General features: G+C 39.4%; 199 protein-coding genes and 5 pseudogenes (2 of these 204 only partly in view). 88 read left to right on the top strand and 116 right to left on the bottom strand.

What is annotated here, in order from left to right; genetic code table 11:
• The 4 genes in view from glgX to PESP_RS19685 are tightly spaced (at most 9 nt apart) and all read right to left on the bottom strand, a layout consistent with a single transcriptional unit that may run on beyond the window.
• Window positions 1-1830, bottom strand: partial view of a glycogen debranching protein GlgX gene (gene glgX, locus PESP_RS19700; protein ID WP_089349700.1) — the 5' portion only. The gene continues 234 nt to the left of window position 1, outside the view; 1830 of the gene's 2064 nt are visible here — the first part of the coding sequence; its start codon is at window positions 1828-1830; the stop codon falls past the left edge of the window.
• Window positions 1823-4042, bottom strand: coding sequence for a 1,4-alpha-glucan branching protein GlgB (gene glgB, locus PESP_RS19695; protein WP_089349699.1), 2220 nt, complete (start codon window positions 4040-4042; stop codon window positions 1823-1825). Before glgB ends, glgX begins: the two co-directional genes overlap by 8 nt.
• On the bottom strand, window positions 4035-6032 hold the full coding sequence (malQ, locus tag PESP_RS19690) for a 4-alpha-glucanotransferase (protein ID WP_089349698.1): 1998 nt from the start codon (window positions 6030-6032) through the stop codon (window positions 4035-4037). The genes glgB and malQ overlap by 8 nt, the downstream gene beginning before the upstream one ends.
• A gap of 9 nt (window positions 6033-6041) precedes the next feature.
• Complete coding sequence (locus PESP_RS19685) at window positions 6042-6344, bottom strand: isoamylase early set domain-containing protein (RefSeq protein ID WP_089349848.1); 303 nt, start codon at window positions 6342-6344, stop codon at window positions 6042-6044.
• A 381-nt stretch (window positions 6345-6725) separates the two neighbouring features.
• Between PESP_RS19685 and PESP_RS19680 the strand changes: the two genes are divergently transcribed.
• On the top strand, window positions 6726-7664 hold the full coding sequence (locus PESP_RS19680; protein WP_089349697.1) for a hypothetical protein: 939 nt from the start codon (window positions 6726-6728) through the stop codon (window positions 7662-7664).
• Between the two features lie 48 nt (window positions 7665-7712).
• Here PESP_RS19680 and PESP_RS19675 read toward each other — a convergent pair whose 3' ends face one another.
• The 3 genes from PESP_RS19675 to PESP_RS19665 all read right to left on the bottom strand — a co-directional run bounded on the left by PESP_RS19675 (window position 7713) and on the right by PESP_RS19665 (window position 10069).
• Entirely contained in the window at window positions 7713-8879 is a 1167-nt protein-coding gene (locus PESP_RS19675) for a cellulose-binding family II protein (protein WP_089349696.1), read from the bottom strand.
• 91 nt (window positions 8880-8970) lie between these two features.
• Entirely contained in the window at window positions 8971-9342 is a 372-nt protein-coding gene (locus tag PESP_RS19670; RefSeq protein ID WP_164504455.1) for a hypothetical protein, read from the bottom strand.
• Window positions 9343-9640: 298 nt separating this feature from the next.
• On the bottom strand, window positions 9641-10069 hold the full coding sequence (locus PESP_RS19665; protein ID WP_058550238.1) for an Lrp/AsnC family transcriptional regulator: 429 nt from the start codon (window positions 10067-10069) through the stop codon (window positions 9641-9643).
• Between the two features lie 182 nt (window positions 10070-10251).
• Between PESP_RS19665 and PESP_RS19660 the strand changes: the two genes are divergently transcribed.
• The 6 genes from PESP_RS19660 (at window position 10252) to PESP_RS19635 (ending at window position 17269) form a co-directional block, all read left to right on the top strand.
• The gene (locus PESP_RS19660) at window positions 10252-11457 is read left to right on the top strand and encodes an aspartate aminotransferase family protein (RefSeq protein ID WP_089349694.1); all 1206 of its coding nucleotides are present in this window, start codon (window positions 10252-10254) and stop codon (window positions 11455-11457) included.
• Between the two features lie 45 nt (window positions 11458-11502).
• Entirely contained in the window at window positions 11503-12537 is a 1035-nt protein-coding gene (gene astA, locus PESP_RS19655; protein ID WP_089349693.1) for an arginine N-succinyltransferase, read from the top strand.
• A 7-nt stretch (window positions 12538-12544) separates the two neighbouring features.
• Window positions 12545-14011 carry a succinylglutamate-semialdehyde dehydrogenase gene (gene astD, locus PESP_RS19650; RefSeq protein WP_089349692.1) on the top strand — a complete coding sequence of 489 codons (1467 nt, stop codon included), beginning with the start codon at window positions 12545-12547 and terminating at the stop codon, window positions 14009-14011.
• Between the two features lie 21 nt (window positions 14012-14032).
• Window positions 14033-14836, top strand: coding sequence for a DUF1338 domain-containing protein (locus PESP_RS19645; protein WP_089349691.1), 804 nt, complete (start codon window positions 14033-14035; stop codon window positions 14834-14836).
• 96 nt (window positions 14837-14932) lie between these two features.
• A complete protein-coding gene (locus PESP_RS19640; RefSeq protein ID WP_089349690.1) occupies window positions 14933-15742 on the top strand; it encodes a transporter substrate-binding domain-containing protein in 810 nt (269 codons plus the stop codon).
• A gap of 303 nt (window positions 15743-16045) precedes the next feature.
• A complete protein-coding gene (locus PESP_RS19635) occupies window positions 16046-17269 on the top strand; it encodes a type III PLP-dependent enzyme (RefSeq protein WP_089349689.1) in 1224 nt (407 codons plus the stop codon).
• A gap of 160 nt (window positions 17270-17429) precedes the next feature.
• On the opposite strand, the gene PESP_RS19630 is transcribed toward PESP_RS19635, so the two are convergent.
• Entirely contained in the window at window positions 17430-18710 is a 1281-nt protein-coding gene (locus tag PESP_RS19630) for a flavohemoglobin expression-modulating QEGLA motif protein (protein ID WP_089349688.1), read from the bottom strand.
• Window positions 18711-18856: 146 nt separating this feature from the next.
• On the opposite strand from PESP_RS19630, the gene PESP_RS19625 reads away from it, so the two are divergent.
• The 7 genes from PESP_RS19625 (at window position 18857) to PESP_RS19595 (ending at window position 25777) form a co-directional block, all read left to right on the top strand.
• Window positions 18857-19114 carry a DUF3081 domain-containing protein gene (locus PESP_RS19625; RefSeq protein WP_089349687.1) on the top strand — a complete coding sequence of 86 codons (258 nt, stop codon included), beginning with the start codon at window positions 18857-18859 and terminating at the stop codon, window positions 19112-19114.
• Window positions 19114-19428: a hypothetical protein gene (locus PESP_RS19620; protein ID WP_089349686.1), complete on the top strand. Its 315-nt coding sequence runs from the start codon at window positions 19114-19116 to the stop codon at window positions 19426-19428. Before PESP_RS19625 ends, PESP_RS19620 begins: the two co-directional genes overlap by 1 nt.
• 550 nt (window positions 19429-19978) lie before the next feature.
• Complete coding sequence (betI, locus tag PESP_RS19615; RefSeq protein WP_089349846.1) at window positions 19979-20554, top strand: transcriptional regulator BetI; 576 nt, start codon at window positions 19979-19981, stop codon at window positions 20552-20554.
• A 1-nt stretch (window position 20555) separates the two neighbouring features.
• Window positions 20556-22019: a betaine-aldehyde dehydrogenase gene (gene betB, locus PESP_RS19610; RefSeq protein WP_089349847.1), complete on the top strand. Its 1464-nt coding sequence runs from the start codon at window positions 20556-20558 to the stop codon at window positions 22017-22019.
• A 10-nt stretch (window positions 22020-22029) separates the two neighbouring features.
• Window positions 22030-23697, top strand: a complete 1668-nt coding sequence (gene betA / locus PESP_RS19605) for a choline dehydrogenase (RefSeq protein ID WP_089349685.1) — start codon at window positions 22030-22032, stop codon at window positions 23695-23697.
• A gap of 146 nt (window positions 23698-23843) precedes the next feature.
• Complete coding sequence (locus tag PESP_RS19600) at window positions 23844-25061, top strand: BCCT family transporter (protein WP_089349684.1); 1218 nt, start codon at window positions 23844-23846, stop codon at window positions 25059-25061.
• 11 nt (window positions 25062-25072) lie between these two features.
• Window positions 25073-25777, top strand: coding sequence for a TorF family putative porin (locus tag PESP_RS19595; protein ID WP_089349683.1), 705 nt, complete (start codon window positions 25073-25075; stop codon window positions 25775-25777).
• Window positions 25778-25995: 218 nt separating this feature from the next.
• Here the strand turns inward: PESP_RS19595 and PESP_RS19590 are convergent, their stop codons facing one another.
• The 3 genes from PESP_RS19590 to fdxA all read right to left on the bottom strand — a co-directional run bounded on the left by PESP_RS19590 (window position 25996) and on the right by fdxA (window position 30804).
• Window positions 25996-27900 carry a putative bifunctional diguanylate cyclase/phosphodiesterase gene (locus PESP_RS19590; RefSeq protein ID WP_089349682.1) on the bottom strand — a complete coding sequence of 635 codons (1905 nt, stop codon included), beginning with the start codon at window positions 27898-27900 and terminating at the stop codon, window positions 25996-25998.
• A gap of 193 nt (window positions 27901-28093) precedes the next feature.
• A complete protein-coding gene (locus PESP_RS19585) occupies window positions 28094-30340 on the bottom strand; it encodes a carbohydrate binding family 9 domain-containing protein (protein WP_089349681.1) in 2247 nt (748 codons plus the stop codon).
• A 140-nt stretch (window positions 30341-30480) separates the two neighbouring features.
• The gene (gene fdxA, locus PESP_RS19580; protein WP_089349845.1) at window positions 30481-30804 is read right to left on the bottom strand and encodes a ferredoxin FdxA; all 324 of its coding nucleotides are present in this window, start codon (window positions 30802-30804) and stop codon (window positions 30481-30483) included.
• 191 nt (window positions 30805-30995) lie between these two features.
• Between fdxA and PESP_RS19575 the strand changes: the two genes are divergently transcribed.
• The gene (locus PESP_RS19575; protein ID WP_089349680.1) at window positions 30996-32603 is read left to right on the top strand and encodes an NAD(P)/FAD-dependent oxidoreductase; all 1608 of its coding nucleotides are present in this window, start codon (window positions 30996-30998) and stop codon (window positions 32601-32603) included.
• 118 nt (window positions 32604-32721) lie between these two features.
• Here the strand turns inward: PESP_RS19575 and PESP_RS19570 are convergent, their stop codons facing one another.
• Entirely contained in the window at window positions 32722-34023 is a 1302-nt protein-coding gene (locus tag PESP_RS19570; protein ID WP_089349679.1) for a DEAD/DEAH box helicase, read from the bottom strand.
• Between the two features lie 92 nt (window positions 34024-34115).
• A complete protein-coding gene (gene dapA / locus PESP_RS19565; RefSeq protein WP_089349678.1) occupies window positions 34116-35033 on the bottom strand; it encodes a 4-hydroxy-tetrahydrodipicolinate synthase in 918 nt (305 codons plus the stop codon).
• Between the two features lie 172 nt (window positions 35034-35205).
• On the opposite strand from dapA, the gene PESP_RS19560 reads away from it, so the two are divergent.
• The gene (locus tag PESP_RS19560) at window positions 35206-35859 is read left to right on the top strand and encodes a DUF6058 family natural product biosynthesis protein (RefSeq protein ID WP_089349844.1); all 654 of its coding nucleotides are present in this window, start codon (window positions 35206-35208) and stop codon (window positions 35857-35859) included.
• 97 nt (window positions 35860-35956) lie between these two features.
• Here PESP_RS19560 and PESP_RS19555 read toward each other — a convergent pair whose 3' ends face one another.
• The 3 genes from PESP_RS19555 to PESP_RS19545 form a co-directional block, all read right to left on the bottom strand.
• Window positions 35957-36244 carry a putative quinol monooxygenase gene (locus PESP_RS19555; protein WP_089349677.1) on the bottom strand — a complete coding sequence of 96 codons (288 nt, stop codon included), beginning with the start codon at window positions 36242-36244 and terminating at the stop codon, window positions 35957-35959.
• A gap of 66 nt (window positions 36245-36310) precedes the next feature.
• Complete coding sequence (gene dkgB / locus PESP_RS19550; protein ID WP_089349676.1) at window positions 36311-37126, bottom strand: 2,5-didehydrogluconate reductase DkgB; 816 nt, start codon at window positions 37124-37126, stop codon at window positions 36311-36313.
• Between the two features lie 156 nt (window positions 37127-37282).
• On the bottom strand, window positions 37283-38455 hold the full coding sequence (locus PESP_RS19545; RefSeq protein ID WP_089349675.1) for an MFS transporter: 1173 nt from the start codon (window positions 38453-38455) through the stop codon (window positions 37283-37285).
• A 114-nt stretch (window positions 38456-38569) separates the two neighbouring features.
• On the opposite strand from PESP_RS19545, the gene PESP_RS19540 reads away from it, so the two are divergent.
• Window positions 38570-39457, top strand: a complete 888-nt coding sequence (locus PESP_RS19540) for a LysR family transcriptional regulator (RefSeq protein ID WP_089349674.1) — start codon at window positions 38570-38572, stop codon at window positions 39455-39457.
• 58 nt (window positions 39458-39515) lie between these two features.
• Window positions 39516-40559 (top strand): metal-dependent hydrolase, encoded by a 1044-nt coding sequence (locus PESP_RS19535; protein ID WP_089349673.1) that lies wholly within the window; start codon window positions 39516-39518, stop codon window positions 40557-40559.
• A gap of 70 nt (window positions 40560-40629) precedes the next feature.
• Here PESP_RS19535 and PESP_RS19530 read toward each other — a convergent pair whose 3' ends face one another.
• Window positions 40630-40896, bottom strand: coding sequence for a hypothetical protein (locus tag PESP_RS19530; RefSeq protein ID WP_089349672.1), 267 nt, complete (start codon window positions 40894-40896; stop codon window positions 40630-40632).
• 228 nt (window positions 40897-41124) lie between these two features.
• Here PESP_RS19530 and PESP_RS19525 point away from each other — a divergent pair, with 228 nt between their 5' ends.
• On the top strand, window positions 41125-41388 hold the full coding sequence (locus tag PESP_RS19525) for a type B 50S ribosomal protein L31 (protein ID WP_089349671.1): 264 nt from the start codon (window positions 41125-41127) through the stop codon (window positions 41386-41388).
• On the top strand, window positions 41388-41522 hold the full coding sequence (gene ykgO, locus PESP_RS19520; RefSeq protein WP_004586489.1) for a type B 50S ribosomal protein L36: 135 nt from the start codon (window positions 41388-41390) through the stop codon (window positions 41520-41522). Before PESP_RS19525 ends, ykgO begins: the two co-directional genes overlap by 1 nt.
• Window positions 41523-41575: 53 nt before the next feature.
• Here ykgO and PESP_RS19515 read toward each other — a convergent pair whose 3' ends face one another.
• The 20 genes from PESP_RS19515 to PESP_RS19420 form a co-directional block, all read right to left on the bottom strand.
• A complete protein-coding gene (locus PESP_RS19515) occupies window positions 41576-41962 on the bottom strand; it encodes an OsmC family protein (RefSeq protein WP_089349670.1) in 387 nt (128 codons plus the stop codon).
• A gap of 9 nt (window positions 41963-41971) precedes the next feature.
• Window positions 41972-42361 (bottom strand): cytochrome b562, encoded by a 390-nt coding sequence (locus tag PESP_RS19510; protein WP_089349669.1) that lies wholly within the window; start codon window positions 42359-42361, stop codon window positions 41972-41974.
• Between the two features lie 169 nt (window positions 42362-42530).
• Window positions 42531-44309, bottom strand: coding sequence for a sugar phosphorylase (locus PESP_RS19505; RefSeq protein WP_089349668.1), 1779 nt, complete (start codon window positions 44307-44309; stop codon window positions 42531-42533).
• Window positions 44310-44333: 24 nt separating this feature from the next.
• Window positions 44334-45557 carry a glycosyltransferase family protein gene (locus PESP_RS19500; protein ID WP_089349667.1) on the bottom strand — a complete coding sequence of 408 codons (1224 nt, stop codon included), beginning with the start codon at window positions 45555-45557 and terminating at the stop codon, window positions 44334-44336.
• Entirely contained in the window at window positions 45550-47295 is a 1746-nt protein-coding gene (locus PESP_RS19495; RefSeq protein ID WP_089349666.1) for an HAD-IIB family hydrolase, read from the bottom strand. Before PESP_RS19495 ends, PESP_RS19500 begins: the two co-directional genes overlap by 8 nt.
• A gap of 136 nt (window positions 47296-47431) precedes the next feature.
• Complete coding sequence (locus tag PESP_RS19490) at window positions 47432-48670, bottom strand: uracil-xanthine permease family protein (RefSeq protein WP_089349665.1); 1239 nt, start codon at window positions 48668-48670, stop codon at window positions 47432-47434.
• Between the two features lie 9 nt (window positions 48671-48679).
• Window positions 48680-49309: a uracil phosphoribosyltransferase gene (upp, locus tag PESP_RS19485; RefSeq protein WP_089349664.1), complete on the bottom strand. Its 630-nt coding sequence runs from the start codon at window positions 49307-49309 to the stop codon at window positions 48680-48682.
• A gap of 144 nt (window positions 49310-49453) precedes the next feature.
• Window positions 49454-50413 carry a phosphotransferase gene (locus tag PESP_RS19480; protein WP_089349663.1) on the bottom strand — a complete coding sequence of 320 codons (960 nt, stop codon included), beginning with the start codon at window positions 50411-50413 and terminating at the stop codon, window positions 49454-49456.
• A 255-nt stretch (window positions 50414-50668) separates the two neighbouring features.
• Window positions 50669-50893 carry a hypothetical protein gene (locus PESP_RS19475; protein WP_089349662.1) on the bottom strand — a complete coding sequence of 75 codons (225 nt, stop codon included), beginning with the start codon at window positions 50891-50893 and terminating at the stop codon, window positions 50669-50671.
• Between the two features lie 121 nt (window positions 50894-51014).
• The gene (locus PESP_RS19470; RefSeq protein WP_089349661.1) at window positions 51015-52316 is read right to left on the bottom strand and encodes a S41 family peptidase; all 1302 of its coding nucleotides are present in this window, start codon (window positions 52314-52316) and stop codon (window positions 51015-51017) included.
• A 750-nt stretch (window positions 52317-53066) separates the two neighbouring features.
• Entirely contained in the window at window positions 53067-53447 is a 381-nt protein-coding gene (locus PESP_RS19465; protein ID WP_089349660.1) for a DUF6896 domain-containing protein, read from the bottom strand.
• A gap of 131 nt (window positions 53448-53578) precedes the next feature.
• Complete coding sequence (locus tag PESP_RS19460; protein WP_089349659.1) at window positions 53579-53914, bottom strand: hypothetical protein; 336 nt, start codon at window positions 53912-53914, stop codon at window positions 53579-53581.
• Window positions 53915-54018: 104 nt separating this feature from the next.
• On the bottom strand, window positions 54019-54456 hold the full coding sequence (locus PESP_RS19455; RefSeq protein WP_089349658.1) for a DUF695 domain-containing protein: 438 nt from the start codon (window positions 54454-54456) through the stop codon (window positions 54019-54021).
• A 110-nt stretch (window positions 54457-54566) separates the two neighbouring features.
• On the bottom strand, window positions 54567-55007 hold the full coding sequence (locus PESP_RS19450) for a hypothetical protein (protein ID WP_089349657.1): 441 nt from the start codon (window positions 55005-55007) through the stop codon (window positions 54567-54569).
• Window positions 55008-55131: 124 nt separating this feature from the next.
• On the bottom strand, window positions 55132-55560 hold the full coding sequence (locus tag PESP_RS19445) for a hypothetical protein (RefSeq protein WP_089349656.1): 429 nt from the start codon (window positions 55558-55560) through the stop codon (window positions 55132-55134).
• Window positions 55561-56087: 527 nt separating this feature from the next.
• Window positions 56088-58343 carry an acyl-CoA dehydrogenase gene (locus tag PESP_RS19440; RefSeq protein WP_089349655.1) on the bottom strand — a complete coding sequence of 752 codons (2256 nt, stop codon included), beginning with the start codon at window positions 58341-58343 and terminating at the stop codon, window positions 56088-56090.
• Between the two features lie 260 nt (window positions 58344-58603).
• Complete coding sequence (locus tag PESP_RS19435; RefSeq protein ID WP_089349654.1) at window positions 58604-59632, bottom strand: zinc-binding dehydrogenase; 1029 nt, start codon at window positions 59630-59632, stop codon at window positions 58604-58606.
• Between the two features lie 14 nt (window positions 59633-59646).
• On the bottom strand, window positions 59647-61056 hold the full coding sequence (locus tag PESP_RS19430) for a TolC family protein (protein ID WP_089349653.1): 1410 nt from the start codon (window positions 61054-61056) through the stop codon (window positions 59647-59649).
• Window positions 61049-64201, bottom strand: a complete 3153-nt coding sequence (locus PESP_RS19425; protein ID WP_089349652.1) for an efflux RND transporter permease subunit — start codon at window positions 64199-64201, stop codon at window positions 61049-61051. The genes PESP_RS19430 and PESP_RS19425 overlap by 8 nt, the downstream gene beginning before the upstream one ends.
• Window positions 64202-64210: 9 nt before the next feature.
• Window positions 64211-65380 carry an efflux RND transporter periplasmic adaptor subunit gene (locus tag PESP_RS19420; protein WP_089349651.1) on the bottom strand — a complete coding sequence of 390 codons (1170 nt, stop codon included), beginning with the start codon at window positions 65378-65380 and terminating at the stop codon, window positions 64211-64213.
• A gap of 119 nt (window positions 65381-65499) precedes the next feature.
• On the opposite strand from PESP_RS19420, the gene PESP_RS19415 reads away from it, so the two are divergent.
• Window positions 65500-66438 (top strand): LysR family transcriptional regulator, encoded by a 939-nt coding sequence (locus tag PESP_RS19415; protein ID WP_089349650.1) that lies wholly within the window; start codon window positions 65500-65502, stop codon window positions 66436-66438.
• On the opposite strand, the gene PESP_RS19410 is transcribed toward PESP_RS19415, so the two are convergent.
• The 7 genes from PESP_RS19410 to PESP_RS19380 all read right to left on the bottom strand — a co-directional run bounded on the left by PESP_RS19410 (window position 66435) and on the right by PESP_RS19380 (window position 74743).
• A complete protein-coding gene (locus PESP_RS19410; protein ID WP_089349649.1) occupies window positions 66435-67472 on the bottom strand; it encodes a GGDEF domain-containing protein in 1038 nt (345 codons plus the stop codon). The genes PESP_RS19415 and PESP_RS19410 overlap by 4 nt on opposite strands.
• Window positions 67473-67619: 147 nt before the next feature.
• Window positions 67620-68591: a GTP 3',8-cyclase MoaA gene (gene moaA / locus PESP_RS19405; RefSeq protein WP_089349648.1), complete on the bottom strand. Its 972-nt coding sequence runs from the start codon at window positions 68589-68591 to the stop codon at window positions 67620-67622.
• A gap of 396 nt (window positions 68592-68987) precedes the next feature.
• Window positions 68988-71279, bottom strand: coding sequence for a xanthine dehydrogenase family protein molybdopterin-binding subunit (locus PESP_RS19400; RefSeq protein ID WP_089349647.1), 2292 nt, complete (start codon window positions 71277-71279; stop codon window positions 68988-68990).
• A gap of 12 nt (window positions 71280-71291) precedes the next feature.
• Complete coding sequence (locus PESP_RS19395; protein WP_089349646.1) at window positions 71292-71780, bottom strand: (2Fe-2S)-binding protein; 489 nt, start codon at window positions 71778-71780, stop codon at window positions 71292-71294.
• Between the two features lie 169 nt (window positions 71781-71949).
• Window positions 71950-72561: a nucleotidyltransferase family protein gene (locus PESP_RS19390; RefSeq protein ID WP_089349645.1), complete on the bottom strand. Its 612-nt coding sequence runs from the start codon at window positions 72559-72561 to the stop codon at window positions 71950-71952.
• Between the two features lie 2 nt (window positions 72562-72563).
• Window positions 72564-73583 (bottom strand): XdhC family protein, encoded by a 1020-nt coding sequence (locus PESP_RS19385; RefSeq protein ID WP_089349644.1) that lies wholly within the window; start codon window positions 73581-73583, stop codon window positions 72564-72566.
• A 299-nt stretch (window positions 73584-73882) separates the two neighbouring features.
• Window positions 73883-74743, bottom strand: coding sequence for a DUF6279 family lipoprotein (locus tag PESP_RS19380; RefSeq protein ID WP_089349643.1), 861 nt, complete (start codon window positions 74741-74743; stop codon window positions 73883-73885).
• Window positions 74744-75317: 574 nt separating this feature from the next.
• On the opposite strand from PESP_RS19380, the gene PESP_RS19375 reads away from it, so the two are divergent.
• Window positions 75318-76043 carry a tetratricopeptide repeat protein gene (locus PESP_RS19375; protein WP_089349843.1) on the top strand — a complete coding sequence of 242 codons (726 nt, stop codon included), beginning with the start codon at window positions 75318-75320 and terminating at the stop codon, window positions 76041-76043.
• 93 nt (window positions 76044-76136) lie between these two features.
• On the opposite strand, the gene PESP_RS19370 is transcribed toward PESP_RS19375, so the two are convergent.
• From PESP_RS19370 to dnaK, 10 genes are all read right to left on the bottom strand, one after another.
• Complete coding sequence (locus PESP_RS19370; protein ID WP_089349642.1) at window positions 76137-77555, bottom strand: coniferyl aldehyde dehydrogenase; 1419 nt, start codon at window positions 77553-77555, stop codon at window positions 76137-76139.
• 118 nt (window positions 77556-77673) lie between these two features.
• On the bottom strand, window positions 77674-79143 hold the full coding sequence (locus PESP_RS19365; RefSeq protein ID WP_245852268.1) for an SLC13 family permease: 1470 nt from the start codon (window positions 79141-79143) through the stop codon (window positions 77674-77676).
• Between the two features lie 44 nt (window positions 79144-79187).
• Window positions 79188-80912 (bottom strand): sensor histidine kinase, encoded by a 1725-nt coding sequence (locus PESP_RS19360; RefSeq protein WP_089349641.1) that lies wholly within the window; start codon window positions 80910-80912, stop codon window positions 79188-79190.
• A gap of 173 nt (window positions 80913-81085) precedes the next feature.
• Window positions 81086-81349, bottom strand: a complete 264-nt coding sequence (locus tag PESP_RS19355) for a CBU_0592 family membrane protein (protein WP_089349640.1) — start codon at window positions 81347-81349, stop codon at window positions 81086-81088.
• 195 nt (window positions 81350-81544) lie between these two features.
• Entirely contained in the window at window positions 81545-81796 is a 252-nt protein-coding gene (locus PESP_RS19350; RefSeq protein ID WP_089349639.1) for a hypothetical protein, read from the bottom strand.
• A gap of 156 nt (window positions 81797-81952) precedes the next feature.
• Window positions 81953-82321 (bottom strand): response regulator, encoded by a 369-nt coding sequence (locus PESP_RS19345; RefSeq protein ID WP_089349638.1) that lies wholly within the window; start codon window positions 82319-82321, stop codon window positions 81953-81955.
• Window positions 82322-82437: 116 nt separating this feature from the next.
• Window positions 82438-82842, bottom strand: coding sequence for a DUF1761 domain-containing protein (locus tag PESP_RS19340; RefSeq protein ID WP_089349637.1), 405 nt, complete (start codon window positions 82840-82842; stop codon window positions 82438-82440).
• Window positions 82843-82960: 118 nt separating this feature from the next.
• Window positions 82961-83422: a Cys-tRNA(Pro) deacylase gene (gene ybaK / locus PESP_RS19335; RefSeq protein ID WP_089349636.1), complete on the bottom strand. Its 462-nt coding sequence runs from the start codon at window positions 83420-83422 to the stop codon at window positions 82961-82963.
• Between the two features lie 321 nt (window positions 83423-83743).
• Window positions 83744-84889, bottom strand: coding sequence for a molecular chaperone DnaJ (dnaJ, locus tag PESP_RS19330; RefSeq protein ID WP_089349635.1), 1146 nt, complete (start codon window positions 84887-84889; stop codon window positions 83744-83746).
• 201 nt (window positions 84890-85090) lie between these two features.
• Window positions 85091-87013 (bottom strand): molecular chaperone DnaK, encoded by a 1923-nt coding sequence (gene dnaK / locus PESP_RS19325; protein WP_089349634.1) that lies wholly within the window; start codon window positions 87011-87013, stop codon window positions 85091-85093.
• A gap of 242 nt (window positions 87014-87255) precedes the next feature.
• On the opposite strand from dnaK, the gene PESP_RS19320 reads away from it, so the two are divergent.
• Window positions 87256-88077 (top strand): thioesterase family protein, encoded by an 822-nt coding sequence (locus PESP_RS19320; protein ID WP_089349633.1) that lies wholly within the window; start codon window positions 87256-87258, stop codon window positions 88075-88077.
• Between the two features lie 170 nt (window positions 88078-88247).
• Here the strand turns inward: PESP_RS19320 and PESP_RS19310 are convergent, their stop codons facing one another.
• The gene (locus PESP_RS19310; protein WP_089349631.1) at window positions 88248-88982 is read right to left on the bottom strand and encodes a substrate-binding periplasmic protein; all 735 of its coding nucleotides are present in this window, start codon (window positions 88980-88982) and stop codon (window positions 88248-88250) included.
• 167 nt (window positions 88983-89149) lie between these two features.
• Between PESP_RS19310 and PESP_RS19305 the strand changes: the two genes are divergently transcribed.
• The 3 genes from PESP_RS19305 to PESP_RS19295 are packed head-to-tail and all read left to right on the top strand — an operon-like array spanning window position 89150 to window position 92576.
• Entirely contained in the window at window positions 89150-90316 is a 1167-nt protein-coding gene (locus PESP_RS19305; protein WP_245852331.1) for a paraquat-inducible protein A, read from the top strand.
• A complete protein-coding gene (gene pqiB / locus PESP_RS19300; protein ID WP_089349629.1) occupies window positions 90313-91968 on the top strand; it encodes an intermembrane transport protein PqiB in 1656 nt (551 codons plus the stop codon). Before PESP_RS19305 ends, pqiB begins: the two co-directional genes overlap by 4 nt.
• Window positions 91968-92576 carry a PqiC family protein gene (locus tag PESP_RS19295; RefSeq protein WP_089349628.1) on the top strand — a complete coding sequence of 203 codons (609 nt, stop codon included), beginning with the start codon at window positions 91968-91970 and terminating at the stop codon, window positions 92574-92576. The genes pqiB and PESP_RS19295 overlap by 1 nt, the downstream gene beginning before the upstream one ends.
• On the opposite strand, the gene PESP_RS19290 is transcribed toward PESP_RS19295, so the two are convergent.
• Window positions 92573-93073, bottom strand: a complete 501-nt coding sequence (locus tag PESP_RS19290) for a GNAT family N-acetyltransferase (protein WP_089349627.1) — start codon at window positions 93071-93073, stop codon at window positions 92573-92575. The genes PESP_RS19295 and PESP_RS19290 overlap by 4 nt on opposite strands.
• Before the next feature lie 303 nt (window positions 93074-93376).
• On the opposite strand from PESP_RS19290, the gene PESP_RS19285 reads away from it, so the two are divergent.
• Window positions 93377-94759 (top strand): Na+/H+ antiporter NhaC family protein, encoded by a 1383-nt coding sequence (locus tag PESP_RS19285; RefSeq protein ID WP_089349626.1) that lies wholly within the window; start codon window positions 93377-93379, stop codon window positions 94757-94759.
• 76 nt (window positions 94760-94835) lie between these two features.
• Here the strand turns inward: PESP_RS19285 and PESP_RS19280 are convergent, their stop codons facing one another.
• A complete protein-coding gene (locus PESP_RS19280) occupies window positions 94836-97718 on the bottom strand; it encodes an insulinase family protein (protein ID WP_089349625.1) in 2883 nt (960 codons plus the stop codon).
• A gap of 176 nt (window positions 97719-97894) precedes the next feature.
• Between PESP_RS19280 and PESP_RS19275 the strand changes: the two genes are divergently transcribed.
• Window positions 97895-98314 (top strand): MAPEG family protein, encoded by a 420-nt coding sequence (locus tag PESP_RS19275; RefSeq protein ID WP_089349624.1) that lies wholly within the window; start codon window positions 97895-97897, stop codon window positions 98312-98314.
• 218 nt (window positions 98315-98532) lie between these two features.
• Here the strand turns inward: PESP_RS19275 and PESP_RS19270 are convergent, their stop codons facing one another.
• On the bottom strand, window positions 98533-99288 hold the full coding sequence (locus PESP_RS19270; protein ID WP_089349623.1) for a peptidylprolyl isomerase: 756 nt from the start codon (window positions 99286-99288) through the stop codon (window positions 98533-98535).
• 299 nt (window positions 99289-99587) lie between these two features.
• On the opposite strand from PESP_RS19270, the gene ushA reads away from it, so the two are divergent.
• Window positions 99588-101210, top strand: coding sequence for a bifunctional UDP-sugar hydrolase/5'-nucleotidase UshA (gene ushA / locus PESP_RS19265; protein ID WP_089349622.1), 1623 nt, complete (start codon window positions 99588-99590; stop codon window positions 101208-101210).
• A gap of 29 nt (window positions 101211-101239) precedes the next feature.
• Here the strand turns inward: ushA and PESP_RS19260 are convergent, their stop codons facing one another.
• Together PESP_RS19260 and PESP_RS19255 are read right to left on the bottom strand one after the other, a co-directional pair.
• Complete coding sequence (locus tag PESP_RS19260) at window positions 101240-102184, bottom strand: hypothetical protein (RefSeq protein ID WP_089349621.1); 945 nt, start codon at window positions 102182-102184, stop codon at window positions 101240-101242.
• Window positions 102177-103043 carry a substrate-binding domain-containing protein gene (locus PESP_RS19255; RefSeq protein ID WP_089349841.1) on the bottom strand — a complete coding sequence of 289 codons (867 nt, stop codon included), beginning with the start codon at window positions 103041-103043 and terminating at the stop codon, window positions 102177-102179. The genes PESP_RS19260 and PESP_RS19255 overlap by 8 nt, the downstream gene beginning before the upstream one ends.
• A 251-nt stretch (window positions 103044-103294) precedes the next feature.
• Between PESP_RS19255 and PESP_RS19250 the strand changes: the two genes are divergently transcribed.
• From PESP_RS19250 to PESP_RS19235, 5 genes and pseudogenes are all read left to right on the top strand, one after another.
• The gene (locus PESP_RS19250) at window positions 103295-104155 is read left to right on the top strand and encodes a S1/P1 nuclease (protein ID WP_089349620.1); all 861 of its coding nucleotides are present in this window, start codon (window positions 103295-103297) and stop codon (window positions 104153-104155) included.
• Window positions 104156-104322: 167 nt separating this feature from the next.
• A complete protein-coding gene (locus tag PESP_RS19245; protein WP_089349619.1) occupies window positions 104323-107529 on the top strand; it encodes a TonB-dependent receptor in 3207 nt (1068 codons plus the stop codon).
• A 306-nt stretch (window positions 107530-107835) separates the two neighbouring features.
• A pseudogene (locus tag PESP_RS20685) lies at window positions 107836-108139 on the top strand (carboxypeptidase-like regulatory domain-containing protein); the annotation flags it as partial.
• A 351-nt stretch (window positions 108140-108490) separates the two neighbouring features.
• A pseudogene (locus PESP_RS20775) lies at window positions 108491-109815 on the top strand (IS4 family transposase).
• A 43-nt stretch (window positions 109816-109858) separates the two neighbouring features.
• Window positions 109859-111066, top strand: a pseudogene (locus PESP_RS19235) (IS256 family transposase).
• Between the two features lie 81 nt (window positions 111067-111147).
• Here PESP_RS19235 and PESP_RS19230 read toward each other — a convergent pair.
• Window positions 111148-111579 carry a MarR family winged helix-turn-helix transcriptional regulator gene (locus PESP_RS19230; protein WP_089349618.1) on the bottom strand — a complete coding sequence of 144 codons (432 nt, stop codon included), beginning with the start codon at window positions 111577-111579 and terminating at the stop codon, window positions 111148-111150.
• A gap of 147 nt (window positions 111580-111726) precedes the next feature.
• Here PESP_RS19230 and hmgA point away from each other — a divergent pair, with 147 nt between their 5' ends.
• Window positions 111727-113025 (top strand): homogentisate 1,2-dioxygenase, encoded by a 1299-nt coding sequence (gene hmgA / locus PESP_RS19225; RefSeq protein WP_089349617.1) that lies wholly within the window; start codon window positions 111727-111729, stop codon window positions 113023-113025.
• Window positions 113026-113030: 5 nt separating this feature from the next.
• The gene (maiA, locus tag PESP_RS19220; protein WP_089349616.1) at window positions 113031-113660 is read left to right on the top strand and encodes a maleylacetoacetate isomerase; all 630 of its coding nucleotides are present in this window, start codon (window positions 113031-113033) and stop codon (window positions 113658-113660) included.
• On the opposite strand, the gene PESP_RS19215 is transcribed toward maiA, so the two are convergent.
• Window positions 113657-113890 (bottom strand): TIGR02647 family protein, encoded by a 234-nt coding sequence (locus tag PESP_RS19215; RefSeq protein ID WP_089349615.1) that lies wholly within the window; start codon window positions 113888-113890, stop codon window positions 113657-113659. The genes maiA and PESP_RS19215 overlap by 4 nt on opposite strands.
• A 117-nt stretch (window positions 113891-114007) precedes the next feature.
• Between PESP_RS19215 and PESP_RS19210 the strand changes: the two genes are divergently transcribed.
• Window positions 114008-114310 carry a DUF1496 domain-containing protein gene (locus PESP_RS19210; protein ID WP_089349614.1) on the top strand — a complete coding sequence of 101 codons (303 nt, stop codon included), beginning with the start codon at window positions 114008-114010 and terminating at the stop codon, window positions 114308-114310.
• Between the two features lie 54 nt (window positions 114311-114364).
• A complete protein-coding gene (locus tag PESP_RS19205) occupies window positions 114365-114673 on the top strand; it encodes a VF530 family protein (RefSeq protein ID WP_089349613.1) in 309 nt (102 codons plus the stop codon).
• A 46-nt stretch (window positions 114674-114719) separates the two neighbouring features.
• Here the strand turns inward: PESP_RS19205 and PESP_RS19200 are convergent, their stop codons facing one another.
• Complete coding sequence (locus tag PESP_RS19200) at window positions 114720-116339, bottom strand: diacylglycerol kinase family protein (RefSeq protein WP_089349612.1); 1620 nt, start codon at window positions 116337-116339, stop codon at window positions 114720-114722.
• A gap of 338 nt (window positions 116340-116677) precedes the next feature.
• Between PESP_RS19200 and PESP_RS19195 the strand changes: the two genes are divergently transcribed.
• The 6 genes from PESP_RS19195 (at window position 116678) to PESP_RS19170 (ending at window position 122343) form a co-directional block, all read left to right on the top strand.
• Window positions 116678-117202: a sigma-70 family RNA polymerase sigma factor gene (locus PESP_RS19195; RefSeq protein WP_089349611.1), complete on the top strand. Its 525-nt coding sequence runs from the start codon at window positions 116678-116680 to the stop codon at window positions 117200-117202.
• The gene (locus PESP_RS19190; RefSeq protein WP_089349610.1) at window positions 117199-117882 is read left to right on the top strand and encodes an anti-sigma factor; all 684 of its coding nucleotides are present in this window, start codon (window positions 117199-117201) and stop codon (window positions 117880-117882) included. The genes PESP_RS19195 and PESP_RS19190 overlap by 4 nt, the downstream gene beginning before the upstream one ends.
• Window positions 117883-118040: 158 nt before the next feature.
• Window positions 118041-119633 carry a DUF4331 domain-containing protein gene (locus PESP_RS19185; protein ID WP_089349609.1) on the top strand — a complete coding sequence of 531 codons (1593 nt, stop codon included), beginning with the start codon at window positions 118041-118043 and terminating at the stop codon, window positions 119631-119633.
• 10 nt (window positions 119634-119643) lie between these two features.
• The gene (locus tag PESP_RS19180; protein WP_089349608.1) at window positions 119644-120156 is read left to right on the top strand and encodes an Ig-like domain-containing protein; all 513 of its coding nucleotides are present in this window, start codon (window positions 119644-119646) and stop codon (window positions 120154-120156) included.
• A gap of 58 nt (window positions 120157-120214) precedes the next feature.
• Window positions 120215-121243 carry a tetratricopeptide repeat protein gene (locus PESP_RS19175; RefSeq protein WP_089349840.1) on the top strand — a complete coding sequence of 343 codons (1029 nt, stop codon included), beginning with the start codon at window positions 120215-120217 and terminating at the stop codon, window positions 121241-121243.
• Window positions 121240-122343 (top strand): HupE/UreJ family protein, encoded by a 1104-nt coding sequence (locus PESP_RS19170; RefSeq protein WP_089349607.1) that lies wholly within the window; start codon window positions 121240-121242, stop codon window positions 122341-122343. The genes PESP_RS19175 and PESP_RS19170 overlap by 4 nt, the downstream gene beginning before the upstream one ends.
• A gap of 57 nt (window positions 122344-122400) precedes the next feature.
• On the opposite strand, the gene PESP_RS19165 is transcribed toward PESP_RS19170, so the two are convergent.
• The 7 genes from PESP_RS19165 to PESP_RS19135 form a co-directional block, all read right to left on the bottom strand.
• Window positions 122401-123027: a TetR/AcrR family transcriptional regulator gene (locus PESP_RS19165; RefSeq protein ID WP_089349606.1), complete on the bottom strand. Its 627-nt coding sequence runs from the start codon at window positions 123025-123027 to the stop codon at window positions 122401-122403.
• Window positions 123028-123172: 145 nt separating this feature from the next.
• The gene (locus tag PESP_RS19160; RefSeq protein ID WP_089349605.1) at window positions 123173-124591 is read right to left on the bottom strand and encodes an efflux transporter outer membrane subunit; all 1419 of its coding nucleotides are present in this window, start codon (window positions 124589-124591) and stop codon (window positions 123173-123175) included.
• Window positions 124588-127722 carry an efflux RND transporter permease subunit gene (locus PESP_RS19155; RefSeq protein WP_089349604.1) on the bottom strand — a complete coding sequence of 1045 codons (3135 nt, stop codon included), beginning with the start codon at window positions 127720-127722 and terminating at the stop codon, window positions 124588-124590. Before PESP_RS19155 ends, PESP_RS19160 begins: the two co-directional genes overlap by 4 nt.
• Before the next feature lie 12 nt (window positions 127723-127734).
• Window positions 127735-128904 (bottom strand): efflux RND transporter periplasmic adaptor subunit, encoded by a 1170-nt coding sequence (locus PESP_RS19150; protein WP_089349603.1) that lies wholly within the window; start codon window positions 128902-128904, stop codon window positions 127735-127737.
• 254 nt (window positions 128905-129158) lie between these two features.
• A complete protein-coding gene (gene paeA, locus PESP_RS19145; RefSeq protein WP_089349602.1) occupies window positions 129159-130445 on the bottom strand; it encodes a polyamine export protein PaeA in 1287 nt (428 codons plus the stop codon).
• A 120-nt stretch (window positions 130446-130565) separates the two neighbouring features.
• On the bottom strand, window positions 130566-131270 hold the full coding sequence (locus PESP_RS19140; RefSeq protein WP_089349601.1) for a type 2 periplasmic-binding domain-containing protein: 705 nt from the start codon (window positions 131268-131270) through the stop codon (window positions 130566-130568).
• Between the two features lie 129 nt (window positions 131271-131399).
• Window positions 131400-132509 (bottom strand): arginase family protein, encoded by a 1110-nt coding sequence (locus PESP_RS19135; protein ID WP_089349600.1) that lies wholly within the window; start codon window positions 132507-132509, stop codon window positions 131400-131402.
• Between the two features lie 435 nt (window positions 132510-132944).
• Here PESP_RS19135 and udp point away from each other — a divergent pair, with 435 nt between their 5' ends.
• Window positions 132945-133700 carry a uridine phosphorylase gene (udp, locus tag PESP_RS19130; protein ID WP_089349599.1) on the top strand — a complete coding sequence of 252 codons (756 nt, stop codon included), beginning with the start codon at window positions 132945-132947 and terminating at the stop codon, window positions 133698-133700.
• Between the two features lie 60 nt (window positions 133701-133760).
• On the opposite strand, the gene cdd is transcribed toward udp, so the two are convergent.
• Together cdd and ppc are read right to left on the bottom strand one after the other, a co-directional pair.
• Window positions 133761-134693 (bottom strand): cytidine deaminase, encoded by a 933-nt coding sequence (gene cdd, locus PESP_RS19125; RefSeq protein ID WP_089349598.1) that lies wholly within the window; start codon window positions 134691-134693, stop codon window positions 133761-133763.
• 468 nt (window positions 134694-135161) lie between these two features.
• Window positions 135162-137807, bottom strand: coding sequence for a phosphoenolpyruvate carboxylase (gene ppc / locus PESP_RS19120; protein WP_089349597.1), 2646 nt, complete (start codon window positions 137805-137807; stop codon window positions 135162-135164).
• 120 nt (window positions 137808-137927) lie between these two features.
• On the opposite strand from ppc, the gene PESP_RS19115 reads away from it, so the two are divergent.
• The 7 genes from PESP_RS19115 to PESP_RS19085 all read left to right on the top strand — a co-directional run bounded on the left by PESP_RS19115 (window position 137928) and on the right by PESP_RS19085 (window position 143049).
• The gene (locus PESP_RS19115; RefSeq protein ID WP_089349596.1) at window positions 137928-138326 is read left to right on the top strand and encodes a thiol-disulfide oxidoreductase DCC family protein; all 399 of its coding nucleotides are present in this window, start codon (window positions 137928-137930) and stop codon (window positions 138324-138326) included.
• Window positions 138323-139045 (top strand): SDR family NAD(P)-dependent oxidoreductase, encoded by a 723-nt coding sequence (locus PESP_RS19110; RefSeq protein WP_089349595.1) that lies wholly within the window; start codon window positions 138323-138325, stop codon window positions 139043-139045. Before PESP_RS19115 ends, PESP_RS19110 begins: the two co-directional genes overlap by 4 nt.
• 9 nt (window positions 139046-139054) lie before the next feature.
• The gene (locus PESP_RS19105; protein WP_089349594.1) at window positions 139055-139663 is read left to right on the top strand and encodes a flavin reductase family protein; all 609 of its coding nucleotides are present in this window, start codon (window positions 139055-139057) and stop codon (window positions 139661-139663) included.
• 149 nt (window positions 139664-139812) lie between these two features.
• On the top strand, window positions 139813-141033 hold the full coding sequence (locus PESP_RS19100; protein WP_089349593.1) for a M24 family metallopeptidase: 1221 nt from the start codon (window positions 139813-139815) through the stop codon (window positions 141031-141033).
• A gap of 109 nt (window positions 141034-141142) precedes the next feature.
• Window positions 141143-141802: a DsbA family oxidoreductase gene (locus PESP_RS19095; protein WP_089349592.1), complete on the top strand. Its 660-nt coding sequence runs from the start codon at window positions 141143-141145 to the stop codon at window positions 141800-141802.
• 336 nt (window positions 141803-142138) lie between these two features.
• Window positions 142139-142813, top strand: a complete 675-nt coding sequence (locus PESP_RS19090) for a hypothetical protein (protein WP_089349591.1) — start codon at window positions 142139-142141, stop codon at window positions 142811-142813.
• Between the two features lie 23 nt (window positions 142814-142836).
• Window positions 142837-143049 carry a TonB family protein gene (locus PESP_RS19085; protein ID WP_089349590.1) on the top strand — a complete coding sequence of 71 codons (213 nt, stop codon included), beginning with the start codon at window positions 142837-142839 and terminating at the stop codon, window positions 143047-143049.
• A 66-nt stretch (window positions 143050-143115) separates the two neighbouring features.
• Here PESP_RS19085 and PESP_RS19080 read toward each other — a convergent pair whose 3' ends face one another.
• The 5 genes from PESP_RS19080 to PESP_RS19060 form a co-directional block, all read right to left on the bottom strand.
• The gene (locus PESP_RS19080; RefSeq protein ID WP_089349589.1) at window positions 143116-143394 is read right to left on the bottom strand and encodes a peptidylprolyl isomerase; all 279 of its coding nucleotides are present in this window, start codon (window positions 143392-143394) and stop codon (window positions 143116-143118) included.
• Window positions 143395-143496: 102 nt separating this feature from the next.
• Complete coding sequence (locus PESP_RS19075) at window positions 143497-143919, bottom strand: thiol-disulfide oxidoreductase DCC family protein (RefSeq protein WP_089349588.1); 423 nt, start codon at window positions 143917-143919, stop codon at window positions 143497-143499.
• A gap of 18 nt (window positions 143920-143937) precedes the next feature.
• Window positions 143938-144465: a response regulator transcription factor gene (locus tag PESP_RS19070; protein ID WP_089349587.1), complete on the bottom strand. Its 528-nt coding sequence runs from the start codon at window positions 144463-144465 to the stop codon at window positions 143938-143940.
• Window positions 144462-145703: a HAMP domain-containing histidine kinase gene (locus PESP_RS19065; protein WP_174694406.1), complete on the bottom strand. Its 1242-nt coding sequence runs from the start codon at window positions 145701-145703 to the stop codon at window positions 144462-144464. The genes PESP_RS19070 and PESP_RS19065 overlap by 4 nt, the downstream gene beginning before the upstream one ends.
• 48 nt (window positions 145704-145751) lie before the next feature.
• On the bottom strand, window positions 145752-146156 hold the full coding sequence (locus tag PESP_RS19060) for a nuclear transport factor 2 family protein (RefSeq protein WP_089349585.1): 405 nt from the start codon (window positions 146154-146156) through the stop codon (window positions 145752-145754).
• Between the two features lie 219 nt (window positions 146157-146375).
• Between PESP_RS19060 and PESP_RS19055 the strand changes: the two genes are divergently transcribed.
• Complete coding sequence (locus tag PESP_RS19055; RefSeq protein ID WP_089349839.1) at window positions 146376-147455, top strand: ketoacyl-ACP synthase III; 1080 nt, start codon at window positions 146376-146378, stop codon at window positions 147453-147455.
• Window positions 147456-147566: 111 nt separating this feature from the next.
• Window positions 147567-147953, top strand: a complete 387-nt coding sequence (gene gloA2 / locus PESP_RS19050) for an SMU1112c/YaeR family gloxylase I-like metalloprotein (RefSeq protein WP_089349584.1) — start codon at window positions 147567-147569, stop codon at window positions 147951-147953.
• A 17-nt stretch (window positions 147954-147970) separates the two neighbouring features.
• Here gloA2 and PESP_RS19045 read toward each other — a convergent pair whose 3' ends face one another.
• Together PESP_RS19045 and PESP_RS19040 are read right to left on the bottom strand one after the other, a co-directional pair.
• Window positions 147971-149332, bottom strand: coding sequence for a leucyl aminopeptidase family protein (locus tag PESP_RS19045; RefSeq protein ID WP_089349583.1), 1362 nt, complete (start codon window positions 149330-149332; stop codon window positions 147971-147973).
• 79 nt (window positions 149333-149411) lie between these two features.
• Complete coding sequence (locus PESP_RS19040) at window positions 149412-149834, bottom strand: hypothetical protein (RefSeq protein WP_089349582.1); 423 nt, start codon at window positions 149832-149834, stop codon at window positions 149412-149414.
• A gap of 104 nt (window positions 149835-149938) precedes the next feature.
• On the opposite strand from PESP_RS19040, the gene PESP_RS19035 reads away from it, so the two are divergent.
• The 3 genes from PESP_RS19035 (at window position 149939) to PESP_RS19025 (ending at window position 154569) form a co-directional block, all read left to right on the top strand.
• Window positions 149939-150109, top strand: coding sequence for an oxidoreductase-like domain-containing protein (locus PESP_RS19035; protein WP_089349581.1), 171 nt, complete (start codon window positions 149939-149941; stop codon window positions 150107-150109).
• Window positions 150110-150435: 326 nt separating this feature from the next.
• Window positions 150436-153045: a TonB-dependent receptor plug domain-containing protein gene (locus PESP_RS19030; RefSeq protein ID WP_089349580.1), complete on the top strand. Its 2610-nt coding sequence runs from the start codon at window positions 150436-150438 to the stop codon at window positions 153043-153045.
• A gap of 87 nt (window positions 153046-153132) precedes the next feature.
• On the top strand, window positions 153133-154569 hold the full coding sequence (locus tag PESP_RS19025) for a tetratricopeptide repeat-containing sulfotransferase family protein (protein WP_089349579.1): 1437 nt from the start codon (window positions 153133-153135) through the stop codon (window positions 154567-154569).
• A gap of 200 nt (window positions 154570-154769) precedes the next feature.
• On the opposite strand, the gene PESP_RS19020 is transcribed toward PESP_RS19025, so the two are convergent.
• Entirely contained in the window at window positions 154770-155672 is a 903-nt protein-coding gene (locus PESP_RS19020; protein WP_089349578.1) for an alpha/beta fold hydrolase, read from the bottom strand.
• 128 nt (window positions 155673-155800) lie between these two features.
• Between PESP_RS19020 and rlmF the strand changes: the two genes are divergently transcribed.
• Window positions 155801-156733 (top strand): 23S rRNA (adenine(1618)-N(6))-methyltransferase RlmF, encoded by a 933-nt coding sequence (gene rlmF, locus PESP_RS19015; protein ID WP_089349577.1) that lies wholly within the window; start codon window positions 155801-155803, stop codon window positions 156731-156733.
• Between the two features lie 45 nt (window positions 156734-156778).
• Window positions 156779-157783, top strand: coding sequence for a low-specificity L-threonine aldolase (gene ltaE, locus PESP_RS19010; RefSeq protein ID WP_089349576.1), 1005 nt, complete (start codon window positions 156779-156781; stop codon window positions 157781-157783).
• Here the strand turns inward: ltaE and PESP_RS19005 are convergent.
• Window positions 157757-158350 (bottom strand): thymidine kinase, encoded by a 594-nt coding sequence (locus PESP_RS19005; RefSeq protein WP_089349575.1) that lies wholly within the window; start codon window positions 158348-158350, stop codon window positions 157757-157759. The two genes, ltaE and PESP_RS19005, sit on opposite strands and share 27 nt — an antisense overlap.
• A gap of 177 nt (window positions 158351-158527) precedes the next feature.
• Between PESP_RS19005 and PESP_RS19000 the strand changes: the two genes are divergently transcribed.
• Window positions 158528-159286, top strand: coding sequence for an IS5 family transposase (locus tag PESP_RS19000; protein WP_089346266.1), 759 nt, complete (start codon window positions 158528-158530; stop codon window positions 159284-159286).
• A gap of 421 nt (window positions 159287-159707) precedes the next feature.
• Here PESP_RS19000 and PESP_RS18995 read toward each other — a convergent pair.
• From PESP_RS18995 to PESP_RS18970, 6 genes and pseudogenes are all read right to left on the bottom strand, one after another.
• Window positions 159708-160187: pseudogene (locus tag PESP_RS18995) on the bottom strand (IS5 family transposase); the annotation flags it as partial.
• Between the two features lie 360 nt (window positions 160188-160547).
• Complete coding sequence (locus PESP_RS18990; RefSeq protein ID WP_245852253.1) at window positions 160548-161339, bottom strand: amino acid ABC transporter substrate-binding protein; 792 nt, start codon at window positions 161337-161339, stop codon at window positions 160548-160550.
• Window positions 161340-161413: 74 nt separating this feature from the next.
• The gene (locus PESP_RS18985) at window positions 161414-161884 is read right to left on the bottom strand and encodes a methylated-DNA--[protein]-cysteine S-methyltransferase (RefSeq protein WP_089349573.1); all 471 of its coding nucleotides are present in this window, start codon (window positions 161882-161884) and stop codon (window positions 161414-161416) included.
• Window positions 161884-163236 carry a DNA-3-methyladenine glycosylase 2 family protein gene (locus PESP_RS18980; RefSeq protein ID WP_089349572.1) on the bottom strand — a complete coding sequence of 451 codons (1353 nt, stop codon included), beginning with the start codon at window positions 163234-163236 and terminating at the stop codon, window positions 161884-161886. Before PESP_RS18980 ends, PESP_RS18985 begins: the two co-directional genes overlap by 1 nt.
• A gap of 88 nt (window positions 163237-163324) precedes the next feature.
• Window positions 163325-163816, bottom strand: coding sequence for a GNAT family N-acetyltransferase (locus PESP_RS18975; protein ID WP_089349571.1), 492 nt, complete (start codon window positions 163814-163816; stop codon window positions 163325-163327).
• Window positions 163817-163826: 10 nt separating this feature from the next.
• Entirely contained in the window at window positions 163827-168587 is a 4761-nt protein-coding gene (locus PESP_RS18970; protein WP_089349570.1) for a PAS domain-containing protein, read from the bottom strand.
• Between the two features lie 223 nt (window positions 168588-168810).
• On the opposite strand from PESP_RS18970, the gene PESP_RS18965 reads away from it, so the two are divergent.
• From PESP_RS18965 to bfr (PESP_RS18955), 3 genes are all read left to right on the top strand, one after another.
• On the top strand, window positions 168811-169881 hold the full coding sequence (locus PESP_RS18965) for a PepSY-associated TM helix domain-containing protein (protein ID WP_089349569.1): 1071 nt from the start codon (window positions 168811-168813) through the stop codon (window positions 169879-169881).
• A 168-nt stretch (window positions 169882-170049) separates the two neighbouring features.
• Window positions 170050-170523 carry a bacterioferritin gene (bfr, locus tag PESP_RS18960; protein ID WP_089349568.1) on the top strand — a complete coding sequence of 158 codons (474 nt, stop codon included), beginning with the start codon at window positions 170050-170052 and terminating at the stop codon, window positions 170521-170523.
• Between the two features lie 12 nt (window positions 170524-170535).
• Window positions 170536-171000 carry a bacterioferritin gene (bfr, locus tag PESP_RS18955; RefSeq protein ID WP_089349567.1) on the top strand — a complete coding sequence of 155 codons (465 nt, stop codon included), beginning with the start codon at window positions 170536-170538 and terminating at the stop codon, window positions 170998-171000.
• 66 nt (window positions 171001-171066) lie between these two features.
• On the opposite strand, the gene PESP_RS18950 is transcribed toward bfr (PESP_RS18955), so the two are convergent.
• From PESP_RS18950 to PESP_RS18935, 4 genes are all read right to left on the bottom strand, one after another.
• On the bottom strand, window positions 171067-171261 hold the full coding sequence (locus PESP_RS18950) for a (2Fe-2S)-binding protein (protein ID WP_004588794.1): 195 nt from the start codon (window positions 171259-171261) through the stop codon (window positions 171067-171069).
• A 153-nt stretch (window positions 171262-171414) separates the two neighbouring features.
• Window positions 171415-171945: a DUF6436 domain-containing protein gene (locus tag PESP_RS18945; RefSeq protein WP_089349566.1), complete on the bottom strand. Its 531-nt coding sequence runs from the start codon at window positions 171943-171945 to the stop codon at window positions 171415-171417.
• Window positions 171929-173395 carry a methyl-accepting chemotaxis protein gene (locus PESP_RS18940; RefSeq protein ID WP_089349565.1) on the bottom strand — a complete coding sequence of 489 codons (1467 nt, stop codon included), beginning with the start codon at window positions 173393-173395 and terminating at the stop codon, window positions 171929-171931. Before PESP_RS18940 ends, PESP_RS18945 begins: the two co-directional genes overlap by 17 nt.
• Before the next feature lie 118 nt (window positions 173396-173513).
• Window positions 173514-174059 (bottom strand): isochorismatase family protein, encoded by a 546-nt coding sequence (locus PESP_RS18935; RefSeq protein WP_089349564.1) that lies wholly within the window; start codon window positions 174057-174059, stop codon window positions 173514-173516.
• Window positions 174060-174224: 165 nt separating this feature from the next.
• On the opposite strand from PESP_RS18935, the gene PESP_RS18930 reads away from it, so the two are divergent.
• Window positions 174225-178727: an EAL domain-containing protein gene (locus PESP_RS18930; RefSeq protein WP_425439920.1), complete on the top strand. Its 4503-nt coding sequence runs from the start codon at window positions 174225-174227 to the stop codon at window positions 178725-178727.
• Window positions 178728-178732: 5 nt separating this feature from the next.
• Here PESP_RS18930 and PESP_RS18925 read toward each other — a convergent pair whose 3' ends face one another.
• Window positions 178733-179629: a cation diffusion facilitator family transporter gene (locus PESP_RS18925; RefSeq protein ID WP_089349562.1), complete on the bottom strand. Its 897-nt coding sequence runs from the start codon at window positions 179627-179629 to the stop codon at window positions 178733-178735.
• A 203-nt stretch (window positions 179630-179832) separates the two neighbouring features.
• On the opposite strand from PESP_RS18925, the gene PESP_RS18920 reads away from it, so the two are divergent.
• The 3 genes from PESP_RS18920 (at window position 179833) to PESP_RS18910 (ending at window position 182832) form a co-directional block, all read left to right on the top strand.
• Window positions 179833-181284, top strand: coding sequence for a diguanylate cyclase domain-containing protein (locus PESP_RS18920; RefSeq protein ID WP_245852249.1), 1452 nt, complete (start codon window positions 179833-179835; stop codon window positions 181282-181284).
• Window positions 181285-181389: 105 nt separating this feature from the next.
• A complete protein-coding gene (locus PESP_RS18915; protein WP_089349561.1) occupies window positions 181390-182346 on the top strand; it encodes an SPFH domain-containing protein in 957 nt (318 codons plus the stop codon).
• Between the two features lie 30 nt (window positions 182347-182376).
• Entirely contained in the window at window positions 182377-182832 is a 456-nt protein-coding gene (locus PESP_RS18910) for an NfeD family protein (protein ID WP_089349560.1), read from the top strand.
• An 11-nt stretch (window positions 182833-182843) separates the two neighbouring features.
• Here the strand turns inward: PESP_RS18910 and PESP_RS18905 are convergent, their stop codons facing one another.
• Window positions 182844-183710 carry an SMP-30/gluconolactonase/LRE family protein gene (locus PESP_RS18905; RefSeq protein ID WP_089349559.1) on the bottom strand — a complete coding sequence of 289 codons (867 nt, stop codon included), beginning with the start codon at window positions 183708-183710 and terminating at the stop codon, window positions 182844-182846.
• Between the two features lie 288 nt (window positions 183711-183998).
• Between PESP_RS18905 and PESP_RS18900 the strand changes: the two genes are divergently transcribed.
• Window positions 183999-184835: a patatin-like phospholipase family protein gene (locus tag PESP_RS18900; RefSeq protein WP_089349558.1), complete on the top strand. Its 837-nt coding sequence runs from the start codon at window positions 183999-184001 to the stop codon at window positions 184833-184835.
• Here the strand turns inward: PESP_RS18900 and PESP_RS18895 are convergent.
• From PESP_RS18895 to PESP_RS18885, 3 genes are read right to left on the bottom strand one after another with little or no spacing between them, the layout of a single operon-like run.
• On the bottom strand, window positions 184832-185068 hold the full coding sequence (locus tag PESP_RS18895; protein ID WP_089349557.1) for a hypothetical protein: 237 nt from the start codon (window positions 185066-185068) through the stop codon (window positions 184832-184834). The genes PESP_RS18900 and PESP_RS18895 overlap by 4 nt on opposite strands.
• On the bottom strand, window positions 185065-186660 hold the full coding sequence (locus PESP_RS18890; RefSeq protein ID WP_089349556.1) for a PepSY-associated TM helix domain-containing protein: 1596 nt from the start codon (window positions 186658-186660) through the stop codon (window positions 185065-185067). Before PESP_RS18890 ends, PESP_RS18895 begins: the two co-directional genes overlap by 4 nt.
• Window positions 186657-186944, bottom strand: a complete 288-nt coding sequence (locus tag PESP_RS18885; protein WP_089349555.1) for a hypothetical protein — start codon at window positions 186942-186944, stop codon at window positions 186657-186659. The genes PESP_RS18890 and PESP_RS18885 overlap by 4 nt, the downstream gene beginning before the upstream one ends.
• Before the next feature lie 332 nt (window positions 186945-187276).
• On the opposite strand from PESP_RS18885, the gene PESP_RS18880 reads away from it, so the two are divergent.
• From PESP_RS18880 to PESP_RS18870, 3 genes are all read left to right on the top strand, one after another.
• Window positions 187277-187498 (top strand): penicillin-binding protein, encoded by a 222-nt coding sequence (locus PESP_RS18880; protein WP_089349554.1) that lies wholly within the window; start codon window positions 187277-187279, stop codon window positions 187496-187498.
• A gap of 284 nt (window positions 187499-187782) precedes the next feature.
• Complete coding sequence (locus PESP_RS18875; protein ID WP_089349553.1) at window positions 187783-189813, top strand: hybrid sensor histidine kinase/response regulator; 2031 nt, start codon at window positions 187783-187785, stop codon at window positions 189811-189813.
• A gap of 8 nt (window positions 189814-189821) precedes the next feature.
• Entirely contained in the window at window positions 189822-190073 is a 252-nt protein-coding gene (locus PESP_RS18870; RefSeq protein ID WP_089349552.1) for a hypothetical protein, read from the top strand.
• Between the two features lie 106 nt (window positions 190074-190179).
• On the opposite strand, the gene ahpF is transcribed toward PESP_RS18870, so the two are convergent.
• The 6 genes from ahpF to PESP_RS18835 all read right to left on the bottom strand — a co-directional run bounded on the left by ahpF (window position 190180) and on the right by PESP_RS18835 (window position 198430).
• Window positions 190180-191763, bottom strand: coding sequence for an alkyl hydroperoxide reductase subunit F (gene ahpF / locus PESP_RS18865; protein ID WP_089349551.1), 1584 nt, complete (start codon window positions 191761-191763; stop codon window positions 190180-190182).
• 154 nt (window positions 191764-191917) lie between these two features.
• Complete coding sequence (gene ahpC, locus PESP_RS18860; protein WP_058404596.1) at window positions 191918-192487, bottom strand: alkyl hydroperoxide reductase subunit C; 570 nt, start codon at window positions 192485-192487, stop codon at window positions 191918-191920.
• A 169-nt stretch (window positions 192488-192656) separates the two neighbouring features.
• Window positions 192657-193697: a flavin reductase family protein gene (locus tag PESP_RS18855; RefSeq protein WP_089349550.1), complete on the bottom strand. Its 1041-nt coding sequence runs from the start codon at window positions 193695-193697 to the stop codon at window positions 192657-192659.
• Window positions 193698-193997: 300 nt separating this feature from the next.
• A complete protein-coding gene (locus PESP_RS18845; protein ID WP_089349549.1) occupies window positions 193998-195143 on the bottom strand; it encodes an aromatic ring-hydroxylating oxygenase subunit alpha in 1146 nt (381 codons plus the stop codon).
• A 10-nt stretch (window positions 195144-195153) separates the two neighbouring features.
• Window positions 195154-195354, bottom strand: a complete 201-nt coding sequence (locus tag PESP_RS18840; RefSeq protein WP_089349548.1) for a hypothetical protein — start codon at window positions 195352-195354, stop codon at window positions 195154-195156.
• Between the two features lie 4 nt (window positions 195355-195358).
• Complete coding sequence (locus tag PESP_RS18835) at window positions 195359-198430, bottom strand: hypothetical protein (RefSeq protein ID WP_089349547.1); 3072 nt, start codon at window positions 198428-198430, stop codon at window positions 195359-195361.
• 121 nt (window positions 198431-198551) lie between these two features.
• On the opposite strand from PESP_RS18835, the gene PESP_RS18830 reads away from it, so the two are divergent.
• The 6 genes from PESP_RS18830 (at window position 198552) to PESP_RS18805 (ending at window position 202761) form a co-directional block, all read left to right on the top strand.
• A complete protein-coding gene (locus tag PESP_RS18830; protein WP_089349546.1) occupies window positions 198552-199133 on the top strand; it encodes a TetR/AcrR family transcriptional regulator in 582 nt (193 codons plus the stop codon).
• A gap of 68 nt (window positions 199134-199201) precedes the next feature.
• Window positions 199202-199786 (top strand): hypothetical protein, encoded by a 585-nt coding sequence (locus PESP_RS18825; protein ID WP_089349545.1) that lies wholly within the window; start codon window positions 199202-199204, stop codon window positions 199784-199786.
• Window positions 199786-200706: a sterol desaturase family protein gene (locus PESP_RS18820; protein WP_089349544.1), complete on the top strand. Its 921-nt coding sequence runs from the start codon at window positions 199786-199788 to the stop codon at window positions 200704-200706. The genes PESP_RS18825 and PESP_RS18820 overlap by 1 nt, the downstream gene beginning before the upstream one ends.
• A gap of 335 nt (window positions 200707-201041) precedes the next feature.
• Entirely contained in the window at window positions 201042-201461 is a 420-nt protein-coding gene (locus PESP_RS18815) for a DUF3429 domain-containing protein (protein ID WP_089349543.1), read from the top strand.
• Between the two features lie 67 nt (window positions 201462-201528).
• A complete protein-coding gene (locus tag PESP_RS18810) occupies window positions 201529-201927 on the top strand; it encodes a hypothetical protein (protein ID WP_089349542.1) in 399 nt (132 codons plus the stop codon).
• A 3-nt stretch (window positions 201928-201930) separates the two neighbouring features.
• Entirely contained in the window at window positions 201931-202761 is an 831-nt protein-coding gene (locus PESP_RS18805; RefSeq protein WP_089349541.1) for a class I SAM-dependent methyltransferase, read from the top strand.
• Here PESP_RS18805 and PESP_RS18800 read toward each other — a convergent pair.
• The gene (locus PESP_RS18800) at window positions 202750-204360 is read right to left on the bottom strand and encodes a GMC family oxidoreductase (RefSeq protein WP_089349540.1); all 1611 of its coding nucleotides are present in this window, start codon (window positions 204358-204360) and stop codon (window positions 202750-202752) included. The two genes, PESP_RS18805 and PESP_RS18800, sit on opposite strands and share 12 nt — an antisense overlap.
• Before the next feature lie 112 nt (window positions 204361-204472).
• Between PESP_RS18800 and PESP_RS18795 the strand changes: the two genes are divergently transcribed.
• The 4 genes from PESP_RS18795 (at window position 204473) to PESP_RS18780 (ending at window position 209038) form a co-directional block, all read left to right on the top strand.
• Entirely contained in the window at window positions 204473-205480 is a 1008-nt protein-coding gene (locus PESP_RS18795) for an AraC family transcriptional regulator ligand-binding domain-containing protein (protein WP_089349539.1), read from the top strand.
• A gap of 28 nt (window positions 205481-205508) precedes the next feature.
• Window positions 205509-206492 (top strand): Gfo/Idh/MocA family protein, encoded by a 984-nt coding sequence (locus PESP_RS18790; protein WP_089349538.1) that lies wholly within the window; start codon window positions 205509-205511, stop codon window positions 206490-206492.
• Window positions 206493-206922: 430 nt separating this feature from the next.
• Window positions 206923-207672, top strand: a complete 750-nt coding sequence (locus PESP_RS18785; protein WP_089349537.1) for a FadR/GntR family transcriptional regulator — start codon at window positions 206923-206925, stop codon at window positions 207670-207672.
• A 484-nt stretch (window positions 207673-208156) separates the two neighbouring features.
• Complete coding sequence (locus PESP_RS18780) at window positions 208157-209038, top strand: EamA family transporter (protein WP_089349536.1); 882 nt, start codon at window positions 208157-208159, stop codon at window positions 209036-209038.
• A 50-nt stretch (window positions 209039-209088) separates the two neighbouring features.
• On the opposite strand, the gene PESP_RS18775 is transcribed toward PESP_RS18780, so the two are convergent.
• Window positions 209089-210285, bottom strand: a complete 1197-nt coding sequence (locus PESP_RS18775) for an MFS transporter (RefSeq protein WP_089349535.1) — start codon at window positions 210283-210285, stop codon at window positions 209089-209091.
• Between the two features lie 73 nt (window positions 210286-210358).
• Window positions 210359-211453 carry an NADH:flavin oxidoreductase/NADH oxidase gene (locus PESP_RS18770; protein WP_089349534.1) on the bottom strand — a complete coding sequence of 365 codons (1095 nt, stop codon included), beginning with the start codon at window positions 211451-211453 and terminating at the stop codon, window positions 210359-210361.
• Between the two features lie 405 nt (window positions 211454-211858).
• Between PESP_RS18770 and PESP_RS18765 the strand changes: the two genes are divergently transcribed.
• Together PESP_RS18765 and PESP_RS18760 are read left to right on the top strand one after the other, a co-directional pair.
• The gene (locus PESP_RS18765; RefSeq protein ID WP_089349533.1) at window positions 211859-214273 is read left to right on the top strand and encodes a TonB-dependent receptor; all 2415 of its coding nucleotides are present in this window, start codon (window positions 211859-211861) and stop codon (window positions 214271-214273) included.
• A 92-nt stretch (window positions 214274-214365) separates the two neighbouring features.
• On the top strand, window positions 214366-215949 hold the full coding sequence (locus tag PESP_RS18760; protein WP_089349532.1) for a tetratricopeptide repeat-containing sulfotransferase family protein: 1584 nt from the start codon (window positions 214366-214368) through the stop codon (window positions 215947-215949).
• Between the two features lie 364 nt (window positions 215950-216313).
• Here PESP_RS18760 and PESP_RS18755 read toward each other — a convergent pair.
• From PESP_RS18755 to PESP_RS18735, 5 genes and pseudogenes are all read right to left on the bottom strand, one after another.
• Window positions 216314-216864: pseudogene (locus tag PESP_RS18755) on the bottom strand (NAD(P)H-dependent oxidoreductase).
• Window positions 216865-216937: 73 nt separating this feature from the next.
• Window positions 216938-217675: a type 1 glutamine amidotransferase domain-containing protein gene (locus PESP_RS18750; protein ID WP_174694399.1), complete on the bottom strand. Its 738-nt coding sequence runs from the start codon at window positions 217673-217675 to the stop codon at window positions 216938-216940.
• A 93-nt stretch (window positions 217676-217768) separates the two neighbouring features.
• Entirely contained in the window at window positions 217769-217993 is a 225-nt protein-coding gene (locus tag PESP_RS20740) for a VOC family protein (protein ID WP_342744503.1), read from the bottom strand.
• Window positions 217994-218141: 148 nt separating this feature from the next.
• Window positions 218142-218441, bottom strand: coding sequence for a putative quinol monooxygenase (locus tag PESP_RS18740; protein ID WP_089349249.1), 300 nt, complete (start codon window positions 218439-218441; stop codon window positions 218142-218144).
• A gap of 61 nt (window positions 218442-218502) precedes the next feature.
• The gene (locus PESP_RS18735; RefSeq protein ID WP_089349250.1) at window positions 218503-219495 is read right to left on the bottom strand and encodes a zinc-binding dehydrogenase; all 993 of its coding nucleotides are present in this window, start codon (window positions 219493-219495) and stop codon (window positions 218503-218505) included.
• A 101-nt stretch (window positions 219496-219596) separates the two neighbouring features.
• Between PESP_RS18735 and PESP_RS18730 the strand changes: the two genes are divergently transcribed.
• Entirely contained in the window at window positions 219597-220490 is an 894-nt protein-coding gene (locus PESP_RS18730) for a LysR family transcriptional regulator (RefSeq protein WP_089349251.1), read from the top strand.
• A 237-nt stretch (window positions 220491-220727) separates the two neighbouring features.
• Here PESP_RS18730 and PESP_RS18725 read toward each other — a convergent pair whose 3' ends face one another.
• A complete protein-coding gene (locus PESP_RS18725; protein WP_089349531.1) occupies window positions 220728-220916 on the bottom strand; it encodes a hypothetical protein in 189 nt (62 codons plus the stop codon).
• A gap of 446 nt (window positions 220917-221362) precedes the next feature.
• Between PESP_RS18725 and PESP_RS18720 the strand changes: the two genes are divergently transcribed.
• The 3 genes from PESP_RS18720 to PESP_RS18710 are packed head-to-tail and all read left to right on the top strand — an operon-like array spanning window position 221363 to window position 225069.
• Window positions 221363-223216, top strand: a complete 1854-nt coding sequence (locus PESP_RS18720) for a CIA30 family protein (RefSeq protein WP_089349530.1) — start codon at window positions 221363-221365, stop codon at window positions 223214-223216.
• Between the two features lie 27 nt (window positions 223217-223243).
• Entirely contained in the window at window positions 223244-224284 is a 1041-nt protein-coding gene (locus PESP_RS18715) for a sensor histidine kinase (RefSeq protein WP_089349529.1), read from the top strand.
• On the top strand, window positions 224281-225069 hold the full coding sequence (locus PESP_RS18710) for a LytR/AlgR family response regulator transcription factor (RefSeq protein WP_089349528.1): 789 nt from the start codon (window positions 224281-224283) through the stop codon (window positions 225067-225069). The genes PESP_RS18715 and PESP_RS18710 overlap by 4 nt, the downstream gene beginning before the upstream one ends.
• Before the next feature lie 16 nt (window positions 225070-225085).
• Here the strand turns inward: PESP_RS18710 and PESP_RS18705 are convergent, their stop codons facing one another.
• Complete coding sequence (locus PESP_RS18705) at window positions 225086-225490, bottom strand: hypothetical protein (RefSeq protein WP_174694402.1); 405 nt, start codon at window positions 225488-225490, stop codon at window positions 225086-225088.
• Between the two features lie 192 nt (window positions 225491-225682).
• Between PESP_RS18705 and uvrA the strand changes: the two genes are divergently transcribed.
• The gene (gene uvrA, locus PESP_RS18700; RefSeq protein ID WP_089349527.1) at window positions 225683-228247 is read left to right on the top strand and encodes an excinuclease ABC subunit UvrA; all 2565 of its coding nucleotides are present in this window, start codon (window positions 225683-225685) and stop codon (window positions 228245-228247) included.
• Window positions 228248-228286: 39 nt separating this feature from the next.
• On the opposite strand, the gene PESP_RS18695 is transcribed toward uvrA, so the two are convergent.
• The 4 genes from PESP_RS18695 to PESP_RS18680 form a co-directional block, all read right to left on the bottom strand.
• On the bottom strand, window positions 228287-228778 hold the full coding sequence (locus PESP_RS18695) for a DUF2798 domain-containing protein (RefSeq protein WP_089349526.1): 492 nt from the start codon (window positions 228776-228778) through the stop codon (window positions 228287-228289).
• Window positions 228779-228928: 150 nt separating this feature from the next.
• The gene (locus PESP_RS18690; protein ID WP_089349525.1) at window positions 228929-229177 is read right to left on the bottom strand and encodes a DUF4282 domain-containing protein; all 249 of its coding nucleotides are present in this window, start codon (window positions 229175-229177) and stop codon (window positions 228929-228931) included.
• A 78-nt stretch (window positions 229178-229255) separates the two neighbouring features.
• Complete coding sequence (locus PESP_RS18685; protein ID WP_089349524.1) at window positions 229256-229825, bottom strand: hypothetical protein; 570 nt, start codon at window positions 229823-229825, stop codon at window positions 229256-229258.
• A gap of 1 nt (window position 229826) precedes the next feature.
• On the bottom strand, window positions 229827-230686 hold the 3' portion of the coding sequence (locus PESP_RS18680) for a murein transglycosylase domain-containing protein (protein WP_089349523.1). The gene runs 358 nt beyond the window's last position; 860 of the gene's 1218 nt are visible here — the last part of the coding sequence; its start codon lies off the right edge, out of view; it ends in the stop codon at window positions 229827-229829.

The raw sequence follows: 230686 nt of genomic DNA, 5'->3' as shown, positions 1-230686 counted from the left end.
TAAAAATTGCCTGTGTGGTTCATGCCAATGATCGTTACTCATTTTTATACCCTGCTCGGTAAACCATTTAACCGTGAAACGCTCATCAATGTCTTCTGAGAACACACTGTGTTTAAAAGCACTATGACCGCGCCTTATTTTAAGCGCATCATCAATAAATCGAGTCAACGAATGATTTAACTGAGAGTCTTTCCACGCAAGCCAACTTGTACGGTTATTTTGGCAATAGGCGTTATTATTGCCCCCTTGTGAATGCCCCATTTCACTACCAGAGGCAATCATGGGCACTCCTTTAGAGAGTATAAGCGTGAGTAAAAAGTTCTTTTGCTGCTGCAATCTAAGTGCAATCACTTTACTGTCGTTAGTAAACCCTTCTACACCGCAGTTAATTGAGTGATTAGCGCTGTGCCCATCTCTATTTTGCTCGCCGTTTTCCTCATTGTGTTTGTGCTCATAACTCACTAAATCAGCAAGGGTAAAACCGTCATGGCTAGTGATAAAATTTATGCTGTTAAGGGGGCCACGTTGACTATGTTCAAAAATATCAAATGAGCCATGAATACGCTTTGCAACATTAGCGATTACCCCTTCTTCACTTTGCCAAAAGCGACGTATCACATCTCTATATTGATCGTTCCACTCTCGCCAAGGAGCCGCAAAAGCACCTAACTGATAACCACCGGGTCCAATATCCCAAGGCTCGCTAATCAGTTTTACCTCACTTAATACAGGGTCTTGCTCTATAGCCTGAAAAAAAGCATGCGCTGTATTAAACCCATGTTGTGTACGCCCCAAAATAGTCGCTAAGTCAAATCTAAAGCCGTCTACCCCCATAACCTCGACCCAATAGCGTAAGCTATCGAGGACCAGCTTTAAGGTTTTAGGGTGATCGATATTAACTGTGTTACCACAGCCTGTATCGTTAATATAAACATTCGGTTTATCGGGTACCGTGCGGTAGTAAGCTAAATTGTCTAAGCCTCTTAACGATAAAATAGGCCCATCCGTGCCAGCTTCTGCGGTATGGTTGTAAACAACATCTAAAATCACCTCTATATTTGCAGCGTGCAGCTCACTAACCATTTGCTTAAACTCATTGATATCATCATCAATTAAATAGTCTTTATGCGGTGTAAAGAAGTTTAAAGTGTTGTAGCCCCAGTAATTTTGCAAACCTTTAGCTGTTAAAAATTGCTCACTAATAAAGGCGTGCACAGGAAGTAGCTCAATGGCTGTAACGCCCAAATTGTGTAAGTGTTCAATAAAGCTAGGATGGCTTAGGCCTAAAAATTTGCCTTGTAAGTTTTTAGGTATATTAGGATGGCGGCAAGTAGCCCCTTTAACATGACATTCGTATATAACTGTGTTGCACCAGCTATGATTTGGTTTTTTATCTGTATAAGGCTTACTATTTATTACACGCGATTTAGGAATATCTATCGCGTTATTAACGGTGCTTTTTGTGCCTATAGGCATTTGCCCGTAATGACGTTCACTCCAAGTAAATTCACCAAATAAGTCTTTTGCGTAGGGGTCTATAAGGAGTTTATTTTCGTTAAATAATAAACCTTTTTCTGGGCTGTATTCCCCTTCAACACGAAAGCCATATAAAGCGCCTTCATTTAAAGGCGCAACGTGGGCACTCCATATACCGCCTTCATTGATGTGCATAGTTACTTTTAAAATTTCAGAATGACCGCTTTTATCAAATAAACAAACATAGGCTTGAGATGCATGCGGAGCATAAAGGCTGAAGTTTACGCCATTATCAGCTAGGTTGGCGCCTAACGGCTTAGGTTGTCCATGTGAAACCTCAAATCGATTACTCATCTTCAACCCTTTGTAAATAAATAGTGGTTAATCCACCAATTGAAATATTAATGGTATGTGCAAACCCATGAGCATTCCTTTTTTTAGCGCTTATAACACCTTGTGCATTAGCTGTTACCTCAACACCGGAGCCAAAAAAACTATCTTCATCGGTATTTAAAATAACCTTATATTTTCCTGCACTTGGTACGCCCAACTCGTAATTTCGATATGACACAGGGGTAAAGTTAGCGATAACAACGACAAAGTCATGCGCATTTTTTGCATAACGCACAAAGCTAAATATGCTTTGCTCATTATTATTGTTATCTATCCATTCAAAACCTGCGGGGCTGCTATCTAGCTCATAAAGTGCGGGGTGTGTTTTATATATGTTATTAAGGGCCTGTACGGTGTTTTGAATACCAGTATGGCTTTTATGTTCAAGCAAGTGCCAATCAATTGAGTGGTTATGATCCCACTCTTTTCGCTGCGCTATTTCACTTCCCATAAATAATAGTTTTTTGCCAGGATGTGCCCACATAAAGGCATAATAAGAACGTAAATTCGCAAATTTTTGCCACTCGTCCCCAGGCATTTTTTCAATTAAAGAGCCTTTACCGTGAACGACTTCATCGTGGCTAAGCGGTAATATGTAATTTTCGCTAAATGCATACACCATCGAAAATGTCATTTCGTGGTGATGATGCTGCCGATACAAAGGATCGTGTTGCATGTAATGCAAGCTGTCGTTCATCCACCCCATATTCCATTTATAACCAAAACCTAAACCATTATGTTCAACGCTTTGTGTAACACCTGGCCACGCGGTTGACTCTTCAGCAACCATCATAATTCCGGGATTATTTTTGTAGCTGCGTAAATTAACTTGTTTTAGACACTCTATTGCCCCTAAGTTTTCTCGACCACCATAGCAATTGGCAACCCACTCACCTTCTTTACGGCTGTAATCTAAATAAAGCATTGATGCCACTGCATCTACGCGCAAACCATCAAGGCCAAATTGCTCTAGCCAATACATTGCATTTGAGATTAAAAAGCTCTTAACCTCAGGCCTATCGTAGTTGTAAATATATGTATTCCAATCTGGGTGAAACCCTTGGCGTACATCGGCATGTTCAAATAAATGAGTGCCGTCAAAGTGATGAAGCCCATGTGGGTCACTAGGAAAGTGCCCAGGCACCCAATCAAGCAACACGCCTAAATTAGCTTTATGGCATTGCTCTATAAAATATTTAAAGCTGGCGTAATCACCAAATCGACTTGAAGGCGCAAATAATCCTACAGGCTGATAACCCCAAGAACCATCAAATGGGTATTCACTAATAGGCATTAGTTGTATGTGGGTAAAACCCATTTCGAGCGTGTACGCTATAAGCTTATCGGCAAGTTCATTATAGCTTAGGTATCTGTTACCCTCTGCGCGCTGCCAAGACCCTAAATGCACTTCGTAAATACTAACGGGTGCGTCAATGTGGTTGCGTTTTTGTCGGTTTTTTAACGCAGAGTCGCTAAGTTTAATTGCTGGAGTTGTTTGTTGTAATACACTGGCAGTACCAGGCGCTTGCTGCATTTTAAAAGCAAAGGGGTCGGCTTTTTCAAGTACTTCACCTGATTGTGTAACAATTGAAAACTTATAGCAGGTATCCGCTTTAAGCTCCGCTATAAATAATTCCCACACTCCACTTGCAGGATGAAACCGCATAAAATGACGATTAGCTTGCCAAAAGTTAAACTCACCAATAACAGACACACTCGCAGCATTCGGTGCCCATACACAAAAACGTACGCCTTCAATACCTTGCTGGCTAACAAAGTGAGCACCTAAATGCTTATAAGCGTGTTCTAAACTCCCCTCATTAAAAAGGTACATGGCGTCTTTATCTAAACTAGACTCAAAACTATATTCATCAAAAAAACATAACGTCGAATCTGAGTAAGTGGCTTCGCACATGTAAGGTGCGCATGGCGCCTCGGTTACGCATGCAATAAATAAATCACTGTTGTTATAACGCTTAGCCGCTATTTTTTTATCATTTATACTAATACTTACGCTTTGCGCTGCAGGTAAAAACACACGGATTTCGTAGCTACTTTTATAACTATGCACGCCTAAAAAACTAAATGGGTCTTTAAATCTGCCACCTTGTAATGCATTAACTTGCGCATCATAGTGTGTATGCATGGGATCCTTTGGTGCGGTACTACGCATATCCTTTCCTTATTGAATTGATAGCAGCCAAGGTACTGGCATTATTTTGAAAAATTTCTTTGCTGGTATGAGTTAATACCCGCCGCCAGTTTGGGTATTCTGTATTAGTGCCAGGCACATTTACTGGGTAAGTTTGCTTATCTAAATCATCAAGCTGCAATGCAAACAACCGTGTGTTTGCATGAGCTAAGGCTTTTGCAAGTTCACTATAAACGGTCATAGCGTTACTATTTTCGCTTAGTCTTTCATGGCTGTGTCTATTTATAAAACGAAGCAATCGTTGCTTTTCTGTTTTACGCAGTTGATCCTGTTGATGATATTGCTGCTCATCTATTAATTGATATTGCTGCTTTATTTTTAAATCATCTAACTGCCACCAGCCACAAAATGGTGGCACATCATGATTAGCAATCATAATTAAGCAATGTTTGGGTAAGTGTTCTAAAGGTAAAAACTCGCCATCATGTTGTTTTTCAAAATAAAATAAGCTATTTGAATATATACCACTACTGGCTAGCGCATGCTTTACCTCGGGAGGCACTATGCCTAAGTCTTCTCCTATAACAATGCTTTTATTTAAGTGAGACTCTATTTTTAAGATAGCCAATAAATATTCAAAAGGGTAATAAACATAACAGCCATCTTGCTTATGGTTGTTTTCAAAACACCACCATAAACGCCTAAGTGCCATTACATGGTCAATTCTAAGCCCGCCAACGCCTTGCATGTTTGACTGAATAAGCGCGCGATAAAAAGAGAAATGTTCATTCTTTAGCTGCTGGGGATTTAGTGCAGGTAAGCCCCAATTTTGTCCGGCTTCTGCCCATGGGTCTGGTGGTGCGCCGACATTTGCGTTTTCGCTAAATAGTGGTTGTTGTGATTTATATTCAACGCCATCACCTGCGCACCCTACAGCTAAGTCGTTTATGAGGCCTATTGCCATACCTGCATCTAAGCAATGTTGCTGACAAATATTTAACTGTAATCTGGCCTGCCACTGTAAGTAATAATCAAAAGACGGATTAGCTGAATTTAATGTTTTCAACGTGCTTTGGTTTTGCTCACAAAACAAATTAAATTCATCACGTCGCGCTGAAGAGGCAGTTGCTTCAAAATGAGTATAAAGCGCATTGAATAAGGTATATTTAGCTCTGCTAACAAGCTCATAATCTATAAACTGCTCATGCTTATTTATAATGGCTTGTACTTCATCGCTTTGCAATAATGTGTTTAATTGCGCGTTATTATTACTGTCGCCGCACAGCTCAATAGATATATAAAGTGGGTTTAATAAAGCTCGGCTATTTGGACTGTAGGGACTTGCTCGCTCTGGTTGCTCTGCAAATAACAAATGCAACGGGTTAAGCAGTATGTAATCCATATGCTGTTGTGCGCATAACTCACATAGCTCAAGTAAATCATTAAAGTCACCCACACCTAGGCCAGCTTTATTTTTTACCGTATAAAGTTGAATAGAAAGCCCAGTTCGTTTGCTATCATCTACTTGGTAAACTTTTTCAGGGGTTGCCCATAGTTGAGTCTGTTTACTTTGCTCACCTACCTTAACTACTGCGCTATAGTAGCCAACAGGCATAGTCGCGAGTGGTACTGCAACTTCAATATAGCGCACATCATGCAGATAATATTCACCCGTTACAGCTAAACCATGTAAGTTTTCTCTTTCAAAGTTAAGGTTGAGCTCACTAATCGATACACTAAAATGCTGGCCTAGCTGTCGCTCATCAATGCGAACGTGTAATAGCTTATCCGTTAAAGAAAAAAGCGACGTATTAGGCGTGAGTTCAAGCCAGGTCGCAGCATCTAATTCATAATTAAGGTGTGCAACTTGGTTATCGTTTTCTGTATTAACACCACAACATTGTAAGGCACGTTTGCGCGTGTCTTCGCTAAATATAACCTGCTCGCCTGTGTATTTAGTAAATTCATAACCAATACCGTGCAGGTAAAACAACTGCGAAAGTGCGTCCATATGTTCGCCTTAACTAATACGTTGAGTGTTTACTATGCTATTTTCTGTTCCAAAAGTATTGGGGAGGTAACCATCAGCTTGATGATCGTTATCCCACGTTTCACCATTAATTAAATATCGAAAATGAAACTGCTTATCAACAGGTAAACGTTGCTTACACTTAAACACGCCCTGCTTTTTATTAAGTTTCATTTGCACTGGTTGCCAATCTGTAAACTCGCCTAATAAGCAAACTTGCTCGGCATCTGGGTGGGTAAATTCGAAAGTAACTTCAGCTTCATCTTTTGTTTTAAAAAAACGTTTATTCAACATAGCAGGCTCCAACTAAACCAAAAAGGGTACTTAATCTTTGCCACAGGGCCGATACAACACTTTAAAAGGCGATGTGGAATCCATTCAAAATCATTAAACACATTGTTAGTTAAACAAATTTTTATTTACGCATTATTACAGTGCAAAATAGTTTTTGTATGCACACTTCCAGTGCGATAAATATAAATATTATCTGCATATTAATGACTCGCTATTAATCAGCAATAATTAAACCAACTTAATCATTTTTTATTAAAAAGCGTTTAAGTTCAGATCTTAAACTTTATATAAAGTTCATACTAAATTATAAAATTCTTTCGTTATCAGTATGCTTAAGTAATAATACACAGCATCCAAAGTCTCTGAAATACCATAAATTTCATGTTGAAAAAAAGCATTATCTTTACTATGGCAATTGCTTTAATTATTGTTGCCTCCTTTGTAAGCCTTTCTGCGTATACACTTTATAGTAAAAAACAATTATCTGTAGACCCTAAACTTAAAGAAATATCAGGTATAGAATTTGATAAAAATAACCGTTTATGGGCAATTAACGATGGTGGAGATGACCCTAAACTCTACCGTTTAAGTGAAGACGGCTCGATAGAAAAAGAAATATTAGTAACTAATGCTAAAAATATTGATTGGGAAGACATGACTCAAAACAGATTTGGTCATTTTTTTCTAGGTGATTTTGGTAATAATAAAAATGATAGAAAGTGGCTTACTATTTACAAAATAGAAAACCCAATAGATATAAAAACAGAGACCACCGAAGCTGAAATTATAAAATTTACCTACCCTGAGATGGATGGGACACCTATAAAGCCCAACAAGCGAAACTTCGATTTAGAGGCGTTTGTTGAATATAATCGTCACCTTTATTTATTTACTAAAAACAGAACAGAACCTTTTGATGGTATTACAAACGTTTATAAGGTGGGCGACCATGCCGCTAATTTTGATGCGCAGCTTATTGATTCATTTAAAACGTGCACAACACTTGAAAAGCTATGCTGGATCACCTCGGCAGCACTTAGTCCAGACAGAACTAAGCTTGTTTTATTAGACTCTACTAGTATTTGGCTATTTGAAAACTTTAAAGGTGATAAGTTTTTTTCAGGTGATGTGTCGCGTATAGATTTAGGAATTGTAACGCAAAAAGAGGCAATTACCTTTTATGACAATAATACACTCATTTTTACTGATGAGGAGTTTAAAGGGTTAGTCGGAGGCAATGCATACGTGATTAAACTAGATGAAGCCGATAAAAACATAATTAGAAAAGTGACTGACTTACCCTCTGCTAAAAACAATTAATTAATCCGCTCACATTAACCTTTGGTTAAATATCTTTATTTTATTTATCTAAAGGCTTTTGTTTAACGATAAAAGTGCCTTTTCAACATCAACACCTAAAATTATTACACCGCTATGGTGCTCGGCTTTATTTTTTATTGGTACACTCATTTGCACCTGAAAATGATGTGTTGATGCATCATACTCAACAAAATCAAAATGATAGTTTAATTGCTTATTAAATATTTGATTAAACTTAGTTTCATCTGCTTGATAATAATCGCTAGTTATTTTACTAATAGCTACATTTTTGCCCTGTTTGTCTGCAACTATTACCTCTGTAATTACGCCATTAAATTGCATTTGCCAGCTTTTTAGATACTGCGACACGGGTTGTTTTAGCATTTTATTGGCCGCAGTTGGGTTATTATTTTTAACCTCTTCTATCCAAATTTTATCCTGCTTATAAATCTGCACTTGGGCAATTTTTTTATTATTACTTTGTCTAACAGCTTCAACGACTAAAGGCGCTGATATTAGCTGCTCAGTAGCAGAAAAGAGCTTGGCTAGTATTTGCTCTTTTTCAGTATGTGACAACGAAAACGGATCTGGAGCGCACTGCGGTATAGTCTCATCAAACCGTTCTAAAAACTTAGGATGAGCGTCAATTAACTTATTTGCTGCAAATAAACCAAGCGGTACATAACGATAAAATGCTTTTTTATAAATACTAGGGTCTATTTTGAGGTTATTAGCAGCTAAGTTAAAGTCATCTAAATCCAATAAAACTTTATCAACTCTATGGTGGTGCAAAACATTTACAATTTCTTGTAATGAGTTTACCTCAACCAACGAGGTAATTTTTTGCGTTTTAAACCAATTAGCTTGATAGCTCCCATGTACAACACCATAGCGTAATTTTGATGGGTCTTTACTAATACTTTTAGGGTGCGTAAACCAATACCAATTTTCTAAAAATATAGGTGACGATAACTGACCATAATGGCTCATTTCCGATGTTAAATGCGTAGTAAAGTAACCATCAAGGCGTTTTTCTTTGACCTCTCTGCGAGCCCTAAGCCAAGGCAATGCTTGTAATTCAAAAGGGGCATTCATATTGTGTAAGATACATTGTACTTGGTCTACAGCGTTATCTGGGGTCGAAAGCGATGCATTTGTGCCAAACTGCAATGGTTCGGCTAAATTTAAAAATAACGATAAAAAATATACAGGCATAGTCCATTGCTAAATAATTGCACAAACTAAAGTAAGTATAGTTAAGCGCGCAAAAAAAGCATGTTTGATTATAACTATGGAGCACAAAAAACTAACTCACACAGTTAATAAACCGCTCTGTTAATAAAGTAACTTTTGTTTTATCTTTATAAAAACGTTGAGAGTTTTTAATTAAATAACTCGCACATCTGTCCTTTGTCATTTTAAAATGATGATTACAACTTTGAACCGTGTTACCCAAAGCTTCTTGATAAGATCGGTCAGCACACATTGTTAAAGCAAACTCAGTAGCGCCAATTATAATTTCATCAATACTTACAGAGGAGGTTTCAATTTTGTAGTATATATCGCTAAACGTTTTAACTTCAGTTTCTTTTTTGAATGAGCTCTGACTTGCTTTTGCGTTTAAGTAATAGCCAATAGATATAACTGATGCTATTAGTATAATCATTTTTTTCATCATTTTCCTTAATGCTGTAGTAAAACTACTTCCATTTTAAAACAAGGCTATGAGTCTTGCTTCTAACATAAAGTTTATTGAGGGTGTTTACGTGGGTACATGAGTGGTACTTACAAACATCCGTGTAAAAGAGTTGTTAATTCCTTGTTGTTCATTCATTTTAAATGATATTTACGCTTTTAATTTTACCATCCAATTGCAAAAACACAATAATTTAAACGTTGTTTAGGGTACAAATTTAGCTATATTTAAAACTCCTCAACAATAAACAAAATTTGTTGTTGTACAAGGTAAAGCGATATTAGCGTTTAAATTTTGTTTCTAGAATAACCGATGATGTTGTGCGCTCCACACCATCTAAATTACCAATATCATCAAGCAGGTGGCTTAACTTTTCTAAGTTTTGTGCTTGCACTACAGCAATTAAGTCAAACTCACCGCTTATTGCATAAAGCTGTGAAATAGCATCAATTTGCTTAAGCTCTAAATTGGTTTTAGTGGTGAGTTTTTGCATCACCTTTATAGATACATGAGCCGATACCATACTGCTTAAATAGTCTTCACCGTAGTCTACGCTATAGCCTTTTATAACACCGGTTTCTTCAAGCTTTAACATACGGCTTTGGACGGTAGAGCGCGATAAATTAAGCATACGCGCCAAATCCGAAATACTTGCACGCGCATTGGTTTTTAAAATTGAAAGTAGCTTTTCATCTTGTGGAGTTATCATATTGCTTATTAATTTCGTTATTTTGACTTTTATTGTAATCAATTTTCACAAAATAGCACTGCAAATTTAACCTATAACCTTCGATAATAACCACCAATAACAAAAATTATCTAGCCGAGAAAACGCTAACGTTTTTATTTTGCTAATCTTTATTCAATATTCACAATTTTTAGGTGTACATAATGCAAGTAACAAGAGACTTATTTAACGATGTAATGGTGCCAAACTACAATCCGTCGGCTGTTATTCCGGTTCGCGGCGAAGGCTCGCGTGTATGGGATCAAAATAATAACGAGTTTATTGATTTTGCTGGTGGTATTGCCGTTAATTGTTTAGGCCACTGCCACCCTGCGCTTGTATCTGCTTTAAAAGAGCAAGGCGAAAAAATTTGGCACTTATCAAATGTAATGACTAACGAGCCTGCACTTCGCTTAGCTCAAAAAATGGTTGAAGCCACATTCGCTGATAAAGTTTACTTTGCAAACTCAGGCGCAGAAGCAAACGAAGCAGCACTCAAGCTAGCGCGTCGTTTTGCTTTAGATGTACACGGCGAAGAAAAATCGCAAATTATTGCCTTTAATAAAGGTTTTCACGGCCGTACATTTTTTACAGTAACCGTGGGCGGACAAGCTGCTTACTCTGATGGCTTTGGTCCTAAGCCTGGCGACATTATGCATTGTGATTACAACGACATTGCAGCATTTGAAGCACTTATTAGCGATAAAACGTGTGCAGTAATGATGGAGCCACTGCAAGGTGAAGGCGGTATTATTTCACCAACAGATGAATTTGCTAAAAAGGTGCGCGAGTTATGTACTAAGCATAATGCACTGCTTATTTTTGATGAAGTACAAACCGGTGTTGGCCGCACTGGCGATTTATACGCATACGAAGGCTTAGGCGTAGTGCCTGATATTTTAACGACCGCTAAAGCACTTGGTGGTGGTTTTCCTATTGGTGCTATGATCACCCGCACAGCTATTGCAGAGCATTTAAAAGTAGGTACGCACGGTTCTACTTACGGTGGTAACCCACTGGCATGTGCTGTAGCAGAAGCAGCCTTTGATACAGTAAATACGCCTGATGTATTAAATGGCGTAAAAGAGCGCGAGCAGTTATTCCGCGATGGTTTAAACGCTATTAACGAAAAGTACAACGTATTTAGTGAAGTACGTGGTAAAGGTTTACTTATTGGCGCTGTATTAAACGAAAAATTTGAAGGCCGCGCACGCGACTTTTTAGTTGCCAGTGCTAACAATGGCTTAATGAACTTAGTGGCTGGCATGAACGTGATTCGTTTTACCCCTTCTTTAGTTATTCCATTTGAAGATATTAAAGAGGGCCTTGCACGCTTTGAAAAAGCAGTAAGCGACGTAGTAAACGGCTAATTTAAGAAGGCGCGCCCTAGGGCGCGCTGTTGGAGCAAGTAATAAATGCAAGTATTACGTCCTATTACCACTGCAGATTTTGCTGCACTTAAGCAAATTGCAATCGAGTCAGGCCATGGATTCACCTCACTGCCTGTAGATGATGAGCAATTAAAAGAAAAAATAGACCGCGCCGAAAAAAGCTTTGCTAAAAATATTAATCAGCCACTCGATGAAAGCTACTTATTTGTTTTAGAAGATAGCGAAACAGGTGAAGTCATTGGTACTACCGCCATAGAAGCCGCTGTTGGTTTATCTGTGCCTTTGTATCATTACCATTTAGGTAAAACAGTACACCACTCGCCTACACTTAATGTTTATAACACCGTTGATATTTTAAGCATGTGTAACGATTACACCGGATGTTCTGAAATATGTACTTTGTTTTTGCGCGAAAACAGCCGCAAAGGTTTAACCGGCCGCTTTTTATCACGCTCACGCTTTTTATTTATGGCGCAGCACAGCGAACGTTTTGCCGATACCGTGATTGCTGAAATGCGCGGCGTAAGTGACGAAGATGGCCATTCACCGTTTTGGCAGTGGTTGCAAGAGCACTTTTTTAGTATTGAGTTTCCTCAGGCCGATCACTTAGTTGGGCTTGGCGATAAAGTGTTTATTAGTGAGTTAATGCCTAAATACCCTATTTACGTAAACTTATTAAGTAAAAAAGCCCAAGCAGTAATAGGCCATGTACATGACAAAACAAAGCCTGCGCTCAAACTACTTGAAAAAGAAGGTTTTGAGCATCGGGGCTACGTAGATTTGTTTGATGCAGGCCCAACGGTAGAAGCAAAACTTGGTAATATTCGCAGTATTCGTGAGTCTCAAGTATGCCCTATTACGATTGGCGAGCTGGAACATATTAGCCAGCACAGCTCAGATACACTTGCCGTTTGCAATCAAGGTGTAAGTGGGTTTAGAGCTACCTTTACCCAGCACGCTCACTACAATCATGCAAAACATACATTAGTAATAAGCCAAGAAGTGGCTGATGCCCTTAATTTATCCCAAGGAGATGCAGCGCGTTTTTTCCGCCTGTAAAACAAATATGAACACACACCTTATAAATAACCAATGGCATACAGGCCAAGGCCCCGCTTTTAACTCTGTTAACCCAAGTAACGGCGAAATTGTGTGGCAAGGCAATGGCGCAAATGCCGAGCAAGTAGATTCTGCAATTAATGCAGCTAGAGCAGCACAAGTGCAGTGGGCAGATACGCCAATTGAGTCGCGTATTACCATACTTGAAAACTTTGTAGCGCAATTAAAAGAGCACACAGAAGAATTTGCAGCCATTATAGCGCGTGAAACTGGCAAGCCTCTTTGGGAAACACGCACAGAAGTAGGCGCTATGACTGGTAAAGTAGCCATTTCTATCAAAGCCTATAATGAGCGCACCGGTACAACAGAAAACCCAATGCCAGGTGCTAAAGCATTTATACGCCATAAACCACACGGCGTTGTTGCTATATTTGGCCCTTACAACTTCCCAGGGCATTTACCAAACGGCCACATAGTACCTGCTATTTTAGCGGGCAACACCGTGGTATTTAAACCATCTGAGCTTACACCTCACGTTGCCGAGTTTACTTTATCACTTTGGTTAAAAGCAGGCTTACCAGCGGGCGTCATTAACCTAGTGCAAGGTGAAGTAGAAACAGGTAAAGCACTTGCTTCACATAAAGACATAGACGGCTTATTTTTTACCGGCAGCTCAAACACTGGCCATTTATTACATAAGCAGTTTGCCGGCCACCCAGGTAAAATATTAGCGCTTGAAATGGGCGGGAATAACCCATTAATAGTTAAAGATGTAGCCGATGTAAGCGCTGCAGTGCACGATATTATTCAATCTGGCTTTATTACTTCTGGCCAGCGCTGTACTTGTGCACGCCGCGTGTTTATTGAGAATTCAACCAATGGCGATGCCATTTTAGAAAAACTAATTAGCGCGACTAAAAATATTGTTGTTGACGACAGTTTTGCAACTGACCAGCCATTTATGGGTGCAATGATAAGCGAAAGAGCAGCCCTTGGTATGGTTGCTGCGCAAAATGAATTAGTTGAAAGCGGCGGCAAAATACTCGTTGAGCTTAAGCAGCTAAAAGCAGGCACAGGCTTTGTAAGCCCAGGTATTATTGATGTTACACACATAGCTAACATGCCAGATGAAGAACACTTTGGCCCGCTTATAAAAGTTTACCGCTACAACAACTTTGACAGTGCAATAGCAGAAGCTAATAACACCAGCTTTGGTCTATCAGCAGGCTTACTTAGCGATAAAGAAGATGATTACAGCCACTTTTTAAAGCGTATTCGTGCTGGTATTGTAAATTGGAACCGCCCTATTACGGGTGCCTCTAGTGCTGCGCCGTTTGGTGGTATTGGTGCAAGTGGTAATCACCGTGCTAGCGCTTATTATGCGGCCGATTACTGCGCTTACCCTGTTGCGTCGGTTGAATCAGACAAAGTGAATTTACCGCAAACTTTAGCACCTGGTTTAGTAATAGAATAATACCCATTTTAAGGATTTAACATGCATACCAACGTAAATACATTATTTGAAAACCTATGGGATAACTATTTAGCCGTTACGCCATCGGCAGATAAAATTCATGACCTTTTAGGTTCAACCCAAAAAGACGACATAATTAACGATCATATTGCGCTACGTACGTTTAATATAGAAAAAGTAGGCCTTGAAAAACTAGCAGCACACTTTTTAGCGCTAGGTTACACAGAGTGTGGCGAATACCACTTTGAAGCTAAAAAGCTATACGCTAAACACTACGAGCACAGCGATCCAAATCAACCAAAAGTATTCATCTCTGAGTTATTAGTAGAAAAGTGCTCACCAGAGTTGCAAGCTATTGTTACCGATATGGTAAATCAAATCGATGAAAGCGCAGTAACCGCTGAAAACTTTTTATATTCTGGTACACATTGGCAAGTAAGCGGTGAAACCTACAAGCAATTATTAGCTGAAAGCGAATATGCGGCGTGGATGTCGGCTTGGGGCTATCGTGCCAATCACTTTACTGTAAATATTAATACGCTTGCCAAGTTTGATAACATTCACGATGTTAACCAAGCGCTTAAAGACGCAGGCTTTGCGCTTAATACATCAGGCGGCGAAGTAAAAGGCTCACCTGAGGTGTTACTAGAACAATCATCAACGCTTGCTGATGATTACGCCGTTAACTTTAGCGATGGCGAGCTGCGTATCCCTAGTTGTTTTTATGAATTTGCAATTAGATACCCTAAAGCCGATGGCGAGCTTTACACCGGTTTTGTTGCAGCTTCAGCTGATAAAATATTTGAAAGCACCAACGCGCGTTAAATATTCAGCTTGGATTAATAATGTTTCGACCTAAAAAAAGCCCATTTGGGCTTTTTTTTGTGACAAAAATATTTAGAACATTTACACTAGTCTTTAATGACTACTTTAATTAAACACCTTTCTTTATTGCTTGTATTAGTTTTTACACCACTAAGCCTTGCAAATGAACCGCTTACATTGCTTTCTCGAGCCAATGGGGCTACTGATGACTTTTTAAACTCAGATAGAGCCTTTACTCGCTTACTTAGTCGCTCATTTGCTACAAAATTACAATGGACAAACCAAGCTCGCTTAATTAAACGCCTCGCTACTAACGAAGCTGTCTGTAGCTACAATATTATAAAAACAGCTGAGCGTGAAAAACATATCTTATTTTCAGATGTGCCAACCTCTGTATATGAACAAAGAAAGTTATTTGCATTAAAGCAAACTTTTAAAGACCTCCCTTTGCGGGTGTCTGTTGATAGCTTACTCAAGAAAGATTTCACCTTAGGCGTTGACTCTGGTACTAGTTATCAAACGTTAGAACCTATTTTTAGTAATTATAGAGATCAAATTGCAGCCATTAGCAGCGAAGACACCAGCTCGCAACTACCTAACCTAATCACACATAACAGAATTGATATGATTGTAGATTACGAGATAAATGTTCGAGAAGCGTTAACGAGTGAGCAATTTAAACAGCTAGAAAGTCGTGAAATTGCAGAATATCCAGCATTTATTAATGGTTTTTTTGCATGCAGTAAATCAACGGTTGGCGATAAAGCAATTCAAGCTATCAACCGCTTAATGAAAACACCTTCCTTATATAGTTACTTTCAAAAAAACTTAAAGCAGACTTATAGCGCTGAAACTACCAGCGAAATGTTATTAGCTTATAAAAAAGAGTTTAATACAACACCTTAAGATTAGTAATTTTAATCGTCAAGATAAACACCACAAATCTACATAAACATATGATTTTTATAACAAATAAACTATTTTAAATTTATTTAAAATTTTTATTGCGCTGAATAAAAACCTACATTATTATCTCGCCGCTTCTTGATGATAGCCAATCCGAGTACATTACAAACCCTGTTTGTAGCAAGGCGATAGAGCAACTATCCAAGAGTGAATTTGACTGTGCGCAAGCACTATTGATCTCACTCAACCGACTCGTGGATAAACCATAACCCGAGCGGTTGCTTAATTGACTCGGAAAATATAATGGCTTTATCAACTCAACTAAAAGACACCGTAACTAAAGTACCTGCAGCAGCGGTTGCTGCAAATCAAGCATTTGATTATGTACAACCGACCAACACGCACATTGAACAACTTGCAGCGCAATTTGGCGCGCCGCTTATGGTGCTTGACTGCGAAGCTATTCGTCGCCAATACCACGCGCTTAAAAATGCACTACCTGGCGTTGTTTTGCACTTTGCATTAAAACCACTGCCTTTAGCCGCTGTGGTACGCACCTTACTTGAAGAAGGCGCAAGCTTTGATTTAGCCACAAGTGGTGAAGTTGATTTAGTGGCAAGCCAAGGCGTGCCAAGTGAGCGTACTATTCACACGCACCCAATTAAGCGCGATAGTGATATTCGCGATGCACTAGCGTATGGCTGCACTGTGTATGTAGTAGATAACATTAACGAGCTTGAAAAGTTTATTGCCTACAAAGACCAAGCCGAAATTTTAGTGCGCTTAAGCTTTCGTAATAAAGATGCCTTTGCAGATTTATCTAAAAAGTTTGGCTGCAGCCCAGAGGTAGCAATTGACATTATTAGCTACGCACAGCAACTCGGTATTCGTATAAAAGGGTTATCGTTTCATGTGGGCTCGCAATCTCCAAACCCAACTAAATACGTTGAAGCAATAAATGCATCTGCAAAAGTAATTGCCAAAGTAAGTGAACTTGGCTTACCAGCACTTAGTACACTTGATATTGGGGGTGGTTTTCCTGTGCCATACAGCGCGGATGTACTGCCAATTGACGTATTTTGTGCTCCAATAAACCAAGCTTTAGCGCAATTACCTGAAACAATGCAGATTATTGCAGAGCCGGGTCGTTTTATTGTAGCAAGCAGCGTAACAAGCGTAGCCTCAGTTATGGGCCAAGCGCAGCGTGAAGGCAAAACGTGGTACTACTTAGATGATGGTATTTACGGCTCTTTCAGCGGTTTAATGTTTGATGAAGCGGCCTACCCTATCGATAGTGCTAAACAAGAAGGTGAGCGATTTGAGTCTGTGCTTGCAGGCCCTACATGCGACAGTATAGATGTAGTGAGTGAGTCGATTATGTTACCAAAATTAAACAACGGTGATTTAATTATTAGCCGTATGATGGGCGCATACACACTGGCTACAGCTACCGATTTTAACTTTTTTAAACGTGCTGAAGTTATTGTTTTAAATGAGCAAGTACACAGCCAAGTATTAACTGGTTAGTAGTTTTAGCTAATAAAATGTGTTCCTCGCTATAGGTACGCTGGCTTGTACCTATACACTTCAACGCAGTTGCTCATTCCAACTGCGTTTTTTATCTTTTCTGCAATCGATATAAATGTAGCTCTACCGCTGAGGCAATAAAAAGGAGCTAACGCTCCTTTTATAAAAATAACGGCTTGTAGTCGTTTTCTAACTGCTCAAACGACAAATCACCTATAAAACGCCCAAAGCTGAGCCATGTTGCTAAACCGCGCAAATCTTTAAAATGTGGCGGCACAAATTTAGGGCTCTCAATTACACCTAAGTCATGCAGTTGCGATATAAGTCTAAAATCATCAATTGAGATTTTTCCTACTAATAATAATGGCAGCTGATCAATACGCCCTAGCTGAATAGCTACACGAATTAAGTTATACACCAAAACAAAGCCTTTAATGTAGGCAATATCTTTTGTAAATGGTAATCCCGTTGCTGTACTGCCTCTGAATACTCGTTGCGCTAATGTATAGCTGTCATCTTTAGAAAGCCCTTGCGCCACATAATCTCTATAAATGTCTACAAACTCAGCCCCATCAATTACTTTAGTAACCGCTTGAATACGGTTCACTAATTTTGATAAGCGCCTAGGCGTTGATTTGAGGGTAATTATTTCGGTTAAAACAGCTAATCCTTCTTGGGTTACCGTTGAACTTGGCGTACCTTTACTTAAACAGGTTAAATAAGGCTGAGCTAGCCCGTTTTGCGTTGTCCCAACGTGTATCCACCCTTCGTGTACTTCTAATATATCAAGCTCACGCTGAGAAAACTTAACATCTTGGTTTAGCTTAATATTGTTAGCACCGGCCGCCGCATCACTTACTATGCCATCGCTTAGCATTACTTCTACATTAATCCCCGCCATACTACTATTAACTTGATCAGACAAAATACGTACCGCATCAACCGCATCAATATTTTTAGGGTCATCAGGTAAAATATCGGCAATTAACAAATTTTGCAGAGGCTTTTCTAGCATGTTTGCAAGTTCAAACAGTGAAGGCTCACCTGCATGAAATAAATCTTTTGGATGACCAAATAGCTCTACAGATAAATCATGAAATTCAGGTGTGCCCCTGTACTCCAGCATACTTAGAACCGTTTTATATTCGCTACACATTTTACCCATATATTGCGAAATAGGATTTAACTGCCCTAGCTGATTTATAATGTTTCTATTAAGTATAGAAAACGCTTGGCGTAATTCACTAGGTACAAACCCTAAATCGCGTTGCTGGTAATAAGCACGATCAATTAAAGGGTTTTTTTGACATTTTTGTCTAAAAAACTCTTCTTTTATTTGTTTATCCCAGTTAATTGCATCGAGTATTCTAATCGGCGTTTGTAACGCTATTAATCGATCAGATAATTCGCGGGTTTTAAGGAGTAAAGCCTTGTCTATCATGGTGTAAGCTCAACAAAAAATGAGGCTTGAGCATAAGGTAAAACCAATTAATAGCAAGCGTATTTTAACGCTTTTTAGGCATTGTTTTTACGGTGATCGACCCTCATATATAAAACGTAATAGGTTTAAATAGTTAAGGGTCAATTATGAAAAACGAACTCGACAACAAACAAATTCTTTCTGTGTATGAACGCATTCAACAACGCGGTAAACAAAATGATATAGGTAAGCATTATGAAGGGGTTACCGCCTATTCAGATATAGATGGTTACACTATTTACCTAGAGGGTAGCGGCGTTTTACTGCGCTTTGGTTTTCACAACGCTTACCACTTAGATTACGAGCACGACAAGCATAAAGACGACTTTTTAAAAAAACTATACAACATTGCTAATGAGGAATAATGCAGCCAAGACGCCTTCGTAAACGCACTACTAATAAGCAAACAACCTCGTTTATAACGAGTGTTATTAACGAGCTTAAAGCTAATCCAGAAAAACTGGCAATTATTCGTAACAACTTAAATGAATACCGTGCCCAAACTCATTTAAAACGCGGGTTTTTACTTGCTATAGAGCGCTTTGATTGGGTATTTGAAGCAAGTAACGAAGTTGATTTTATTTGCCAACAAATTTTGGCTGATGATTATATAGGTAATCGCCTCAGGCGCTACCCTCTTCTATTTAAAGGCGTGGTTACGACCTTTGATAAACACTAACGTTTATAAGTCAAAGCCCTATTCTATCTCGCATAGGTTGTAGCCATTCATTACATGACTTACCCCATGTTTAGTTGGTATAGAGTGTAGCGGCTAGCTACCTATGATCATTTCTTTCACCAGTACCTTTGTAAAATTACTCCCTTGCCTTCTAAATTTTAGCATCAGTATGCTGTATGAATCTTTCATAAAGCTTTAATTAGTACACTAATTAAACGCGTAAATATAAAGCTATCGTATATTCAAAATACCCTTAGTACTCTAACTATTACCATTCTAACGATTTTTTATCTTTTTTATTAACGATGCCCTGTAAACAAAACGTTACTAATTATCATTTTATAAAAAATAGTTGTAACTCACTGTATATTATTACTTTTATACAAACCCAATTGTATATATTACTACTCTATATTGGCCTGTTTTTGTTAATAATCCATCTACATCTTGGTATCTGGTTGTTTACTTGAGCCTTGAATTGTTAGAGCTATTACATTAAGCTTATCTTTATTGAACGTTCAATTAATAAAAATTTATGCCTAAAGTTGGAATGGAACCTGTCAGGCGTCAGCAGCTAATTGACGCGACCATAGAGTCGGTTGCACTGCGTGGTTTACAAGGAACAACTATTAATACGATTAGTAAAAGTGCCGGTTTATCATCAGGCATTATTAGCCATTACTTTGGTGGCAAACAGGGATTAATAGAGGCAACAGTTAGGTATTTATTATCTAACCTTAAAAAAGAATTAATTGAAAAAGTTGACCCAACCACCAGCGCTATTGAGCGCTTAATGTTTATTGTTGAGGCTAACTTTGCACTTGTTCAACAGCGCAATGACACAACCCGTACATGGTTGAGTTTTTGGGCGCAGTCTATGCACGATAAAGAGTTGCATAGGCTTCAAAATGTAAACAGCAATCGCTTGCAAAGTAATTTAGCATTTTCTTTTAAGCAACTAATGCCTGTAAAGCAAGCAAAACAAGCTGCAGAACTTAGCGCCGCGATGATCGATGGCCTATGGTTAAGAGCAGTACTGAGTAAATCAGACGAAACCCAATTTAAACACAGTGAAGCGTTAGCTAAAAACTACGTACATTCACTCATCAAGCAATATGGAGCCTAGCGTGACTACACCTGTCTATCAAAACTTTATTAATGGCCACTTCCTTGCAAACCAAAGTGGTAAAACTTTTGATGTAAAAAACCCAGCAACAGATGAAGTTATTTACTCGGTAGAAATTGCCGACGAATTTATTCAAAACGCAGCCATTGAAAGTGCAAAGCAAGGCTTTGCACAGTGGTCAAAAATGGCCCCTATTGAGCGAAGCCGTATTTTATTAAAAGCCGTTTCGTTGTTACGCGAACGCAACGATGAGCTTGCGCTAGTTGAAGTGCTTGATACTGGTAAACCAATGCAAGAAGCAAACTGCGTTGATATTGAAACCGGCGCAGATGTAATTGAATACTTTGCGGGTCTTGCTCCTGCACAAGTTGGCCAACAGCAAATGGTAGGCGAAGACTTTTACTACACACGTAAAGAGCCATTAGGGGTTTGTGCTGGTATTGGCGCATGGAATTACCCGCTACAAATTGCATGTTGGAAATCAGGCCCTGCACTTGCAGCAGGTAATGCATTTATTTTTAAACCATCTGAAGAAACACCACTTGGTGCAATTAAGCTTGCCGAAATTTTTGTAGAAGCAGGTGTACCTGCTGGCGTATTTAACGTAGTACAAGGTGCAGGTGACGTAGGCCAGTGGCTAACCTCGCACAGTGAGATTGACAAAGTATCATTTACTGGCGAAGTAGGCACAGGTAAAAAAGTAGTAGCAAGCGCTGCCGGTACATTAAAAGACGTAACAATGGAACTGGGTGGTAAATCACCGCTAGTTGTATTTGATGATGCAAATATAGAACAAGCAGTAAGTGCAGCAATGTTGGGTAATTTTTATACCCAAGGCGAAATTTGTACTAACTGTACACGTATTTACGTTCATAAAAATGTATATCAGCAGTTTATTGATGAGCTTAAAACACGTACTGAGCAAAACATTATTGCTGGCGACCCACAAGATTTAAATACTAACTTTGGTGCACTAATCTCTAAAAAGCATCAAGAATTAGTAATGAGCTATATACAAAGCGGTAAAGACCAAGGTGCAACACTATTGACTGGCGGTACTACGCTTTCACCTGAATCAGCGCCTAATGGTTACTTTGTTGCACCTACTGTGTTTATTGATTGCAACGATGATATGACCATAGTGAAAGAAGAAATATTTGGCCCAGTAATGAGCGTACTTGTTTTTGAAGACGAAGACGATGTTATTGCACGTGCCAATGGTACTCACTTAGGCTTAGCCGCTGGCGTATTTACCAGCGATATTAAACGCGCACACCGTGTTATTCACCAATTAGAAGCGGGTATCTGTTGGATTAATGCTTATGGTAACTCACCAGCTGAAATGCCTGTAGGTGGTTATAAGCAATCGGGTATTGGCCGTGAAAACGGTATCGAAACACTAGATCATTACACGCAAACTAAGTCTATTTATGTGGGCATGGCCGACATAGAAAGCCCGTTTTAAGGTGGTAACTATGAGTAACTCTTATGATTACATTATTGTTGGCGCAGGCTCAGCAGGTTGTGTGTTAGCAAATCGCTTATCTGAAGATTCAAGCAACAAAGTACTATTACTTGAAACTGGCGGCAGTGATAAAAGTATTTTTATTAAAATGCCAACGGCGCTTTCTATACCAATGAATACTGATAAGTACGCTTGGCAGTTTCACACTCAGCCAGAGCCGTACTTAGATAACCGAGAAATGCACTGCCCTCGCGGTAAAGTACTTGGTGGCTCGTCATCGATTAATGGCATGGTGTACGTACGCGGCCACGCAAAAGATTTTGATGAGTGGCAACAGCACGGTGCTAATGGTTGGGATTACCAATCGTGTTTACCGTATTTTCAAAAGGCAGAAAGCTTTTACCTTGGAGAAAATCAGTACCGTGGCGGCAACGGCCCACTTGGCGTTAATAACGGTAACGAAATGCAAAATCCACTTTACACTACGTTTATAAAAGCCGGTGTAGAGGCAGGTTATGCCAATACAGCAGATTATAATAGCGCCCAGCAAGAAGGCTTTGGCCCTATGCACATGACCGTGAAAGACGGTGTGCGCAGCTCTGCTTCTCGTGAATATTTAGACCCGGTTAAATCACGTAGTAATTTAACCGTAGTTACCGGTGCACTTGCACAAAAAGTAATTTTGGAAGGTAAAAAAGCCACTGGTATCGAGTATAAAGTAAATGGAGCAGTTAAAACTGCCCACGCTGCAAAAGAGGTTGTTTTAAGTGCAGGCCCAATTGGCTCTCCGCATATTTTGCAGCTCTCTGGTATTGGCGATAAAGACATACTAGAAAAAGCAGGCGTTGAAGTTAAACACCACTTACCGGGTGTAGGTCAAAACTTACAAGATCACCTTGAATTTTACTTTCAGTACAAGTGTAAGCAGCCAATTACTTTAAACGGCAAATTAGGGCTTATTTCTAAAGGCTTAATTGGCGCTAAATGGCTACTTACTCGCAAAGGTTTAGGTGCAACTAATCACTTTGAGTCGTGTGCATTTATTCGTTCAAAGCCTGAAGTTGAATGGCCAGATATTCAATATCACTTTTTACCAGCAGCAATGCGCTACGATGGCCGCAGTGCATTTGCAGGACATGGTTTTCAGGTGCATGTAGGTCATAACAAACCAAAAAGCCGTGGTAGTGTCACTATCCAATCAGCTAACCCTGAGCAACCGCCACAAATATTGTTTAATTACTTACAGCATAAAGACGACATTGAAGGCTTTAGAGCGTGTGTGCGTTTAACCCGAGACATTATTGAACAAAGTGCCTTTGATGACTACCGTGATGAAGAAATTCAACCAGGTAAACATATTCAAACCGACGAAGAGATAGACGCCTTTGTACGCCAAGCAGTAGAAAGCGCTTATCACCCTTCTTGTTCGTGCAAAATGGGTGAAGATGAAATGGCAGTGGTTAATTCAAATACGCAAGTACATGGTATTGAAGGCTTACACGTTGTTGACTCGTCTATTTTCCCTACGGTACCTAACGGTAACTTAAATGCGCCAACTATCATGGTGGCCGAAAAAGCAGCTGATTTAATTTTAGGTAAAACACCGTTACCGCAGGCATCTGTAAAAGTTGCAATGAGCGATAACTGGCAAACAACGCAACGTAATAGCGAGATTTAATTAAGCCATAACGTGCTTTGCATTATGTAAGGCACGTTCACCTTGCAGTGGCTCACGGCATAAATTGGTTATGCGGTGTTTGTGCAAGCAATAAAACAAAAACGGAGAACTTATGAGTTACTTTTATTCATTTTGGGAGGGCGATAATGACTATATGGCTTAGTGCTGGCATTATCTTTACACTACTTGCGGTTATTACTATTTTATTAAAATGGGGTAACGTACGTGTAGTAGGTGTAACACCAGTTAGAACCTTCACCTTTATTGCAATATTATTTACCTCGGGCCTAGATGTTGGCCTAATTATGTTTCCATTAACCGAATTTGCAGGTTATGCAGACATAAAAGCAAGCCCAGAATACGCGTTTGCAAACCCACTGGCGATTGAGTTTGGCTATTGGGGATTCTTGATCTGGGGATTTTACTTTCTTACGTGCTTTTATTTCTGTGTAATAGAACCTAAAGTTAAATTTTTCGAAATTCCTTGGGTTAAATTCATCAATAACGTGGTAATTATTGGCACCTGTGCTTTTACTGCTTATTTACTGCTTTCAAATCTACCTTGGTATTTACCAGAGCTAGGTGATGGTTCGAGCGTCATTCCAACATTTTACCTTATTGTATTTGCGGCTATTTGCTTTGCTGTTTACTCAAGTACAGACATTAAATACGTACGTTTTTTAAGTATTTCGACAACGTGGTTATTTATCGCATTAATTGCCTTTATGTGGGCAGGTGCTTTTGTTATGGGTGATAGTGAAATGTCGTCATTTACCAATAACCTTGCCGAAATTGGTACTTACTTTGCAAATATAAATCAGTTTGTTTTACCACTTAACGATTACCATGAGTTTTACCTATTTTGGTGGTTTGCGTGGAGCATCATGATTGGTCAATTTACATCTCGCTTTGTGGGCGGCCTTAAAACTTACCAAGTGTTAGGTGCAATGCTAATATTCCCTTCAATCCCAATTGCAATCTGGTTTAGTGTGCTTTATCACTATCATGATATGGGTATTCCAACTCAAGGTATTAAAAACTTTGCGATGGTGTTTGTAGGTATTGTGTTTGTAATCAATTCACTTGATTCATTAATACGCTTATATACTGATAACTTAAATTTAACGGTAAAACGTTTAGGTAAGCTTAACTATATGGCACTAAATATAGTTGCCCTTTCATTGCTTACTTTATTATTTAAGCTAGAGTTTTTACAAATACAATGGGTTGGTGCGTTAGTAATTGGTTTATTCTTTGTTTGTGCAGGCTTTATTGGTTACAGCAAGTTTAAAACAGTTAAGAACATAGATAGCTCACCAAAAGATAATAAAATTGATTATACAAAAATAGAAACTGTACATTAGGAAAATCAACAATGAATAACAAACTAAAACAACTTGTAGCATTAGTACCATTTGCACTTTTATCAACAACAGCTGCGGCAGATTGGTCAACAACCATTACAGCAGCCTCTGATTACACCTTTAACGGTGTAAGCCAAACTGATAGCGACCCTGCCATTCAAGGAAGCCTTGATTACGCTTTCGATAACGGTGTTTACGCTGGTGCATGGGCGTCTAATGTAGATTTTGGTGATGACACTGATTTTGAACTTGATGCATACCTAGGGCGTTATGTGCAGTTAAATGATGAATTAAGTGTTGATTACGGTATTGCGTATTACACGTACCAAGGTAATAACAGCGATTATAACTACGCTGAAGCTTATACTAAATTTGGTTATGCAAGTGAATACGGCCAAACTGAGCTTAACTTTTGGTACAGTTGGGATTACTTCGGTCAAGATGGAGGTCATGTAATATCTATGCTTGCACACACCTACGAGCTTGCTCAAAACCATGCACTACGTGCCAGCTTTGATATTTCAAACTCGCTAGATGGTGACAAATGGATATGGGATCCAGCAAAGGGTGACAAATCTTATTATCACTACCGCTTAGCATACCAAACTAGCTACGAAGGTTTTGGTATAGAAGTAGCGGCAGAAAATACAAGCTTAGATAACGATACTTCTGATGAGCGTATTGTGCTTGCTGTTTCTCGCACGTTCGATTTATAAAATTGTAGTTGTTAGATTCTACAAACAAAAATGTCACTTTTTATAAGTGGCATTTTTTATTTATAAGCTTTGTTAGTTAACACTAATTATAAATTAAACATGTATTTTAAGAGCAAATAACAGTACAACTTAAACACTACATTCATATTTAATTGTGCTTAATCATAACTTCTCTTAATGAGAACAGTGTACATTAGCTTTTAAGTAATATTATGAAACTAGGTAATTTCCCAAGCACTGGTACCTGCAGCAAATAAATTACCGGTATTTTTACGCAGTACTTTATTACCTACATTAGCTGATGATTCTGGGCGGCTGACTAAATACCCTTGCACAGAACTTACGCCCATGCGCTTAACAAGCTCAAACTGCTCTATCTCTTCTACACCTTCGGCTACAATTTTAAGGCCAAGCTTTTGCCCTAGTTCACTAATTATATTGAGTATATCGTTGTACTTTTGGCTTTTATCAGCCTGAGAAATAAACGAACGATCAATTTTAATCACATCTATAGGTAAGTCGGCTAATGTGCTTAATGAGCTAAATCCGGTACCAAAATCATCAATTGCAATAGTAACCCCATGCTCTCTTAAGCGCTCAAGCTCTTCAATCATGCCTTTACTTGCTTTAATAAATGTAGACTCAGTTATTTCGAGCATTAATGAATGCGAAGGTAACCCAGTATTTTTAAGGTTTTTCATAACCCATTCAAAGATTGAGCGGTGCTTTAATTGGACGCCCGACACGTTAACCGATATTTTTACCTTACGCATACCGGCATTATGCCAAGCAGCCATTTGCCTACATGATTCATACATAATCCAATCGCCAAGCTCTAAAATTAGATTAGACTCCTCAGCAATAGGAATAAATTCAGACGGAGCAATCATTCCCTCTATAGGGTGATCCCAACGAGTAAGCGCTTCAAAGTACTCAATCATGCAGTCTTCTACATGGACTATTGGCTGAAACGATAAGTAAAAGTCTTTACATGCTACGGCTAGGCGTAATTCTTCAAGTAAATAATGATAGCGGCGCATTTTATTGCCCATTTCGGGCGAATATACTTTAAAAATACCTTTACCATCACTTTTAGCGCGATACATCGCAACATCAGCAAGTTGCAGCAAAGCCTGCGGTGTAGAGGCGCTTTCTGGGTAAGCTGCAATACCAATGCTGGCACTAATTTTTACTATTTTATTGCCTAGTACAAAGTCTTTTTCAAGCTCGCTGAGTACATGTTTTGCAATATCGATGACTTTATTTTCAGTATCGACCGACTCAATAAAAATTGAAAACTCATCCCCTCCTAAACGTGACAAGTTTTGCTCAAGTTGGTTTGCGCCATTAATATTACTTAATTTATGATGACGTAAAACATTCGCTAAACGCGTCGCTACCTGTACCAGTATTTCATCACCAAAACTGTGGCCAAACGAGTCATTCACCTGTTTAAAGCCATCTAAATCAATAAATAATAAAGCACATTTAAGGTTTTCTTTATCTGTAAAGTTAATTTGTCTGTCTATGTGCTCTATGTAGGCATGACGGTCAATAAGTAAGGTTAGTTTATCTTGGCAAATACTAGTTTGGGTTTGCTTTAAATAGGTCGCCACATGAATATTTAGGCTATTTATAGAGTGGCTTAAATTGCTTAATCCCGATGAGTTGTCAGGCTCTACTTGCAAGTTAAACGCGTTAAGTAGCTCATTGGCATTGGTGTTAAGCTGCGCTATTTTTTTGTGATAGCTGGCTTTTTTTCGCTCTTTGCACAGCAATGAAAAGAAACCAAATAACACTATACACACAATTATAAAGTTAATAGGTGAAGTAAGTGTCATTAATATCAGTTTATTAGCATCCGCGGCTATAAATTCTGAGTCAGTGGATTTTACTAATAAAAAATCGGCTGTAGGTTGATGTATTATGTAGTGGCCATTTAAAATAGGATTATACCAAGGTGCCATTTCTAGTTTAGTATCTATAATTTCGAAGCGGCGTATATCTACAGAAGAGTTAAATAAGTTTATGCGGTTTATTTGATTTGTAAGCTCTATATTTAAGCAAAAACAAAACAAAATTAAGATAAGTAGTAAGTTGCCTAAGGGTTTAAATTTATTCATCTCAAAAAATCCATCTTTGCTACTTCCTCATTTATACCTTAGCAACTAAAAGTCAGTACATTAAAGCATTATGAGATAAATAAACCATAGCAATAATAATAAGCTAACTAACTATTTTCAGTTTCTAGTATAGAAGTATGATGAATAAAAATAAACCACTTTGTTAAAATCGATCTCTTGGATCACTTAATATTTATAGTTGCCACGCATAACTTACTTTTGTAAAAAATGTTCGCTGATCACGCTCAACATGCTTTAGGGAATCGTCTTGATAACTTTTATCTGAGTACCCTAAGTAAAATAAGGTTTGCGCATTTATTTTGTACGAGTAAACCAATTGGCTGCCGTAATCTTTATTTATGTGACTTACTTGATAAAAATACGCGTCTTTATTTCTATCAATATCTTCAAATTGTAAAATGAGTTTAAGCATTGAGCGCATACTAAATTTATAATAAAGCCTAAAATCTAATAAGTTAGCGGTATAAACTCGCTCCCCTTGTGGGTTATCTAACACACTGTAGTTATGCGTAGCATCTACTTGCCAGTGATCGTTTATATCCCACTTAGCTTGGGTTTGTGTAGCGTACGAGTCGCCAATTTGCTCATTGGCGTAATCTATACGGCTGCCATACTCACCATAAAACGAAAGCCATATATTATTTTTAGGTTTAAAACCCGTGTATACAAAGCCAATATTTTGGTTATAAAAAGTATCGTTATAATTCTCATAGCGATGCAGTAAGCCAATTTCAAAAATAGACTGTTTTTGGCCTTTTAATGTTATAAACCCTTGATATTCATCTTCAAGTAGGTCGCCATTTTGAGCCCATGTTTTATTCCAGTCGGCCTCATAAGACCATGACGTTAATAAGCCTGACTCGTCGCTGTACCAGGTTTGTCCACCTACAAGGCCAACTTTTTCGTAATCTACTTTTTCTTGGTAACCTAAATCTGTACGGTAGTCTTCACCAATATTTTCGTAGCTTGCAGACACATTGTAGTCTCGCTTATCTCGCGTGAATTCAATAGCGTATGCTTCATCTGACTGTTTTCTAGCAAGATTATAATTATTCGTTAAAAGCGCTGAGTTTTTAGAATTAGCCGTTGCTACTTGGTAGGCAAGCGTATCTGATTGATTAAACCAATAACTGCCATCAACAGAGAATACCGTATTGTAGTAATCATCACTTTCTCTGTGAGTAGTACTAAGCCCTATTGTACCTTGCTCGCCAATATCATATTGATAACGGGCAGCTGCTGCGTGGGTTTTTTCCTCTAAAATCGCAAAACCAGAGCCTTGGTTTGTAGGCAATAAAATATTGCTGTTATTGTCATCTGCATACATAAATGCATAGCTATGCTGCCCCGTTTTGCCAGTCAGTTTTGCCCCTACCTCAGGCTCTGCAATAGTGCGGGTATAAAGTAGTTCAAATAAGCTACTTTGAAAATACGAGGCCCCATCTAAAAAAAACGGTCGCTTTTCGTTATAATATATTGAGTAAGTGGTGTTTACATCAAGCTCTAAGGCATCACTTTCTATTTGCGAAAAATCAGGGTTAATTGTTGCATTAATCACCGCATCTTGAGTAACACCCCAACGTAAATCTAGGCCTGCTTCGGTATTAATATCGCCGTTATCCCAATTGCCAGGTAAGGTTGGCTTTGAATCATGTCTAAGTGCTGTAAGCGTAGGCGTTAGTTGTAAGTTTTTACTGGCTTTTACATTTTTAAAACCGTGGAGTTTATCAAACTGACAAAGGCTGCATTTTATATCTCGGTCAAAACCCATATTTGAAAGTTGATAAAGCACGTCACGCTGATAATTTCGTAACACCGCAAACCCCCACGTTAGGTCGGGCTTATTTTCAGGAAATCTAAGTGCCTTAAAAGGTATGCGCATTTCAACCACAAAGCCTTGCTCAGTAATTTTACCTGCGCTATCCCATATTGCATCCCAAGATGGGTCTGACTGCCAACCATCGGTGTCACTCATTCGAGTATCACCTTGCGCGCCTAATGGATTTACATAAAATTCGTAAGCTGAACGCTCGTCGTTAAAGGTATCAATAATTAAAATAACCGTGTCGTCTTGCCAGAGTGTATCTCTATCACGAAGTGACGCTGTAATTTGGCTAGGCTGAGGGTCTTCGGCTACAAATGCAACGTATAAGTTGCTGCCATCTTCGTACATGTAGGCGTCGGTTTTAACAGGTGGTATACCCTTCTCGTTTGGCTCATCTTGAAACGCAATAGGCACTAATGTGGCATTTTGCCAATGAGGCTCGTCAAGTACGCCATCAACGGTAATATCAGTATTGATATGTGACAGCGAATACTGCGTTTTTTCAGCGGCTAATAGTGGGGTTGTAAATAAAAGTGCAAAAGTAAGTGCAAATAAAACACTCAAGTGTTTTTTTATAGTTATAAAGTACTGCATAAACATCCATTTAGAGATATTTACCCTAAAAAGGTAAACTTATCTACGGAGTGTAATTTAAGTCAGTACATTTGTTAATAGTTTGATACTAAAAATATTGAGTATTTTAACTAATTAATATTAAAGGATTAATTTAAAAGCTAGGTTTCTATTAATTTAAGCTTATTAGCCACACCATTCCATTGGTCTGCCTCATCAGGGGCTGGTTTTACTTCAACAATACGCGGCCAAACTAAAGCAAGCTCAGCGTTAAGTTCCGTAAATTCTTTTTGATCTTCTGGAAGTTCGTCTTCTTGATAAATTGCCTCTGCTGGGCACTCAGGTACACACAAACCGCAATCAATACAATCTATTGGGCTTATTGCTAAAAAGTTAGGGCCTTCGTAAAAGGCATCTGCAGGGCACACTGCCACACAATCTGTGTATTTGCATTTAATACAGTTTTCGGTGACTACAAACGCCATAACAGTTAAAACCCAATAATTAATCATCTAAGGCGCGGATCATACCCAACCACACTAAAAACACAATAAATAAGTGCCATAATTGGCCAATTTAACGTAGTATATGCGCCCTTAATGTAAAGCCATTACGTGCCCTACACTTCTTATTGTGAGCGGAAATAAACCCGCTAAGACACCTAAAAGAGATACTAATGATACGTTTAACCGAAATAAAGCTGCCGCTTGATCATAACGAAGATGCTCTAGGCCAAGCCATAGTAGATAAACTAAAAATAAAACCTGAGCAATTGCACAGCTACAATGTGTTTAAACGTGGCTACGACGCACGTAAAAAAACAGCTATTTTACTTATTTACACTCTTGATATTGAAGTAGATAACGAAGAGGCACTGCTAAATACATTCTCTAAAGATCAGCACGTAAAACCGGCGCCCGACACTTCATACAAATTTGTCGCGCAAGCACCTGCTAATATTACTGAGCGCCCTGTGGTAATTGGTTTTGGCCCATGTGGTTTATTTGCGGGTTTAGTTCTTGCGCAAATGGGCTTTAACCCGATCATTTTAGAGCGTGGTAAAGAAGTACGCGAACGCACAAAAGACACCTTTGGCTTTTGGCGTAAACGCACACTTAACACTGAGTCTAATGTGCAGTTTGGTGAAGGTGGTGCTGGTACATTTTCAGACGGTAAACTATACAGCCAAGTAAAAGATCCAAAACATTATGGTCGTAAAGTTATAACCGAATTTGTAGAAGCCGGTGCACCGGATGAAATTCTATATGTAAGTAAGCCACACATTGGTACGTTTAAACTTGTTACTATGATTGAAAAAATGCGCGCGCGTATTATAGAGCTTGGCGGCGAAATACGCTTTAGCACACGCGTAGATGACATTCATTTAGATGATGGACAAGTAACCGGCTTAACACTTTCAAATGGTGAAAAACTAGATACTCGTCACGTTGTACTTGCAGTCGGTCACAGCGCTCGTGATACCTTTAAAATGATCCACGACAAAGGTATTTATGTAGAAGCTAAACCCTTCTCTGTTGGCTTTAGAATCGAGCACAAACAATCAATGATTGATGAGTGCCGTTTTGGAGATAACGCAGGCAACCCAATTTTAGGCTCAGCCGATTACAAACTCGTTCATCATTGTGATAATGGCCGCACAGTATACAGCTTTTGTATGTGCCCAGGTGGCACTGTAGTAGCCGCAACCTCTGAAGAAGGCCGTGTTGTTACTAACGGTATGAGCCAATATTCACGTAGTGAGCGTAACGCAAATAGCGCCATTGTTGTGGGTATTAACCCAGAAAAAGATTTCCCTGGTCACCCGCTTGCAGGTATTGATTTACAGCGTAAATTAGAAGAGCAGGCTTATGCATTAGGCGGCAGTAATTATGATGCCCCTGCACAACTTATTGGCGACTTTTTAAAAGGTAAAGCCTCTGGTGATTTAGGTGATGTACAGCCTTCATTTACACCAGGCATTAAATTAACCGATTTAGGTAAAGTACTCCCGCAGTTTGCTATCGATGCAATACGCGAAGCCATACCGGCATTTAATAAGCAAATTCGTGGTTTTTCAACTAACGATGGCTTGTTAACCGGTGTAGAAACGCGTACGTCATCACCTATTAGTATCAAACGCGATAAAAGCTTTCAAAGCATTAATACAAAAGGTTTATACCCAGCAGGTGAAGGCGCAGGCTACGCAGGCGGTATTTTATCTGCAGGCATTGATGGTATAAAAGCGGCTGAAGCAGTTGCACTTTCAATACTAGAAAACGCTTAAACACGCTTTAAGTTGTTAATCGAAAAACCTCTCCTTGTGGGGTTTTTGTTTAAAAATTGAGTCACAAAAAAACCTGAGTAAACTCAGGTTTTTTTATGCTTAAAACTTACGTTTGAGCTTACTTTTTAAGAGTAAGCCTAGCGCCTTTTAAGCTTTTACGTACATTTGAAATACGCGAGCGATTTACTGCACGTGCTTCGCCTGTTGCTTGCCCTGTAGGCTTATTAGTGCGGCTACGGCGTAAGTGCGCTGGCTTTTTACCAATTTTGTCTATAAGTACTTCACGGCTACTTACTTCGTAACCTTCTAAATATACACGCTTAATTTTTTGACCAATTAATGCTTCTATTTCAAATAAAGTATTTTCTTCTTCACGGCTTACAAACGAAATTGCTTGGCCTTGATTACCAGCACGACCTGTACGACCAATTCGGTGTACGTAATCTTCTGCAAGCCACGGTAAATCAATATTAATTACACGTGGGAGGCCATCAATATCAATACCACGTGCTGCAACTTCGGTTGCCACTAAAACACGTACTTTGCCTTCTTTAAATTCACGAAGCGCACGTCGGCGGTTACCTTGCGACTTATCGCCGTGGCATACAGTGGCAGGAATACCGTCTAGATTAAGCTCTTTTACAAGCTCATCGGCTGTTTCTTTCATGTTTACAAATACAAGTACTTGCTGCCAGTTCTTTTTACCAATCAGCTCTGAAAGAAGCTCTTGTTTACGGCGCTCTTCTACTGGGTACACAACGTGCTGTACGGTACTTGCTGTGCTGTTAGTTTGGTCAACACGCACAATTTCAGGCTGTTTTAATACTTTAGAAGCAAACTGTTTAATCGCAGCTGGGAACGTAGCCGAGAAAAGTAAAATTTGACGCTGTTCGTCACAGCTTTTAATAACACTTTGCATATCTTCAATAAAGCCCATATCAAGCATGCGGTCAGCTTCATCAAGTACTAAGTGTTTAACACTTGCAAGGCTCAAATTACCTAATCGAATGTGATCGAGTAAGCGCCCAGGCGTTGCAACAACAACATCTACACCGTCTTTTAGTAAATTAGCTTGGCCTGCTGTATTAACACCACCAAACAAGCTCACTACTTTTAAAGGAGTGTGTTTTGCGTAAGCTTTAAAGTTATTAGCTATTTGCTCTGCAAGCTCACGCGTTGGCGCAAGTACTAATGCACTGGGTGCATTTGTTGTGCTGTGCTCTGATTCAAATAATTTTTGGATGATAGGTAAAGCAAACGCTGCCGTTTTACCCGTGCCTGTTTGGGCACTTGCTAAAACGTCTTTACCTTTACGTACAGCCGGAATAGCTGAACGCTGAATGGGCGTAAGGGTGTGGTAATTAAGTTCGTCTAACGCCTGAATAAGTTCAGGGGCAAAACTAAAAGATTTAAAATTCATGCTGTATAACCTGCGGCCACATTATCAAGGGTCGCAAATTATACAGTAAAATTGAGTCAACAGTTAGTGATTACTGCCTATAATTAAAAAACTTAAGATAAAATTAATACATTGTCGTTATTTAATACTTCTGCCTTGGTGCCAACAATATCATCAACGTTAAGTTCGTTAATTAATATTTCGCCTTGAGCTTGCTGCTCATCACTCAGTGGCAAATACGGTAATCTAAATACCGGGTATACTGCGCCAGTCATCATCATTGCGGTGTTAATAGCAATAGGGTTTGGCTCGCAGAATAACCAATTCATTAAAGGTTGTAATGAGGTATTTAACGCATCATTTTTAGTATCCATTAATTGGCGGAACAACCCAGGAATAAGATTAGAGGTAACCGATATAACACCGTGGGCTTTGTGAATATGGCGCGCGTCGTGCGCTTCGTCATCGTTACCTGACCAACATGCAATACCTTGCTGCTCGTAATGGGCAATACGTTCATTGCCGCCACATTCTTTAATACCGATTAGGTTAGGATGCTGTGCTAATGGCTCAATAATATCTGGCGTTAAGTCTTGTCCTGTACGCCCTGCAACGTTGTAAATAAACGCAGGGCCTATATCAAGTACTCGTTTAAAGTGCTCGTTAACACCGGCAATAGACGTACGGCCATAATATGGATTAATTTGCAGCGCTGCATGCATCCCGCTGGCAAAGCCGTATTTAGTGGCTTTTATTGCTTCGCGTGTATTGTTACTACCTGTATTACCTACAATCAGGAGCTTATTGCCAAACTTGTTTGCACTGTGCGCAATAAGCATTAAATGCTCTTCCCAGTTCATTAACTGGCCTTCGCCGGTTGTACCACCAACCACAATGCCATCTACTCCCGCTGCTATTTGTATTTCAACGAGTTCATCGTACTTTGCTAGGTCTATTTCACCATTGGCTAAGTACGGGGTTTTAATAGCGGTAATTAAGCTTGCTTGTTTAATTTGTTCTAGGGTGCGCATAAAAATTCATTATTTATAAAACTTGCGCTATTTGTAACATACTTGCACGCATTTTTGCAGGCCTAAGCCAATAATAAACGTAAAATGGCTTGTGTTATTTAGTTTGATAATACAAAATATAAACACTGTACATTTAAACAGTGTTTATATTTTTAACTTTAAGCGAGCCTTTATGCGTTTATCTAACTACTTAGCCACTCATTTTTATAATACCGATGAGCTTTGCCATGCTTTAAATATTGATGCCGAGCAGCTAGATACGTGGCAGCAACACAGCGTATTCCCTAAACCAAGTTATTGTATTAAAAGTCAATTAAGTTGCAGTTCGTATTCTGGGTTGTATGAATGTGAGGAATATGATGACTATTATCCGCGCGGTTGCGTAAATTGGGGCCAAGGGCTTATAAAACAAAAGATTGAATCATCGAGTAATGCCTTTAATTATTTTGCACAGCAATACACGGCAAGCCTTACTAAGCTTGCTCAGCAAGGTTTTACCTTTAACGAAGAATTGTTTGGTTGTCAAATAGAGGAACACCTGCAACAAGTATGGCAGCAGTTTTTATGTAGTAAATATGGTGTGCTTACACAAAACGGGTTAATTGACGAAATAGTATGTGTAGATATTGGCAAGTTATTAGTTGACAACATTACTGAGCTGCGCACTAAAGCAACCTTAAATCAACAAGAGCGTACACAACTACACCCCGCTATGAAACTATTAAATAAAGCATTAGGCCACGGGGCTGATCACGAAAAACAGCAAACCCTACGCGCCCGCTATATTGATGCGCTTATTTTAAAGTACGACTTATCCATAAAATAAAAAATAGCAAAAGCTATACCTTAGCAAGGTAATATTACTTTAAAAGGCGATGTAGATTTACGCCGCCGTTTAAATTTATTGAATCAATTAGTTATTCTTAGCCAATTGATTTATATACATCAATATTACTGCTGGTTACTAAGCCAGTTACCTGTGTGCCGAAAGCTTTAAAATGCGGCTCGTTTTTATGCGCTTCAAAATGTTCATCAGATGCCCACTGCTCACTCACTAAATAAGTTGTTTGCTGCGCATCACTTTTAACCGATAGCTCATAGCGTAGGCAGCCTACTTCTTGGCGCGAGTACTTTTGTAGGTTTTCGAGTGCGGTTAATACAACGTCTGCATCAATATTATTACTCGAAATAGTGGCGATTACCGTTAACATGCTCAGTCCTTTTAAAAAGAATAAAGGTGCAGATTTTCTGCACCTAATGTCGTGTTGCGTATTTTATTACTGATCCCACTGCGGCGCAAAATCTGGCGTTGCTTGGCGGTCGCCGCAATCAAGGCCATCAATACGGGCAATGTCCTCATCATCTAATTTAACGTGGTCGTTAAAGTTATCTTCTAAGTTTTTACGCTTAGTTGATGATGGAATGGTAGTCATTCCATTGGCGTTTACCCATGCAATAACCACCTGCGCTGGCGATGCATCATGTTTATTGGCAATATCAATAATCGTTTGGTCTTTAAGTACTTTACCGACTACAAATGGCATATACGCAGTTACGTGTATATCGTGCTGAGCACAAAATGCGCGTAATTTAGTATTAGTTAAGTATGGGTGTACCTCAACCTGATTGGTAAATATTTCACGCGAGTCAAGCGTTTGCATTGCTTCGTTTAAATTTGCAATGGTGAAGTTTGATACGCCAATGTGTTTAGTTAAACCAAGTTGTTTAGCTTTTAATAGCTCGGTAAGGTATTCACTCATTGGTTCATCATTTGCTGGTGATGGCCAGTGAATGAGTAGTAAATCAACCGACTCTACTTGTAGCTTTTCAAGCGATTTTTTTACACTGGCAATAAAGTCAGTTTTATTGAGTTTATTGTTCCACACTTTGGTGGTTAAAAATATTTCGCTACGCGGGATGTTGCTGTCTTTTATGGCTTGGCCTACTTGCTCTTCGTTACCATAAATTTGCGCTGTATCGATATGACGAAATCCTACTTCTAACGCCATTTTTACTGAATTGTAGGCGGTGTCGCCTTCTAAACGGAATGTTCCCATACCTAAATCTGGCATTTCAATTACACGTTGTGTCATGGCTCTATCCTTATAAAATAATCGGTTAAAAACAAGCTCTTTTAAAGCTTTACAAAATACACCTTTTACTTCTTTTGTGTCGTCACTTAAAAATCTATGACCTCAATACAGGTAATGAGGCCATTAATTTAAGTTTCAACCTTAACAGAAGATAGTTTACGCTTGCTGAACTTCTCGCTTATCAAGCATGCCACTGTAACGGGTTGCAATTAATGCTAAAGCAGAAATTGCTGCGCCTATCCATGCAGTGTCTTGTAAGGTCATGCTCTCTACTACACTACCGCCAATAATTGAGCCCAGTGCTATACCAATATTAAAGGCCGCTATGTTTAAGCCCGATGCGACATCTACCGCATTAGGAGTGTGCTTTTTCGCTTGTTTTACAACATAAAGCTGCAAGCCTGGTACGTTACCAAATGCAAATGCACCCCATATTAAAATAGTTAGTACTGCGGCTATTTTTGACTCCATAGTAAAGGTAAAAACCAATAAAATAATTGTTAACGCGCTAAATATAATACTCAGAGCGCTAATTGGGCCGCGTTTGTCGGCCAATTTCCCGCCCCATATATTACCAACCGCTACCGACACACCATAAACCAGCATTATTAAACCAATAGCTGAGGGGGCATAGCCAGTTTGCTGCTCTAGTATAGGTGCTAAATAAGTAAACGCGGTGAACGTACCGCCGTAGCCTAATATAGTCATTAAATATACGAGCAATAAGCGCGGCTTAACAATAACCTGAAGCTGCTCTTTAAATGTGGCCGGTATTGACTGTTTTAAGTTTTTTGGTACTAAAATAGCGCTACCAATTAGAGCAATTAAGCCCAGTAGCGACACCACTAAAAACGTTGCACGCCAGCCAAAGTGTTGCCCAATCCATGTACCTAACGGCACACCCGTTACAAGTGCAACAGTAAGACCAGTAAACATAATCGCGATAGCGCTGGCCTCTTTGTCTTTACTTACCAAGCTTGTGGCAATCATAGAGCCAATTGAAAAAAACACCCCGTGAGCTAGGCCTGTTAGTATGCGCGCCAATATGAGTGTTTCGTAACTCGGTGCTTGCCATGCAAGTAAGTTACCTACTACAAATAAACCCATTAAGCTTATTAATACAATTTTACGGTTCCATCGCCCGGTGAGTGCAGTTAGTACCGGTGCACCAATGGCTACACCTACCGCATACAAACTCACCAATAAACCCGCTGAAGGTAGGCTTACGCCAAAATCGTTTGCAATGGTAGGTACTAAGCCTACTATTACAAACTCGGTTGTTCCTATTGCAAATGCGCTTAAGGTGAGCGCCCACAAAGCCAATGGCATAGTTAAATCCTCGTAATTAGTTTAGGCATGCAGTTTGACCAAAAAAGCATTTGCAAAAAATAGCATTACTGACAAAATACTTTTGTAATTAATGCAAAAGTAAGGTACTAACGTATGGCTCAACATGCAAAAACAGAAGACTTAGAAATGTTTTTAACGGTAGTTGATAGCGGTAGTTTTTCTGCTGCGGCAAATTTACTTGATCAACAAGTAGCTAAGGTGTCGCGTGCAGTGTCTCGCCTTGAAAATACACTGCAGTGCACTTTATTAAACAGAACAACACGTAGATTAGAGCTTACTGAAGAAGGCCATACTTTTATAAAATATGCGCGTGATGGCTTAAACACTCTGCAAACTGGCGAAGAAGCAATTAAGCTTTTAAAGCAGGCGCCTAGCGGTAAGTTAAGAATAGATGCAGCAAGCCCGTTTGTATTACACCAATTAGTGCCACACATTGATGAGTTTACAAAGCAATACCCGCATATCACACTTGATATAACCTCCCACGACAGCATTATTGATTTACTAGAACATAAAACCGACTTAGCCATTCGCATTGGAGATTTAAAGGACTCTAACCTAAACGCTAAAAAGCTCGGCGTTAGTAAATTATATTTAGTAGCAAGCCCAGACTATTTAAACACTGCGCCAGCTATTTCAAAAATCAGTGACTTAAACCAACACAAACTTATTGGCTTTACAGACTCCCCTAAATTAAATAACTGGCCGCTAAAATCCACTACTCACTTAAAGTTTAATTTAATGGCCAGTAGTGGTGAAACCGTGCGCCAACTATGTATAGCAAACCAAGGTATTGCACTACTTTCGCATTTTATGATTGGTGATGATTTAAAAACAGGTAAGTTAATAGAAGTACTACCTAATAGTATAGTCACCCCTAATAATCGTGAGGTAGTGCAAGCTGTTTATTATAAAAATAGCGCAGTATCGTCGCGCATTGTCGCGTTTTTAGATTTTATAAGGCCAAAGCTTTCATTATAAGTGACGCATTTGGGCGTTAAGTTAGTATAAACAGTATTAAAATAATAAAGGGACATTTATGGACTCGTTAACGCAAATAGTACTAGGCAGTGCTGTAGGCCATGCCGTTTTAGGTAATAAAGTAGGCCGAAAAGCCGTTTTATGGGGAGCGGCCCTAGGGACTTTACCCGATTTAGACGTATTTATACCTTACGGCGGCCCTGTAGAAGCGTTTACTTACCATCGTGGTTTTAGCCACTCTTTATTTATACATTTATTAATAAGCCCTTTTATTGTTTGGCTTATTTTAAAAATACACACTGGCATGCAAGCTTATAAAACACGTTGGTTTTGGCTGGTATTTTTGTGTTTATCTACCCATGCCTTACTCGATAGTTTAACCGTGTATGGCACACAATTACTTTGGCCTTTTACTGAGTACCCCTTTGCTATTTCAAACATGTTTATAGTCGACCCGCTCTATACATTGCCCTTATTATTCGGTGTAACTTGTACATTATTGCCAAAAGTAACGAGTACGCGTGCATATAAAATAAACACCACAATGTTAGGGCTTAGCAGTTTATACTTATGTAGCTCATTAATTTTAAAAGTAATTATTGACGATAAAGTAACGACTGCTCTTTCTGACAGGCAAATCAAAGTTAACAATTATATAAGCACACCTGCGCCACTCACTACGTTGTTATGGCGTGTAGTCGTTATGTCTGATGGGCAATACTACATAGCATATGCGTCGGTATTTGATGGGCCAAACGAGGTTACAATAAATGCCTATAACACCACTCCCTCATTATTAAATGATATAAATAATGAGTGGGGCATCAAACGCTTGCAGTGGTTTACTAAAGGTTTTTACAACGTACGTCAGCAGCAAAGTAATATAATATTTTCTGATTTACGAATGGGTATGGAGTGTAACTATGTATTTAACTTTGTTGTGGGAGAAAAAACCGATTTAGGCGTGAACGTGGGTAACTTTGAAAAAATAAGCCAACGCGCTAATTTAAGTAGTATGAGTAAAATATGGGATCGAATTTGGAACCCAAATACTAACCTAGCCCCTTCCTTAGCAAACAATAGCTGTATTAAACACCAATAAGTACTTACAAAATAGCGTTTGTATGTTTTAAGGGCAGCTAAGTGAAATTACTAACCTGCCCTTTTAAATATTAATTTTGATGTTCGTATTGGCCTCTATAAACTTCAAATACTTTTAGCACTGTGTGCTGCTCTTTATTGAGATTATCAAACCAATCATCAAACAGCTCGTCGTTATCTTGCTCGCTTAACGCCATATAGTGCGCGAGTAGCTCAATAATGTCGTTATGAGTGCAATCTATAGGGTTAATTTGCTCTGATAAGGCACTATGATCGCGCTCTCTTAGGGTTTCCATCACCCCTTGATCTATTTGTTCTTGTTGTATTGAGTCGCTCATTACTTACCTCTAAAACCGAAAAATTTTTCTTGTTAACACTTTTTATATAGTTATAACAGGCTAAAAACTAATAGCCAGTATTTTTGGTTTAAGTGGTTATTTTTTGATTTGTTTGCGCAATTAGCCAGCAGACCCACCCTTTAATGAGATTAAAAATCATTTGCAACATTGGCGGAATTACGATAAATTAATAGTTATAGTATCACATTACATTTTTTAAGGCGTATTATGAAACCTAATATTCATCCTGATTACAACGTGGTTGCTTTTCACGATACCGCTGCCGATAGCTACTTTATTATTGGCTCTACTATAAAAACAAATCGCACTATTGAACTTGAAGGTAAAACTTACCCGTACGTACCTATTGACGTATCAAGTGACTCACACCCCTTTTACACTGGTAAGCAAAAAACAGTGGCGAGCGATGGTCGAGTTGCACAGTTTAATCGCCGCTTTAAAAACCTATCTACTGCCAAAAAAGGTGAGTAATGAAAGTTTTAAGCTCGCTTAAAAGCGCTAAGCAACGTCCTGGTTGTCAAATAGTAAAGCGAAAGGGGCGTGTTTTTGTAATATGTAAAGACAATCCACGCTTTAAAGCAGTGCAAGGTATGAAGAAAAAGTAACGCTAATTCCGTGAAGTATACGGGTAAACTGTTTTAGGTTTACCCGTATTTTTTTATTTAACAACCACTGAAAACTCAGGCTGAGCTTGAATCACTTTTTTAACGGTGCACGTATTAACCGCAGCAATAAGTGCTTTTTTGTATTTATCCGGAAAACCATCTGGTAAGTTGATCTCGATTGAAAATAACTTTTTGCCATTTTCAACAACGTTTTCGTTGTTTTGTGTAAGCGTCATGCCTTCAGTAGAAATATCACGTTGCTCGCAAAACTTACGCGCATAAAATCCCGCACATAACACCATACTAACTAAAAAGTAATCAAACGGTTCAGGATGCTCTGCCCCACCGCCCGCATTAATACTTTGATCGCTAATTACTTCAAGGTCACCAAATTTAGCGCTTTGCTTTTGGCCAGCTAACATTGAAACTGAAATTTCCATTACTACTCCTTAATTACCAAACAGTAAGTCAAAAAAGCCTGGAGGCTCATGTAACTCATGATATTTTTTACGTAAATTATCTATATTTTTAAGCGCTGGCTTTGCAGCATCGAGCCCACGCTCGTTGGCTAATTTTTTCGCAAGCTTAGCTTGCTCAATCACTTTATCGAGCCCTTGGCGCGACATATGTGCCTCTTTATGAAATTTTGCTTTTTTACTGGTTTCAACTAATTCGATAAACCTATCAATAGCGGTATTAAACCCGCCAATACCAGTAGCCTGCACTGCATCTTTATATGCAAGACCAGTATTTTTCATATTGACTTCAAGGTCAACTTCTTGCTGTGCAAAAGCATTACAACTAAATAACAGAGCAAAAATAATAACTAAAAACTTCATACTAAAACCTATTTGATAAAAACACCTAAATTGTATCAAGTTTACGTATTAAAGTAACTCAGCGAGCAATTATGTAAGGTTTAAACTGTAAAGGGGCTTTACAGTAAACAAGGATAACGTTGAGGTAATAAAAAGCCTGCATTTGCAGGCTGTTATTAAGAATTAAAGCTTATTTTATATTGCTTAGCCATACACTTTGATACGGTTCAAGCTCTATTGTTAATTGATCTTCACCTATAGTTTCATCAGCCACTAGGTCAAACCATTGCTGAGTATTAATTAAATTTAAATCAGCAAGTGTAAGCACTTGGGCTTTATCGCTAATATTATAAACACAAAATATACTTTGACGCCTATCTATACTTTGCCTCCAAAAACCAAATAACCCACCCGCTAAATGCAGCGTAAATTGGGTTGCATTTGGGTGAAACGCCCCTTGTTTTTTACGAATAGCCAGCAGGTTTTTTATACCATTAAACACTTTGTGATGATGGCTGTATTTTTCACCTATGGCTGCAAGCAGCTTTGACTCCTGCCAGCGATGGCGGTTAATAGCACGGTTATGCTGTGAGTTTTCAAAGCGTTCGTAATCGTTAGTTGTACCCAGTAAGCTATGTATATAAAGTCCAGGGATCCCTTCAAGCGCAAACATAATAGCGTGCGCGCACATAAATCGCTCAAGACCAAACTTATCCTGCCCGTTATGCGTACCTTGCAATGCATCAAACAGCGCAATGTTTAGCTCATAGGGAGTATGCGTGCCATCGTTACTGGTGCGCATAGATACGCGACCACCAAATTGCATCGTAGTACTTACTAATGAAGCAACTTCGCTTGGTTGCAGCAGCCCTTCAATTGGTCTAAGCCCTATTCCATCGTGGGATGCAATAAAGTTAAAATAAGCGGTACCGTTTTGCGCCGGAGGCATGCTCATCATCCAATGCTTTATTGCTGTGCTATCACCACTTAACAGGGTATGCAGTAATAACGGTGGTAAAGCAAAGTTATAAATGCTGTGCGCTTCGTTGGCATTACCAAAGTAAGAGAGGTTCTCTTGGTTTGGTATGTTGGTTTCAGTAATTATTACTACACTAGGTTCGGTGTGCTCTATAAGCGTGCGAATTAGCCTTACCGCCTCATGAGTTTGCGGTAAATTTATACAGTTGGTGTTTAGCTGTTTCCATAAGAACGCAACAGCATCGAGTCTAAATAAGCGCACACCATTATCTAAGTAATGACGAATAATACTTATAAACTCTTTTAAAACTTCGGGGTTCCCAAAATCAAAATCAACCTGGTCGTGGCTAAAGGTACACCACACATGTTTTTCGCCACTTGGTGTAGTTACCGTGTTTAGTAATGATGAGGTACGCGGGCGTACAACATTGCTTAAATCATCTGTTAAACTAGCGGTTTTAAAGTAGTCTTTGCCTGGGTGTAAATCATTTAAAAAGTTTTCAAACCATACGCTTCGGCTAGAGCAGTGATTTATAACTAAATCGGCCATTAGCTTTACATCTTTGGCAATATTTTTAATATCTTGCCAATCACCTAACGATTCATTTACCTGCACGTAGTTCATAACCGCAAAGCCTTCGTCTGAGCTGTACGGGTAAAACGGTAAAATATGCAGTGCATTGAGCTGCATATCACAATGCTCTTTTATAAATCGGTGCAATGTTTTTAGCGGTGCTTCTACCGGTTTGGCTACGGCTTGGTCGGCCTCGTCGTGTTTAATAATAGAATCGCCATAAGCAATTAAAATTATATCTTGCTCATCCCAACGGTTGGTATGCGGTGTGGGGTCGCGCAGTGGGCTGTCGCCTAAAATAATAGTAATAAGCTGCTCAGCCAGCTCAGTAATGCTTAAAGGCAGCTCAACATCTTTGTATATTATATGAAGGTGTTGCTCTACCCGCTGTAAAAATAACTCACTTACTGTATTCACACGCGCCCCTTATTATTGTTAGATTTATTCACTAAACTCTTTGTTATCAAGCTCTACAGCTTCTTTTAAGCGCTCAAATACATCTGGCATTGCCGAAACAACTCGGTTCCAACTTGGCACAAATGGCGCTTCCATTGGGTTATCTAAAAAGTGCTGCCCAGCTTCCATAATATTTTGTGCAAACATTTCTACGGCTTTTTCTTCTTGGTGTACATCAAGAGTTAGCCCATTCATAAGTGCATCATTGTGGTAGGTTTCAATAAAGTCTAACCCAATACGATAATACGTTGCTTTTAATGACCGAATGGTTTCACTAGTAAAGGTTACCCCTTGTGTAGCTAGTTTTCTAAATAATGCTTTGGTTATATCAATCGACATTTTAGATAAACCTGCACTTTGATCATCTAGCGAAAGCGCTTGGTGTTTATGATCGTAGTTATCGGCAATATCTACTTGGCATAAGCGATTGTGTGAATAATTACGATACATTTCACTTAATACGCCAATTTCAAGGCCCCAATCGCTTGGGATACGAATATCGTTTAATACATCGCGTCTAAATGAAAACTCCCCTGCTAATGGGTATCTAAACGAGTCCATATATTCTAGGTAGTCGGTATTGCCTAAAATAGTTTTAAATGATCGTAATAATGGCGTAACTAATAAACGCGATACTCGGCCATTGATTTTGCCGTTTGCAGTGCGTGGGTAAAACCCTTTACAAAACTCATAGTTAAAACGTGGGTGCGCAACAGGGTATATTAATCGTGCTAACAAGCCTCTGTCGTAAGTTAAAATGTCGCAATCGTGCAGCGCAATTGACTCAACCTCTGAAGTTGCCAATTTATAACCCATGCAATACCACACGTTTCTACCTTTACCAAGTTCACGCGGTGCAACGCCTAGCTCTTGTAGTTCTTTATCAAGCGCTTGTAAACGCGGGCCATCATTCCATAATACTTTATGATTTTGATTAAGCTCTTTAAAAAAGCCTAAAGCATGGCGGTACTGTGATTCGTCGGCTCTGTCTAAGCCAATTGTAATTTGCGATAAATACGGTACTTCTTTTAACTCTTTAACAATATTTTGTAATGCAGGGCCTTCAAGTTCACTAAAAAGTGAAGGTAATATTAAGCCCATTGGGCGTTGCTTACTAAAACTTACAAGCTCTTCTTCAAGTGCTTCTACAGGTCTATCGGCAATGTTATGTAAAGTAGTAATAATGCCATTTTGATAAAAATCAGCCATGCGATTTTTGCTCCTCAATAGTATTTAAAATGCTGCTAATACAAGGCAATGTGGTTATTTCTTCAACCCAGCCTAAAGGGGCTGGCGATTGCGAATAACGCGCCTTGTTGTGTGATAACTTAACCGGCTTTTTACTGCTTGGGTTATTGATGATAATGGCGATATCAGCTTGTTCTAGCATTTGCTTATCGTTGTCACTATCACCTAGTGCAATTACCGTGAGAGGCTTTCTAAAATGTTGTGAAAATTGTTTAACCAACCACTGCTGCGCAGCGCTTTTGTCGGTGTTTTTTGCGATATGAATAAAGCGCCCGCCTATTTTAATTTCGTAGCCGAGAGCTTTAACATCATTGACAAAGGCATTGAGTAGTTCATCGCTGCCGTGCCAATAAAGAGGGTCAGAAAAGTCGCGTGTTTGAGCGCGTCTTGCGTGAGCGTCATCTAATCCCGTAAGAGATGAGATTTGCTCGCTCGATAAATCGCTAAATAATTTATAATGCGATTGGTATTCACTACTTAGTGAGTCTAAATCACTTAATAAACTTGATAATGGCGATGCAAACGCATAACACCAATATGCACCTACTTTAGTACAGCCAATTGGTTTTAACTCAAAGTAATCTAACGGCAAATACACAGCAGCACCGTTTTCAACAATAAAAGGTTGCTGAATATTTAGCTCGTTTTTAAGTTCAACCACCTCGCAAAAGGTTTTGCTAGTATTAAACACCACCGGAATATGCACACTTTGTAGTTGTTGCAATAACTCACTAATATTATTTGTATTGTAATCAGCATGATCGAGCAATGTACCGTCTAAATCGGTAAATATAATAGGTTGTAAGGTGTCGTCGCTTGTTAAATGCATGCTGCTAATATCGCGATTACTATCAAGCTCTAACAGTGCATTTGCTTTAGCACTTAGGGTATTTAAGTTTTCGCGGGTGATACGCTCAAAATGCGAAATAAAATACACTAACTGCTCGTCACTCATAGTACCTGAGCCTTCACCTTTATTTGCTATAAGCTTTTGTTCTTGCTCTTGGCGCCATTTAAACACGTCTTCAAAACTGGGGGCTTTAAGCATTACGGTGTAGTTAATTTTACCAAATACACTTTTATATTCGTTTGCTAAACAGCTATTAACGCAGCGGCGCCATACACCTTCTTTATCATTTTTTAGCTCAAGTTCATTAATTGGCTCACTTAAAGAAAACGGCGGCTGTGGTTCACTGCCTACACACCAGCCTTCTAAAATAATGATATCAATAGGCTGCTCATTACACTCCCATGTTTGCTCAGGAGCACAGTCGTCTTGGTGTTTATTAAATTTGGGTAATGGCACACCAACTTCTTTTGCCAATAACCGGCTAATTGTTGTGTTCATTAAGCCTACATCGTGGGTGCCTGGCACGCCCCGAGTTGCAAATAATGGGTGTACATCTTTGGCAAGGCCTTTACGGTGTTCTTTAGATAAGTAAAAGTCGTCAATCGATAATGCCACACTGTTTAAAGACGTGTTGTTACCAAACCAAGTAACTAAAAAGTCCGCAAGGGTTGTTTTTCCTGAGCCTTGGCAGCCATTAATGGCGACAAAAATAGGGGTGTTATTTTTTTTAGATTCGAGAATATTGTGTGCAAGGGGTATAAAAAATTGCTCACTAAGGTATTGATACTTTAAAGGCAACTGGTGCTTAGCTAAAAACGGGGTAATATCCACAATACTGGCCTCTGACATAGTAACTCCTTATATTATGTAGAAGTAAATGCAGGTACTAGACCACTATTATTTTTATATATTTTTTAATGAGTTAAAAAAATAGCGCATTTAAAATGCGCTATTTTGGTGCAATATTTTTAATAATAGTGCACTACTAATTTTGTTCTGGCTCAGCCTTTGGTAATACCAAATTAAGAACTATTCCTAAAATGGCACATAAGCTTACGCCCTCTAGGCTAAATTGACTGCCGCCAATGTGCATACCACCAATACCACACACTAAAATAAGCGCTACAATGCTTAAATTACGTGGCGCGGTTAAATCATCCCCCGATTTAACCAAAGTGTTAAGCCCCACTACAGCAATTGATCCAAACAATAAAATCATAATACCGCCCATAACAGGCACAGGAATTGTTTGTAAACCAGCGCCCATTTTTGCTACAAACGCCAGTACAATGGCGATAACCGCTGTCCACATCATCACTTTAGGATTAAAGTTTTTAGTCAGCATAACTGCGCCTGTCACTTCTGAGTAAGTTGTATTAGGTGGGCCACCAAACATTGAAGCTGCCGCTGTTGCTAAACCATCGCCAAATAGCGTGCGGTGTAAGCCTGGCTTTTTCAAAAAATCTTTATTAGTTACTTGGCTAATAGCCATCATATCGCCAATATGCTCAATAGCAGGGGCAATTGCCACAGGCACCATAAATAATATGGCTTGCCATTTAAATTCTGGCCATGTGAAATTAGGCACCGCTACCCAGCTTGCATTGCTTACACTGCCAAATTCAACCACGCCCATTACAAGCGATAAAACATAGCCAGATATAACACCTGCTAATATAGGAATAAGCTTATAAACACCTTTGCCCCACACCGCAAAAATAAGTGTGACAATCAATGAAAATAAAGAAATAACAATCGCTTTATCATAAGCAATAAGCTCAATGCTGCCATCACCACTTTTTCCCATTGCCATATTTACAGCAACAGGAGCAAGCGCAAGGCCAATAACCATGATCACTGGGCCAACAACCACTGGCGGTAAAATTTTATGAAGTGTTGCTACGCCTTTAAATTTAACCAATAACGCCAGTAGCATATAAGCAAAACCTGCCGCCATTAAGCCACCCATCGTTGCCGGTACGCCCCACATTTGCACCGAGGCAATAATAGGCGCAATAAACGCAAACGAAGAAGCTAAAAATATAGGTACTTTACCTTTAGTAACGACCTGAAATAGCAAGGTACCTAAACCGGCGGTAAACAAAGCAACACTTGGGTCAAGCCCTGTTAATAAAGGCACAAGCACTAACGCACCAAATGCCACAAACAGCATTTGTGCGCCAGTTAAAATAGTTTTGACTGAAAAAGTGGCGTTATTTTGCACTGAATACTCCTAAACCGTACCAAATATTTTGTCGCCTGCATCACCAAGGCCCGGGATAATATAACCTTTTTCGTTTAAGTGGCTATCTACCGATGCTGTGAAAATTTCGATATCTGGATGCGCAGCCAGGGTTTTTTCAACGCCTTCTGGTGCGGCTACTAACACGATTACTTTAATGTCTTTACAGCCTGCTTTTTTTAACATATCGATAGTGGCAATCATAGAGCCACCCGTTGCAAGCATAGGGTCGATTACTAAGCTTAAACGCTCATCAATATTGCCAACTAACTTTTCAAAATACGGGACTGGTTCAAGTGTTTCTTCGTTACGCTCAAGGCCAACTACGCTTACTTTAGCCGCTGGCAATAACTGCATTACACCGTCCATCATACCAAGACCTGCACGTAATATTGGCACTACAGTAATTTTTTTACCTTTAATGTGCTCAACTTTCAGTTTGTTACCATCCCAGCCAGTAATTTCGTTATCTTCTAGCTGTAGGTTTTTTGTAGCTTCGTAGGTTAATAAAGTACCTACCTCAGAGCATAATTCACGAAAGCTTTTAGTACTAATACCGTGAGCGCGCATTAAGCCTAATTTGTGTTGAACAAGAGGGTGTGAAATTACGTGAATTGACATGATAAAAACCTACTGATACAAGAATTGGCGGTATTTTATATTAAAAAAGGTCATTTGACCTGCAATTTTAAATAAGTTTTCATAGTTCGTGCCAAAATTTATTGTTTTGGTTGATATTCATGCAAGCTGGCCAATGGTTTATGTTTATAACTTGTTGCCTGATAACGTTGTGTTTACTTGCGCCATCATGTAGCTGTTTATTTTAAAATGATCAGGGCTCCAGCCTGCTAAAAACCGATAAAAATCAGCCCAAGTTAATGGCCACAACGCTTGCCACTTTGTAATAACGTCATCAGCATTCATAGCTGGCTGATAAACGTTAAGTGCCCTTTTAAATTGCGAAAAATAATCAGCTAAATACGCATCAGCATACTTATGTAACTCCTCGTCGTTAAAACAACTTGTCATAAAGTACATTACATCTGTAACCCCTACCCCAGCGCCTACGTATTGAAAATCATAGCCGAGTATTTCGCCTTGCTCACTTGCAGCAAAATTGGCAAGTTTAGCATCACCGTGTATTAGCGTGCTGTAATCACAGCTACTTAGTCGTTGGTCTATTTTGTGTGCCGCGCTTTTAATATCGGACTTTTTATCTGGCGCTTCATCAAGCTTATTAAACTCATCTGGCCGTGTACTTAAATGCCAATAATTCCCTTGCTGCCATAAGCCTGTTGCAGGCTTATTTAAATTAAAGGCATGAAAATGTGCTAACCACGTGAGTATTGCCTTTATATGTAGTGAGCTGGCTTGAGCAAAACCATGTTTGGTAAAGTTTTTAAACACCAGCGCATATTCATTAACGTTATTAATTGGACTTACACATTCAATACTTTTTGCTTTATTAGGCAATAGCGGGCTGTAACGCTTATAAAAGTTATATTCAACTTCATAAGACTGCTGCTTTCTTTTTAATGCAAATTCGCTTTGCTTAATTTTTGGATGGTGTATATGGCGTGGTATTTTAATAGCCTTAACAACGCATGGCTCATCATCAAGCATACACTCTACAATACTGCCACACCCACTCCAAAGCGATGTGAGCGTATCGCCAATTTCAATGTGTTTAAAGTGAGTCTGTAATAGAGGAAGATAAAATGCCATAGCTATATTAAGTTATTAATTTTTTATAGTTTAACATTAGAAGGTATTTTTAATAAAACGATAGCATCTATAAGCCCTGCTTAGTTGTGCGTAAATAAGCACCTTTCTGTTTAAGGAAACACTCACCTTAATTTACCTGTCCAAGGTGTACACTAAATTCTTATTGGAAATGCAAAAATTAAGATGGGTGTCTTGTTTATTTCCGTCGGTCAAAATTAGCAACGCAGAAGCAAAGCCAACAGTTTTTTGTGAAATTCACCCGAGTGTTGCACCGCTATTGCTTTGATTAATATCTTTTTTTAATACCAGAATAGTAAGATAAATCAAACCAAATGGGGGAATAAAAGACAATAGAACACCAATTAAGGTCGCTATTTTAGGTGTACTAGTTTTACGTTTACCAAAGTAATAACTTAGGATGCCAATAACAATTACTGAGATAAATATTATCTCTCCAATTAGCGTTGCATTGATATTCATGCGCTATTATCCTTTTGTATATAACGCCTTGATAAGAGGCAATAAAATAATTGGCTAAAATTAGCGATGAAAGAGCAAAAACAAATGTTTATTGTCCTTTTGAACAACTTACTAGCAATTTTCACATCGTTCTTTGAAATTCTCTTGGCTCTTCGCCAAAAGATAGCATTTTCACTGCAATAACCTTATTATCTTTGTATATTGCATGCAACCTAGCTTCAGAGAAGGCCTTAAAAATAATGGTCTCTTTATCAAGAAGCTCGATTTCATAGCCTGGTTCATCCAAATATTGATAATAAAGTTTATCATTTTTTAGAACAATTTTGCGCTCACCGTATGTGCCTATAATTTTATTAATATCACTCTGGTTTGGCTGGTATTGGTTAGATTTTGCTTTAACCAAAGGATAGACCCATTCGTGCAAGTGTAAGTTACTACTCTTAATATTGATTAGGGTATTTAGCACCTCAGCATAAGCCACGTTAAGTGCATTATCGCTGCTCGTTTCTATATGTGGTTTTACACCTTTTCTTTCCCAATTATCTTTTGTTCGTGGGTCAACAGGTCGTGTAGATGGTAAAGTAAGTATATAATTGTTATTTACTATTTCTGCACTTCTACCATGAGCAGCGCCAGCAGTTACCTCTCCAACAATGGTTGCTCTAGTTAAATTTTTCATAGCATAACTGAAACTTTCTGCTGCCGATGCAGAATTACTGCTGGTCAGAATATACAGGGGAGTATCTTTGAATCTAGGGCCTGGCACATATGGTGACGTCCAATCTTGCGTTTGCGTTAACACACCGTTTGCACGTTGTTCAAAGGTTGATAAGTGAACGGTATCTAAATCAAAAAAGTAACTTGCTAAGGAAGTCACCATAAATGGGCTACCACCAAAATTGTTTCTCAAATCAATAATAATGCCATCCGAATGCTGTAAAAATTTCATCGCATTTTCAAGCGTTTCACCACCTAAATGGCTATCAGAGAAGGCTCTTATGTCAAGGTAGCCAATATTTCCATCAAGCATTTCAACTTTTTTAAAACCATAGTTATCTGTCGGAGTCTCCATGGCTCGACTATCCGAAAACGCTTTAGTTTGTGCTGATGAATGGTATGTTTTGAGCTCATTTACCCATTGGGGGTCATAAACGACAGAGAGGTGTTTATCATTTGCAATCTTGTTTAATTCCAAAGTCATAAATTCAGCAATATCTTCAGATGAGTTTTGACGTTCACAACCAGACAAAAATGCTTGCGAACGCATTAACTGAGCTAACGTTGTTGCTGTATTTTCAATGACGTAGTTATATTCAAGTTGATTGGCAATAATTTGTGACACATCACGACAATCTGCCGCCGCAACTGAATTACATAAAACTAATGAGCCAATAGCGAGAGGTTTTAGTATTTTATTATTCATATTCTTCCTGAAATTTTATTATTGTTTTTTAATAACGTCCAAACACACCAAAAGGGGTTAAAAGATTTCCTACATGTTAAATTAAATTGCTAACGCTTACCTAAGCGGCAATTTATAATGGGCTAAAATATTGAACGCAGCGACAATAACCTATTATTAATTGTCCGAGCGAGTTTACGAGCCTTAATGCCCTTGTTAAGTGCGTTTCTCAAAATCTACTTTCTAAAACGAGCATCATTGGCGGCATTATATGACGAATGATTATACTCTTAGAGCTTTCTAAATCTAGGCAGTATTCAGTTGCGTAACCTTCACCCATAGAATCTGATATTGAAAGACGACTGACAACCTCGTTTGAAGTTAACCCAAGTAACTCTACCGGTTGAGTTTTCTTACCGTTAGCGAAAGTAAGGTAACAGTTTTGGCGTTCTAACTTGCAAACGGATAAACTGAGCGACGGGTAAGAATTAGGGGACAAAGAAATTTCACAGGGTGAAACTTGATAAAGGGTTCCACAACTCAAGTATAAATACACATATTGAGTGGAAATATTAGGCGCAGAGTCCTCCTTCCATGCAGAATCTATTTCTTTGTCCCTGCAATGGCTACACTTTTTGACTCACAACCAACCAAACGCTGAATATCCACAAGCACCTAACGCCCGCAATAAGCGGTCAGATAAAGGTTGGTTATAATTGTTGTGAGGCACGAACAGCAACCAACATTTAGCTGTCCGTTTAATTGCCTTTGTTAGATTTCGGTTTGTATGATGCTAAATGTACTATCCCACAAATTTGAATCTTGTAGTAATTGACGATAATTTTTCTTAATTAAATTACCGTCGTTTAATTGTTTGATCATAAAACCTTTTAATTTATAGCTATCTAATTTTTCAGAGCCAAAATTAAAATCAATACCACCTTTATTACCTTCTTTGAATATATCAACTCCTTTACCGTGTGTTCTGTAAAACCATTCAGTACCCGTGATTGGTTTTTTACCACGATTTTCAGGTAAAAGGATATCTTCTGCATTTGATAAATTTAGTTTTTCACAAATTAATAATTCAGCCCATTTTTTAGTATTGTGCCATTTAATAATTAGTTCATGCATTGATTCATGTTCGGTCATAATTCTAGAAATCTAACACTAAGCTAAGGGGCAAAAACACAGTGCGAGAATAGCGAAGCCGCACTTTGTTTTTTGTCCCAGCAGCCCGCGCAGCGGGATGCGACTTAAGCGTTTTGTTAGAAGCCATTCGCTCATATATCCTCTTCTGTTTTTTTAAGCTTTACCCCATCGACAATTATTGTCCATTCCCCATTTGATAGTGTTGGTGGCTGAGAGACATTAAACTTGGTGGTAAAAAAACTAAGCCCTACAATGAAGTCATCGCCAATAAATTCTTGTAGAGGTCCATTGATAGAGGTCTTTCCACCTCTTTGCAAGCGCTGGTATGAAACTGTTCCATCTTCCAAAATAAGCAGGTACATCTCTTTACTTTTCCACTCGCCGGCATAGACTAATTTGTCATCCGGTAACGGTTTGCTACACCCAGCAAGTAGTAGTAAAAACACTAGAGAGAATAGTTTTTTCATATTTCCTCGTTAGTAAAATGCCTTTTGGCTTCTAACACTTTCGATAAGCGGTAGCTGGGCGCTTTTCCCAGATATCCGCCTTTATCGATTCCTTAGTTGCGATCTCAACTACAAAGCTCATACACTTCTCTTAATTTTGTCCAATCCGCATCGGTTTCAACTTGCATTTCTATGGGAAACTTCGGCAAACTTGACAGTGCAGAATTAATTCTTTCACCCACCGCATTTATATCATTTGTATAAAAATGCCATTCCCTTGTTCCATTTACGGTATAAGCAAAAACAAAAATGGCAAGTCTATCAATATCTAATATGGGGACTATTGCATCTTCGAACTGACGCATTTCCTCACTCAACGTATTAGACGGCATACCGCTCGAATCAGAGTATTCATAATCCCAAAATATAGTAAGGTTTTTAGGGTAATTTTTGTCACCAAGTAAAAAATGCAAATCGGGTCTATACCTGATTATACTCGGTTGCCCATTCACTTTACTCTCTGCGATGTTCCAAGACGCCGTATCAGCTGCCTCAATATCCATATTCCTTCCTTTAGCAACTAACGCCCTGTTAAGGGGCTGATAATTGTTGGCTAAAATGTGTAGCGAAGCGAAACCGAGCCAACTGTTAGCAGTCCCGCTTGAACAGCTTGTTATATACCGATTTTCTCTAAAGCCATTTTTCTAAACTCACTATAATTTTTAGCATACTCCCAAATAGAAAATATATGATTCCCATCTTTAGACAGCAAACAAAAAACTTGGCAACTAGGATAGTCTTTAGAGTTTTTTAACTCATCCCAAGCGTAATGTTGAACCTCATTTTCAGAATTCAAAGCAATACCATTTTCATCAAATTCGAAACTAAGCTTAAGTGTTTTGAGGAAACGTACTAGCAAATACATGCTCTTATAGCCAAATAAGCTAACTACAACAGAAACAACTGCGATAAACAAAGTAACTAAAACATCAGGGTTGAGAGTAGATTTATAAGTGGCGTAAAAAAGAGCTAACGAACCAAAGGTGTACACTGGAATTAGAATTACAGCACAAATATACGCTAGTATTTGAACTGATTTTGAATGTATAACCATAACTTCCCTAGGTATATAACGCTCCGCATAACGGGCAAAAACACGTAGGCTACAATACCAAGCGAAGCGCAGGGAGCCTACGTGTTATTGTCCCTAGCGAGCGCAGCGAGTGTTAATGCATTTGTTAGCTGCCTTGCATAAAAGCTGAAACATACAATTTTTCTGACCACGGATTACCAAACCCGCATACGGCAGACAGCGATTTAGAATAACTTCTCGGCTCATCTGCGTAAATTGCAGCGAACGGTTCATTTTTGAAATAGATACAAATATCCTTATTTTTTGATTCTGAAACAGAAAAATCGCTTTCATTAAATGATTCGTTATAGGCTCTATTAGAAGCAAACTTTGTAACGAGTTTGGGTGGATTTCCAGCTTTTATAGATTGATAGTCGAATTCTTCTTTTGGGGCAATTGGACTGATAACAAAAGCGTCCTTCGCAACATCTTGCTCTTTCGATGTGATTTGATAAGCCCACACTGATGTACAATCGTTTTCAATTACAACTGAGCAGCTTTGAAAATCAAATTGTATTGTAAATTCTTCATTCATAGTTAAGACAGGCAGCTAACAATTTTATCAAAGGACACTTTCCTCTTTTCATGAGCAATGGGCGTCCCCATAGTTACTTTATAATATTAGTAACAAAACCTGTAACACATTGCCAGCTTTAAATTTTATGCCCGACTGTTAATTAAATAATGTGTAAAAAAAAGGAAAACTTCCTCATTTCATGACTCAGTAGGAAAACACAAAAGTTGTATAAAAATACTGTTAATAAAGATTTAAAATCATATGTTTTGATTACTGCCTATATCCATTTCAATACTGCGGGTATCAATCCACTTCCTATAAAAGGTGCCAACAGGGTTATTAGCCCTTTTTCAAGATTATAAGCATCTCTTTTTAATCATTTACACATACATATTCGCTTTAGAGCCAATACCGCTATCTATTTCTACTTTAAAACACACACAAAAAAGCCCCGCTTGGTTTTAAACAAACGAGGCTCCACACTAATTTTTTATCGAGAATAAAAGCGCCGGTACTGCGGGCGCTTTGCATCATTGAATTTAATGTTATTGGTTAACTACACTTTTAAGTGGGTTAACTGGCTGAGCGTTGTCATCTAGTAAGTTCATATCAAAGTCGAACTCATCTACACGAATCGCTTTTTCACGCTTTTTGTTGTAATCAACTAATTGCGCGTGTTCAGCAGCGGTAATTACGTTTGCCGCTAGTGCGTTATCAAGCGTAATAGCAAAACGTGTACCTGGCTTAATTGCTTTAGCTCGCAGAGCTTTTTTAACTTTAGCCAGCTCACCAAGTGATGCCATTTTAGCTTTGTAGGCTTGCTCATTAATGTAATGACCATCGCCTTCTACTGGTTTAACTAAATGCGTAATTTGCGCTTTAAATGCAGTATCAAGCTGAGCTTGCTTAGCTAATTCGCGAATTAAGTCATCGCTAATTTTTGGCATTTTAGTTGAGTAGTTCATCGTTACAAAACGTATAAACTTACGAGTACCACTTGCAGGGAAGTTATCTAAAAACTTATGCAATGCTTCTTCAGCGCTTTGCAGTGCAAAACGAGTTGCGTAATGGAAGTAAGGTGCGGCTTGCTCACGTTCGCTGCTTGCTACTTTTTGCTCGTAATACTTGATTGATGCCATTGCCGCATATAAAAAGCTCATTACATCGCCTAAACGTGCTGATAGCATTTCAGCTTGTTTTAATTTACCGCCAAGTACAAGTAACGAGAAGTCTGCGTATACCGCTAATTTAGCTGATAACTTATGCACGGCTTTTTCGTACTCACGTACTTCTGGTAGCGCTGAGTTGGCGCTTGCAGTAAATGGTAAAACACCTAAACGGAACGCACGTAAGCTGTTTGCTGTGCTGTAACCAATTGTTTTACGTAAAATGCCGTTAAATTCTTTGTCTGCATTTTTGTCATCACTGTGGATTGATTCAACCATAGATTGTAAATATGGGTGACAACGCATTACACCTTGACCAAAAATCATCAGGTTACGAGTAAGAATGTTCGCGCCTTCTACTGTAATAGCAATTGGCTGTGCAACATAACCGCTGGCAAGGGTGTTTTGCGGGCCATTTTGAATTGCTTTACCTGCTTGAATATCCATTGCTGAATCTAGCACGTCGCGGCCAAGCTCTGTCATATGGTATTTAGCAATAGCTGTCACTACTGATGGTTTTAAGCCCATGCCTAAGCCTTCAGTTGTAAGCACGCGCATTGCTTCTTGTAGGTACGTTTTACCTGCAATGTCGGCTAGCTTTTCTTGAATACCTTCAAACTGGCCAATTGATAAACCAAACTGCTCACGCACTGCTGCGTATTCTGATGCTGATTTAAATGCCACTTGTGATGTACTTACACCTAGTGCAGGTAATGAAATACCACGGCCAGCACCTAAACAGCTAACCAGCATTTGCCAACCACGACCAATGTTTTTCTGCCCACCAATAATAAAATCCATTGGTACAAATACTTTGTTACCGCGTGTAGTACCGTTATAAAAACGAATACCCATAGGATCATGACGATTACCAAGCTCTACACCTGGGTGATCTTTTGGAATAAGTGCACAGGTAATACCTAGGTTTTCTTTGCCGCCAAGTAAACCATCAGGGTCAACTACTTTGAACGCTAAACCAAGTACCGTTGCGATTGGTGCAAGTGTGATGTAGCGCTTGTCCCATGTAATTTCAAGGCCAAGTACTTCTTCGCCGTTATGCATGCCTTTGGTAACAGTACCAACATCTGGAATACCGCCCGCATCAGAACCCGCCTCAGGGCTTGTTAATGCAAAACATGGAATGTCTCTGCCATTAGCAAGACGAGGTAAGTAATGTGCTTGCTGCTCTTGCGTACCAAAGTGAAGTAGTAACTCGCCTGGACCTAATGAGTTAGGAACCATAACAGTCACTGCTACTGCAGAGCTTTTAGTGGCAATGGTTGCCACAATAGTAGAATTTGCATAAGGGCTAAACTCTAAACCACCAAACGACTTAGGAATGATAAGCGAGAAAAAACGCTCTTTTTTCAAAAATTCTAAAATCTCATCTGGTAAATGAATACCGTTTTGAATAACTGAATCATCAATCATGCCTAGTAGCTCTTGTACTGGGCCATCTAAGAATGCTTGCTCGTCTGCGCTTAATGTAGCTGCAGGTACATCGCGTAGCGCGCTGAAATCAGGCTTACCTTGGTAGATTGACCCTTCAAGCCATACATCGCCCGCGTCTAGCGCTTCTTGTTCAGTGATTGAAATACTTGGTAATACTTTTTTTAATTTTGTGCGTAAACTCATGATGAACTCATCCGACCAGATAAATAATACCTACATTACGTCATAAAAATTGGTTTAGATCAATTACTCTATTCAATTAATTAACAGTTTTTTCAATTTATTTTCTTTACTAAGACGTAAACTGTTGAAACTAAAGGGCTTACACTTGTACGCTGAAATACATTTATTTACCCGCAATTAAGCCTAAAAACCCCAATTTTTTTTAGGCATAAAAAAACGCAGCCACTTGGGCTGCGTTTTTAAAATTTACTAATCAGCAGTTAACTACTAATTTGCACCACTTGCTTACCGGTAAAACCGCCTGCAATTTGGTTTTTTAGCGCAGCACTTATTGACTCTGCACTAAAATCTACCGCACTAATACTGGGCGTTTTAATATCACCCGAAAGCGCGCCTTCGAGCAACAAATTGCCCATAAAACTTAACCATTGTTGTGCACATAAGCTGTTAGCAAGCCACGCGCCGCTCAGCGACACAACGCTAATATTAGGCGCACGACGATACATTAAGTTTTGGTCAAAATGTGGCAGTGGTTGCAAACAAGCAATTCGTCCGCAAAAGCGCATTAACTCAATATTACGGCTTGTAGCATCGCCGCCTATTGTATCAATGACAGCATCAAAACCTTGTGGACCTAACTCACGACGAATTTTGTCACACAATTTTTTATCGTTGTAATCAAAAACAGCATCGGCACCTAATTGTTTAACCATTTTATGGTTACGTTTCGATGCAGTAGCAAATACATCAGCGCCACGCTGTTTAGCGTATTGAATGGCAAACTGCCCTACTGCTCCCGAGCCACCTTCAATTAAAACCGTATCACCTTCGGCAATAGCAATTTTATCTAAGCTTATAAGTGCAGCCATACCCGCACAAGGCAATGTAGCTGCTTGCGATGGGCTTAGTCCGTCGGGAACTACCGACACAGCAAAATTAGGGACCGTGGTGTATTCACTCAGTACCCCTTGGCCACCTATGTTGGCATGCCACATAACCCGCTCTCCCACATTGGGGAACACGCCTTTATTGGCTTTAACCACCACACCTACGGCATCTAGCCCTAGTATGTGTGGGTATTGCCATTCACAAAAGCCTGCTTTAGCAAAGTTTGCATCAACAGGGTTTAAGCCAACGTACTCAACTTTTACCAACAATTCGTTGTTGGCACACTCAGGCACGTCCACTTCAACATCGTTTAAGTGAATTTGCTCATCGGGCTGTGGTAATACAATAGCGCGCATTTTTTGCGGGATACTGCATTTGTGGGGTAACTCAGTATTGCTCATTCAATTAACTCTACTTATTTTGTGCTGCTTAGTGCATAGCTCCATTGACCGTTAAATGCCTGATAAGCACTTACTTTAGCAAGCAATGACGAAATAGTTGTATTAACAGCATTTTCTTGTGCTATTAAAACATCCTGACGTGCATCTAACAACTCTAAGTACGGTATTTGCCCTTCTTCATACATTGCTTGTGCTTGTAAAAACGCTTTGTTTGCAAAGCCATAGCGGTCATCAGCAAAGCGTTTTTGCTGTTGTTGATTGACCAACATTTGTAATGAAAGTTCACTTTCTGTTACCGCGTTTAATACTATTTGCTGATAGTCGCTGTAAGCTGCTTCACTTAAAAACTGCTGTGCGTCGCGCTGAGCAAGGAGTGCTGGGTAACTTAATAATGACCACTGCAACTGCGGCGCAACTTGCCATTGTTGATCAGTATTTTTTAAGCCCGTGCTGTCTATGCTCACCACACCTGCAAATGCTGATAAGCTAATGTCTGGTAATAAGGCTTTACTTGCCGCCACACTTAAACTGTTAGCTTGGCTAAAATCATAAAGTGCACGGCTTATATCAGGGCGTAAGGCTATGGCTTCATTGGCACTTTTTAACGCTACGTTAAAATTGTGCTCAAGTACGCCTTGCTCATCGTTTATAGATATATCTTGAGCTAATTTACCACTAAGTACGGCCAGTGCCGACAAATCACTGTATTTTGCGTACTCTATAGCGGGCATAAGCGCTTCTTGTTGCCTAAGTTGTGCCATTGTTCGGTTTAAATCGAGTTCGTTGGCAACGCCTTCATCTACACGTGCTTGGAATACTTCAATACTTTGTTCAAGCGCTTCTATTTGCATTGCAATGATTTGCTGCTTTTCAACATTGCCTTGGTAGCTTACAAAGCCTTTAACAACCGACGATACAACTTCAATTTGCAGCAAGCGGACTTGCTCGGCTTGGCTCATGGCCGATGCATTTGCTGCATCAACCAAGGCTGTAATTCGACCAAACAAATCAAGTTGCCAATCAAGTGCAACATTTGCACTTGATTGACGTTCAAACACACTGGGTGCATCACTTCGTGCAGCGCTTAGCTCAACTCCACCTTGCGGTAAGTACTGGGCTTTTTGCTCGCCTAATCTTGCAAGCGCACTTTTAAGCGTTAACTGACTTGTTTGTAAGTCGTAGTTATTTGCAAGCGCGCTATTTACAAGTGCGTTAAGCTGCTCTGACCCTAATTTTTGCCACCAATTTGTTTCATCAGCAACAGTTACATTACTCGCAATATTAGCCTGTGAAACAAAATCGTTAATGGCATTTTGCTCACTTAAGGTGTCTATTTTGCTTGCACAACCTGATAAAAAAGCAGCCACTAATACGGCGCTTACACTTAAGCGCGTTTTTAAACGTTTAGTCATTAACTTACTCATGTGGTAACTCCTGTGCTTTTTGCTGCTTTTTAACAACTAACATGTAAAACACTGGGGTAAATAATAAACCAAATACTGTTACCCCTATCATGCCTGCAAACACGGCATTACCCATAGCGTGACGCATCTCAGCGCCTGCACCTGTTGCAAGTACTAGAGGTACAACCCCTGCTGTAAAGGCTATTGAGGTCATTAATATTGGGCGTAAACGCATACGACACGCAGCTAAAATTGCTTCAAAGTGCGATAACCCTCCGCTGTGTTGGTCCCGTGCAAACTCAACCATTAATATGGCGTTTTTAGAAGCAAGCGCTACCAATACAATTAAGGCAATTTGGGTAAATATATTGTTGTCTGAGCCTACAAGCCACACACCTAATAGCGCCGAAAAAATGGTCATAGGTACAATTAAAATTATTGCCAATGGTAAACGTAAGCTTTCGTACTGCGCTGCAAGCACCATAAATACCAACAATACAACTAACGGGAATACATAAACCATGGTATTACCGGCAAGTACTTGCTGGTAGGTTACTTCTGTCCACTCGTATTCAATACCCGTTGGTAGGTTATCGGCCAGTATTGTTTCGATTGCTGTTTGTGCTTGATCAGAGCTATAACCTGGCGCTGGGCTGCCGTTAAGTTCTGCACTTGGATAACCGTTATAGTGCATTACGCGGTCAGGACCTATAGTAGGTGTTACGGTAAGTACAGAGCCAAGTGGCACCATGTTACCCGCTCTATTGCGCACTTTTAAGTTAAGAATTTGCTCAGGATCAAGGCGAAAATCTGCATCAGCCTGGGCATTAACTTGGTAAGTACGGCCAAACATATTAAAGTCGTTTACGTACACTGAGCCTAAATATATTTGCAGTGCGTCAAACACTTCATCAAGTGGAATACCCTGTACAAGTGCTTGCTCACGGTCAATGTCTATATCCATTTGTGGTACTTGAATACGGAAACTTGAGTACAAGCCCATTAATGCAGGGTCTTGCTGTGCTTTACCAATAATGTTTTGTAAGCTGTTAAATAGCGCGTCGAAGCCTTTATTTGCTCTGTCTTCAATTTGCAGCTTAAAGCCACCCGTTGCACCTAAACCCTGAATTGGCGGTGGCGGGAATACAGCAACAAATGCTTCATCAATGGCTGCAAAACGTTGGTTTAACTGTGCAGCTATGGCCATTGCAGATTGGCTAGGGTCGGTACGTTTATCAAAGCTCTCTAGTGGCGTAAATACAATGCCGCTGTTAGGACTGTTGGTAAACCCATTTACCGATAAACCAGGAAACGCAACAGTGTGTGCAACGCCTGGTACTTCTAAAGCAATTTTTTGCATTTGCGAAATTACATCTGAAGTACGATCTAAACTGGCTGCATCGGGCAATTGTGCAATTGCCACTAAGTACTGCTTATCTTGCTGTGGGATAAAGCCACCTGGTACAGCGTCAAACAATTTAATTGTACCGCCAACCAATGCAACGTAAGCCACCATTACAATTACACTCATACGAATAAGCTTTTGTACTAGTTTCTCGTACCCTTTAGCACCACGGTCAAACACGCGGTTAAACGGTTTAAATAACCACGTACCAAATAGCTTATTAAGTAAACGTGTGAATGCATCTGGTTTTGCATCGTGCGATTTAAGTAATAATGCCGATAACGCTGGCGAAAGTGTTAATGAGTTAAATGCAGATATAACAGTAGAGATAGTAATCGTTAGTGCAAACTGCTTATAAAATTGGCCCGATAAGCCTGTAATAAATGCAGTTGGAATAAATACCGCACACAGTACTAAAGCTATCGCAATAATTGGCCCGGTAACTTCGCTCATAGCAACGCGTGTTGCTTCAAGTGGCGATAAACCTTGCTCAATGTTTCGCTCTACGTTTTCAACAACAACGATGGCATCGTCCACAACTATACCAATTGCCAAAACTAAGCCAAATAGCGAGAGCGTATTAATAGACACGCCTAACCACTGCATAACCGCAAACGTACCAATTAACGATACAGGTACAGCAATCAGTGGAATAATAGATGCGCGCCATGTTTGTAAAAATACAATTACAACAATAACAACTAATACTATTGCCTCTAGCAATGTAGCGATTACCGCATCAATTGAACCGCGAACAAATACCGTAGGGTCATATACAATGTCGTACTCAACACCCGCTGGGAAATCTTCTGACAAACGCGCCATTGTTTCGCGTACTTGATCTGAAAGCTCAATCGCATTTGAACCTGGGCGTTGGAAAATAGGCATTGCAAGTGCAGGCTGGTTATCCATTTCAGCGCGAAGTGCGTAAGTATCTAGGCCTAAATCTACACGTGCTACATCAGATAAACGTGTTAATTGACCTTGCTCACCTACTTTAATAATAACATTTTCAAACTCTTTAACGCTATTTAAACGCCCTTTTACATTTAATAAAATTTGGAATTGGCTGTCGTTAGAAATAGGCTGAGCACCTAAACTACCCGCTGCAACTTGCTGGTTTTGTGAGCGCAGCGCAGCTATAACATCGGTTGCCGTAAGCTCGCGCGCTGCTAATGCATCTGGGTTTAACCACACGCGCATTGAATATTTGCCACCACCAAATAATTGAATGTCGCCTACACCTGGTAAACGGGCAATCTCGTCTTTAATATTAATGTCGGCATAGTTAGATAAGTACGCTGTATCGTGAGTCTTTTCAGGTGAATATAAATGCACCACCATGGTTAAATCGGGCGACGATTTTTCGGCCACTACACCTAAACGCTGAACTTCCTCGGGTAAACGTGGCAATGCACTGTTTACACGGTTTTGTACTTGTACTTGTGCGCGGTCTAAATCGGTACCTAATGCAAAGGTTACCGTTAATGTCATGCGGCCATCGCTAGTACCTTGCGAAAACATATAAAGCATGTTTTCAGTACCATTAATTTCTTGCTCAAGCGGCGTTGCCACTGTTTGCGCTATAACGGTAGGGTTTGCGCCTGGGTAATTTGCAGTTACTACAACCGTTGGCGGTACCACTTCTGGGTATTCACTTACAGGAAGTTGAAACAGTGAAATACCACCAGCAATTAAAATAACCAACGACAGCATGGCTGCAAATATTGGTCGCTGAATAAAAAAGTGTGAAAATTTCATCAATAAACCTTATTGCTTAGCCATAAGCTGGGTGTTGTTGCCAGAGAGTGTAAAGGCCACATCACCCGTTTCAATTGTAACTGTATTAGGAGAAATCGGCATACCTGGGCCTACACGTGCTGGGCCATTAACTGCAATCACGTCACCTTCGCTAAGGCCCGATGTAATAGCACGTAATGCGCCGTAACGCTCGCCAACTTCAACTAGTTTGTATTCAAGTACGTTGTTTTCACCCACGGTTAAAACAAAACGATTTTTTAAATCGGTGCCAATTGCGCGTTCAGGTATAATTACTTTTTCGCTTACTTCATTTGCTGCTAATTTAATACGTGCAAATGAGCCCGCACGAAGTTGGTTGTTATCTTCATCAAATACAGCACGTACACGTAAAGTACCAGTAGCTGAATTAATTTGGTTATCAATAAAGTTAATATAACCTTGATGTGCAAACTCTTTTTGACCAACTTTTTGCATTACAACCGTTTGGCGACTTGCAGCTGTTACATCGCTAAATGAGCTATTCCAGGTACGTTCGTCAACATCAAAATAGGCATACATTGCTTTGTTAGACACAATCGATGTTAATACACTTTGCCCCGCAAGCACGTTATTACCTTTAGTAATGTTTGCACGAGAAATAATGCCATCAATTGGCGATACCACAGAGGTGAACTCTAAATCGAGCTTTGCAGAGGTCAGCTGTGCTTGAAGCGCAGCAAGTTGAGCTTCACGTTGGCGCAGCGTTGAAGTACGCGCTTGTGCTTGCTCGGTAGAAATAGCTTTACGGTCTAACAAACGCACTGCACGTTTGTCTTCGCTAAGGGCTTGTTCAAGGGCGGCTTCGGCACTGTGAATTTGCGCTTCTAAGCTTGCAACAACTGCTGCAAATGGGCGCTCGTCTAGTTGAAACAACACATCGCCTTGCTTAACAACATCACCTTCTTTAAATTCAATGCTGTCGATAATACCCGACACACGTGGCATTAACGCAACTTCTTCTGGTGACTCTAAACGAGTTGTGTAGGTATGCCAGCTTTGTACTGGTTTAACAAGCACTTGGGCAACATCGATTGGTTGTAATTGTTGTTGCTGCTGAGCCTGAGTAGCGCTCTCATCAGCGCAGCCCGCGAGTGATAATGATGCCGCAGCAAGTGCAGCAGCAATTAAATGTTTGTTCATGTAGACGCTCCTTTTATTGATTAGCATGCATGTTACGGACTAAACTTGCGGACAAAAACCATAGATTTATAAATTCATTAATGCCAAAATGGCATCAATAACATGTTTAGGGTTTTATAATGGATACAACAAGCCGACTTTTAATGCTGCTAGAAGTGGTTGAGCAAGGCTCATTTGCAAAAGCGGCTGAGCTTAGAAACATAGACCGCTCAGTTATATCTAAACAAATTAGCCGTCTAGAGGATGAGCTTGGCGTAAGGCTATTAAATCGCACCACGCGCTCGTTTTCGTTAACCGCGGCAGGTGCCGAAATGATCAAAAAAGCAGGTGAGTTAAGAGAGTTATTAGGCGAAACCGTACGTATGGCCGAAAACTACCACCTGGAGCCACGTGGCGTTTTAAAAATTACGTCATCAACATTAATTGGTCGCCGGTATTTACAGCCTGTCCTTAACGATTTTCAAAAGCGCTTTCCGCAAGTGGAAGTAGAGCTACGCCTTGACGATAAGTTAGTTGATATTGTTTCTGAAGGGTTCGACTTAGCCTTTCGAGTGGGCGAGCCAAAAGACTCCTCCCTTATTGCTCGCAAAATCGCGCGTAATCGCTTGCTAATATTAGCTGCACCAGAATTTATAGCCACCTACGGCATGCCTAAAACCATGGAAGATTTAGCTCAATTACCTGCCGCAAGTTACGCGAGTAACTCTATTCGGGTTGAAGGGATAGATTACTTCAATAGTAAAGGTGAGCCATGCGAGCAAAAAATAAAAAGTGTGTTTAGAGCAAACGATGCCGAGGCACTGCTAATGAAGACCTTATCGGGTACCACTTACTTTGTAGCCCCCGCATTTATTATTGATGATGAAATAAGCCAAGGCCGCTTAGTGCCTTTACTTACCGACGTTAAGCTCAAAGAGTTTAGCCCTATGTATGCAGTGTACCCGCATAGAGACTTACCCGTGAGAACACGGTTATTTTTTGATGCAGTAAAAGAGCACTTAGGAAAAGACAAACCGATTTGGGAAAACAGCATCCCTAATTTCGAACAAATGTATTAAGCCATGTGTGGCTTTTTGTTAATACGCTCACTTAATTGAAAATACACTTTATTGCGGCCGTATTCTTTTGCTTTATAGAGCTGTTTATCGGCTTTTTTCACACACTTTTCTAAGCTATCACCCGGCTGATACTTTACAACGCCAATACTCGCTGTAACGTTTATTTTTAGCCCATTTACCTCAATTGCTGAATTATTTAATTTTTCTCTAATGGTTTCGGCCATAGCTATGGCTTCGTTTTGTGCTGAAAATGAATGAAATAAAGCAAATTCTTCACCACCGACTCTAAATACGTACCCTTTTGCAAGTACAACTCTTAATAATGTTGCTACTTCAATTAGGACCTTATCGCCCACTGCGTGGCCGTATGTGTCGTTAATGCGTTTAAAAAAGTCAAGGTCGAGTAAAAACAGGTAAAGCTGAGATTTATCTGTTAGCTCTACTTCAAAATAGTGGTTCATTGATAAACGGTTAGCAGCCCCTGTAAGCGGGTCTAATAACGCTAAGTTTTTTAACCGCTTTGACGATAAAGCGCGGCTTCCTTCAAACACATGCGAAATTGCCCAAATACTAATATAAGTAAGTGCAAGATTTAAACTGAAGTTGAGCGTAGTCAGTGGTGCTTGAGAAGCTTTGCTCAATAAAATAGCAGCTTGGAGTATAAATAATAAAGCAGATAAAATGATGCCATAGCGTTTGCCCAATAATAAGTAATACAAAACGGGCAAAGCAAACGACCACACATACAAGCCGTTTAGTGGCTTAGCCAAATAGTTACCTAATACAATAACAAACGTGACAAACAAGCACATTACAATTGATTGCCATACTTCGAGCGAATGTTTGTTTAAACGGTTGAAGGTGTAAGCGCAAAATAAAGAAAGGCCGATTTCTAAATAGCCTAAAAGTGGAAAGTTGTTTAAAAGAATATTAAAGGCAGCAAAAAACAAAGAGACAAAACCAAAGCACAAGCACATCCACCTAAGGACGTTCCTTCTTAATAATTTAGTACTACTAAGTGCTGCGATATCCATTCAAAAAACTTAATAAACAATCAAAAATTTAGTGTAACGCTAATAGCAAATATAACAAGTACATACCTAACTAAAAACCATATATATTACAAATTTTGTAGAGAAAAAACCTAATTTGGTATCTAAATTACATCTGTGTGTTTTACTTTAACCACCTAACATAGATAAATTAGTGGTTACCCCTGTATCACCTTGGTGCAATAAATGGGTGGGCTTTTTAGTTTTTATATAACGTGCTAGTTGATCAATTAAAGCCTGATTGGTGTTATCACTCATGTGTTCTCTAAGTGATATTCCCTGCTCTGAAAACAAACATAAATGCAGTTTACCAAGTGATGAGATACGTAAACGATTACAGGTATCACAAAAATCATTACTATAAGGCATTATTAACCCTATTTTGCCTTGGTAGTCTGGGTGAAAAAACTCTTGTGCAGGGCCTGCAGTCACACTTCGTATTATTGGCTGCCAGCCAGCTTGCAATAACTTAGCTTTAATAGATTGCCCAGAGATATGATTAGCATCAAAAAATGATTTGTTATCGTTAGTCTGCATTAGCTCAATAAAGCGCATCGTCACAGGCCTGTGCTTTAAATAGGCCAAAAAGGTATCAAGCTCACGGCCATTGTATTGCTTCATTAAAACGCTATTTATTTTTACCGACTCTATACCGCTTTCAAGGGCGCTTTCTATGCCTTGCATTACAGTCGAGAACTTATCGTGACCGGTAATGGTATTAAACATACGCGGGTCAAGGGTATCAATACTGACATTTATAGCGTTTAAACCCGCATCTACCCAGTTATTAATATGCTTATGCATAGAGTAGCCATTGGTGGTGGCTGCTATTTTAGTAATGCCTTGCGTGTCTTTCGCTGCGCGAATAACATCTATAAAATCTTTTCTTAGAGTGGGCTCACCGCCCGTGATACGTAACTTTGATATGCCATGATGGGCAAAGGCTTTTACAGTATTGCTAATTTCGTTAAGAGATAAAAAATCTCTATCGTGATCGCACTGATAACCGTCGGGTAAACAATAAACACACTTAAAATTACACACATCAGTGATAGATAAACGTAAATAACTAAATTTTCGCCCTGCTGGGTCGACTAGCATAAATAAGCCTTTAACAATTTAAAAATACATCGCTAAATACAAAGAGCGTACAGCGTGCGCCGTACACTCTTATTAGCGTATAACTAGGGCGTGTTGACCCTTGCGGATTGAAATTTGTTCAATCTAGGGGCGATTAAATCGCGGCTCGAGGTTTGTAACCTAGTGGGCTAAGTAAAAACCGAGCAAAGCTTCCGCGTCCTGCTCACGCCCCTTACCTACATCCATGTAGACAACAAAGAGTTTATCGCCCCTAGGCAGAACCCGAAGGGCAGCGCATGTTTGGCATTTATGCTGCGTTATCGCCTATTTATGTGGAGTAACCACACTTCATAGGCTCCGCCTTGCCTAAAAACCAAACACACTGCTGCAAATTCAACCATCAAAGGTCAACACGCCCTAGGCGATTAAGCCTTTTTTAAGCTCACTTGGTTTCATTGGCAAATCGCGTAAACGTACACCCACAGCATTAAATACTGCATTGCCAATAGCTGGCGCTACGCCAATAACACCCGGCTCGCCTAAGCCCACCGGAAACTCATCACTTTGTACAAACTCAATGTCCATATCGGGTACATCTTGCATTCTAAGTGGTAGGTAAGTATTAAAGTTTGTTGCCGCCACTTGGCCATTTTGGTAATTATTTGACTCATGCAAAGCTAAGCTCGTGCCCCATAATAATGAGCCTTCTAATTGCGCTAATGCACCATCGGGATGAACAATTAAACCCGCATCAACCACAGCATATAACTTTTTAAGGGTAATTTTACCGTCGTCTTTATTTACATGAACATGCGCCGCTGTCGCAATCCATGCCGGCATATGCCTTTCTTGACCAGAGCTTACTGAAAAACCAATGCCTTCATTTTCACCCAGCTTAACATTTGCAACCTTCGCTGACACCTTTTTAAGTACTGCGTTTAATCGTGTTGCTCCACCTACGCTTTCTGGCGCTTTACCGGCTTGTTTACCTTTTCCATCAAGCATTGATAAGCGAAACTCAACAGGATCTTTGCCTTGTTTATGGGCTATTTCATCAATAAACGACTCTAAGCTCCACACAATCCAGCCAGGCCCAACAGAGCGCAGCCAACCTGGGGTAAATGTACTTTGCGCAAGCTCGTTATTAATTGCGCGGGCTCGGTGGTTATCCATGCTGTACCAGTGATCGGCACCTGAAGCTGAGAACGCATCAAACTTACCATTACCATCAACCCCAGGTGATAAAAAGCCCGGTGCCATCGCTTTTGTTGGCCAACCTGCCGCAAAGGCATGTTCCATAGCGCTTAGCTCGCCACTTTGGTTAAACGACGCCGTTAATTTTGCGGTTGACGCAGAGCGTGATTGATCAAACAAGCTATCATCAGCGCGGGTAAATACCAATTTAACCGGCTTGCCAATTGCTTTTGCAGTAAGTGCTGCAGGTACAGTCCAATCCCCAAATAATCTGCGGCCAAAGCCACCACCTAAATAATAAGGGCGTATGATCACCTTGTTTTGCTCTATATCTAGCGCTTTGGCCAGTGCAGGCAAGGTTAAAGACTGCCATTGATTACCAGTATGAACTACCCATTTTCCATCGTTGAATTCGGCAACGGCATTAAGTGGCTCTAATTGGTAATGACTAGCGGTAGCAGTGGTGTATACAGCATCGAGTGTTTGTTTTGCCTCGAACTGCATTTTAGGTGTATCGCCCTCATTTACAAATAAAGTGCCTGAGCTGCTGTCGTTACATAGTTTTGCACCTAAAGCCTGAATATCAGCTTCAGTAACGTTGGCCGTTTGGCCCTTTTTGTAAGTTACTTTTAATGCATCAACCGCCTTAATCGCACTTGGGTAATTGTCTGCTAAAACAACCACCCAGCCTTCTACAGTATTACTTGGGTCAGTTAAAATTTCATAGCCTTGGTAGCCTTTAATTGATTTGGCGGCGCTATCATCAACCTTAGTTACTTCACTGCCATAACGGGTCGGCGGAATTACAGGGCGAGCATACACCATGCCTTCAAGCTCAACGTCAATACCATATACCGCTGTACCATTTGTTTTAGCGGGTATATCGAGCGCTTTGAAATCTTGGTTTAAGCCTGTTAAGTGGCGTTTATTAGCAGGTTTTAGAGGCAGTTTTTCTACTTGTTCGCTGGTAAAAGTACGGTTAAATTCGCCTTTTTTTACAATATCGGCATAACTGAGCGATTTATCGCCTGCAATAATATGCCCTTTTTTAGCATGGCACTGCTCAGGCTTAACCCCTAACATACTTGCGCCTGCATCAATAAGGGCTAAGCGCCCTGCAGCGCCCGCTTGTGAAAGCGGCTTAAAGCTTTGAAATACCGACCACGAGCCGCCTGTTACCATATAACCCCATTTTTCGTGGGTATCTACGTAAGTAATTGACACTTTATCCCAATCGCACTCTAGCTCATCTGCAACTATACGGGCTAGAGCAGTACCAATATGTTGGCCCATTTCCGCTTTAGCAATACTTACTTCTACTTCGCCTTCTGGGCTCATTGTCCACCAAATTGTTGGTGAATAAGCCTGCTGAGCAATCGACTCTTTTGCACTGAGCTCACCTGAAAACAAAGCCGGCGCAAATGCCATAACTAAACCCGCACTGGCGGTGCCAATCATAAATGAGCGACGATTTAAATTTACGGTTTCGGTGTTTTTTTGAAATAGTTTTTTCATTGTCGGCTCCAGTTACACGTCTAGCTCTTTGGGGTTAAACATTTGAACTGCACTTTGCGATTCATCAGCTGCACGCTGTATAGCTGATTTAATACGCTTGTACGCCATACAGCGGCAGTAGTTGCCGTTCATATGATTCACTATTTCTTCATCTGTTGGATTAGGGTTAGCCGCTAATAACGTAGCCGCTTGCATAATTTGCCCTGATTGGCAGTAACCACATTGTGGTACTTGCTCATCTACCCATGCTTTTTGCAATGGGTGCTCATTATTAAGGCCTTCAATTGTGGTAATGTTTTTACCTGCTACAGCACCTATAGGTAATACACACGAACGTGTAGCTTGCCCATCTAAGTGCACGGTACATGCCCCACACATTGCAATGCCGCAACCAAATTTGGTGCCCTTTAACCCTATTTCATCGCGAATGACCCAAAGCAACGGTGTATCTGCACTTGCTTGTGATTCAACCACCTTGCCATTTACTGTAAACGTCACCATAGCTTGCCCCTTGATTAAGCTTTATATCAATTAGATAAAGTTGAAGTAACTATTGACCCTGTATAGTTACTTTTATACGTGTGTATTGAGTAAGAGTTTCTTACGTTAAAGATTGCCGCCAATGTATGCAGTAAACGGCCTTGATTAAGTTTAGGCTATTTCCTTGTATTTACTTGTTGCATGCCAATGCATTTTTACTTTGTATAAACTGTTGAAGTTGCTGTTGTGTATCTATATCAATGCGCGCATCTGAAAGCTTTATCGTATTTACTTCTGCATCTGTGTGGCGCAATAAATGCTGTGCGCCTTTATCACAACTCAGTGCCTTTAATAACTTAAAATCAGCAGCCGGAAAAATAGCAGGTACGCCTATACGCTCACCATAATCAGCGCACCAACGCGTTGGCTTATTTCCAAACGCATTGAGTAGCGTATTTATATGCTCAGATTTAAGCTCAACCTGATCAGCTAACATAAATAAAATGCCATCAACGGGTTGTGTATTCGTTATTACTTCTGTAGCTACTGCAATGGACTTCCCCAAGCCCTCTTGCCACTTTGGATTATGTATTATTTTTATATTTTTATAATCGGCCAGTACGTATGTTATTTCGCTATGCCAAACGCCGCTTATTATATAGGTGGGTAACGCATCATCGCTTTTAAACGTATCAACCGCACGGGCAATCATAGTTTGTGCATTACCAACATCGGCTATGAGTTTACAGCCATTAAACCGAGAGGATTGCCCAGCGGCTAAAATTACACGCGCAATACGCACTATTAATTGCCCCAGTTACTTAATGATGTTGCATCTTTATTTGACAGCACGGCGTGTATCTCACTAATGAGCGACAACGCAATGCTCTCTGGGGAATCCCCGCCTAAATTTAGCCCTACAGGGCCAAATACAGGGGCTTTTACATCTTGAACGTTGCAACCTGCATGGTCAAATACTTGTGCTCTGCGGTGTTTAGGACCAAGTAAACCAATGTATTTTAGTGGGCTGAGGGTAAGTGCGGCTAATGCCTGTGAGTCTAGCTCTACACTGTGCGCCATTAAAATAGCGGCATCTACTTTATTATCTTCGCAATATTGTTTAAGTTCAGCAGGAGGAATTCGTAAAATAGCATCTGCATTTTGAAAATATTGCCTTTTGGCATTAGCAGCTCGGCTATCCCAAATACTCACCATCCAACCTAATTGCTTAGCAAATGCGTAAACCGCTATGGCATCAGCTCCCCCCCCAACAATAAGTAAATGTGGAGACGGGTTAATAGCTACCTGTAACCATTGGCTGTTATCCATATCGATGAGTTGCGCTTTACGATTAAGTGATAAATCGTTGCTACTGCTACTTGGGCTAAACAGCCCAGCTCCCGTTACGGCTAACGGGCTTATTTGCTGTAAATAATGCCCCGCAAGTTTATTTTTAAGCGCATTAAACATATCTGTTAATTGCAAATAACCGTTGTTGCTATGCACCGGCTGTAACACTATGTGGACTATTCCACCACAGCCAATACCAAGCTGAAACGTTAAATCGTCTTCATCGGTTGCATCATAAGTAATTGTTTTTGAATTTAATGAAGTCATAACTTGTTTAGCGTGACGCTGAATGTCGGCCTCTAAACAACCACCAGAGAGCATACCTAAGCGTTGCCCTAAGCTTGAAATTAGCATCATAGCACCCAGCTTTCGATAGCTTGAGCCCTCAATGCGGTACAACGTAGCAAGTACCCATTGCTGCTCATCACGCAGCGGGTACCAGGTATTTAGCATACTTTTTAAATCAGTAACCATAAGTTGTTACCATTACAAACCTTTATATGTGCACGCCTAGTTAAGCGTAATGGATGTTACTTTTTTCTACATTTATTGAAAAAGGCAGGATAGTCAAGCAACAAATAAACGAGACAAGCGTACGAGATAAATTTTAAAACCGATCAGGTGGGATAGTTTTTAACTATAAAACATTATCTTAGCATCTATAAACCACACATAATAAGCGATAAACTTTTAAGTGGGTGTGTTTGGCTGATTTGTGCTCAGCCTTGATGTTTTTAAAAGCAACGCGGTGATAAATACACCGACTTAATAACTTAATCGTTTATTAAGTCGGTGAGCGTATCGATGAGTTCATCGAATTCATCATTAACATTTTCACGTTGCTTTGCGCTTAATGTTGTATTTAATTCAAGTAGCAAATTGACATATAAATCAAGATTAGCCTCATTACTATTTATTAGCTCATCGCTCATAAAAGCGTCACGCTCTTTAATTACAAAGCTCAACTGCTCAACAAACTCATTATCGTTTAATGTGTTGTTGGTTAAAACACCTTCTGCGGCATTTAGCCGCGTTTGTTTGTATAAAAGCCAGAGTGCTTTAGAGTCATGATGCTTATTATTAGCAGTGCTTATAAGCGCCGTTTGAGTATCGCTAAGCTTACCTAACCACTGTTGATAGTAATCAAGCTGTCGCTCTAGGCGCTCACTTTTTCGCTCACTCGCTGTTTGCTGTTTAAACTCTTCTTGTTCTTCATTAATTTGCTCTTGAATACTATTAATTAACTCCTCTTTTTGAGCCAATGAGAGTGTTAAACCTAATTGAGCTAACGGTAAATTTGCGTATTCAAGTAAGTTAGTAAAGTGAGCTCTGGCAAATACAACTTGCTCTTTAAGCTGAGAGTAATTGAGCTGCTGATTAAACAGGCTTTTTAAATTAGTAATACCTTGCTTGTAAGCAGGTAGCTGGGTACTGCGATGCCACTGCTGAGTAGTTGTAATAATACTTTTTAGTTGTTTATTTTGCTGTTTATTTAAATCTATGTAGTCATCAACCCAAAATGACGACAGCCAAGTTAAATTATTATAAGTAAACGATGCCGAGCAACTACATAAAAAGAGCATGCTCAATACAACCAACGCGCGAGTAAATTTTTTATTTATTATTTTAAACATTAAAAACCTTAACAAAACATACAGTTAATAAAAACACACTGACCAAACACACTCAAACACCAATTGATAACAATTATTATTACCAATTAGTGTTGACACCCCACCAAATCTAAATAATAATTAATCGCATAAACAAAGTGTAACGACCTCAGTGCCCAGGGAAGAAATACAGCATGGATGCTGATATTTTGTTTAAAGCACGTGACTGCTTATCCACGATTACTTACTCGACCCAAGTGATTGCATAAAAGTTCACATCTACTTGCTACATTGCTCATATTAGTGACGGTTAATATGGCCATAAAAGCGCTAACCTTGGTTAGCGCTTTTTTACTTCTTTAAATTTTCTGTAATATCTGTATCTTACGCTTATAAACTTAAACGTAATAATAAAATTTATGACGATTTGAGCTATAATTATCACCACAGCTTAACTAAGTTTTGATTATGCAATAACTTAGTCTCAGGCATTTGCATCACCTTATACGTAGCTAATGGTTAGCGAGTACAAAGTGTTGCAATAAAACAGGTTTTAATCAACACATTGCAACGATTACCTATTGGAGACATGGCTATGTCACACATTAATTTAAAATCATTAATACTTGCTGGCATTTTACTTTCAAGCCCGCTTGCGCATGCAACTCTTGAAGACGGAATAAGAGCAGCCAACGAAGGCGAATTTGCAACTGCACTGAAAGAATTTGAATACTTAGCTGATAAAGGTTTTGCACCTGGTATTTACGAATTAGGTAAACTGTACGAAGGTGGCTATGGTGTTACACGCGATTACTTTAAAGCCGCAGAGCTTTATAAAGAAGGCGTTAAAAAGAACCACGCCGATTCTATGTTTGCATTAGCTGTTTTATACGATGAAGGAAAAGGCGTAAAGCTTGATAAGCAAATGGCCGTAACCTTATTTGAAAAAGCAGCTAAAAAAAACCTACCAGCCGCTCAATTTAATTTAGGCGTTATGTACGCGAATGGCGAAGGCGTCTCGCGCGACTACAAACAAGCCAGAACCTGGTATGAAAAAGCGGCAGCAAATAACTACTCGCTGGCACAATTTAATTTAGCATTAATGTACTTTGAAGGCTTAGGCATGCCCAAAGACCTAGAAAAATCGTACGTGTGGAATACCATTGCTGAATACAATGGAAATATGCAAGCAAGCCACAGCCGCAAGCTCGATGAGCAAAAAATGCTACCTAAAGAAGTTGAAGAAGCAAAAGAAAAAGCCGACAAAATTTATGAAAAAATACTCGCCGGCACATATGCAGGTGAAGGCCGCTTATTTTAGCCCACTTAAATTATAGGGCTTTAACCATAGCCCTAATTAAACTGAGCATATAAAAATAAGGGCTAATACATTTATTGTATTAGCCCTTTAATTTTATTTAATGTATAAAAATTTGAGCAACTTAATAATGAGTTTGCTCTGCTTTAATAAAAGAGCTGTGCGCGGATTAAATGAACTCGATACGAGTGTGTTTTTTGCGTGGCTAAACGTTAAAAACCCTTCCTTAGCATGGTAATGCCCCATTCCTGAATGCCCTACACCACCAAATGGCACATCGTCGGCAGTTACTTGCACCAGTGCGTCGTTTACAGCAACAGTACCGCTTAATGTTTGCTGCATAATATAATCTTGTGCGCGCTTGTCTTGCCCTAAAATATAAAGTGCCAAAGGATGGTGGTGAGCTTTAACGTAGGTAATGGCATCGTCAAGTTTTTCATATGTTTTTATAGGTAAAATAGGACCAAATAATTCATCCTGCATCAGTGTCATTTCATCACTGACCTGAGTAACTATGTGTAATCCCATTCTATGTTTTTGCTGATCTTGCTGGTTTTGCTCCAGTGGCTTTATAACATGCGCACCGAGTTTTTCTGCCTGAGTTAAATAACCTTCTAATCGGGAGTAATGTGCATCGCTGATAATAGAGGTTAAGTTTTTCCCTTCAACGCCATCTTTAAAGTGCTTTTTATAAAGCTCACATATCTGCTGAATAAGTTGATGCTCTAATGCTTTAGGCACAAACACATAGTCGGGTGCGACACAAATTTGCCCGGCATTGGCCATTTTGCCAAACAATAAGGTTTGCGCCGCTTTTTTAATATTAGCGCCTTCGGTAATTATTGCCGGCGACTTCCCGCCTAACTCAAGTGTTACAGGCGTTAAGTTTTTACTCGCCGCAGCCATAACAAGCTTACCCACTGATGTTGAACCAGTAAAAAGCATATGAGCAAAAGGCAATGACGAAAATTCACTCGCTACGTCGCTTCCACCTACTATCACTTTGCAATGTGCGTGCAACTCTTGCGTAAATATTTTTTCGATCACTGCGTTAGTATGTGGGGTAAATTCGCTTAACTTAAGCATCACTCTATTGCCCGCAGCCAATGCCGTTATTGCAGGAACTAAGGCCAGCTGAATAGGATAATTCCATGGGGCAATAACCCCAACAACGCCTAAGGGCTGATAACTCACACTGACTTTTGAAGGCCATAAACTTAACCCCACTGAGCGATTACTGGGTTTAGCCCATTTAGGCAGCTTTTTTATTATGTGTGCTAAACCTTGTACAGTAGGAAGAATATCACCAAGTAGGGTATCAAAGGCGGTTCTGTAACCAAAATCTTTCGAAGCTGCGTCTACAAGCTCTTGCTCAAGTTTCACAATTCGCCCACGCACTACTTTTAACAAAGCTAAGCGCTTTTCGATTGGTGGGTAGGGATTGTTTGAAAAGCTATTTTGTAGCTCGCTAAATTCTGTGGTTAATGATGATGTGTGTGTTGAGTCAGGGTTCAAAAAGTATTACTCGAGTAAAAACATTGCTAAGACTATAGCGCTGTTCGGTTTATCGAGCAATAACACTAATCGTCTACAATCGGCTGTTTTTATAGTAACAAATAATCAAAAACTAGGATTAAAAGTTAAAAACCCTCGCCGCAATGACCATAGTAACAAAGGTTATAAGCATAATAGCTGCAATATTAAGTACAAACCCCGCCCTAATCATATCCTGCATTTTTATTTGCCCAGAGCCAAATACAATAGCATTTGGAGGCGTCGCTACTGGCATCATAAATGCGCAACTACAAGCCAGTGCAGCAGGTATAACCCACACTAAAGGAGAGCCTGTAATTGACTCAGCAACCGGACCTAATAGTGGCAAAAACCCTGCAGCTGTCGCTGTATTACTGGTAATTTCAGTTAAAAATATAATGAGAGCCACTATAACTAACACACTTAAAACAAGTGGTACTGCATCAGCCCCTTGTATTAACGTTGCAATAAATTTGGCTAATCCAGATGAGTTAATTTGCGACGCTAAGCTTAGCCCACCGCCGAACAAAATTAACACTCCCCAAGGTACCGTTGCAGCGTGCTGCCATGAAAGGATTCGCTCTGAGCCTTGTTTATTGGCCGGTAAAATAAATAATAGCAGTGCAGCGCCAATAGCTATTCCCGTATCGGAAAGTTGTAATTGAGTAGCTTCGGCAATTATTGGCCTAAACATCCAGCAAAATGCAGCGAGGGTAAATACGCACAACACACGTTTTTCTGCGCTGTGTATTTTTCCTAACTGATTTAGTTGCTGCTTAAAAAGCATTTTTGTATCAACCTCACTGGCACTGCTATCGCTGTCAACGTGATACGCAAACTTAGTCAACCAAACCCATATAACAATTAGCATTGATAGGCTAAGTGGTACACCTACAAGCATCCACTTTGCAAAACCAATTTCAATATTGTACGTGTCAGACAAGTAGGCAGCCATTAGTGCATTTGGCGGCGTGCCAATTAATGTTGCAATTCCACCTACACTTGCGCCATACGCTATGGCTAATAAAATAGCAGTTCCAAAGCCGGTATTTTTTGGGTTTGTTTGCTTAACCAAATGAGTAACTGAAAGAGCGATGGGAAGCATCATCACTGCTGTGGCAGTATTTGACATCCACATAGATAAAAACGCAGTAACCAGCATCATTGCTAAAATTTGATAACTAGGTTTTGTACCCGCAAGCAGCATAGTTTTTAACGCTATACGTTTATGTAACCCCCAACGCTCCATTGCTATGGATATTAAAAACCCACCTAAAAATAAAAATATTAGTGGGTGCGCATACGGCTCTGTGACTTGTTTAATGGTGCCAATACTTACCAAAGGCGAAACAACAACGGGGAGTAACGCAGTGGCTGCAATAGGCACTACCTCGCTTACCCACCACGACGCCATCCAAAAAGTCAGCGCAGCTGTTTTAATTGCAGCTGCAGACATGCCAAAAGGGGGCTCAATAATACAGGCTATCAACATTATCGAAGGGCCAAGCAGCAACCAAAGCAGACTCATCTTGCTACCTTCGCTTTGTTTTATTGTTGCTTGCTCATTCATCGTGTTTTATATCCTTATAAATTATGTATACTTAAACGAGGTAATTAGCTAGTTGGGTCTTCGCAAGGCACGGTTATGATAAATTCAGCTCCACCATGTGCCAGGTTTTGAGCGGTTAGTGTGCCATTAAACGCTGAGATAATTTGCTTAGAAATAGACAACCCTAGCCCTAAACCATCTACCGACTTAGTACTGTAAAAAGGCTCGAATATATTTTCTATGTTATGTATTTCAATGCCTGGGCCTGTATCTTTAATTGAAAATTTTGCATGGCCATCTGCGCTACTTACTGCAAAGCTTAATTCTCGATTTATACAGCCTTGCATGGCTTGGCTGGCATTGGCAATTAAATTTACGAGCACCTCTTCAAAGCAGGTACGATCTACAAGTACTTTTATGCTTTTATCAATCTGCGGCTCAATTAAACTAATATTATCTTGTTTTAGCTGAGCTTTATTAATTTCAATTGCATTGAACACTGCATCATGTAAAGGCAGCGCCGTGATATTTGTAACTGATGAATCTTTAAAGTAATTTAACTGCTCTACTATTTTGTGAACACGAGCAACTAAAGTCTCAATCAATTGTAAGTTTTCGTTGAGCGCTTCAAACTTACCTTTTGCAAGCAACCTTTTTGCACTGGCTAAATATGTATTAATGGTATTAAGCGGGTGATTAATTTCATGATTAAACCCCATGCTCAATTGGCCAATGGTAGCCAATTTTGTTGATTGAACTAACGCTGCTTGTTGCGACTCAAAAGCTTGGGTATGGGCATTTAGCTCTTTATCTAAACTATGGTGAGAATAAACGAGCTTTTTAACCCCAGCAAAACGCCTTAATACCCCATACCCTAGTGCAATAATAATTAAATACACCACAATAAAGCCAATTAACCTAGGAAGCTGAGCCAAGTTAGCATTAGACACATCCACCAACACTGTCAAAGTGGCATCTAAAAAGCGTAACTTTTCTTCCACCGCAAGATAATTACGATCAGTTATCGTTCTAAAGTTAAGACGCTGCGATGTGTAATTAGAATGCGCAATTAGCTCAGGTTGGTGATCTAGATATGCGCGGCGCTGTGAAATATCTCGTCGCTGTGTAATATCAAGTGCCGAAAATGTATTTAAACGCCAAGTTTGCATGTCGGATATAGCGAGTACACTGTCAGCTAGTTGCACGTAAAAGTGGCTGCCGTGGGAGGTATTTAAAAGCTGCCGATCACTTTCAAATTTATTTACATTTACTTTTAAAACAATCACGCCCACAGCTTTACTATCGTTATAAATTGCTTGTGAGAAGTAAATACCACGCTCTTTAGTTCGCATGCCAAGTGCAAAATATGCCACCTTTTCGCCAGCAAAAGCGCGTTTAAAATATGGCCTAAACGATAAGTCGCTGCCCAAAAATGTGTGGTCTGCTTGCCAGTTACTGCTGCCAATAACCGCACCTTGGGAATCAAGAATATAGATGTCTGAGGCACCGCTAGCTTGCTGAATATCAGCTAAGTAGTTATTAATTGCCTTATCATTATTTTGCTCAGTGCTCACAAAATCAATAACCGGATTGTTATACGTTAACAACTGCGGAATTTTTGAAAAGCGCGTTAATTCGGTATCAATATAATGCTTTAACTGCGTAGCTTGTTGGGTTGCTTTTTGCTCTGCTTGATTATAAAAATGCGTACGCCCATAGCAAAAAACTATTGAGAGTAAAATCAAAAGAAGAACGAAAATAATAAGAAGTTTTTTAGAAAAGGAGAACATGCCCAGCTCACAACAAAATAGCTACAAAATTTTAGGGCGCTAGTTTAACGGGTTATGAGCACTAACAACAGAAACTTCGTGTTAACAAATGCAATAAATCTTAATTAATTCATAAACTGCTGCAAGTCAGGGCTGACTCGCAACAGTAAGTGTAAGTAGCAACTATAAAGTAATTAATTTGTTGCTAAAGTAGGCTTATTTTTAACGTACTTAAATAACCCAATTAACGACGCTGCAATCCAAAAAATTTCGATTACAAAGCTCGCTAGGTTAAAGTTATAACATAAGCTTATTAACAGCAATATTGCGCCAGTTAAATTCATTATGTTGTACATTAACCCTGTGGGTGATGCTTTGTTAAGTTGTAATAAAAAAAACGCACCAACTACTAAGAAAGTACCCGCCATACCTACAATATCAAATAAGAGTGCAATCACACGTCTATCCTTTGCTTTAAAAAACCCAAATAACTGGCCCTATCCTTGGGGAGGGTATTTTTCAATCATTGAAACAGCAAAACCGCGCGAGTATAGCAGGCTCAATTATTGGAACAAGGCCAATTGTCCGCTTAAAATTTTTAAATGGATTAGGTGTATTTGAATACAGTATTTAGCGCATGGAGTTTTAAATTACTATTTAAACGTTACTTTACCGCCAATCATTTTATAAGCAGGCGCCCCTCTAATCGTTGCTGGGCGTGCAAAAGGGCGTTCGCAGTTAGGACATATACAAGGCGTGAGCGTATGATCTTGTGTTATACGCTCAATAAAACATTTAACGAGTGCACCTTTTCCGCCTTTTCGATACTTATACAAAGGTGCTTTACATGCAGAGCAAAAAATATCGACGGTTTTTGATGGCCCTTTTTTGTTTGGTTTTGCCATAGGCCCTCTTTTAGTCTTTGAAACAAATTAAAGGAAGAATTTTAACACTTTTAATTGCAGATGTGATGTGTGGGACTGAAGTTTCATTGAAGGGGTAGATATTTACATGCCAAGCATAAAAGTAATATGTGAAGTGCAATGTTACTTGCGGATACGTTAATCTCTAAAAAAAAAGCGATTTAATTGCGCCGATAGTACATTCATATTAAATGGTTTTACTATAAACCCAGACACTTTAGCTTTAATAACTTGTTTTACGGCATCAGAGCTATCTTCACAGGTAACCATAACAACTGGCAACTGCGAAAGAGCCTCGTCGCTTCTAATATTATCAAGTAAGTTTACGCCGTCCATTTTTGGCATATGCAGGTCAGTGATCACTAAATCAAAATGTTGTCCGCGCAATAACTTTAATGCTTGTAGGCCATCGGTAGCTTCAACTACATTTTTATAATCCAACTGCCTTAACATATTTATTAAAACGTGGCGCATTAATGGCATATCATCCACAACTAAAATTTTCATAACTTTGTTTACCAAAAAAGTGCTAGCCCGCCATCACTAAGTTAACTAAAACCAAATTAACTTAGATTACCCACTGTAACTACTTATAAGAGTATATTATTAACACAAATTCAAAATTAAGGCCAAACACCTATAATTAAGCCCATTAAAGAAAACTGCAGCGTATGGTAGCCGCCATTAATTAAAAATAACTTTATGGGCCGTTGTTCAAATATATAACTTAGCCCCAACGAACTACCAACCCAAAATAGGCCAATTGCAAATCCAGTAAACGCGCCCTCGCCTATCCCTGCCTCTTTACCTAAAAACAATGAAAGCACACATGCCGATACCATGGCTAAAAAGAAACTAGCACCAAAAATTAAGGTCGGCTTGGCTGAATGCAAATCTAACTCGGTAAGACCGATACTTTCTAACCATGCATTTTTAAAAAGCGCTTTTGAATACCAAATGCCACCAAGCATAAAAGAGGAAAGTGCTGCCACAAGTACCGCGAAAAAGTTAATGTCCGTAAAGGTCATACATACAGCCACACCGAAGAGTGTATAAAGGTATTTTGACTGTAGTTAATAATGAAGTAAGCAGCAAATTATAAACATGAAATTTATGCTTGTTGCTTTGCTAACTAACAGGTTTAATTTAAAATTCAGCAAACGTTGCATCAATTGCGCGCCCTAAATCATTGGGGCTAAGCGCCACTTCCAGACCTCGCCTTCCAGCGCTTACGTAAATGGTAGTAAAATTTAAAGCACGTTTATGGATAAAGGTTTTCAATCGTTTTTTTTGCCCAAGTGGACTTACGCCACCTAATACGTAACCCGTACTAGCGTGCACTTTTTTAGCATCGGCAAGTGTTAGTTTTTTTGCCTTATATAATTTAGCAAGTTGCTTTAAATTAACTTGCTCATCAACGCTTGTAAGCGCAACAATAAGCGCCTGTTCGTGGGTTTCAAGCACTAGGGTTTTAAAAACCTGAGCACTGTTAAGATTTAGCTTTTCAACCGCTTCCATACCATAGTGGGTATTATTTACCTCGTGCTGATAACTAAGTACATCAAATTGTATATTTAGCTTTTTAAGTGTTTCTATTGCAGGTGTCATAACGCTTTTTCCATTACTAACTTAGTATTAATACCCATCCGCAATAATATTTAATCATTTTTAGGGCCTAAACGTGTCGCTATCTGTGTTAAAAAATTCTCATTTACGACTGCATGGATGCAGAAGGTAGGGCAATGCAGGAGCAATTGCCGAAAACAACTAAATAACAAATTTTTTGCCTTGTTATCAACACGCTTTTCCATCCTTAAAATAGATCACTTAATTATGCGGATTGGTACAAAATAGCATATAAACACATTGGTTTAAGCAAAAAAAACGGCGCTAAAAGCACCGTTTTTTTTATTAAATGAAAACTACTAATTACTTAGTTAGGTCATCAAAAAACTTTTTAACCCCGTCAAAAAAGCCTTGCTCTTTTGGACGATTTTTAGAGCTGTCTTTACCCATGCTCTCATCTAATTCTTTAAGTAGCTCTCGTTGACGCTCATTTAAATTAACTGGCGTTTCAATTACCACTTTACAAATTAAATCACCTTGTGAACCACTGCGCACTGATTTAACACCTTTGCCACGCATACGGAACATTTTGCCCGTTTGTGTTTCAGACGGTATTTTAAGTTTTGCACGGCCATCAAGTGTCGGTACTTCAATCTCGCCACCTAAACCAGCGGTTGTAAAGCTAATAGGCACTTCACAGTACAAGTTGTTGCCATCGCGTACAAAAATTGGGTGTTCACGTACTGATACTTGTACATATAAATCACCTGCAGGTGCACCGTGCATGCCCGCTTCGCCTTCGCCAGTTAAACGAATACGATCGCCTGTATCTACGCCAGCTGGAATTTTAACCGACAGAGTTTTAGTTTTCTCAACACGCCCTTGTCCATGACACTTGTTACAAGGGTCTGAAATAATTTGGCCTTGACCCTGACACGTAGGACAGGTTTGCTGAACAGCAAAAAAACCTTGGCGCATTTGTACTTGGCCCGCACCATGACATGTAGTACATGTTTTTGGCTTAGAGCCAGGCTTGGCACCACTACCATCACACGGTTCACAGCTAACCCATGTTGGTACTTTAATTTCTACGTCTTTACCACGTACAGCTTCTTCTAAGCTTAAGTCCATGTTGTAACGTAAGTCTGATCCGCGTTGCTGACGAGATTGACGTCGACCACCGCCGCCGCCTCCAAAAATGTCACCAAACACATCACCAAAAATATCACCAAAATCGCCTTGACCACCACCGCCAAAGCCACCGTGACCGCCGCCACCGCCTTGTTCAAAGGCAGCATGGCCGTATTGGTCATACATTTGACGTTTTTGATCGTCGGTTAAAATCTCGTAAGCTTCTTTTACTTCTTTAAATTTAGTTTCGAGATCTTTATCACCGGCGGTACGATCTGGGTGATATTTCATCGCTAAGCGTTTATACGCTTTTTTTATGTCTCTCTCGCCTGCATCTTTGCTTACGCCGAGGACTTCGTAATAATCGCGTTTTGACATATCTATCACACTACTCTTTTCTATTTGCAGCTAAGCTGCGGGATAAACCGATAAATCACATCGATTTATCATGAAAATTTTAAACCTTAAATACATGCAAAAGGCGCGACAAGCTGTAGCCTGCGCGCCTCAAAAGTTCATCCTACCCTAAAAACCTGAGCAAATCATAATGTTTAGGCTAGTTAGAAGCTCAGCCAACAATTACTTGTCGTCTTTTACTTCTTCAAACTCTGCATCAACTACATCGTCGTCTTGCTTAGCAGACTGTTGTTGCTGTTGCTCACCTGCATCCGCGCCACCTTGTTGCGCTTTAGCTTGAGCAATTTCCATAAGCTTTTGAGACTTTTCAGCAAGTGCTTGCGTTTTAGCTTCAATTTCTGCTTTGTCGTCGCTCTTAATTGCGCCTTCAAGGTCAACTACAGCCGCTTCGATTGCGTCTTTGTCTTCACTTGGAAGGGCATCGCCAGCTTCTTCAATTTGCTTACGTGTACCGTGAACCATTGCATCAGCTTGGTTACGTGCAGCTACTAGCTCTTCAAACTTTTTATCTTCTTCAGCGTTAGCTTCTGCATCACGAACCATTTTCTCTACTTCTTCATCGCTTAAGCCTGAAGACGCTTGAATCGTGATTTTTTGCTCTTTACCTGTATCTTTATCTTTAGCAGATACATGTAAGATACCGTCCGCATCTACGTCGAATGTTACTTCGATTTGTGGTGTACCACGTTGCGCAGGACGAATACCTTCTAGGTTAAACTGACCTAGAGATTTGTTGTCGCTAGAACGCTTACGCTCACCTTGTAGTACGTGAATCGTTACTGCAGATTGGTTATCTTCTGCAGTAGAGAAAGTTTGCGATTTCTTAGTAGGAATCGTCGTGTTTTTCTCAATTAGCGCAGTCATTACTGAACCCATTGTCTCAATACCTAGAGATAATGGAGAAACGTCTAGTAATAGTACGTCTTTAACGTCGCCCGCTAATACACCACCTTGAATTGCTGCGCCTACGGCTACGGCTTCATCAGGGTTAACATCTTTACGTGGCTCTTTACCAAAGAACTCTGCAACTGTTTTTTGTACTAATGGCATACGTGTTTGACCACCTACTAAAATGATATCGTTAATATCATTTACTGATAAATCAGCATCAGCTAGTGCACGTTTAAGTGGTTCAATTGACTTAGTTACTAAGTCTTCAACAAGTGACTCAAGCTTAGCACGTGTTAATTTCACGTTCATGTGCTTAGGACCTGTTGCATCAGCAGTTACGTACGGAAGATTAACTTCTGTAGATTGTGCAGATGAAAGTTCAATTTTTGCTTTTTCAGCAGCTTCTTTAACACGTTGCATTGCAAGTGGATCAGTTTTAAGGTCAATGCCTTGATCTTTCTTGAATTCAGCTACTAAGTAGTTGATTACGCGGTTATCGAAATCTTCACCACCTAAGTGAGTGTCACCATTTGTAGCAAGTACTTCAAACGTGTGCTCGCCTTCAACTTCGTCAATCTCAATGATTGATAAATCGAAAGTACCACCACCTAAGTCATAAACTGCAACAATGTTTTCGCCTTTGTTTTTGTCCATGCCGTAAGCAAGAGCAGCAGCAGTTGGCTCATTGATAATACGTTTAACTTCAAGACCCGCAATACGGCCAGCATCTTTTGTTGCTTGGCGTTGTGAATCGTTAAAGTATGCAGGTACTGTAATTACCGCTTCAGTTACTTCTTCACCTAAGAAGTCTTCTGCAGTTTTTTTCATTTTTTTAAGTACTTCAGCAGAAATTTGTGGTGCAGCGCGTTTTTCGCCGCCCGCTTCTACCCATGCATCGCCGTTATCAGCTTTGATGATTTTAAACGGCATAATGCCGATATCGCGTTGTACTTCTTCGTCTTCAAAACGACGACCAATTAAACGCTTGATTGCAAATAACGTGTTAGTTGGGTTAGTAACCGCTTGACGCTTAGCAGGTTGACCTACTAATGTTTCGCCGTCTTGCGTGTACGCAATAATAGACGGGGTTGTGCGATCGCCTTCCGCATTTTCAATAACACGTGCTTTATCACCATCAAGTACTGCAACACAAGAGTTTGTAGTACCTAAATCGATTCCAATAATTTTACCCATGAATCTTCTCCAACTTCAAAATTCGTTAATACGTTCGATGACTAGTAAATAGGGATGCCACAAAGTTAATTCAACTGTAAAAATGAAAAAAAATTCATTTTTTGTAATTTATTTAACAAAAAACCTTAATAAAAGTAGGGTTTGATGTTTTTTAAGACAAATGCACCTATTTAACACAACTAGTCTGACCAGTTGATATGTGCTATATATGTCTCATAAAGATAATTTCAAGGACTATTACAATGCATTTTGATGACTTATTAAAACAAGCGTCGGCTATTTCTAACACTTCACACACTCAGTCAATACAACAAAGTGCCACAATGCAGTTTCCTGCAAATTGGTGCCAAGGCAGAACCGCTTTTGGTGGCCTTTCAGCTGCATTACTTTATCAAGCAATAAGAAAGCAAGTAGACCCTTCACGCAGGCTACTATCATTAAGTACTAATTTTGTCGGCCCGTTATTAGCCGATACCCCTTTTTCGTTGTCAGTAGAAATTTTACGCCAGGGTAAAAGTAGTACTCAAGTTTTAGCTAAAGTAATTCAAAGCGAACAAGTGTGCGTAATTGTACAAGCATGCTTTGCAATTGACAGAGAGTCAGGTGTAAATGTGCCAGTATCTAAAACCATGGGTTTAAAAGATGTTGATACTCGCCACACTTTGCCTTTTATTAAAGGCCAAATGCCTGAGTTTTTTCAGCACGTAGATTTATGCCCACAACAAGGTGCTATGCCATTTAGTGCTGCTGAGACCTCGCATTTAGGCGGCTGGATGCGCTTTAAACACACTCCCGAAACCATTACAGAAGCGCATATCATTGCACTAACAGATGCTTGGCCACCCACATTGCTACAAATGTTTAAGCAACCTGCGCCAGCAAGTAGCATGTCATGGTATTTAGAGTTTGTACAAGAGCCTAAGCTAACCCCAGGTGAATGGCTTGGTTTTGAAGCGATTACTCACCATGCCAAAGGTGGCTACGGATTAGAAGATGGCTGTATTTGGTCACAATCAGGCGAACTAATCGCCCTTACCCGCCAAACAGTTGCCTTATTTGACTAATACCAATCCGCAATAATACTTAATCATTTTCAGGGGCTAAACGTGTCGCTATCTGTGTTAAAAAATTCTCATTTAGAACAACTAAACAGCGAATTTTTTGCCTTGCTATCAACACGTTTATCCAACCTCAAAATAGATCTCTTAATTATGCGGATTGGTATAATTACACGCTATTTAGCTTGGCCGTTTACATTTAATAGCTGCTGGTATTTACCACTTTGCTTTATAGCAAGTAGGCCTTTATCAAATGTTTGTTGCAGTAACGGGTTATTAAAATAAGCTGGCCTTGGCGCTTTTGGAAAAATAGTATGAACACTAACAGGCAATGAATGCGGGTAATCGTTGTTGTAATAATAAAAAATGCGCTTATCAAGTACAATTACATCAACCCACTCTTTCATTAACCTATCAATTTGTGCACGCTGATTAACAACCTCTTCATAGGTTGCAAACTGGCTCACCTGTTTTGCAAAATGACTTGGCAAATAAGCGGTTGCATTTTGAAAGCCCAATACACTTTTATTATTTAAATTTAAAACCGTACTTATTTTATAGTTTTTCTTTTTTAGTGAAATGGCCACATTTTGATAGCTCAAAACAGACTTACTAGGGTAAATACCAGTGCCTATCTTACCGGCATAGTTAAGCAGTATATCTACCCCTCCGCTATGCAGCTGTTGTTCAGCCCGTTTGTTAGACATATAAATAACCACAATATTACTAACACCCTGTTCAACCAATGCAGCTTTAATAATATCAAGCTGTATACCTGAGTCTGTTTTTTCTATTACATACGGAGGAATGGTTGCGCTTGCAGCAATAACAATGGGCTTTTTTGGTGGGGCTGCTAAGGCGTTTGTGCTTAATAATAAATATAAAATAAAGCACAGTAATAAGTGATACATGATGACCTTTAACGTGTCGTTACTACGCTTTATGATTAATCGCGTTGTATTAATAGCTTAAATATAGCAAAATTGCGTAAACATTCTTCTTTTATGGTTATAACTTGCAAACTATTTGCCCGTGCTGCGACCTGATAATTGACTTACCAAGAATAGCCGCTAAGCAAATGGCAATATGCCCCCATTGCCAACATAAACTATGCGAAGCAGACGTAAACCATGACAGCCAAGTTGTGGCACTCAGTGTTGGCTCATTGCTTATGTTATTAAGTAGTATGTTTTACCCTTTTATTTCATTTAGTAGTAGTGGCATTACTCAAACCATTACCTTACCCGATGCCGCCCGTATTTTATTTAATTACGATAGTGAATTGCTTGGCTTATTTATAGACTTGAGCATAATTGCTTTGCCAATGAGTTTACTCGTTATTTTAATACCCATGCATTTAGGGCTACTAAGTGCCTTACCTCAAGGCATAGCAAGGCGTTTATTAAAATTTACCTTGGCACTTGAACCTTGGATCATGTCAGAGATTTTTTTAATTGGCGTGTTGGTAAGCATGGTAAAAATTATGTCGCTTGCTGATATAAGCTTTGGAGCTAGTTTTTGGGCTTATATTGGTTTTGTAATTTTATATATTGCGGCGCTTGCCCACTTAAATAGGCCAAGGTTATGGGCACAAATTAAACCGGTTGAATTTGTTGAAGAAGCCTCGCACGCCAAACGCGCTATTGATCAAAACATTAAAGCTTGTCACGTGTGCCATCAACTTTGTAAAGATGACTACTGCCCGCGCTGCCATAGCAAAACACATATTAGAAACCCAAATAGTGTGCAAAAAGCCACTGCGTGGTTGGTAACCTCGGTATTATGTTATATACCCGCTAATTTACTGCCAATTATGCACACCACCAGCCTAGGCGATGAATCTCCCTCTACATTAATAGGGGGCGTGCTTACGCTTTGGAAAAGTGGCTCTTACCCTATTGCCGCCATCATATTTTTTGCAAGTGTAGTAGTGCCACTCGCCAAAGCGTTTGTACTGAGCTTTTTATGTATTATGGTTGCAAAACCTGCAAACAGACACACCAAAGGGTATACTAAAATTTATCAACTTACTGAATTTATTGGCAAATGGTCAATGATAGACGTATTTGTAGTTGCTATACTGGTTGCACTAGTGCAATTAGGTAACTTAATGTCGATAACCCCAGGCGTTGGCATTGTCTTTTTTACTGTTATGGTAATATGCCAAATGATGGCCGCCCACGCGTTTGATCCGCGCTTGCTGTGGGATTCACCTAAAAACAAAACTTCAGAGAATAAAGCATGACCGAAACGGCGAATGTAACAAAGCAACCAAAAATTTCAGCCATATGGATTATTCCTCTGGTAGCCTTGTTGGTGGGCCTGTGGATGCTGTACCAATATCAGGCGAATGTAGGGCCCACTATTTATATAAAAATGCCCCATGCAGAGGGCATTATTGCAGGCAAAACTGAAATAAAAGTACGTAGTGTTAAAATTGGCCAAATAGATGCTATACGCTTATCAGATTCTCAAGACAGCGTAATCGCTCGTGCGCAGATAGATAAAAACTACGACTCGTTATTAACTGAAGATGCAAAAATTTGGGTTGTAAAACCCCGTATAGACGAGACTGGCATTAGCGGTATGAGTACACTTTTATCAGGCGTGTATTTGGAGTTTGCACCTGGCGAAAGTAAAAAATTAAAAGAACGTTTTGCCCTACAAGACGAGCCTGCATTAATTGGTAAAGACGTTCAAGGTGGACGTTTTCAGTTACTTAGCTATAACGCAGAAGTCCTAGAAGTAAGTACCGGTATATTTTTTAAAAATTATAAGATTGGCCAAATCGAAACGGCTACTTTTGATTGGAAAAACCAAGCAATGAAATACGGTATTTTTATTAACGAGCCGTATCAAAATCTTATTACTCTTAACTCTATTTTTTGGGTAAACGCAGGCATTGAAATTGACCTTTCGGCCGATGGTATAAATATAAGCACAGGGTCTTTGAGTAAACTACTCAAAGGTGGCATATCAGTCGGCTTACCTGAACAACAAGCACCAGGCGATATTGCGCAAAACGGACATAACTTTTCTCTTAGTCAAAGTTATAAAGAAGCCCTAGAGGAGCGTTTTTACGACTTTGATTACTACATTATTGACTTTGAACAATCAATTAGAGGCCTTCGCCCTGGCGCACCTGTTGAATACAGAGGTACGCGTATTGGCACCGTTGTAGAGGCGCCCGCCAACATTATTGTAAATGGTAAACCGGCTCACTTTAAAAATCATAATACTGCGGTACCTGTGCTTATAAAAGTAGAGTATGGCCGCTTATACCACGACAGCGCAGCAGCTAAAGAGTTTTGGCAAAGCAGCCTAACGGGTTGGATTAAAAATGGTATGCGCGCCTCTTTAAAACCGGGTAACCTACTTACCGGCGCTGTGTATGTAGATTTTGATATATACCCCGACGCACCTAAAGCTCATTTAGCAAAACTTGCGCAATACGACGTATTTCCGAGTATTTCAAGCGGTATTACCGTACTTGCCGACCAAGTATCGGACGTACTTAACAAAGTAAACGATTTAAAAATAGAAGACAGCCTAGCGCAAATGCAAGCAACCTTTAGCGATTATCAATCACTGGCAAACGAGATGCGCGAGCTGCTAAGCCAGCCCGACACACAAAATTTACCGGGTGATTTTAATCGTAATTTTGACAAAATGACAAAGAGTATGGAGCAGTTTGAAGTGACCATGCGCCAATTTGATAAAACAATGGCCAGCTACCAAGCAGGGTCTGAGTTTCATCATCAGTTACAACAAACATTACTTGAATTTAAACGCCTAAGTGAAGAAATTCAGCCATTAACACGCGGTTTGAATGAGCAACCTAATATGTTTATTTTTGACAAAGCGCTACCAGCCGATCCAAAACCAAGGAAGCAATAATGAAACAGTTATTATTAATCGTTGCCGCGCTAGTTACGCTTGCAGGGTGCAGTGCGTCAATTCAAACAGCTACGCAATATTATCAGTTTGAGCAACCTATTGCTTATTCGTCACGTAATGTTAAAGATACCGACGCACAACTTAGAGTACAAACCGTTGCACTTAGGGGAGCTTTAAATAATTTAGGCATTGCGATGAAAGTAGATAGAAATCAAATACACGCTGCTAATTATAATTTGTGGGGTGAATCGCCAGATGTCATGCTTACCGCTACGGCGCAACAAACACTCTTTAACGCTATGCCGAACTGGATGGTGATTAAAGGCTTACCTGTTATTACAGAGGTTGATCAACAAACATTTTATGAACTTGAGTATGAGGTTCACCATTTTAATGGCGACATGCAAGGGAATGCTGATATATCTGGCCTTTGGCGCTTATATTATACTCACCCAGAAACTGGACGACGTTTAATTAGTATTCATAACTTTTCAAACGTAGTACCAATAGACGACGACGGATACGATGGTTTAGTCGCTACGCTTGAAAAAACCTGGCTAAACATAAATTTAGACGTGGCTAAAGCAATAGAGCAAGCACGACTTTAATAACCATATACATCAACGGCGGTTTTATCATCATTAATAACCGCCTTGCCTACCTTTTTAAAGCCTAATTTTAGCAATACACTTTGCGAAGCTTTATTACTTGGCGAAGCGATAGCACTTACCTGATTGATACCCAGTGTGTGCTTATTTTGTAGTAAAACGTTTGCCGCTTCAAAAATATAGCCATTCTTTTCATGATTAGTTAAAAGTGCAAAGCCTAGGTCGGGGTATTGAAGCACCGCACGTTTATAAAAACCAGCAACCCCAACAGCTTCTCCCCCTCTCAAAGTAATAATATAAGGCCCAAACCCTTGATGTTTATGAGCAGCGGTAAACGACTGCTCAATATAATTTTTGGCATCATTGAGCGTATAAATGGCTTTATCGCCAATATGTTTTATAAAGTTTGGCTGATTAGCCAAAGTAAGCAGCATGGCGGCATCGTGCTCATTTGCATAGCGAAGCTCTAAACGTTTTGTTTTAAATACGGTGTCCATTCAAAGCCTCTGTAAAATAGTTATTTTGCACGTAAATTTTTATTGACTGAAATGCAAAAGCAGATTATTTTTGCGCCGATGTTTTTACAGGCACAACAATAGCGGTATGCATTCCTTGCTCCGTCTGGCGCCAAAGCCAACGCGTTTTTATTTAAACCTTTAATTTAACATAACCGTTTAAATACCCCTCTCGCGTACAAAAGCAGTGACTTGGAAAATGATTTAACAACAAACTATCATTTTCTTTGTTTTTGTATAAGCAATTTAAATTTTAAATATGCTTTTAATTTTGTGAACACTTAAATGCTCGAACCTTCTGCGTTAAGTTTACTGCCACCAGCGGTGGTTGTTGTTTTGGCTGTTGTTTTACGCCGCCCTATTTTATCTTTACTTATTGGTGCTTTAGTTGGCTTAGTAATAGCTGACCCGGCTCAGGTACTTGCTAATTTTGCCAGCACATCGCTAAAAGTAATGACCGACGAAACCATAGGTTGGTTAATACTCGTATGCGGTGGCTTTGGCGCTTTAATCGCCTTATTAGTGCGCACTGGCGGTGCGTCGGCGTTTGGCAAATTAGCGTTAAAATACACCAAAGGTAAGCGTTCCTCTTTATTTATGACCTTTTGTTTAGGCGTGGTTATTTTTATTGATGACTACTTAAATGCGCTTACTGTTGGTGAAACGATGAAGCGCATTACCGATAAATTTAAAGTTAGCCGTGAAATGCTTGCCTACGTTGTCGACTCAACAGCGGCACCAATTTGTGTGCTTGTACCATTATCTACTTGGGCAGTATTTTTTGGCGGACTATTAGTAGATAACGGCATTGCCGAGGAAGGCAAAGGGATTGCAGTTTATATTCAAGCAATTCCTTATATGTTTTACGCCTGGTTTGCAGTACTGGTGGTTTTGTTAGTGGTATTAGGTGTTATACCTGCTATTGGCCCTATGAAAAAAGCAGAACAAATGGCGAAAATAGAGCAAGCCAGTGTAGACCCTGCTCAGTTTAGTGATATTCAAACAGCCGACGAATACGCAGTAAAAGCAGTAGAAGAAAACTTTGAAGATGCCGATCCTAAAGGAAAGTTACATAACTTTTTACTGCCAATAATTTTACTAGTAGCTTTTACCGTTTACTTTGAAATAGATGTATACAAAGGCTTACTGGCAACCATGGCGGTAACTTTACCTTTTTATGCACTACAAAAGTTAATGAGCGTTAGCGAAATGATTGAACGTATGCTTGATGGCTTTAAAAGTATGATACCGGCCATTGGCACTGTCATTGCCGCGTTTATTTTTAAAGATGTATGCGATTTAATAGGTTTACCACAATTTGTTATAGGCAGTTTAAGCCCATATATGACGGCGCAATACTTACCAGCAGTGGTGTTTATTGCGATGGCAGTGTTAGCGTTTGCTACAGGCTCTAGCTGGGGTATTTTTGCAGTGTCTATACCTATCGTTATGCCACTGGCAACTGCGGTTGATGCAAATATTCCATTAGTAATTGGCGCGTTATTATCGGCTTCATCATTTGGTAGCCAAGCGTGCTTTTATTCAGACTCTACAGTACTTGCAGCTCAAGGCTCTGGCTGTAACTTAATGAGCCATGCGGTAACGCAATTACCTTACACGTTAATAGCGGCTTCAATGGCGGTTATAGGCTTTATTGTTATGGCATAAATATTAGTTAGACGAGTGAAATAAAAACCCCAATGTAGCAATACATTGGGGTTTATTTTAACTTTAGATATAACGTTTATTTTTGTAACTTAATGCCATTGTAATAAGCGTCAAGCGTAGTGATTTTTGTTTGATTAGGTAAATCAGCAAAGTCACTTTCAATAAACTTAGTACCACGCAGCTGTACATTTAAACGCGCAGCTTGAGGGTTTAGCATGGTTTGCTTGTAGTACTGTTTTATATCTGCAAGCGTTACTTGTTCTACTTCATCAATCAGCTTTTGCTTTGAATCAAATTTAAAGTTTTCGCGGTACCAGTCTGTTATAAGCGGGCTCATTTCGTCGCTTAAATTTTTAGGCTGCTCTTTTAGTGATACTAACGTCGCGTTTTTAAGCTGCTCGAATGTATCAGTGCTCATGTTATCAAGCTCTACCGCGTACTCTTTTTTAAATTGATCAAAGCGTGCTTGTATCTCTTTTGGCCCTTTAACCGGGGTCTGAATAAATAAGCCAATGGCTGAGTAATCTTCTATTGGGCGAGCTAATGCACCTACAGCGTAAGCTAGTTGCTCTTCAGTGCGCATTTTATCAAACGCAACTGTTCTAAAGTGCCCTTGTAATACGGCAGCTTGCGCCTTTTGTTTATAACCGGCTACAGGGTGTACGGTCATATCAACAACGGCTACATCGGCAACATCAATATCTTTTTGAAGTACCAGTGTTTCGCCTGGTTGCGGTAACCATGCTTTGCTGCGCGCAAACTCACTGTGCGTATGATTACTTTCAAGCGTAGCGCTTAATTCGCCAGCTATTGCATCAATATCTTGCTGGTTATAGTTACCATAACTAAACACGCGTAAATCGTTTTTAGCAAAAGTTGCTGTTTTTAAATTATTTAAATCAGCAACAGATAATGACTCAGCCGCGTTTATGAGTGCGTCTGTATCAAAACTACCGGTGCGAATAAGTTTTGAATAAGCGCCAAATGCTTGCGCATACGGAAACTGCTTTTGTTGGTTAAGTAAACCACGTTTGTAGCGATCAATTGCTTGGCTAAGTGCTTGTGCAGTAACATCAGCTTTTAAACCGCTAAGCGCTTGTTTAAGTAATACGTCTTGTTTATCAGTAAAGCCACTCATTGATAATACAAGGCCGTTACTTGGCGCAAGGCTTACACTCATACCCGCTATAGCAGCTTCAGTGCTTAACTGACTTTGCTGTATGTTGTATAAGTCAGCCCATACCGAATAAAGCACCTCAGCGTTTATATCAGTTAAACCAGGTTGAGTGTTTATGTATACCTCAACAAGACCTTTTGGTTGCTCTGCAAACTTTTGGCTTGCTTGGCGCCATACTTTCACGCCGTTTTTATCATAAGCTAATACTGGGTGCTTTTGCTCTTTAAACGCTTTAGTTTTAATTGCAAAGCTCTCAGGTAGTAAGTTGTTTACACTAGGCAGTGCTAATTTAAATTCACTTGGCTTTTTCCAACTGGCAATTTCATCATCGCTAATGTCGTTAATGCGATATTTGCCATCATAAAAATGTAATTGCGAGTCTGTTTCTTCTTGTTGAGATATATACCAAACGCGCAACGTTTTTGGATTTAACTGCTCAAGCACACTATTAATTGCGCTGGCATCAAACTTAGCATAATAGTAAGGAGCATCAATTACGTGATTTAGTGGGTAGTCTTGCATGCTACCCGTAAGCGCGCTTACATAGCTAAATTCGTCGCCCTTTTCTAAAAATTTAAACTGATTGCTTAGCGACGTTTTAATTTCGTTAAAGTACTTACTATCTACACCTTCTTCTTTAATTAAGTCGATGTATTGCATGATAGTCGCAACTATCGTCTCACGATTTTTCATGCCCTCGTCGGTTAATTCCATAGACACATTAAGTGAACCATAGTTACCATATTGGCTTGGTGATGGCGTCGCTGTTAACTGCGATACCCAGCCTTTATCACGTAAAACTTGCGCGGGGCTACCTTGCATTTCGTTACTTAATAAATAAGCAACATAACGATTAGGTTTAAGTGCAAACTCATCACTATTGTTGTTAATTGTGAACTCTAGCTGCAGCTGTTTTACATCTTCATTAGGTGAATAGAATACGCGTTTACCTCCAGCCTTATCAAAATCAAGTTCAGCCGTAACACTTGGTTTTTCGATATTTTTATTTTTTATATCAGCAAAGTACTTTTGCGCTTTTTGTTCCATTTCAGCAATTGGCAAGTTAGAAATAAGCGCCACTTTCATTATATTTGATGAGTAGTACTTATTGTAAAAGTCGACAGTTTCTTTGTGCAGCGAGCTGCCTTTTTTATCGCCAAGTGTTTCTAGGTTACCAATTAAAAAACGGTTAGCGGGGTGATCGCCCATCATTTTACGGGCAAGTTTAAATTGCCCAAAAAAGTCCATTTCTCGGCGCATTGACCACTCTGCGTTTACCGCGTTTTTTTCTTTATCTGTATACTCTGGGTAGAGCTTTGGGGCTTTAAAAAAGTCAGCAAAACGGTCTAGTCCTTCATCAAAGGCATCGTTATTAATTTTAAACATATAGTTGGTAATATCGAGCCAAGTATAGGCGTTATTAACCCCACCATTTTTGGTCATAAAATCAGAATACCCTTTGGTATCTGGGTAACGCTCAGTGCCTAAAAACAGCATATGCTCTAAATAATGCGCCATACCTTGTTGCATCATTGGGTCGTGCAGTAAACCTACCCCTACACTTAAAGAAGCTGCTGATTTTTCGGCGCTTGGGTCTGAAACTAAAATAACGTCAATCTCGTTTGCTAATTTAAGTGTTTTATATTCACGCGTATCGTTTGGGCTGACCACTAAAGTATCGGAAAGTAATGAAGCCGCAGGCGCTCCAGAAGTCGATGAAGTATTAGAACAACCACTTAAAACTGCTAAGGCAATAGCACTAAAGCCAATAATTTTTTTCATTTTATTTTCCAATTTTAAAAACGGCTGTTATTTTCTGTAGCCAATAAAAATATTTCTATGGGGGTTAAATTAACATTATCAATTAATGGTTTACCACAAAATAAGCGTAAATTATGTAACACATTGTGAAAAACACCTGCATACTAAAAGAAACAAAATAACGACAAGGGAAAAAAATGGAAAAAACAATAATACTCGCCATGTTTGCTCAAGTGACGTTGTCACTCATTGTTATGCTTATCATGGGGAAAAGACGCTTTGCTGCAGCAAAAAACAAGCAATTACAGTTTAGTGACTTTAAAACTATGCGCCTTGATAGCGCCGGAGACTCAGTACGGGTAGCTGATAGAAACTTTACCAACCAGTTTGAAATTCCAGTGCTTTTTTATGCAGGTTGCCTAATTGCACTGCAACTAAATAGCGCGAGCTACTTAATTGCAGCATTAGCGTGCTTATTTGTACTTACGCGAATCATCCACACCATTATTCATATTGGTAGTAATAACATTAGAATGCGTTTTAATGTGTTTTTACTTGGTTGCGCCAGTGTGTTTGCACTGTGGCTGGCTGTTATTTGGCGAATTATGTTGTTTTAAAAGCGACTTCAAAAAGCCGCTTGCCAATACTGCGTATTATACCAATTTGCAATAGTCCTTAACTATATTTGCGTAGCTAAACGTGTTGCTACCTGCGCTAAAATTTTCATTGATAATAACTAAATAGCTAATTTTTTGCCTAGCTCCCACACGTTTTTCATCGTCAAAATAAAGAGTTTAATTAAGCGTATTGGTATTAAACAGGTTAAAGCGTAAAGTTAATGTGTACGTTTTAATCTGTTTACTGATACAAAAAATGCTATTAATAACCAAAAACCACCTAGCACACCACCAGAGCTAGTTGATGAAATAGCATCATCTGAAGTGTCTTCTTGCGCAATAAGTGTATTGTTTGTTGGATTCAAGCCCGTAGAGGATGCAGGGTTATCATCTAAAACCACGACACTATTAATAGTGACTAAATTAGCGCTGCTAATAGTTACATCGCTACTCGAACACTGATCACTTGTGATATCTACTACAGGAATATCGCTGCAATGGACTAACGCAGATATATTATCGAGCGTTGGTTGGCTTTGTGCTGTAATTTGCCCAAACACGGTATAACCGCCATTTTGGATATCAAGCGTAGTGCTATTATCTACCATGTTAAAAAACCACTGGCTGGTCGCGCTGTTTTCATCATTAGCAAGCTTAGCCATGGCTATAGTGCCTTTAACATTTGATAAAACAGGCTCGTTAATCACTGCTGGCCTTGTAGTTATTGGGTCTAAGGAATCTGAAAAAGTAAAGCCGCCGCCCTGAATAACAAAGTCAGTAATTGAGCGATGAATAACCGTTTCATTGTAAGCATCATCTTCTATATAACTTAAAAAGTTTGCAACGGTATTGGGGGCTTGCTCATCAAACAAATTAATTTCAATAACCCCTTGCGAGGTTTGCATTTCGACAATGGTAGCGTGGCTGGTAAAACTGCCACATACAAGTAACGACCCTATTAGGTACTTTTTCATTATTAAACCTGTTTTTATAGTTATTTAAATTAAGCATTAATACTAATCTACCCATAATTAAGTGTCTAAGTATTAATAATGCACAGCTACAATTAAGACCGGTTTAGTTACAGTTCAATTACAGTTTTAATTATATTAGCGCCAACTATAAAGAATAAGATCATAAATAACGCTTAAATAATTTAATCTTATTTTTAATCCGCAGTATAAAAAAGTATAAATAAGTACATTTTTTACCATTAAATTAGTTTAAACTAACCGCCTAAGAATTTAAGCAAACCATAATTAATGGGTACTTCATGCGTATAATTATTTTATTCTCACTTGTTTTAAGTGTAATAGCCTGCACTAGTTCACCAATAAATACGGCGGTAGAGCCACAGTATATTACTATACTCCACACCAATGATAACCATGGGCGCTTTTGGCATAACGAAAAAGGCGAGTATGGCATGGCTGCACGTAAAACCTTAATTGACTCACTGCGCAATAAGGCCAAGCAACAGGGGCATGCTGTGTTACTTCTCTCTGGTGGCGATATAAATACAGGTATTCCAGAGTCAGACTTACAACATGCGGAGCCCGACTTTAAGGGAATGTCGTTACTGGGTTATGATGCCATGGCTATTGGTAACCATGAGTTTGATAACCCACTGAGCGTGTTAAGTAAGCAGCAAAAGTGGGCAACGTTTCCTCTGTTATCGGCAAATATTTTTGACAAAGCAACGGGCGAACACGCATTTCAGAGCTATAAAGTGTTTGAACAAAATGGCTTGAAAGTTGCCGTTATAGGTTTAACAACCACAGATACTGCTAAAATTGCTAACCCTCAATACATAGGCCATTTAGAGTTTAGAAACCCTGTTGATGTTACTTCGCAATTAGCCGAAGAAATAAACGAAAAGCATAACCCTGACATCACCATTGCATTAACCCATATGGGCCATTATGTAGATGGTAAGTTTGGTATTAACGCGCCGGGCGATGTAACACTTGCACGCGCTTTGCCAACTAACACGTTAGATATGATTATTGGTGGGCACTCGCAAGAACCCGTTTGTATGGCTGCAAAAAATACAAACGACGACAACTTTAAGCCTGGCTTAGCCTGTAAACCCGACCAACAAAATGGCACTTGGATCATGCAAGCCCATGAATGGGGCAAATATGTAGGTAAAGCAGAATTTAAGCTTGAAGGCGACACACTAACTTTACTTGATTACAAACTAATGCCAGTAAATTTATATGTAGATAAAGTGCAAGCAGATGGGTCAACCAAAGCGGTACTGGCTAATGAGTACATAAAACCAGATCCAAAACTAAAAGCCTTTTTATCGGTATATCAAGAAAAAGGTGCTAAGCAAATTGCAGGACCAATTGGTTCTGTAAATGCGCGCCTAGAAGGTGATAGAAACAAAGTACGTTATCAACAAACTAATCTTGCACGCGTAATTATTCAGGCTCAAATGAACGTAGTTAATGCCGATTTTGGACTAATAAGTGGCGGTGGTATTCGCAGTTCAATAGAAGCTGGCGAAGTAAGTTATAAAGATGTTTTAAAAGTACATCCTTTTAAAAACCGTATCACTTATATGGACTGGCAAGGCAGTGATTTATGGAATTACTTAAATACTGTAACGAGCTTCCCACCGGATGCAGGTGCTTATTTACAGTATCATAAGCTATCGTTTGAACGTAAAAATGGCCAGCTAGTTAATGTAGCTATTAATGGCCAACCATTAAATAAGAATAAAACTTACCGCATGAGTCTAAATAGCTATAACGCATCAGGCGGTGATGGTTACCCTGCGCTTACGAATAAAAAAGGCTTTGTTAGTACTGACCAAACAGATGCTCAGGCGCTACAAGACTTTATATCAAAAAACAGCCCCCTTAATGCGGCTGAATTTACCCCTAAATAAATGAAGATAATAATAGGAAGGTAGTTAAACTACTTTCCTATTATTTCAATATTGCCTTTTTTAATATTTGCCAACCCATAGCTATGCAGTCGAGAACGCGACCCTTCTCCATACGCTTTAGGTGGATAATATAAGTCTTTCTCTTCAGGACATTCGTTAAGCACTTCATCTAATGCCGCACGTATTTCACTCAAAGTTTTTTCAAGACTATTATTAAAGTTAGGTTTTTTTCTAATTGTATGACCAAGCTCAACTAACCTATAAAAATACTTGTTAGCAAGCTCTATAAGCTCCTCGGGTACATTTTTATTATGACTAAGCGTTACATCATCATTATTTGTACAATACTCTACAAGTGCTAAATAAAAGCATAGTGGCTTATTGGCCAAAGCCATTTTTTTATCTGGATTACAATTACTAGATAGTGTTTTATCGTTAAGATCAACAATAAGTACAAGCGGCGTAGGCTCAGTAATTGTTTGATGCTCTGTATGAATCAATTGTTTATTACTTTGCTTAATAAACGCAAATTTTATCCAAAAGGTAACTAACACACTTAAAACAAAAAATATTAAATAATAAATAAAATGACTTAACGTAAAGTGGGTGCGCTTAACGCCAAATACAACTAATACAACCCCGCTGCTTGTATTCAAACTATGCATTACTTGCCCTGGCTTTATAGGTGTTACCATTTCTTTTTTGGATACAATAGCAGCAACTATGAGATCATCCGAATCGATGTAGCTATTTAAGGTTTTAATGTAGCTATTAACCGTGTCTTTATTACCTGAGTGTTTAAGCAGCTCATTTGATAAATCAAGTAAGGGTAAATCTAGTGCTATTTGCTTCTCTATCTGGATTATTTTTTGTTTAACTACTTGCTGGCTTTTTTGAGTTACAGAAATGTAAAAAACAGACGATAAAATAAAAAATAAACACAGTAAAACAAGTAATTGCTTATATTTACTCATCATCTGCGTCCTCTTTTAAGTTTACTGAGCTAATACCGCAACTCCAAAACGGCTGAACATTCTGATAGTAGTGCAACCTTTGATCTTTAGACATAGCAAGTAAGTTTTCCTGAACTGCACAAAACAAATCAGTATTATTTTGCTGCATTTTTAAATACCACCTTGTCCCAGAAATATTATTACTCAATGGTGTAATATAGTTTTTTGAAAAACGTTTTTCGTCGCTCTCTTTCCAAAACGAAGCAATAATATCTACTTTTCCGTCAGCGAGTAAATCACGTAATTCATTATGTGAGCTAGCATAGGTAATTTTCAAATTAGCTAAATTAATATCCAACTCTTTAAATGTTTGCTTTGGTAAAATGTGCCCAGAACGACTAGTTGGGTAATCAAGCAAACCTATGCGTTTATCTAAAAAGTACTGTTTTGTAAGTCGAGGTTTTTCTTTAGACGATATAAAAAAAGCAGTGTAGTCAGAAAACCCCACTACCGGTTGATAGTTGTAAGTTGATTCAGCTTTAAATGCAGCCATAATATTACTTTTCGCTAAAATTAAATCTGCAATACCTTTACCAACAAACTCAAAACTGTCTGCCGTTCTATCTCCCCAATACCCTTTTACAGAGCCATATTGCTTAGCCACGACGTTATCAGAACACAAACTTTGTGTTAATACCTTGGCTATTTTTTTTGATTGAGTGAAAATAATTAACTGGTCTTTATTACTTGTTGCACTTGTATGACACTCTGTTGAGGTTTCGATCATAACTGGAAAATGTAAATCATCGTTGTATACACTAACTTGACCACAAATCCACGTAACAACCAACAACACAAACAAAAATATAACAATTAACATTTTGTGCAACACAATATTTTTAAAATTCAAAGCAATGCCACTAAAAATAGATAATATAAATGTATTTGAACAATTTTATTTACTTATTACAACAAGTAATTTTACCTATGAAATTTAAATGTTTGTTTTTAAAGGGCTTTGAATAAGAAAACATGAATACTATTGAGTCCTTCCTATAAGTAACAAAAGTAAGGACAATTGACCGTATTAGCTTATAGCAATCATATGAAATAAATATCTAGGAAGTTCTAATGCGTAGCAATATAAAACATTCGATTTTTTCCGCATTGTTAGTCAGTGCAGTTTTCACAAGCAATAATTCATATGCTTGGGGTCAAAATGGTCATCGTATAGTAGGTAAGGTTGCAGAACTTCACATAAGCGAGACAACTAAAGCAACAATTAAACCTTATCTAGATGGTGAGTCACTTGCTCAAATATCAACGTGGCCTGATGAAATGCGCTCTGCTCCTGGCGAGTTTTGGCAAAAAAAATCTTCTCGCTGGCATTACATAAATGCAGCACCGGGTAAATCTTTCAGTTTTAATCACGAACATACAAAAAATAAAGAATCTGTAAGTAATATCCTTGAGGGTATTCACTACTCAATGCAAACACTTACAGATACCAACAGCACTTTAGATGCTAAACAATTTAGCTTACGCTTTTTAGTACATTTGGTAGGTGATAGTCATCAGCCATTTCATGCAGGTAGAGGTGAAGACAGAGGTGGTAACCGTATAAAGGTTTCTTTTTTTAATGAAGAAACAAATCTTCACAGCCTTTGGGATACAAAGCTAGTTGAAAACGAAAACCTGTCGTTCACTGAGTACGCACAATTTATCGATACTAATAACAGTGAGTTAATTGCACAGTATTTACAAAGCTCTCCTAAAACCTGGGTTGAAGAGTCACACAACTTAGCAACAAAAATTTATAAGTATACCAACGACGAAGTTGGCTACAGCTACATTTATAACAATACGCCCATCGTAAAAACGCGCTTACAACAAGCGGGTATTCGATTAGCTGGGTTATTAAATGCTCTATTTGACCCTGCTGCAAAAGAGTTAGAAACAGCTTTAGTTTTTGAAAAGAAGCAAACTAACTAGAGGTATTTCATATTAATGTAATACTAGAAAAGTAAAATCAAAAAAATATGATTAAAAAGCAATACATAAATTAGATACTGCAAAGCTTAATAAGATCCATTAGCTTGGTTCTTATAAGTATATTTAAAACTATAAATTTGACATTAATAATACGGGAAAACAACATTATGAATAAGCTTCGTCTTTCGAAATTAACTGGTGCTGTGATACTAGCACTAGGAGTTTCTACGAGCACAATGGCCGCAGATACTTCATCTGCCATGCGTGGTAAAATTACCACGCCTTCAGGTGGTAGTGCAGCGAACGTTAAAATTAAAGTAGTTCACCAACCAACGGGTACTATTAGTGAACTAACGACTAACGAAAGTGGTACGTTTATCGCTAATGGTTTACGTGTAGGTGGTCCTTACATGGTGATCATCGATTCTGATACGTTTAACGATACGACTGTTGAAAATATCTACTTGAACCTGGGTGAAACTTATCGTTTAAGTTCACAGCTTGCTCCGCTAAACATCGAAAAGATTGAAGTATCTGGTTATAAAATAGTTCAACAATCTGGTGGCTCTAGCAGTACATTTGGCTCTGACACAATTGAAAACATGCCAAGCTTTAACCGTGATATTAAAGATATTGCACGCTTAAACCCGCTTGCCAGCATTAATGGCAATGGCGAGCTAACGTTTGCAGGTAGTAACCCTCGTTCAAATGGTTTAACTGTTGACGGCATAGGCCAAAATGACGATTTTGGTTTAAGTTACGGTGGCTACCCGACCTCACAACCTCCAGTTGCACTTGATGCAATTGAGCAAATTTCTGTTGATGTATCTCCTTTTTCAGCTTCTAAAGGTAACTTTGGTGGCGGTACTATTAATGCCGTAACAAAATCAGGTACTAATGAGTTTAAATTTTCTGGCTTTTATGAAACATCAACTCCTGATATTGCAGGCGATGTAGACAGTATTTCTCAAGTATATGCAGATGGCAGCCCTGTTTTGGATGACGATGGTCATCGCACTTATGTTGTTGAGCAAGTTGAGCCGATTCAAACTGAGAAGCGTTATGGCTTTAATGTTGGTGGCCCATTAATTGATGATACTTTGTTTTACTTTGTAAACTACAACAAGTGGACAAGCGAACTTGACTTAGATTATGGTTTTGAAGGTTCAGGTGCAACGAATGAGTACGACGTAACAGAAGAGAATTACAATAATTTTCTTAACATTTTAAGTAATGAATATGGATTAACTGACTCTTTAGGTGGCGATCCTAAAGACACAAACGAGTCACTACTTGTTAAATTAAGCTGGAACATTAATGATGATCATCGTTTAGATTTCACTTACCAATGGCAAGACGATAAAGACGAAACAAATGTCGGCACTGGCGGCAGTACAGTTAGCTTAGCGTCAAGCCGTTATACTTACGCTACTAAATTCAATAATTTTGCGACAAAATTATATTCAGACTGGAATGAAAACTTCTCAACAGAAATTGGCATTGCTTACAAAGATGTTTCATCTAGAAGCTTAACAAATTCTGATATCGGTTTCGTTAAAGTTGAAGAATACTTCCGTGGTCCTGCTTACGAGTTTGGTACAGACGAATTCCGCCATGCTAACAGCTCTTCTACTGAAAACTTAACACTTACTTTCGATGCTACTTACTTAATGGATGAGCACGAAATTAACTTTGGTATGCAGTATGAGTCACTAAACTTATACAACTTATTTGCTGCCAATTCATTAGGCTCTTGGGAATTTGATAACTTTGAAGGTTTTCAAAACCGTGAAGTGGGTAACTTTCGAGGCGCTTACGACTTTTCTTACAGTAACGCATTTACTAACAACCCAAATGACACTGCATACGATGCAACACGTAACCAGTTAGCACTTTATATTGAAGATACTTTTTATGTTGGTGACGATTTAGAAGTAACAGCAGGCGTTCGTTATGAGCGTTTATCATCAGACGATAAACCAACTTTAAACGAAAACTTTTTAAATACTTACGGCTTTAGCAATCAAGAAAATCTTGATGGTTTAGATATAATTTTACCGCGTATTGGCTTTAAATATTATGCAACTGAAGCATTAACCATTAATGGTGGTATAGGTCGATTCCAAGGTGGTATACCAAACGTTTGGTATAATAACTCATTCCAAAATGATGGTATTACATTTGTAGAAGCACCTCAAAGTGCTATTAATGATTATTACGCCAACAACCAAGCTGATATTACGCAAGTACCTGATGCTATTAAAAACACGTTAGTTCAAGGTGCGGGTAGCACAAACTATGTAGACCCTGATTTTGAGCTTCCGTCAAGCATTCGTGCTCAAGTTGGTTTCGAATACGAGTTTGACTCAGAGTTGCTTGGCGATGGCTTCAAATGGCAGGCTGAAATTGCTTACCATAAAAAAGAGAATGAGGCAGTATGGCATAATACAGCTATCCAACCTGTTGGCTTAGCTGCCGATGGGGAACGGGTAATAAACGAAAGTATTTATACCGGCGACCTTGCTGATAACTTTGATATTGCAATGACTAACTCATCTGACGATGGCCGTTCAATTATTATCTCAACGGGTCTTGCAAAAGAATTTGAAAATGGCCTTTACGTTTCAGCAAGCTACGCACACCAAGACGTAACTGAAGCATCTTCAGGTTCATCTTCTCGAGCTCAAAGTAACTACCAATACAACGTTACACGAAACCGTAATGAAGACTTTGCAGATCGTGGTTCATACGAAGTAGAGCACAGCTTTAAAGTTAATTTAGCGTATAACACTGAATTTTTCAGTGGCTATGCAACTAAGTTTAACGTGTATTTTGAGCGCCGCTCTGGCCGTCCATTTAGCTACACTATGGGCATGTTTACCGACGGTGACTTAGGCGATACTCGAGACTTCTACTCAAGCTCAGCTTACTTAGCTTATATACCTACAGGTGCTGATGATCCTAATGTAAATTGGGATGAGTCTAAATTGTCTTGGAGTGAACTAGAAACGCTTCTAAATCGTGCTGGTATCTCCGAGCGTGGTGAGATTTTAGGTCGTAACTCAGGCACTCAACCTTGGGTAACTACTATGGATGTAAGCATCAAACAAGAAATTCCTGGGTTTGCTGAAGGTCACAGTGGTGAGATTTACTTCATGGTTGATAACTTCGCAAACTTATTAAACAGTGATTGGGGCGTAGAAAAACGCTTAGGTTTCTCTGACCAAGCTGTTTATGATTTTGGTGGTTTAGATGACGAAGGACGCTATAAAATTGATGGCCGATTCAACGGTGCTGACGTTCGTAATTACAGCCAATACCAAACGAGTTCATCTGCATGGCAGGCTAAAGTTGGTATAAGTTATAAGTTCTAAGCTTCCAACTAAATTTATTAGCTTAAAATATTTTTATATTAAACCCATTACAGTTTTGTAATGGGTTTTTCTTTTAATACAACAATTCCACATTTTTGTCATAAAGCCCGCGTAACATATACCCTGACATAGAGTTATTACTCAAAAAACCATTAAAATAAACAAACATGTTGCCGTTTATTAAAAATATATTGCAGTTGTTTTTTATTTGTAATGAAAAATAAGACCCATAGGAGCATACTTTTAACAAACTAATTTATATTGTTTATTTAAAAGATTTAATTAATAACTACACGGAAAAATTAAATGAAAAACCAATTACGCAAAACAGTACTTTCACTTGCTATTGCGACATGTGTTGGTGCAAGTGGCGCAGCATTCGGAAATGAAACATCGTCATCGTTCAAAGGGAAATTACAGGGCCTAATGGGAAACCAGCACAAGGAACTAAAATGACAATTGCTCATTTGCCTTCAGGCTCTACAAAAACAATGACAGTAAATGAAAATGGTAGTTTTTCAGTAGTAGGCTTACTGTTGGTGGCCCATATAAAATAACTTTTGATTCAGATGTTTATCAAGATACTACTTTCACAGTTAAAAAACTAAACTAATATGCTCAGCGATAATTGGGGCGTATTAGAAACTGGAGGCTCTCCTAAAAGTGCTGTTACAGCAGATATGTTGATGGTAAGTATGTTTTTAACAGTTATAACCCTGCAGGTGTTAGTGTAGAAACGAAACCTTCTTTGTGTAAAGTGAGAGTAGGTGTTCGTTTGGTCGGTGTATTGTTTGACTTAGTCATAACAAATCCTAAATGTGTCAATACATTTCAGGACGAGACATTACTTTAAGAGCCCACTTTGTGGTAATGCCAATCAGTTAAGAAATATTTTAATGATCGGTTGACCGATCTTTTATAGATGTAAGAATCCGATGAGCATTTGCAATCGGACTTTTTTATGAATATTAAAACAGCTTTAGACACCGCATTTAATGCCAGTACCCAATTTCATTCATTTGAAAAACTTTCGTCACTTTTAGATCCATCTATTATTGATGAGGCGTTTATTGAAGCAGGAGTCGCAACCGTCAGAAAGCGTCGCTTACCTCTTGAATCTGTGATGTGGTGTGTCATGGGGATGAGTCTTTTTAGACAAGAGTCAGTGTGGAATATTGCGACTAAGATGGATATTGCACTTCCAGGTAAAACACCGCTTGCTGCACCCAGTGCGACAGCGCCTAGGTACTGAGGCCGTCGAACACTGCTTTAAGAAGATGGCTAAACATTGGTATCAAAAAAATAGGTTTGAAACATGGAACGGGTTGAATCTTATTAGTGTAGATGGTGTAGATGGTGTAGATGGTGTCGTTTGGCGAACAGCTGATACCGCTCAAAACCGTGAAAAGTATGGCTCTGGTAGTACTCAGCATGGTGATACAGCCTTTCCTCAGATCCGCATGGTGTGTCAAATGGAACTGACAAGTCATCAATAGTACATTTGATAAGTACAAATCCAATGAGATGGTGCTAGCAGAGCAGCTAATCGAAGACACGCCTAATCATTCACTCACCCTGTTTGACCGTGGCTTTTACTCCTTAGGGTTACTCTATAAATGGCAGAGCGAGGGAGAAGAAAGACACGGGATGATACCGGCAAGAAAAGGGCTTCAGTTTGATATATTAGAAAGCTATAGCCGAGTAGATAAACGGGTAAGGCTGAGAGCCACACCACAAGCAAGAAAGAAGTTCCCCGAGCTGCCTGACGAGATTGAACCGCGTTAAATTACGAAGAAAGTTAAAGGGAAAGAGTGCCGAATTCTTACATCGCTTACCGATGTAATGCGTTACCCCAGTGACGAAATTGTAGACTTATACAGTCATCGCTGGAAAATTGAGTTAGGGTATCGTGAAATGAAACAAACGCTACTGAACAGTGAGTATACGCTTATAAGCAAACGGCCTGATATGGTTGAGCAAGAGCTGTGGGGGGTGCTATTGGCTTATAATCTGATACGAGTGGCAATGACTGAAGCCGCTACACGTAAAGGTATCTGGCCAAATCAGCTAAGCTTCAGCGGGTGCTCAAGCGCGGTTGTGGCATTCCTACTTACAACAGGACTCACAAGCCCAGGAAAGCTGCCCGTGTTGTATGAAAACCTCATTAATCAACTGTCTTATTATGAGCTTCCGATACGGCGGGAGGACAGGTCTTACCCTAGGTGGGTCAAACCCAGTAAATACCCCACCAAAAAGAAAATGGACCCTGTAACTAAATCTGTGTAACTGCCTATTATTAATACCCAACTAGGGTTTAGGATAGGTAATTATGAACAATAAAGAACTAGAAGCGTTTGCCAAGCAAGCCGCCAAATCAATTAAAACGGAAGCAGACCTAACTGATTTTCGTAAAATGCTAACCAAGGTTACCGTTGAAGCCGCACTTAACGCCGAATTAGACGAACACCTTGGTTATGCCCGTCATGAACAAGCCAGTAAAGATAATTACCGTAGCGGCTATTCACCTAAAACCATCCGCACTGAAGATGGTGAAGTTGATTTAGATGCCCCGCGCGATAGAGATTCAAGCTTTGAGCCGCAGCTCGTTAAAAAAATCAAACCAGATTCACGTCAATGGATAATAAGATTTTATATCTGTATTCCAAAGGCATGGCCACCCGCGACATCGTCGCCACCTTCAAAGAAATGTACGATGCAGATGTCTCTCCATCGCTTATTTCTCGCGTCACTAACGCCGTTATTGAACAAGTCGTTGAATGGCAGGCAAGACCGCTGGATGCCGTTTATCCTATCGTTTACCTTGATTGCTTAGTCGTTAAAATCAGACAAGATAAACACGTGATCAATAAAGCTGTTTATCTTGCTCTTAGCGTTAATGTTAAAGGCCATAAAGAATTACTCGGCATGTGGATATCAGAAAACGAAGGGGTTAAATTCTGGCTTAACGTCTTAACCGAACTTCAAAATAGAGGTGTAAAAGACATTCTTATCGCTTGTGTTGACGGCCTAAAAGGTTTTCCTAATACAATTAATACGGTTTATCCGGATACGCAGATACAGCTTTGTATCGTACATATGGTACGTAATTCACTGAAGTTTGTGCCATGTAAAGACTATAAAGCTATCACCGCTGATTTAAAGCGTATTTATCAATCAATAACTGAAGATGAAGCCCTGATGTCACTCGAGCAGTTTGAGCAGCGCTGGGATAGTAAATACCCAAATTTATCGCGGTCTTGGCGTAATAACTGGCAAAATGTCAGTACCTTGTTTAATTATCCTGAGGATATACGCAAGGCCATTTACACGACCAATGCGATAGAATCACTCAACAGCGTTATTCGAAAAGCCATCAAGAAACGAAAATTGTTTCCGCATGATGATTCAGCCAAAAAGGTTACCTACTTAGCAATTGAGCAAGCATCTAAAAAGTGGACAATGCCAATAAGAAATTGGAAAACGGCCTTGAATCAATTTATGATTGAATTCGAAGACCGTTTGAAAGATGTTATTTAAACCTGGTAGCTACACAGAATCTGTTACAGGGTCAAAAATGCCAGTCAGCTTAACTAACTGGCATTACATTTTGTGGGCTTTTTATATCTTTAATTTACTATTTAGCTTTTCAATTACAGTATTTAATACTTGGTATTCATTATCAGACAGCTCATTCAATAATTGCTTTTCCCAATTATTTGCTTCAATCGCAATTCTAGAGTGTAAAGATTCACCTTGCTCACTTAACACAAGCAATGCTGCGCGTTTATCATTTTCATTAAGCTTACTATAAACTAAATTTTTATTAACAAGTACTTTCACAGCTCTAGATACAGTGGACTTATCCATATTAGCCAATGAACACAAATCCTTAGCACTATTTTGACCAAACTGCGCTAAATTAGCTATTACCCGCCATTGTGCAATGGTTAAATCGTACTTTTGTTGATATACGAGGGCAAAGTCATCACTAATTTTAGTTGCCAATTGGTTTAGCTGATAAGGCAAAAATTCATTTAAATCTTTACTCATTCTTTATCACCACGTTTACACACTTAAACAACTGTGCATTTTTATTTACAGGGTAGCGTATTTGCTTATTTGAAATTACTCTCACATGAGAGTACTTTAAACTAATAAGTAAAATGATAAAACACTGTAACTCTCACAGGATTTAAAATGGCCAACGAATTAAAATACATGACCGGCTTTGGCAACGAGTTTGAAACCGAAGCGCTACCCGGAGCCCTCCCTATAGGGCAGTTTAGTCCTCAAAAGGTTAAATATAATTTATATACTGAACAATTTAGCTCTACTGCATTTACAGCTCCGCGTGCTGCAAATCGCCGTACCTGGATGTATCGATTGCGTCCTTCAGTGGTTCAAGGCGATTATCGCCCCATTGATAATGGCTTAGTAAGAACAGCACCAATTACAGAGGCTGTTACGCCACCAACAATGCTACGTTGGAGCCCAATTAAAATACCTACAACTAAAACTGACTTTATTGATGGCCTAATTACTATGGCTGCAAACGGCAGTGCTAATGGGCAATCGGGTATTGGTATTCATATTTATGTTGCAAACTGCTCTATGCAAGGCCGCTATTTTTGTAATGCCGATGGCGAAATGCTGTTTGTACCCCAACAGGGCGAATTGCTATTACACACTGAGTGCGGAAAGCTGATTGTTAAGCCTGGTGAAATTGCAGTAATCCCACGCGGGATAAAGTTTTCAGTTGATTTATTAAACGAAACTGCGCGTGGCTATATTTGTGAAAACTATGGCCATGCGTTCGAACTTGCAGAGCGTGGTCCCGTTGGCGCAAACGGGTATGCTAACGACAGAGACTTTCAGTACCCAATAGCTGCATTTGAAGATAAAGAAGGCGACTTTGAATTAGTTTCTAAATTTAATGGCAATTTATTTAGCTGCGAAATAAAGCACTCTCCTTTTGATGTAGTTGCATGGACAGGTAATAGCGCGCCTTATAAATACGATTTATCTCGTTTTAATGTAATGAATACAGTGAGCTTTGATCACCCAGATCCGTCTATTTTTACAGTGCTTACCTCGCCTTCAGCTACTGAGGGAATGGCAAATGTTGATTTTGTTATATTTCCGCCGCGCTGGATGGTAGCTGAAAATACTTTTCGCCCACCTTACTATCATCGAAATATTATGAGTGAGTTTATGGGCTTAATAGAAGGCGTATATGATGCTAAAGAGCACGGTTTTGTACCTGGAGGCGCAAGCTTACATAATTGCATGTCGCCACACGGGCCTGAAGCCGAGGTGTTCGACAAAGCATCTAACGCAGAGCTTACACCGCAAAAATATGAGAACACCCTCGCCTTTATGTTCGAATCTCGCTATATCATATCGCCGACCAAATACGCCCTTGAGGGAGACGAGCGCCAAGCAAATTACACTGATTGTTGGCAAAGCATTACAAAACAATTTACAGCTAAGGAATAGATTTGATGAAACTATATAGTTATTTTCGCTCATCGGCTGCGTATCGCGTACGTATTGCGCTTAATTTAAAAAATATTGAGCACGATATCGAGTTTGTTAACCTGCTTAAATCTGAACAACTTGCACAGCCCTATCTTGATAAAAATGTACAAGGGCTACTACCTGCACTTGAAACAGACGAAGGCGTATTAGCGCAATCTTTGGCTATTTTAGAATGGTTAGATGAAAGCTACCCACAAACGCCGTTAATTTATGGTAATGCATGGCAAAAAGCGCAAATACGTAATATTAGTTATGCCGTGGCATGCGATATTCACCCAGTAAATAACTTACGCGTGCTTAAATATTTAACCAATGAGTTAGGTGTTGATGAGCAAGCTAAAACTGCATGGTATAAACATTGGGTTGAGCTTGGTTTTGAAAAAATTGAATTAACGCTAAGTGACACCAGTGACTTTTGCGTAGGTAATACCCCAACGCTCGCTGATATATGTTTAGTTCCGCAGGTATTTAATGCGCTGCGTTTTAATGTTGATATGGCTGCTTATCCTAAAATAGCAGCCATTTATGAGCGATGTAATGCAATAACTGCTTTTAGTGACGCAGCACCGCACAATCAGCGCGATGCGCTTTAGCTTTTTAATGCACTGTGTATAACACTTACATGCTCAATTAAATCAAGGCCTAGATCGGTTAAATAGCCGCCATCTGGGCTATCTATAACGCCTTTATCAAATAACCTTTGTGCTGCACTTAACAAATTTGGCTGTGCATCTGAATGTAATTTTATGCCCTGCATTTTGCTATCTCGAGGAAACTTAGCTAATAACGTAAATTCATCTATCATTATTTGATTAAATTGCATGTGTTCACCTTTTTATAGTTTTGTGTTTAAGTCAGTGTTGTATAACGCTATTACTTACCCTAGCATGTTTTTTAGTACCGTGTACTATTTTTAAACTATCAAAGCTCGAGGTAGCTCATGCGCCATATTATGGTTTTATTTATATTTTTAATTGCGTTAACTTTAGCCCCTAGCAGCTATGCAAAAACGCTCAAAACGCATTCTGTTATTGACGCCAATGAGATTATTAATAGAGGTGATATATGTTGGTACGACAACAAACGTTATAGTGAAGGCGCGCTTTTGCAAGTACAGTCTTTTATTTTAGTTTGCGCCCCTAGTAACCCCCAGCATATTAACAGTGGGCTAATTTGGCTAAAATTAGATAAAAAAGGCAAGGCTGTTTATCCTACAAAACCCAAAACCATCACAGTGAATTAGCGCTAAAAGATGATTTAAGCTACAATGCGCACAGTTTAAATAAGTAGTATGGCTATGGATAATCAACCTAAAAACCCTCTTCATGGGGTAACATTAGAACAAATTTTAGTAGAACTTGAACAACGCCTTGGTTTTAAAGCAATGGGCGAGCAAGTGAATATAAAATGCTTTACCGATTCACCAAGTATTAAATCGAGCTTAAAGTTTTTGCGTAAAACACCATGGGCACGCGATAAAGTAGAAGCGCTTTACCTTCATACTTTGAGTAACAAGCCACTGCGTAGGCCTAAAAGCGCAGCGCGTCCTAAACACACTAACACGCCTGATACGAGCGGTTTTGTTTGGCCATCGATTAAAAAGTAATAAACAACATGCAATAAAAAAGCACGTTTAACCGTGCTTTTTGTATTTACAGCTCTTTGCTAATAACCTTTAGCGAGCCTGGGTCTATTTTAATAACCAGTGTTTTAGCTGTTTTCACCTCACCATCTAGCACGTACTTTATGTCTTCATCTGCCGTTATGGTTACTTTTTTAGCATTAGTATGATGCGAGCTAATAGCTAATTGTGTTTGAGTAATACTGCTAAACATTAGCTCGGCAATACTAAGCACACTGGTTGTGTTTTCTTCACTTGGTACTAGCCAATTTATATCTAATAAGCCATCTTCATGGTCAGGTTGTCCGCCACCTTGCGCTAGTAATGTAGTAAACGGAGCCGCATTGGCAACTATAAAGCTGTTGGTGTGCACCTCTTGTGTTTGGTTATCGTCTAGAGTGACATAAAGTGTTTGGGCTCTTTGTTCACTAAAAGCCTGAAAAAAACCGTTTAAATACGCAAGCTGCCCAGATTTATTTTTTGCGTCTCTATCCGCTTTTTCTATCATTGATTGTTCATAACCAATACCTGCTAACAACAGCATTAGTTCGTCGTTACAGTAAGCGGTGTCTATGGTATGAGTTTGTCCATCTATAATTAAATCGCAGGCTTGTTCAACCGGTATTATTTTTGAGCTAATCCCCATAAGTACATGCGCCAAAGCGTTTGCCGTGCCCATAGGGATTATGCCAAGCTTACACTGCGTATTAACCACAACGCTTGCTACCTCGGCAACCGTGCCGTCGCCACCACACGCAATTATTATATCTGGCTTATTAATAATGGCTTGTTTAGCTAGTGCTATCCCGTTGACCTCTTGTGAAGTAGTCAAAACTTCTAAATCATAATAGGCAGATAAACGAGCAACGATTAAGTGCTCTTTGTCTTGCCACAGTTTGGTACCCGATACTGGGTTTGCAATTAATACCGCTTTGTTTTTTATAACCAGCTCGCCCTTTTTATGGCGTTTAGCCAAATGGCGAAGTTGGTGTTTGTTAAGGTTTGCGGTTTCTCGAGTTTCTTTAATTTGCGCAAGTATTTGATGTACATCTGCATCTTTATTTTGGCTAAGTAGGTAAGCAGCCATTACAAATACAGAGCGTCCTCTGCCTAGCGCACAATGAACTACGACGCGACGGTCTTCTTTAATGTGATGATGAATCCAGTTTATAGCCTGATTTAACTGCGAGTGCGTAGGGACGCTATGATCTAACACCGGAATATTTAAATAGCTAATGTTTTCTTGTGTAGAGCTCCACTCAAGGCCATCAAATTCACAGGTAACATCTAAAATTGCCGTTATGCCGTTTTCTTTTAACGTGTCTATATCTGATGGGAATAACCGGCACGCTAAAAAGAGGTGGTCATTAATTTTTTGTATTGGCGGAACTTTGTCGTGCTTACGAGAATACGCATTATAAATTTGCACCCCCAATAAAAAAGGCACAAATGCCCAACGAATATAAAAAGGGATCACACCATTTTCTCGTTTTCTAAAAATTTTGGCTAGGTTAAATATGTAAGCGCCACTAACAAGAACTAACGATAACGCACTCCAATAAAACACTATCGCAAAATAAACCGAATTAACCTCCCAGCCTATAAAAATAAAAATTAACGCTAAAATTAAATAACTCGTTGCAGCCCACATAAATTCTCCTTTGTATTTACTGTTTTTATGATTTTTTAACAGCCTTGTGTAAGTGTAGTAGCAATTTACACGCCAATAAAATACGTATCCTTAGCCTTGTAATATTTTTAACCTATTGATTTTTATTAACTATATTAAATTAGGTTTGAGCTTAAATAACTAATATGCGTTTTTTACATTTAAGTCGGTCAATTTTTCCCATTGATAAATCACACTATTTTTGATTAAAACTTGTTTAGGTACGTATAACAGCTAATATAAAAAGTCAGATTAAAAGTGTGCATCCAAATCCCACCCTCTAACGTTTTATCAGTAATAATAAAAACAACAGGACCCATATGGAAAACGATAATTTACTCCCCCTTTTGTGCAAAACTGCACAGGGTAACAAAACCGCCTTTGCCGATTTATATCAGCAAACTAGTGGTAAATTGTTTGCGATTAGTTTGAATATGCTTTCAAACCGCGCTCACGCAGAAGAAGTATTGCAAGAGGCATTTATTAAAATTTGGCATAACGCATCTGAGTACAATGCCACAAAAGGCACTGTAATAAGTTGGATGATAAGCATAGTACGGTACAGAAGCTTAGATGCGCTGCGCTATCACAAGGTTAGAAAAGAACAAGCCATGGGCGATGACGAATACGATGAACAAGACATAGACATTAACTATGACGATCAAACAAAGCTTGTTAATTGTATTGAACAACTTGACCCACAACAAAAGCAAGCCATACATTTAGCCTATTACAAAGGGTTAAGCCATGGTGAGCTGGTCAATCACATAGATACGCCATTAGGTACGGTTAAAAGCTGGATCAGGCGTGGGTTGCAGCAGTTGCAGAGGTGTTTAACATTATGAATTATAACAAACCAGAACTACTCGATGCCCTAGCCGCTCAGTATGTGTTAGGCACGTTAAAGGGGCTTGCCCGAAAGCGTTTTCAGCGTTTGATGTTGAGTTTGCCACAAGCGCGCGAAGCCACTGTAATGTGGGAGCAAAATTTAAATGACTTAGCCGGTGCTATTAAACCACAAACACCTGGCGATCATGTATGGCAACACATTTTAAATAAAATAGAAAACAACGCTCATACTGTAAAGACGGTTATAAAGCCTGCGCCTTCGGTGTGGCGTACTTGGTCATTTATAGCCACAGCGGCATGTATTATTTTAGCGTTTTTAGTTATTCAGCCAACTACACAACTTCAAGACAGCCAACAAATTGCGCTGGTACAAAACCAAGATAAACAATCATTGTGGTTTATTAATGTGAACGAGCAAGCCTTATCGGTTAAAGCCAGCACTAAATTGGTCGCGCAAACAGATAAAGACTACGAGCTGTGGATGATTTTAAAAGGACAAGATACGCCTATTTCGCTTGGCTTATTACCTAAACAAGGCGAAAAGCTCTTAATAAAAGACACTCGCTTTGATGCGCAAAACATTGCCTTACTTGCGGTAAGTTTAGAACCACTAGGTGGCTCGCCTAATGGCTTACCAACTGAGGTACTTTACACCACTGAGCTAGTTATTTTATAGCGGCTTGGTTACTCTTAAAAGGGTAGGCTAATCTTTGGTTAGCCTACCCTTTTATTATTAAATTTAACAAAAAATAAAATATTTTAACTTTTTTGCATCCAAAGTGATTTTTGCTTCGTTATTAGTTATGACTTCAATCAAAACTAAAGGACAAAGTCATGAAAGCTTTAACTCCATCTATACTCGCAGTAGTTGTATGCAGTACCTTAGTAAGCGCCCCTAGCGAGGCATCAAGCCACCGTGAAGCGCCAAATATTAGCCGCTTTCCAACCCTAGACTCGACCGATTTTTACGTATTTAATAGTTATGAAGCAGGCAGAGGTGACTACGTTACATTTATTGCCAATTACATCCCTTTACAAGATGCCTACGGCGGCCCTAACTATTTTGCCATGGACCCCGATGCAACCTATAGCATTCATATTGATAACGATGGCGATGCAGTAGAGGACATTACCTTTGCGTTTAATTTTACCAGCATGCTCCCTAACGATAACCAAGGTGTGCAATTAACAGTAGGTCCTGAAGGAAACCAACGCACTGTATCTGTGCCACTTAAAAACGTTGGCGGTGTTGCCGCAGGCGATAACAGCGCAGCAAACTTTAGCGAGTCATATACACTTAGTATGATTAGCGGCCCTCAACGAACGGGTACTAGCACTTCATTAAGCAATACAACCACCAGCTCAACTACGTTTAGCAAACCACTAGATTACGTGGGCGATAAAACATTTGGCTCTATGGCTGAATACCAAACCTACGCAGACCAATTTGTCTATCAAGTATCTGTGCCTAATTGTCCTGATATGGCAAAAGTATTTGTAGGCCAACGTAAAGACCCCTTTGTAGTTAACCTAGGTAAAACCTTTGATTTAGTAAACTATGTACCTGTAGAAGGCGACAGTTCACCTGGCGCAGGTGATGGCGGTGGCTTCCCTGGGGGTATTACACAATCGGCAGATAACGACGACCTAATTGATAAAAACGTCACCTCTATAGCCGTAGAAATTCCTAAAAGTTGCGTAACAGGCGAAGGTAACGGCGTAATTGGCTCGTGGACTACAGCAAGTCTGCCGCAAGCGCGTATATTAAACCCTAACGCTAAATTTGCAGATAATGCTGTAAATGGTGGCGCACTAACGCAAGTATCACGTTTAGGTAATCCATTGGTTAATGAACTTGTCATTGGTATTAAAGACAAAGACACATTTTCAACAGCTCAACCGCAAGACGATGCACAGTTTTTAGATTACGTGTCTCACCCTTCGCTCCCAGAGCTATTAAATATATTGTTTAAAGATGCAGTAAATACCACGTTAGGTGCTGAGCTTGAAACACTTGCACCCACTAACTTTCCACGTAATGACTTAATTACAGCATTTTTAACAGGTTTTGCTGGTGTAAACCAACAAGCAACGGTAACCCCTTCAGAAATGCTGCGTTTAAATACGGCTATTGCAGCCACAGCACAAGCTGATCAATCTGCATTTGGTATTGCTGGTGATGACTTAGCAGGCTTTCCAAACGGCCGTCGCCCAGGTGATGATGTAGTAGATATTGCTCTTCGCGTTGTTATGGGTCGTTTGTGTCATCCGATTCCAGTAAATGGTGAAGACACCGACTTAGGTTTATGTACACCAGAGGATGCAGATGTAGGTACTGTGCCATTTACCGATGGTGCGCCTGTTGATGCAAGTATGATGGACGCTACTTTCCCATACCTAGCAACACCACTTGCAGGGTCTAAATAAGGAGTAACTTATGCGTAATTTAACACTTACTCATACCGGTCTACTGCTTTGCGCTTTAACACTTGGCGCATGTAGCAACGATGATGACAATAAACAGCCTACTCCAGTAGTAAATACAGCACCTAGTGCAAGTGATGCAATGCTTACTACGCAAACAGAAGTAGCCATTAACGATACGTTAATAGCAACCGATGCAGATGGCGACTCACTCACTTATGCACTTACAACAGAGCCAACACTGGGCACTGTGGTAGTAAATAGTGATGGCAGTTTTACCTATGCACCAAATAAAGAAGCAACCGGCAGTGACAGCTTCATGTTTGGCGTATCTGATGGGGTAAATCAGCAAGTGACAGCTATGGTTGATATTACCATTGAAGCGCTGCAAGTCGACTTTGCGCAATTTGCTAGTGATGCGTTTAATCAAGGCCCTAACGATGAGCCTTTATCGACCAATGGACGAGTTTTTACCAATACAGACACTGATGTAAGTACTATTTCATCAGGTTCATCGGGTAACTAGTTCGCTTTTTTATATTAAGCTGACGGCCATGGATGGCTTTTTTAAAAGGAAAACAGCAATGCGCAATAACTATAAAATGATGCTATTTATTACCTGCAGTGCACTTGTTATAAGTAGCGCGATTGCAAAGCCCATGATTCCAAATGATGACGATATTATAGCAACCAGTAATTCATCAATTAGCGCTAATTTAACACTAGAGCAACTCAGCACTTTGGTTATAAACAGCCAATACATAGGGCAAACAGAGCGTTATCAAGGTGTACTAAAAAATCGCTTAGCGCTACTTTACAAACAAAACCCCACGGCACAAGTTGGGTACTTATATGCAAGGGTGTTACAAAAAGAGCATCAATTTACACACGCTATTGAAGTTGCAAATACTGTAATTGAAAAAGACCCAAACCACATTAATACTCACCTTTTATTGGCAAATATGTTGATGACACAAGGTAAGTTTGAACAAGCCAAGCGCCACTGTGTATCTCTTATTGGTGCAGCAAGCGTTGTTACGGCAACAACCTGTGTGCTTGATATTCAAAGTCAGCAAGGTCAATTACAGCAAAGCTACCAATCATTACTTGATATTACTCAAAATAAAACCATTAGCTTAACAACCAAACAGGTACTTAGTGAGATGGCGTTTAGGCTTAATAAGCTCAGTGCAGCGCTTGAGCATATTAACAGTATTGATTTAAGCAAAGCACCTGTGAGCCTTATTGTGTTATGGGCCGATATACAGCTAAGCCAAAACAACCCTGAGCAGGTACTTAATACCTTAAGCCAATTTAGCAATTTTCAGAGCCAACTTGAAGATGCTGTTTTACTTAGGCTCGCCATAGCAGAAAAACGCAGCACACATAAAGGTAATAAGCAGTGGCAAACACGTATGCAGCAACGAGTTAATTTACGAGAACAACGACAAGATACCTTTCATGCCAATGATTTAGCTAACTATTATATTCATGTACAAGTAGATAAAGCCAAGGCACAATACTGGGCAAATATAAATTGGCAGCAAGCAAAAATGAGTACAGATCAACACTTATTACGCCAAGCTAATGCCATGGTTAGGGACACCTTATGAAAACATTAAGCTCTTTTTTAACCGCTTTGCTCGTTACGCTATTAAGCGCTTTTAGTGCACAAGCACACCAACTAAGCACCAGTTATATCACGTTAGATAACGCGCAAAACCCGCAGCTATATACGGGTACATGGCAAGTAAACATTAACGATTTAGAACAAAGCGTTGCGCTTGATTTAAACCAAGACCAACAAATAAGCTGGGCTGAGCTTAAATCACAAAACGAAGCCATTAATCGCTATGCAAAGTCTAATTTTACTGTTTTACAAAACATGCAAATTTGCCCGCTAACAATTGCTGATAACTACCAATTAGATAACCATTTTAATGAGGCTTATTTAGTTTTACCGCTGCAATTTAGTTGCGCAAATAATGCCGATATAACCCTTAACTACAGTGCTTTTTTTGAGCACGATGCTAATCACAAGGTTATTGTTAACCTAAACCAAGTATCGCGCGTGTTTACCAAAACCGAGCAACAACAAACGTTTTCTACACAGCAAGCAAGTTACCTAAGTACATTTAACCAATATGTTTACCAAGGTGTTTTACATATTTGGATTGGTATTGACCATATTTTATTTTTAATTGCTTTACTTTTAACCTGTGTGTTATCTCGCAACAATAAACAGTGGCAGGCTATTGCGTCTAAAAAACAAATAATTAAACACACAGCGTGGATTGTAACGGCATTTACCCTTGCCCATTCGCTTACTTTAACAGCGACAGCACTCAATATGGTCTCGCCAAATAGCCGCTGGGTAGAGCTTGGTATTGCTATTTCGGTTTTATTTGCCGCAGTAAATAATGTGTGGCCGGTTATAGTGCGCTTAGGTTGGCTAACATTTGCATTTGGATTATTACACGGTATGGGCTTTGCCAGTGTGCTCGGTGAGCTTGGGTTATCAAGTGATTACCAGCTTTTGAGTATTTTAGCATTTAACTTAGGAGTTGAACTAGGACAGTTGAGTATTTTGTGTATAGCCCTCCCCCTGTTGCTTATATTAAGAGATAAACCAATCTACATAAAATGGATAATGCCCATAGGTTCGCTTGCAATAGCAGCAATGGCTTTACTGTGGTGTGTAGAGCGAATTTAATACAAAAAGCGAGTCCTATGACTCGCTTTTTTTGTTAAGTATTATTGCAAATTGGTATTACTGCTTTTTATCAAACGGCATCAGCAGTGTTTTCATCGCTGGTCTGAGTGCAATAAGCACTGTTTCTTCGGTGAGTTCTGGGTAGAGCATTTTTCTCAATAACAACCCTGCCATCATCGAAAAAATAACATTAATACGGCTTTCCAGCTCTCGCTCATCAATGTCTTTTAAAGCACTACGCTCACTTGTAAGTAACTGCCTCATTCGCCCACGTGCTTGAATATCCATATCTCGCAACAACGACGCTACTTTGGTGTTTCGTCCTGCCTCAGCCATCATGTCTAGGTCAATAACACAGGCGCCAGTATCCATATGGCGCTGTACACCAATGTTTAAACCATCAATCAGTGCTTGTAGTACATCGCCAGGGTGATCTTCAAATTCTTGAAAGATAGAAAACATTTCTTCCATGTCTTTAGCAATAATACTTTCAATTATTGCCTCTTTGCTTTCAAAGTAATTATAAATATGCCCTGCACTCATACCTGCTGTACGAGATATTTCGGCCATGCCAGCGCCGTGGTACCCTTTGCGGCGAAAGCACTCTGCTGCCGCACTAAGTACCTGATCGCGACGAGCTTGCGCCAGCGCCGGATCAATATGCCTCTTCGTTTTTGTCGTCATCACAACACTCCCGTACTAAGCTAAACACTCAGTACAAGGTAAGCTAATCGCATCACTTACCTTAAAATACTTAAATAAAGTAAGCCTATAAAATATAGACTTACTATTTAACCAAAACCCTAAATCTACCCTAAGGGAGTAGAGGCTAATCTACTTTTTGCATTGGTGTATTAGCTGTATTCCAACCGCCACCTAAGGCTTTATACAAATTAATTTGGCTTGCAAGGTAAGCTTGCTGGCCAGTAATTAACTGTTGCTGAGCCGAATACCAAGTTCGCTGTGCATCTAGTACCTGTAAGTAGCTATCGGCACCTTTTTCATAACGCATTTTTGATAAATCGTAAGTGATTTGGCGCGAGCTAATTAGCATATCAAGAGCACTTAACTGCTCTTTGTAGCCTTCTCTATCAGCTAATGCATCGGCAGTTTCGCGAAACGCCGTTTGAATTTTTTGCTGATAAGTAGCCACTGCAATTTCTTGGTCGGCTTTTGCTACATCAAGATTTGCTTGATTACGGCCCATATTAAAAATGGGTAAGCTTACTGAAGGCACAAAACTCCACGTCCCTGAGCCTGAATCAAATAAGCCGCTTAAGTCACTTGATGCAGAGCCCGCATTTGCCGTTAAGCTTATGCTTGGGTAAAAGGCTGCACGCGCAATACCAATATTGGCATTGGCCGCTAAAAGCGCATGCTCGGCAGCTTTAATATCTGGGCGTTGAGCAAGTAAGTCAGACGGTAAACCAACAGGTATCTCTGGTAAATCAAGCAAGTTTGTTAACGATTTAGTCGGTAATAAATCACTCGAAATAGGCTGCCCTACAAGTAAATCTAGCGCGCTTTTATCACGCTTTAGTAAGCGTTTATAAGTGGCAATATCTACTTTAGCTGTAGCAACAGTACTTTTAAGTTGCTCAAGTGTAATGGCCGATGTAGCACCTAAATCAAAGCTTTTTTGCGTAAGCGATAACGACTCTTGCTGCGAAGTTAACGTTTCTTTTGCAAGCTCTAACAACTGAAGGTCAGTGGCGTAGTTTAGCCATGCATTAACAAGTTCCGCTATCAGCGATATTTGCGTACTGTACTGAGTAAGCTCAGTGGTATACAAATTTTGCAGCGCTTGCTCAGATTGGTTACGCACTTTACCCCAAATATCTAACTCATAAGAGGTAATACCCACTGTTGCACTGTATTGTGAGCTGATTGCGGCCTCGCCCGTACTTGATAAGTCAGCCGGTAAACGCTGGCGCGTACCACTGCCATTTAAATCGAGCGACGGGTATAAAGCCGAGTCTTCAATTTGGTATAAGCCACGTACACGCTGCACATTAAGCGCTGCAATTTGCATATCTTTATTATGTTCAAGACTTAAACCAATTAACTTTTGTAGTTTTTCGTCATTAAAAAACTGCTGCCAATGTAGTTGTTGCGCAGAAGCCGCCTCAGCGTCAGATGCATACGCATCTGGCACTGGTAAAGCAAGGTTTTGCTGTTCTGGCGCTAACTGGCAACCGCTTAAAATAACAAGCGTAATGGCGCTTAAACTAAGACGTTTTATGCTCATTGTGCGCTCTCCTTTTTGTCTTCGTTATTCGCCATAGGGAATAAACGACGAACCAATACAAAGAATAACGGCACAAATACCACCACTAAAATAGACGAGGCAAGCGTACCACCAATAATCGAAATACCCAGTGCATTTTGTGCGCCTGAGCCTGCACTTGAGGCAATAGCTAGCGGAATAACACCACAAATAAAGGCCATAGATGTCATAAGTATTGGGCGTAAACGCAAGCGTACCGCAGCAACAGCTGCATCAACTAAGCCTAAGCCTTCTCGCATTTTATGAATCGCAAATTCTACAATTAATATTGCATTTTTAGAGGCAAGACCTATGGTGGTTAACAAACCAACCTGTAAGTATATATCGTTAGATAAACCAGCCATTAGTGCAGCAACCGTTGCACCAAATATACCCAGTGGCACAATAAGCATTACAGCAAACGGTACCGACCAGCTTTCATAAAGGGCTGCTAAACATAAAAATACAAATAATAGCGATAAACCATAGAGCAATGGTGCTTGGCCGCTGCTTGAGCGCTCTTGAAATGAAATACCCGTCCACTCAGATGCAATACCATTAGGTAGTTGCTTAACTAAACGTTCCATTTCATCCATTGCTTGGCCTGTACTGTAACCCGGCGCAGCAGTACCTTGAATTTCCATTGCTGAAAAACCATTGTAACGCTCAAGGCGTGGTGAGCCATAAGTCCAAAACGAGCTAGCAAAAGCCGAAAACGGTACCATGTCGCCATTATCGTTACGCACGTACCACTTGTTTAAATCCTCAGGTACCATGCGCGAATCGGCATCACCTTGTAGGTATACTTTTTTAACACGGCCACGGTCAATAAAGTCATTGACATAACTACTACCCCAGGCTGTAGCCAGCGTGCTATTAATATTAGCTTGCGAAACACCCAGTGCCTGAGCTTTAGCAAGGTCTACATCAAGTTGTAGCTCTGGCATATCTTCTTGGCCATTAGGGCGCACACCCGCAAGAATTGGGCTTTGACTTGCTAACCCTAATAGTTGGTTACGCGCTGCCAGTAATGCATCGTGGCCAAGTCCAACGCGGTCTTGTAAGAAAATATTAAAACCGTTAGCCGTACCTAGCTCCACAATCGCTGGCGGCGGAAAGGCAAATACAAACGCTTCTTTAATAGTAGAAAAATACCCCATAGCTTTACCTGCAACACCTTGCACAGATAAATCATCGCGTTCACGCTCATCCCAATGTTTAAAGTTTACAAAACCAATTGCAGAGTTTTGTCCAGAACCTGCAAAGCTAAAGCCGGTTACCGTAAAAATACCGTTAACAGCTTCAGATTGGTCATTTAGGTAATGGTTTTCTACTTTTTTAACTACTTCAAGCGTTTCTTCAGTTGTTGAGCCTGCTGGCAACGACACCTGATTAAACAAAATACCTTGGTCTTCATCGGGTAAAAATGCCGTTGGTAAGCCTGAGAAGATATACACCATACCCGCAACAATAAGGCCATAACATAAAAGGTAGCGCTTAGATAAACGGATCATACGACTCACAAAGCTTTGTGCGCCTGAATTAGTTTTATCAAACCCGCGGTTAAAGCCACTAAAAAAACGACCAAATAACGAGCTGTTATCGTGAACATGGCTCGGTTTTAAAAGCGTTGCACACAGTGCAGGTGTTAGAATAAGTGCCACAAGTACCGATAAACCCATTGCCGATACAAGCGTAATAGAGAACTGACGATAAATAATACCGGTAGAGCCACTAAAAAAGGCCATTGGGATAAATACCGCAGAGAGCACCATAGCAATACCCACTAGCGCGCCTTTAATTTCATCCATTGATTTACGTGTTGCCTCAAGCGCAGAGAGCTTTTCTTCGGTCATTACACGTTCAACGTTTTCAACCACAACGATGGCATCATCAACCAGCAGGCCAATGGCAAGTACCATAGCAAACATGGTTAAAGTATTAATTGAATAGCCAAAGGCATATAAAATACCAAAAGTACCTAACAGTACCACTGGCACGGCAATCGTAGGAATAAGCGTTGCTCTAAAGTTTTGTAAAAACAAATACATAACAACAAAAACAAGCACTACGGCTTCGATTAATGTGTGCACCACTTTTTCAATCGATAGCGATACAAATGGCGTGGTGTCGTATGGTACAACTACGTCTAACCCTTCAGGGAAAAACTCTTTAAGCTCTGCAATCGCAGCTTTCACACCTTCGGCTGTATCAAGGGCATTTGCACCACTGGCAAGCTTAATACCTAATCCCGATGCAGGTTGACCATCGTAGCGTGCTACAACTCGGTAGCTTTCGCCACCTAGCTCTACACGTGCTACATCTTCAAGGCGAACAAATGAGCCATCAGCATTCGCTTTCACTATAATTTGTTCAAACTCTGCTGCGGTTTGTAAACGGCTTTGCGCTGTAACTGTTGCATTTAACTGCTGCCCTTCAACCGCTGGCATACCGCCTAACTGACCGGCAGATACTTGCGCATTTTGAGCACTAATTGACGTGCTGATATCAGCAGGCGTTAGTTTGTAGTTTTGTAACTTAGCTGGGTCTAACCATATACGCATAGCATATTGCGAACCAAATAGCTGAACCTCACCCACCCCTTCTACACGCGATACAATGTCTTGCACATTAGATGACACATAATCACCAATATCAATATTGGTCATACTGCCGTCTTTTGATACAAAACCTAAAACCATTAAAAAGTTACGCGCTGACTTAGCAACTGCAACACCTTGCCTTTGCACTTCTTCGGGTAAAAGTGGCGTGGCAGTTGCTAACTTGTTTTGCACTTGAACCTGCGCAATATCTGGGTCTGTTTCTGCACTAAATGAAAGCGTAAGCGTAGCTGAGCCGCTCGACTCAGACGTAGATGACATATACAACAAGCCATCAAGTCCTTTCATTTTTTGCTCTATAACCTGAGTAACCGTATCTTCTAAAGTACGAGCTGATGCCCCAGGGTAAGTAGCGGTAATGCTAATTGCTGGCGGTGCAATTGACGGGTATTGTGCTATTGGTAAGCTTTGAATAGCCAACACACCTGCAAGCATAACCACGATAGCAAGCACCCACGCAAAGATGGGTCTGTCGATAAAAAATCGTGACATTAAAACTCTCCGTTATTGCGCTTTGTCGGCTGTTGCAGACGGTGAAACTTCTGAAGGGCTAACCGGTGCACCTGGGCGAATTTTTTGTAAGCCTTCAACAATTACTTTATCGCCATCAGCTAATCCACCGGTTACTAACCAGTTAGAGCCAATCGTTCTATCTACTTTTAACACGCGGCTTTCAACTGTGTTTTCTTTACTTACTACCATTGCTGTTGGCTCGCCTTTGGTGTTTCGGCTTACTCCACGCTGCGGTACTAAAATAGCGTCTTCTTTTACGCCTTCAACCACCGATGCACGTGCATACATACCGGGTAGTAATAATTTGTCAGGGTTTGGAAATTTTGCACGTAAAGTCACAGATCCTGTGCTTGGATCAACGGTAACCTCAGAGAACTGTAAAGTACCTTTAAGTGGATAAATAGAACCATCTTCCATTTGTAGTTCAACGTCGGCTTGTTCTTTTGAGTCAACACTTAACGAACCCGAAGCAATGGCTTTTTTAAGCTGAGTCAGCTCGTTGCTCGATTGTGTTAAATCAACATAAATTGGGTCAAGTTGCGTCACGGTAGCAAGTGCCGTAGTTTGATTTGCACTCACAAGTGCACCTACCGTTACGCTTGATTTACTAATTTGGCCACTAATTGGAGAAGACACATGGCTGTAATCAAGGTTAATTTGCGCTGTTTTAAGTTGCGCTTTTGCTGTTAGTAATTCTGCTTGAGCTTGCTTTTGTGCAGCATCTGCTTCATCAAAATCTTGCTGGCTTACTGCTTTAATTTTTAACAGCTCACTGTAACGAGACGCTTTAGATTTTGTACTTGCAATGCTTGCCTCTGCGCGTGCAACGGCGGCTTCGCTTGCAGCAAGGTCTGCGTCAAACGTAGCGGGGTCAATTTGGTAAAGCGCTTGGCCTTGTTTAACCTGCGCACCTTCTTTAAATAAACGTGATTGCACAATACCACTTACTTGTGGGCGAATTTCAGCAATCTGAAATGCGCTTATGCGACCAGGAAGCTCCTTTTTTAGTGTAAGCGCTTGGCTTTTTAATGTAATTACACCAACAGGTACTGCTTGAGGCGCTGAAGCTTGTTGCGAATCAGCTGCTTGGTCACAACCTGTTAAAGCAACAGACCCAACCAGGGCTGTTAATACAAATAAAGCGATGCGGGAACGCTGCATGTTAAATACCTTTTAGTCTATTTATCTCTAGAATGAACGATCATTCTAAAGCAATTCAATAGGATTATAAATCTTAAAAGGCGTAAATTTACACTAACTTACAGTTGAAAATTAAACCTAATTACTAGGTTGTAGAAAATGTTAACTAGGTGAAAATAAAAACAAGGAAGTATGAAAAATAAACACTGCATATTTGTATCATTACATGCAAAGCAATAAAAAAGCCAAGTATGGCTTGGCTTTTTTATAATAGTTTAAAGGGGGTTTTTAACCCGTGACACCAGTAATTGCTCTACCCTTATCCCCTCAACATCGACTACTTCAAACTTAAACCCATTAAAGCTTAAATGTTCTGCGCGTTTAGGAATCCGTTTCATGGTGTAAATTAAAAAACCGGCTACTGTTTCAAAATGCATTTGATCAGGAAATTCTTCAATATCTAAAACCTTAGCTAAATCAGAAATGGGCGTTAAACCATCTACCAGCCATGAATTTTCATCGCGAGCAATAATAAGCTCATCACCTTGGTGCGTAATTAAATCCCCCATAAAACCTTTCATTAAATCTTTTACGGTCACTATACCAACCAATAACGCGTACTCGTTTACCACTACAGCAAACGGTTTAGCTGCACTTTTAAATGCATTTAGCGCCTCAGATAGGCTTAGTGTTTCGGGCAAGTAAAAAACATCGGCTTCAACTAGCTCTTGTTTAATCGTGGCAGGCTCACCTTTAAGCACTTGGCGTAGTATATCTTTTGACTCTACCGAGCCGCGTAATTTATCTAAATTACCCGACACCACTAAAAAATGATTATGAGGGTGATCTATAATTTTGGTGGCTATATCGTGGCTACTTTCATTTAAATCAAAATATACAATTTGGTCGCGTGGTGTCATTACACTTGATAAAAACCGCGCTTCTAAATCAAAAACGTTACCTATTAGCTCGTATTCTTGTTGCTGTAAGCTGCCATACTCTGCGCCAGCATCCATCATCGCAACTATATCTTCTGTTGTTACAATGTCTTCACGCTCAGCAGGTACTTTAAATAAACGCAGTACAAAGTTGGTTACACCATTAAAAAACATTACCAGCGGTGTAAGCGCAAACGTAACCCAGCGCATAATAGTCACCACTCTTACCGCTACAGCCTCAGGCATGATCATCGCTAAACGCTTTGGCATTAAATCGGCAAACAAAATAAACAATGAGGTAATAGTAAAAAATGAAAATAAAAAGCTAATTTTTTCTACGTGCTCACCCTGATAAAAAATCACCAGTACACTTTGAACATAAGGCGACAACGCTTGCTCACCCACAATACCGCCTAAAATGGCAATAGCATTAAGCGCTATTTGTATCATCGCAAAAAATGCTCCAGGGTTTTCTTGTAGCTTTAATACCGCCGCTGCATTATCGCTGCCTTCATCTGCCATTACTCGCAGCTTAATTTTACGCGATGCAGCTATTGCAATTTCCGACATTGCAAACAACGCACTGATCAAGATCAACAAGCTAATCCCGATTAAATCACCCATTTAACGCTCCAAAAAGTTAGCGCTTTTTCAATAAAAAGCAGCTGATTATAGTCGGTTTTTTAAGCGCGGCAATTTATATTTATAGAATTTAATAAAATACGTTTAGGTAACTGAATTATATTATTTTTTTTGCTTTTTAGCTTCATCAAACGCGGCTGAAAGACGATCTTGCAGGCTTTGAGGCATATTGACGTTGCAGGCAAAATACAAAGGAGATTGCTGAGTGTTAAGGTTGAGGATGGGCTCGAGTAGCTTCAGTTTTGGCTCAAATTGTGCGCGGTACTTAAATTGCTTTTTACTTAAAATAACAAAATCTAAAATATCGTAGCGAGTGCTTATGAGTTTGTCTATTTTATCTAGGCTATCAATAATTAATAAGTTTTTTGATTCGCTAAAACCACGCTCCAATAAGTAATGATGACTAAAGTTATCGCGAAGCACCGCCGTTTTATATTCTTTTGCATCATTGAGTGTTTTTAAGCGAATATTACGTGATTTAAGCGCATAAATGGCAGAGTCAAAACTTTCAAGTTCGGCAACCCAACTAAATTTATCTTCTCGTTTAGGTAACCTTACAATTGAAAAAATACATGTATTAGTGTCTCTTAATACTGCGTTATAAGAGAGCGCCCAGCTGTGCGCCAGCATAGTGTATTTTATATCTGAGTTATCAAGTGCACTTTTTACTTTATCGACCGAGCGACCCGCTAATTGTCCGTTTTCATCAATATATTGAAAGTCAGGAAAAACCTCCGTAACAATAGTAATTTCAGCTGCATTAACCCTTATGCATGCAAAACACAGAATAAGTAAATACAACTTCATTTAATTACGCCTTTAAACTATGAATGGGTATAAACCAACTATAGTTGAGGGTAACCGTACCGCTAGTTTTTAGCCTAATAAACCTAGCCCTATACGCTGATAGGACTAGATTTTTTAAGTTTTAACTTACTATTTGTTCATTGCGCCAATTAAAAATGCAGAAATTTTAGCGCCCTCACGTAGCGTTGTTTCTGAACTTGATTGACCTACTAAAGAGCTGTCGGTAAATGGGGCTATTTCCATCATATCCGCGCCGGTAATAGGAAACTCATCAGCAATAGCCGATAAAATATCAAGTGCGTGCTGTGGGGTTAAACCGTTATCTTCTGGCGTGCCCGTTGCTGATGCAAATTCGGCATCTAGCGCATCTATATCAAAGCTTACATACACTTCATCTACCTTATCAGCTTTTAACTGTCCAATGGTTTCGGCAGCAACCGCTTTAGCACCACGTTCTATTATTTCAGCAGCCCAATGCTGTTTAACACCAAAGGTGCTTTCCCAATGCGCTTTTGGTTTACCGCTTGAACGTATACCAAATTGAATTAAATGATGCGGCGCCGGTAAAAATTCTAAAATATGTGTACACCACGAACCAAAGCATAAATCTATACCTAAACGCTCTACTAATAAATCTGTGTGCGCATCAAAGTGAATAATGGCAGTACGCTTACCTTGCTCACGCTTTGCTTTTAAGTACGCTTTAGTTAGCGGGTAGCTAATTGAATGATCGCCACCTATACCAAAAATACCCTTGTCTTTAAACGTTGCATAAAAGCTATCGCACACGTCTTCAGTAATTGAAAGCGGGCTTACGTAATAATCATCATTTTCATCACCGTAAAGGGCTTTTTGACAATTAGAAATGGTTGCATCGTTTAAGTATTTATCGTGCAATAAGTGAGGTATTACCCGTACATCGCCTAAATCGAATGAGTGACACTGCGGTTGTTGATCTATCAGCGCAGAGCGCACAAACAATGGCCCCCAGTTTGCGCCACGTAAAATACCACCACCACAATCTGAGCTAATGCCCAGCATAACCGCTTTGTGTGGCGAGTTTGGTAGCTCAGTTAAAGAGTCGCGCCAAAGCGTGTCTACGTTTTCACTTTGCCCATACAATTTATTACGTAAGGCCGCTTTGCGCTCTTTTGCGGTATTTACTGTAAATACGCCATCGCCAGGTGCGCATAAGCAGTGTTCTACTTTTCGTTTAAACGCGTCAAATTGTGTGCTCATAATAAATCCTATACTTGTGTATTCTTATTCACGTGATTTTGATTAGTTATGCAAAAACTAAAAAAGATTGAGTATTTGCAAATAACTTTTTTCTTGTTTACTTAATCGGCTTACTATTTTAGGCGCTGCTGTAGCACAAGCTACATATAAACTAACAAACAGCTCGTAACACATTGATAAACATTAATTAAAGCTAATAAAAACCACTTATTGATAAACTTAAATTATCACCATAGCAAATACATATAGGGTATGAATTAACAAGTCAACCACCCGATTTTAAACAGATTTTGCGCGTATGATTTAATATTCAGTGTTGATGAATAAACCTAGCATTTATCAGTATTTTTCAACAACGGACATACGTCCTGTACATCATTTACATTTGTCGTAATGATGCTAGATTGACAACAAATTTTTATAAAAGGCTTAGTTATGGAAAAGGTATTTCACTTAGGATTATGCATTGACGATTTAAAAGGGGCGCAGCTTGCCATTGTACCGGGTGACCCAGATCGTGCAGCACGCATTTCGCAATTCCTAGATAACCCAACCTGCCTAGCTCAAACACGTGAGTTTCATGTTTATTTAGGCCAGATGAATGGTCACTCTGTAGTGATTTGTTCAACCGGTATTGGCGGCCCATCTACATCAATTGCAGTAGAAGAGTTAGCGCAACTTGGTGTTCGTACTTTTTTACGTATTGGTACTACAGGTGCTATTCAGCCACATATTAACGAAGGTGATATTTTAGTTAGCCAAGCATCAGTGCGTTTAGATGGCGCAAGCCAGCACTTTGCACCGCTTAGCTACCCTGCTGTGTCTGACTTTTTTGCTACACAAGCTATGGTGCAAGCATGTAAAAACCTAGATATTGATTTTCATATTGGTATTACTGCATCGAGCGATACGTTCTACCCAGGCCAAGAGCGTTACGATACGCACTCGGGCTACGTACCAAAGTCGTTACAAGGTAGCTGTGAAGAATGGCAAAACCTAGGCGTGATGAACTACGAAATGGAGTCGGCGACATTATTTACAATGTGTGCAGCCCTTGGCCTTAAAGCTGCGTGTGTTGCCGGTGTGCTGGTAAACCGTACTCGTCAAGAAATTCCAAATGTTGACCACGGTGAAATCGAGAAAAAATCTGTAGCAGTGGTATTAGAAGCTGCAAAAGTACTATTAGGCTAATCCCTTCTTAGCACTTTAATTAAACGTATAAAGCACAGCAATTGCTGTGCTTTATTGTTTTTAGCTTAACCTTAGCTCTGCGCTTATCACTTCTATTTCAGGTAGGTTGTCAAAGCTTGCGAGTACGGCACGTGCCACACCACCTTGATTTTCATGACCTTGTGTTTCTAAAAGGGTAATTGCTTGTACCGTATTACCATTAAAGCTAAGCCCCGCTAAAAACAGCTGACTAAGCGCACTTTGCAGTGGTGAAAGGCTTGGGCTATAAGCTGCATTTTCTGCGTAACTGCCGTAAAAATCACCATCGTCAAAAGTACTAATTTTAACAGCACTAAAATTTTGGCTATAGGGTACATACGCATTTAGCGCCATGGCTGCTAATTTGTCATCAAGCTCAGTATTAGCAAACGCTTGTTGATGAGGCTTTGGATTAAACAAACTAAATTCGTTACCTAAATCGGTAGGCCCAAATGAATGTGGTAGTAAATCAGCGAGTTTAAAATGCTTCTCTGGCAGTAAAATATCAAATTCTTTGGCATCGGCCAGCTCATTCATAAACTGCCTACAATAGCCGCATGGTGCATCACTAATTGCTATTTTGACTATTTTTTTAGCGCCGTTTAGCCAAGCATTATTAATAGCCGACTGCTCAGCATGTACCACGAGGCTAAGTGCTTGATGGTCAAACTCTACATTAGCACCAAAATAAAAATTTACATCGCCTTGCTCATCAAGCGCTTTAACAATTGCACCTACATGAAAGTGTGAAACGGGAGCCACTGAAAATTCAGAGGCAAGCGGTACCAAACCTTGTAATAACGCATCATCGGATACATTAAATTGCGCACATAGTTGTTTTATATTATTAGAATTTAAAATGCCGCGTTGGGTTTTTAACTGACCGCGTAAAGCTTGAGTTTGCGCTACGCTTAAAGAGATATGTGAATTTGTAAGGGCTGTGTCTTGTTGCACAGTAAAAGTTGCTGAAGCCATAACATATTATAATTATTCAATGGCTAAGTAGTTTAAAAGGTTAAGGCCCAAATTGCTAGGGCCTGTTGACCTTTCAGGATTAAAATTTGTTCTAACTAGGGACGATTTAATCGTGGCGCGAGGTTTGTAACCTAGTGGGCTAAGTAAAAACCGAGCAAAGCTTCCGCGTCCTGCTCTCGCCCCTTACCTACATCCATGTAGGCAACAAAGAGTTAATCGTCCCTAGGACGAACCTTCAGGCAGCGCGTGTTTGGTATTTATACTGCGTTATCGCCTATTTATGGGGAATAACCACACTACATAGACTCTGCCTTGCCTAAATACCAAACACACTGCTGCAAATTTAACCTCGAAAGATAAACAGGCCCTATGTCATTAAACGCAAAAAAAGGAACACACCGTGTTCCCTTTTAAAATAACGTTTACATTAAATTAGTGATTCACTATCACTATAATAAAGTCACGTAATTAACCTGTATTGCGCATACCTGCCGCAATACCTGTCATGGTGATCATTAATGCATTATCAATGTCGCCTTCGCTGCCCATTTCGCTTGAACGTGCACGTCGTAGTAGCTCAACTTGCAGTACATTAAGCGGATCAGTGTACGGATTACGAAGTCCAATAGACTCTTTGATCCATGGTTGGTCCGCTAATAAGCTTTTTTGCGGGCTGAGTGACTGAACAAGGCTAATCGCTTCTTCAAGCTCTTTACGCAGTGACACACCCAGTGGTTTGTACATATCCTCCACCAGCGCGTTATCGTAATGCTCACTTAACCAGCTGTCGGCTTTACTAAATACCATTTCTAGCATTTCTAGGCGCGCTCTGAAGAACGGCCATTGCAGGCTCATTTCATGTAGCGTTTCAAGTCCATACTTATCAAGCGCTGCTTTTAAGCCTGTTAATGCACCTAGCCATGCAGGCAGCATTAAACGGTTTTGACTCCATGCAAAAATCCACGGAATGGCACGTAAACTTTCTACGCCACCATTTGGATTACGCTTAGCAGGGCGTGAGCCTAATGGTAATTTAGACAGCTCAAGCTCTGGGGTAGCCATTCTAAAGTAAGGTACAAAGTTTTCATCATGACGAACTACATTACGGTAATGCTCACACGACTCTTCAGTTATTAACTTCATTACTTCACGCCACTGCGGTTTTGGCTCCGGTGGTGGTAATAAGTTACTTTGCAGTACTGCACCTGCGTAAATATTTAAGCTTTGCAGTGCAACATCTGGTAAACCAAACTTAAAGCGGATCATTTCGCCCTGCTCAGTTACACGTAAGCCGCCTTTTAAAGAACCTGGTGGTTGTGAATGTAGCGCTTGAGCAGCAGGTGCCCCGCCACGCCCAACTGTACCGCCACGGCCGTGAAATAAAACAAGCTCAATGCCACGTTCATCGGCAAGCTGTACTAATTTATCCATTGCTTCGTACTGCGCCCAACCTGCAGCCATCATGCCTGCATCTTTGGCAGAATCAGAATAACCAATCATTACATTTTGCGTGTTTTTAATGTGCCCGCGATACCACACGTTATCAAGCAGTGTAGTAATTACATCGCTACCCGCATTTAAATCGTCAAGTGTTTCAAATAATGGCGCAACGGGTAAATCAAACTGACAACCACTTTCTTTTAACAGTAGCTGTACCGCTAAAATATCTGAGGCAGTACGCGCCATTGAAATGATGTATAAGCCAAATGTTTTTTCATCTTGCTTTGCAATTACATCGAAGGTGTCGAGTACTTCTTGCACCTCTGGGCTTGGTTGCCAATTTTTAGGGATGAGCGGGCGACGAGAATTAAGCTCAGTAAGCAAAAATGCTTGCTTGTCTTGCTCTTGCCACTGGTTGTAATCACCTAAGCCTAAGTGGCGTGTTAGCTCTGAAAACACATCGCTGTGACGATCAGAATCTTGGCGTACATCTAATTTAGCTAAACGCAGGCCAAAGCTATTAATACGGTGCAGTAAATCAAGTAATAAGCCATCAGCAACTACTTTCATGTTGCACTTTAATAACGAGCGGTAACACACTTCTATTGGGTGTTTAATTTGATTAATATCAGTAATTAAATCTTGTGAGTCACTGCGCTTATTTTTAATTTTAGCGCCTAAATGAGCCACAGTTTCAGCAACTTGCGTTTTAAGCTTTTTAATTACTGCACGGTATGGTTCAAATTCTTGCCCTGCAAGTTCAATAAGCTCATCGCTTGCATCAGACATAGAAAGCTCAGCGCACAATGTTTTTAAGTCTTGAATATATAAATTAAGCGCCATCCAACGACCGTGATCAAGTACTTCAGAAGTCACTTGCGCGGTCACAAACGGGTTACCGTCGCGGTCTCCCCCCATCCAAGAGGTAAACTCTATGGGGCTGTAATCGATTGGTAATTCTAAACTTAAATGCTCTTTTACTTGATCTGAAAACTCACGTAAAAAACGCGGCACAGCATGCCACAAGCTATTTTCAATAACTGCATAGCCCCATTTAGCTTCATCAATAGGCGTAGGACGCGAACGACGAATGTCGTCTGTGTGCCACGCTTGGCTAATAAGCTGTGCAATACGGTTTAAAATAGCAGTGCGTTCTTGCTCTAAATTATCTTTGCGTTCAAGTGATGCTAAACATTCACTGAGTTCAACCTGTTTGTTGATCATTGTGCGGCGCGTCACCTCGGTTGGGTGAGCAGTTAATACTAAGTTTATGTGGAGTTTTGAGAGTGTTTCGGCCAGATGATTACTGTCTAATTGGCCTTCTTTTGCTTTTGCAGTTAACGTTTTTAATGTTTGAGTGAGAGGGTTTAGTTGGCAAAAGCCAACATCATTAAAACGCGAAACAGTGTGGAACTGCTCTGCTACATTAGCTAAATTTAAAAAATGATTAAATGAACGGGCAACCGGTAAAAGCTCTTCGTCACTAAGCGCATGTAATACTTCTATTAATGCTTGACGGTCGTCTTCGTTACCACTGCGAGATGACTTTGATAAAGCTCGAATTTCTTCTACTTTATCTAAAATCGCTTGGCCTTGGGCATCTTTAATTGTTTGCCCTAATAATTGCCCTAGTAAATTTACATTACCTCGCAAGGCGGCATATTGTTCACTCATTTCTCAGTCTCCTTTGTTTCGTGGAGTGCTATTAATATCATTATGAAGCAATATTTAATAGATCCATTTGCAATGCTTTGTCGTAAAAAAGTATATGAAAAATAAACGCTAACCAATTTTATGATCATTTTTTATGATGGTAACTGCCCCCTTTGTAGCACCGAAATGGCGCAGCTAAAGCAATCAGACACTAAAAATAAAATTAAGCTTGAAGATCTTAACGCCGCCGATTTTAGTGAGCGCTATTCATATATTGATAAAGATAAAGCAATGACTTATTTACAAGCGCAAACACACACTGGTGAAATGATATACGGCTTAGATGTTACATACCAAGCATGGAAAATTGTAGGTAAGCATCGCTGGTTGAAAATTTTTCGCTTGCCAATAATTAGTTTCTTCGCTGACTGCGGATACTTGTTTTTTGCAAAGTATAGGCACTCAATTAGCCGCTTTTTAATGCCAAATACCAAATGTTCAAATGGCCAATGTAGTATTAAAACCAGAGGTGTTAAATGAAAACGATTGTTTTATTTGGCGCAAGTAGTGCAATAGCAAAAGCCTATATTGAGCATTTACAAATTAATGTGCCGCTTTATCAAATTGTATGCGTAAGCGCTAAATCTACTGAGCCAGATGGCAGTGTTGTTTACTTAAAAACCGATTACACAAAGCAAAGCCTAGCTAAAGTAACCGCCTACTTAAAAGAGCAAAATGCTGATATAAAACAAGTTATTATGTTTAATGGCACACTGCACAACAAAACCCACATGCCTGAAAAAAAGCTAGAAGATTTAAACGCCGATTACTTTAACGAATTATTTAGCGCTAACACACTTACTCCCCTGCTGTGCTTACAGAGCATTTTGCCGCTTTTAACACATAAAACGCATTGCACAATAACGGCGCTCAGTGCGCGGGTTGGCAGTATTAACGATAATAAATTGGGCGGTTGGTATACTTATCGGGCATCTAAAGCGGCCTTAAACATGCTGTTTAAAACCGCAGCGGTAGAACTAGCTCGCCGGGCTAAAAATACCAAGCTGGTGTTATTTCACCCGGGCACAACCGATACAGTGCTTTCAAAACCATTTCAAAAAAACGTACCTGCGGGAAAGCTTTTTACAGCTGAATTTGTAGCTAAGCAGCTTTTTACACTCACATTTAATAACCCTCATATAGAACTTAATGGTGAACCGGCCTATTTAGATTGGCAAGGGGACACCATACCGTGGTAAGGACCTTTAATGCATTTTACTAAAGAGCGCATAAACGCACTTGAAAAACACACCCGTACTCATTTAATTAATTCGCTTTCGGGTTTTAAAAGCGCCAACTTAATTGGCACGCAAGACAAACAAGGCAACACTAATCTTGCCATTGTTAGCTCTGTTATACATTTAGGTGCTCACCCGCCACTGGTTGGCATGATCATGCGCCCCAATAGCGTGCCCCGCCATACGTTTGAAAACATCATAGAAACGGGTAGTTACACCATTAACCAAGTTAATAAAGCTATTTATAAGCAAGCTCATCAAACCTCAGCCCGCTACGATAAAGGCGAGTCAGAATTTGACGCAACAGGTTTAACGCCAGAATACTTAAATGAATTTACAGCCCCATTTGTGCAAGAGTCGCGATTAAAATACTCTGTAAAATTCGTTGAGCACCAACACTTAGCCGTTAATGGCACCGAGTTGGTTATAGGTGAAATTACCGATGTATATTTAGACGAAGTTGCCCTGCAAAGCGATGGCTTTTTAGACTTGCAAGCAATAGAAACAGTGGCTGTAACTGGGCTAGATAGCTACCACACTAGTAATAAATTAACACGCCTTGCTTACGCAAAAAAATAGCAAAAATGGGCATTTACGCCCATTTCCACACTACATAGCTTTTTACTTGGGCCAGCCTCATTAAAGTAATTATAAATGCGGCTGGTCGCAGATAATTGAATTTAAAACATACATTATTCACAATGTTAAAAAATTCTAAGGAGAAGCCTATGAGCACAATCGGTGTGGGTATCAATACCCCAGAGCAAGCGCTGGCCAGTTTAAGTAACATGACCCATTCGGTACAGCCTATTCAAGCTGATGAACATATTGAGCGAATAGCAAAAGCGCAAGCTTATATGGCGGCCAATAACATAGATGCCATTTATTTAAACGCAGGGTCAAACCTCACCTACTTTACAGGTATGAAATGGTATGCAAGCGAGCGAATGGTTGGCGCAATACTCCCTGCTGTTGGTGAAGTACAATACATAGCCCCTTATTTTGAAATTGGTACCCTAAATGGCTTTAAAGTGGTTGAAGGCCCAATTCATTGCTGGCAAGAGCACGAAAACCCTTATGCGCTATTTGTTAACGTATTAAAGCAACTAAACATTAATGCCAATGCCACAATAGGCATTGATGAAAGTGCACAGTTTTTTATATTCGATGGTATTAACAAAGCGCAAAAAAACTTAAATATAATCAATGCGCAAAGCGTTACTGCACACTGTAGAATGCATAAGTCGGTAAACGAATTAGCGCTTATGCAATGCGCAATGGACATGACCTTAGCTGTACACCAAGCAACTGCTAGCATGCTTTACGAAGGTATTACCACCACAGAAGTAGAGGCTTTTATTAAAAAAGCGCATCAAAAGGTAGGCGCGCCTGGTAACTATTTTTGCATTGTATTGTTTGGTGTGGCGACCTCATTCCCGCATGGTGTTAAAGATGCACAAGTACTTAAAAAAGGCGATATGGTATTAATAGATACCGGCTGTAAAGTATACGATTACCTATCAGACATAACCCGCACGTATGTATTTGGTGAGCCCACTATGCGCCAGCGCATGTTTTGGGATCATGAAAAAGCAGCGCAAATAGCCGCATTTAACGCCGCTAATATTGGTGCTACCTGCGAAGATGTTGACGCAGGTGCTCGTCACTATTTAGCGGCTCAAGGATTGGGACCACAGTATCAAACACCCGGCTGCCCGCATCGTACGGGCCATGGAATTGGCTTAGATATTCACGAGTGGCCTTATTTAGTAGGTGGAAACAAAACCCCACTTGCACCTGGCATGTGTTTTAGTAACGAGCCAATGCTAGTTATACCCGATGAATTTGGCGTACGTTTAGAGGATCACTTTTATATGACCGACAACGGCCCACATTGGTTTACACAACCAAGTTATAGTATTGACGACCCATTCGGGATTAACGCTTAAACCTTTTATAAAGAGCAGCCATTAGCTGCTCTTTTTAGTTTAAGGATTGATAATGCATACTTCATCCCAATATCCCTGTTATACCAAAGCAATCCGCAAAAGGATGAATATGAAAAACTTTAAAATTGATATCGTGTCAGACGTAATGTGCCCATGGTGTGTGGTAGGTTATAAAAACCTAGAGACAGCGCTTGGCCAACTTAAAGACGAAATGAGTGCAGATATTACGTGGCATCCTTTTGAGCTAAACCCTGATATGCCACTTGAAGGTCAAGATTTAAACGAACACTTAATGCAAAAGTACAACCTAAGCGAAGAGCAAGGCGATGAAAATCGTAAAAACATGTTCGAAGCAGGAAAACGTGCTGGCTTTACGTTTAATTTTGATGGCAAACGTATCATGATCAATAGCTTTGATTTACACCGCCTACTTACATGGGCGCGTGAACAAGGCAAACAAACGCAGTTAAAACTCGCCTTTTTTGAAGCACACTTCACCGATTTAAAATACTTAAATCAGGAAGACGCTCTGCTTGATGTAGTAGCGAGTGTTGGCCTTGATAAAGAACAGGCGCGTAGTATTTTACACTCAGACAAATACGTACAAACAGTGCGCCAAGAGCAAGATCGCTTTAAGCAAATGGGTATTACCTCAGTCCCTACATTTATTATCAACGATAAATATGCAATTAGTGGCGGACAACCAAGCGATTCGTTTATTCAAGCACTTAAACAAATTAGTGAAGAAGAAGCCAAGCAAGAAGTTTAGTTATTAGCTTTATAAATAAAATTGGCTAAGTATTTCAACATTAAAACGCCCGCTAATTAATAGTGGGCGTTTTTTTACAATCCTCTATAACTAACAACATATAAACTTAGTTTTTAATTAGAGAGATGAGCAGTCCAATGCTTCCTCCTGATATAACGAACTTCAACATATCTCTATTTCTTCGTTTAATTATTTTGGCATGTAACTTGTACCTATTTATCGAGTAATGCTTTAAAGAAGACATCGGCAATATTATGCCGTCTATAAACTACATCAAAACTATCCTGCTTACTATAAGAGGTATGGGTACCTGTTTAATCATATAGGGAACGTATAATGTTAAATATTGATACTACACTAAGCGTCTCTTCGCTAAATAAACTACAAATCCGTGATTTAAATGAAACTGAAATTTCTGGATTTGCAGACATTCTAAAGCAAGCAAATGAAGACACTAATACCCCAAAGGCATTTTTAAAGTCACTCACTACTGATGAACTACAACTCGTAAAAAAAGCCAATAGCCTCGCCTCTACTATTAATGTTGATTCATTAAGTGCCGAAGGTGCTCAAAATCTATTAAGCCAACCTGATGGCTCAGATTTGGTAGATTTAAATAATGATGGCATCGTTGAAATAGGTGAGTCTAGAAGTATACATTTCCCTCCTGTTAATGCGCCTTTGCATGTGAAAACAGCATGGAATAAAGCAACAGAGGGTTTGGATTGGGCCGAAAAAGCAAGCATTGAACTAACACTGCATTCTATGGTGTATGGATTCAATATTAACGGCTCCGGTACAAAAGATGCACTTGCACCGCAGGAGCAATGTAACAAAACTAATATTGATGCGCTATCTGAGTATGCTTATTCGAATTTGGAATTTAGAGTAAACTTAGAAGGTTGGAGCGATTACAATAAACAGCTCAACGATGTTTACGATAAATTTTTTACTTCTGTTTTGCAACATAACACTAATGCCTCACTGTCGGAGTTTGACGCTTCAAAGTAACGCCCCATTCACCAGAGGAAACGATGTCATGTAAATCAATGGCTGCAGTGATTTGTGTAGATAGTTATGGGCGCACAAGTAATATTAAAGTTATTAACGCAAAACCTGAGCAAGTGTTTAATAGCGAAGCCAAGCGTGCCCTATCTAAATGGCAATACTCACCTAAAGTTGTTAATGGTGTTGCTGTACCTGACAAAAACTTAGAAATGACAATTGAGTTTAATTTGGATAATTAATAATCGGGTAAGGTTATAACTAAAAGGCTGCGTTGGACAGCCTTTATATAAAACGCCAACAAATAATTAAGTACGGTAAAGTACTTTAATAACATGCCAGCCAAATTTAGTTTTAACTAAATGCGGCTCTAAAATTGCGCCATTAAAGGCTATTTTGTCAAACTGCGGAACCATTTGCCCGCGTCTAAATTCGCCTAGGTCACCGCCTTTTTTACCCGATGGGCACGACGAATATTTTTTAGCTAAGGTTTGAAACTTTGCACCTTTACCTAATTGCTTAATAATGTCTTCTGCTATTTCTTTGTGCTTAACCAAAATATGAAGTGCATGTGCTGTGTTTGCCATGAAAAAAACCTTTTATACCGTTAGCTAAAATTAAACGCGGCGATTTTAGCACAGCCACATAAACCTAGCATCTACTTATACTCCAATGTGTGAATGACTAATTTATAAGTAATGTTTTGCATCATCTGGGCTGGGTATTCTGCAATAGTTGTACTTGCCAAATAAGGTATAACGTTTTAAAGCAATTTTATCGTACAGCCAATTATTAAAGGTGTTAGGTAAAATACTAAATACAGTGGCGAGTTTATAGGGGTAACCTAGCTGCTTTACTACTTCAAAAAAAGCATGGCTTTGCGTGTACGCTTTACCGTTTTGTAGGTAAACCATTGAGGCGTATTGTGTGGTTGAAAAACCAAAGTGAGTTAATAGCAGTGCACCTTTTGGTGATTGCACGCTGCATAGTTTAAAAATGACATTGGCATCGTTACTAATTATAAAATTACACCACGCACTACATAATTTACACTGCGCATCGAATAATATAATTTTTTGATTACGCATTAATGTAGCCGCATCATCACTCATTTTATATCCTTTAAGCGGTTACTGCTGAACCGGCTTTTTTTGTAACTTACGCTGCAATGTGCGCCTGTGCATATTTAACTGCCTCGCAGTGGCCGATACATTACCATTATTACTATGCAGTACTTGCTGAATGTGCTCCCACTCTAAACGCTCTGGCGACATAACTGGTGTTACAATACTGCTCACATTTTGCGTATTTAAATCGTTGTTTAGCGCCTTTAATAATGAGGCCATATCAACGGGTTTAGTAAGGTAGTCGTCAGCGCCCAAACGCATGGCCTCTACTGCGGTGGCTATGCTTGCAAATCCGGTTAGTAATACAATATGCGCCTGCGCTAATAAGCTGCGCAGTGGCTTAATTAAGGCAAGGCCGTTATCGTCACCCAATTTCATATCGAGCAAAATACAATCTGGCAAGTATTTATGCGCACTTAGTAATGCATCACTTTGATTATGCGCAACCTCACAACTATAGCCTTGTTTTGTTAAACGCCTAGCGAGGGTGCTGGCTAGGTTTATATCGTCTTCAATTATAAGTAATTTCATGTATGTGACTGCTCATTATTTACTATGGCTAATTTTACTTTAGCAACCGCCCCGCCACCAGCATGATTATACAAAGTAAGCGAGCCGTTTAGGCGCTCAAACGTTACATTAGAAAGCAAAACCGCAAGCCCCATACCTTGGCTACTAGGCATAAGTTGCCCACCAAGCTCTGCTAACTGTGATTGGCTAAAACCGCTGCCAAAATCACGAATTAGCAAATATACACATTCACTATGTTGATTATTTTGCTGCCAGCGTAGCTCTAACTCGGTTTGGTTATTTTTTTGATTAGCAATGCATGCATTTTGTAGCAAATTGAGAATAGCAGGTAATAGCATTGCATCACTTTTTAAGGTGGCTGCTATTGGCTCACTTAACCAATTAATGTGCTGATCAGGGTATTGCAGTAATAATGTGTCGGTAATTTGCGTTTGCAGTTGGCTAACTGTTGTGTGCTCTTTGGTATTTTTATTACGAAGCTGTGCAGAGAGCTTTCTAAAGTCGTTTAATTGCGTAGCACACTGCTTGAGTGGCGTTCGCATCTGCTGAGCGACAGGGTTATTTGGTTGCTCTTCTAAAAGCTCTTCAAATAATAATTGTAAGTTAGCGATGGGTGTAGCGAGTTGATGGGTTATTTGCGCCGCTGCGCCATCTAGGCTTACCAGTTGCTCGTTGCGTAATTGTTTTTCGCGAGCTTTGGCTATTGTGCGTTCGCGCTCTTTTAATGCTCTACTCATAGCGCCAATAACGAGGGCGATTACGCTTGCGCTTAAAACAAAATTTACCCACATGCCTATAAAGTGCCCACTCATATTCATTTGATGCATACTATGATCGGGCATTCTAATTAATAAAAAGCTATAAGCGGCAATAGCAAGTACTGCTATATAAGCGAGTCCTTTTTCACGCAGCGTTACAGCTGCAATCATTATAGGTAATAGCAGTAACGACACAAACGCATTGGTTGCGCCACCACTTAATGAAAGCAAAATTGTTAAAAACAGCACATCAGCAGTGAGCTGCATTAACATGCCAACAGGGCGAGCTTGGCTTACATTTCGATAGGCAAATACGCTCACTAATTGAAATATAGCCTCTATCGCTATTACCACTAATAAAGGCAGTAACGCTATTTGGTGCTCTAATAAAAAATACACGCTCAGTACAGCAATTAACTGCACAACAATAGCGCCACTACGCAGCATTAAAAGGCGACTAATAGTAGGATCGGTTTGCATAAACAAGGTGTGGTTTACCTATAAAATTTAAAGCGTTAATAAGAGCAGTTAATCATCATCCATTGATATGGTAAATAGCGCGCACGGCGTTCCTTGATGAAATACCATTTTCCATTGTTCGTTACTTTTACGCCAAAGCGACATACGTAGGGAATAATTAAATTCACTCCTGGCTGAGCGCCTATAAGCAGCTTGATAACTAATTTGTGCTACATCATCGCTAAGCATTCGCCCTTTAAAGTGCTGATTATAAAACTGTGGCACAACTTCAGTAGGTAAGCGGGTAATTACATGATGTTTATCGAACACAGTGCCATTAGCTGCAATTTCAATAAACTCATCATCGAGCAAGGCATTTAATGCATCCCTTGATTGGCGTACATCTGGGTCTAATAGTTGCCGCTCAGAATCTATTAAATGATTAAATAACGACGCTTTAATTTTGCTACTCATTCACTTCCCTTTTATCAGTACAAACTTAAATTAATAATACCTTTATTTGCTTTAAATTCGAACGGTTATATTATTAAATGCCTCGTATATAAATCAAAAATTACACTAAATTAAAACTTTAAGGGACAAAATAGGGTAATAACTTCTCTTAAAGGGCAATTTTTGGTATAACTCCCCAACTAGAAATACATGTCAGACCACCTTTTAAGAGAACACACTATGTCTTACGCACATATCACTGGTTGGGGTAAATGCATTCCACCAGCAAGCATTAGCAACGATGAAATTAGCGAAATAGTTGATACCAACGATGAGTGGATCACCACACGTACAGGTATAAAGTCTCGAAGAGTTAGTCATGTAAGTACCGCTGAACTTGCAACCGTTGCTGCAAAGCACGCCATTGATTGTGCAGGTATTGACGCAAAAGATATTGATTTAGTTATTTTAGCAACGTGTACCCCTTCTACCGTAGTGGCAAATACTGCCTCTATGGTGCAAAAAAATATTGGGGCTACAGGTGCTGCAGCTATGGATACAAATGCTGCGTGTTCTGGCTTTTTATATGCACTTCAAGCTGCCACTGCACAAATTCAAGCAGGTATGATTAAAAAGGCGGTGGTTATTGCTGCTGAGCGCATGACTTGGTATGTAAACTGGGCACGTCGTGACAGCGCAGTATTATTTGGTGATGGTGCAGGTGCAGTAGTACTAGAAGCCGCAGACACACCTGCTGGCCTACTTGGTACTAAAACCGGTTGTGACAGCGAAGACAGAGATATTTTACATATCACCAACTTTGGTAGCGATTTAAATAAATATGAGCCAATTGGTCCATCTGACTTACTATTTGAAGGCCGTGAAATTTTCAAACGTGCTGTTAAAGGCATGAGCGAAGCGTGTGATGATGTATTAACGCAAGCCAATTTAAGCCTTGATGACATAAACGTATTAGTGCCACACCAAGCTAATTTACGTATTATTCAAGCAATTCAGCATCGTTTAAAAGTACCTGATGAAAAAGTAATGGTAAATATTGCTGACTACGGTAATACGTCGGCTGCAACCATTGCGATTGCATTATGTGAAGCTGTTGAAAAAGGGCTAATTAAACCACACTCAAATATTATGTCGGCAGCGTTTGGCGCCGGTTTAACGTGGGCAGCAAGCTACATAAAATGGGGCGAGCGTGTAACGCCTATTAAAGTAAGTGATGCAACCTTGCCACCTTGTGAGCTAACAGGCCTGGAGCTTGTAGCCCCAGCAGTTAAAGCATGTAAAGAAGCTGAGCCAAGCTAAAAACACATGTAATAAGCTCTACATAAACGCACTTTTTGGTGCGTTTTTGTTTTTAAGGACAATGAAATTAAGGAACTAACTATATGGGACTAACTAAATGGAAATAACTACATGGAACTTTTAGGTATTCATCATGCTGCTATTATTTGCAGTGACTATGCGCGTTCTAAACACTTTTATAGCAACATACTTAAACTTGAAGTTGTTAACGAGCACTTTAGAGCTACACGTAATTCGTATAAATTAGATTTAGCCATGCCTGATGGTAGCCAAATAGAGCTCTTTTCGTTTAATGGAGCACCTGCAAGACCAAGCTACCCAGAAGCGCAAGGCTTACGGCATCTAGCATTTAAAGTTAAAAGCGTAGCCCAAGCAAAACAGTATTTAGAGGTGCAAAATATCGCTGTGGAAGAAATAAGAGTGGATGAAATAACCGGCAAAAAATTCACCTTTTTTGCCGATCCAGATAACCTACCGCTTGAGCTATACGAGGTATAACCCTCGTATAATAGGTTTTACTTAAAGCGGCTTTGCAGGTAATTAAATACTGCACGAATCCCTAACGCTTCACCGCCCGTAGGGCGACCAGGTAAAGCACGTAAATTCCATGCCATAACATCAAAATGTACCCATGGAGTGGTTGGCTCTACAAATTCTTTTAAGTAAAGCGCTGCGGTAATTGCACCACCAAATGGTGTGCTTGCACAGTTTGCCATATCAGCTACATCGCTCTTTAAAAAGCTTTTGTACTGATCAAATAAAGGCAATTGCCACACCGGATCGCTTACATCCATTCCTGCATCAATAATACCATTTGCTACATCATGCTCTGTTGAGAAAAAGCCAGGTAGCTCAGTACCTAAAGCAACACGGCAAGCACCGGTAAGGGTCGCAAAATCTATAATTAGCTCAGGGTTATCATTTTGTGCTTCGCTTAGCGCGTCACACAATACTAAACGCCCTTCTGCGTCGGTATTATCTATTTCAACCATAATACCTTTACGTGTTTTAATTACATCACCTGGGCGAAATGCATTTCGCGATACCGCATTTTCAACCGCTGGCACTAAAACACGCAATCTAATTGGCAAGTTTGCGGCCATAATTAATTGTGCTAATGCAATTACATGCGCTGCTCCGCCCATGTCTTTTTTCATGTTACGCATGCCCGAGCTTGGTTTTAAATCAAGCCCGCCAGAATCAAAACATACCCCTTTACCTACCAAGGTAATAAGCGGTGCATCTTTTGCGCCCCATTTTAAATCAAGTAAACGCGGTTTGTTTTCGCTTGCGCGACCTACCATATGTATTGTTGGGTAATTTTGCTCTAATAACTCATCGCCAATCCACTGAGTAAACTCGCCATTGTAATTATTGGCTAAGTCTTCCATTACTTGCGATAAATGCTGCGGCATCATATCTACTGCTGGTGTGTTAACTAAATCACGTGCTAAATAAATAGCATCAGCTTGTTGCTTAATACGCTGATATAGCGCGTCATCGGCAATGGCTAATTGTGCTTTAGCAGTTGGCTTTTCTTTATATTCGCTAAATTCATAGCCGCCTAACACAAAACCAAGCGCCACTTGCTCTATAAAGGCATCATCACCTTGAATTTGATACGTGCCCAGCGGTAATTTATTTGCAAGCTCGCCTGCAGCCCAAAAGTCTTCTTTGCTGTGTAATAAACAGTATACGTGGCTTAACTCACCCGTTTGCGCGTCAGGCACAAGCGCTAAGCCTTGTTTTTCAAAACCACTATTGGTTAACCATGTTTGAATAAAAGCAGGTTGTTGAGATTGCCAGTCAGTTAACTCGTTTTTAAGAATAAAAGATAAAGGAATACCAGAAGAAGTATGACGAAGTAATGCACTCATTAAAAAGCTCATATAATAAAAAATGGTAATTAAGCATATCAATAAGGCTAGCTAAAAGGTATAGCTAATTTAGGAGGATTTATTCTTTATTTGGCTCTTTAGTGTGTTGTTTTAAATCTTCTTTAACTATTTCGGCGTCTAGCTCTTTAACAGGCTTATTAATATTAAACGAACTAGGCAATACATCAACGCCTACTAAGCTGCCAAGCTTTACTACCAAAGGAATAGTGATCGGTGCAAAGGGTAATAATGCAAATACGCCCAAGCCAAGCCCTTTTAAAATATCAACAAATTGCTCATTAGCACGCTTTAGCTCTTCTTTATTGGTTTGGCCTTGCGTGTAGCGCCTATAAATAGTGAGCATTTCTTTGGTTTCTTGTTTTTCTTGTTCGAGCGCAATTTTAAGCGCCACCATAGCACGACGAAAGCGAAGCTGTTGGCGCTTTTTACTAATTTTAACTACCCGCCAAGGCGCACGGTGAATAACTTTATATAATCGCATTCGGCTATTTTCACACAGGGTAGCATTTACACAAAGAATAATTTACTTAATAAGCGCCTTACTCTATGCTTTTGCACCATTATAGTGCTTAGCAATGATATGTTATGAATAATAATGAACACAATTTACTCACTAAACCTAACAAACCTAAACCTGATGAATGCTGTGGCGGTGGCAGCTGCAGCCCTTGCGTATGGGACGAATACAGGCAAGCACTCGCTATATGGCAAGAGCAAAAACCACATTCAAACACCAACCAAGAAACAAACCGATAACAAATAAAAACATTCGTTACGCATTAAATTTTCATTAAAGCGCAAAAACCGCACTTTATTAGTTCAAATTAGTTACATACTGCACCATTGTTGCAAATTTATTTTATTTTGAACTTTTTGTTATTAAAGCGTTAATTAATAATTGCCCTCTTAGTTTTTTATGTATAGGCTGTAGATAGGACTTCACATGAGGTGGGCTTTTAGCTTTAAGAAGTCAAGTAGGTTGGCCTTTTAACTCCCCCATGTGAACACGTCCAAAAATACAAAATAAGTAATGTTAATTAACACATTACATACAAAATATATTCTAACTGGGGAAAATTAGAATGAAACTTAAAAGTAATGCGCTAAATCAAGCAATTAAATTTGCCTTAGCTACAACAACCACTGCTGGTTTGTTTATGTCAGGCTCAGTTATTGCAGCAGAGGAAAGTGAAACTAAAGTTAATAAAAATGTAGAAAAAATAGCTGTAGTTGGTTCAAGGGCTGCCCCCCGCTCTGTGGCAGACTCACCAGTGCCTATCGATATCGTAGGTGGTGATGAATTAAGTAAAAATGGCTCTACAGATATGCTTGATATGTTACAGGCAGCTGTTCCTTCGTTTAATGCCCGCCAGCAACCAATTTCTGATGCTGCATCATTTGTAAGGCCTGTCAATTTACGCGGATTATCATCGGATTCAACACTTATATTGCTCAATGGCAAACGTCGCCATAGAGCGTCTGTCATCGCTTTTCAAGGAGGAGGAGTTAATGATGGTGCTCAGGGCCCCGATATTTCTGTGATCCCTAGTGTTGCACTCAAGCAAGTTGAAGTACTAAGAGATGGCGCTGCTGCACAATACGGTTCTGACGCCATTGCTGGAGTAATGAATTTTGTTTTAAAAGATGCATCTGAAGGCGGTTCGGTATCAATTCGTCAAGGCCAATACTATGAAGGTGACGGCGATCAAACCGTTGTTGACGGTAATATTGGATTACCTTTTACAGACAGTGGCTTTGCAAATCTTAGCTTTCAATATAAAACGGCAGATGCAACTAGCCGTACACTTCAACGCCCTGGTGCTACCGCACTAATTGAGGCTGGTAATGATTCAGTGGCAACGCCTGCACAAGTATGGGGTAATCCAGAACTTGAAGATGACATCACTTTATTTGCAAATGTTGGTTTAGATATAAGTGATAACAGTCGTTTTTACATGTTTGGTAATTACTCTGATAGGACTGCTACAGGCGGTTACTACTATCGTAACCCGCAAAACCGTTCAGGTGTCTATACTGACGGTAACGGTGATTTACTTGTAGGAGCAATGGACGGTAACGCTGATGCGTGCCCTAATATTGCAATTACAAGTGCAAATGTACTTACTCAAGATGACTACATCAATAATGTCGCTAACAATGATAATTGTTGGGCCTTTAATGAGTTATTTCCTGGTGGGTATACTCCTCAATTTACAGGTGAAATTAATGATACATCATTAACAATGGGCACTGAGGGTGAGATGACAGGCTCTTTTTTAAATGAAGCTCTATACGACATTAGCGCCTCTGTAGGAAGAAATAAATCTACTTATACACTAGTAAACACAGTTAACCCTTCTCTAGGTGCAGATCAACCATTAGATAATTCTTTTGAAGCAGGTTCATATATTCAGCTAGAGAAAGCACTAAATATCGATATTGCAAAACTTTACGATGTAGGTCTTGATGATCCAATGAATGTAGCTTTTGGTGCTGAATGGCGCCAAGAAAGTTTTGAAATTGTATCTGGTGAGGAAAACTCTTGGGAGCAAGGGGTCCTTGCTACTCAAGGCTTTAGTGTTGGTTCGCATGGTTTTGCAGGCTTTTCACCTGAATCTCAGGGTATTTATAAGCGTCAAAGTAAAGCTGCATACTTAGATGTTGAAGCCTATCTGACAGAAGACTTTTTAGTAGGTGGAGCTTTACGTTATGAAGACTTTTCATCTTTTGGTGATACTGTTAATTATAAACTAACAGCACAGTACTCAGTAACTGATGAGCTATCTTTACGTGCTTCTCATTCAACGGGGTTTAGGGCTCCTACTGTAGGTCAAGCGAATGTAGTGAATACCCAAACATCCCTGGTAAATGGTGAATTAATTCAATCCGCAACTTACTCGCCTACTCATCCTGTTTCAGTACAAAAAGGTGGAGTGGAATTAGACCCAGAAGAATCACAAAGTTTTGCTGTTGGTGGGGTTTATCAAAGTGGAGACTTCTTCTTAACTGTCGACTTGTATCATATCGAAGTAGATGATCGTATTGCTCAAACAGATAAGTTATTTATTACTCAAGATGATGTTGATTCATTACAAGGATTATACCCAAATCCTGAGCTATTGCTTGGTGGATCAATTACCTTTTTTGCAAACGACTTTGACACAACAACTCAAGGCGCAGACGTAGTAGCAAACTACTCAATGGACTTGTTAGAGGGCTCAACTAAGTTCAGTTTAGCGTATAACTACAATACAACCGAAGTAGTAAACGCAGGCAATTATACCTCAGATTTTAAAGTGAAGCGCCTAGAGAAAGGTATTCCAGAGCATAGGGCCACTTTAACTGTTGCCCAAGATTGGGAAAATGTAAGTATGTTTGTTCGTGCTAATTACTTTGGCGAATACTTTGCGACTCATGCTGACGAGCCTGATATTGGCGATACGTATGGTTGGTCTAAAACTGCTGATGCAGCCGTAACATTTGATTTAGAAGTAAGTTATTTTGCAACAGATTCGGTAACCCTTTCTATAGGTGCCAATAATCTGTTTGATACCGAAGCTGAAAAGCTGCAAGAGGTTTCGGCAGATGGCAGCTATGGTTCAAGGGCTGTTGTTGGTGGTATCTATTACGAAAGTGGCCCATTTGATTACAACGGCGGCTTTTACTACGCAAAAGCGACCTATACTTTCTAATATTTTTTCATGATAAACCAAGGCGAAATGTTAAGACATTTCGCCTTTTTTATTTTATATTAATTAAAAAAACAATAATGCCTCATCATGCTAATTAAAAAAGCCAACCAATTACTCCAAGAAAATAAACTCAAAGAAGCCGAGTTTCATTTTAAAGCAATTTTAAATAGTAACCCGCAAAGTGGCGAAGCATTATTTGGCTTAGGCAGGATAGCTCTTAGGTTAGAGCGCTTTGATGCAGCGGTTTATTTATTGCAAAAGGCATGTGGGCTTTTACCGCATATGTTAGAGCCACTACACGCGCTTGCTGATGCATTTAATGGCGTTAATTCTCCTAACGATGCGCTAAAAGTGCTTGAATACGCCAAAAGCATAGCAAGTCATAACCCTGAGCCTCATTACTACTTAGCCCAGCATTATTTAAATTACGGTGAGCTCGACAAAGCACACACTACGTTTGCTCATGCACTCAGCATGGGGTTATACCCAGTTACAGCTTACATATTATTTGAGTTGGTGCTGCTAGGTCGCTTTAATAAAGAGCACAACTACGTAAGTAATTTGCATCACTTTTTAACACAAACCAATAACTTGCGTTTAAAAATGGTGTGTTACTACGCATTAGGTAAGAGCTACGATAAATTAGACGATACAGAACAAGCGTTTAATTACTACGTACTTGCTAATAAGTTACAAAAAAAACTCACTGATTTTAATACCGCACAGCTGAACCCTTTTTATAAACGTATTTTAGAGCAAAATACGCCTGCACTAATCAAAAGTGCTGATCGCGCATTCAAAAGCGCTATAACCCCCGTATTTATAATAGGCATGCCGCGCAGTGGTTCAACATTACTTGAGCAAATGCTGGCAAATCATTCGCAGTTTACAACACTTGGTGAAAACTCAAGCATTAGTAACCAGGTAGTGGCTTTTATTGAGCAACAAACCCACACGCCCTACCCTGAATGTTTAAGCTTGCTTACGAGTGATTTAATAGCTAAAGCGCGTAATATTTATGTTGAAACATTAAAAACAGCACAGCCAATTCGCCCTTATATTATTAATAAGTTACCGAGTAATTATCAGTCTATTGGGCTTATTTATTTACTATTTCCAAACGCTAAGTTTATAAATTTAAGTAGGGATTTTAACGCCACTGCTTTTTCGGTATTTAGTAATTACTTTGCTCAAAATGAGCCTTACTTTTGTGATTTAACAGAGTTTAAGCACTACCACACACTTTATACCGAACTAATGGTTCATTGGCAGAGCATACCAGATATCGCCATTTATAATATGAGTTATGAGCAATTAGTAACTGAGCCTAAAGCGCAACTAAACGCGTTATTTTCGTTCTTAAATTGCCAGTTTGAGCCACAGTGTTTGCAGTTTTACACCAGAAAGTCAGCCGTAACAACGCTAAGCAAACAAGCTATTAGGCAACCTGTAAATACATCTGCAGTGGCGCATTGGCAGCGCTATAAAACACCACTTTTAAAACTCCTAGATGAAACACCTTAATTAACTAACCTGAACTCTGGATAATAAATCTATCTCAAGCAGTTATTTTCAGCGCTAACTGCGTTGAATTCACTTGCAATAGGCTAGCTATTGACGCGTAATTTCGCCTTGTTTTCACTGGAAATCTCTGGCTAGAGAGAATAAGCATAAATATCACTTTTGACTCAATACGTTAGTAAATCTCTTAACCAGAGTTCAGGTTAACTATGATCATTAAACCAGGTTAGTACATCGCTAAATTGCTCATCACGGGCGCTTGGGTGGGTAAGCATATTGATATGATCATAATCAACATGGTGACCATGGCGTTTACCGTAAATTTTTAAGGTTTGTTTGCCTGGCCCAGACTCCGCTATAAACTTCTTAATATCAATAGGCTGTGCGAGAGCTTTGTCGTTTACTGCTGCAACATGAAGCGTAGGCGGTACATGCAGCTTAGCTAACGCACTTGCGTAATCAAAACCATCATCGCTATCAACCCACGGGCGTTTTTTAGCCCACTGCATACTTTGATAGTGCGACTTTTGCGATTCGTTATCGCTGCCCCATTTATAACCTTTGGCATTTAAAAACCCGTGTTTTTTAGCAAGTAATGGCGCCATAAAATACCAAATAACATTCGCTTGCAGTAACTTTTTAGGATGGTTATTAAACAGTGAACGCTTTGAGCCAAAATACGCACAGGCTTTAACGTCTTTTAAATATTCAGGGAAGCGCGCAAATACGCTATTCATTAATACGCCGCCCCAAGAATGGGCAACCCAATAATCAGGCTTTTTACCTTCTAATTGTTCAATATGATTAATAAAAGCAGGAATATCTTCTACAATGGCTTCTGTTTGGCCATATTTTGAATGGCGAGTTATAAGCGGTTTACTTTCTCCGCGTCCACGTAAGTCTGCTACATAACAACAATAGCCTTGCTCTGCTAAAAAAGGCGCTAACCCTTTATTACTGTGAGTATAAAAAATTTTGCCGTTTTCTACTGCGCCATGCATTAAAAACACCACAGGACCTGATTGCTCATCGTTCGCAATACGACGTAAATGCAACGTTTGCTGTTCGGCTAATTGAACAAAATGTGATTGCTGAGTGATTGCCACGTATTTTCCTTTATAATTTTTATGAACTCATCCTACCAGCTGCCGTACTAATTCTAAAGTAAATGGTTGCACTTTTTAGCTATGCATTTGATACAATTGCGTCATTATTAAATTGCTAAATTTAAGCTATGAAATCAAAATCAAACAGCAACAAGTTACATCCTCGCAATCAGCACTTAAATGGCTACGATTTAGACATGTTATGCGAAAAACATAATGCGTTAGCCCCCTTTATAGTGGTAACACCCGCGGGCAGTAAAAGCATAGATTTTAGCAATAACAAAGCAGTTAAAACGCTTAATCAAGCTCTGTTAAAAGCGCACTATAATATTGAGTTTTGGGATATACCGGATCAAAACTTATGCCCCCCTATTCCAGGGCGAGTAGATTACATACATTACTTGGCCGATTTATTAAGCACGGATCACCAACAAAACATACCTACAGGGCGTAAAATTAAAGCGCTTGATATTGGTACCGGTGCTAACTTAGTTTACCCACTTACAGGCAGCCACGAGTATAACTGGCACTTTACGGGTAGTGATATAGATGCAAGTTCAATAAAAATTGCTAAGCAAATTGCGCAGTTTAACGGTTTAAAAATCACCTTAAAACAGCAAAAAAATGCATCTTCTATTTTTAAGGGCATTATTAATCAAAAAGATTTATTTCACGTAACTTTGTGTAACCCTCCGTTTCACGCAAGCGCGGACGAGGCTAACAAAGGCACTGAGCGAAAATGGAAAAATTTAGGTAAAGCTCCGCAAAACACCCTTAACTTTGGCGGCCAAAATAATGAGTTGTGGTGCGAAGGGGGTGAAGAGAAGTTTATCAGTAATATGATTACTGAAAGCGAGCAATTTGCAGAGCAAGTTATATGGTTTACATCGCTCGTTTCAAAAAAAGAAACGCTTGCTGCATTAGAAGAAAAGCTAGGCACGCTACCTATTGCTGAATATAAAATTATAGATATGGCGCAGGGACAAAAAATAAGTCGCTTTATTGCGTGGAGTTATTTTGATAAGGCCACCCGAGAGCAAATTTTTGAAGAGTTTGTGTAAACTCATAAAAATAATAAAGCCTGCACTAATAAAGGAATAACAACAATGATAGATTTTCGTTCAGACACCGTTACTCAACCGTCAAAAGCCATGCGCGATGTAATGCATAATGCACCTGTTGGCGATGATGTATACGGCGATGATCCTAGCGTAAACCAATTAGAATCATACGCCTGTGAGCGTTTTAACTTTGACGGCGCGCTTTATTGCAGCTCTGGCACACAAGCTAATTTACTGGCGTTAATGGCACATTGCGAACGCGGGGATGAATATATTTGTGGGCAAAATGCCCATAATTATAAGTTTGAAGGCGGTGGCGCTGCCGTGCTTGGCTCTATACAACCTCAACCTATCGAAAACGAAAAAAACGGTAGCTTATGTTTTAACAAGGTTGCCGAAGCCATAAAACCTGACGATAGCCACTTTGCAAACACTCGCTTGCTTAGCCTTGAAAACACCATTGGTGGAAAAGTGCTCCCGCTTGAGTACTTAGCCCAAGCTCGCGACTTTGTTAATACGCATAATTTAGCGCTACATTTAGATGGTGCCCGCGCGTTTAATGCAGCCGTTGAGCTAAATGTTGATATAACAGCAATTACAAAGCACTTTGACTCTGTTTCAATTTGTTTATCTAAAGGCTTAGGAGCGCCAATAGGCTCGTTATTATTAGGCTCACAAGAATTAATTAACAAAGCTAGACGCTGGAGAAAAGTGTTAGGTGGTGGTATGCGACAAGCAGGAATGCTGGCAGCCGCTGGGCAATATGCACTTGAAAACAACGTAACCCGTTTAAGTGATGATCATGCTAATGCACGCTACTTGGCAACTAAGTTAAATGCGCTAAATGGTTTTAGCGTTGATATGAGCAATACAACCAACATGGTGTATGCAAGTTACTCAGGCAACACTCACATTAGTAAAATTGCCAATGAGCTTGCACAAAAAGGGATATTAATTAGCCCAAGCAAGCAACTTAGGCTAGTAACGCATTTAGATATTACACGCGAAGATATTGATACATTTTTAAATGCTTTGTCGGCCCATATTTAATTCTGCTTTATAGTGTTTGCGGCACACCGAAACGTATCGGTCGTTGCCGCCTATTTCCACTTGGTTACCATCGGCAATGGCATTGCCATTTTCATCCGTACGCAGCACATGGTTTGCTTTGCGTCCGCAATGACACACCGTTTTAAGCTCAATTAGCTTATCGGCCCACGCTAGTAAATAATGTGAGCCAATAAATAACTCGCCTCTAAAATCGCTACGCAAGCCATAACATAGTACCGGAATACCTAGTTCATCGACTACATCGGTTAACTGCATCACCTGCTCTTTTGATAAAAACTGACACTCGTCAACTAAAACACAATGGCGTTTTTTTTCATCTTGCAGCGTTTTAATAAGATCAAATACATTTTTAGATTCGTCAAATATATGTGCATCTGCCTGCAGGCCAATACGCGATGATACTTTTCCTACCCCTGAACGGTTATCAATTGCAGCTGTTAAAATAACCGGTTCCATACCGCGTTCGCGATAGTTAAATGCCGATTGTAATAAAGTGGTTGATTTACCCGCATTCATCGCTGAGTAGTAAAAGTATAATTGAGCCATTACCGTGCCTAAAGAGAAAAAGTGCGCTTATGCTACCTTAATATGCCATTAATACCAATTTCATATCATTATTAAACCTAGGGCGTGTTGATCTTTGTTGAAAAAGTAAACGGCATAGCAACAAGGTATAATTGGTTTCGCCAAAAATCAAACATACCACCGAGAACGGATGTTGCTATGCCAAGAACAATGTTAACAGATAAACGCTGGTTAAAGCTCAAAGAATTAATGCTCAATAGTGGTCGAGTTTATAATAAATTTGACCACCGAATGACGCTAGAAGGTATTTTGTATCGAATGCGCACAGGAATTCCTTGGCGAGATTTACCACCACACTTTGGGCTTTGGAGTACTGTGTTTAGGCGCTTTAACTTATGGTCTAAGAAAGGCATTTTAAATACTATTTTTAAACATTTAGCCCTCATCACTGATTCTGAATGGCTATTCATTGATGGCAGTATTGTGCGAGCACATCAACATAGTAGTGGTGCAAAGAGCGACAAAGATGAGTCGATAGGTAAAAGTCGGGGTGGCTTTTCAACTAAGATTCATCTGGCCGTTGATAGCTATGGATACCCAGTACACTTTGAATTAACAGGTGGTCAGCGAAATGACTTTGTTATGGCAGAAAGCCTAATAAAACATTCGCCTAAAAGTGACTATGTGATTGCTGATAAGGGCTACGATAGCCAATCAATTCGTGACTATGTAACTGAGCATGGAAGTGAGCCACTAATCCCTCGGCGTAAAGATAACACCAAGAAAAACAATGATATGGATTGGGATCTATACAAGTATCGACACTTAGTTGAAAATGCGTTTGCACGAATAAAGCACTTCAGAGCAGTATCAACTCGGTACGATAAATTAGAAAGGAACTATGCATCAATGGTTTCATTAGCATTCGCTATTATGTGGTTATCGATGCATACCTGACTAAAATACAAACAAAGATCAACAACCCCTAGGGCGTGTTGAACTTTGCGGATTGAAATTTGTTCAATCTAGGGGCGATTAAATCGCGGCGCGAGGTTTGTAACCTAGTGGGCTCGGTAACTGCTCCTGCGTTACCCTACTGGCTTACGTCCATGTAAGAATAAGTAAAAACCGAGCAAAGCTTACGCGTCCTGCTTACGCCCCTTACCTACATCCATTTAGGCAACAAAGAGTTTATCGCCGCTAGGCAGAACCCGAAGGGCAGCGCATGTTTGGTATTTATGCTGCGTTATCGCCTATTTATGTGGAATAACCACACTTCATAGGCTCTGCCTTGCCTAAAAACCAAACAATCTGCTGAAAATTTAACCATAAAAAATCAACACGTCCTAGGGGTTGTTGATCTTTGTTTGTATTTTAGTCAGGTATGCATCGATAACCACATAATAGCGAATGCTAATGAAACCATTGATGCATAGTTCCTTTCTAATTTATCGTACCGAGTTGATACTGCTCTGAAGTGCTTTATTCGTGCAAACGCATTTTCAACTAAGTGTCGATACTTGTATAGATCCCAATCCATATCATTGTTTTTCTTGGTGTTATCTTTACGCCGAGGGATTAGTGGCTCACTTCCATGCTCAGTTACATAGTCACGAATTGATTGGCTATCGTAGCCCTTATCAGCAATCACATAGTCACTTTTAGGCGAATGTTTTATTAGGCTTTCTGCCATAACAAAGTCATTTCGCTGACCACCTGTTAATTCAAAGTGTACTGGGTATCCATAGCTATCAACGGCCAGATGAATCTTAGTTGAAAAGCCACCCCGACTTTTACCTATCGACTCATCTTTGTCGCTCTTTGCACCACTACTATGTTGATGTGCTCGCACAATACTACGTGTTGATTTTTTATGGTTAAATTTTCAGCAGATTGTTTGGTTTTTAGGCAAGGCAGAGCCTATGAAGTGTGGTTATTCCACATAAATAGGCGATAACGCAGCATAAATACCAAACATGCGCTGCCCTTCGGGTTCTGCCTAGCGGCGATAAACTCTTTGTTGCCTAAATGGATGTAGGTAAGGGGCGTAAGCAGGACGCGTAAGCTTTGCTCGGTTTTTACTTATTCTTACATGGACGTAAGCCAGTAGGGTAACGCAGGAGCAGTTACCGAGCCCACTAGGTTACAAACCTCGCGCCGCGATTTAATCGCCCCTAGATTGAACAAATTTCAATCTGCAAAGGTCAACACGCCCTTGTTATTGCTCAAAGGCTTGTAAGTATTTTACATAAACAGGTGCGCTTTCAAATTTAGAAAGCCAGCGCCAAATGTTTTGACTAACTGCTTGGTTATCTTTGTAAAATTGCTTTGAAAAAATTAAATAACCATAGGTCGTTTCATAAGGAGGATAAATAGGCTTAACACTGTCGTCTTTATAGGGGTAGCTCGATATCTTTAAATCATCTACTTGGCATAAATCAACACTCGCTTGCACTACGCCTTTGTTTAAAAGTTCAAACGCTTTCTTTTTAGAAAACGTGTTATGAATGAATAGCGGTTCATCTTTTAACGCATTATTTAATCCATACCCATTGGGGATAGCAATAGTAAACGCTTTATTTTGAAAAACCTCACGCGCTTTCCAATTTTTATGAAAACGATAACGCCCTATTAAGCAGCTGCTAAATCGGCTCACGGCAAACTCATTCAGCAAGGCACCGTTTTCGCTTGTAGGAAAAACAGCAAATTGCTCACGCCCCTCTCTGTAGCTGGCAATAACGGCATTAACACGATTAAACTCTAAATCGCTCAAGCATCTTCGCCAGGGTTTTCTTACAAACGAGATTGAAACATTGGGCAAGTCTGCGTCTAACTGCTTAAGGATCTCGATTGATGCGCCGGGTTTGTCTATGGGTACTTCTTGCCCAACGCCTAAAAACATGGGTGCGACGTCTTTATCTTCGTAGCAAAACACAAGTTCAGTGGCAGCAGCCGCCGAAGTGATAAACGTAAAAGTAATAAATAAGCTTATAAAACAATATTTTCTCATAATATTTTTATTTTAGTTGAGTTATTTAAAGTGTAGCGCGAAGCTCTATAAACGCATAAATTTATGACTACAATCTATATTAAACCTTCGTGTTTTAATAGCCATTGTTTACGCGCTAAACCACCAGCGTAGCCTGTCAGTTTTGCGTTAGCACCAATAATTCTATGACATGGGACAATAATACTAATCGGGTTTTTACCGTTTGCGGCACCCACCGCCCTAACCGCTTTTGGATTATTTAATTTATTTGCAATATCGCCATAAGTCATCGTTTTGCCAAATGGTACGGTTAATAGCGCTTGCCATACACTGTTTTGAAAAGGCGTACCATGTGTATCTAGTGGTATATCAAACGAAGTACGCTCTGCGCTAAAGTACTCATTTAACTGCTCAGCGCAAATCAATACAGCCTGATTAGTTACTTGCTCAATAGGTGTATGTGTGTAGCTTTGTTTTGGATAAAAACCCACATAACTTACCCCTTTATTGGTTGCTTGAATAATAATATCGTCGATGGGGCTAGAAATAGAAGTTTGTAATATCATTATAGTTGCTGCCAAAGTTGAAAAGTTAAGTAAGAGCGAAACGGGGCGCTAAGCTCGGGGTTAAACGCCTTTGCACCTATTAGCGCTTTTTTTACGCCTAAATCACCCGCTAAAAGTATATCGGGTTGGCTTTGCCCACGTAACTTAGCGTAATTTACTGTCCATGGCCCTATGCCTTTTATATCAAGCCAGTTATCTAAGTCATCATTTTGTGGGTTATTATCGCAATACTGCGCTAAATTTTTTAATGCATTTTTGCGCGCTTGTGGCAGTTTAAAAAACTCAAATTCGCTATTAGCAAGTTTGCTAGGAGCAGGAAAGTAAACTTTGTCGTTTTCTTTACTACCTAGCTCCGCGACTAGTTTAGTAACCAATACATGCGCTGCACTTACGCTTACCTGCTGGCCCAATACCGCCCGAATACCCGCTTCAAAACTTGACCAAATACCAGGGAGCCTTAAGCCTTCACTTAGTTTAAATGAATCATTAATAGTATTTTTTAAATGGTTTTCGATATGTGTTATGTCGGCATCAACATCGAGCACTCGGCGTATATTGTTAATCACCTGCTGTAAATACTCGGTTTTGTTTATATCAACCTTAACGCTAAAGTGGTGTTTTTCAGGTATATATTGCGCTTCAAAATAACCGCGGGCTTCGCCTAATTGAAATGTGCGGCCATAACTTGTTGCTGTAATCCATTCCATTGGTTTAATTAATCGCTTTGATAAAAAGCTATGTAGCGCCTGCCAGTTATAAGGCGGTCTAAAAGGCAAAGTTAATGTGATCATAGAGGTTGGCTCTTTTTTTGATTTTCTGAGCTGTGAAGGCGCTATATTTAATTGGTGTAAAAAAGCATCATTAAAACGCCGTACACTATTAAAACCAGCAGCAAAGGCAATATCGGTTAATGGCAATGTGGTTTCTTGAATTAACTTTTTAGCAAAGTGGCACTGATTAAATAGCCGATACTGAGTAATCGACATACCAAAGTGTTCATTAAACAAACGTCTTAAATAGCGGCTGGTGATCCCTAAGCGCTCTGCGAGGTGCTCACAGTTGTGATCGTCCCCTAAATCTATTAATTGCTTTGCCCTAAGTGCTGTTGTTTTTGTGCCTTGCCACGCAGCACTGCCCGGAGCGCTATCTGGCCTGCAACGTATACACGGCCTAAAACCAGCTTGCGCTGCATTATGAGCATATTGGTAATACACTACATTTTTTTCGTGTGCAGTAGGCGCGGGGCAAATTGGCCTACAATAAATACCAGTACTTTTAACCGCTACATAAAATAAACCATCAAAACGAGGGTCTCTACTTTGCCGTGCTTTTTGCCAGTATTGATTGGTCATGTAATGTATAAAATAATATAAGGTGCTTTAGCATAGCAATTATTTAAGCTAATACTGGCCATTTTCGGCACTCATCTTAACGCCTTGCTCACTCTGCTTGATTAGCAAAGTCGTGCAGCTCTTGGCCTGTTAGCCTATAAATAATCCATTCATTTTGCGCCTTGGCTCCAATACTGTCATAAAAGTCAATTGCTGGCTTATTCCAATCAAGTACAACCCACTCAAATCGGCCACAGTCATTGGTAATAGCTTTATTTGCAAGGTGTTTCATTATGAGTTTGCCGGCGCCTTTGCCACGGCTGTCGGGGCTTAAGTATAGATCTTCAAGGTACAATCCGTTTTTACCAAGCCATGTTGAGTAGTTATAAAAATAAACAGCAAAGCCAATAGGTTCATCGTTTTCTAAACAAATTATACTGTGGGCCGTTGCTCCTTCGCTAAACAGCGTTTTTATTATTGCGTGCTCATCGGTTTTAACTGCATCAGGTTCTTTTTCGTAAATGGCAAGCTCAGTTATAAATTGTAAAATGGTTTGTGCATCGCTGATGTTAGCATCGCGTATTATTACGTTATTATTCATTAAATTAATCCTAAAAGTACTGCTCTATTTTATCTTTTAAAATATCCAGCTGAATGGGTTTAGTTAAGTAGTCGTCCATACCTGCATTTATACATCGCTCTTTGTCAGAGTCCATTGCATTAGCGGTTAATGCAATTATTTTAATTGCTTTGTGCTCATCACCGGCTTTGCCTTGCCTAATATTTGCCGTTGCATCAAAGCCGTCCATTACCGGCATTTGGCAATCCATCAGCACTAAATCAAAATACCCTGCGCTATGATTATGCAAAATATCAATTGCCTCTTGACCGTTTTCGGCAAGCGTAATATCGCAATTTAATTTTTTCAGCATAAGCGTAGAAACATGCTGATTTATCGGGTTGTCCTCTACAAGTAAAATTTTAATAACTTTGTCGATTTTTTCTTTACGCAGTGAAGAAATAAACCCGGGGGTTACTAATGGCAATGGTTTTTTATTATCTGAATTCGTGATAACCGACAAAGCAGAAATTAAATCTGCAGTAGTAACGGGTTTTGGAAAATACGCTTGAAACCCTACATTTGCATAGCGCTGCGCTCCTTCCATACCAGCAATACTGGTCATCATTACCAGTGGCATAGCTTTGTAATCATCATCCGCTTTTAGGGCTTTGCATAATTCAATCCCATCCATTTCAGGCATTTGCATATCAAGCACGGCAATATCGTACATTTTTTGTTTAGTGCTCATCCGCTCTTTGCACATTGCAAGCGCTTGCTTAGCACTACTGGCAAGCATTACGTTTGCTCCCCAATGTCCAAGCTGCTGAGAAATAACTAAACGATTGGTTTCATTGTCATCGACAACCAACACATCGAGTTTTGTAATATTAAGATCGGGTATAGTTAACTCTTTTTCTTCACCCTCTTTAACGCGCATTGATGCTGTAAATTCACTGCCTTGGCCCGGTACACTGTGTAGTGATATTGAGCCATCCATTAACTCACATAGCTGCTTACATATCGCTAAACCAAGACCCGTACCGCCATACTCACGTGTTGTAGAAGCATCAACCTGAGAAAAGGGCGTAAATAACTGCTGCTGTTTGGCCTCGCTTATTCCTATTCCCGAGTCTTTTACTTTAATCTCAAGTAGTAAGCCCTCTTCGCTTTGATCTAATGACGCGCTCACCACAACTTCGCCTTTACTAGTAAACTTAACTGCATTACTAATTAAATTAGTCACTACTTGGCGAATTCGACCAGGGTCACCAATTAAATGAGATGGCTCTAGTGATACAAAGTTTAATATAATCTCTATACCTTTTTCCTGCGCCGAAAAAGCTTGCGCCTCGGCCACTTCGCCAATTAAGTCCCGTGCATTAAAGTGAATTTGCTCCAGCTCCACCTTGCCAGCTTCAGCTTTAGAAAAATCTAAAATATCATTAATAACCCCAAGTAGTGAATGCGCACTACTTTTTGCAATGGCGACCTTTTTCTCAACAGGTTGGCTAAGCTGCTCAAGCTCTACAAGTTCTACAAGTTCTAACATCCCTAACACACCATTCATGGGAGTACGAATTTCATGGCTCATTGTGGCTAAAAATTGACTTTTAGCCACTGCGGCTTCTTGTGCCGCAACTAAGGCGATTTTAAGTTTTTCTGCGGTTACTTTACGCCTTTGTGATACCAGCGTACTTCCAACTAAAGTGGCCAATGATCTTAGGTAGGTTTCTTCACTGTGTGACCATATATGTTGCTCACCCACAGATTCAGCGCACAAAATGCCCAAGTTGCCGTCACCAGATGAAATTACGGCATCTAACATTGATTTAATATTAAGGGGGGTTGTATAGCTCTGAGTAAAGTCTGAAGTGGCTTTATGAGTGTACACATCGTCAATTGCATCAAGGTTTTGCTCAAACACAGCGTCGTAATAGGCAGGAAAGTCTGCCTTTGTAAGTATGGCATCAGAGTCAATATAACCATCAGCCTTGGTATATAAACCATGGCACGCCATTTCATCGCACGCTTCGTTGAAAATCCAAATTGAAGCACGTTCAACATTTAAAACCTCTGTCATCGATTTAATAGCTAGTTTTTTAACTTGAGCAACATCACTATTTTGCACCTCTGGCGAAACCGTTAATGAGGCTAGATTTTTGTTATAGGCGTTAGCTTTTTCGCTTTCTAATTCTAAGCGCTTATGCGCATCTATACTTTGGAATGAGCCAAATACGCGTACGCATTTACCATCTTTAAATTCTGGCTGTCCCATTGACTTCACCCAGCGCTCATTCCCTTTGTTAGTTAAAATAATAAGCTCAACACTCCAGCTCTCGCCAATAGTTACAGCACATTCAAACAAGGTGTTTATTGTATCTCTGTGTATGCCCGGTTTATAAAAATCAATCGCTGTAGCAAGGTCTGGTTGGTAGTCTTGAGGAACCTCGTGTATAACTTTCACCTCATCAGACCAAAACATGGTTTGTGCCTCAAGGTCTATTTCCCATGCACCTATTTGGCCTTGTTTACTCATCGCTTCAAGTAAGTGTTGCTGGCGAGCTATTTTCATTTGTGTTTCGTGGCGCTCGGTAATATCTAAAATAAAGCCATCTAAATAAAGGACTTCATTATTATCGCCGTAAATTGCTTGGCCTTTTTCGTGCACCCAATGTGTTCGCCCATCTTTAGCCTTAATCCTGTATTCAACCGACCACGTTTGCTGATTGGCAATAGATTTTTTAACTTGCTCCTCAATATCGTTATCGCCATGATAGATAATATCAGCAAAGCTTATGCGCTTATTATTTATAAAGTCATCGGGAAGGTAGCCCGTCATATCTTTAATTTGATCGCTCATATAGAGCATGGTCCACTTTTCATCGTACTTACAGCGGTATATAACCCCAGGTATATTAGCCACTAACGAGGCAAATCGGTCGCGACTTAGTTGTAACTCAGACTCAGTAGCTTTGCGCTCTGTAATATCTAGATGTGTGCCAATCATTCTGCTCGGCGTGCCGTCGCTATTCCACTCCACCACCTTAGCTGTATCTAATACCCAAACCCAATGCCCAAGCTTATGCTTCATCCGCGCTTCGCTTACATATACATTGGTTTCGCCTTTAAAATAAGCTTGCAGTTTTAGTTCAGACTCTTTTAAATCTTCTGGGTGAGCATACTGGTACCAGGTGTCAATTGTTGAAGGGTTTAGCTCATCTAAGGTGTAACCTATAATTTCTGTCCAGCGCTTATTTACCGATAACTTAGCGGTATCAATATACCAATCCCATATACCGACAGCTGTGGTATCGATTACTAATTGCAACTGCGTTTTATGTTGTTCAAGTTCTTGCTCTTGTAATTTAAGTGCTGTTAAGTCAGTTCTAATTGCTACATAACTTTGAGGTTTACCCGACTCATCACAAAACGGCACTATCGTTGTATCTACCCAGTAAAAACCACCATGTTTAGCTTTATTACAAATTTGCCCTTTCCATACATCTCCCTTTTTGAGGGCTTTATACATGTCTTTAAAAAATGCGCTACTGTGCTTACCTGAGTTTAAAATTCGATGGTTTTGACCTATTAGCTCATACTCTTGATAGCCACTAATTTCACAAAACTTTTTATTTACAAAGGTGATTGTGCCCTTTAAATCAGTTACCGCTACAATTGCGTGTCCATCCAACGCACTTTTTTGCTCATCTAATTGTTTAAGCGCAATTTGTAATGCCGAGCGTTGCTTTTGCAAAATATTTTTTTGCTCTTCTTTCGCTTTCACCATTTTTTGAAGATCTATAGACAAGCGGTTAAATTCATAGCTATCTTCAAGAATGGGTACCTCTAAAGTGTGCCCATCCGTAATTTTTTCCATTGTGCTTGTAAGGCGCACAATTGGTTTTGCTAAACGCTTGCCAAACCACCAAGACGACATAAATATCAGTAAAATTGCTATCGCATTGATCGCAAGTGCAAATTGTATGTAATAATTTTTTTCTTGGGTAACTGACTCAAGCGGCTGTGCAATCAGGAGCTGCCACCCTGCGTTACCTAAAAAGTCCATTGCCTTTATATAAGCATTAAACTGTTGATTTTGTGTGTTTGTGTATTTAAAGAGCTGATTACTCGTTATGGCTGAGTCAGAAAAAAACGAATTATTTGCGATGCTGTTTTCGCTATCAAATTGTATTTGATTATTATATAAAAGATAAAAAGTAGATCCTTGGTGCGATATGCCCATTTTGATTAAACTATTTATCAATCCTTTAAAGCCAACATCAGCCAACACTAAAGCGTAGCTTTTGTTAGCGTCATCAAATAATGCCTGAGCCAATACATGCTTAAATTTGCCGTTATGTTGTACGCTTAAAAAAGTGGCAGTTTTTTCGTTAGCTAAGTTCTTTATCATTTGCTGGGTTAAAGAACTTGCAAAGCTACTAGGCGGAATATTTCCTGTTGAGTCATTTAAGTTTATTATTTCAACGTGTTTAACAAAGTCATGCTGCATTACAAATTCAGAACTAAGTACTTTGCTTTTTTGGGGTTGGTCTTCAATCCGCTGCTTAAAGTGATTAAAAGTTTTAATGCGCTCACTAAACCACGTTTGAGTAAAGTCAGTGCTTAAGGCACTTAAGCCTAACAATTCATTATCAGCATTTTTTTGCAGTGTTTTAGTGACATGCTGCAAACTTAGTAAAGTAAGTAAACACAATGGGGCTATTGCTATGATCAAAAAAACGACAACTAATTTACTTCTTACAGACTGTGTTTTTCCCAATAAAGCTTTAGTACCAAGCCTATTACCCATATTTTTCCCAACAACGTGTTTATCATTTTTTTAATTACTTACATTAATGCACTAAAACCTCAAAACCGCAAGTTTTTGGCAATAGACTGCACTTAATACCTATAAAAAACAAACAAATACAAATTAAGTGGGTAATTCACTTTCACTTATTTAAAAATCGATGTAATTAAAAAAAGCGTGTATTATCATTCGCAATCAAAGCATTATTACACAGCGAGATATTTTGAAACTCTGGTTACGTCGTATTCATCTTTTATTGGCACTAATAAGCGGCCTATTTTTACTCATACTTAGCCTAACTGGCGCTGTTTTAATTTATGCTAATGATATTCAGTATTATTTTCAGCCAGACAAATGGCAAGTTAGCAATAAGAGTACAGTACTAAACCCAAGTGCATTAATAAGTACAGTACAGGCACAAACGGATTCAAAAATAGTACGTTATATGCCTCAAGAAAATGTAAACGCTGCCTGGCCAGTTAGATTACAAGATGGCACAAATGCCAATGTAAACCCCTACACAGGCCAAGTGATTTACAGATACGAAAGTACAGATACGCTTTATGGGTTTACCCTTGCTTTACACCGTTGGCTGTTACTTGAAAATGACAAGGGCGATAAGCCTTTAAAAAATTGGGTATCGATTTGTGCTTTGCTATTAATAATAAACGCGTTAGTAGGCTTTTATTTATGGGTTAAGCCTAAAAATCGTTTAAAACGCCTCGCAATAAAACCTAAAGCAAAATTTAGAGTGTTGATGTATCAGCTACATACTGTTGCTGGGGTGTACGTTTTAATACCGCTGATACTAATCGCTTTTACTGGAATGGCATTTAATTGGAAGAATGCCACTCAATTAGTTTTGGAAACCGCCATGTTTTCGCAAATAGAGCAAAGGCCTAAAACCCCACAAATCGAGCCTCAACCGGGTAACTCTATTGACTACGATAGCGCAATAAACAATGCACTTAGCGTATTTCCTAATGGCAGTTTATATCGCATTTACTTACCTAAAAAAAGTACAGACCCTATAGCGCTTCGAATACAAAACCTGGGTGAGAGTCACGCATATAGCTGGGTATGGGTGAATCCATTTACGGCCAGGGTCCTTGATTTTTATGATGCAAGTAAAGCTAATTTTGTTACTCAAACTTGGAATTTTAAATATAAATTCCATACTGGTAATTTTGCAGGGCCAATCGTTAACTTTTTATGGCTCTTAATCGTGTTTTCGCTAAGCTTTTTTATAGTCAGTGGTTTTTACTTTTGGGCTAAACGTCATAAATGGATGTAACTTTGGTAGTTTAAACACAAACACTAAACTGTTCATAAACCAAGCACTAACGCAAACTTAAACAAGAATCAAAATCAATAGTAACACAATGATTTTTATAGAAAAACTTGCAAAAAGCATAAATTTAACTACACTGTGCTCAATTCAAAATAGTTAAGGTGATTTATCATGAAAGGTAATCAAAAAGTAATCGATGCATTTAATACTTTGCTAGCCAACGAGTTAGCTGCAATAGATCAGTATTTTATTCACTCACGCATGTACGATGACTGGGGTTTAGATAAATTATATGTTCGCCTTAACCACGAAATGGAAGAAGAAAAAGATCACGCTGATTGGTTGATCAAACGTATTTTATTTTTAGAAGGCGTACCAAACATGACTAAGCGTCGTGACTTATTAATTGGTACTGACGTAAAAAGTATGATGCAAAACGATTTAACACTTGAGCTAGAAGTAGTCGCATGTGTTAAAGAGGTAATTGCTATTTGTGAAGAACAGCAAGATTATCAATCACGCGAAGTGCTAGAAAAACTGTTATTTGATACTGAAGAAGACCATGTTTACTGGTTAGAGCAACAACTTGGTCTAATAGACAAAATTGGTACTCAAAACTATCACCAAGCGCAAATGGGCGAGTAAGGAGCATATACTATGAAAGGCGATAAAGACGTAATAGCAGCTTTAAACAAAGTACTCGCTAATGAGCTTGTTGGTATTAATCAGTACTTTTTACATGCACGTATGTTTAAAGACTTTGGTTTTAGCCAGTTAGATAAAGCAGACTACAAAGTTTCAATTCAAAAAATGAAAAATGCTGATCGTTTAATCGAACGTATTTTGTTTTTAGAAGGCTTACCTAATTTACAAGATTTAGGTCGTTTACGTATTGGCGAAAACAGCGAAGAAATGATTGCGGCTAACATGAGTTTTGAACTTGATACAATTGACGACTTACGCAGTGCAATTAAACTTGCTGAAAGCAAAAAAGACTACATTAGCCGTGAAGCATTAGACAACATTATGAATGAGCAAGAAGAGCAAATTGACTGGCTAGAAACTCAGCAATTACTTATTCAAAATACGGGTCTTGAAAACTACTTACAATCTCAACTGTAAGGTAAATTTAGATCACAAAAAAAGCAGCTATAAAGCTGCTTTTTTTATGAGTTTTTTAAAGTGTAATTACGCAACTTGATCGGTAATATCAGCAATTTCAATGAGTTTACGATTAAGGATCTTTTTAGTACAACAACAACACTTACCGCATTGGCTGCCTACTTTAAGCTCTTTAGTTAATTCACGCATGGTGGTTGCACCATCGTCAATTGTTTGCTCAATTTTTTTATCTGTCACACCATGACAAAGACAAATATACATGAATACAAACCGCCTCGATTACATTTAATGCATGCATATTAATCTAAACAATAATGGTTATCAATTGTTTTTGTTCTATGTATTTAAAATTTTTATCAAGCCGAAGTTAACTACCTGAATATACTTAAGATTAACATAATAAAAATTGCTATGTTAATCTTTTACTTTATCGGTGCAATAACATCCTTTTGTGTCGTTAAGTAACAGTTTGCTGTTAAAGCCAGCTACAAGGTTGGTAATAACGGTTTCAACAAAACCGCGGCCTTGCGCGCAGCCAAGCCCTTCTGAAAGAGGCCCTGCATAAACAAATTGCCCTTCTTCATCTAGGACTACAGCAGCAGGTGTGGCCGGTACAAGTGTTTGTAACGTTTGGCTCTGCTCAATTTTAATCACTGCTATATTATGCTCACTAGAAAACCTTATCAGCTGCTTTAAATGGGGATCGGCTTGTTTAGTGCACCCGCAGTCGGGGTCAGTAACAATAATTAGCGTGGCAAATTTGTTTTGCGGGTACTCAATAAGCTGTTTAAAGTTATTAAACCAACCAGGCTTGTTAAGTACCTTATAAGGGTCGAATGGGCTTAACTGACCTAACTGAAAGTAAACCAAACCTGTAACCGTCAGCGCTAACCAAACAATAACTACCGCAATAATAACGCACTGCTTGTTATTTAAACTTCGCAATGCTTTGCTCTAGCACATCAATACTTACGTCTATCATTTGTACTTTTGCAGTTAACTGTTCAACAATTTGAGTATCTTGATATTGATTTTGATGCATTTGCTCGGTGCTTGATGCAATTTGTTGGGTATTAATAGCCTGCTCAGCAACTACTTGAGCTACAGAGTCAGTGCTATGGCTTACTGCTTTTATTTGCTCACTCATTGTGGTTATATTTTCTTTCATTGCGGTGCTAATGTGCGTTAAATCAACCACAAAATTTACACATTGGCTCATAGATTGTGTTGAGGTTTTGCTGTTAGTAACTAAGTCTTTAAGCGTTAAGCTAATTTTGTCGGTAGTTGCTTTACTGCTGGTCGCAAGCGAGCGCACTTCATCGGCTACAACTGCAAAACCTCGTCCGTGCTCACCTGCCCTAGCGGCTTCAATGGCGGCGTTAAGCGCTAGTAAATTTGTTTGCTCTGCAATGCCCGAAATTTCATTAAGTAAACTTGAAATTACATCGCCTGCTGCAACCAAATGATTTATTTGCTCCTCGGTATGGTTGAGCAAAGTTAGTAATTCGGTACTTTTAGCATCACTTTGCATTACGTCATTTAGTGCATCATTTGCAGCTTTAGTAATATTATCGACTTGCTGCTTTAAAATTTCACTTTCATCCTCTACCAGCTTAAAGCCTTGTGCAACCTGTGCACCCGAGGCTGCAATTTCGTTAGTTTGCTGTGTTCTTTGCTGTGCTCCTAAAGCAAGCTCATCATGAACACCTATTAACTCTTGTGAGTTACTTTGCAATGAAAGTGACTGGGTTTGTACTTGCTTTATTACTTCTGATAAATACTCTAATAATGTGTTAAAACCGGATACAGATTTACTATTAGTGTCGTCTGCTCGCAGCGAAAGCTGTACTTTTTCGGGGTCTTGCATTATCCCTTCTGTTGCATTAGTTAAAGACTGCCCAGCTTTACGCTCTTGCTGTAAAGTATTTGCAATGTAGCCTGCAACAAACACTTCAACAACAGCATATCCTGCGTGAATAAGTACCGTTGTAAAAGCCAGCCTATCTGGGTCAAACACATAAAAACCCGTACCTTGGGTTTGAAGGTAATAAAAACTTAAGTGATGAATGGCTACAAAAATAATGGCTGTTATAAACACTTGCCATTTAACAAACATTATTAACATCGCCATTAATATAAATATTTCAAAATGTACTTCTATAAGCCCGTACGCTTGCTGAATATGTAAAAACGAAAACATCATTATTGCGGCTGCAACAACATGACCTGTTATAGGGTTATCGGCTTGAGTGCGGAGCAACCAAATAGGCACTAAGCCTAGCGGTAAACCTACTAAAAATGCTTGTTGCAGGGTGTCAAAGTAAATCCCAATCCCTATTGATTCGACAAACAATAAACTAAAAATAATAGTAAATAACCGGCTTACACTAGACATAAACACCTTTAACTGAGCTCAAATTAAATAAAACTAAGCTTTGTACGTACACATTTGCTTGCAAGCTCACTATTGCAAAAAACAAAGCAATTAATTTATAAATTATATTCAGACGACTTCATTTAATAATTTTTAAAATTTCTTTAAATTTAGAAGTCGCCGCTTTTTTTGTCCATTGAAAAATAATAGATTCTACAGATGAAATAATTGCCCCCGCGTCGCGCATTTGTTCAATCGCTATTTTTTTATGTCGCTTATTACGAGAGCCTATAGCATCGGCGGCAATCACCACCTTAAAGCCCTTATCTAATAAATCTAAGCACGTTTGTAATACACATACATGCGCCTCCGTACCTATTACTACCACTTCAGGGCGCTCATAACCAGTAATTGATTGTAAAAACTCAGGTTCGTTACACGCACTAAAGTGGGTTTTATTAAAATAGGCGCTAAGGTTGAGTTCTTTTTTTAATAAAGGGTGAGTGAAACCTAGACCTTGTGGGTATTGCTCAGTAACCATAATTGGAATAGAGAGCACATTGCTGCCTTGCACTAGTTTTAACGCACAATCTAATAACGATGAAAAGTTATTAATTGCAGGTGACAACTTCGTTTGAATATCAATAATAAGCAACATACTTTGCTGAGCATCTAAATTATTCATTGTGTGAACACACTCTTGTAAATCGTTATTTATAACTAGAAAGCTTAGTTTAGCCCATTAAAAACAACTAATTTTAGTTTTCTTTATTTGTCATTCAAATGTAAATTTATGTGCTATATTTAGCACTTAGAAAATATAGTCATTTGTTTTAGAGCGAGTAATTTAGTGCGTTTAAGTCAGTTGTTTGTTCTCGTTACTACTTGTTTAATGTTATATGCGACCAGTGTTATTGCCACTACAAACTATGCACAACAGTTGCAACGAATTTCAACTGATGAAGGGCTGTCGCAAAGCTATGTTACCCAAATTATACAAGACGATATTGGCTATATTTGGATAGCAACAGCACAAGGTTTAAACCGCTTTGATGGTTACACTGTTAAACCCTTTGGTGTAAATACTCCGCTTGATGAAAGTTATATTGTCACTTTATTTAAAACCCATAATGGCGATATTTTTGTCTCTACCGAAAGCGCAGGTGCCTATTTAATAAACCCAAGTACGTTAAACACACAACAAGTATACACCGGCAGTTTATCTCACGAGGATACGCGTTTTGCTCCCATTGAAACGGTTATTCAACACGACGACACCTTATTCTTTGCAATATTAAACAGTGTTTATTCATTTAATTTAAAAAATAATGCCTTTAGCCAAGTAATTAAGCTTGAACATGAAAGTATAATTAGAAGTTTTGAGTACGTTAATAACAACCTTTATCTGGGGACTCATGAAGGGCTTTATCAGTATGGTTTAACAACCAGTGAGTTGTTAAAACTTGCTCTGCAGCAACCCCATAATCAAAACGCCGATAATAATAACGTCAAGTTTTTAGCTATTGATAAAGAGATGGGTTTACTTGTTGGTACGGTAGAGGGTATGTACTTAATTGGCTATGATAATAATCACACTTTAGATTACAAAAACACTGCAATTAATATTATACCAAGCTATAACATTTGGGATTACGTAAACACGCCTTATGGAGAATTTATAGCCACCGAACAAGGTCTTTTCGAATATTACAGAGCAGATAACAAAACCGAGTTAGTACTTAGCTTTGATCAAAGTAAATACAACATTACTGAAAATACCATAAATGATGTAATGGTTGATAAAACGGGGGTTTTTTGGCTCGCTTCCCGTACTCAAGGTGCTTTAACTTGGTCTATTCATACCAGGCGATTTGAAAAAACCACCCTACCTGAAAATAACTTTATAAACACCATATATCAAGACACAGACGGCTCCATTTGGTATGGCACCGATAATGGACTTGCACATAATAAAAATAACCAGACACTCTATTTTTTGAAATCTGATGACCCAAAAGCGGTGTATGGAGAGCATGCCGTTTACGATATTCACGAAGCACATTTAACCGAAAACTCAGATTATTTGTGGCTTGTTCGTTATTACGAATTAACTTTATTTGATAAAAACTCTGGGAAAGAGGTTTTAAAAAAAGATTTAAACAGTACTTTTAATAATAAAACTGATATTTACGGCCTAGCCGAAATAGCCGATGACACCTTCGCCTTTTTCACCGATGATAATTTTTTTATTTACGATGGAAAATCAGGCGTAACACGTGTTATTAAAGATTTGAAAGCGCACACAGACCCGTTAAAAGCCTACACATTTCATAAGCCGTTGTCCTCACACCCAAATGAGTTATTGCTAAGTACTTCCTCACACTTTTATCGCTATAACGAAGCCTCGGGCAAGCTAACACAAATTTACCAAACGGCTAAAAGTAATGACAAAAATTACCACACGGTAGAAAATTGGATTATAGATAATAACAATACTTTATGGCTAGCAACAACGAGCGAAGGTTTAGTTGGGCTTAATGCCAAAAGCTACGAAAAAAAATATCATTTTAATATTGGTAAAGGGCTACAAACCGAATCTATTTATGCATTTGAGCCAGACCAATATGGCAATATTTGGTTTAGTAGTAAAAATGGCTTGTACCGAATTGACATAAGCACACAGTCTCTTAGAGCCTTTACTGTAAAAGACGGCCTTGCAGTGAACCAGTTCACGCCATTAGGTGCCATTAAACTCAATAACCAAAAATTAATGTTTGGCACCAGCTATGGCACAGTATCTATTGATCCAAAAGAGTTTACTAACAATGCCAGCAACATGGTGGTTAATACACACATTACTAACGTAACCTTGCTTTCAAAAGACTTAAAATATTTTCCCGATAAGTTTAATATTGAGCCGTTAATATTAAATAACGATGATATGGGTTTAGAATTTAGTTTTTCGAACTTCGACTTTAATAATATTAATAACACACGCTATAGAGTAACTTTAGAGGGGCCAACACCACTGAATTACAACAACCTCACCTCAAACAAGATATTTTTTACCAAGTTGCAGCCTGGTACTTACACGCTGAGTGCTCAATCATATAACTTAAATGATAAAAAAATGTCAGAGCCTACATCTATAGAGTTTGAAGTTAAACATGCTGCTTGGTTTTCACCTTATGCGTACACGGCATACTTTTTAATAACGTTATCTATTTTATGCTTAATTTTTTGGCAGTACCGCAGCCGACAAATTGCGATAGCCCATGCTCACTACGAAACACTACAATCTCAAAAACAAACTGAGCTTGCTTTAAGTAACAATAAAAGTGGAATTTGGGATTATCACTATAAAGACGACACCGTAAATACTAACCGAGGAGAAGAGCTAGGCTATACCAACCTACCTCCCCGTATTCCTATTAACCGCTATCTCGCGTTGATTCACCCCGAAGACAGGCCAAGAATAGAAGCATATTGGCTCGGGGATTTACAGCAAACTGAGACTACACATTGGCAAGCAACTTATCGTTTGCAGCATCAGCAAGGGCATTGGTTGTGGTACCAAGACCTTGGGCAAGTTATTTTAGATGAAGATACACAAACGCCTTTATATGTATCAGGTATTTATACAAATATTACCGAGCAGCGGGCTAATGAGCAGCAAGCCAGTATTTTAGGTGAAGCATTTGGCCAAATAAACGACTGGCTTCTTATATTAGATAATAACATGCTGCCTTTTTCGGCGAATAATAGCTTTATTAAAACCTTCTCTTATAAAAACGATTCTGCGTTAAGTACAAAGGTATTTTTAAAAGCGATAGGCAAGACGCAATGTAAACAAATAGCGCACACTTTAAGGTCTCTCAAACCCCGAGAAAACTGGCGCACTGACACATATATAAAAACCAACCTTAGTCAAAATCACCCTGTACATATCAGTGCAACAGCCATCACACGCGATGACGATGCCATTAGTTACTATGTTATTGTTATTTCAGATTTAACAGAGCAAAAAAAGGCCGAAAATGAGCTGCGTTATTTAGCCAATTACGACCCTTTAACGCACTTACCTAACCGCAGCTTAATGTATCAAAACATCAGTAAAGCCATTAAAAATGCACAAAAAAATAATGCTCACTGCGCATTACTCTTTATTGATCTAGATAAGTTTAAACCGGTTAATGATACATTTGGTCACGCCGTAGGCGACCAGCTTCTGTGTAATATAACCCAAAGAGTGAATGCCATACTGCCCAATAAAACGTTGTTAGGCCGTCAAAGTGGCGACGAGTTTTTAGTATTGATTGAACAGGTTACTGAACTAACATTCCTTAAAGAAACAGTTAATAAATTGAGCGATGAACTTGCTAATAAAGTAACCATTGAAGATTTCTCAATTAATATTTCTGCGAGTATCGGGGTTGCCTTATTTCCTGACGACGCAACCACCACAGATATTTTAATAAGAAATGCCGACGTAGCAATGATGCATGCAAAGCAAGCCGGCAGAAACGGTTATAAGTTTTTTAATGAGTCAATGAATGAAAAAATAAAACAAAAATTGATTTTAGAAAATGACTTAAAAGATGCAACGCGTGATCAGTTATTGTTTAATCATTATCAGCCAATTGTTGATACCCAAGCGCAAACTATAAACGGTGTAGAGTTACTCATGCGCTGGGAAAATAAAACGCAATTTGTATCGCCTGCGTTATTTATACCCATTGCCGAAGAAACAGGATTAATAGAAACACTCACAGAGCAAGCCCTTAACCGTGCCTTGGTTGAACTTGCCCCAACACTTAGTGCAAACCCTCGTTTTTATATTTCGTTAAACTTATCACCTAAACATATTTTGCGCGCAAATATAGCCAATAGACTTATAGAAATACTCGCTAAACATAATGTAACCCCCGTTCAATTAAGGTTAGAGATCACCGAAAATATTTTACTTGAAGATAAGCATAAAGCTGCAAAACAGCTGAAAAAGCTAAAAGCGGCAGGGTTTAAGTTACTACTCGACGATTTTGGAACGGGGTATTCATCGCTCACCTATTTGAGTCAATTTCCGATTGATGTAATAAAAATCGACCAAAGTTTTGTAAATAATATAGGCGCCGACAAAGGCGATGAGTCTATTGTAAAAACAATTTACACCTTAGCGCAAAACCTAGATTTATACTGCATTGCTGAAGGTGTAGAAACCCACCAGCAAAAAGCATTTTTAGCTAATCTAGGGTGTCACGTTCTACAAGGGTATTATTTTGCAAAGCCGATGCGCGCTGAGCAACTGCAAAATGAAAATACACTCGCTCAAATAAGTAGGCTAATTAAAGAGTAATCAGCCTAACTATGAACGTGATGAGAGTCATGGCTTTCAATTTGCAACACGCTACTTTTAACATTAAAGCGCCCAGCAAGAAGCTTTTCGACTTTTTGTCGGCATGCTTCGTCGTGTTTTTCAATCGTACAATGCTGTTTTAATACAACATGAGCACCAACTACTACAGCTTCATCTTTTCTAACTACAGTCACGTTATGTACGTTATGTACATGCTCCATTTTAGTAATAGCGGCTTCAATATCACTCACTTTAGGTAATTTTGCATTGCTCGCAAAAAGCCCTTTAATGCAGCTAGAAATAACTTTAAGACCAGTAAATAAAACAAACGAGGCAATAAGCATACTTGAAAGAATATCAATAATATTCCAATCAGTTAGGTATATAAGTACGCCTGCTATAAAGGTAGAAATTGTAGATAGAATGTCGAAGAACGAATGTAAAAACACCGCGTAAACATTAATACTCGCTTTTCGCCCTTTATATAACACCCATGCAGCAGCACCATGAAATAAAAAACCAACAGAGGCAATACTCGACATTAAAAAGCTATTGATAGCTAGGTCATGGCCATCGTTATGATGGGAAATACGATCAACACCTTCATATAAAATAACGAGGCTGATTGCTAAATATAATACGCCATTTATCAATCCACCTATTAGCTCTGCGCGCTGATGTCCATCGTTATAAGTTTTAGCAAAATGTATTGCTAAGCTCGATGCAATAAGCGCAATAAAAAGTGAGCTATTATGTACAAATAAATGCCCTGCATCAGCCAGTACTGCGAGTGAATTAGCGTAATATGCGCCAATTAACTGAATAACCATAAACGAACATGTAATAGACAGCGCTATTAATAAACGGCGGCGCGAAGCCTCGTGTGTCGTGATTTCTGTCATGAAAAGCGTGAACAACCTATACTTAAAGCAACAATAAAGCCTGTGTTTGACTTAATAAGGGAAGAGTAATGATATAGAGTATCAAATTATAATACGTTGCAGCTTTTTACGCATCAAAAACTTAGTAAAAATCACAAAACTGTACTAAAAGTATTTAATAAGATAAAAATATTGTCGAAACAGTTATTTGAGGTTTATAAATAGTGAGTTTAAACTCAGCTGCACACTTTTGGGATACAGTAAAAGCGTTTCCCTGCCCTATTATTTTATGTAATAGCGAAACACAAAGCCTAAGCTTAAATACCCCCGCGCAAAAACTGTTGGGGATAAATGATCAACATCATCTAAGCAGAAATGCATTTAGTAATGTCACATTTATAAATCCACTAAGTAAAATAAGTGTCAGTATTGACGAATTATTTAGTACTTATATAACACCAAACTCTAGCGCCCGGGTCATAGTAGAAGTAGATAATGAGCAGTATTTGCAAAAAATTAAGCTTGTACGCTTTTCTAAAACACTCTCATTAGTGAGTTTAGAAGCGGTTGAGCGTGATGAAAGTACAGATAGTAATTTTGACAAAATCATCTCTGAGATTTCCACTGATTTAATCGATATTCAAAATGATAAGGTGGACCAATATATTGAACACGCTTTGTGTGCTATTGGGACGGTGTGTAATGCTGATCGCGCCTATATTTTTACTTTTAATGATGAAAACACCACCATTTCAAATACCCATGAGTGGGTTAATAAAGGGATTAAACCATTTAAAGCGCGTTTACAAAACTTACCCAAGTCAGAACTGCCATATTTTTTTAGTTTAATGAACACCGCGCATCTTTTTAAAACAAATGATGTGAATGATTTACCAGAACAAGCAAGAGCAGAAAAGCGAGAATTTAAATTACAAAAAATTAAGTCTGTTTTATGTATTGGCCTTCGATTTGATAACAAACTTATTGGATTTATAGGCTGCGATTGTGTTGAACAAAAACGCCGCTGGTCAGAAAGAGATTTGATACGCCTAAAACTTGTTGGAGAAATCATTGCTAATGCACTTAAAAACCTCAGCTATAAAGCTGAGCTGCAATCAATTCAATTACAACTCATTACTGCAAATCAAAAATTAAACGAGTTGGTAAACACCGACAGCCTAACTAATATCGCTAACAGACGCTGCTTTGACCTTACACTCGAGTGTGAAATAAAGCGCTGCGCAAGGTCAAACCAACCTTTAAGCTTAATAATATGCGATATAGACTTTTTTAAAAATTACAACGACAGCTATGGTCACCAACAAGGAGATGAAGCTTTAATTAAAGTAGCGAACGCTTTGCAGTCGCAATGCCGTCGTCAGGGCGATTTGGCAGCTCGATACGGCGGAGAGGAATTTGCGATTATTCTCCCATCAACAAATGCAGAGCACTGCCATCAATTTACAGCGCTTATTCAACAAGCAATTAAAGATGCTGCTATTACACATAAAAGCTCATCTATAGAGAAACTACTTACATTAAGCATTGGGTACTATTGCATAACACCGGATAAAAACACCACTCCACAATGTTTTATAAACCGTGCCGACAAAGCACTATACCAAGCGAAGGAAACTGGCCGTAATAAAGTATGCCAATATAATAGCAGTTCATAAAATACACTTTCACTGGTGCGAAAAATTAAGTAGTGATAATCTATACAAGCTGAAATTATAAACAATACAACCACTCAGCCACTAATTACTATAAGGAATTTTTAGATGGACCCAATCACTCAAATACTTAATATGGTATTTACTGTTGAAGCATTTTTACTTATTTTTGTAATTGTTCTTTTAAAAAGCAGTGTTAAATTTGTTCCTCAGAATCGAGCTTGGCTGATTGAACGTTTTGGTAAGTACCAATCGACCAAAGAGGCTGGCCTTAATTTTATTGTACCATTTATAGATCGCATAGCCGCTGACCGTAGTTTAAAAGAGCAAGCGCAAGATGTTCCATCTCAGTCAGCTATTACTAAAGATAACATATCGCTTATCGTTGATGGCGTGCTGTACTTTCGTGTCCTAGACCCATACAAAGCTACATATGGTGTAGATGACTATGTATTTGCTGTAACACAACTTTCGCAAACTACAATGCGTTCTGAATTGGGTAAAATGGAATTAGACAAAACATTTGAAGAACGAGATTTATTAAATACAAATATTGTTGCAGCAATAAACCAAGCTGCAGAACCTTGGGGTATCCAAGTTCTTCGTTATGAAATAAAAGATATTGTTCCACCACAGTCTGTAATGGAAGCTATGGAAGCACAAATGAAGGCTGAACGGGTTAAACGAGCACAAATATTAGAATCTGAAGGCGATCGCCAAGCAAATATCAATGTAGCTGAAGGTAAAAAACAAGCGCAAGTACTCGCTGCTGAGGCAGAAAAAGCAGAGCAAATACTTCGTGCAGAAGGTGAAGCAAAAGCAATTATTGCTGTAGCGGAAGCACAAGCTGATGCACTTCGAGAGGTAGGTGCCGCCGCAGATACTGAGCAAGGTCAAAAAGCAATTCAACTCGACCTCGCAACAAAAGCGATAGCCGCTAAAGAAGCGATTGCTAAAGAGTCTTCTGTTGTACTCTTACCTGATAACGCTACGGATGCTAGCTCGTTAGTAGCTCAAGGTATGTCCATCATTAATACATTAAATAAAAACCAGAAATTTCAATAAAGCAGAAGTTAAGTAACACCAGGAGTAAATATGGAGCTAATTACGCAAAACTTACCTCAAGCGCTTATGGTGTTCGGTATAATTGCATTAATTATTGAAGTAGCAGTATTAGGACTTTCTACAATTATTCTGCTTTTTTTAGGCCTCTCATTGTTCTCAACCGGTCTTATGATGTCAATGGGTATCTTACCAGATACCCTACCTACTGCACTTTGGAGTAATACAATCGCCACCACTAGTTTAGCGCTTGTATTATGGAAGCCACTTAAGCGTATGCAGGAACATGTTGATAAGAAACAGATAAATAGTGACTTTGCTGAACTTACTTTTATTCTACAAACCGATTTATCACCACAGAGTGAAGTTTTATATCAATACTCAGGCATTAACTGGCACCTAAAAAGCAAGCAACCAATCAGTGCCGGTACTGAGGTAATGGTAATAAAAAAAGAGGTAGGTGTTATGTGGGTCACTCCCACTTTATAAAATTTGCTTGATCATATAACAACGGGCGGCTCAAACTGCCCGTTTTTTATACCTGTTATTTTAAAAACGTTCCCTTGTTGATTTTGGTGTGTGTTTGTATCTTCGCTTGCTGAAGTTATAAACAAGTACTGTGCTTTATTGCCTCCAAAAGCAACACTGGTAGGTTTATTTGCCGCAAGTTTAATTGTTTTAATTAACTTTCCCTTTGGTGATAAACACATAACACAGCCCATATTCCACACAGCTAGCCATAAGTTACCAATAGTATCGACCACGCAACCGTCAGGGTCTACGTTAGTATTTTCAAATTGATAAAATATGTTTTTTGCTAAATTAGGTTCACCGGTGTGCTCGTTCACGGTTAAAAAATAAATACAGCTGGTTTTTGAGTCGCAGTAATATGCTCGAGCGCGTGCTTTGTCAAAACATAAACCATTGGGAATACTTAAACCTTCAACTACACACGTTAATTGGCTTTTATAAAACCGATAAATTTTACCTTGCCCGGCTGAGGCGTTTTTATCCATGGTGCTTAACCAAAAGCCACCCCATGGGTCGGCTCGGCCATCATTAGAGCGCCTAGTTAACTGTGTGTCTTCTAAAAGAGTAAGTGTTATTCGAATGTTAGTTTTTATGTGGTATTTATAAATACCCGTATCGGTACTTAATAACAGGTGTGATTTATCAAGCCACGCTATTGCGCTTAGTGTATCGGGCATTGCTGTTTGCGTAGTCACAGATGAAGACAATGACTTACTCAGTAATAAGCTTTGCTTAATATCTACCCAAAAAAGCGTATTTAATAACGGGTGCCAAAGTGGGCTTTCCCCTAGTTTATTTTGAACATCACTAAATACGGTCACATTTGAGTCAATCATAAATAACTATTCTGTACTATTAACAAAACCTTATAATTGCAAAACTTTACCAGATATAGCTGTAGTAGGCGATCATACTAAGCACTTTAAATATAATTTATACCCGTTTGTGCACTTTAAATGCGCTTGTTTAATAACTGCTTAAAACTATTAGCGCATTTAAAAGTTAATTGATTATACCGATTTAAACTCACCGATTGTTTAGCTAACTATATACCCAAATAAACAGCAGCTCCTATCGCTCTTTCAGTTGTTAATTGTTAATATCAAAGCAAGGAGACTATTAGTATGATTAATAATAACAATATACATTCTTTAGTTGTTGAAGGCGGCGCAATGCGCGGTATTTTTGCCGCTGGCGTGCTTGATGAATTTTTAACGCAAAATTACCAGCCTTTTAGCAATTATTTTGGGGTATCTGCAGGTGCAACTAACGTTGCCGCATACTTGTGCCAACAACCCAAACGAAACTATAGAGTTATTACCGATTTTTCATGCAGGCCTGAATTTATAAATTTGCCGCGATTTATTAAAGGGGGTCATTTATTTGATTTAGATTGGCTATGGCAAGCCACAATTGAAGAAATACCACTTAATACCCAGGTATTTGAGCAAACACCCCACGAGTTTTATATTGTATCTACTGCAATTAATACCGGCAAAGCCCATTATTTAAAAGCCACAAGCAGCGAAATGGTTGAACAACTCAAAGCTTCTTGCGCTATTCCAATTGCGTATCGCGATTACCCTGTAATTAATAATGAACCTATGACAGACGGCGGTGTAGCCGACTCAATCCCCGTTATAAAAGCCTATGAAATGGGCGCAAAAGAAATTACTGTGGTGTTGTCTCAGCCACTGGGCTACAGAAAAAAGCCCAGTAAGTCGCATTGGTTTACAAAAAAGCTTTATAAAAATTACCCTGCACTCATTACCAGTTCAATTAATAGGGCTAACGTTTACAACAAAAGCATTGATTTTATTAACGCCCCACCAGCTGATTGCAAAATAAATATAATTGCGCCACCGCCCCAATTTAAAGTGGGCCGTACCACTAAAAACGTTAACCTGCTAAATAATGGTTATAAAATGGGAATTGATGCTGCTAAAGCGTTTTTAACTTAAGCTTGGTGTTTACCCATAGCAATAGCTATAAATAACCCTATAACCATTAGTGCACTAAGCGCACATACAATGCCGCCTATAACACCATACACACCAACAAAACATAACGCGCCACTAAACGTAAATATACATAGCAGCCCCCATTTGGCACCTTGAACTATACGAGTGTTACGTAATACAAGTAACGCTAAAAACAAACATATTAACGCTGCTAAACTTAATAGTGTGTTCATACGGCTTCTACTCCTATAGCTACTTTATGTTCTGGGCTTGTTTTTATAACCCCCCATATACACACTGCACCTACAAATAAAAAGCATACATCTGTTACGGCTACTAATACGCTATTAAGATTAAGTACATTATTAACGCCCAACAACATGTTTAGCGGTAAAACACTAATAAGCGCAAGCCCACACAGTAATAGTGTTACTCTAAAATAGCGTTTATGATTTACCCAAAACAGAGCGGTCACTATCCACATCAGCCAGCTGTAAAAAAATACAGGGCCAAAATAAGCATTATGCTTTGCTCCTTCTACCGCAAAATTTAAAATTATTTGCACCGGAAATAACACAAAACAAGCTAACACTAATCCGCCACAGCTGCCTATAATTAACCTGTTCCACCTAGAGTAAGCTAACTGACTAAGTGTTGGGTTACTGCTACGAGTACGTTTGGCCAGCCACATCATCATGCCTGAAAGCGGCATAAGAGCACAGCTTAGCCCTAGCAATACCCAAAGCATTTTTACAAACAGGCCTGCAAAATTACCAAAGTGCAGCGGGAATAGTATTTCTATCACTTTTATTGATATTCCTGCTATATCGCCAAAGCTACTCATTGAAGTAACATAATCACCGTTACCGCTGTAATGCAGCAGCTGCGAGGCAACAGCCTCCCCGCCTAATAGACGTAAATACACCTGTGCATTTGCATCGTTGTGCGCCATAACCGTAGCGTCTAAAATAACTGCATCAGGAAAGCGCTGCTGAGCGTCGGTTAAAATACCCGAAATATTTGTTGGTTGATGTACGGTGCTAATAACCGGCTCGGGGATAGCGGTAAAGGTTTCAATTAACTTATCCTGATCACCACCAAAACTTACAAACGCAGCGGCTGGCAGTAAAATAACGGTAGCGAGCCCTAAAAAAGCCCCACTAAAACCAATAACAATATTAAAAATACTGCCCCAAATACCCATTACTTTATGGCCATCACTTATGGTTACATCAAATCCTTTGCGCCACCTAAACGAAAACATTTCTTTAATCAATTTACGATGAATAAACAAGCCTGTCACTGTGCTCACTAATAATGTTAAGCCTAAAAACCCAGTTAATATAAGTCCTATCGGGCGCCCTAAGTGTAAATCGGCATGAAACTCTCCAATATAGCTTGCTGCATCAGTTTTTTTATTTGCATAGTAAGCTTTACTCGGCCCGTAATACGTATTTACCAACTCTAAACTATGAGGGTTAAACTCAAATGCACGCAGCACCTCTTGCTGGTATTGCTCATCTCCGTGATGAGACTCAAACACTAAAGCTAATAAATGAAAGTTATGACCTGTTGGCATAAATACATGAATATTTTCACCAAATGCTTCAGGCACTTTTTTATGATACATATTCACCAATTCGGTAATTTTTGCATTTGGAATTTGCTGAGCTTGTTGCAGCGATTGGTTGGCCCAAATTTTAAGTTCAGGCCTAGCAAGCACTGCTAGCGCGCCCGTAAAAGCCACAATAAATAATAATATGGCGGTAACTACACCTACCCAGCTGTGTAATAAAAATAGCTTTTTTAATGTAATTGATTTCATCCTTGCCCCTGCGCTAACGCTAAATAACTCAATGCCCCATGCACCGCACATAATATTGTCATTACAAGTAACGGATGCCATGCTTTTTCTGCTATGTAGGCATAAATAAACAACCCAACCCAAATAATAGGAAACAATAAAATGGGTAGTAAAATTTGCTCACTCATTTGTAAAGGCAAATAGGTTGTCATGCCTGAAACCATCACAGTTGCAGTAATAAGTGCGAGTAAACACGCCATAATATGGCGGCGCTTAGTAGCACTAAAGGTTTTTTTAGTTTTCATTTTTAAGCTCAATTAGCGGTTTACATACACCCAAGCAGTATATACAAATAACAATTGTTTGTATTATATTGCGCATTTGTAAATTAAAGCAATATTTTAAACAAATTTAATCTGCGCTTTTCAAAAGTTTTTTGTTTAATAATAAAATCTTACGCTTGGTATTAAGTTTTTACAGTCATTGAATGCATTACTATTTAGGGGCTTTAAATAGTGGGGAATAGATGTAAGCCAGCCGATTGATTAGTTGTGAGCATTTATTGTTTAAGCTTTGCGAGCGCACTGTATTTGGTGTTATTTTACTAACCTAGCTTACGTTTAAATTAAGGACTCCCATGAGCGAGAAAATGAACCCAGAAGCCCTACACGCACTTAAAATTGCATTTACTTATATGCCGCAAGCTATCGAAGTTACTAAATATGAATACGGGGAGCGGTATCAAACAGTCCTTGACCATATTGAAGCCGTTCGCGAAACGCTGTTAATTAACGATGTAGACCCAGAGGAAGTAGGTGGCGATATAAACCCTGAATACACGCCCAATTCAACCTATTAAAAAATTAAGTGCAGTTCGCTGCACTTTATTCATGAGCAAGACAATTTAATAAGCCCCAGCCAATATGCACTTAAAGTTCAAATTGGCATTTACGTAGTTAAACTATAAAAATAAGCTAAGCTATATCAAAGCAGCTTAATTTATTTATGCGTTAAAACATCTGCTTAAAGCTAACTTACATGTAAAACATCAGTTTGAGCTTTTTAATAATGCTAAACTAATAAAGAAAACACCGCCCCTGCCGACAAACGGGTGTAGCAATAAAAACAAAAAAGGTAAGTACGTTGAATTTTTTAAGACGTTTTCACGATATTGTCTCTGATCAAGCATTAAACTTTGATAACAAAATAAAAAGCTTATTAAATTTTGGCCTCGAAGTTTTCAATCTTGATATTGCAATCATCAGCAAAGTTGAAACTGACTGTTACACCGTGCTTTATGCCATAACACCCGACAATTCGTTAACACCTGGTACTCAGTTTGATTTAGACGGCACATATTGCGTTCATACGTTGGGCGCAGGCTCCGCATTAGCTTTTCATAAAGCGTCGCAAAGTAGTATTGCAAACCACCCCTGCTACCTTAATTTTCAGTTAGAGTCTTATATCGGTGCGCCAATAAAAGTAGGCGGAAAAATTTTCGGTACTGTTAATTTTTCATCACCTAACGACTCATCTGCGTTTAGCGACGAAGCATACGACTACATTGAGTTATTTGCTCAATGGTTAGGATCAGAATTTGCAAAAATAGATACAAAAGAACAACTTTTAAAAAATAGTCACACCCTCTCCAAGCTTGAAAGTGTCGCTAATATTGGCACTTGGGAAGTAGACCTAGTCGAAAACAAAGTATATTGGAGTAAACAAACTAGGCGTATCCACCAAGTAGCAGACGACTACCAGCCAATCATCGATACTGCTATTGAATTTTATAAAGAAGGTAAAAGCAGAGATGCCATCAACAAAGCGGTTGAGGATGCAGTAACTAAAGGAAGTAAATGGAATTTAGAGCTTGAAATAATAACAGCTAAAAATCAGCATGTTTGGATTGCAACCTTTGGAGAAGCTGAATTCATTGATGGTAAGTGCGTTAGGCTGTTTGGTACCTTTCAAGACATAACAGAGTCCATTTTACTTAGAGAAGCGCTTAAAGAAAAAAAAGCCGAAGCTGAACGCATGCTCGAAGACAGAAGCATGCTATTTGCTAAAATTAGCCACGAACTTCGTACGCCACTCAACGGCATCACAGGTATGCTCACTACGCTAATTGATGAACAAAATACGCAAAAACGAGATGAAAAAATTAAAATAGCGCTTAGAAGCGCCGATATACTTTTGAACATAATTAACGAAGTACTCGATTTTTCTAAAATAAACCATGGCGAACTTAAATTAGAGCCCACTGATGTACTTTTAAAAACCATATTTAGCGACTTAGCTTCACTTTACACGCCTTTATTTAAAGATACTTCGGTAGAATTGGTTATCGAAAACAATATACCTAATACCTGCTGGGCATTTTGTGACAGTACTCGCCTTAGCCAAATCACCTCCAACTTATTAAGTAACGCATTAAAATTTACCGAGCAAGGCTTTGTAAAACTCAAAACAGAAGTGATTAATAGTAATAACGCTTTAACTCTTGCCATTACTGTAACCGATTCGGGGCGAGGCATGACCCCGTCATTTTTAGAATCGTTATTTTCCCCCTTTACGCAAGAAGTAGATGCTAAAAATAACAAAGGGGGAACAGGGCTTGGCCTTGCGATAATTAAAGAGCTGGTTGAATACATGGGCGGCTCTATTAACGTGTCGAGTGAAATAGCTAAAGGCTCTAGATTTAATATAAGTATTCCGTTAGCACTTGGAAAAGAGCAAGTGCTTGATGACATTAAATCTAAAATTGAGCTAAATAGCCATTTACTGTCTGTGCTAATTGTTGATGACAACGATATTAACCGCCGGGTTTTAGATGCTTCACTCGATAAACTTAACGTAAAAGCAGATACAGCCATTGACGGCCAAGACGCCATATTCAAATGTAAGCAAAAGCATTACGATCTCATTTTTATGGATTGTATTATGCCAATTCTTGATGGCTTTGAAGCAACTAAAGAGCTGCGTAGTCAAAATATTTGTACTAAAGAGGCAACTTATATCGTAGCGCTAACTGCTAATACATCGTCGCAAGATAAACTAGCTTGCCAGCAAGCCGGAATGGATATGTTTGTTTCTAAACCATTTAAGCTGCCGCATATCGAAAAAGCAGTATCTAATGCCTTAGAACATACAGCTAAAGTTAACTCCTTTAACTAGGGTATAAAATGAAAAATATAATAAGAACATTACTCTTTACTGTACTGTGTTTAGCCATATTTAAAGGCATTTCCACTGAGCAATGGAGTTCATCAATAACGGTGGTTATTGTATCAGGCGTATTGCTATTAGTTACGTTTATCAGTGGTAAAGCATCACGTGGCTCTTCAACTTACACCAGCAGTGACTCTTCAATTTATTCTAGTAATAACTCACATTCTAATAATGATTGCGGTGGAGGTTCTGGCGGCTGTGATTAATTCTATTATTTAAAGTACTAAAAAAGCCGCCTTTGGAGAGGGCGGCTTGGGTTAACAAACAGCTTTGGGTGTACCTTGCTGTTATATCAAGAGAGGGTTTTACAGTCTAAGCAGCTGTTTTGTCTTGCTCGCTTTCTTCGCTGTTGCGAATTAAGTAATCAAAAGCACCTAAACTTGCTGTTGCGCCACTGCCCATGGCAATAATAATTTGCTTAAATGGGGTATTTGTTGCATCACCTGCGCCATAAACACCAGGTAATGACGTAGCACCTTTTGCATCAACTAATATTTCACCAAATTTACTTAACTCTAAGTCACTAATTTTTAACCACTCAGTGTTAGGTATTAAGCCTATTTGAACAAAAATACCCGCTAAAGTAAGTGCCTTACTATCACCTGTTACTCGGTCTGTGTAAGTAAGTCCTGTCACTTTTTTACCATCGCCAAGTACTTCTGTAGTTTGGGCGTTTTTAATAATAGTAATATTATTTAAGCTGTTTGCTTTGCGAATAAGTACTTCATCGGCGCGTAGTGTATCTGCAAACTCAAGCACTGTTACGTGCTCAACAATATTTGCTAAATCGATTGCGGCTTCAATACCAGAGTTACCACCGCCAATTACAGCTACAGGCTTACCTTTAAATAAGGGGCCGTCACAATGCGGGCAGTACGCTACACCGTGTCCGCGGTACTCTTGCTCACCGGGTACGTTCATTTCGCGCCAGCGTGCACCGGTTGCTAAAACTAGCGATTTAGCTTTTAAAGTAGCCCCGTTTTCAAGCGTAATTTCGTATTTGTTATTAACGCGTTCAAGCCCTGCAGCACGTTGGTTATGCATTACATCAACATCGTACTCTTTCACATGCTCTTCAAGCTGTGCAACAAGCTTAGGACCTTCAGTGGCTTTAACCGATATAAAGTTTTCAATAGCTAATGTGTCAGCAACTTGCCCACCAAATCGCTCTGCAACAATACCGGTATTTAACCCTTTACGTGCAGAATAAATTGCAGCTGATGCACCGGCAGGTCCGCCACCTACTACTAATACGTCAAATTCGTCTTTTTCGCTAAGTGCCGCAGCTTGGCGTGCTGCACCTTTACTGTCTACTTTGTTTAATATGTCAGTTAGGCTTAATGCACCTTGGCTAAATGGTTCGCCATTTAAATAAACAGCCGGTACTGCTAAAATGTTGCGCTCTTCTACTTCCTCTTGAAATAGTGCGCCGTCAATCATTGTTGCTTTAATTTTGCTATTAGTCGCAGCCATTGTGTTTAGCGCCTGCACTACTTGTGGGCACGTTTGGCAACTCAAGCTAATGTAGATTTCAAAATTAAGTTCTTGATCAAGTGATTGTATTTGTTCAATGTCTTCGCTTTTTGCTTTACTTGCATGTCCGCCAGTATGTAAAAGCGCCAACACTAAACTTGTAAATTCGTGTCCCATCGGTACGCCTGCAAACGTAATGTGGGTGTTTTTAACCGGTGAATGTACAACCATAGACGGGCGTCGTGCGCTGGTATCAGGGTTGGTAACTACCGTAAACTTATCGCTTAATGATGCTAAGTCGTTTGCTAAGCTTTCAACTTCTGCTGATTTTTTGCTGTCATCCAAGGCAATAAGCAGCTCAACAGGTTGAGTAAGCGATTCAAAATGGCTTTTTAATTGATTTTTAATGTTGTTATCTAACATGGCTTAACCCTTTTTAGGAAAATTTAAACAGCAAGCCTCCCATGCCAATAAACGCATGTGCTTAATTATCAAATTGAGATAGGAGGCACCAATAAACGAATATTTATTGGTTTAAGGGCAGTTGCCTGCCCTTATAGTAGAGGTAAATCTATACTTAGATTTTACCAACTAGGTCTAGTGAAGGAGCAAGTGTGTCTTCACCTGGCTGCCAAGATGCAGGACAAACTTCACCGTCGTGAGTTGCAATGTATTGTGCAGCCTGTACTTTACGTACTAACTCTTTAGCGCTACGGCCAATACCTAAATCGTGAGTTTCGATTACTTTGATTTCGCCCTCAGGGTTCATTACAAAAGTACCACGAAGTGCTAGGCCTTCTTCTTCAATCATTACACCGAAGCTGCGAGTAATACGGCCAGTTGGGTCGCCAATCATTGGGTAAGTAATTTTACCGATTGTGTCTGACGTATCGTGCCATGCTTTATGAGTGAAATGAGTATCAGTTGATACTGAGTAAACTTCTACGCCCATTTCTTGAAGCTGTGCGTAGTAATCTGCAAGGTCGCCTAACTCTGTAGGACATACAAATGTGAAATCTGCTGGGTAAAAGAAGAAGATTGACCACTTACCAAGTACATCTTTTTCAGATACTTCTACAAAATCACCATTGTGGTATGCAGTTGCGTTGAAAGGTTGAATTTTTGTGTTGATTAATGAAGTGCTCATAGTATTCCTCATTTGTATTTAAAGTGTTTTTAAAGTTACTCAACGCAGCCGAAATATGTGGCCTTTCGCGTTGGCTTGATTAATACAATAAGCCCATTGATAAACTAAATAAAATTGATTGTTTAGATTAAAACAATCGATTTTAATGATTAGTGAGTTTTAGCCTCTGTTAATTACCTTTACGGCTAATACGTACATAGGATGACAACGGATAAGACTGGCATGATAAAATAAGGCCTGCTTCCTCTTGTGATTCGTTTAAGTAGTAGTTATTTCTCATGGTCATATCGCCATCCAGCAGCAAGCATTGACACTGTCCACACAAACCAGACTCACATGAATATGCAGGAGCAATACCCTGTTGCTTCATAGCACTTAGCAAGCTCTCTCCTTTATTTACTTCTATTGTATTAGTTCCCTGAGGATGAATTACGTCAAGTTTAGCCTGTTGTATATTATCTGCTTTAACTTCATTGCCCTCAAAAGACTGCTTATGCAAGAGTATTTCTGGTACATCTAAATTGGTTAAATGTTGCGAAACAAGGTTTAGAAATGAGGTAGGCCCACATACATGATACTCGCAGCGCTGAGCACTAGGTGCATATTTAGTAAAGTAGTCAGCTATATCGTTTTGGCTAATAGCGCCTTTGTGCCAACTAACAGCATCAAATAGCCTAGGCTGGCTGTAACTCAAAATAAAATTAAAGCGATTGGAGTACAGTTTTTCAAGTAGCTTGGCTTGCTTTAAAAAAATGGCATGTTTTTCATTTCTGCACCGATAAAATAAATTCACTCGGCTATAAGGCTGCGCGACTAATATATTTTCTATCATGCTAAAAAAGGCTGTGATCCCTGAACCTGCGACAAATAAATATAATGTTGTTCTAGTATGGATATTATTATCATTAATTAGTGGCTTGCCTATTGGCGCGCTCACCTCAACCAAATCACCCACTTTAAAGCTATTATTAACAAGGTGAGAAACTCTTCCTTTATCAATCCGCTTTACGGTAATTTTTAGTGACTTCCATGAAGATATTGAGTAACAGCGAGTTAAGTATTCACCCTCATAGTTAACTCTTATCATTACATGCTGGCCTGAACCCCAAGAAAATTTAGTCTCAAGTGAGCTAGGTAATGTAAATATGATTGAGGTTGTATCATTTGTTTCTTTGATAACCTCATTAATACTTAATTTATAAAATTGCATATAGATCCTAGGGCCACCGCTAAAGAGGCAAACCCTTTCAGTATTTTATATCGAGTGTAAAAAATTGCTTTAACCTGCTATTTATACCAATCCGCATAATTAAGTGATCTATTTTGAGGATGGAAAAACGTGTTAATAGCAAGGCAAAAAATTCGCTATTTAGTTGTTCTAAATGAGAGTTTTTTAACGCAGATAGCGACACGTTTAGTCCCTAAAAATGATTAAGTATTATTGCGGATTGGTATTACTACTTAGCTAGGTTAAAGCATATTAAAGCGATGCGTACTTAGCCTAATTTACTTATAAATAGAGGTTTAAATAACTCATAACGACTCGCTGATGCTCTCTTATTGGTAATTCCCCTAACTCAGCACTTGGGCCTAATTCAAAATTAGGACTTTCAAAAGATTTTTGTTGTTGTTCACATACATAAATATCTTCTTTCATAAAATCGGCAGAGCCCAGCGGGTGTTGATTATCAAAATCATTGTATTTAGGACGTATACGTTTTTGCCAATACTTTTGTGAATCGCTTCCTTTCAACCAATAGCTTAACCCACTGGTTGGCATTGATTTAATGCGTATTTCAACGCGTGTCTCGTTAACACTAATGGGGATAATATGAAATACAGACCAGGATGACTCGCTTTCACTTAGCCCAACTCCCGGAAACAACATAGGAACAAATACGCCCAGCATCTCTTTTGGCATAGGTTTAATTAAAGGCAGCTCTGTGTATTTTTCTAAATCAGCTGCATATGACTTTTCTAATGGCTCCCAAAAAGCAAAATGTTTGCCCTTAAAGCCAAACTCAGCCTTACTATGATCGTACATATTTAGCGTACCGCTATGTAATTGAGCTAAGTGGTAATGATCAATGTAGTTCTCAACTACAATCTTCCAATTGGCGTTAATTGTTTCCGATACTGATTGTTCTTTAAGCTCTACTAAATCTTCAACTTGATGTGGGCCTAAATGATCTTCTATCGAGCTAAACCACTGAGATATTGACTGCGCATTTTCATCTGGGTGTAGCCATATCATCCCTCGCCATATATCTACTGAGGCTGCCTTTAAGCCCAAACATGACTTATCTAAATCAGGAAATTCTTTTTCTTGGTGCGGAATACCAATTAAGCTTCCTTCAAGGTCGTATGTCCAATCGTGATACGGGCATGTGATAGACTTTTTAAGGTTACCTTGCGCTTGCAATAAGCGTGTGCCTTTATGCCTACACATATTATGAAATGCCCTAAGACGGCGGTCACGCCCCATAATAATTATGTAATTATTGAGTCCTATTTGCTTGGTAATAAAATCACCTGGAGCAGCAATATCTTCTTTAAGCCCAGCAAAGCCCCACACTTTTGAAAAAATATGTTTCATTTCTAAATCAAACCATTTTTTATCCGTATAAGCATTGACGGGTAAACCATCGTTTTTCATAACGCTTCCCTCAAACCCAATCAGGGTAAATAAAACAAGTAATAGCTAAAGCAAGCCAAACGGTCATTGTTAGCCAATACATTGTGGGTTCGCTTTTACGTTCATAAGTTTGCCACAGCGTCGATTTAGAGCGCGCTAGGTCAATAAAAAACCAGATAAATAAGCCAAAGCCAATCCAATAACTTATAGGTAACTGCATAAACCATTGCATAAAATCAAACCTCATCGTAATTAAGCACACCATTAAGGTTGCTATCAACCGAGCTACGCCAACCTTTACCCGGAACGGCACATGTAAACGTTAACGTGTTATTTTGCTCTTTTGCCAGCTCAATTATTTCTGAGAGCGATAGCTGCGGGTCTGCTTGTTTATCGCTTTGAAATACCCCATCAGACGACTTCATAAAATAACCTCGTTGTTTATCGTTTATCATCCCTGTCGCAATTAGCTCGCATTCTGATGTAATGCCCCCTAACAGTTTAGATACAAAAGGGGTTTTAGCACGTTCATAAAATAAATTAACACGCGCTTCAGCATCCTCAGGGCTATTTTTCGACAAGGTAATTTGTTGGCCAACGACAGGGGCTAAATCGTTATCAAACTCCATTAAATAGTCAACTAGCCCTTCTCTAACTTCCTCGCTTGGTATGCCAACTTTACCTTGATTAAACACGCAGCCATTTTTTTCATCCGCACCATGTGGGCAACCTTGCTCACCGTTATCAAACACTCCACCTCGTAAAAAGTTAACTAACTGATCAGTTCCGCCATCGTGTAAAAAGCCAAAACCACGCACCTGATCCCCCTGATGCTCTTTAGTATGAGAAGGTAAAAACCCCTCTCTATCTGGTAGTCCATACATACCAACACGGGTATACAAGTTTCTCAGTTGAGGCACTTTTAAAATATTAATTTCACCACCATGCGCTACCTCGCCTCGGGTGCCATAAAAGCCCTTGGCATGGTCAACCCCATGGCATCCTTCGCAATTTACACCATCTACACTAGCGCCATTAATATCTACATCAGTTGCCAAACCATCTGAGCGTCTTTGTCCATGGAAAAAGCGCGCTCCTGTTTGTGCTGATGTAGTAAGGGAGTTATCAAGTGCTCTTACCGGGTTAGGCCCAAGAGCCAAAGCCAATGAGAAATCAGCTAGTTTATCTACATCCTCCTCAAGCTTAATTATTTCATCAGGTTTATTATTACTGCTAACGGAACTTGCAAGCTCTATATCTAAACCAAGCAACCCCTCAAAAGCGACAATAAAGTTTTTAAACGAGACTTTTTCACTTAGCGTATTATCGGTATCGACACCAAAATAGCCTACAGAGCGATCTCCACGCCAATGCATATGCCCATGGTTTTGCATTCCGCGTAAGGTTTGCGTCATCATAGGGCCTTTCATTGATGCAAATGTGCGTTTATCACCATCGCCATTAATAATAGAAAGCAACTGGCAACTTTCATCTTGCGGGCCAACGAGTGTACAGCCTAGTTCAGAAATATTTTCGGTAGGGAATGGCAGTGAATTGCGGGTATTTTTGTTATCTGGGTCACCTAAATTCCAACTTAAATGATCGGTATCAGAAAAAATATGACAGCTGGCGCATGATGACTCTCCATTGCTTGAAGTTGCCTGCGCATCGTACATAAACGGGCGCCCTTCAACTATAAACTCAGGCTCTGAGTTGTATAAAGCAATCCTTTGTTTTTCTAAATTATTGTTAGTACCGACATGTACTATTGAGTTGTCAAAACGCGTATATACATATAAGGCGTCATTTGACTCATCAAGTAACAAACCTGCGGGACCACCCGATACATCAATATAATTTTGACTCGCGAGTGACGGCGTAAACTCCTCTCCTACGTTATCCCAGTAGCTATCGCTGTCCATCATGTGTGTTGGTATAACAGCAACCTTATTAGACCCCATCGCTGCTAGGTATATACTTTTTCCTTTACTATCTACCTGCATTTGTAATGGCGTAGATAAGCTATGCGCTTTAGCTTCTTTTTGATTTTTAATATCAGCATAATCTATATGGCGATTTAAATGCCTTGGTTTAACTGATTTGGTAGATAAATCAATAACTGATATTTGGCTTTGAGCAAGTTTCCCTCTCACTGTTGAGCCCGTAAACTCTCCTTTGCCTTCAAACCGAACCGCATTATTTGCCTCAGTATTAGACACATATAAAGCGTTATTAACTGGGTTAATTGCCATATTAAACAAGGTAGTGCCAACATGCGCATAAGAATCTTGAACCGCCATTGAATCAACATCAATCTTAAACACATCTAAATCAGGTAAGTTAAAACGTACCCCATTAGAAAAGTTGCGCCCAGCTGAATCTTGCCATTGGCCATTATTTTGATTGTATTTTACAATCATACTAGTCCACGGTTGTGGCTCCCCAAACGCATTAACGCCAGGGGCCGTTCTACCGCCAGGTAAATAACCACTTTCTAACCCATTAGGACTGATTATTTTGTCCATAACCTGACAAGGGTATCCGCCGTACTCATCATCTTCAAATCCGTGGCACATAACGTTTTCATGTACGGTACTCGTTTGATTACCCGAATTTAAAATACCTGCATAAACGTGCTGTTCATCTTTGCTTACTGTTAATGCTCTTGGTGTATCACCAAATAAGTTAACTATTTTTTCAGGTGTGCCGCCAAGCTCATTTCCTAAGTTTTGGCTATCAAACACCCAAATATCTGCTCTTCCAACTCCCCCTTGCGTTAAATCTCTAGCACCAACGCCCTCTTTAGCTGTTATTTGTTGAGAGAATCGATGTTGACCACGATGTGCTGTGCTTACAAATAACTTACCTTGTGCAAATACAATATCACGGGGTTCATCGCCTACGAGTAAAGTACGCTCCACGTGCCAAGGCTTACTTTGCATATTGATCACACTCACAGAATCCGACAGGTGATTAACCACCCACGCCTTATTGTTATAAACAGCTACAGCCACAGGTTCTAAGCCCACATTGATAAAACCTTCAAATTCAAGACCACCATTTTCAACTTGTTTATATACCTCAATGCGGTTATTCGATGTGTTGGTGACTAACAATAGCCCTTGTTCTTTAAGCTGAGCAATGGGTCTAACGGGACCTGACTCAAAATTAATATATTCACCTTTATAAGTAGGCGCCTCAATAACTGGCAACACAGGAACTGGATAAGGCAAAGGTTTCTTGGTGTTACTTTCTCCGCACCCTGAAACGCAAAGAGCAAGTAAAACATTGCTGATTATTTTTTTCATTTTAAACCTAGTTTATTTTCACATTGACAATTTAATATTAAGTTAATAAAAATAAATTGGCAACCTGAAAATTAATGATTTATTTGATATGCTAATCCAAATAGTTAAAAAGGTAGAAATAATGGCTAGACCCAGTATGGCTGTTCAGCGAAAAAAACAAATCTTAGATGCATTTGAACACTGCATTCTTACTCTAGGGTTACAAGCAACGTCGCTAGAAAATATTGCCGAGCAGGCAAATATGAAACGCACCATTCTTCGACATTACATAGGTAACAAAGACGATATAATTTGTGCTTTAAGTGAGCGTTGGAAACTAATATACGAGCAACAATGGCAATCATTAATTAGTTGGCTTCCTAATACAAACCGCACAAGCGCGCTTATAGATATGCTTTTTACAGTAGGCAGTGAAGAGCATGTAAACAATACTATTATTGGCGAGGCTATCTTTGGTGAAGCTAAAAGATTAGCGGTATTAAAGGAGCATCAAGAGCAAATTATGAATACCTTTATAGAGCAAGTAAGCACCATAATAAGTGAAGAGTACGCAATTATTGACGATGAAAAAGCATCGCTTATTGCTTACAGCCTTTATGCTAGTTATTTATTATCGCTTTCGTTATTACCGCTAAAAATGGGGGATGCTATTCATAAATTAAAGCAAAGTGCACATTTATTGTTAGTTAATCTAACAAAGTAAATTGTCTTATTGACAATTTACTTTGTTTTACTCTAAACTCCTGCAAAATATTTGTTTAGGGTTAATTTATGAATTTTGTAACATCAATTGTTGTTAGTGCATTAGTAGTGATTTGTGTCTGGTGCTTAATGGTTATTCAACCATCTCAAGCACATGCTATTTCTAAACCAGTTTCTATGGAGAGTAACGAAACGTTTGAAGTAATCAGGCACCAGCCTAAAAAAAATCTAAGTGAAGTAGAAAAAGGTGGTTTTTTAATTGATGGCATTAGCCAAAAAATCACTATCAGCGAGGTAACTACACTGTGGGAGCACTTTAATAGCGCTAAACAACTACATAACCGATTAAGAAAACAACCTGGTAGTGTTATTGTTTTTTACACTGATTTTAGTGATAACTATCAAACAGCAAATGTAACCATTGGTTATAAAGCTTCTGATTTAAAAAGCCCTGTAGCTCCTATAAAAGTAAGTAAAGGAAAATATACTACGTTACTTAAAAGTGATTCTTATACGAACACTCAAATTGCCCAAAGTTGGTCTAATATTAACTACCAAAAAGCGCCCAACGCTGTTTTAGAAATTCACACCTTAAATGCTAATGGTGAAACGAATAGTAGTGAGCTGTATGTAAAATATGAGGAAGCTAAGTAATGTTCGATTTCTTATTTATACCCTTTACTACTGACGATATATACTGGCTTGAACAGTGGGTTGATGACTGGTTTTTTGTAGCTGCCATTACTCTTTTTTGCCTCGAAATGTTGCGTTATGCATTTAAAAAGCAATTTTCACGAACTTTATTCGGAGATAGTGTTAGTAACTTTATTACGCTTGTACTGTTCATCGGAATTATAGGTTTAGTAGCACTTACTTATGCTGGTGTATTTTTTTATGTTTATGACAATTGGCGTATTACTGAATTACCCGTAACAATGTGGTCGATTATTGGTTGTATTGTTTTAGCCGACTTAGCATACTATTGGGAACACCGTTTTCTACATAAAAATGGCTTTGCTTGGGCTACGCATACAGTGCATCACAGTTCACCATTTTTTAATATATCGGTTGCTTACAGACATGGGCCAATGGATTGGTTTTTTCCACTGTTTTTTCATTTACCGTTGGCGTTGATAGGCTTTAATCCATTTGTAATATTTTTTGCTGAAATATTTGTACAAGTATTTCAGACACTTTTACACACAGAAAGTGTTAAAAAATTTCCGAAACCTATTGAAGCTATTTTTAATACGCCCTCACACCATAGAGTGCATCATGCAACGAACAAGCAATACTTAGATAAAAATTACGCAGGCATATTTATAATTTGGGATCGTATGTTTGGTACTTTTGCTAAAGAAGAAGCGCCCGTTAGTTACGGTGTATTCCCACGTATTAATAGTGTTAACCCGATAAAAATATTTTTTAGCGGTTACAGTAAGTTGTTTTCACAAATACGCCATGCGCCAACATGGCAGCATCGCATAAATCTACTGATCAAGCCTCCATTATGGGCATGGGAACAAGAGCAAAAATTAAAAAAACAAAAAGCGCAAAGCATTAAACCTGACTAAGTGAGTATTAACCTCTGACGTTATTGCAGTTCAAGGTTTATGCTTTAGGTAAAATGAGTGGCCGTATAGCTTAATCAGTGGTTACTCTTTATAAAAAGGGTGACCACTGTATTAAAGCCAACTATTTATGCCCTTATCACTAAGCCTACTTATTTAAAAACCTTTTAGCCACGCACAAAAGCCATACTTCCAAGCAGTTTGTTTATATAAGATGATCTACCTGATTGTTTTACTGCGTAAATAAGCTAATAGCAAGCGCACATCTTGCAACACGTTATATTTAAAACTGCTACAATAACCGCGCTTAAAAACACTTACACATAAGGCATGCCGTAATGGAAAAATTTATTAATCATATTCAACTTGGCTATTTAGGGCTACTACCCTTTTTAGGCTGCGTAGCATGGCCACTTATGTTTGGGAGTAACAGCATTAACCTAGAGTTTTTTACATTTTACAGCATTGCAATACTTGCTTTTATGGCTGGTAATTTATGGCACGCTGGGATGCAAAGCTACAGCGATGCGATAAAAGCCGTTTTACCTGTCATCCCGGTGCCATTTTTATCTTTTTTGCCAGTAGAGTGGGCACTTGCCTGGTTAGGAGCAAGCTTTTGGCTGGTACTTATATTTGAAAAAGCCACAGTACAATGGCAAACCTATCATCGCGATTATCAAAAAATGCGCTTTGTGCTTACCTCAGTAGTGTTTGTATGCCACATACTCACCATAGGTATGAGTCTATACCCAAAATAACATTGTGCTGCTTAACCTACTAGGCGTAATAGTGTAACATCCGCGCACTGCTATTTAAGGATGCTCCATGATTGACACATTACGCCAACAGCTTAACGAGCTGGGTGAAAACTACGTAGAAAAAAACGCCGTTTTTAAAATTAAAGTGATCCCGTTTTTCTGCGCTATCAGCATTAAAAAAGATCATAAAAGCGAAGGTCGTTTAAATTTTTACTCAAACCAACTTATCGAAATATTTTTAGTTATTTTATTCGTCGCTTTTGGACTAACACTACCTAATCCAGAGGGCAGCTTTTTAAATGGCCCAATGCATATTGTGTTTGCCATTTTAATTACCTTTAATTTAATTTTAAAACAAATAGCTATTGAAGGACTTAAAACACGCCTTGCGTTTCATCGTTTACACGCGGCCCATCCTCAAAACATCGTCAGCAATGATGAGCAAACACCTACCAAGCCCGCTTAATTTATGTATTTAAATTCTGATTGGCGAATACTTACCGTAGGCGATGGCGATTTATCGTTTTCAAATGCGCTACACGCTCACATTAAGCCCTCAAAATTAGTGGCTTCAACCTATGATAGCGCAAGTACTATTGAGCAAAAATACGAAAGTAATGCGCTAAGTACCCTAAAAGCAAATAACGTAGATGTACTTAATAGTTTTGATGTAACAAACCCTGACTGTTGGCAAGCGCTAGGTCAAAGCCTGCATAGCTTTGATGTGGTTATATTTCAGTTTCCGCTTATTCCAGCATTTGTTGGGCGCGAAGCCTATGAAAGCAATACTCGCCAATCAAGCATGAACGTGCTTAACCGCTCATTACTTCACCAATTTATTAAATACGCAAACGAGTTTGCGCTCAACCCTAACGGCCCCATGCTATGCTACATTACTTCTAAAGATGTAAAGCCATACAGAGAATGGAATATTGAAGGTACTTTAAACACTGGCTTACACGCTGAATATTTAGGCCAAATGCCATTTGATATAAGCCACTTTGCAGGATATAAAATTAGAAACGTGGACCGTGATAAACACGTAAAAGACACCAGCGGTATTACTTACGTGTTTAGCCCTAAGGCTTGCTCTGAACAAGCTGTTCAATTAAGCACGCAGCTTACAAAGCCCGCCTATTTAACGCCTAATTACTGTTCGCTATGCCGTGTTGGCCCATTTATAGCGCTCGAGGATGAAACTAAACACATAAATGCGAAAAAGCATCAGCAAATGGTACGCCTAGAAAGCGATTGGCAAGCTTGGCTTACTCAGTTTTATAGCACCAATTCACAACCCTGATTTATAACTTTGTTTAATTAAGTCTGCGGCTTTTTCAGCAATCGCTATAACCGGTGCATTTGTATTACCGGTTATAAGCGTTGGCATTATTGAGGCATCAACCACTCGTAATTTCTCTATACCATGTACTTGTAAGTGAGTATTTACCACAGCCATAGGATCATTCCCCATTTTACACGTACCTACAGGGTGGTACTCGGTATCGGCTGTTTGCCTTATAAATTCAATTAATTGCTCATCGTTATTAATATCAAGCGGGTAAAGCATTTCTCCACGAATTTTATCAAAGGCAGTGCTTTGCATTATACTGAGCGTTTTTTTAAGACCAGCAAGCATAATCGCTAAATCGTCTGGGTGGCTTAAGTAATTTGGATCAATAAGCGGAGCACTTTGCGGGTGGCTATCGGCAAGCTTTATAGTACCGCGACTTTTTGGGCGCATAATACTACTGTGAATACTATAGCCATGGCCTAAATGTAGCTTTCGGCTGTGATCGTCAACCAGCCCTATTACAAATTCCAGTTGCACATCGGGTGCGGGGGAATCCTCAAATAACTTAATAAAAGCATGCGATTCAGCAAAGTTACTAGTCAGTGGCCCTTCTCGTTTACTAAACCAATTTACACACCCTTTGAGTATTGTGGCAGCGCCGCTTAAGCTTATTCCAAAGGTTCCTTTAACTGTTTTAGCTTTGTACAAAGGCACAACGGTTAAATGGTCCTGCAAATTAGCACCAACACCTTCAAGCGCATGTTGCACCTTAATATTATGCGCCTTTAAATGACTTTTAGGGCCAATGCCCGACAACATTAACAGTTGAGGGGAGTTTATAGCACCGGCACTTAACAGTACTTCTTTTTGCGCTGTTAGTGTAATAACGTTGCCATACTGCTCAAGCTCAACACCCTGCGCTATTTTATTGTTAATTAAAATTTTATTTACGTGGCACTTAGTAAGCACCGTTAAATTTTTACGGTTTAAGTGCGCAGTTAAATACGCTTTGGCTGCACTGCATCGTTCACCATTATGCTGCGTTACTTGTGAAAGCCGAGCTCCTTGTTGTACCTCGCCATTTATGTCATCACTTAAGTTAACCCCTTGCTCAACACACGCGTTTAAAAATAACTGATTGACGGGGCTTGGGTGTAAGAGCTCTTGTACATGTAAAGGGCCGCTTTTGCCATGCAAGTTATTATTTACGAACGTTTTATTATTTTCAGATTTTATAAAATAAGGTAATAAACTGGCGTAATCCCACCCTGTGTTTCCTAAGCTTGCCCAATTGTCGTAGTCATATTGATTACCGCGAATATATACCATGGCGTTTATTGAGCTAGAGCCACCGAGCACTTTACCACGAGGCATAAAGCCACATCGATTATTAAGCTCTTTTTGCGGTACTGTATTGTAATGCCAGCTATTAATACCATGCGGTACGCTTGCAGCAAGCCCCGCAGGCATTTGTACAAACGCGCTTTTGTCGCTACCACCGGCTTCAAGTAAACACACGCTTACATTTTGATCTTCCGATAAACGCGCCGCCAAAACGCTGCCTGCACTGCCCGCGCCAATCACTATGTAATCAAATGTTTGTCTCATGTTTGTTCCTTAAAGGCTACATACTTAACAATTGAAACTATAGTGCATAGAAAAAACACCTAAAACTTGATATTTTTAGACACCCTCTTTATTCAAACTAATAATATTAAGTATGAGCAGCCCAATTAGAGCTACCTCCTTACAAGGAATAGACACCCTAATAAAAGAGCTTGGCGGTGATTTTGTTCAGGCTTTACATGCGTGCAACGTAAGCCTTAACTTTAAAAACCTTGAAGATGAATATTTGCCTTATCGTCAATATGCTCAGCTACTTGAGTATTGTAGCAATGAGTTCAATTGCCCAAGCTTTCGTCTTCAACTTGCAAACAAACAAGAGTTTGAAATTTTAGGGCACATTGCAATCGCCGCTAAAAGCAGCACCAACATAGAAGAAGCAATAAACTGGGTAAAAAATTACCTACACCTGCATAGCCCAGCGTTAACTATGAATGTGCAGCCACTTGAAAACACACAAACATTATTTTTATCGTTTGGGATAAACTTATCCCCTCAGCCCTTAGTAAACCAAGCATTAGAGCTAACACTTGGTTTAGCGTGCAAAACTTTAAAAGAGCTTAGCAATAATCAATGCAAACCAATGCAGGTTTTTTTACCTCAAAAATTAGCTGTAAATAGTTACGCCTATAACGCGTTTTTTGGCTGCCCAGTAGTAGAGGATAGAAACTGTGCCGGCATTGTCATTAATAAACAGCATTTAGCGCTTAAACTGAGTATTTCATCGCTTAGTAAAACGCAGGCCACCTTTAAATATTTAGCGCAATATGGCGCACATACTCAACCTTTACCCGAGCAAGTAATTGCATTAATTAAACCTATGCTCCCTATTCATCAATGTTCAAATTTAACTATAGCCACAGCGCTTGGCATGCACCCGCGTACCCTTCACCGCGCACTTGCAAAGCATAATACCAGCTTTGTTAAACTCAAAGATCAAACACGGCGCACACTTGCAGAGTATTATTTAAGGCAAAACCACCACTGTTTAGCCACAATTTCTGAATTATTAGGTTATCAGGAACAAGCCACGTTATGTGCTAGCATTAAACGCTGGTTTGGGTGCTCTGCACGCGTACTAAAGAAAAGAAAAATGTTACACTAAATTTTTATCTTTTTTCGAAGGACTGGACATGAACTTTGTTATTGTTGGCACCAACTTTATTAGCGATACCTTACTTAATGCAGCCAATACATTAGATGACTTTACCTTATACGGAGTTTGCTCGCGCTCAAACGGCGCTGCTTTTTTAGCAAATCATCCGCAAAATACACAAGCTAAAATATTCACATCTATTGAAGGTGTTTGCCAAGACCAAAACGTAGATGCCGTTTATATTGCAGCGCCTAACTCTTTACACAAACATTATGCTGTTATGTGCCTTGAAGCAGGAAAACATGTACTTGGCGAAAAACCATCGGCGGCTAATAGCCACGAACTAAACGCTATTTTAAGTGCAGCTAAAAAGCATCAGCGTTTGTACATGGAAGCTATGATGACCACGCACTTGCCTAACTTTGCACTGATAAAACAGACAATGTCTAAAATAGGCACTCCCAGAAAATTTATAGGGCAATATAGCCAGTACTCTTCGCGCTACGATAAGTATAAAAATGGCGAACGCCCAAATACATTTTTACCCGAGTTTGCAAATGGGGCTTTGCTTGATTTAGGTATCTATCCATTGTATCTACTTATTGCTCTTTGGGGCGCACCGCAAAGTGTAAACGCCAGTGGCGTACTACTTGATACAGGCGTGGATGGCGCGGGCGATGTACTTTTAAATTATGCCGATAAACAGGCCGTTATTAGTTACTCTAAAATATCGCAAGGCGACAACATAACCGAAATACAAGGCGAGCGCGGCCGCATTCGTATAGAAGCAGTTTCACAGCTCAAAAAAGTAGAATTTATTACAAATAGTGGTGATGTAGAGGTTATTTCAGCCCCATTTGATGAAAATTTTATGAAGTACGAAGTGGCTCATTTTATACAAACCGCTAAACAAGGTGAGTTAGAATCTACGGTTAATACACATCAACTTGCTAAAGATGTAATGACGGTGCTTGACGCTGCTCGCCAGCAGCTTGGCGTGCTATACCCAAACGATAACTAAATAATATGTGGGCGTTAATCAACGACAATTAACGCCCTAAATACAACTACAACACATCTTTTGAAGATACGACTCCCTTCCATGGGCAATCATGCTCATTATTAAGTCAACACGTTTACTTTTAACAACGCTTCTACTTATTTTTATTAAGCCAGCCTTATAAATGTATATTACAAATTAATGCTCTTCAAAAGAGAGTAAAGTTAACTTAGCACACAAAAACATGACCAATCAAGCTGGCCAATTGATTAAAATTAAACTAAATTGGTAATACAAGTAGGTTAACACCTATTTATAATATTATATGACCGTTACAACACTTTAGAATTTTGACATAATAGTGAATTTTGGGGTAACCTCTGCTAATAACAGTTGGTTTAGGCTATTTGAGCCTATGAGCCACTATTCCTTAAGGTAATAAAGGTAGGATATGGGAAATCGTCGCTTATTTTGGCGCATTGTTGATAAAGTTGAAGCTTTAATAAACCAAGGTGAGTTTTCTGCTGGAAGTCGTTTACCGCCAGAGCGTGAACTTGCCGATATGTTTGACGTAAGCCGCCCAACAATTCGTGAAGCTATTATTGCACTAGAAGTACGTGGCCGCGTTGAGGTTAAAACTGGCTCTGGTGTTTATGTAATAGAACAACAAGAAACCGCAGTAAAAACAAAAGAGATCAGTGCGTTTGAGCTTACTCAAGCACGTGCACTTATTGAAGGCGAAATTGCCGCACTTGCCGCACAATCAATCACAGACGAAGAGCTTGCCCAGTTAAAACAAACGCTTATTGCGATGGAAAAAGGCCTTTACGTTGAACAAGCCGACCGTGAGTTTCACGAAATAATAGCGCGTGCTACACGTAATAAAGCCCTTGAATTTGCAGTTTCTAATTTATGGGATTTACGCCTTAACAACTCACAAATTGTGGCTGATTACGGCAGTGTGTGTAAAAACAATAACGATTGCGTAATGGATGAGCACACCGCAATATATAATGCGCTGCAAACACACGACGCAAGTGCCGCACGCACCGCAATGCATCAACACTTTAACCGTTTAATCAATGCGTTATTTGATGCCGTAGAAGCGCGCGCATTACAAGAAATAAAACGCAAAAACGACGAAAAACGCGGCCTTTACTCACTCGATGGCCTAGTAAAAAGTGCAAATAAAGCACTTTAACTATTAAGTTATTTAAAAATACAGCGAGCAAAAACGTTTTGTTGCTCGCTTTTTTATACCCCTTCTAGCTCGCATACCAATATTATTTAGTGTTCTTACCAGTACACTCTTTCAAATTGCTCATTTATTACTCACACTATTTACCTAGTCAGTTTTCATTAACTTAAACAAAAACCACTTTTTGTAACTAATAAGCAATTATTAAATACCGTAAAACGCCCCTTAGCAACAGCTACCAAAATAATTTTAGATCTATAATTATACCAATCCGCATAATTATGTGATCTATGTTGAGGATGGAAAAACGTGTTGATAGTAAGGTAAAAAATTCGCTATTTAGTTGTTCTAAATGAGAATATTTTAACGCAGATAGCGACACCTTTAGCCCCTAAAAATGATTAAGTATTATTGCGGATTGGTATTACTTAGCGAATCAAAAACAGATACACTGCGCAAAATCAGTCGATTGTAATTAAGGACCATAATGCAATCATCACCAAAAGACTTCTTACTCGCAGTTGTTTGCGTAATATTAGCTATGATCACCATTCAATCTGGTGCGTCTATTGCTAAGCAGTTATTTCCTATTGTTGGCCCCGAAGGCACCACTGCACTTAGGCTTGGTTTTTCTGCCCTTATTTTATGTTTAATCTTTAAACCTTGGAAACATTTACCAACAGCAGGTAACCGGCTTTCAATTTTGGTTTACGGCTTAAGCCTAGGCGGTATGAATATTTTATTTTATTACGCTATAGAGCGTATTCCGCTAGGTATAGGTGTTGCGCTTGAATTTACAGGCCCTTTAGCTGTTGCACTATTTAGCTCTCGCCGTAAGCGCGATTTATTTTGGGTAGCCTGTGCCATTGCTGGTATTTTACTGTTACTACCCGATATGAGCAGCCAAGATAGCTTAGATCCAATTGGTGTGATACTGGCCCTTGCAGCAGGAGCGTGTTGGGCGGCGTATATTTTATTTGGTAAAAAAACCGGCACTCAAAGCTCTGGTGGTGCAACGGTTGCTTTAGGTATGACCATTGCCGCAATAGTACTTGTACCTTATGGTGGCATATCGCAAAGCAGTGCATTTACATGGGGAATTATCCCGCTCGGAATTGGCATTGCTATTTTATCAAGCGCCCTGCCCTATACACTAGAAATGGTTGCTTTGCGCAATATGCCCGCACAAGGGTTTAGCATTATGCTCAGCTTAGAACCCGCTTTTGCTGCGCTGGCAGGCTTTATAATACTTGGAGAGTTGCTTACTCTGTGGCAGTGGTTAGCTATTTTATTAGTGATTATAGCCTCTGTTGGCAGCTCATTTTCAAGTGTTAAAAAGCAAAAAAACACTTTAGATCTAACCAGTTAAAACTAAATAGCCATCGTATATATTACGATGGCTTTTTGTTTCAGGTACTATTAACCAACCGCTTGAGCGCTTTTGTTGGTTGTTAACACATACCCAATCAACGAAATAAGCGGCATACCAGCGGCAACTAGCGCAACGCTTGTCCACCCACCAGCCTCGTAAAGTGGGCTGGCTATAAGTGAACCTACCGCACCACCTAAAAAAATACTCGTCATGTAAATCGCGTTTAGTCGTGCACGACTTTGCGGCTCTAGGGAATATACGGTTCGTTGGCCAAGTACCATGTTTGCTTGCACAGCAAAATCAATAAACACACCTGTTAAAGCTAAAATTATTATCCCGTTGGGTAATTCAAATAAACTAGGTAAAAAGCACACTGCGGCAATTACCTTTGCCAATAACGATAACTGATGGGTATAGCCTTTATCGGCTAAGCGTCCAACAATAGGGGCTGCAATAGCACCTGCTGCGCCAACTAACGCAAATAACGCTATTTGTGATTGCGATAAGCCATATTCTCGCGCAAGTACAATGGGTACGCTCGTCCAAAATAAGCTAAATGAGGCAAACATTAATGCCTGAAAAAGAGCACGCTGGCGCAGAACAGGTTGGCTTATCATTAACTGTTTAAGCGATTTTAATAACTTAAAATAGGTCGTTTTTTGATGTGGATGCCTTTGCGGAATGGCAAAATAAATTACGCTTGCAATAAACACCATACAGCCGGCTGCAAAATAAAATACCGCACGCCAACCAAAGTGATCGGCAATTAAGCTCGATATAGGCCTTGCGAGTAAAATACCTAATAGTAACCCTGCCATAATATTACCCAGCACCTGGCCACGCTTTTCGTCAGACGATAAATGCGCCGCGAGCGGAATAAGCACCTGAACAGACACCGAGCTAATACCTATCATTAAACATAAAATAAGCATTACATTTGGAGTATCGGCAAGAGCTGTACCAGTTAAGCTTAAAAACGACACCCCAAGCGTTATAAGCATTAAGCGCTTATTTTCGACGAGATCAGCTAATGGCACTAAAAAAAACAGCCCAAGTGAATACCCTATTTGCGTAAGCGACACAATAAAACTAGCACTGTGCGGGCTCAATCCAACCTCGGGTGCTAATAGCTCAATAATGGGTTGAGCGTAGTAAATGTTGGCAACAATAAGGCCGCAGCATAAGGCAATAATGCTAACAAGTGTATTGCTAAGTGGCTGCGGTGAAACGCCTGTTTGAGTCATGTGTGTCCTGCTTTATAAAAATAATAAAACCCAATGAATACAAAGCCCATTGGGTTATAACCTCGTACTTTACCTACTTTATTGGTGATGGCTTACCATGTGGGCTTGAGCGTATATACTGTTTAGGTGCAGTTACGGTAGCGCCAAGCTCTGCTGCTGCATGCCAAGGCCAGTGCGGGTTATATAAAATACCACGGGCAAGTGCCACGCCATCGGCTTGCTGCTCGCTAACAATATTTTCGGCTTGTTGTGGCTCGGTAATTAAACCTACGGCTATTACTGGCATATTCACAACTTCCTTAATAGCTGTTGCAAATGGCACCTGAAAGCTCGGTTTAACAGGTATTTGTTGATCAGGGCTTAATCCCGCTGTACTTACATGAATAAAATCACAGCCAAGCTCATCAAGGGCTTTAGCAAGCACTATTGATTGCTCTAAATCCCAACCACCTTCTACCCAATCAGTCGCTGAAATACGAATACCCACGGGTTTGCTACTGTTAAACTCTGCGCGAACGGCTTTAAATACCTCTAGCACAATACGCATACGGTTTTGTAAACTGCCGCCGTATTCATCATCGCGCTTGTTTGTAAGGGGTGACAAAAATTGATGCAACAAATAACCATGCGCACCATGTAGCTCAATTAAATCAAGGCCAAGCTCGTCAGCACATTTAGCGGCACTCACAAAGTCGTTAATTAATGAGTCTATGTCGGATTGGCTCATGGCTTTTGGCACTGGGCTATTATCGTCATAAGCAACTGCTGAAGGTGCGAGCGTTTGCCAGCCGTTTTCATCCGTAGGGTTTAATGCACCACCACCATCCCATGGTTTTTCTGTTGATGCTTTACGCCCAGCATGCGCTAGCTGAATACCAATAGGCATAGGGCTATATTGCCTAACCGCTTTTAAACTTTTATCTAATGCTTGCTGGGTTTCATTATTCCAAAGCCCTAAATCGCCATAACTAATACGCCCTTCAGGATTAACCGCTGTGGCCTCTAAAATAAGTAATCCTGCCCCGCTTAAGCTTAATTGTCCTAAATGAATGGTGTGCCAGTCACTGGCGGCACCACTGTTGGCTGAATACTGGCACATAGGTGCAATAATAATGCGGTTGTTTAAGGTGAGTTGCCCTATGTTTAACTCCGAGAATAACTGGCTCATAATTTAATCCTGTAAATGCGCGCACACATGTGCGAATTGAAGTAGCTTACGATAACTAAGAACAATGGGGATCAAACTAAAAATTTATAGGGCTAAAAATTAAATAACTTCTAGAAAATAAACCAGCAAAACTTGTATTAACAAACAACACAATTACTACAAAATAATAAACATGAATGGCTATTTACATTTGCTCAATGAGATAAAAGCACATTACTTGTACCTTATTTAGCCAACGTATTGGATGTAATAGCTATTTATATAATTTTTTGCTGTGGTTTTATCTATATTTATTCCAAAAAAGTGAATTAAAATTCAACTTTATCATTCCCAGCCACTTAACTCCCTGCTAAACTATTCACTTAATTTACTTATGTAAAACATTTGAACTGGGGATCACTTTTTATGTTTAAACCAAGCTTGTTAACCTTGGCTATTTCGAGCGCTGTATCTGGCGCATTTATATTTTCTAATTCTGCAGTGGCGCAAGAAGAAGTCACCGCTACAAACAAATCGCTCGAAGTAATCGAAGTAACAGCAACAAGACGCAGCGGCTCGGTGCAAAATGCACCGCTAAATATTACAGCCCTAGATGCTGATGTAATGAAAGATCAAAACATTGGCGAACTTGCGGATGTAGCGCGTTGGGTACCTGGTTTAACAATTACCGATCAAGGTGGTCGCTCAGGCTCGCCTATTATTGTACGTGGTTTAAATACAAACTCGTCTGGCCCATCATCAGATGGCGGCACAGTCGCTACTTACGTTAACGAAATTCCAGTTTCGGTTGATATGCGCTTGGTAGACATAGAACGCGTTGAAGTACTTATTGGGCCACAAGGTACGCTTTATGGCGCAGGTACATTAGGCGGCGCAATTCGTTACATGCTTAAAGAACCAGAGCTTGATTTTACCTCGGTAGAAGTATTTGGTGACCTATTTCAAACCCAAGAAAGCGACTCACTAGGTGGCGAAGGCGGCTTTATTGTTAACCTTCCTATTATTGAAGATGAACTTGCAGTGCGTGCAAGCTTAAACGTATACGAAGACCCTGGTTTTATTGATTATGCATACACTGTGCGTGAGCCAGGTGTATCACTACCCGACCCTGATTGGAGCGATAGCTCAGCAGTTAACGAAAACATTAAAAATGTAGAAGACGCCAACGGTGAAACCACCACTACAGGGCGTATTTCAGTTCGTTGGAAAGCAACTGAAAGACTAGAGGCTACATTAAATTACTTTTACCAAAAGCAAGACAGCGAAGGCCGCTCTATTGTTCATTACAACAGCCTAAACGAAGATAACGGCTTAAGTGATATTGTTGGTAAATACGAGTCTGCTTATCGTTATGAAGAGCCGCGCGAAAAAGAAGATCAATTACTAAGCCTTGAGCTAAAAGCAGACCTAGGTTTTGCAGAGCTAGTATCGGCTACGGGTATTTCAAGCTTTGATGCCGACGGCCAACGCGACCAAACCGATTTACTTATTCGTCTTGATTACGGCTACGAAGAATTTCCAGCGTTTTCATCTTTCACACGTGAAATTGAAGAAGAAGACACCTTTACCCAAGAGCTGCGTTTAGTATCGCAAGGCGATAGCGACTTAAACTGGATTGTAGGTGCGTTTTACAACAAAATTGAAACCGACGCTTCAAGTAAAGAATTTACCCCAGGCTTTGGTGACTTTGCAGTAGAAAACTTTGGCGCTTCGCAATCTCGCCCAGACGAACTTGAGTACTTCTCGGTAGATCGCACAGAAATAACAGAATCAGCTTTATTTGGTGAAGTAGGCTACCAAGTAACAGAAAAGCTAGACGTAACAATTGGTATGCGTTTATACCAATACGACGTTGAATCAGAGTCTGCTGTCGACTTCCCGCTATTTAATACCTTGTTTGATGGCGCAGCAGCTGATGCTATTTCATTGAACTTTGAAAAAAATGAAGCTGACGATAACGGCAGCCTATTTAAATTTAATGCAAAATACCAATTTACTAATTCTGTTATGGGTTACGCAACAGTAAGTGAAGGCTTTAGAATTGGTGGCTCTAATGGTTTAGCGCCGTGTCCTGATCCATTACCAGCTAACCAAGCAGGTTGTGGTAGCCCAGAAGAAATGCTCTACGATGCCGACACCACTACAAACTACGAGTTAGGCCTTAAAAGTACTTGGTTTAGAAGCCAATTACACTTTAATGCCGCGTTATTTAACGTAGATTGGGATGATGCACAAATTGCAGGTGCTACCGATGTAGGGCAACTTCCGTACTTATCTAACGCAGGTAGTGCAAACGCAAAAGGGATTGAGTTATCTACCCGTGCCATTTTATCTGACTCGTTTACCGTATACGCTACTTATGCTTACACAAAAGCAGAGCTAACGTCAGACGCACCATTTTTGTTTAATGCTGATGGCACCGATGGCGCAGAAGACAGCGACCGTTTACCTGGCTCGCCAGAGCACCAGTTCTCAATGGGTATAAATTATCAAACAGATGTATTTAGCGACAAAACTCTTGATATTAACTACGGTTTAACCGCGCAAAGCGATGTTATTACCAGAGTAGGCCTGCATGACAATGGCGAAACACTACCAGGTTACAGCTTAAGTAATATTTCTGCTAAGCTAACAGCTGATGAGTGGTCGACTACTTTATATGTTGATAATCTATTTAATAAATATGCATTTACATCGGTTCGCCGCTCAGATGCAGACATAACAACTGCAAACGGTGCCGATATACAACGTAATTACGGTCACTTTGTAAATCAGCCACTAACAGTAGGTGTTAAATTTAACTACAAATTTGAAATTTAATTTATAGTCACTTTTAAACAATGTTTTAAGGCTCAAATTTATTTGAGCCTTTTTTCTTTATTAACGCGTAACTAAAAAATAAAAATTAAACAATGCAGCCAAATTTAAAACAACTCCATCAAAGCGCAATTACACATTTAAACCAAGGCAATATTGAACTTGCTCATAAAGCCTTAGTTGAATTAGTAACTCAAAAAAACGACTTTGCCGATGGGTACTTTTTACTGGCCATGGTTAATTTACGTGTTGGGCAAATACACAAAGCCATAAAGTTAATCGAAAAAGCCCTTAGCTTTGGCAAAAGCATTGAATATACCGCCCAACTTGCAAAATGTTACGCATTAACAGGTGAGCTTACCAAAGCAAAAAACACCGCTTTAGCCATACCGGTTGAGCAAATACAAAAGAGTCTTGATGCCGACACCCTTGGTGTCGCACTTACGCAAGCAGGCCTTCACGAACACGCACTAAATTACTTTAACTACGCTATTGAACTGGCCAAACACGCAAATAAACCACAACCACAGTTTTATTATAACTTGGGTGTAAGCGCTAAATTTGTAGGCCAATTTGAACAAGCCAAAAATGCCTTTGAAAGCGCCATTACGTTAAACCCGCTGCATCATCAAAGCCATTTTGCATTAAGCGATTTAACCAAAGCCGCTGCGCAATCTAATCATATAGCGCGCTTAAAAACCGTAGCTGAGCAAATCACTCATCCCGATGCAAAATTACACATTGGCCACGCACTTGCAAAAGAGTATCAAGACATAGGTGAGTTTGATAATGCGTTTAAAAGCCTAGAGCAAGGTAAAGCAGCTAAACGCGCTATGCAGCCGTTTGATCATAAAAGCTCAGCCGCATTATTTGAACACATTAAACATTTAAGTGAGCAGCATAAACACGCGCTAACACAAGGTAATCCAACGCCAGAGCCTATTTTTGTATTAGGTATGCCCCGCTCTGGCACCACATTGGTTGAGCGTATTTTATCGAGCCACAGCGACGTACAATCAGCCGGAGAATTACAAGACTTTGGCCTAAGTGTTAAAAAGTTAAGCCAAACTCAAACACCGCATGTACTCGATACTCAAACACTCACTAAAGCGTATGAGCTTGATTTTAATCAGCTTGGGACAACTTATTTAAATGCGACTCGCGTAACCACCGGCAGCCATAAACACTTTATTGATAAGCTCCCGTTTAACTTTTTTTATATCGACTTAATTACTAAAGCGCTGCCAAACGCTAAAATTATTTGTATGCTGCGCGACCCAATGGACACCTGTATTGGTAACTATCGCCAGTTATTTACAATAAATAACCCCTACTACGCATACTCGCTCGATTTACTCGACACCGCCAAATTTTATAGCCGCTTTTACAAACTCATGCAGCACTTAAGCGCCCTGCACAGCAATATAAAATTAGTAAAATACGAAGAATTAGTCGCACAGCCCGAGCAGCAAATAAAAGAGTTAGTCAGCTTTTGTAATTTAGAATGGCAAGCACAATGTATAGATTTTCACCTAAACACCGCACCGGTATCTACAGCCAGTAAAGTGCAAGTACGCCAACCATTAAATAGCAAAGCAATTGGCCGTTGGAAGGCATTTAAACCCCATACTAATGCAGCAGTGGAATATCTTTTAAGCCAAGGTATTAGTGTTGAATAAGCCTCTTGTTTTATCGATGGAGCAACCCAAATAGGCGACTTTGCGTAAGTGTAGATCGGAGAAGCGAAGCGCCATCCGACAAAGTAAAATACCTTGCCAATTATTATCACATTTTATGTTGTCGAGTGGCTGGAGAGTGCCAGGAGCGGACATTCACATAGCACTCGCTTACACCCCACGTTTGTTTAAAGCAAAACCTTCTTTTACTCTTTCTGAAAGTTATTGGGCGGCCATTGGTAACCTTCAACAGAGCTGTAATCAGCTGACTATCTAGGTAAAACACCATTTACGTAAGAACAAGGTGTTTTTATGAGGCATAAGGTCCATAGAGTAGAGCTATATACAAATACTTAACAATGCTAAATCAGATCTTAAGTGCTGCCCCTAAATGTAGTTTATATCGCTCCATATCGACTTTTACTTGGGGATTTTTCATAACATCGCTACAAATAAAAGTTTCTAGTGGCTTCATTCCTAAAAACTGATTTGCTTTATGCACGGGTAAATACACACCATCTACCCCAGTCCCCTCAAAAAACTGCTCACTATCAATGAACGCATTTACTGGGGCATTCCACGTGACAGAAAGCATGTATTTTTTACCGTGAAGTAAGCCTCCAGATCCATACTGCTTTGAAATATCACTTCTAGACCTACCGTCGCTTTCATATAACTTACCGTGCCCTTTGGTAAACACCTCATCCACCATGCGGGCATCTGAAAGATTACCAAGTCAGCCCACAGCCATTTAGAAATTTCTTCATCGACATCATATCCCTTATCAATAGTTGTGTTACGAACATTACAGTTACTTTGTACAAAGAAGTTTTCAGCAAAGGCTGTGAGCGAATTGTTAAGCTCACCTTTAGAGTGAGCGAAACATTTACCGCCATTTAAAATTAAGATATTTTTCACTATGTACTACTACCCATTCTTTATTGAAATTCACTTAAAAACCTTTAATTGATAAGTGTCTGACATTAAATGCCTATTTGATGCCTTTTAATCCAGTTAGAATCTCTTCGCCCACTTTACGAGCTGATTGCGGGTTTTGACCAGTAATAACTCGCCTATCATTCACAACGTTTACCGTCCATGCAGCACCATAAATGTGCTTTGCACCTTTGGACATTAATGTATCCTGTAGTGAGAAAGGAACAACTTCTGTTAGCCCTATATTTGACTCTTCCTCGTTAGTAAATGCAGCTAATTTTTTTCCTTTAACGAGGTATTGTCCGTTACTAAGCTTGACGTCTGTAAGAGCCGCTGGGCCATGACAAATCGCGCTTACAATACCGCCTCGCTCATATATTGAAACAGTTAATTTATTGATAAGTTCATTGTTCGAGAAGTCCCACATAGTTCCGTGACCGCCTGCATAAACTACTGCTTGATAATCTTTACTGTTTACATCTTCAATCGCTTTTGTATTTATAATTGAAGCCATGAGCTTTTTATCATTTATAAACCTAGCATTATCTTCATCTGAAAAATCTAGACTTTTAGGGTCTATTGGGGCCATTCCACCTTCAATGCTAGCAACATCAACTTCAAAGCCTGCATCAGCAAGGACGTAATAAGGATGTGTTAACTCACCTAACCAAAAGCCAGTTTTCATATCTAACGAACCCATTTTATTGTGGCTAGTCAGTACGAAAAGGATTTTATCCGCAGCAAAACTTGGAGCCGCGAAAACTAGTGTCATTAATAATAATAAAATTTTCATACTATCTTTCTCATATAAATTAAACCAACCGATTTGTCGGTTACTTGTAAAATACGCTACAAACTTTCATTGTTAGGCATTGGAGCTCAAGTCTCAGTTTTTTGGTAGCGGCTCACCTGCATGTAACAACTCGACGGAAATATTATCCGCAAAGCGTAAAAAAGCCATTTGACCGTCTTGAGGAAATCGATTTACTTCAATGCCTAGTTCCTGTAAATGAGCGCATGTCTCGTATATATTTTCAACTCTGTAGGCTATATGACCGAGGTTTCTCCCTGTATTTAGATACTCAGGCTCCCAGTTATAAGTAAGTTCAATTTGAGCGTTGTCATCACCTTGTGCAGCTAAAAGATAAGAGAAAACTTTGCTTCAAAGTAGCCTTTCCTTTTTAGAGCTTTCAACCCTAGACCTCAAAGCAAAATCTTAGTGATGCTTTAATATCTGATATGCGAAGATATTTCATTTATCACAAGCCCTCAAACACACGAGCTGCTTTAATATCGACTGATAGCACTCTACCTTCTAAAGACGTTTGTAATTGAAGATAATGAGGCAGTATCTTATGTTGCTCTAAAGTATCTATGTCACGCCACATTTCAATTAATGTGATTCTTTGTGACCCATTAACATCAGAGAAAACATCATAACGCTCGCATCCATCTTCAAGAATACTGTCACTCGAACATTCATAAATTGCATTTAATACAGTGCTGTAATGTTGTGTTTCACATAGAATATCCACAACGACCATTACTTCATTGTCCATTTTTAACCTTTATCTTGGTTTATAAGGCTGCTTACACAGCCTTTAATTAAATAGCTGAAATTTAACGCTCGATTACGATTTTACCTGTGGCTAACCCTGATTCTAGACGAGTGTGAGCATCTTTAACTCCTTGTAAAGTTAAAGGGAAAACACTATCGATAAGAGGTTTAACTTGACCTTTATCTACAAGCCCAGCAAGTCGGCGTAGAATGTCACCGTGAGTCTCTCTATCGATGTTATGAATAATTGAAATCGCCATAAATACTAGGTCTAACCTTAGAGCCTTAAAGTGCATTTCAGTTAAGTTATAATCAGCATAACCAATTGTAGAGATAACATGCCCCTTCAGTTTTGCAGCGATTAATGAGTTTTGTAAAACGGGCCCGCCCACTGTATCAAATACCGTATCGAAGCCTTGACCATTGGTTAGTCGTTCAACATATTCCTTTGGCTCTTCTGTAGGGAATAGAACCGTTTCATCTGCGCCTAATTGTTTTGCAGTTTCTGCGCGAGCTTCATCTGCAACAGTCGTTGTAACATGTGCACCTAGTGCTTTTGCAAGCTGAAGACCAATGTGGCCTACGCCACCTGTACCACCATGAACCAACACTCTATCGCTCGGCTGGATTTCAGCTCGACCAATAATAGCTTCCCATGCTGTAATTGCTACTAAAGGCAAGCTAGCCGCCTCACCAAAGCTAAGCGTTTTAGGTTTATGTGCTAATAATACAGCGTCAGCTTCAACCTTATCTGCAAGAGTACCCGGAATGCCAACGATACCGCCGACACAACCGTATACTTCATCACCAATTTTAAAGTTAGTTACACCTTCACCTACTTCACTGATTACGCCCGATACATCCATGTGAAGGATTGCTGGATAAGTCATACCAGCAGTGCCTTCACTGCCTTGACGGATTTTAGTATCAACAGGGTTAACACTTGTCGCTTTTACATCTATTACGACGTGGCCGCGTTTTGGTTTTGGCGCATCAACTTCGATTTCATGTAAAACATTAACGTCACCATGACCATTAATAGCTATTGCTTTCATAATAATTTCCTCTTTGTTATTGACGAAAGTGATGTTATCAACATAATTAACAACCAAAAACACACTAAAAGTTTAATGATTAATTCCAAAAGGTTGATAATTTGATTGATTCAATAGAAGAACTAAAGATATTCAGTACGATTTTTGAACTTAAATCTATTCGAATGGCTGCTGATGCTCACAACCTAACGGCTGCAGCAGTGAGTAAAAGGTTGATAGCGCTCGAAAACAGACTGAGTGCTAAATTATTTTATAGAACAACACGGACCCTTAGTCCGACATTTACGGGTGAGAAGCTATATAACCATGCGCAAAGACTTTTAAGTATTAGCGATGAGATTGAACATGACCTCGACCCAACAAATACGTTAAAAGGAAAAATAAAAATAACTGCGTCAGCTTCTTTTACACAAAGCTATCTATTACCTGTGATTAGCAGCTTTTTAGAAAGTTACCCGCAAGTTAATATTGAAATCATTTCTACAGATAGTTTAGTTAATTTAACTGAACAAGGTGTTGATTTGGCAATTAGACATGGCCCTTCGCGAGATTCATCATTAATTGGTCAAAAGCTATCTGATACAAAGAGAGTATTATGTGCAACGCCGAGTTATTTAGAAAAAAAAGGAGTACCACAATCACCTGAATATTTAACTGATCATAGTTTATTAACCGTTGGGAATGAAACTAACTGGTCATTCATTAGAGAAAGTGAACGAAAAACAGTTAAGTTAAACCCCAGCTTTTCTTCTAGCTTAGGGGACAGCGTTTTGGGTATGGTGGAATTAGATCATGGTATTGCACTTTTGTCAGATTGGCATATTAAAGAACGTGTTGAAAAAGGGCGCTTAAAGGTTATTTTAGAAGATTGGGAGTGTGACCCATCAATTTCAATTAACCTATTATATCCGTCTAGGAAAAACCAATCGATAATAGTTAGGAACTTCATTGACCACTTGAAAGAATGGATAAAAAGCAATCCCCTTTCAAAATAGACTTAACTTCTTAGGGTTTTCACTACAGTTAACTTCATCTGGTAGCAAATTAGCTAACTCCACCTAGAGCCATTTACCAAACTTTAAAAAAGAGCAAGATATAAATTACACTTTATAGTGGTTTGGAGTATGTGTTTAGTGGATAAAATACTTTATATCCGAAGGGGGCTATGTGCCAAAAGCGAACAGTCATAACCTTATTCACTTGTATGTGTTTTTTCTCGAAAACTAAAGATATTAAGAAGGCACCCATTTATTTTGATTATATTCATAAGCCCAAAAGTCAGCACCTGTAGTTTCAAATAGATACTCAAGTCTAAGATCCACTTTAAAACATATAAACTGCTCGGCGGCTTCATGAGCTTTAGCAATGCTTGGATATAAATGACGTTCACCATTAGCATATAGGCAGCAATCTTGACCCATGATTTAATAACTCCAAATTATAAGAACACACAACAGCTTATTGAACACCATTTAGGTGGTTTATAACACACCAAAAAGGCGTATATTACATACTCTGATAAGTTCACCAATAATTACCTTTGTAAACAAGCAATTGAAACAGTCAGGAATTAATCATGTTATTTTTCCCTAAAACGGCGTTTAGTAGTGTTATCGGCCAAAATTAGGCTCCGACTCAAAGAAGTAGGAATAAATTTAACTTTTTCAATGACCGCTTATCGCTCATAGCGGCCCTTTAAAACTAAATTTACTTAGCCTGAGCACCCCATCACAACGCTCATTTACTTTTATGTCGGTTCAACGGCAAATAATGTCGATTCAGATAAACATTAATGAAGCAGGTTAAAAAACTCGCTAAATTTCTTATCAACAAAACGCCAAATACCTATTTGATAAGGAATATAGTCATGAACATTATTACAAAAACAGTTATAGCACTGAGTTTAGCAAGCCACTTTAGTGCGTATGCCATTGACCTTCGGGTCGACAACATCCGTTTATACCAAAGTAGTTCGCAAAGCTTTTCTGCGCCGAGTTCGCTTTATATTGACGATGGTAAAATTGTAAATGTTGCCAAAGCAACCGACCCACTACAAACCGCCGACAATACTATTAATGCCAACAACCAGTATGCAATACCCGGTTTAATTGATTTACATGTTCATTTAGGCTCATCGGGCAGTAACTTTTCTGAATTTCAGTATTTACCGGTTAAATCGCACTTTAATTCTAATTTGTATTTAGGCGTAACTAATATTGTTGATTTGTTTTCGTTTGAGCAAACCCTAAACGAAGCCGCGCAATTAAAAGCAACACAAGTGACCCCTAACCTTTTTTATGCAGGTACTTTGTTTACCAACCCTGGCGGACATGGCACGCAGTTTGGCGGCCAAGCTTACGAAATTGCAAAAGATGAAGACATAGAAGCGCTATGGCAAAAACATATAAGCACTCACCCACATGTAACTAAAGCTGTTATTGAAACTTTTGGCGGTGTGGGTAAATCGTTAACTGATAGCCAATTAAGCGAGCTAGGTAAACGCTCTAAGGCCGCTAATTTACCGTATTTTGTGCATGTTTCTACACTAAATGATGGTAAACGCGCTATTAAGGCCGGTGCAACGGCTTTAGCCCACGGTATTAATAGCGAAGCGATTGACGATGAGTTTATTACACTAATGAAAGAGCATAATGTAACCTACATTCCTACGCTTGCGGTGTATCATAACCATAGCGATGAAAAGCATAACCATACTATTAGCTCACAAAGCGAGTTACTAAAAACCATTCCCGAAAAGCTTCAAGGGTGTTTGTTTGAAAACGTGCCTGCACCTTCAAAATGGAAAGAGCACGCGTGGGATGAGCGCAAAACCGCTTATGCAAATATACAAAAGCTACATAAAGCTAATATCACTATTGGCACAGGCTCTGATGCCGGTAACCCTTACACGCTGCATGGTACTGGGTTACACAACGAGTTAGATGCACTAAAAAAAGCGGGTCTTACTAATGGTGAAATAATTAATGCGGCCACTGTAAATGGTGCGATGGCAATTAATAAATCCGGGAGCATTGGCAAGCTTACTAAAGGCTTTGAGGCAAGCTTTGTACTACTTAAGCAAAACCCGCTTGATGATATAAACCATATTCACACTATCTCAGAGGTTTATAAAGCAGGTATACAAGTAGACCGCCCAGCGCTTATTTCTCAAAACAAAGCCATAAAGCCACAAGGCCCCGCTTGTAATGAAGTATTAAAAAGCAGCCAAGCGCAGCATGTTATTGATGATTTTACCGGTGATACACCATGGCAAGCCCAGAGCGATTCGGTAATGGGTGGTCAATCTGTTGCAGCGCTTACCACGAATAAAAATAGCTTAACCATAGATACAACCATTACAAAGCCAACCAGTTTTGGCGCGTGGGCAGGCGCTGAAATAAAATTTACATCGCCGGTTGATGCCTCTGCATTTAAAGGTATTCGATTAACCTATAAAGGTTCAAGCACGCCTTTTGCTATGTCTGTTTATCATAGTGATGTAAAAGATTGGGATCACTTTAGTGTACTTTTAAAGCCGCGCGATGAGTGGACAACGCTTGATATTCCTTTTTCCACTTTTAAACAATTTGGCTTTGGTAGCCCAGTTACGTGGTCGGCCACTGAATTAACTGGGGTTAATTTAATGTGGCGTAAAATGCCAGGCGCAAGCAATGAGCCATTAAAAAACACACTACAAATCAAGGAGCTAACTTACTTTTAAATACGATGCAGTCAAAACACAAAGTCTTTGGGTTTTGACTGTTTTTTGTTATGGTTTAATCACTTACAAAAAGAAGCACCTATTATGCTCAAACATCCTTTTTATAAATACAGCTTTTTTATTTTACTTGTTGTAGATATTGCTTATGCCCTTGGGCTCATAATTGCTAACTCTGCGCCCTTTACTACGGGTAGTGCACTTGCTGCTACCGTGTGGTTTGTTACTTTTTACTGGGTGCCGGTATGGAGTGCGGCAGCGGTTATTTTTTACCTGCGCAATAAGCATATTAATAAAATAGCATTTGAATGGTTAATTGCAGTTGTATTTATGGCACTTGGTAATGTGATTACCGATACAGTGCTCACACTGCTTTTTGATGGGCATAAATCCATGGGGGTATTTGTTGTATTTAACGGCTTACTTTGGGGCTCGTGTATTTACTTTACCAGTATTTTTATTGAGAACAAAAAACGCGCAACAGCCGAAAAACATGCTCTTAAACAAGCTCAACTTGCTACATTGCGCTACCAGCTAAACCCACACTTTATGTTTAATAGCTTAAATACAATTTCGGCTTATATTCATACAAACCCCGATTTAGCCGATGAAGTACTGCATGAACTTGCTGATATTCTAAGGTACTCACTTGATACTGCCGAGCAACAGCAAATACCTTTACAGCAAGAGCTTACAATAATAGAAAAGTACCTAAATATTGAAAAAGCACGCTTTGGCGATAAACTTCAGGTTAATTACCACATTCCTAATACGCTTAAAAATATATCGCTACCTCCGCTACTTATTCAGCCCATAATTGAAAATGCCATTAAACATAACGCCAAACAAACGTCGCTAATTCTTAATATAACGCTCAGTGAGCTACCTAACGGCGTTAAAATACAAATTAGCGATAATGGTAAAGGGTTTTCGAGTGATGTTATAAAACACGGGCATGGCAATGGTATAGGGATGAAAAACATACTAAAACGCGTTAAACAACTTGGCAAAAGTAAGGTACTACTGAGCAATAACAATGGCGCAGTGGTTACGTTGGAGCTAACACTATGAACAGTAAAAACCAGCCAAATACAGCATCTAAAATGCGCGTGTTATTTGCCGATGACGAGCTTCCCGCTCGCGAAAAATTAAGCCACCAATTAAGTTTAATGGAGCATGTTGATGTAGTGGGTATGGCCACAAATGGCAAAGAGGCCATTACATTAATAAATGAGCTAAAACCTGATGTGGTATTACTTGATATACAAATGCCTGAAATTAACGGCTTAGAGCTTATTGATTTACTTAACTACCAGCCCATTATTATTTACACAACCGCGTATGACCAATTTGCGATTGAAGCATTCGAGCACGCCTCAACAGATTACTTACTCAAACCTTTTCCTATTGCTCGATTAAAAAAAGCACTCGCCAAAGCGCAGCAGCTACTTGAGCAACAACGTGCCCACTGCCAAGTTAACAGCCCAGAACACGAGCAAACCTTTGCATTAACCGAAAACACATTAAATAAGTTAATTAGTAAAAACGGTGAGCGTATATTTTTACTCTCACCGGGTGACATTAAGTTTATTAAATCGGAACAAGGTAATAGTTTGGCGTGGAATGGCGACACATTTCATCATTTAAGCGATACGCTCGATCAGCTTGAGCATGCCTTAGTAGCAAAAAACTTTGTACGAATTCATCGAAGCTATTTGGTTAACGTTGACCACATTAAAGAAATACAGCGTTGGTTTAATGGTAAATTGATGGTGATTGTAAATGATGATATTAAATCTGAACTAAGCACCAGCAGAGCCGGTGCCGATAAACTAAAGCAATTACTACACATTTAACTTATCTAAAAATGTGTTACTGATCATTGCTCGAATACACACTTAAAATGGGAAACTTATGCTCAGTAAACGATACAGTTACCGACTGTGTTTGTTTGCCATTAAAGCCTAGTTTAAATTCACTTGGTGTTAGCCTGCTGCCATCTGCAAACAGCGCTAATAAGTGTTCTTGATTAAGTTCACGCTTTCCAGAGGCTAAATTTGTAAGGGTAATAACCGCCCAGCGCTCCCCTTCTTCGTTACTCATAAGTACATAGTTTAAAATTGAAAAGTCAGACTTTTTAGGCGTTATATTGTTATCGTTTGGAAACGACAAGTGCATACTATTTGGTATGGCTCGGTCAACGTTTAATACATTATTTTGCGCTGCAAACACATTGGCGCAAAGTACTAATAAAAAGCTAACTACAATTTTTGCCACAATTAAACGTCCTTTTAAATTTAGATGTTCGAATGCTTGATTGAAATTTATACTCGCAGTTTTTACCTATTATGTAAACACCCGATTAAAAGCCTAACAAACAGGCTAAGCGCTCATTCAGTGTCACCGCATTAGTATTAATACTTTGCAGCACGTTAATAAACAAAAGGTTATTAAACAGGAGTAAACTACATGGCAACCACACCTAAAAAGTCACATGAGGTTAGTAATGCACAATTGGCTTTATTAAACCCAGAGCACAGCATTCAAGTAAGAGGCGCGCGTGTTCATAACTTAAAAGATGTGGATGTAGATCTTCCCCGTAATTCACTTGTTGTTTTTACCGGTATATCGGGATCGGGTAAATCATCGCTCGCCTTTGGAACATTATTTGCCGAATCGCAGCATCGTTATCTTGATTCGGTATCCCCGTATGCACGCAGATTAATCGATCAGGTAGACGAGCCTGATGTAGATTCAATTGAAGGGCTGCCACCAGCGGTAGCGTTACAGCAACAGCGTGGTGCTCCCTCGGTACGCTCATCGGTGGGCAGTGTAACCACTATTTCTAACGCGCTGCGAATGCTTTACTCACGCGCAGGCGAATACCCCAAAGGGCAAGGTATACTGTACGCCGATGCGTTTTCGCCCAATACGCCACAAGGCGCCTGCCCAGAGTGCCACGGTATTGGCCGCGTATTTAACGTAACCGAAGAGCTGCTAGTGCCCGACCCCACTAAATCAATTAAAGAGCGCGCTATTGCAGCTTGGCCGCCGGCTTGGCAAGGTAAAAACCTAAGCCGTATTCTTACCTCGCTAGGCTACGATATTAATAAACCGTGGAATACCTTGCCTAAAAAAACCCGAGATTGGATTTTATTTACCGACGAAACACCCACAGTGCCAGTGTTTTCTGAGTATACGCTTGAGCAAACACAAGCCGCTATTAAAAATGAAGAAAGCCCCAGTTACATGGGTACATTTACAAGTGCTAAACGCTTTGTTTTACAATCGTTTGCGAGCACTCAAAGCCCACGCACTAAAAAGCGCGTATCACAGTATATGCAAATATCACAATGCCCGCAGTGCGAAGGTAAAAAGCTTAAAAAAGAGTCGTTATCGGTTAAAGTAGCGGGCCTTGATATAGGCGAAATTTCGCAATTAACACTCAATGAGCTAGCAGATAAGTTAAGGTTTGCCGCTAGTAACCCCGCTAAAAGTAACGCTGCAAATCCCGAAAAAGCCATAGTTGCAAAGCGTATAGCAGGCGACATTCTTAAACGCGTTGAAGCACTCACCAAACTTGGTTTAGGGTATTTATCGCTTGAGCGCACCACCCCATCGTTATCGCCTGGTGAATTACAACGCTTGAGGCTTGCAACGCAAATTCGCTCAAAATTATTTGGCGTTGTGTATGTGTTAGATGAACCTTCTGCAGGTTTACACCCTGCCGATACCCAAGCCTTATTAGCCGCATTAGATGAACTAATAGCCGCTGGTAACTCAGTGTTTGTGGTTGAGCACGACGTAAGTGTTATTCGCCATGCCGATTGGGTGGTTGATGTAGGGCCAAATGCGGGCTCCCGTGGCGGTAATATAGTTTATAGCGGCCCCATTGAGGGCTTAAAGCAAATTAGTAGCTCACACACGAGCCAGTATTTATTTAACAATAACGAATCTCAGCAAGCTCAAATACAAAACAAACAACGCCAAGCAAAAGCATGGCTTACGCTTAAAAATGTTAAGCGTAATAACTTACAAAAACTTAATGTAGAATTTCCGCTTGGGGTTATTACAAGTGTTACAGGGGTATCTGGCTCAGGTAAATCAAGCTTAGTAAGCCAAGCACTTGTTGACTTGGTTTACGACGCACTGGGGCAAAAATCGCAGCCACACATACCTACCGATGAAGCCGAGCTACTCGAGCAAGAGCTCGATATAACAACCGGCGGGCAAATAACTCACGGCATTGAGCACATAAAGCGCTTAATAACGGTTGATCAAAGAGCCATTGGCCGCACACCTCGCTCAAACCTTGCAACTTACACTGGTTTGTTCGATCACGTACGTAAACTGTTTGCCAATACCAAAGAGGCAAAAGCGCGTAAGTACGATGCCGGTCGTTTTTCGTTTAATATTAAAAAAGGTCGCTGTGAAAATTGCGAAGGCGTAGGCTTTGTAAGCGTGGAGCTGTTATTTTTACCTAGCGTGTATTCGCCTTGCCCTGTGTGTAACGCCAAGCGCTACAACCAAAAAACACTCGACATTACCTATAAAGATAAAACCATTGCCGATGTACTTAATTTAACCGTTGAGTCTGCGCATACATTTTTTGCCGATGAACCCGCTATTTTACGTGCGTTAAATGCGCTCTTACAAGTGGGCCTTGGCTATTTACGTTTAGGCCAACCTGCTACTGAGCTTTCGGGCGGTGAAGCCCAGCGTATTAAACTTGCCACTGAACTACAACGTACACAGCGCGGCGATACGCTTTATATTTTAGATGAACCAACCACAGGCCTGCATCCTAAAGATGTAGCCATGCTAATGGCGCAGTTAAATGGCTTAGTTGATGCTGGCAACACCGTCATTATGGTTGAGCACGATATGCAAGTTGCCAGTAACAGTGATTGGGTTATTGATATTGGCCCAGGAGCCGGCGACGAAGGCGGGGTAATAGTTGCACAAGGTAAACCTGAAGAGGTTGCGCAATCTACAAAAAGCCGTACTGCACCGTTTTTGAATAGCGCAATTTAGTGTTCAGCTAACTAACAAAAAGAGCACAGGCTCTTTTTGTTAGCTTTTTAAAAAGCGCTCTAATTTAGGCTTTACAGTAACCGACATTATTAACATTATAGTAAGGCCTATGGGCAGAGCAGCAAGTAGCCCTTCAGCCCAACCATTTAAAAATAAACGCATATCTGCATAACCAATATTGTTAATAGCAGTAACAAATGCCATTACCGACTCCATGATCAGCGCCATAAAAACACTAATCACTAAATTACGTTTTAGCTCGCTACTAGTAGGCAATAACTTATTAACTAGCTTATGCATTAAGGTCATCATTATAAAACCAATAGGCGCCATTACCAGCACTGCACTTATAAACGAGGTAAACCAATCTGCATAAAACTGCTCTGTAACCCCTACATTCACATAAGTCATAATGCCAGTTAGAGAACCGCCAACAATTGTAATAATACTTACCATAACTAGTATTTTATAAATTACAGGTGTTTTTTTAGGCTCAACCATTTCTGGATTTGCTGATTGCGGTGTACTCATTTTGGGCATGCCTTAAGCGTTAAATAGATGACAAAATCAACTATAACAAATTAATTGATAATATCAACTACTTTTTAGGTTGATTGGGGCGCCAAAGATTAAGAGTGGTGGTAGCACTCAATGCAACCACTACTTTATAAGAATTTAAATTTATTCTGATTTATTAGCTATTTTTTGAAGATTTTCATGAATTTTAAATAATACAATTAATAGCTCACACCATATACGTGCACCAATTGCCCCACCAACAATTATGGCCAAACCACTAATGAAACCACCACCATATTGAGCAAACATAGTTGTAACACCTGAGATCAAAGTACCTATTAAAATTAACCAGTATACGAATGTAATTATTTTTGGGGTTAACATTGAATCAAAAAAGAATATATCTTTCATTTTAGTCCTTTATAACTCCTTTTAAAAAATACTAGCTTAGCGGAGTTAGAAACTAAGCTAGTAATAAAGAATTTTCTATTATTTATTTAAATTATCTAACTCTTTTTCAAGATCTTTCATTGCTTTTTGGGCTTTAAACTCTTCGTAAAGCGCTTCGCGTGAACTTGGATCTAAACGCTTACCAGATTGAGCGACTAGGTTATTAAACGTTTCTTGTGTATTGCTCATTACAACGAATGTACAAAGCTGTTTTACACCGTCTAATTTAGCAAAGGCAACTTCTTGTGGCACAGCGCCCACAAGGCTTTGCTGTGCAACTTGCTTGCTTACTTGCTCAAACGTTCCACCAACATTTAGCTCATCATTACTTTGCGCTTTACGTTGATATAGCTTGTCCATAACGCTTGCTTTAACCTGTATTTGCTGTGATAAATCGGCGCGAGCTGCCGCAATAGCTTGTGCTCTGTCGGTAGACATACTGCCCGACCAAGGAACGCATGTCGACGACGCTAAACCTTTATCAGACACAGGCAATAACACCCAGCTTGGTACTGAATCGTTTTTTGCCAATGGCGCAGATTGTGTGTTTTCAGTGCTTGAACACGCACCTAAAGCTAAAGCGGCTATAACTGGTAATAATTTTTTCATTTTAAATTCCTTTCAATTGCTTTTGATAATAAGCGGTGCGTTTAACCACTTTTTGTAAATAATTTCGGGTTTCTTGCGCAGGTAAGTTGTTAACCATTAAGGTATAAATTTTCTCTGCAGACATTGAATTAGCAGCAATACTTGCCTGATTAAGTGATTTAGAACCACTTAACGTTTTGGCTACGTTACCTGGGCCAGTATTATAAGCTGCAATACTCATGTAGATTCTTGATTGCTCGTTACGTACATTTTTAAAGTAACGATTACTTAAAATATGCACATAAGTACTCCCTGCCTCTACGTTATTATCTGCCTGAAATAAATACTCAGGGCTAAGTAATAGCGGTTTACCTTGCAAAAAGTTGCTCACATCTTTACCCGCTGAAGTAGGCACTATTTGCATTAAACCAAAAGCAGGAATTGGCGAACGTGCAAGCGGGTTAAAGCTTGATTCTGTATGTATAATTGCCAATAATAATGCGGGATCTAAGTTATAACGTTTAGCTTGTTGCTGCACATCAGGTAAATAACGTTTGGCTTGATTGGAAAGTGTATTAGCAGGCAATTGGTAGCTAATTTTTACTCTGCCTTTTTGCTTAGTTATAACAGGCGCCTTGGCAGTCAGCACCTCTTTTACAATCTCTGTAGAGAGTACAGTTTGCTCGGCTATTTTTTTAGGTTGAGTCGCTGCTGATGGCTTATTTTTCTCAATTTTTCTATTTACAGGCTTACCCGTCGAAGTGAAAATTTTGCTATTAATGGTATTATTAGCCGCAATATAAACCGGATCATTTGCAAGTGTTTTATCTACTGTTACTTGCGAAAGCTCATTTAATTGATCTTTTGCATATTTAACAGCTT

Origin of the sequence: Pseudoalteromonas espejiana DSM 9414 (assembly GCF_002221525.1) — a bacterium.
GTDB classification, from domain to species: domain Bacteria; phylum Pseudomonadota; class Gammaproteobacteria; order Enterobacterales; family Alteromonadaceae; genus Pseudoalteromonas; species Pseudoalteromonas espejiana.
Note: the sequence above shows the minus strand (reverse complement) of the source record. Positions and strands in the feature narration are given on the sequence as shown.

Coding starts and splice junctions, on each gene's coding strand:
- glgB (WP_089349699.1), bottom strand. CDS start 4,042: ATGCGTAGTACCGCACCAAAGGATCCCATGCATACACACTATGATGCG.
- malQ (WP_089349698.1), bottom strand. CDS start 6,032: ATGGACGCACTTTCGCAGTTGTTTTACCTGCACGGTATTGGTTATGAA.
- PESP_RS19685 (WP_089349848.1), bottom strand. CDS start 6,344: ATGTTGAATAAACGTTTTTTTAAAACAAAAGATGAAGCTGAAGTTACT.
- PESP_RS19680 (WP_089349697.1), top strand. CDS start 6,726: ATGTTGAAAAAAAGCATTATCTTTACTATGGCAATTGCTTTAATTATT.
- PESP_RS19675 (WP_089349696.1), bottom strand. CDS start 8,879: ATGCCTGTATATTTTTTATCGTTATTTTTAAATTTAGCCGAACCATTG.
- PESP_RS19670 (WP_164504455.1), bottom strand. CDS start 9,342: ATGATGAAAAAAATGATTATACTAATAGCATCAGTTATATCTATTGGC.
- PESP_RS19665 (WP_058550238.1), bottom strand. CDS start 10,069: ATGATAACTCCACAAGATGAAAAGCTACTTTCAATTTTAAAAACCAAT.
- PESP_RS19660 (WP_089349694.1), top strand. CDS start 10,252: ATGCAAGTAACAAGAGACTTATTTAACGATGTAATGGTGCCAAACTAC.
- astA (WP_089349693.1), top strand. CDS start 11,503: ATGCAAGTATTACGTCCTATTACCACTGCAGATTTTGCTGCACTTAAG.
- astD (WP_089349692.1), top strand. CDS start 12,545: ATGAACACACACCTTATAAATAACCAATGGCATACAGGCCAAGGCCCC.
- PESP_RS19645 (WP_089349691.1), top strand. CDS start 14,033: ATGCATACCAACGTAAATACATTATTTGAAAACCTATGGGATAACTAT.
- PESP_RS19640 (WP_089349690.1), top strand. CDS start 14,933: ATGACTACTTTAATTAAACACCTTTCTTTATTGCTTGTATTAGTTTTT.
- PESP_RS19635 (WP_089349689.1), top strand. CDS start 16,046: ATGGCTTTATCAACTCAACTAAAAGACACCGTAACTAAAGTACCTGCA.
- PESP_RS19630 (WP_089349688.1), bottom strand. CDS start 18,710: ATGATAGACAAGGCTTTACTCCTTAAAACCCGCGAATTATCTGATCGA.
- PESP_RS19625 (WP_089349687.1), top strand. CDS start 18,857: ATGAAAAACGAACTCGACAACAAACAAATTCTTTCTGTGTATGAACGC.
- PESP_RS19620 (WP_089349686.1), top strand. CDS start 19,114: ATGCAGCCAAGACGCCTTCGTAAACGCACTACTAATAAGCAAACAACC.
- betI (WP_089349846.1), top strand. CDS start 19,979: ATGGAACCTGTCAGGCGTCAGCAGCTAATTGACGCGACCATAGAGTCG.
- betA (WP_089349685.1), top strand. CDS start 22,030: ATGAGTAACTCTTATGATTACATTATTGTTGGCGCAGGCTCAGCAGGT.
- PESP_RS19600 (WP_089349684.1), top strand. CDS start 23,844: ATGACTATATGGCTTAGTGCTGGCATTATCTTTACACTACTTGCGGTT.
- PESP_RS19595 (WP_089349683.1), top strand. CDS start 25,073: ATGAATAACAAACTAAAACAACTTGTAGCATTAGTACCATTTGCACTT.
- PESP_RS19590 (WP_089349682.1), bottom strand. CDS start 27,900: ATGAATAAATTTAAACCCTTAGGCAACTTACTACTTATCTTAATTTTG.
- PESP_RS19585 (WP_089349681.1), bottom strand. CDS start 30,340: ATGCAGTACTTTATAACTATAAAAAAACACTTGAGTGTTTTATTTGCA.
- fdxA (WP_089349845.1), bottom strand. CDS start 30,804: ATGGCGTTTGTAGTCACCGAAAACTGTATTAAATGCAAATACACAGAT.
- PESP_RS19575 (WP_089349680.1), top strand. CDS start 30,996: ATGATACGTTTAACCGAAATAAAGCTGCCGCTTGATCATAACGAAGAT.
- PESP_RS19570 (WP_089349679.1), bottom strand. CDS start 34,023: ATGAATTTTAAATCTTTTAGTTTTGCCCCTGAACTTATTCAGGCGTTA.
- dapA (WP_089349678.1), bottom strand. CDS start 35,033: ATGCGCACCCTAGAACAAATTAAACAAGCAAGCTTAATTACCGCTATT.
- PESP_RS19560 (WP_089349844.1), top strand. CDS start 35,206: ATGCGTTTATCTAACTACTTAGCCACTCATTTTTATAATACCGATGAG.
- PESP_RS19555 (WP_089349677.1), bottom strand. CDS start 36,244: ATGTTAACGGTAATCGCCACTATTTCGAGTAATAATATTGATGCAGAC.
- dkgB (WP_089349676.1), bottom strand. CDS start 37,126: ATGACACAACGTGTAATTGAAATGCCAGATTTAGGTATGGGAACATTC.
- PESP_RS19545 (WP_089349675.1), bottom strand. CDS start 38,455: ATGCCATTGGCTTTGTGGGCGCTCACCTTAAGCGCATTTGCAATAGGA.
- PESP_RS19540 (WP_089349674.1), top strand. CDS start 38,570: ATGGCTCAACATGCAAAAACAGAAGACTTAGAAATGTTTTTAACGGTA.
- PESP_RS19535 (WP_089349673.1), top strand. CDS start 39,516: ATGGACTCGTTAACGCAAATAGTACTAGGCAGTGCTGTAGGCCATGCC.
- PESP_RS19530 (WP_089349672.1), bottom strand. CDS start 40,896: ATGAGCGACTCAATACAACAAGAACAAATAGATCAAGGGGTGATGGAA.
- PESP_RS19525 (WP_089349671.1), top strand. CDS start 41,125: ATGAAACCTAATATTCATCCTGATTACAACGTGGTTGCTTTTCACGAT.
- ykgO (WP_004586489.1), top strand. CDS start 41,388: ATGAAAGTTTTAAGCTCGCTTAAAAGCGCTAAGCAACGTCCTGGTTGT.
- PESP_RS19515 (WP_089349670.1), bottom strand. CDS start 41,962: ATGGAAATTTCAGTTTCAATGTTAGCTGGCCAAAAGCAAAGCGCTAAA.
- PESP_RS19510 (WP_089349669.1), bottom strand. CDS start 42,361: ATGAAGTTTTTAGTTATTATTTTTGCTCTGTTATTTAGTTGTAATGCT.
- PESP_RS19500 (WP_089349667.1), bottom strand. CDS start 45,557: ATGGCTGATTTTTATCAAAATGGCATTATTACTACTTTACATAACATT.
- PESP_RS19495 (WP_089349666.1), bottom strand. CDS start 47,295: ATGTCAGAGGCCAGTATTGTGGATATTACCCCGTTTTTAGCTAAGCAC.
- upp (WP_089349664.1), bottom strand. CDS start 49,309: ATGTCAATTCACGTAATTTCACACCCTCTTGTTCAACACAAATTAGGC.
- PESP_RS19480 (WP_089349663.1), bottom strand. CDS start 50,413: ATGGCATTTTATCTTCCTCTATTACAGACTCACTTTAAACACATTGAA.
- PESP_RS19475 (WP_089349662.1), bottom strand. CDS start 50,893: ATGAATATCAATGCAACGCTAATTGGAGAGATAATATTTATCTCAGTA.
- PESP_RS19470 (WP_089349661.1), bottom strand. CDS start 52,316: ATGAATAATAAAATACTAAAACCTCTCGCTATTGGCTCATTAGTTTTA.
- PESP_RS19465 (WP_089349660.1), bottom strand. CDS start 53,447: ATGACCGAACATGAATCAATGCATGAACTAATTATTAAATGGCACAAT.
- PESP_RS19460 (WP_089349659.1), bottom strand. CDS start 53,914: ATGAAAAAACTATTCTCTCTAGTGTTTTTACTACTACTTGCTGGGTGT.
- PESP_RS19455 (WP_089349658.1), bottom strand. CDS start 54,456: ATGGATATTGAGGCAGCTGATACGGCGTCTTGGAACATCGCAGAGAGT.
- PESP_RS19450 (WP_089349657.1), bottom strand. CDS start 55,007: ATGGTTATACATTCAAAATCAGTTCAAATACTAGCGTATATTTGTGCT.
- PESP_RS19445 (WP_089349656.1), bottom strand. CDS start 55,560: ATGAATGAAGAATTTACAATACAATTTGATTTTCAAAGCTGCTCAGTT.
- PESP_RS19440 (WP_089349655.1), bottom strand. CDS start 58,343: ATGAGTTTACGCACAAAATTAAAAAAAGTATTACCAAGTATTTCAATC.
- PESP_RS19435 (WP_089349654.1), bottom strand. CDS start 59,632: ATGAGCAATACTGAGTTACCCCACAAATGCAGTATCCCGCAAAAAATG.
- PESP_RS19430 (WP_089349653.1), bottom strand. CDS start 61,056: ATGAGTAAGTTAATGACTAAACGTTTAAAAACGCGCTTAAGTGTAAGC.
- PESP_RS19425 (WP_089349652.1), bottom strand. CDS start 64,201: ATGAAATTTTCACACTTTTTTATTCAGCGACCAATATTTGCAGCCATG.
- PESP_RS19420 (WP_089349651.1), bottom strand. CDS start 65,380: ATGAACAAACATTTAATTGCTGCTGCACTTGCTGCGGCATCATTATCA.
- PESP_RS19415 (WP_089349650.1), top strand. CDS start 65,500: ATGGATACAACAAGCCGACTTTTAATGCTGCTAGAAGTGGTTGAGCAA.
- PESP_RS19410 (WP_089349649.1), bottom strand. CDS start 67,472: ATGGATATCGCAGCACTTAGTAGTACTAAATTATTAAGAAGGAACGTC.
- moaA (WP_089349648.1), bottom strand. CDS start 68,591: ATGCTAGTCGACCCAGCAGGGCGAAAATTTAGTTATTTACGTTTATCT.
- PESP_RS19400 (WP_089349647.1), bottom strand. CDS start 71,279: ATGAAAAAACTATTTCAAAAAAACACCGAAACCGTAAATTTAAATCGT.
- PESP_RS19395 (WP_089349646.1), bottom strand. CDS start 71,780: ATGGTGACGTTTACAGTAAATGGCAAGGTGGTTGAATCACAAGCAAGT.
- PESP_RS19385 (WP_089349644.1), bottom strand. CDS start 73,583: ATGGTTACTGATTTAAAAAGTATGCTAAATACCTGGTACCCGCTGCGT.
- PESP_RS19380 (WP_089349643.1), bottom strand. CDS start 74,743: ATGTTTAAAATAATAAATAAAAAATTTACTCGCGCGTTGGTTGTATTG.
- PESP_RS19375 (WP_089349843.1), top strand. CDS start 75,318: ATGTCACACATTAATTTAAAATCATTAATACTTGCTGGCATTTTACTT.
- PESP_RS19365 (WP_245852268.1), bottom strand. CDS start 79,143: ATGAATGAGCAAGCAACAATAAAACAAAGCGAAGGTAGCAAGATGAGT.
- PESP_RS19360 (WP_089349641.1), bottom strand. CDS start 80,912: ATGTTCTCCTTTTCTAAAAAACTTCTTATTATTTTCGTTCTTCTTTTG.
- PESP_RS19350 (WP_089349639.1), bottom strand. CDS start 81,796: ATGGCAAAACCAAACAAAAAAGGGCCATCAAAAACCGTCGATATTTTT.
- PESP_RS19345 (WP_089349638.1), bottom strand. CDS start 82,321: ATGAAAATTTTAGTTGTGGATGATATGCCATTAATGCGCCACGTTTTA.
- PESP_RS19340 (WP_089349637.1), bottom strand. CDS start 82,842: ATGACCTTTACGGACATTAACTTTTTCGCGGTACTTGTGGCAGCACTT.
- ybaK (WP_089349636.1), bottom strand. CDS start 83,422: ATGACACCTGCAATAGAAACACTTAAAAAGCTAAATATACAATTTGAT.
- dnaJ (WP_089349635.1), bottom strand. CDS start 84,889: ATGTCAAAACGCGATTATTACGAAGTCCTCGGCGTAAGCAAAGATGCA.
- dnaK (WP_089349634.1), bottom strand. CDS start 87,013: ATGGGTAAAATTATTGGAATCGATTTAGGTACTACAAACTCTTGTGTT.
- PESP_RS19320 (WP_089349633.1), top strand. CDS start 87,256: ATGCATTTTGATGACTTATTAAAACAAGCGTCGGCTATTTCTAACACT.
- PESP_RS19310 (WP_089349631.1), bottom strand. CDS start 88,982: ATGTATCACTTATTACTGTGCTTTATTTTATATTTATTATTAAGCACA.
- PESP_RS19305 (WP_245852331.1), top strand. CDS start 89,150: ATGGCAATATGCCCCCATTGCCAACATAAACTATGCGAAGCAGACGTA.
- pqiB (WP_089349629.1), top strand. CDS start 90,313: ATGACCGAAACGGCGAATGTAACAAAGCAACCAAAAATTTCAGCCATA.
- PESP_RS19295 (WP_089349628.1), top strand. CDS start 91,968: ATGAAACAGTTATTATTAATCGTTGCCGCGCTAGTTACGCTTGCAGGG.
- PESP_RS19290 (WP_089349627.1), bottom strand. CDS start 93,073: ATGGACACCGTATTTAAAACAAAACGTTTAGAGCTTCGCTATGCAAAT.
- PESP_RS19285 (WP_089349626.1), top strand. CDS start 93,377: ATGCTCGAACCTTCTGCGTTAAGTTTACTGCCACCAGCGGTGGTTGTT.
- PESP_RS19280 (WP_089349625.1), bottom strand. CDS start 97,718: ATGAAAAAAATTATTGGCTTTAGTGCTATTGCCTTAGCAGTTTTAAGT.
- PESP_RS19275 (WP_089349624.1), top strand. CDS start 97,895: ATGGAAAAAACAATAATACTCGCCATGTTTGCTCAAGTGACGTTGTCA.
- PESP_RS19270 (WP_089349623.1), bottom strand. CDS start 99,288: ATGAAAAAGTACCTAATAGGGTCGTTACTTGTATGTGGCAGTTTTACC.
- ushA (WP_089349622.1), top strand. CDS start 99,588: ATGCGTATAATTATTTTATTCTCACTTGTTTTAAGTGTAATAGCCTGC.
- PESP_RS19260 (WP_089349621.1), bottom strand. CDS start 102,184: ATGAGTAAATATAAGCAATTACTTGTTTTACTGTGTTTATTTTTTATT.
- PESP_RS19255 (WP_089349841.1), bottom strand. CDS start 103,043: ATGTTAATTGTTATATTTTTGTTTGTGTTGTTGGTTGTTACGTGGATT.
- PESP_RS19250 (WP_089349620.1), top strand. CDS start 103,295: ATGCGTAGCAATATAAAACATTCGATTTTTTCCGCATTGTTAGTCAGT.
- PESP_RS19245 (WP_089349619.1), top strand. CDS start 104,323: ATGAATAAGCTTCGTCTTTCGAAATTAACTGGTGCTGTGATACTAGCA.
- PESP_RS19230 (WP_089349618.1), bottom strand. CDS start 111,579: ATGAGTAAAGATTTAAATGAATTTTTGCCTTATCAGCTAAACCAATTG.
- hmgA (WP_089349617.1), top strand. CDS start 111,727: ATGGCCAACGAATTAAAATACATGACCGGCTTTGGCAACGAGTTTGAA.
- maiA (WP_089349616.1), top strand. CDS start 113,031: ATGAAACTATATAGTTATTTTCGCTCATCGGCTGCGTATCGCGTACGT.
- PESP_RS19215 (WP_089349615.1), bottom strand. CDS start 113,890: ATGCAATTTAATCAAATAATGATAGATGAATTTACGTTATTAGCTAAG.
- PESP_RS19210 (WP_089349614.1), top strand. CDS start 114,008: ATGCGCCATATTATGGTTTTATTTATATTTTTAATTGCGTTAACTTTA.
- PESP_RS19205 (WP_089349613.1), top strand. CDS start 114,365: ATGGATAATCAACCTAAAAACCCTCTTCATGGGGTAACATTAGAACAA.
- PESP_RS19200 (WP_089349612.1), bottom strand. CDS start 116,339: ATGTGGGCTGCAACGAGTTATTTAATTTTAGCGTTAATTTTTATTTTT.
- PESP_RS19195 (WP_089349611.1), top strand. CDS start 116,678: ATGGAAAACGATAATTTACTCCCCCTTTTGTGCAAAACTGCACAGGGT.
- PESP_RS19190 (WP_089349610.1), top strand. CDS start 117,199: ATGAATTATAACAAACCAGAACTACTCGATGCCCTAGCCGCTCAGTAT.
- PESP_RS19185 (WP_089349609.1), top strand. CDS start 118,041: ATGAAAGCTTTAACTCCATCTATACTCGCAGTAGTTGTATGCAGTACC.
- PESP_RS19180 (WP_089349608.1), top strand. CDS start 119,644: ATGCGTAATTTAACACTTACTCATACCGGTCTACTGCTTTGCGCTTTA.
- PESP_RS19175 (WP_089349840.1), top strand. CDS start 120,215: ATGCGCAATAACTATAAAATGATGCTATTTATTACCTGCAGTGCACTT.
- PESP_RS19170 (WP_089349607.1), top strand. CDS start 121,240: ATGAAAACATTAAGCTCTTTTTTAACCGCTTTGCTCGTTACGCTATTA.
- PESP_RS19165 (WP_089349606.1), bottom strand. CDS start 123,027: ATGACGACAAAAACGAAGAGGCATATTGATCCGGCGCTGGCGCAAGCT.
- PESP_RS19160 (WP_089349605.1), bottom strand. CDS start 124,591: ATGAGCATAAAACGTCTTAGTTTAAGCGCCATTACGCTTGTTATTTTA.
- PESP_RS19155 (WP_089349604.1), bottom strand. CDS start 127,722: ATGTCACGATTTTTTATCGACAGACCCATCTTTGCGTGGGTGCTTGCT.
- PESP_RS19150 (WP_089349603.1), bottom strand. CDS start 128,904: ATGCAGCGTTCCCGCATCGCTTTATTTGTATTAACAGCCCTGGTTGGG.
- paeA (WP_089349602.1), bottom strand. CDS start 130,445: ATGGGTGATTTAATCGGGATTAGCTTGTTGATCTTGATCAGTGCGTTG.
- PESP_RS19140 (WP_089349601.1), bottom strand. CDS start 131,270: ATGAAGTTGTATTTACTTATTCTGTGTTTTGCATGCATAAGGGTTAAT.
- PESP_RS19135 (WP_089349600.1), bottom strand. CDS start 132,509: ATGAGCACACAATTTGACGCGTTTAAACGAAAAGTAGAACACTGCTTA.
- udp (WP_089349599.1), top strand. CDS start 132,945: ATGGAAAAGGTATTTCACTTAGGATTATGCATTGACGATTTAAAAGGG.
- cdd (WP_089349598.1), bottom strand. CDS start 134,693: ATGGCTTCAGCAACTTTTACTGTGCAACAAGACACAGCCCTTACAAAT.
- ppc (WP_089349597.1), bottom strand. CDS start 137,807: ATGAGTGAACAATATGCCGCCTTGCGAGGTAATGTAAATTTACTAGGG.
- PESP_RS19115 (WP_089349596.1), top strand. CDS start 137,928: ATGATCATTTTTTATGATGGTAACTGCCCCCTTTGTAGCACCGAAATG.
- PESP_RS19110 (WP_089349595.1), top strand. CDS start 138,323: ATGAAAACGATTGTTTTATTTGGCGCAAGTAGTGCAATAGCAAAAGCC.
- PESP_RS19105 (WP_089349594.1), top strand. CDS start 139,055: ATGCATTTTACTAAAGAGCGCATAAACGCACTTGAAAAACACACCCGT.
- PESP_RS19100 (WP_089349593.1), top strand. CDS start 139,813: ATGAGCACAATCGGTGTGGGTATCAATACCCCAGAGCAAGCGCTGGCC.
- PESP_RS19095 (WP_089349592.1), top strand. CDS start 141,143: ATGAAAAACTTTAAAATTGATATCGTGTCAGACGTAATGTGCCCATGG.
- PESP_RS19090 (WP_089349591.1), top strand. CDS start 142,139: ATGTTAAATATTGATACTACACTAAGCGTCTCTTCGCTAAATAAACTA.
- PESP_RS19085 (WP_089349590.1), top strand. CDS start 142,837: ATGTCATGTAAATCAATGGCTGCAGTGATTTGTGTAGATAGTTATGGG.
- PESP_RS19080 (WP_089349589.1), bottom strand. CDS start 143,394: ATGGCAAACACAGCACATGCACTTCATATTTTGGTTAAGCACAAAGAA.
- PESP_RS19075 (WP_089349588.1), bottom strand. CDS start 143,919: ATGAGTGATGATGCGGCTACATTAATGCGTAATCAAAAAATTATATTA.
- PESP_RS19070 (WP_089349587.1), bottom strand. CDS start 144,465: ATGAAATTACTTATAATTGAAGACGATATAAACCTAGCCAGCACCCTC.
- PESP_RS19065 (WP_174694406.1), bottom strand. CDS start 145,703: ATGCAAACCGATCCTACTATTAGTCGCCTTTTAATGCTGCGTAGTGGC.
- PESP_RS19060 (WP_089349585.1), bottom strand. CDS start 146,156: ATGAGTAGCAAAATTAAAGCGTCGTTATTTAATCATTTAATAGATTCT.
- PESP_RS19055 (WP_089349839.1), top strand. CDS start 146,376: ATGTCTTACGCACATATCACTGGTTGGGGTAAATGCATTCCACCAGCA.
- gloA2 (WP_089349584.1), top strand. CDS start 147,567: ATGGAACTTTTAGGTATTCATCATGCTGCTATTATTTGCAGTGACTAT.
- PESP_RS19045 (WP_089349583.1), bottom strand. CDS start 149,332: ATGAGTGCATTACTTCGTCATACTTCTTCTGGTATTCCTTTATCTTTT.
- PESP_RS19040 (WP_089349582.1), bottom strand. CDS start 149,834: ATGCGATTATATAAAGTTATTCACCGTGCGCCTTGGCGGGTAGTTAAA.
- PESP_RS19035 (WP_089349581.1), top strand. CDS start 149,939: ATGAATAATAATGAACACAATTTACTCACTAAACCTAACAAACCTAAA.
- PESP_RS19030 (WP_089349580.1), top strand. CDS start 150,436: ATGAAACTTAAAAGTAATGCGCTAAATCAAGCAATTAAATTTGCCTTA.
- PESP_RS19025 (WP_089349579.1), top strand. CDS start 153,133: ATGCTAATTAAAAAAGCCAACCAATTACTCCAAGAAAATAAACTCAAA.
- rlmF (WP_089349577.1), top strand. CDS start 155,801: ATGAAATCAAAATCAAACAGCAACAAGTTACATCCTCGCAATCAGCAC.
- ltaE (WP_089349576.1), top strand. CDS start 156,779: ATGATAGATTTTCGTTCAGACACCGTTACTCAACCGTCAAAAGCCATG.
- PESP_RS19005 (WP_089349575.1), bottom strand. CDS start 158,350: ATGGCTCAATTATACTTTTACTACTCAGCGATGAATGCGGGTAAATCA.
- PESP_RS19000 (WP_089346266.1), top strand. CDS start 158,528: ATGCCAAGAACAATGTTAACAGATAAACGCTGGTTAAAGCTCAAAGAA.
- PESP_RS18990 (WP_245852253.1), bottom strand. CDS start 161,339: ATGAGAAAATATTGTTTTATAAGCTTATTTATTACTTTTACGTTTATC.
- PESP_RS18985 (WP_089349573.1), bottom strand. CDS start 161,884: ATGATATTACAAACTTCTATTTCTAGCCCCATCGACGATATTATTATT.
- PESP_RS18980 (WP_089349572.1), bottom strand. CDS start 163,236: ATGACCAATCAATACTGGCAAAAAGCACGGCAAAGTAGAGACCCTCGT.
- PESP_RS18975 (WP_089349571.1), bottom strand. CDS start 163,816: ATGAATAATAACGTAATAATACGCGATGCTAACATCAGCGATGCACAA.
- PESP_RS18970 (WP_089349570.1), bottom strand. CDS start 168,587: ATGGGTAATAGGCTTGGTACTAAAGCTTTATTGGGAAAAACACAGTCT.
- bfr (WP_089349568.1), top strand. CDS start 170,050: ATGAAAGGTAATCAAAAAGTAATCGATGCATTTAATACTTTGCTAGCC.
- bfr (WP_089349567.1), top strand. CDS start 170,536: ATGAAAGGCGATAAAGACGTAATAGCAGCTTTAAACAAAGTACTCGCT.
- PESP_RS18950 (WP_004588794.1), bottom strand. CDS start 171,261: ATGTATATTTGTCTTTGTCATGGTGTGACAGATAAAAAAATTGAGCAA.
- PESP_RS18940 (WP_089349565.1), bottom strand. CDS start 173,395: ATGTCTAGTGTAAGCCGGTTATTTACTATTATTTTTAGTTTATTGTTT.
- PESP_RS18935 (WP_089349564.1), bottom strand. CDS start 174,059: ATGAATAATTTAGATGCTCAGCAAAGTATGTTGCTTATTATTGATATT.
- PESP_RS18925 (WP_089349562.1), bottom strand. CDS start 179,629: ATGACAGAAATCACGACACACGAGGCTTCGCGCCGCCGTTTATTAATA.
- PESP_RS18915 (WP_089349561.1), top strand. CDS start 181,390: ATGGACCCAATCACTCAAATACTTAATATGGTATTTACTGTTGAAGCA.
- PESP_RS18910 (WP_089349560.1), top strand. CDS start 182,377: ATGGAGCTAATTACGCAAAACTTACCTCAAGCGCTTATGGTGTTCGGT.
- PESP_RS18905 (WP_089349559.1), bottom strand. CDS start 183,710: ATGATTGACTCAAATGTGACCGTATTTAGTGATGTTCAAAATAAACTA.
- PESP_RS18900 (WP_089349558.1), top strand. CDS start 183,999: ATGATTAATAATAACAATATACATTCTTTAGTTGTTGAAGGCGGCGCA.
- PESP_RS18895 (WP_089349557.1), bottom strand. CDS start 185,068: ATGAACACACTATTAAGTTTAGCAGCGTTAATATGTTTGTTTTTAGCG.
- PESP_RS18890 (WP_089349556.1), bottom strand. CDS start 186,660: ATGAAATCAATTACATTAAAAAAGCTATTTTTATTACACAGCTGGGTA.
- PESP_RS18885 (WP_089349555.1), bottom strand. CDS start 186,944: ATGAAAACTAAAAAAACCTTTAGTGCTACTAAGCGCCGCCATATTATG.
- PESP_RS18880 (WP_089349554.1), top strand. CDS start 187,277: ATGAGCGAGAAAATGAACCCAGAAGCCCTACACGCACTTAAAATTGCA.
- PESP_RS18870 (WP_089349552.1), top strand. CDS start 189,822: ATGAAAAATATAATAAGAACATTACTCTTTACTGTACTGTGTTTAGCC.
- ahpF (WP_089349551.1), bottom strand. CDS start 191,763: ATGTTAGATAACAACATTAAAAATCAATTAAAAAGCCATTTTGAATCG.
- ahpC (WP_058404596.1), bottom strand. CDS start 192,487: ATGAGCACTTCATTAATCAACACAAAAATTCAACCTTTCAACGCAACT.
- PESP_RS18855 (WP_089349550.1), bottom strand. CDS start 193,697: ATGCAATTTTATAAATTAAGTATTAATGAGGTTATCAAAGAAACAAAT.
- PESP_RS18845 (WP_089349549.1), bottom strand. CDS start 195,143: ATGAAAAACGATGGTTTACCCGTCAATGCTTATACGGATAAAAAATGG.
- PESP_RS18840 (WP_089349548.1), bottom strand. CDS start 195,354: ATGCAATGGTTTATGCAGTTACCTATAAGTTATTGGATTGGCTTTGGC.
- PESP_RS18835 (WP_089349547.1), bottom strand. CDS start 198,430: ATGAAAAAAATAATCAGCAATGTTTTACTTGCTCTTTGCGTTTCAGGG.
- PESP_RS18830 (WP_089349546.1), top strand. CDS start 198,552: ATGGCTAGACCCAGTATGGCTGTTCAGCGAAAAAAACAAATCTTAGAT.
- PESP_RS18825 (WP_089349545.1), top strand. CDS start 199,202: ATGAATTTTGTAACATCAATTGTTGTTAGTGCATTAGTAGTGATTTGT.
- PESP_RS18820 (WP_089349544.1), top strand. CDS start 199,786: ATGTTCGATTTCTTATTTATACCCTTTACTACTGACGATATATACTGG.
- PESP_RS18815 (WP_089349543.1), top strand. CDS start 201,042: ATGGAAAAATTTATTAATCATATTCAACTTGGCTATTTAGGGCTACTA.
- PESP_RS18810 (WP_089349542.1), top strand. CDS start 201,529: ATGATTGACACATTACGCCAACAGCTTAACGAGCTGGGTGAAAACTAC.
- PESP_RS18805 (WP_089349541.1), top strand. CDS start 201,931: ATGTATTTAAATTCTGATTGGCGAATACTTACCGTAGGCGATGGCGAT.
- PESP_RS18800 (WP_089349540.1), bottom strand. CDS start 204,360: ATGAGACAAACATTTGATTACATAGTGATTGGCGCGGGCAGTGCAGGC.
- PESP_RS18795 (WP_089349539.1), top strand. CDS start 204,473: ATGAGCAGCCCAATTAGAGCTACCTCCTTACAAGGAATAGACACCCTA.
- PESP_RS18790 (WP_089349538.1), top strand. CDS start 205,509: ATGAACTTTGTTATTGTTGGCACCAACTTTATTAGCGATACCTTACTT.
- PESP_RS18785 (WP_089349537.1), top strand. CDS start 206,923: ATGGGAAATCGTCGCTTATTTTGGCGCATTGTTGATAAAGTTGAAGCT.
- PESP_RS18780 (WP_089349536.1), top strand. CDS start 208,157: ATGCAATCATCACCAAAAGACTTCTTACTCGCAGTTGTTTGCGTAATA.
- PESP_RS18775 (WP_089349535.1), bottom strand. CDS start 210,285: ATGACTCAAACAGGCGTTTCACCGCAGCCACTTAGCAATACACTTGTT.
- PESP_RS18770 (WP_089349534.1), bottom strand. CDS start 211,453: ATGAGCCAGTTATTCTCGGAGTTAAACATAGGGCAACTCACCTTAAAC.
- PESP_RS18765 (WP_089349533.1), top strand. CDS start 211,859: ATGTTTAAACCAAGCTTGTTAACCTTGGCTATTTCGAGCGCTGTATCT.
- PESP_RS18760 (WP_089349532.1), top strand. CDS start 214,366: ATGCAGCCAAATTTAAAACAACTCCATCAAAGCGCAATTACACATTTA.
- PESP_RS18750 (WP_174694399.1), bottom strand. CDS start 217,675: ATGAAAATTTTATTATTATTAATGACACTAGTTTTCGCGGCTCCAAGT.
- PESP_RS18740 (WP_089349249.1), bottom strand. CDS start 218,441: ATGGACAATGAAGTAATGGTCGTTGTGGATATTCTATGTGAAACACAA.
- PESP_RS18735 (WP_089349250.1), bottom strand. CDS start 219,495: ATGAAAGCAATAGCTATTAATGGTCATGGTGACGTTAATGTTTTACAT.
- PESP_RS18725 (WP_089349531.1), bottom strand. CDS start 220,916: ATGGGTCAAGATTGCTGCCTATATGCTAATGGTGAACGTCATTTATAT.
- PESP_RS18720 (WP_089349530.1), top strand. CDS start 221,363: ATGAACATTATTACAAAAACAGTTATAGCACTGAGTTTAGCAAGCCAC.
- PESP_RS18710 (WP_089349528.1), top strand. CDS start 224,281: ATGAACAGTAAAAACCAGCCAAATACAGCATCTAAAATGCGCGTGTTA.
- uvrA (WP_089349527.1), top strand. CDS start 225,683: ATGGCAACCACACCTAAAAAGTCACATGAGGTTAGTAATGCACAATTG.
- PESP_RS18695 (WP_089349526.1), bottom strand. CDS start 228,778: ATGAGTACACCGCAATCAGCAAATCCAGAAATGGTTGAGCCTAAAAAA.
- PESP_RS18690 (WP_089349525.1), bottom strand. CDS start 229,177: ATGAAAGATATATTCTTTTTTGATTCAATGTTAACCCCAAAAATAATT.
- PESP_RS18685 (WP_089349524.1), bottom strand. CDS start 229,825: ATGAAAAAATTATTACCAGTTATAGCCGCTTTAGCTTTAGGTGCGTGT.